Raw genomic sequence first — 227,575 nt, 5'->3', positions numbered from 1 at the left:
GAGGGCGGTGTCGGCGACGGTCTGCGGGTCCGCCAGCAGCGGGCCCTGTCCGATGGCCTTGAGGACCGCTTCGGTGCCGATCCACGCCGCGACCAGTGCGACGACGACCAGGGTGATCGCGAGGGCGGTGGACCGGGACCGGTGGATGCTGCGACGACGCAGCCGCTTCTCGAGCTGTTCGGTGCTCATGCTTGCCTCCTCCTACCGGACCCGGCCCTCGTGCGCACGCACGATCCCGGTCAGTTCGATGTGGGTCCGACCCACCCGTCGACCGGAGAGGTCCCCGACGCGGGAACGGATCGTGTCCGCAGCCGCCGACGCCGCGGAGACGACGTCTCCGCCAGCGGCGATCGGGCCGGTGACCTCGAGCGCGAGCGCGCCGTCGTGGTCCTCCACCCCGACCCGGAGCCGCTTCGCGGGAGCGCCGAGACGCTCCGCTGCGACGGCCCGGGCCAGCGCCGTCAGCGCCCGGGCAGTGATCTCGACCCGGCCCGGGACCGCGCTCACCGGGAGGCTCCCCGGGCCGGCGCTCACCGGGAGCTCCGGCGTCCGGTCAGCACGTCGGTCAGGGCACCACGGTCGATCTTGCCCGTCGCGATCGCGGCCACGAGGGCACCGATCAGACCGAACACGACCACCAGGACGAAGCCCCAGAACCCGAACTGCAGTGCCACGACGGCGAGGATGGCGCCGATCAGCGCGCCGACGAGTGTGTTACTCAACGCGGGACTCCTTCTTCTCGTCGCTGTCGTCGTCATCCCCCGGGATGAAGACGTCCTGGACGGTCACGTTGACCTCGGCGACCTCCATGCCGACGATCTGCTCCAGCGCGCGAGCGACCGACGAACGGACACCGTCCGCGACCTGCTGCAGCGACACCGGGTACTCCGCGACGATCACGACGTCCGCGGCGACCTGCTTCTCGCCGACCTCGACCTTGACGCCCTGACCGTGGTCACGCTGACCGATCGCGTCGCGGATCGCGCCGATCGCACGAGCGGCGCCGCCGCCCAGCGAGTGCACGCCGTTGACCTCACGCGCGGCGATGCCGGCGACCTTCGACACGACGGTGTCGTCGATCGTGGTCTTGCCCGCAGTGCCCGAACCGTTCTGGACGGCCGAGCGCGACGCCGCCGAAGCGGTCGCCGGAGTGGTCGAGGTGGTGGTGGTGTCAGCCATTGGAGGCTCCCTTCGAGTGCCCGCCGGGACTCGTTCCCAGCGGATGCTGTTCACGGATGAGACGGGCTGACACCGAGGTTCGTCACGCGGCTGTCCCGGGTTCCAGCGGTCTTCCAGGAGAAGCGCCAGAACGCCGGTTCTCCGTGTACCCCGACGGAGGAGTCGTCAGTCGGTGCCGCCGATACCGGCCCCGGTGTTGCGCGACGCAGCGTCGCGCACGGAGCGCACGTACGCCATCGGGGACAGCCCGCACTCCTGCTGGAAGAGCTGCTGCAGCCGGCGCGGACGCACCCCCGCCGCGTCCGCGATGTCGTCGACGGTCAGGTCGCTCCCGGCGTGCTCGACGATGTGCGCCACGGCTCGTCGGACCCGCCAGGAGGTCCGTCCGGACTCGGGTCGTGCGGCGCGCGACCCCCGGAGCGTCGCGGCCGGGTCCTCCCCGAAGCGCTCCCGGTACGCCGCCGCGAAGCGACCGGGGTTGGTGAAGCCCCACCGTCGGGCGACCGGCGTCACGCCCTCGTCACCGGCTGCACGGAGCAGCTCGCGACGCACGCAGTCGAGCCGGTGGTCGCGCATGAAGCGGTTGGGTGTGGTGCCGAGCGTCCGTGCGAAGACGTCCTGCAGCCCGCGCTGGCTCAGTCCGCAGGCGGCGGCGATGTCGGGCACCGAGGGGCGGTCGTGCGCGTGCGCCTCGATGTGACGGATCGCGTCGCGCAGTCGGTTCGCGACGGGGACGTCCTGACCCCGGTTGCGGATCGGGAAGGTGTCCAGCACGACCACCGCGAGCCGCCGGTTCAGTGCTGTCCGCATCGGACCGACCACACGGTCGTCGAGCAGCGCGGGTGCGAGGTCCTGCACCAGGCGACGGAGCGGCTCGCGCCGGGCGATCGTCTCGTCCTGCTGGTCGAACAGCAGCGGACCGTCCGGCAGGCGGTAGCCGAGTCCTGCGCCGACCGACCGGAGGAACGGGTCCGACACGTGCAGTCCGTTGTAGACGGTGTCGGCCGACTCGAAGCGGTACGCCTCGGACGCGGATGCGATGTAGGGGCTTCCCGGCTCGATCACGCGCGTGCGGTCCGCGAAGTGCATCTCGAGGCGTCCGTGGGTGAGCCAGAACACGACGTGGTCGTTGCGCGGGCCGATCACGCCGCCGCGACGACCGCCCTCGGCGCGCATGGTGCGGAGCGTGACGTCGTCGTCGCCCACGATCGTGTACTCGTACCGGGTGCCCTCGGCGACGTAGGTCTCGGTGCCGAGGTCGCGGCCGTTGTACTCGGCCGAGAAGATCCGGCCGTAGTCGGTGCCGTCGCTCTCGGTGAACCGCAGGCGGCGGAAACCGTTCGTCGACGAGGTGCTCACCCGCGCATCATGCCAGCACTGTCCGGGATGCGCGCTTCCTACGTCGGTCGCGACGGGTGCCGGACGGGAGGCGCGCGGCCGTGCCCGCCACGCGCCTCCCGTCCGGTGCACCGCCTCGATCCGCATGCTGACGATGATCCGCCGGGCCGCGCAGACCGTCTCCCGTGCGGACGAGGGACGCCAGCGCTCAGTGACAGATTCTCAGGGAAGTCTCCGCGTCGGCGTGCTCCGCTGCGATCGAAATACCCCAGGGGGGTACCGTGTTCGGAGAGGTGGAGGTCAGGATGCCAGCAGCACCACACGCGCACGTCGGGTACATCGAGGACAAGGACGACCTGCTCAAGCGGTTGCGCCGCGCGGAGGGGCAGGTGCGCGGGATCGCCCGCATGGTGGAGGACGAGACGTACTGCATCGACGTGCTGACCCAGATCTCGGCGGCGAACCGCGCGCTCGAGCGGGTCGCCCTGTCGCTGCTCGAGGACCACCTGCGCCACTGCGTCGCCGAGGCCGTGGCCGAGGGCGGCGACACCGCCGACGCGAAGCTCCGCGAGGCGAGCGACGCGATTGCCCGATTCGTCCGTTCCTGACCACACCACCACCACCACACACCGAGGAGGACCCATGACCACCGAGACCGTCGCCGTGACCGGGATGACCTGCGAGCACTGCGTGGCGAGCGTGACCGAGGAGGTCTCCGAGCTCGCCGGCGTGACCGACGTCGCCGTCGACCTGGTGCCGGGCGGATCGTCGTCCGTCACCGTCACGTCGGACCACCCGATCGACGACCACGCCCTGCGCGGCGCGATCGCGGAGGCGGGGTACGAGGTCGTGGCCCGGTGAGCGAGGGCGTCGTCGAGCTCGACATCACGGGGATGACCTGCGCCTCGTGCGCGAACCGTGTCGAGCGGAAGCTGGGCAAGCTGCCGGGTGTCACCGCCACCGTGAACTACGCGACCGAGCAGGCGCAGGTGTCGGTGACCGACCCGGACGCGGTCGACACCGCGGCGCTCGTCGCGGCGGTCGAGGCCGCCGGGTACGGCGCGACCGAGCACGTGCGGCGGCCGGCGCCCGGAGCCGACGACGACGCAGCCGACGCCGAGACCCGTGACGACGCGACCGCGCCCCTGCGGCAGCGGCTCGTCGTCTCCACCGTGCTCGCCGTGCCCGTGGTGCTGCTCTCGATGGTGCCGGTCCTGCAGTTCCCGAACTGGCAGTGGGCGGCCCTGGCGCTGGCGGCGCCGGTCGCGGTGTGGGGCGCGCTGCCCTTCCACCGTGCCGCGTGGGTGAACGCCCGGCACGGCGCCGCGACCATGGACACCCTGGTCAGCCTCGGCGTCCTCGCCGCGTTCGGGTGGTCGCTGGTCGCGCTCTTCATCGGCGACGCCGGTCGGCCGGGCATGCACATGACCTTCTCGTGGTTCGCCACGGACCCCGAGGCGAGCGACCTCTACCTCGAGGTGGCGGCTGCCGTCACGGTGTTCATCCTGGCCGGCCGCTACATGGAGGCCCGGGCGAAGCAGCGGTCCGGAGCGGCCCTGCGTGCGCTGCTCGAACTCGGCGCGAAGGACGCCTCGGTGCTCCGCGACGGGCCGTCCGGGCCCGTCGAGACCCGTGTGCCCGCCGCGTCGCTCGTCGTCGGGGACGTCGTCGTCGTCCGGCCGGGGGAACGGATCCCGAGCGACGGCGTCGTGCGCGAGGGCTCCTCCGCCGTCGACCTCAGCATGCTCACCGGAGAGAGCGTGCCGGTCGAGGTCCGTCCGGGCGACCGTGTGACCGGGGCCACCATCGACGTCGGGGGGCGGCTCGTGATCGAGGTCACCGCCGTCGGCGCCGACACCGAGCTCGCCCGGATGGGCCGCCTCGTGGAGGAGGCGCAGACCGGCAAGGCCGCCGTGCAGCGGCTGGCCGACCGCGTCTCGGCGGTGTTCGTGCCCGTCGTCATCGGCCTCGCGGTCGTCGCGTTCGTCGGCTGGCTCGTCGCCGGTGGCTCCCTGACCGCGGCGTTCACCGCTGCCGTCGCGACACTGATCATCGCCTGCCCGTGCGCCCTCGGGCTCGCGACCCCGACCGCCCTGCTCGTCGGTACGGGCCGCGGCTCGCAGCTCGGCATCCTGATCGGTGGACCGCAGGCCCTCGAACGGACGCGTGCCGTCGACACGATCGTGCTCGACAAGACCGGGACCGTGACGACCGGGGAGATGCGCCTGTCGGCGGTCCTGCCGGTCGACGGCGCACCGGACGCCGACGCGGCCCTGCTCGCCGTGGCCGCTGCGGTCGAGGACGGCTCCGAGCACCCCGTCGCGCGGGCGATCGTCCGGTCGGCACGGTCGCGTGACGTCGTCGTACCGACGGCGGAGCAGTTCACCGCGACGCCCGGTGCCGGAGCGCAGGCGTTCGTCGACGGCGAGGTCGTCGTCGTCGGCACCGCTCGGTGGCTCGCCGAGGCGTGGGCCGTGCCAGTGCCGAACGCGCTGGCCGGACGGGTCGACGCGGCCGAGGCTGACGGTGGGACCGCGGTCCTCGTCGCACGGGGTGGCAGCGTGATCGGCGCGGTCGTCGTCGGCGACACCGTGAAGCCCGAGGCGCCGGAGGCCGTTCGGCGCTTCGTCGCGCTGGGTCTGCGTCCCGTGCTGCTCACCGGCGACAACGAGGGCGCTGCCCGCGCCGTCGCGGTCCGGCTCGGCATCGACGAGGTGCACGCCCGGGCGACCCCCGCCTCGAAGCTCGAGACCGTCCGACGGCTGCAGGCCGAGGGGCGGACGGTCGCCATGGTCGGCGACGGGGTGAACGATGCCGCGGCACTCGCGGCCGCGGACCTCGGCATCGCCATGGGAGCCGGCACCGACGCGGCGATCGCGGCGAGCGACATCACCGTCGTGAGCGGGCGGCTCACCGTCGTGGCGGACGCGGTCCGGCTGTCGCGGGCGACGCTCCGCACGATCCGCAGCAACCTGTTCTGGGCGTTCGCGTACAACGTCGCGGCGATCCCGCTGGCGATGGCGGGACTGCTGAACCCGGTGCTGGCGGGTGCGGCGATGGCGTTCTCGTCCGTCTTCGTGGTGACGAACAGCCTGCGCCTGCGGCGCTTCCGGGCCACGGCCGAGGAACCGGCGGCGTCGACGGCGTGACCGGCGGGGCGGACGTGCACCGTGCCTCCCGGGCGACTGTGCACGTCACCTGCCGGAGCGCACTACGCTCGGACGTGGTCCGCGACGCAGCGCTGCGGTGACCCGCGGTCCAGTACGTCTTGAAGGTACCCAGGAGGACCGAAGTGACCGAATCCGCTCCCGTCGACCCCACATCGACCGACGGCTGGAAGAAGCTCGCCGGCATCGCCGACGGCTTCACCCCGGACCTGCGCGGCTGGTTCGACAGCGACCCCGGTCGTGCCGAGCGCTACACGTTCCAGGCCGCCGACCTGACCGTCGACCTGTCGAAGGGCCTCGTCGACGACGAGATCCTCGGCGCCCTGCTCCAGGTCGCGAAGGACACCGGCGTCGCCGAGCGCTTCCGGGCGATGCTCGCCGGCGAGCACATCAACGTGACCGAGGACCGTGCCGTCCTGCACACCGCGCTCCGTCGTCCGGAGGGCATCGAGCCGGCGCTGGTCGTCGACGGGCAGGACGTGGACGCCGACGTGCACGCCACCCTCGACAAGGTCTACGCCTTCGCGGAGCAGGTGCGTGACGGCTCGTGGACCGGTGTCACCGGCAAGCGCATCGAGACGGTCGTGAACATCGGCATCGGTGGATCGGACCTCGGCCCGGTCATGGTCTACGAGGCGCTCAAGCCGTACGTGCAGGACGGGCTCGAGGCGCGCTTCGTCTCGAACATCGACCCCGCCGACATCTACGAGAAGACCGCGGACCTCGACCCGGAGACCACGCTCTTCATCGTCGCGTCGAAGACGTTCGGCACGCTCGAGACCCTGACGAACGCCCGCCTGGCCCGCCAGTGGCTGTGGGAGCGCCTGGGCCTGACCGACGCGTCGGACGACGAGAAGTCGAACGCCGTCGCCAAGCACTTCGTCGCCGTCTCGACCGCGCTCGACAAGGTCGCCGCGTTCGGCATCGATCCCGAGAACGCCTTCGGCTTCTGGGACTGGGTGGGCGGCCGCTACTCGGTCGACTCCGCCATCGGCACCTCGGTCGTCATCGCGATCGGCAAGGAGAACTGGCAGCAGTTCCTCGCCGGCTTCCACGCGGTCGACGAGCACGTCCGCACCACGCCGCTCGAGCAGAACGTCCCCGTCCTGATGGGCCTGCTCAACGTCTGGTACACGAACTTCCTCGGCGCGCAGAGCCACGCGGTCCTGCCGTACACGCAGTACCTGCACCGCTTCGCCGCGTACCTGCAGCAGCTCACGATGGAGTCGAACGGCAAGCGTGTCCGCTGGGACGGCTCGCCCGTCACGACGGACACCGGCGAGGTCTTCTGGGGCGAGCCGGGCACGAACGGCCAGCACGCGTTCTACCAGCTCATCCACCAGGGCACCCGCCTGATCCCCGCGGACTTCATCACGGTCGCAAAGCCGGCCCGTCCGCTCAAGGACGAGTCCGGCGACGGCGGGGCCGTGCAGCCGGGCCAGGACGTCCACGCGCTGTTCCTCGCGAACTTCTTCGCCCAGACGAAGGCGCTCGCGTTCGGCAAGACCGCCGACGAGGTCCGCGCGGAGGGCACGACCGACGAGGGGATCGTCGCCGCCCGCACCTTCACGGGCAACAAGCCGTCCACGTCGATCCTCGCGCCGGAGCTCACCCCGAGCGTGCTCGGTCAGCTCATCGCGCTGTACGAGCACATCGTGTTCACCGAGGGCACCATCTGGGGCATCGACTCGTTCGACCAGTGGGGCGTCGAGCTCGGCAAGCAGCTCGCGCTGCAGATCGCACCGGCCGTCGACGGCGACCAGGACGCGCTCGCGTCGCAGGACTCCTCGACGAAGGCGCTCATCGCGAAGTACCTGGAGCTGCGCGGCGAGTAGGGCGCGCACCTGACGGACGGGAGGCGCGGTGCCGGCTGGCACCGCGCCTCCCGTCCGTCGCGTGCGCGCGTGCCGCGTGCCGCGGGGCGCCCGGGGCGCCCGGGGCGCCCGGGGCGAGACTCGCGGTGGGCGACACTTCTCGGCCCGCTCGCCGCGAGGAGTGTCGCGCAGGCCGAGACTCGGCAAGCGCGCAGCGCGCGTCAGCGGGCGAGCGGGTCGAGGTTGAGCGTCGTGCCCTCGTAGAGGTACTGGTCGTCGCCGAACACCTGCACGTCGGCGTTCAGCCAGACGAGTGCCTTCACGCTGATGCCGAAGCGTGCGGCCACGTCGCCGATCAGGTCGTCCGGAGCGACCGTGTAGGACCGGGGCGCTCCCGAGGTAGACGTCGCCGTGACCGGACCGGCGGCGTTCGCCCGAGCGCCGCCGTCGACCGGGTGCACGTTCGTCTGCCGCTCGGGCACCGACCACCGCACGGGCGCGACCGCGAGCACCTTGCCGCCGGCGATCTCGATCGGCAGGTCCGTCTGCGCGGCACCGGCCGCCGACGACACCACGAGCGTCACGAGCCCCGACGGGTCGACGCCCGAGCCGTCGAGCGGCACGTCCGCTCCCACGGGCGCCGGGGTCGGACCGCCGAGCACGGCGTCGCCCACGCCGGGGTACGTCAGGCCGTCGCCCACCTGCCGGTCACGCTCGAAGAAGCCGACGCCGATCGGCACCGGGAGGGACGAGGTCACACCGGTGTACTGCGCCGTGAAGGTGTCGTCCCCGTCCGCGACGACCCGGTAGTGGAAGTGGATGCTGCCCTTCGGTGACGCGACGTCGCCCTCGGCCAGGACCGTGCCGGCCGGGACGGGCGTGAGCACGGGGTCGGGGACGGCCGCCTCGCTCGCGACCGGGGTGGGTGCGCGCGGCGTCGCCGAGGCCTCGAGCCGTGCGGCGTCCGGGTCCTCGGTCGCGGTGGCGGTCGGTGCGGGCGTCCTGCTCGCCGTCGGTGGGACCGAGGGCGCCGGGAGCGCTCCGTCGGTCCCGCCGAGCAGCGAGCAACCGGACAGCGCGACGGCGACGACCAGGGCGGTGACGCCGGTCGCGACGGTTCGGTTCATGATTCCCCCTCGGGTCCCGATGCTACTGCCGGACCCGGGGCGGGGAGGAGCGGGGACGAGCGGATGTGTCCGGGGGCACAGGTGTCGGTACGAGCGGCTACCGTCGAGGCATGGACCGCCACGACATCCTCGCTGCCGCAGCCGCCGCCCACGCCGCTCGCATCGCCGAGGCCGGCGGCGACGACACCGAGGCCCGGCAGCGTGCCGCCGCGGTCGAGGGTCGCGAGCACGGCACGGACGACGCCTCGGTCGACGCCGCGCGTGCCGTCCAGCGCCGGCGCGCGGGCGAGGTCGAACGAGCCGCCGAGCGCACCGAGGGAGCACTGTCGGACTGGCACCGGATGGGCACCCGCCGCGGGGTCACGCCCGACGAGCAGCTCCGCAGCGCCTGGACCGTCACCGGCGTCCCGGAGCCCGGGGCGGCGCGTGCGTTGGCGAACGTCCTGCTGTCGACCGCCGGCCACGCGGGCCGCGTCGCCGACGCCGCTCGGCGGAACCCGACGCTCGGCGGGGCCGCGAGCGCCGCGGCCCGCCGCACGGTCCGCCGGTACACCGACCACGGGGCGGGGATGGCCTCGCTCGGCGACGTGCTCGGCGACGGTCCGACCGACCCCGCCTGAGTCGCACCGGCGTCCGACGACCGCTCGGCCGTCGGTGCCTCGTCGAGCCGTCGGCCAGAATGGTTCCGGACCGGGACACATTGGACCGCTCCCTCGCTCATCAGGCGTTTCTTGGATCGGTCCAAACGTCAGGTCGACAGAATGTCCAATTGACAGGACATGGAATCGGGATACGATCGCTGCACGCAACGCCGCGCAGTCACCCGACGAAGGAGTCATCGAATGGTCGACATCAAGCCGACAGCACCGAACGTCGCACTTCCACCGGTGGGAGAGGGGCCCCACCGTCGCCGTCTCGGCGTCCTGGCCCTCGTCGCGACCTTCGGTGGTCTGCTCTTCGGCTACGACACCGGTGTGATCAACGGCGCGCTGCTCCCCATGAAGGAGGAGCTCGGCCTGACGAACCTGACCGAGGGCGTCGTCACGAGCTCGCTGCTCTTCGGTGCAGCCGTCGGCGCGATGCTCGGCGGGCGGATCGCGGACGGCTGGGGGCGTCGGAAGACGATCATCCTGCTCGCCGTGACGTTCTTCGTCGGCACGCTCACCTGCGTCTTCGCTCCGGCCTTCGGGGTCATGGTCGTCGGCCGGGTCCTGCTCGGCCTGGCGGTCGGCGGCGCGTCGACGGTCGTGCCCGTCTTCCTCGCCGAGCTCGCGCCCTACGAGATCCGCGGATCGCTGTCCGGGCGGAACGAACTCATGATCGTGATCGGGCAGCTCGCCGCGTTCGTGGTCAACGCGGTCATCGGCAACCTGTGGGGCGAGGGCAACGGCGTCTGGCGCGTCATGCTCGCCGTCTGCGCCCTGCCTGCCGTCGCGCTCTTCATCGGCATGCTCCGGGTTCCGGAGTCGCCGCGCTGGCTCGCGTCGAAGGGCCGCTACGGCGAGGCGCTGTCGGTGCTGGGCGAGATCCGGTCGGAGGAGCGTGCCAAGGCCGAGCTCGACGACATCAGGCGGACCAACGACCTCGAGGCGAAGGTCCAGCGCGTCAGTGGCTGGCGGACGCTGCTCGGCAACAAGTGGCTGATCCGGATCGTGCTCATCGGCGCGGGCATCGGTGTCGCGCAGCAGCTCACCGGCATCAACTCGATCATGTACTACGGCCAGACCGTCCTGATCGAGTCCGGGTTCCAGCAGTCCGCGGCTCTCATCGCGAACATCGCCCCGGGTGTCATCGCGGTCGTCGGTGGCGTGATCGCCCTCGCCAACATGGAGCGCATCAACCGTCGCACGACGCTCATCCTCGGCTACTCGCTGACGACGGTGTGCCACTTCCTCATCGGCATCGCGTCGATGACCCTGGTGGAGGGCAACCCCGCTCGTCCGTGGGTGATCCTCTTCCTGGTCGTCGCGTTCGTCGGCTCGATGCAGACGTTCCTCAACATCGCGACGTGGGTGATCCTGTCGGAGATCTTCCCGACGCAGATCCGCGCGCTGGGCATGGGCATCGCGGTGTTCTGCCTCTGGATCGCGAACGCGTTCCTCGGGCTGTACTTCCCGACGATCGTGGCCGCGACCGGCATCACCGGCACCTTCTTCGGCTTCGCCGTGGTCGGCGTGCTCGCCCTGGTCTTCATCTGGAAGTTCGTGCCGGAGAGCCGCGGCCGCACCCTCGAGGAGGTCGAGGAGGGCGTCACCACCGGCAACATCTTCACGGTCCCCGCGAAGCAGGCGCGGCGGTAGGCCCAGCGACACGACGGGAGGCCCGTGGCGACACCGCCACGGGCCTCCCGTCGTGTCGTCCGGTCGCCGGGGGACGCGAGCCCGACAGGTGGAGCTGACCAGGTGTGTACGGTGCGTCGTTGTCACGGGACAACGATCACCGGGAGGCGCACGCGATGACGGAACTGCAGCTGGAGGATCTGCCGCCGGCATTGACGCTCGTCTGCGCGGGGCTGCTGGCCGTCGCGATCGCGTGCGCGGTGTTCGTCGCGGTCGACGTCGTCCGGCACCCGCCGCAGATGCGGGTGATGGCGCTCGTCTGGCCGCTGACGATGCTGTTCGGCAGCGTGGTCTGGCTCGTGTTCTACCTGCGTCGGGGCCGCGCGACGGTGGACGGCCACGGACGGTGGGCAGGCACCGCGATCGACACGAGCCACTGCGGCGCCGGGTGCGCGCTCGGTGACCTCGTCGGTGAGTTCGGGCTCGTCGCGTTCCCAGCGCTCGGCACGCTCGTCGGGCTCGGCACGCTCTACCAGGACCGCATCTTCGCCGGGTGGACCATCGACTTCGTCATCGCGTTCGTCGTCGGCATCGCGTTCCAGTACGCGGCGATCGCGCCGATGCGCGGGCTCGGCTGGCGGGACGGGCTCGTCGCCGCGCTGAAGGCCGACACCCTCAGCATCACCGCGTGGCAGGTCGGCATGTACGGCGCGATGGCGATGCTGCAGTTCGCGCTGCTGCCGGCAGTGCTCGGTGGCCGGGTCGGCGTGCTCACGCCCGAGTTCTGGGTCGCGATGCAGGTCGCGATGGTCGCCGGCTTCGTCTGCTCGTACCCGATGAACGCGCTGCTGGTGCGGAGGGGGCTGAAGGAAGCGATGTGACCGTCGACGGATCCCGTGACGGACGGGAGGCGCGGTGCCAGCCGGCACCGCGCCTCCCGTCCGTACCGGGGACCGCTACGGGCGCAGGAGCACCTTGCCGACGCGGCCGGCGGTGTCGCTGGCGCGAGCGGCGTCACGGGCGTCCTCGAAGACGAAGGTCTCCGAGACGGGGAGCGTGAGCGAACCGTCGAGCACGCGCGTGATCAGCTCGCCGAACAGCTGGCCCTTGAGCTCACCGGGCATCGTCTTGCTGACGACCGCGCCCCAGAAGCCCTTGACCGTCAGCTGGCCGAAGATGACCTTGCCCGACGGGATCTCGAGCGTGGGCGACGCCATGGCGCCGAACACGACGAGGGTTCCGTTCTCGCCCATCACCGAGGCGATGTCGCCGGCGGCCTTGCCACCGACGGACTCGACACCGGCGATGATCGGCGCGCCGCCCGTGATCGCGGCGACCTGGTCCTTCCAGTCGTCCGCGTCCGTGGCGACGATGCGGTCGATGCCCTGCTCGCGCAGTTCCTCGACGCCCTCGGCGCGACGGACCAGGCCGATCACGTTGATGCCGCGTGCCTTGCCGAGCTGCGCGACCATGCGGCCGACGGCGCCGTTCGCGGCGTTCTGGATGATCCAGTCGCCCTCGTGCAGGTCGAGCGAGTGCAGCAGGCTGATCGCGCTGAACGGCATCGACACGAGCTGCGCGGCGGCCTCGTCGGGCATCGCGTCGGGGACGGGGACGAGCCCGGCCGCGTCGGCGACGTAGTACTCGGCCCAGACGCCGAAGGTCCCGCCGGCGACGCGCTGGCCGACCTGCAGGCGGTCGACGCCCTCGCCCAGTGCCTCGACGACGCCGAGCGCCTCGGTGCCGCTGGCGGCGGGGAGCTCGGGCTTGAAGCCGTAGGTGCCGCGGATCGTCCACAGGTCGTGGTTGTGGATCGGGGAGAGCACCGTCCGGACGAGCACCTGGCCGGGGCCGGGCTGCGGGACGGGGCGCTCGGCGACGGTCAGGACGTCGGCCGGCTCACCGAAGGTCCCGTGGACGACGGCGCGCATGGTGGTGGGGGTGGTGTCGGTCATGGGTCAGTCCTCCGAGACGACGATGGTGACGTCGATGTTGCCGCGGGTGGCGTTCGAGTACGGGCAGACCTGGTGCGCGGCGTCCGCGAGGGCCTGGGCCTGGTCGTGCTCCACGCCGGGGATGACGACCTCGAGCATGACAGCGAGCTGGTAGCCGCCCTGGCCGTTCGGGCCGATCGAGACGCGGCCGCCGACGGTGGAGTCGGTGATCTTCACCTTCTGCGCGCGGGCGACGCCCTGCAGTGCGGAGTGGAAGCAGGCCGCGTACCCGGCGGCGAACAGCTGCTCGGGGTTCGCGCCGTTGCCGGAGCCGCCCATCTCCTTCGGGATGGCGAGATCGTGCTCGACGCGGCCGTCGCTGGTGGCGACGTGGCCGTTGCGGCCCTCGCCGGTGGCGAGCGCCTCGGCGGTGTAGAGGACGTCCATGGGGGTCCTTCCTTCCTTCGTGGGGTCAGTCGTCCGACGCGGTGGGGGCGTCGGGGGTCGTGGTGCCGGCGTCGTCGACCGCGGCGTGCATGGTCGCGGTCAGGCGCTGGAGTGTCGCGATGAGCTCGAGTGCGGCGTGCTCGTCGGACAGGCCCATCCCGGCTGCGATGCGGGCCGGGACGTGCGCGAGCTCCGGACGGATCGACCGGCCGCGGTCGCCGAGGGTGACCGTCACGACGCGCTCGTCGCTGCTGCGGCGCTCACGGCGGACCAGGTCGGTCTGCTCCATGCGGCGCAGGAGCGGCGACAGGGTGCCGGAGTCGAGCTGCAGGTGGTCGCCGAGCGTCGAGACGGTCTGGTCGCCCTCGATCCACAGGGTCACGAGGACGAGGTACTGGGGGTAGGTGAGACCCCAGGGCTCGAGCAGTGCGCGGTACGCCTGGGTGGTGGCCCGGGACGCCGCGTACAGCGAGAAGCACACCATCTCGTCGGTCACCGGCATGCGACCAGTGTTGCACGCAACCCAGTTGTGCACAATCAGGTTGTTCGCAGCTCGGAGACGGACGTCCGGGTGCCTGGCCGGTTAGGCTGACCTGAGCCACGATGACCAACCACGACACCGACAGCACCGCGACCCCGAGCGCAGGGATCCCCCTCCGCACCGGCACCGCGTCGTCCCACGGCAAGACGATCCTGATCGGCGAGCACGCCGTGGTCTACGGCGTACCCGCACTCGTGCTCCCCGTGCTCGACGTCCGCGTGACGGCGACGGTCACGCCGGTGGCGTCCGACGACGGCAGCCGACTCGAGTCGACCGTGCACACCGGGCCGCTCGACACCGCCCCCGCCGCGGTGTTGCCGACGGTGACCGCCGTCACGGCGACGCTGCGGCACCTCGGCGCCGAGGACCAGCACGTGCACGTGCGGGTCGACAGCGCCGTGCCGACGGCGCGAGGCATGGGGTCGAGCGCCGCGGTCGCCGCCGCCGTCACCGCTGCCTTGGCCGACGCCTTCGGCCGGACCCTCGACCCCGAGGAGCACCACGAGCTCGTGCAGGAGTGCGAGCGCGTCGCGCACGGTCGGCCGTCCGGGCTCGACGCGCGAGGGGTCGTCGCCGAGGTCCCCGTCTGGTTCGAGGGCGGTGTCGTCGAGCCCGTCCCGCTCGGCGCGGTCTTCACCTTCGTCGTCGCGGACACCGGCGTCCCCGGACACACGCGCGAGGCAGTGGCCGCCGTCCGGGAACGCCACGACGCCGACCCCGCCTCGGTGGGCGCCGTCGTGGAGGCCATCGGTGACCTCGCGCGACGCGCGCGGGGGACACTCGAGGACGGCGATGCCCAGGCCCTCGGTGCCACGATGGACGCCGCGCACGAACTGCTCACCGAACTCGACGTGTCGAGCGCGGACCTCGACCGGCTCGTCGTCGCCGCACGCCGTGCGGACGCCCTCGGCGCGAAGCTCACCGGCGGTGGGCGCGGCGGATGCGTCCTCGCGCTCGTCGCGGACGGGGAGCACGCCGACCGCGTGTCCGCCGCACTCCGTGCCGCGGGTGCGACGGAGACCTGGACCACCACGATCGGAGCCCGCGCCTGATGACCGCCACCGCCGTCGCGCACCCCAACATCGCGCTCGTCAAGTACTGGGGCAAGGCCGACGCGCAGCTCGCCCTGCCCGCCACCGGCAGCGTGTCGATGGGCCTCGACGTCTTCCCGACCACGACGACCGTCACCCTCGACGGCGCGGCGGAGACCGACTCGCTCGTGCTCAACGGCAGCGCTGCTCCCGAGGGCGCACTGCTCCGCGTGCAGCAGTTCCTCGACCTCGTGCGCGAGCTCGCCGGGTCCTCCGACCGGGCGGCCGTCGTCTCCGCGAACACCGTGCCGACCGGTGCGGGCCTGGCGTCGAGTGCGTCCGGCTTCGCGGCGCTCGCGACCGCGGCTGCCGCGGCGTACGGGCTCGACCTGTCCGAGCGGGACCTGTCCCGGCTCGCCCGACGCGGTTCGGGGTCGGCCACGCGGTCGATCCCCGGCGGTGTCGCGGTCTGGCACGCGGGCGACGACCAGGGCTCGTACGCCGAGCGCGTGCCCGCCCCGCCGATGGCGATGGTCGTGGTGACGATCTCGGCCGGCGAGAAGGCGATCGGCTCGCGCGAGGCGATGCGTCGCACGATCGCGACCTCGCCGTTCTACCCGGCCTGGGTGACGTCGACGACCGAGACCGTGGGCGAGGTGCTCGACGCCTGTGCCGCCGGGGACTTCACCCGCATCGGCGAGCTCACCGAGAGCAACGCGCTCCGCATGCACGCCACGATCGAGGGCGCCTTCCCGCCGATCCGGTACCTGAACGCCCGCAGCGTCGCCGTGTTCGACGCCGTCGCGGAGCTCCGCGCCGCCGGCACCGAGGCCTACGCCACCGCCGACGCCGGACCGAACGTGGTGGTGCTCACGAAGCCCGAGGACCGCGGGACGGTCGCGTCCGCGCTCGCCGGCCTGGGAGACGTCATCGAGTCCGGCACCGGACCAGGCGCACGGGTCGTCCGCTCCGAAGGAACGGAGGCGCCCGGAGTGGGTGTCGTCCGACCGGAGGAGTCCGCCGAGTGATCGAGTTCCGCGCCCACGGCAAGCTGTTCGTCGCGGGCGAGTACGCCGTCGTCGAGCCCGGGCAGCCGTCCGTGCTCATCGCCCTCGACCGGGCCATCACCGCCCGGGTGCGCGAGGGGCACGGTGCCGGCAGCGTGCACTCCGAGGAGTACGGGCACCTGCCACTGACGTGGACCCGCGACGAGGACGGCCTGGCGCTCGACCGCGAGCACCACCCCTACGACTACGTCATGGCGACGATCGACCTCGTCGAGAAGCTCCGCGCCGAGCGCGGCATCGCGCCGAGGTTCCACGACCTGCGCATCGAGAGCCAGCTCGACGACGCCAGCGGTCGGAAGTTCGGGCTCGGGTCCTCGGCCGCGGTCACCGTGGCCACGGTCGGCGCACTCGACCGGTTCTACGGCATCGGGCTCTCCCAGCGCGACCGCTTCCGGGTCGCCCTGCTCGCGACCGTCCGGGTCAACCCCCGGGCGTCCGGCGGCGACCTCGCCGCGAGCACCTTCGGCGGCTGGCTCCGGTACAGCGCACCGGACCGCGAGCGCCTGGTGGCCATGCTCGACCGCAGCTCCGTGACCGCGATCCTCGACGACACCGACGCCTGGAGCGGCTTCGACGTGCAGCGTCTGCCCGCACCGAAGGACCTCGAACTCCTGGTCGGCTGGACGGGCTCGCCGGCGTCGACGACGAAGCTCGTCAGCGTGGTCCGGAAGCACCGCAACGGCGGGTACCAGGCGTTCCTCGACGACAGCCGCGCCTGCGTCGACGACCTGACCACGGGCCTCCGGACCGGCGACGCGGCGACCACGCTCGACGCCCTCCGCCGCGCCCGCGTGCTCATGCAGCGCCTCGGCGCGTCCGTGGGCTCGCAGATCGAGACCGAGCGGCTCGCGACCCTGTGCGACGTGGTCGAGTCGGCCGGCGGGGCGGCGAAGCCGTCCGGCGCCGGCGGCGGCGACTGCGGCATCGCGCTCGTCCCGGCGGACACCGACCTCGCCGGCATCCACCGCGCCTGGGAGGCGCACGACATCAGACACCTCAGCGTCGCGGTGCAAGCGCCCGAAGGGAGCGTCGAATGACCGACCTGCTGACCCCGATCCCCACGAAGTGGGTGGGGCCGATCCGTGTGAGCGGCAACGCCGTCGAGGGCGAGCACGAGGTGCCCCTCGCCACGTACGAGTCGCCGCTGTGGCCGTCCGTCGGTCGCGGGGCCCGCGTCTCGCGCATGGTCGAGGGCGGCATCGTCGCGACCGTCGTCGACGAGCGCATGACCCGCTCGGTCGTCGTGAAGGCCGACAGTGCGGCCGCCGCGCACATCGCCGCCGGGCGGATCCTGGCGCGCCAGGACGAGCTCGAGCAGATCGTCGCCGGGCAGAGCCGGTTCGCCAAGCTCATCGAGGTGCACCCCGAGATCGTCGGCGACCTGCTGTTCCTGCGCTTCGCGTTCACCACCGGCGACGCCTCCGGCCACAACATGGTGACGCAGGCGGCGGACAAGCTGCTGCCCGCGATCCTCGCGTGGGAGCCGGGCCTGCGGTACGTCAGCGTCTCGGGCAACTTCTGCACCGACAAGAAGGCCACCGCGGTGAACGGCATCCGTGGCCGTGGCCGGAACACGATCGCCGAGATCGTCATCCCGGGCGAGATCGTCGAGAAGCGGCTGCGCTCGAGTGCGGAGCGCATCGCCGAGCTCAACGTCGCGAAGAACCTGGTGGGCTCGACGATCGCCGGGGCCCTGCGCTCCGCGAACGCGCACTACGCGAACATGCTCCTCGGCTTCTACCTGGCCACCGGGCAGGACGCCGCGAACATCGTCGAGGGCTCCCAGGGCATCACCTACGCCGAGGCCCGCGGCGACGACCTGTACTTCTCCACCGCGCTGCCGCACCTCATCGTCGGCACGGTCGGCAACGGCAAGGGCGGGGACCTGCCCGTCGTCGAGGACGCCCTGGTGCGCCTCGGCTGCCGCGAGGACCGCGAGCCCGGGGCGAACGCCCGCCGCCTGGCCGCCCTGTGCGCCGCGACCGTGCTCTGCGGTGAGCTGTCGCTGCTCGCCGCGCAGACCAACCCGGGGGAGCTGATGGCGGCGCACGTTGCCATGGAACGTCGCGGGTCGAAGCCCGCAGGAGGTGCAGCATGACCGATCAGCAGCAGCCCGCACCGCAGCAGACCCTGCGCGTCGGCATCCACGACATCGCGATCGCGACCGGCCACCACGTGCTCGAGCTCGACGACCTGGCGGAACGGCTCGGCGTCGACCCGGCGAAGTACCACGTCGGCATCGGCCAGGACGCCTTCAGCGTGCCCGCCCCCGACGAGGACATCGTCACCATGGGCGCCGCCGCAGCGAAGGAGGTCATCGACCGCCACGGCGTCGAGGGCATCCGCACGGTGCTGTTCGCGACCGAGTCCGGCGTCGACCAGTCCAAGGCCGCCGGCGTCTACGTGCACGGGCTGCTCGGCCTGCCGCAGAACGTCCGCGTGGTCGAGCTCAAGCAGGCCTGCTACGGCGGGACCGCCGCCGTGCAGCTCGCCCTCGGCATCATCGCGCGCGCCCCGCACGAGCGGGTGCTCGTCATCGCCGCCGACGTGGCGCGGTACGACGTCGACACCGCCGCCGAGCCCACGCAGGGCGCCGGTGCCGCCGCGATCCTGGTGTCCGCTGACCCCGACCTGGTCGAGATCGAGCCCGCCGCCGGCGTCTTCACCGCCGACGTCGACGACTTCTGGCGACCGAACGACCGCTCGACCGCGCTCGTCGACGGTCGGCTGTCGGTCAGCGCCTACGTCGACGCGTTCGTCGGGGCGTGGGACGACCTGGCGTCGCAGGGTGGCCCGGCGTACGAGGACATCGTGCGCTTCGTCCACCACCAGCCGTTCACGAAGATGGCGCTCAAGGCACACCGGAAGCTCACGCAGCACGTCGGCGTGCCCTTCGACGAGTCCGAGCTCGCGATCGGCTTCACCTACAACAAGCAGACCGGCAACACCTACACGGCGTCGCTCTGGATCGGGCTCGCAGCGCTGCTCGACCTCGACGACGACCTGGCCGGGGAGCGGATCGCCCTGTTCAGCTACGGCTCGGGCAGCGTCGGTGAGCTGATCACCGGCATCGTCCGACCCGACTACCGCTCCCACCGCCGGGAGGGCCGGGTCCGTGCGCTGCTCGAGGCACGCGTCCCGCTGACGGTCGACGCCTACCGGGAGCTGCACGCCGCCGGCGCCGCGACGAGCGAGGACGTCGAGCGTCCGCGCGTCACGGCCGCGCCGTACCGCTTCGCGGGCGTGCGCGGTGGTGCCCGCCACTACGAGCCGACCGCGCAGGACTGACGCGACCCCACGACGGACGGGAGGCGCGGCGCCGGCTGGCACCGCGCCTCCCGTCCGTTCCTGCTCCCGTCCCTCGCCCGCGCGCCCGCCCGAGCGATCCCTCCCATCGCACGCGGCCTGGGTTGCCGATCCGCTCGTAGGGGGCCGGAAGGAACGGCCTCCTACGAGCGGGAACGCCTCCTACGAGCGGGAACGCCTCCTACGCGCGGGACAGCCTCCTACGCGCGGGACAGCCTCCTGCGCGCGGGACAGCCTCCTGCGCGCGGGAACGCCGCCGACGCGCGGCTCAGTACACGTCGCGGACGTAGCGCTTCGCGCGCCGCAGGTCCGCCAGGTACGCCTGCGCGTCGTCGTCCCCACGGCCCCGACCGGTCGCGATGACCTCCAGCAGGGCCTGCTCGACGTCCTTCGCCATCCGCGACGCGTCCCCGCAGACGTACACGTGCGCCCCGTCCTCGAGCCACCGGTACAGCTCCGCTGCCTGCTGCCGCATCCGCGTCTGCACGTAGACCTTCTCGGCCTGGTCGCGCGAGAACGCCAGGTCGAGCCGGGTCAGCACGCCGCGCTCCTGCAGGTCCGTCAGCTCGTCCTCGTACACGAAGTCGGTGTCGCGGTGCTGGTCGCCGAAGAACAACCAGTTGTGCCCGGTCGCCCCGGCAGCGGCCCGCTCGTGCAGGAACCCGCGGAACGGGGCGATGCCGGTGCCCGGCCCGATCATCACCATCGGGGCGTCGCCGTCGGCGGGAACACCGAACGCCGCGTTCGGCTGCAGGTACACGTCGACCTCGCCGTCGGCCAGCACCCGGTCCGCCAGGTAGGTCGAGGCGACGCCGCCGTGCGTGCGGCGCGCATCGCCGTAGCGGACGGACGCGACGGTCAGGTGGATGCGGTCCGGGTGCGCGAGCGGGCTCGACGAGATCGAGTACTGCCGCGCCTGCAGCCCCCGGAGGTTCGGGAGCAGCTCGTCCATCGTGGGCGCGGCACTCCCGGCGTCACGGAGCAGGTCGAGGACGTCGCGGCCCCAGAGCCACCGGTCGAGCTCGTGCTTGTCCCCGTGCGACACGACCGCCGCGAGCTCCGACGCCGGCGCACGCTGCACGAGGTCGGCCACGAGGTCCTTCGACGGCGTCCGGATCTCGCGGTCGGTGCGGAGGACCTCGGCGAGCGGGCGCCCGTCGAGCTCCGCCGAGCCGTCGGCCCCGAGGTGTGCGAGCAGCTGGTCGACGAGCGCCGGGTCGTTGTGCGGCACCACCGCGAGCGCGTCGCCGGCGGCGTACTCGATGCCCGAGCTGCCGAGGTCGAACTCGACGTGCCGGATCTCCTTCGCGCTGCGCGGCGAGGAGAGCAACCGGTTCACGACGAGGGGTGCCCGGTACGGGTTGCGCTTGTTCCACTGCGACCCCGGCCGGGAGGCACGGCTCGCCCCCGCCCCGCCGGACAGGGCCGACGAGGTGGCCGACCCGGCGGCGGGGCCGGCAGCGCCCGGCTTCGCGCCGGCCTCGGCGGCGAGACGGTCCAGGACCGCGGCGCTCCAGAGCGCGGCGGGGTCCTCGAAGTCGACGTCGCAGTCGACACGGTCGTGGATGCGCGTTGCGCCGAGCTGCTCGAACCGGGTGTCGAGGAGCTTGCCGGCCTGGCAGAACTCGTCGTAGCTCGTGTCGCCGAGCCCGAGGACGGCGTACTGCAGTCCCTCGAGCCGCGGGACCGTCGAGGCCTGGACCGCGTCCCAGAACAGACCGGCGTTGTCGGGCATCTCGCCCTCGCCGTACGTCGAGGTGACGAGGAGCACGTGCGACATGCCGGCGAGCTGCTCCGGCGTCACGGCGTCGAGCGGGGTCGCCCGGCCGCCGAGCCCGCGTGCCCTCGCCCCGGCGACGAGCTCGTCGGCGAGGAACTCCGCGTTGCCCGTCTGCGTGCCGAAGAGCACGTCGACGGTCGTCGTCGGGGCCTCGCCGGCGACCCGCTTGCCCGCGGCCGCGATGCCGGCGATGAACCCGGCGAGCCAGGACTCCTGCGCCGCCGAGAACGGGGCGTCGACCGGGATCAGCTGCCCGGTGGGCGGGAGCGTGCTCATGCCGACACCGCCTCGACCGGGGCCTGCGGAGCGCGGGCGGCGATGTCCTCGAGCGCCGCGGTCGCGAGCAGCTCGTCGAAGCGGGCCGCGCGGACCCGGCCGGCGTTCTTGGCGTTCTGGTGCATGATCCACCCCGTGGTGCCCGGCATGTCCGCACTGCGGTTGTTCCGCTGCGCGAGCGCACGCTTCGAGTCGTCGAGCCGCTTGACGGCGATGAGGGTCGCGAGCTCGTCGTCGGCGAACCGGTCGAACGTGCTGCGGAGGTACTTCACGACGCGCTGCTTCACCTGGAAGTCCTCGGTCAGGACGAGGTTCCGCACCGCCTCGGTCACGCGGGGGTCGTTCGGCGCGGCGCCCGGCACCCGCTCCTGCGCGACGTCCTGCGCCACCCCGAGCACCGTGTACGACGAGAGCAGCGAGAACGTGTCCTCGCCCTGGTCGCCGAGCGCGGGAGCACGGCCGTCGAGCACGGTCCGCTGGTCGCGGTAGTCGACCTTGAACGCGCGGAGCTTGTCCGTCGCGACCGAGGTCGCGAGCTCGTCGAGGAGCTCGGCGCGGGTGGCTGAGGCGAGGATCTCGTCGGCGTCCTGGCTGAGCAGGAGCGCGCGCGGCATCCCGACGAACACGTGCCCGCGGGTGGTCGCCCAGTCCGCGAGCAGCTGCTCGGCGAGGGCGGACCCGGTGGCCTCGAGGTGCCACTCGAGCAGGAGCTTCGCCGCGGCCTCGTGGAACGCACCGCGCTCGGTCTCGGTCACGGGGAAGACGAGGAGCGAGTCGGTGCTCGCGCGCTCGGTGACCGTGCCCGACGGGTCGTACTGGTACAGGAAGCCGCCGGACATGCCGTTGCCGAGCCCCTTGCCGAAGCCACCGAGGTTGAACACCGCACCACCGGTCATGTACTCGCAGCCGAAGTCGCCGAGGCCCTCGACCACGGCGGTCGCACCGGAGTTCCGGACGGCGAACCGGTCACCGGCCTCGCCCTCGACGAAGGTGCGGCCACCGGTCGCGCCGAACAGGGCGAAGTTGCCGACGAGGACGTTGCCGCCCCGCTCGACGCTCCCACCGCCCGGGGCACGCACGACGATCCGGCCGCCCGACTGGCTCTTGCCGACACCGTCGTTCGCGGTGCCGGTGTGGTCGAGCGTGGTCCCGTCGTTCGTGAACACGCCGTACGACTGCCCGGCCGAACCGCTCGTGCGGATGGTCACGGCACCGTCGACCAGGCGACGACGGCCACGGTCGTCCTCGGTGACCGCCGGGTGTGCGGACAGGTCGACGCCGCGCAGCTCGTGGTTGAGGACGCGCTCGACGTCGATGCCGAACTGCCCACCGACGGACTTGTCGGCGTTGCCGAGGGCGATGCCGTCGACGGTCAGGGCGTGCTGGTGCCCGTCGACGAGTGCCGCGCGCACCTGCTCGATCAGGGCGTCGTCGGTCCGGAAGTCCTTCTCGAGGTACTCCGGGTCGGTGACGACCTTCTCGGGCACCTGCGCGAGCAGGTTCCGCACGTCGAGCCGACCCACGGAGGCCGGGTGGTCGAGCAGCTGGAGCAGGTCGGTCCGGCCCCGGGCCTCGCGGAGCGAGTGCAGGCCGAGGCGGGCGAGGATCTGCCGGACGTCGTGGGCGATGTTGAGCAGGTACTGCGCGAGCGCGCGGGGGTCGCCCTCGAAGGCCTCGGCGTTCGTGGTCAGGCCCGCCGGGCACTTCACGTTGCAGTTCTTCGCCATGACGCAGCCGAGCATCATGAGCGCGGTCGTGCCGAACTCGAACGAGTCCCCGCCGAGCAGCGCGCTCGTGACGACGTCCGAACCGGTCTGGTGCGCACCGGAGCAGCGGAGCGTGACCTTCTGGCGCAGCCCGTTCGCGACGAGGGCCTGGTGCACCTCGGCCACGCCGATCTCCGCCGAGCGTCCGGCGTACTTCAGGCTCGTGACGGCCGCGGCGCCGGTGCCGCCGGTGTTGCCCGCGACGTTGATGACGTCCGCGCCGGCCTTCGCGACGCCGACCGCGATCGTGCCGATGCCCTCGGAGGACACCAGCTTCACGACCACCCGGACCCGGGCGGCCTTGCAGTCGTGGATGAGCTGCGCGAGGTCCTCGATCGAGTACGTGTCGTGGTGCGGCGGCGGCGAGATGAGCTCGACGCCGGGGGTGCCACCGCGGGCCGCGGCGATGTCCACCGTGACCTTCGGAGCCGGCAGCTGACCGCCCTCGCCGGGCTTCGCGCCCTGGCCGATCTTGATCTCGAGCTCCTCGAGCATCGGGTCGGCGAGGTAGCCCGCCCAGATGCCGAACCGGCCCGAGGCGAACTGCTTGATGCGCGAGCCGCGGATCGTGCCGTAGCGGGAGTGGTGCTCGCCGCCCTCGCCCGAGTTCGACATGCCGCCGACCATGTTCGTGCCGTGCGCGACGGCCTCGTGCGCGGTGGCGACGAGGGCGCCGTGGCTCATCGCTCCGGACGCCAGGGTCCGGGTGATCTCGTGCGCGGGCTGGACCTCGGCCACGTCGACGCTCGCGGGAGCCTGCTGCAGCAGGCGGAGCAGCTCGGCGGCCGCACCGGTGGCGCGGAGCGTCACCCGGTCGTCGGCGACGACGTCGACGTCGACCAGGCCGGGGTGCAGCAGCGCGAGCCCGTCCGCGAGGGCCCGGTGGCGCAGCGCACCCGTGGGTCCGGTCGAGGTGAGCTGCAGGGTGAAGCGGGTCGTGCCTCCCGGCAGGGCGTCCTCCGACGACGGCCGCGAGCCGGACAGTCCGCGCACCGTGATGCTCGCGTTCCCGGTGGTCGAGAAGCGGCCGAGCTCGCGCGCGAAGTCCGGGGCCTCGTCGATACCGGTGACGTCGGCCGGCAGGGCGAGCACGTCGCGGAGGGCCGCGGGGCGACGGGAGCGCTCGTCGTGCGTCGTCTGCAGGAACGTGACGTAGCCCGGGGTGATCCGGTGCGCGTCGATCTCGGCGTCGCTCAGGCGGTCGTAGCCCGTGTTGCGGTACGCGGTGTCCGAGATGCCGAAGGAGTCGTCGAGCTGTCGGAGCGTGAGCAGCCGCAGCGCGTCGGAGTCGCCCGAGCGCTCGAAGGCCGGGCGCTCCTCGGTCATCCCGCCGAACCCGCGCACGCTCGCGACGCCGAACGAGTGCCCGGCGCCGTCCGACCGCTCCTTGAAGAGCCCGAGCAGCGGCACCTGGCCGTCGGTCGCGACGGAGCGGGCACGCTCGTGCCAGTCCGTGGCGGCCTGTGCGATCCGGGCGAAGCCGACACCGCCGACCGGGGCGTCCATGTGCGGGAAGACCCGGGCGAACAGGTCGTCGCGGGTGTCGAGGTAGTTCGGCTCGAAGAACTCGCCGCCGATGTAGCTCTCGGCGGTGCACAGGCCGACCCGGCCCATCGTCTTCGCCAGGGCCTTCTCGGTCGCCTTGCGGAAGCGCTTGAGCGCGGCGTCGGTCGCGGTCAGCTCGCCCGCGGGTGCCGGGGCGGCGGGGTACTGCTCCTCCGCACGGAGCCGGGCCGACAGGCTGTACACGGCCGAGGCGCCGAAGCCCAGGGCGGTCGCGACGTGGTGGGACGACGGCAGCTGACCGGACTCCGCGACGACGGACACGCGCAGGCGCAAGCCGGTCTCGATGAGCCGCTGGTTGACCGCGGCGACGGCGAGGATCACGGGGAGGGGCGCGTGCGTCGACGACACCGAGCGGTCGGTCAGGACCGCGATCCCGCCCTGGCGCTCGGCGAAGACCGCGACGGCCTCGGCGAGCTGCTCGGTGGCGGTGCGGACGGCGTCGGCGTTCGCCTGCTCGTCGTCGACGACCGGAACGTAGAGCATGTCGAACCGCTCGAGCGGCACGATCGTCTGGTCGCGGAGGCGGACCATGTCGAGGTGCCCGAGGACGGGGGAGTCCACGACGATCTGCCGGCTGGGCGTGGCGGTGGCGGTGCCGCTGCCCGTCCCGTCGGGCTTGGCGCCGAGGGCGACGCGCATGCTCATGCCGTCGGCCTCGCGGATCGAGTCGAGCGGCGGGTTCGTCACCTGGGCGAAGCGCTGCGAGAAGTACTTCGCCATCCCGCCCTCGGTGTCGCTCAGCGCGTTGATGGCGGTGCCGTAGCCCATCGCCGAGATGCGCTCCGAGCCGTTCGCGAGCATCGGGTCGAGCATGAACCGGAAGCTCTCCTGGTTCAGCGAGTACGCCACGTAGCGGCCCGCGAGCGACAGGTCGCCGTCGTAGCCGAGCGTGTTGGTGCCCCGGTCGTAGTCCGGCGCGGGCAGGTCGTCGAGGTGCACGCGTGCAGCGCCGAGCAGCGTCCCGTAGTCGCGGCGCGCGGCGAGCATCCGGAGGACCTCGTCGGTGCGCATGACGGACCCGGTGCGGTGGTCGACGACGAGCATGCCGCCGGCCTCGATGCGGCCGCGGTGCACGACGTCGCCGGCCGGGAACGTCACCTGCCCGGACTCGGACGCCACCATGAGGTACTCGTCCGTCTGCACGGTGCGCAGCGGGCGGAGACCCAGCCGGTCGAGCCGTGCGCCGACGACGTCGCCGTCGCTGAAGATCACCGCGGCGGGGCCGTCGTTCTTCTCCTCGTACAGCGAGAAGTACTCGAGCATGTCCCGGACGTCCGGGGTCAGCGTGCGGTCGTTCTCCCACGCCGGCGGCATGAGGGTGACGACGGCCTCGACGATCTCGAGCCCGTCGTCGAACACGCGGCTCTGCAGGGTCTGGTCGAGGCGGCTCGAGTCGGACTGCCCGGGCGGCCGGACGATGCTGCGCGTGCGAGCGGCGGCGAGGGCCTCGTCCGACAGGCGGTTCTTCCGGTCGGTGTTCAGCTCGCCGTTGTGCGCCATGAGCCGGAACGGCTGCGCCATGGTCGGGTGCGGCTCGGTGTTCGTCGAGAACCGCGTGTGGAAGTAGAGCGTGCGCACCGAGTGCCGCGGGTCCGCCAGGTCGCGGAAGTACGAGATGACCTCGCCGGAGTTCAGGCGGCCCTTGAGGATCTGCGTCCGGGCACTGAGCGACAGCGGGTAGAGGGCGGCGTGCGGGGCGTGTGCCTCGGCAGCCTGCGTGTACGAGACGCGCTCGACGGCGAGCAGGGCGCGGTTCGCCGCGGCGTCGACGTCCGTGCGGGACCACCCCTCGGGCGCGCGGAAGACCCACTGCACGATCGGCAGCTGGTACTGCTCGGCCTCGGGACGGGCCACCGAGTGGTCGACCGGCACGTCGCGGACGAGCAGCAGGTCGAAGCCCTCGTGCTCGATCGCTCCGGTCACGGTCTGCTCGGCGGCGGAGCGCTCGGCGGGGTCGGACGGCACGAAGCAGTTCGCGACACCGAAGTGCCCGGCGACGAGCTCCTCGCCGGTGATCGCGCTGAAGAACTCCACCGACAGGTCGATGCTCACGCCGGCACCGTCACCGACGCCCTCGGCGGACTTGCCACCGCGGTGCGGGATCGAGCAGAGCGCTTCGTCGCCCTTGCGGAGGACGTCGTGGCTCGGGGTGCCGTCGAGGCGGGTGATGAAGCCGACGCCGCAGTCGCTCGACTCGCGGGCAGGGTCGTACAGACCGAAGGGGGAGGGGTTCACGTGCGGGTCCAGTGGGGCTCAGCCGGCAGCGGACGGCCAGGGCTGCATCGGTGGAGCGCTCGCCGCGGGCGGACCGGTGGTGGCGGTCGTGGCCCTGTGTGGGGGTGGTGCGGTGAGCCGATGCTACGGCTTGGTATACCGCGGGTGCAACAGACCGGCCGGACGGGAGGCGCGTGGCGGCCCGGCCACGCGCCTCCCGTCCGGTGCGCTGCCGGTCCCGGTTCCGGCGCCGGTGATCGTGCCGGTGTGGTGCCGCGGTTCTGTCTGCTCGCGCACAACCGGAAGCACGTCGCGCCACGGGATCCCGTGGCGCGACGTGCTCCCGGTTGTGCCGCGCCGCGGCCGCGCCGCGGCCGCGCCGCGCCGCGCAGCGTGCGCTGAGGCGGCTCAGGCCGCTGGCTCGTCGACCCGCCGGGACGCCGCGGCGGCGGTCGCCGGCGTCGCGATCGGGCCGGCACTGTCGGCGACGGCTGCGGGGGAGGTCTCGGGGCGGACGAGTACGGGACGCCGCCTCGTGCGGAACACCCACGCCTTGAAGAGGACGAAGCGCACCAGGGTGGCGACGAGGTTCGCACCGGTGAGCACCAGGACCTCGGCGCCGTGGGACGCCCCGGGCACGGTCGTGTGCAGCAGGACGAGCGACCCGGCGGTGATCGCCCAGGCGATGCCGAACACGACGAGTCCCTGCACGTGGTGGACGCCGGCCCCCGCCCGCCCTCGGACACCGAAGGTGAAGCGGCGGTTCAGCGCGGTGTTGCCGATCGCCGTGATGAGCAGCGCGAGGAAGTCCGCCGTCTGCGCACCGATCGCGGGACGGAACAGCGCGTAGAGCAGTGCGAAGGCGACCGTGGACAGCACGCCGATGGTCCCGAACCGCAGGAGTTGTCCGACGATCCCCACATGCGAGGTCGTGAAGGGCTGCCTGCCGATGGCGTCGTACACCGGGTCGATCGGGATGCGTCCGGTCGCGAGCCCGCGGGAGACGCGCCACATGCCCTTGAGGTCCTCGGCTGCGGTCGACGCGATGTGCACGGAGGAGTCCACGTCGTCGACCCAGTCGACCGGGACCTCGTGGACGCGCAGCCCCGCGTGTTCGGCGAGCACCAGGAGCTCGGTGTCGAAGAACCAGGCGTCGTCCTCGCACAGCGGCAGCAGGTGCTCCGCCGCCTGCCGGGTGATCGCCTTGAACCCGCACTGGGCGTCGGAGAACGACACGCCCATCGTGCTGCGGAGCAGCAGGTTGTAGGAGCGGGAGATGAACTCGCGCTTGCCGCCCCGCACCACCCGGGAGGACCCGGCGAGCCGCGTGCCGATCGCCATGTCCGAGTGGCCCGAGAGCAGCGGTGCGACGAGCGGTTCGAGCGCCGCGAGGTCGGTCGACAGGTCCTCGTCCACGTAGACGAGCACGGCGGCCGGAGACGCCGCCCAGACCGCCTTGAGCGCGCGTCCGCGGCCCTTCAGCGGCAGGTGCACGGCGTGTACCTCGGGCAGCATCGCGGCGAGGTCGTCGGCGATGCGCGCGGTGTCGTCGGTCGAGGCGTTGTCGGCGATCGTGATGCGCCAGGTGTGCTGCAACGACGTCCGGCAGAAGTGGTGCAGACGCCGGACGTGGGCGGCGAGCGTGCCCTGCTCGTCGTGGCAGGGCACGACGATGTCGATGTCGAGCGTCGTGCTGTTGCCGAGCGGGGTGCTGCTGTCGTGGGGGGTGGCTGCTTCCGTCATGCCGCCCAGGCTCGGCAGCGCGTCGATGCGGACCGCAGCAGCACCCTGTGGTGCCCCTAAGAAGCGGTCGGACGGCTCAGCCGGTGACGCCGAGCACGATCTGCACGATCGCGACGACGGCGAGCGCCGCTATCGGCACGCCCGCGATCCAGAGCCCGGCGCGCGTCTGCGTCCGCCGGATCGTCGGCATCGCGTGCGAGGTCTGCGCGAACCGGGTCGCGGCGACGAGCTCGGGGGCGGCGGCTGGTGGCTCGGGCTCGGGCTGGGGCCGGTCGTCCTCGAACGCGGGGACCTCGACGACCAGGTCCTCGGGTCGGGCGCGTTCCGGGAGGCGGGCGAACCGCTGGCCCGTCGCTCGCGGATCGCCGTCCCGCACGCCGCCGTCTCGCCCGTCGCCGTGTCGCTCGTCCATCGCGTTCCCCTTCCGCCGGTGCCCGCAGCGTACTCGTCGGACACCAGCCATCGGGAGCGCGCGTGACGATCCTGGCCCGCAGGTCGCGAGGATCGTGCACCGGGATCGTCAGGTGCCGGGTCGGGTGTCGGTCTCCGGCAGGTCGATGGTGAACGCGGTCCGTCCCGGCTCCGACACGACCCGGACGCTGCCGCCGTGTGCGGTCACGACCGCGCGGACGATCGCCAGCCCGAGGCCGCTCGTGCCGTGCTCCCGTGAGCGGGACGACGAGCCACGGGTGAACCGGTCGAACAGGACCGGCAGCACCTCGGCCTCGATCGGCGGCCCGTCGTTCGCCACGACCAGTCGTGCGAGCGCACCGGCACCGGCCTCGCCCTCGCCGCTGCGCGGGACCCGTTGCAGCGACGCCACGACGGTCGTCCCGGCCGGGGTGTGCGTCCGAGCGTTCGCGAGCAGGTTCGTGACGGCACGCCGCAGCTGGCCCGGGTCGCCGGCCACCGTCAGGGGGTCGTCCTCGGCGAGCTGCAGCGTCCACCGGTGGTCGGGTGCGGTGGCTCGAGCATCCATCACGGCCTCGACCACCGTGGCGGTGAGGTCGACCTCCTCGTGGACCTTACCGGGCCGGGCGGCGAGGGCCGCGGCGTCGGGCGTCGCGGCGTCGGGCGGCGCGGCGTCGGGCGTCGCGCCGTCGAGTGTCGCCGCGTCGAGTCGGGCGAGCAGCAGGAGCTCCTCGACGAGGTCGCCCATCCGCACCGCCTCGCGGCCGATCCGCTCGGCGTTCCGCTGCAGCGCTGCGACGTCCTGCGTCCCGGTGGACAGCTCGGCGTAGGCGCGGACGGTCGCGATCGGCGTGCGCAGCTCGTGCGAGGCGTCGGCGACGAACGTCCGCATCCCCCGTTCGGCATCGCGGCGGACGGTCAGCGCACGGCCGACGTGGCCGAGCAGCCGATTGAGCGCGGTGCCGACCTGTCCGACCTCGCGGCTGACCACGAGGTCCGAGGAGGGCACCCGGGCGGCGATGTCGGCGTCGCCGCGTTCGAGGTCGAGCGCGGTGACGCTCGACGCGACGGAGGCGACCCGCTCGAGCGGACGCAGCGACCGTCGGACCGCCAAGGTCAGCGCCCACGCCGCGACGAGGAGCGCGAGCAGCGTGGTGCTCCCGATGACGACGACGAGTCGGACGACCGACGCGCGCAGGTCCCCGAGGGGCAGCGCCGTCACGAACACGTCGCCGCCGCGGGTGACCGCTTGCGCCCGGTACGCCCCGAGCGACCCCAGCGAGACCGTCGTGGGGGTCGCGTCCGGTGCGACGTCCGCGAGCACGGTCTCCTGTGCTCGGCTGAGGCGGTGCTGCTCACCGGCACCGTCCGTGTACCCGGCGAGCACGGCGTCGCCGTCGCGGAGGATCGCCACGACGGTGTCGGCGGCCTGCCCCGGCGCCCCGATGAACCGGTTGTCCGGGTCCTGCTGACCGCCGGACGACTCCGGGGGCGGTCCGGACGGTGGCTGCCCTCCCGGGGTCCGGCCCGCCGCCGTCGCGAGCTCCGCGTCGAGCCGTCCGACCAGGTACTCGCGGTACGCGATCACGGTCACCGCGCCGACGACGACGTTCGTCGCGACGAGCAGGAGCGCCACGGCTCCGACGATCCGCCACCGCAGCGACGGGGCGCGCTCCGGACGGGAGGCCCGGCCCGCCCGGTCAGGACGGCTCACGTCGTCGGCCGCAGCACGTAGCCGGCACCCCGGACCGTCTGCAGCATCGGCTCGCGTCCGGCGTCGAGCTTCCGCCGCAGGTACGAGACGTACATGTCGACGAGGTTCGACGACGTGCCGAAGTCCATGCCCCACACGCTCGCCAGGATCTGCTCGCGGGACAGCACCCGGTTCGCGTTGCGGGCGAGGTGGCGGAGGAGCTCGTACTCGGTCGGCGTGAGTTCGATCGGCTCGCCGTCGCGCAGCACCGAGCGGTCCTCCTCGTCGAGCCGGAGGTCCCCGACGACGACCGCGGACGTCCCCGGTGCCGCGACCACCTGCGGTGCGGTCCGGGCCAGGATGCGGGCGCGGACGAGCAGCTCGTCGATGCCGAAGGGCTTCGTCAGGTAGTCGTCGCCGCCGCCGGTGAGTCCGGCGAGCCGGTCCTCGGGGGCGTCCCGCGCGGTGAGGAACAGCACCCGGACGGGATCCCGGGCGTCCCGGAGCCGCTCGAGCACCTCGAAGCCGTCGATGTCCGGCAGCATCACGTCGAGCACGACCACGTCGGGCAGGAAGTCCCGCGCCGCGAAGAGCACGTCCCGCCCGCGGTGCACCGCCCGCACGGCCCAGCCGTCGCCCTCGAACGCGAGGGCGACGGCGTCGGCGAGCGCGTGCTCGTCGTCGACGACGAGGACCCGGACGGGGCTGCCGTCGGTGCGTCGGAGTGGTCGGCCGGCCATGCCCTGGAGCCTAGCCACCGCCGTGTCCTCGTCGTCGGTCACGTCGATGCCGTCACGTCGTCGCGCTCAGGTCGTAGACGGTCTGGCCGCCCACGGTCGTCGCCTCGTAGTGCGCGGCGACCCACTCCTGGATGGCGCTCGCGGTCGAGGACCCACCGCCCATCCCGCCGCCGCCGGAGCCCGAGGACACGTAGTAGCCGATGTCGCCCGCCGCGACCCAGGCCTGGAACTCGGCCAGGGTCGGCGCGGGGTCGCTCGACCAGCCGCCGATGGCCATCACGGCGGTGTCGGTGTCGAGCTCGAGCTGCGCGGCCGACTGCGAGCCGTTCACTGCGGCCGACCACTTCGCGTCCGAGGCGGCGAGCAGCTTCGTCAGCGCGGACGACGTCGTCGCACCGCCACCGCCCGTCCCGCCGCTGGTGGGAGCGCCGTCCTCGGAGGTCGCGTTGCCGGAACCGGAACCGGAGCCGGAGCCGTCGCCGGAACCGGAGCCGGAGCCGTCGCCGGAACCGGAGCCGGAGCCGGAGCCGTCCGGCATCGTCGGGACCTCACCCGTCGTCCCGTCCGGAGCCGAGCCCGTCGGCGGTTGGCCGCCGCTGCCGGGGCCCTGCTGCGTCCCGTCGGCCCCGTCCTGGGAACCGTCGGCCGACCCGCCGGGGCCTCCCGCGCCTCCCGGCTGCCCACTGCCACCGCCGCCGGGGAAGCCTGCTGCGCCGCCCGAGCCGCTGCCCGCCGGACCGACGCTCGGGATGGACCCGGAGTGCGCGACGGTCGTCGTGGCGAGGGCGTAGGCCGTCGTGCCGGTCAGCCCGAACAGGGTGCCGGCGAGGACGCCGACGGTGACGGCCTTCCGGAGCGAGGGGACGCTGCCGACGACGATCGCCGCGGCGGACAGGAGCCCACCGACGAGCACCACCCAGCGCAGCCACGGCAGCCACGACGGGTTCTCGTTCAGCAGGCACCAGCCCCAGGACGCCGTCACGGCGACCATCGCGGCGAGACCGAGGCGACCGATGAGGCGCTCTCGGGCGTGCCAGAGCAGTGCACCACCGGTACCGACGAGTCCGGCGATCGCGGGGGCGAGCGCGACCGTGTAGTACGGGTGGATCGTGCCGGACATGAACGAGAAGACCAGACCGGTGACGAGCAGCCAGCCGCCCCACAGCACCAGACCGGCGCGTGCGGGATCGGCGAGGTGCCGACGACCGACGACCACCAGGCCGAGGACGAGCGCGACGAGCGCGGCGGGCAGGAGCCAGGAGATCTCGAGGCCCATCTCGGACGAGAACAACCGGTTCAACCCGGTCGCGCCGCCGAACGAGGAGCCCGCGGTGCCGCCTCCGCCCATGCCGCCCCCGCCCCCGTTGCCCGAGCCGCCGACGATCCGGCCGAGGCCGTTGTAGCCGAACACCAGGTCGAGGACGGTGTTGTCGGTCGACCCACCGATGTACGGGCGCGACTCCGCGGGCCAGAGCGCCACGGCGACCACCCACCATCCCGCGGACACGACGAGCGAGACCGCGGCGATGCCGAGGCCGATCGCGCGCCGGCCCCAGCTCGTGCGTGCGGCGACCAGGTACACGAGGCCGAACGCGGGCAGGACGAGCAGCCCCTGGAGCATCTTCGTGAGGAACGCGAAGCCGAGGGCGACACCGGCGAGGGCGATCCACCGCCAGCTGCCCTTCGGGAGCGCCCGGACGGTGCCGTACGCGCCCGCGGTCATGAGCAGGACGAGGAGCGCGTCCGGGTTGTCGAAGCGGAACATCAGCGCGGCGGCCGGGGTCGCGGCGACGACGAAGCCGGCGAGCAGTGCGCCGACGTTCGCGGTCGTCGTCCCGAGGCGGGCCAGGGTGCGCCGGACCGTGCCCCACACCAGGGCGACGGAGCCGACGGCCATGAGCGCCTGGGGGAGCAGCAGGCTGAACGACGAGAAGCCGAACACCCGGGCGGACAGCACCATCACCCACAGTGAGGCCGGGGGCTTGTCGACGGTGATGAAGTTCGACGAGTCGAGGGAGCCGAAGAAGAAGGCCTCCCAGGACTTCGTGCCGGCCTGCACGGCGGCGGCGTAGAAGCTGTTCGCGTACCCCGAGATGCCGAGGTGCCACAGGTAGACGACGGCGGTGGCGACGAGGAGCGCCCAGAGGGCCGGGCGGAGCCAGCGGGCGTCCTCGCGCTCGCCGAGGAACAGACGGGCGGCGGCCGGGCGGCGCGTCGGCGCTCCCGGCTGCGCTCGGTCGTGACGGTCGGTCACGGGGATCGGGTACGTGGTCATGGCAGCGAGCATCGCCGCACCGGGTCGGCCGTCCCGATGTGCTGCCTTGGTGCTTCCTAAGACCGCGTGCTCGGCGGTCTTCGCTGGTCAGGCGTAGCGGCGGGCTGCGCGCAGCGCGTGGTCGGTGTACGAGCCGCCGAACAGGAACACGTGCAGCAGCAGCGGCGCGAGCTGGTGCAGCTCGACGCGCTCCTGCCACCCGTCGGCGAGCCGGGACTCGGCGTCGTACGCGGCGAGCACGGTCTCGAGGCGGGGGAGGCCGAACAGGGCGAGGAGCGCCAGGTCGGACTCTGCGTGCCCGCCGTGCGGCGTCGCGTCGATGAGCACCGCACCGGTCGGTTCCGAGGAGTCCCTGGGCCACAGGACGTTCCCCGCCCAGAGGTCGCCGTGGATCCGCGCGGGGGCGTCGCCGACGAGCCGGGGCTGCGGGGAGCCGAGCGTGCCGTCCTCGAGCCGGTCGGCCACGCGGTCGAACACCGCGGCCTCGGCAGCGTCGAAGCCACCGCGGTCGACGATGCGCTGCACGAAGTCCCGGATGCGGTACTCGGCGAAGAACGCGCCCCAGGTGGCCGGTGCGTCGGCGGCACTCGTGAACGGCGTGCGGGAGCGGCCCATCCGCAGGCCACCGCTCGTCGGGAACCCGGGGGACGGCGCTCCCCAGTGCGATGCGCCGGCGGCGTGGGTGTGTGCCAGCGACCGTCCGAAGCGTTCGGCCTGGGCCCTGGTCGGGGAGCCGTCAGCGATCCGCTCGAGGTGCAGGACGGTCGGCCGGGGGTGGTCGAGCACGCGGGCGATCCGGGTGCCCCCGGTGTCCTCGGCCTCGGCGAGCCAGGCCAGGCCGGCTGCCTCGGCGGTGGCCTCGTCCGGGTCGCGGAAGGTCTTCTCGTGGATGTCGGGCACGCATGCCATCCTGCCGAGACTGCGGCGCCGACGTTCAGGCTCAGCGGCGGGCGGCGTGCACGACCAGGGCGAGCTGTACCCGGTTGTCGACCCCGAACTTCTCGTACACGTGGCCGACGTGCGTCTTGACGGTGGCCAGGCTCACGAACAGGTCCGACGCGATCTGCGCGTTCGAGGCGCCGGCCGCCACGGCGAGGGCGACCTCCGTCTCGCGGTCGGTCAGGGTCGACAGGAGCGCACGCTCCGCGGCACCGTCGACGGCCGCGGGCGCGACGGTGGCCGCCCCGCCCTCCGTCCCGGTCGAGGCACGCGCTGCGAAGGCGATGACGCGGTCGAGCACGGAGGGCGACAGGGTCGAGCGCCCGGCGGCGACCGTCCGGACCGCCTCGACGAGCTGCTGCGGCGGGGTGTCCTTGAGCAGGAAGCCCCGTGCACCTCGCTGCAGTGCGCCCAGCACGAGGTCGTCGTCCTGGAACGTGGTGAGGACGAGCACGGCGAGGTCCGGCTGCTTCCGGAGTTCCCGTCCGGTGGCGACCAGGCCGTCGCACCGGGGCATCCGGATGTCCATGAGCACGACGTCGGGCGCCGCGGACGCGATCACGCCCTCGGCCTCGAGTCCGTCGCCCGCCTCGCCGACGACCTCGATGCCGTCGTCGCCGCTCAGGAGCAGCCGGAGTCCGGCCCGGACGAGGTGGTCGTCGTCGACGAGGACGACCCGGATCGGTGCGCTCACGCCGTCCACGGGAGCACCGCCTCGACCACGTGGGTGCCGTCGGCATCGCGTCCGGCGCTGAAGGTGCCGCCGACGAGCCGGGCACGTTCTGCCAGGCCCCGGAGGCCGTGGCCCGCGGCCCGGTCGTCGTCGACGGGCACGATGCCCGTCGTCGGGTTGCTCACCCGCACCCGCAGCGCGGGCCCGCCGACCACGTCGACCGCGACGGACACGGGTTGCCCCGGCGCGTGCCGGCGCGCGTTCGTCAGCGCCTCCTGCACCACCCGGTAGGCGTGGCGTCCGACCGCGTCGGGTGCGGTGGACACCCGCTCGTCGACGGCCGACGACACCCGGGCGCCGGAGCCCCGCGCCTCGTCGAGCAGCGCGGGCAGGTCCCGGAGGGTCGGCTGCGGGGGAGCGGCACCGGCGAGCGCCGCGCCGTCCCCGGGCTCCCGCAGCACGCCCAGCACGTCGCGGAGTTCGGTGAGCGCGGCGTGCGCCTCGGCACGGACGACCCCGGCGGCCTCGACCGTCGCGTCGGGCGACAGCGACCGGCCGCGGTACTCGAGCGCACCGGCGTGGAGGGCGACGAGGGACAGCCGGTGCCCCAGCACGTCGTGCATCTCCCGTGCGAGGTGCGCACGTTCCTGTTCGCGGGCGCGGTCCTCGCGGAGCTGTTGGTCCCGCTCGAGCAGGGCCGCCCGCTCCCGGAGCGACTGCACGAGCGCGCGGCGCTGCCCGATCGCGACGCCGACGGCCACCACCAGCGCGAGGAAGATCACCGAGACGAGGATCGTCTGCCACATCGGCACGTTGCCGCTCGGGAAGACGAGGGCGTCCCCGACGAGCCCGGTGACGAGCATCGCGACCGCACCGACCGCGATCTCCACCGGTCGGCGTCGGACCGCGAGGGAGACGAGGGCGAGCACCCCCGCCCCGGCCGCGATGGTGGACACCGTGCTCATCGCGATCACCGGGAGGGTGACGAGCAGCGGCGCTCGGTGCCGGAAGCAGTACAGGAAGAGGGCGACCAGCCCCGCCCCGAGGTCGGTGAGCAGGCCCAGGCCGAGTCGTGCGTCCGACCATCCCTCGGTGTCGAGCTCGGGCCAGACCACCCCGAACGCCATGAGACCGGCGAGCGCCGCCACGACGACGCGCCAGGACTGCGCCCACACCCGTCGGCCGAGGGGCACGGGCTGGAGCGGGGTGGTGGTCATGTCCCCGAGCCTAGGAACTCCGGCACCCGCGTCGGATCGGCCGAAGGTCGGAGAACCGGGCGGCGGGCTGTGTCACACCGCGTCGACCAGGGCCTGCGCCAACGGGTGCCACGGCCGCGAGCTCGGGCCGCTCAGCACCAGCGTCCGCACGTACCGCGGCTCCACGGGCAGCATCACCAGGTCGTCGGGCAGCATCACCCGCCCGAGGGTCGGGACGATCGAGACGCCCTCGCCGCGCTGGATCATGCCGAACATCGTGCTCATCTCCCGCACGCGGTGCGCCCAGCGGAACGGCTGGCCGGCGAGCTCGTGCATCCGCTGGATCTGGTGCTCGCAGCCGCCGCCGCCGGCGACGAGTCCGTCCTCGTGCAGGTCGTCGAGCGTCAGCGCTGCACTCGAGGCGAGCGGGTGGTCCCGCCGCACCACCGCCCCCATCTCGTCCCGCGCGACGACCACGCCGCCGTCAGGCACCGGCGCCGGGTCGACGAGCACGGCCGCGTCCACGGTGCCGCCCTCGAGCCACTCCGCCATCTCGTCGTCGTCGCCCTCGTAGACCTGCACGTCGACGTCGGGCAGCGTCACGGCCCACAGCTCGCGGAGCCGCGGCAGCAGCCCCTGGCAGACCGTCGGCACGGCGGCGAGGCGCACGGTGCCGCGGACCGTGGCGGGCCGCACCACGGCCTCCAGGGCGTCGACCGAGGCGAGCACGCTGCGGGCGTGGGCCAGCATGCGGTCGCCGAGCGGGGTGGCCACCGCGGCGCCGCCGCGACGGACCACCGGGCCCCCGACCTCGCGTTCGAGCCCGGCGACGGCGTGCGAGACGGCGGACTGTCCGACGCCCAGCGCGGATGCCCCGCCGGTGAAGGAACCGGCGTCGACGGTCGCGACGAACGCGCGGAGCTGCTGGATCGAGAGGGTCATGCGTGCCCTTCATGGCGTCATGCAGGGCAGTCGTTCGACACATGCCCGAGTGGTGGTCGATGCTAGCGCTCGTGAACGCCCTCCTCTACGTCCTGGTCGCCCTCACCTGGGGCTCCAGCTTCTTCTTCGCGAAGATCGGGCTCGAGGGACTCGCGCCGCAGCAGGTCGCCACCGTGCGCACCGTGCTCGGCGCGGTCACGCTCGTGGTCGTGCTGCTCGTCACCCGGCGCCGGTGGCCGCGGGAGCCGCGCGTGTGGGGGCACCTGCTCGTCGTCGCGGTCTTCCTGAACGCGGTGCCGTCGTCGCTCATGGCGTGGGCCGAGCAGACCGTGCCGTCGGGCCTGGCGAGCATCTACAACGCGACGACACCGATCATGACGCTGCTGGCACTCGCCGTGCTGGTGCCCTCCGAACGACTCAGCCGACGACAGCTCGGCGGGATCGCCCTCGGGATCCTGGGCGTGCTCGTGCTCGTCGGCCCGTGGGACCTGGTCGGCGACCCGGCCGTCCTCGCCACCGTCCCCGGGCAGCTGGCGCTGCTCGGCATGACCGCCTCGTACGGCATCGGCCTCGCGTGGCTCCGACGCTTCGGGGTCGGGAGCGGCCAGGACCCGACCACCGTCGCGACGGTGCAGCTCACGCTGGCGGCGGTGCTCATGCTGCTCGTCGCGCCCGTCATCGCGACCGGTCCGGTGCAGCTGGACTGGAGGATCGTGGCCGCGATGGTCGCGCTCGGTGCGGTGGGCACGGGGCTGGCCTACGCGTGGAACACGCGCTTGGTCGGGGCGTGGGGCGCCGGGCGGGCATCGACGGTGACGTACCTGACGCCGGTGGTCGGGGTGGCGCTCGGGGTCCTCGTGCTCGGTGAGCCGCTGCGGTGGAACGAGCCCGTGGGTGGGGTCGTGGTGCTGCTCGGGATCGCGCTGGCGTCGGGGGTGCTCGGGCGTCGGCGGCGGAGCGCAGAGCGGGCCGCGGCTGCTGCCTGAGGTGGCGCGGGCGCTTGCGCGGGCGCGGGCGCGGGCATGCGGGCGCTTGCTCGGACTGGATGATGCTCGCTGCAGGACCATCCGCTGCCCGTTCTTTCCCATAGCGCCTGCGATGGGAAGCGGAAACGGGCATGGCTGACGGAAACGAACGACCAGGTACGCGCGAATCGACCTGGTACGCGCGGAACAGCCAGGCGCACCAGGACCGATGAGGAAGCGCGGGAGACCGATCATCCGGTAGTCGTGCACCGTCCTTGTCGCCCTCGGACACGGGAGGTACAGTCCGGATCACCCGTCGACGGAGACGGCCCCTCGACGGGACGAGGAGCGCACCGCCGTGCTGCGCGCTCCCCGCACCTGCCGCCGCCGACCGATCGAGGAGGATCACATGGCGAGCAACCACGCAGTCGCGTACAAGGGACCCGGGAAGGTCGAGGTCATCGGCACCGACTACCCGACGTTCGAGCTCAAGGACGGACCCGGCGTCAACCCGGCGAACGTCGGACGCAAGGTGAACCACGGCGCGATCCTGCGCACCGTGGCGACGAACATCTGCGGCAGCGACCAGCACATGGTCCGCGGCCGCACGACGGCCCCGACGGACCTCGTCCTCGGGCACGAGATCACCGGCGAGGTCGTCGAGGTCGGACCGGACGTCGAGTTCATCAAGGTCGGTGACATCGTCTCGGTGCCGTTCAACATCGCCTGCGGGCGCTGCCGGAACTGCAAGGAGCGGAAGACCGGCATCTGCCTCAACGTGAACCCGGACCGACCGGGCAGCGCCTACGGCTACGTCGACATGGGCGGGTGGGTCGGCGGTCAGGCCGAGTACGTGCTCGTGCCGTACGCCGACTGGAACCTGCTGAAGTTCCCCGACCGCGACCAGGCGCTCGAGAAGGTCCTCGACCTCGCGATGCTCTCCGACATCTTCCCCACCGGTTTCCACGGCGCCGTGACCGCGGGGGTCGAGGTCGGTTCGACCGTGTACGTCGCCGGTGCCGGACCCGTGGGCCTCGCAGCCGCGACCGGTGCGTTCCTGCTCGGCGCGAGCGTCGTGATCGTCGGTGACATGAACGCCGACCGGCTGGCACAGGCACGCAGCTTCGGATGCGAGACGGTCGACCTGACGAAGGGTGACCCGGCCGACCAGATCGACCAGATCCTCGGTGAGCCCCTCGTCGACTGCGGCATCGACGCCGTGGGCTTCGAGGCGAAGGGGCACGGCTCCGGCTCCGGCCACGAGGCCCCCGCCACGGTGCTCAACTCCCTCATGGACGTCACGGCGGCCGGAGGCGCACTCGGCATCCCCGGGCTCTACGTCACGGGTGACCCGGGCGGCGTCGACGAGGCGGCGAAGAAGGGTGCCCTCTCGCTCAGCCTCGGCACCGGGTGGGCCAAGTCGCTGTCGTTCACCACGGGCCAGTGCCCGGTGATGAAGTACAACCGGCAGCTGATGATGGCGATCCTGCACGACCGGACGAGCATCGCGAAGAACGTCAACGCGAAGCCGATCGGACTCGACGAGGCCCCCCGCGGGTACGAGGAGTTCGACAAGGGTGCGGCGACGAAGTACGTGCTGAACCCGAACGGCCTGATCCCCGCGGCCTGATCGCAGCGCACCACGGCCCGTGGCGCCTCGACACCCGAGGCGCCACGGGTCAGCGGCCGCCGTCGCACCCGTGCAGCCACCGGTCCGTACGCTCACCGGTGTGAGCGACACCCGCAGGCCCTCGACCGTCCGCCTGCTGTTCGCGTCGTCCCACCCCGGCCCGACCGTCACGGTGACGGTCCTCGCCGCCGTGATCGCCGCCGCCGTCGGGCACCCCTGGTGGCTCGTCGTGCTCGTGGCGCTCGCCGTCGTGTCCGGGCAGCTGTCGATCGGACTCGCCAACGACTGGATCGACGCCGACCGCGACCGGGCGGTCGGCCGCAGCGACAAGCCCGTCGCACGCGGACTCATCGCCGTCCGCACGGTCCGGACCGCTGCCTTCGCGACGGCCGGTGTCGCCGTGCTCCTGTCGATCGCGCTCGGGCCGGTCGCCGCGGTCGCCCACGTCGTCCTCGTCGCTGCCGGCTGGGCCTACGACGCCGGACTGAAGCGCACCGTGTGGTCCGTCGTGCCGTTCGTCGTGGCGTTCGGACTGCTGCCGGTCGTGTCCGTCGCGGCCGGCGCCGGCGGTGCGTGGCCGGCGTGGTGGGCGATCGCCACCGGAGCGGTCTTCGGTGTCGCGATCCACTGCACCAACGTGCTGCCCGACCTGCTCGACGACGAGGCCACCGGCGTCCGAGGGTTCCCGCACCGGCTGGGGCTCCGGGGCGCGGGCACGCTCGCGTTCGGCGCCCTCGTCGTGGCGGCGGCGCTGGTGCTCGGCGGTCAGCTCGCCGGCGGCGGCGGAGCTGGCGGAGGCGTCGGCACGGCCGGGACCGTCCTGGCGGTCGTGGGCGCTGCCGTGGTCGTCGTGCTCGCCGCGGTCGGCATCCGGCTGGTCGTCGCCGGTCGTCCCACGCGCGCGCTGTTCCGACTCGTCATCGCGTCGTCCCTGGTCCTCGTGGTGGAGCTGGGTCTTGCCGGCGCGCGCCTGGTCGCCTGACGGCACCGGTCCACGGGCGAGCACCAGCACCAGCAGCAGCACCAGCACCAGCACCAGCACCAGCGCCTGCACCAGCGCCCGCAGGAGCGACATCCCCGCTCAGGCCCACCGCATCGCGTAGACCCCGGCGAGCCCGTCGGCGCTCGGCAGCGCGAGCACGGTGCGGAGCAGCGCCGCCCGCCCCACCGACCCGAGCGCACCGGTCGGACGCCCGAGCGCCATGTTCAGTTCCGCCTGCCGCGCAGCCCGTCGCGCCGCGACCTGCCGCCCGACGGCGTAGGCGTTCGCGGACTCCTGCCACGGACCGGTCGTCCCGGATCGGACCGCCTCGGCCAGCAGCGGCGCGAGCGCAGCGGCGTCGAGCCATCCGAGGTTCATGCCCTGGCCGCCGATCGGGCTGATCTCGTGGGCGGCGTCCCCGACGAGCACCACCCGCCCGACACCCACGCGCGAGGCCTCCCGCCGCCGCACCCGGAAGCCGCTCGTCATCGTGCACGTCGCCGGGTCGGGCCGGGCACCGGTGCGCCCGGTGACGATCGCTGCGAGCCGGACGGCAGCGTCCGAGTCAGGCGAGCGATCGTCCGGTGCGGTCCGGCCGCCCGCCACGAGGGCGACGTACCGGCGTCGGCCACCCGGCAGGGGGAACGACTCGACGACCCCCTCCGGCCCGACGTCGACCAACGCCGACGACCGCGCCCGCTCGGGCTCGGGGTCGACGAAGTCGCCCATCACGTACCGGTCGCGGTAGTCGCGCCCCGAGGACGCGATGCCGACCAGGTCGCGCACCGCGCTCCGGGCGCCGTCCGCCCCGACGACGAAGGCCGACTCGACGACGACCGGGGCACCGTCGGATCCGACGCCGTGGGCCACCACGTGACCGGCACGGCGGGACAGGTCGGTCACCGTCGTGCCCGTCCGCAGCACCCCGGGTGCGAGCCGGTCGCGCAGCAGGGCCTCGGTGCGGTGCTGGTCGAGGGTGGCGACGTAGGGGTGCGTCGCCGAGGCGCGGTCGAAGGACAGCGACCCGAGCACGCGACCGCGGCTCCGGGCCACGCCCGTGCGGACGAGCACCGCCTCGGCGAGCACCGCGGTGTCCAGGCCGATCGCGGCGAAGGCGTCGAGCGACGGCGGGTGGATCCCGATCGCCCGCGAGCCCGTCGGCTCGGTGTCGCGTCGCTCCCAGACGGCGACGGAGACGCCCAGCCGTTCGAGGAGCGCGGCGGCGAACAGGCCGACGGGCCCGCCGCCGACGACGAGCACGTCGACACGTTCCGTGGTCACGCAGGCGAGCCTACGGACCGGTCACGACGACCCGCCCAGGCGTCGTCGGACGGGAGGCGCGTGGCGGGCGCGCCGCGAGCCTCCCGTCCGGCGGTGGCGCACGTCGACGCCCCGCTCGCCGCCGTCGTCAGGTGGTGACGCGGGCGCGCTCGGCGCGGTCCTCGGCGGCGAGCCGACGGGCTTCGCGGAAGCGCTTCTGCGCCTTCTCGACGGGGACCTCGACCGCGTAGGCGGCACCGACCGCGACGATGACGGCGACCGCGATCATCAGCACCTGGCCCCACGGACCGACCGCGAAGGGGTCGAGGAGCGCGATGACGAGTGGGTGCCAGAGGTACGCGGCGTACGACACGCGCCGACCGAACCAGGAGACGGGCGACCACGCGAGCGCGGCGGACAGCGGCGACCGTACCGACACGAGACCGCCGATGAGCACTGCGGAGACGACACCGGTGAGCGGCAGCACGACGCTGAACGTCCACGCGTGCTGGGCCCAGTCGTCCCCGATCCAGAGCATGACCCCGGCGAGCAGGACGATGCCGGCCCACGTCGCGACGTGGCCGGCGAGTCCGGCCGCCCACGTGCGGACGCGCTCGTCGTCGAGCAGCAGTGCGAGCAGGCAGCCCGTCGCCAGCGGGACGACCCCGAGGACGGGGGAGAAGTAGACGTCGGGCGTCGCGCCGCTGTTCGGCTTCGCGTAGACGAGACCGGCGGCGACCGAGCAGGCCACGATCACCGCGCCGAGCCCGGCGAGCAGCCAGCGTCGACGCGACCGGACCACGAGGAGGAACACCAGGACGGGAGGCCAGACCAGGTAGAACTGCTCCTCCATCGACAACGACCACGTGTGGGCGAAGACGCCCTGCGTCGTGTCCCAGAAGGAGCGGAACAGGTTGCCCGTGTACGTCAGCGCGATGAACGCCGCTTCGCCGGGGCTGAACGACGCACCCTTGTAGTCGCCCACCCAGTTCCACAGGAGCAGGCCGACGACGACGAGGGCGACGAGCGCGGGGTAGAGCCGGAGCAGGCGCTTCAGCCAGAAGTTCCCGAGTCGGATGCGCCCGGTCTTCCGGTGCTCTCCGAGCAGCAGGGTCGTGATGAGGAACCCCGACAGGGCGAAGAACACGGTGACGCCGACGAAGCCGCCCTCGAACTGCGGCACGTGCAGGTGGTACAGGATCACCATGGCGATGGCGATGGTGCGCAGGCCGTCGAGGGCCGGCGCACGGCGGGTCAGCGGCGGTGGCGGCGTCGGCCGGGCAGCACGGGTCCCGCGACCGACCGGCGTGCTGCGGTCGACCGCGCGGGCGTGCTCGGGGGCGAGGGTGTTCGTCGCCACGGTTCCTCCCTGCGAGGATCGTTCGAACGGATGACGACGAGCTTGCCCTGCCCGGGTAAGAGGACCCTCAAGATCCGGGGTGCACGATCCGGGTCAGTGCGTCCAGTCGCTCGTGCACGATCGCCCCGAAGTCGCGGTCCTCGCCGTCCGTGATCCACTGCGTGAAGGACAGGTGGAACACCGTGACCGCCGTCTCCGCGGCGATCGTGGCCGCCGGTTCGTCGATCCCGTGTGCCCGCAGTGCGTCGCCCAGGTGGACCTTCAGGGTCGCGAGCTTCCCGAGTTCCCGCTCGCCCAGGGCGGGGACGGCGTCGATGACGTGCTGTCGGGCCCGGGACCACGCGCGACGGTCGTCGGGGAAGAACGCCGCCGCGGAGTCGAGCGCACGTCCGACCAGGGCGAGGGCGGCCGTGTCCGCGGGGGCCTCGGCGACCGGGCGGGTGAACATGCCGGTGAAGTCGTCCTGCCCGGCGAACAGCACCTCGCGCTTGTCCGCGAAGTGCCGGAAGAAGGTGCGCTCGGTGACCTCGGCCGCCGCGGCTATCTCGGCGACGGTCGTCTCGTCGTACCCGCGCTCGGCGAAGAGCTGCAGCGCGGTCGCCTGCAGTCGTTCCCGGGTGCCGGATCGCCATCGCGCCATGGGACGATCCTACTGATGACAGTCGCTGACATCGAGTGCTACGGTGATGTCAGTCCGTGACATCAGGCCGCGGGCAGCCCACGAAGGGATCACTCATGCACGTGTTCGTCACCGGAGCCTCCGGCTGGATCGGCTCCCACACCGTCGACGACCTGCTCGCCGCGGGACACACCGTCACCGGCCTCGCCCGCTCCGCCGCGTCGGCGACGGCGCTCGAGACCAAGGGCGTCACGGTCCTGCGCGGCGACCTCGACGACCTCGAGGTGCTCGCCCGCGGTGCGGCCGGCGTCGACGGCGTCCTGCACCTCGCGAACAAGCACGACTGGTCCGACCAGGCCGCGACCAACGCTGCCGAGCGCGCCGCCGTCGAGACCCTCGCGAGCGCCCTCGTCGGCACGGACCGGCCGCTCGTGGTGGCATCCGGGATCGCCGCGCTGGCACCGGGCCGTCCCGCCGAGGAACGCGACCCGTCTCCGTTCACGGGCGTGGACAGCCCGCGCGGCGGCAGCGAGAACCGTGCGTTCGACTTCGTCGACCAGGGGGTCCGGCCGATCGCCGCGCGGTTCAGCCCGACGACGCACGGGATCAGCGACCACGGGTTCGTCGCGTACCTGGCCGGGGTCGCGCTCGAGCGCGGAGTGTCCGGCTACGTCGGTGGCGGCAGCAACCGCTGGGCGGCCGTGCACGTGACCGACGCCGCACGGATGGTGCGGCTCGGTCTCGAGCAGGCACCGGCCGGCTCCCGGCTCCACGCCGTCGCCGAGGAGGGCATCCCCACGCGGGAGATCGCCGCGGCGATCGGCGACGCGCTCGGGCTGCCGGTCACGAGCATCGACCCGTCGGACGCGTCAGCGCACTTCGGGTTCATCGGCGGGTTCTTCGGCGCGGAGATGTCGGCGTCGTCGACCGCGACGCAGGAGCTGCTCGGCTGGGAGCCGACCGGCCCGACCCTGCTCGAGGACATCGCCGCGGGGGCGTACGCCCACGTCGCCGCGCGCTGAGGGCGGCCGGACCGCGCGGAGCACGAGCGGTGCGGGTGGAACGACAGAACCGCTGTCGTACGACGTCGACGTCGTCGCACCAGTCGCGCGATGCGGGGTCCGGGCCCGCCGCGCGCTGAGCGGCGACCGCGATCCGCGCTACTCGGCCTTCTGCATCTGCCAGGGCTCGGGCTCGCGGTCGCCGTTCGGGCGCACGGGCCGGACGTCGCCGACGATCGGGATCGAGCGCTTCCGCATGAACCACAGGTAGCGGACGAAGAAGTGCGACAGCGTCGACAGCCGGTTGCCGTTGCCGAGCAGCGAGGCGATGTGCACCGCCACCCACGCCAGCCACGCCACGGGGCCGACCATCGTGATGCCACCGCGCAGCTGCGCCACCGCGGCGTTCGTCCCGATGGTCGCCATCGTGCCCTTGTCGAAGTACTTGAAGTGCTCCGTCGGCTTCCCGTCGAGCAGCCGCTTGACCTGGCGGGCGACGTGCTTGCCGCCCTGCAGCGCGGGCTGGGCGAGCTGGGCGAGGGCGTCGTCCTGGGCCGCGATGTCGCCGGCCGAGAAGATCCGCTCGACGCCCTTCACGCTCAGGTCGTCGTTCACCTGGATGCGGCCGCCGTGGGTCTGCGGCATGCCCCAGCCCGAGACCTCCTTGTGTGCCGCGACCCCCGTGGCCCAGATGACCTGCGACGCGGGGATGAACTCGCCCGAGGCGGTGACGACACCGTCCTCCTTGACCTCGGCGACGCCGGTGTCCAGCCGGAGCACGACCCCGCGCTTCCGGAGCACCTTGGCCGCGTAGCGGCGGAGGCGCGGGGCGAACGGCTTGAGCAGCTCACCGCTGCGGTGCACGAGCGTGATCGAGATGTTGCCGCGCTCGATCTCCGGGTAGGCGCCGACGAGCGCCTGGTCGCGCAGTTCGGCGAGGGCCCCGGCCATCTCCACGCCGGTCGCGCCGCCGCCGACGATCACCACGCGGATCTCGTCCGGCCCCTGCTGCGCCGCGGCCTGCTCGAGGCGGGTGAACAGCTCGTCGCGGATGCGGAGGGCCTGTGACCGGGAGTACATCGAGTACGCGTACTCGTACGCACCGGGCGTGCCGAAGTAGCTCGTGTTGACGCCGTTCGCCAGGATCAGCCAGTCGTAGTGCAGGTGCTCGCCGTCGGACATCTCGGCGATGCGGTGCTCGGTGTCGATGCCGGTGAGCAGCCCGTGCCGGAAGTCCGCGTTCGACTGCTTCGCCCGCAGGCTCCGCAGGAAGTACGTCACGTCGCCCGCGTTCAGGCCGCCGGTGGCGACCTGGTACATGAGCGGCTGGAACATGTTGTAGACGTGGCGGTCGACGAGCGTCACACGGACGTCGGCGTCGGCGAGCTCCCGCATGGCCGCGATCCCCGCGAAGCCACCCCCGACGATGACGACGTGCGGGCGGGTGTCCTCGGACATGGTGTTCTCCAGGGTGGTGCGGTCGACGGCCATCCAGAAGGGTACGCCGGTCTCGGCACCTGTCCGTCCACCTGCCCGTCCGGCTGCCGATGGAGCGGTCCTGCGGGTCCGGCCTGGAGGCGCGCCCCGACCCCGTCAGGCGTCGAAGGGCGCGTAGGTGCTCAGCACGTTCCCCTTGCTGGTCACCACGCTCTGCACCAGACGCAGACGGGTGGGCGGGTCCGTCGGTCCGAAGAGCTTCCGCCCGGCACCGGCGATCGCCGGGTGCACCATGAGCTGCAGTTCGTCGAGGAGCCCGGCGAACAGCAGGTGGCGCACCAGCGTCACGCTGCCGGTGACCGCGACGTCGCCGCCGTCGCCGGCCTTGAGGTCGCGGACGAAGTCGTCGACGTCACCCTGGATCCGGTGGGCGTTCTGCCACGTCAGGTCGTCGCCGAGGGTGGTCGACGCGACGTGCTTCTCGATCGGGTTGATCCACCGGCCGAAGGGGTCGTCCTCGTGCTGCGGCCACCACTCGGACCACTCCAGGTAGCTCTGCTTGCCGAGCAGGACCGTCTCGGTGCGCTCCATCCACGCCGTCATGGCGGTCCCGAGCTCGGCGTCGAACGAGTCGTACTGGTACTTGTACGGGTCCTGCACCACACCGTCGACCGATGCGAACAGCCCCGAGGTCACCTTGCGCATGCTGCGGAGCATAGGACCGCGGCGCCCCGGCGTCGAGGGGTCAGCTGCCCGTGCCCTGGCTCCCGCCCGGGAAGACCCCGCCGCCGCCCGGGAGCTGCTGCGTGCCGTCCTGCACGGCCGGGGTCTGGTGCGTCCCGACGACGTGCCCGATCGCGAAGCCGACGCCGCCGCCGGCCAGGAGCGCCCCGGCGCCGATCGCGACGGCGACCACGGGCAGGACCCAGCGAGGTCGCGGACCGCGCGCCGGGCCGGCGGCCACGGCGCCGGGCCAGGGTGTCCCGGCACCGTGCACCGACGGTCCGTACGGGTCCGCGGGCGCGGACGCCAATGCCGGGTCCGCGGGCGCGGACGTCCACGCCGGGTCCGCGGCGGGGGCGGGACCAGCGGCCGGAGCCGCACCCCACCCGGGCGAGGAGGAGCGTGCACGGTGTCCCGCGTCGGAGCCGGCCTGGTCGTCGGTGGTGTCGTTCATGCGGTCCACCCCAGCGGGTCCCGACGAGAGCACCCGATGACCAGGCTGGTACGGCGCTGGGAACCGCCGGGTAGGTTCGCACCGTGCGCGCACGGGTGGAGTCCTTCGAGGTCGGTGGGCTGTCCGTGCGGCTCCGGACCCTCGCCCCGGCCGGGCGGCTGCACGACACGCTCGCGCCGACGGTCGTCCTCGTGCACGGCATCGGCATGTCGCACCGCTCCTTCGACCGGACGCAGCGCCACCTCGCTCGCACCCACCGGACGATCGCGGTCGACCTGCCGGGCTTCGGTGGGCTCGCCCCTGCGGGCCGCTCGCTCGACCTGCAGGAGCTCGGTGACCTCGTGGTCGGGGCCGTCCGGTCACGCGGCGTCGGGGACCTCGTGCTCGTCGGCCAGTCGATGGGCACCCAGGTCGTCGTCGAGGCAGCCCGCCGGCACCCGGACGCGGTGACCGCGGTCGTCCTGGTCGGTCCCGTCGTGGACCCGGCGCGGCGGACCCTGGTGCAGCAGGCGACGGACCTCGGACGCGACTGCCTCGTCGAGGACCCGCGGATGAACCTCGTCGTGCTCACCGACTACCTGCGGAGCCTGCGGCAGTACGTCCGGCAGCTCCGACCGATGCTCCGGTACCGGCTCGAGCACACCGTCCCGGAGCTCCCGCAGCCGGTGCTCGTCGTGCGCGGCGACCGCGACCCGATCGGGCGACGGGACTGGGCTGCTGCGGTCGCGGCCGCGGCGCGTCGGGGCGTCCTGGTCGAACTCCCCGGCGGTCACCACGTGCAGGACCGGCAGCCCGTCGCGTTCGCACGACTCGTCGACGAGTTCCGGCGGGTGCAGACCGTCGAGGACCTCGCCGCCGGCGGCCCGACCGGTGGCCCGTCGACCGGTGGCCCGTCGACCGGTGACACGACGACGGGGCCGGCACGGTGACGGACCGGACCACCCCGGGGGCGGGAGCGGCATCGGGGACGGCAGCCGTGCCTCCCGTCCGGGTGCCGCTGCTCCGGCGCGCCTGGTGGGCCGTGCTCGACTGGTGGTACGCGGCCCGCTGGCAACTGCGCAGCGCCGGTCCGACGACCGCCGAGGACTACCGGACCGGTGCCGGCCAACCCGTCGTCGTCGTGCCCGGCGTCTACGAGACCTGGCACTTCATGCGGCCGCTGATGGACGCGCTGCACGACGCCGGGCACCCGGTGCACGTGCTGCCCGTCCTGCGGCACAACCTGCGGCCCGTGCCGGAGTCGGCGCGCGAGGTCCTGGCGTACCTCGACGAACGCGACCTGCGCGACGTGCTGATCGTGGCGCACAGCAAGGGCGGTCTGATCGGCAAGTACGCGATGACGCTGCCCGAGGGGGAGCGGATCGACCGGATGGTCGCGGTCTCCACGCCGTTCGGCGGGTCGGTCTACGCCCGGTTGGCGCCCGTGCCGCACCTTCGGGCCTTCCGAGCGGCGGACCCCGTGCTCGCCGCGCTCGGGCGTGACCTGGCGGTGAACGCGCGGATCACCTCGGTCTACGGGGTGTTCGACACGCTCATCCCGGGAGGCAGCGAGCTCGCCGGGGCCACGAACGTGCGGGTGCCCGTCGGCGGGCACTTCCGGATCCTCGGCGCGCAGCAGACCCGCGAGGTCGTGCTCGACGCGGCGGCGGCGGCCCCGGGCACGGCGGGCTGAGCCGAGGTCGGGCGGCGCGCGCTCGTGTGCGGTCCGCGTGCGGCCTACATGCGCTCGTGTGCGCTCGCACAACCGGAAGCACGTCGAGCCGCGCGATCACGTGGCGCGAGGTGCTTCCCGTTGTGCAGAGGCACCTCGCACCGCCGCGCCCCGCGACAGGGCAGCCCGGCGGCCGCCCGGCCGCCCGGCGGCCGGCGTCTCAGCGGTCGGCGACGCTCGCGCGCTCGACGATCCGGTGCGGCACGACGACGGTCTCCGGCGGCACGGTCGGGTCGGCGATCCGCCGGGTGAGCAGGTCGAGTGCCGCCGTCGCGAAGACCCGCCGGTCGAACGACACCGTCGTCAGCGCCGGGATCGCGAAGGCGGCCGCGTCCACGTCGTCGAACCCCACGACGCTGACCTGCTCCGGGACGCGGACACCCCGTGCGGCCAGGACGTGCAGCACGCCGAACGCGATCGAGTCCGTGTAGGCGAACACCGCGTCCGGCAGCGAGTTCACGTCGAGCCACGCGGCGAACGTCGTCGCCGCCGCACTCGTCGTCCACGCCGCCAGCGGCACGCGCAGGGACGGGTCGCCCTCCAGGCCGACCGCGCCGAGCGCGTCCGCGTGACCCCGGTCGCGCAGCTCGCTCGTCGCGGTGGCGTCCGTCGGACGCGCTGCTCCGACGAGGGCGATCCGACGGTGCCCGCGGCCGAGCAGGTGCCTCGTGACCTCCCGCGCGGCGAGCCGGCTGTCCACGTGGACCTGGTCGACGTGCTCGGGCTCGACCTCGCCGATGACGACGGTCGGCGGGAGCCCCTCGGTCTCGGCCAGGACGCTCGCGCTGAGCGACACCGGGTTGAGCACGAGGCCGTCCACGAGGTGCGCTCGGGCCCGGGAGACGAGTTCGCGCTCGCGGCCCGGATCGTGTCCGGTCTGGTCGAGCTGCACCGTCCAGCCGCGCTCGCGGGCGAGCTCGACGAACCACTGCACCAGCTCCGCCGAGTACGCGCTGCCGAGTTCGGGCAGCGTCAGGGCGATCGCACCGGAGCGGCCGTTCCGGAGTCCGCGGGCGGACAGGTTCGGCACGTAGCCGAGCTCGACGACCGCGCGCTCGACGCGCTCCCGGGTCTCCGGCCGCACGGGCACGCCGCCGTTCACCACGTTGGAGACGGTCTTCGGGGAGACCCCGGCGAGGGCCGCCACGTCCCGCACGGTCGCGCGCATCGGGACGAGCGTAGCGCGCGCCGCCCGGCGGACGGGAGGCACGGTGCCGGACGGTCCCGCGCCTCCCGTCCGGCGCGGTGGCGGACGGGAGGCACGGTGCGCGGCCGCCACGTGCCTCCCGTCCGACACGGTGTGGGTCCGACCGCCACCGCGTCCGGTTGCAGGCGCCGTCGGGGCGCGGCTACGCGTCGACCAGCTCGCGACGCGCCGCCCGGCGCGCCCGGACGCGGCTGGTGACGGTGGCCGCGATCACGACCGCCAGCACGGCGTACAGCACGATCGGGATCGGCCCGGCCACCAGGACCGAGAAGTCACCGTCAGCGCTGAGTGCGGCGTCCCGCAGGCTCGTCTCGGCGAGCGGACCGAGCACCATGCCGATGATGAGCGGCGCGAGCGGGATGTCGAGCGCCCGCATGAGGAACCCGACGAGGCCGATGCCGAGCAGCATGAGCAGGTCGAACACCGAACCGCTCGTCGCGTAGATCCCGAGGCCGCAGAAGACCGCGATGCCCGCGTACAGGTACGCCCGCGGGATGCGCAGCAGCTTCGCCCACAGCATGGCGAACGGCAGGTTGATGACGAGCAGCACCACCATCGCGATGAAGAACGACGCCAGCAGCGCCCAGACCAGGTCGGGGGAGCGGTCGAACAGCAGCGGGCCCGGCTGCAGGCCGTACTGGCGGAACGCGGCGAGCATGATCGCGGCCGTCGCCGACACCGGTAGGCCGAGCGACAGCAGCGCGCCCATCGCCATGCCGGTCGTCGAGTTGCCCGCGGCCTCGGGCGCCGCCAGACCGCGGATCGCACCCGTGCCGAACTGCGGGTCCTTCCGGCGGGCGTCCAGGCGCTTCTCGAGCCCGAACGCCAGGAAGGTCGGGATCTCGGACCCGCCGGCGGGCACGACGCCGAAGGGCAGGCCGATGGCGGTGCCGCGCAGCCACGCCGGTGCGGCCTCCCGGAGTTCCCGCTTCGACAGCCACGGGCGGCCGGTCGCATGCACCATCCGGCCGTCCTTCAGGTGCCGTGCCAGGCAGGCGACGTAGATGACCTCGCCGAGCGCCAGGACCGCGACCGTCACCGTGACGAGCGAGATGCCGTCGAACAGCTCCGGGACACCCATGGTGAAGCGAGGTGCACCCGAGATGCCGTCGACGCCGATCACCGCGATGCCGAGCCCGAGGCAGAGCGACCCGAGGCCCTTCAGTGCGTCGTCGGTGACGACCGACGACGTCGTGACGAAGGCGAACAGTGCGAGGGCGAAGAACTCCGCCGGTCCGAAGCTCGACGAGAACGACGCGAGTGCCGGCGCGAGGAACACGACCAGGACCGACGCGATCATGCCGCCGACGAACGCGCCGATCGCGGCCGTCGCCAGCGCCTGGGCGGCTCGTCCGTTCAGCGCCATCTTGTGGCCCTCGAACGTCGAGGCGATCGCCGAGGCCTGCCCCGGCGTGTTCATCAGGATGCCCATCGTCGAGTCGCCGAAGAGTCCGCCGAAGTAGACGCCGGCGAACATGATGAACGCCGCTGTCGGGTCGAGCGAGAACGTCACAGGCAGCAGCAGTGCCACCGCCATCGATGAGCCGAGGCCCGGGAGGACGCCGACGGCGGTGCCGAGCAGGCAGCCGACGACGACCCAGAGCAGGTTGGCGGGGGTCAGGGCACCGGCGAATCCGTCGCCGAGGAGACCGAGCACGTCCACGTCAGAACTCCCATCCGACGATGCCCGAGGGCAGCGACAGGTCGAGCAGCATGTCGAAGGCGATGTAGCTGATCGCACTCACCGTCAGGCCGACGACGAGCGGACGCAACCACCCCGGGGCGCCGAGCCCCTTCGCGACGCCGAGGAACAGCAGCCCGGCGCCGACGATCCAGCCGAGCACGCCGAGCAGCAGCGCGAAGGCGGCGAAGGACAGGACCACCCAGGCCAGGGAGCGCCAGTCGACGCGGACCGAGCGTGCGGTCTCCGTACTGGTTCCGTCCGTGGTGTCGGTGGCGGGCTCCAGCGGGGCGTCGTCCGTCCCGGCTCGACGCCCCCGTGCCGCCCGGACGGACCGCACGACCAGCAGCGCGGCGAGCAGCAGGAGTGCCGCGGCGACGAGCCCGGGGAAGACCGCCGGCCCGGGGAACGCGGTGCCGGCGGGCACCTCCATCGTGACGATGCCGACGACGAGGTAGACCGCGAAGGCGGTGAAGAGCGCCGGGGTGGTCAGCTCCTTCGCCACCGCGGCGGCACGGCCCGGGTCGGCCCGGAGCGTGAGCCGCTGCCCGACGACCGCGGACGACGACGTGGGGTTGCTCGGTCGGCTCATCGGCCCAGCTCCTCGTACAGTCCCTGGATCCGCTCGCGTTCCTCGTCGATGAACGTGTCGAGGTCCCCGCCGGTGATGATCCGCTCGGTCCAGTGGTAGCGCTCCATGGCGTCCGCCCACTCCGGGGTGTCGACCGTGTCGAGGACGATGTCGGTGAGCTGCGTCCGCTGGTCGTCGTCGAGCCCGCCCGGTGCGGCGATCATGCGCCAGTTGGTCAGGGTGACGTCGTGCCCCTGCTCGACGGCGGTGGGGATGTCGATGCCCTCGACCCGGTCCGCCGCGACGAGCGCGAGGGCCCGCAGCCGACCGGACTCGATCTGGTCGATGTTGTCCGGGTACCCACCCGAGGCCGCAGCGGCCGTGCCGTTGAGGAGCGCCTGGATCGCCTCGCCACCGCCGTCCGACGGGATGTAGTTCGTGTCCTTGGGGTTGATCCCCGCCGACACGGCGAGGTCGGTGACGACGAGCTGGTCGAACGAACCGCCGCCCGTCCACGGCACCGAGCCGGGACGCTCACGCCATGCCGAGACCAGGTCGTCGAGCGTCTCGTAGGGCGAGTCCGCGGGGACGACGATCACGTCGTACTCCTCGACCGTGACCGCGAGCGGCGTGATGTCGTCGTGGGTCACGGCGGACCCGAACTGGATCTCGGCCGCGAGCAACCCCGTCCCGCCGACGAGCAGCGTGTCGGTCTGCCCGGCGAGCCGCGCGACGTTGCCGAGGGCGATGGTGCCACCGGCGCCCGGCATGTTGACGACCTGGACGGAGTTGACGATGCCGTTCGCGCGCTGGGCCTGCTGCATCGACCGCGCGACGCCGTCCCAGCCGCCGCCGGCAGCCGCGGGCGCGACGAGGGTGACGGACCGGGTCGGGTCGCCGCCTGCCGCTGCCGACGTGACGGACCCGAAGGCGGCGACCGCGATGGACACCGCGGCGACGGTCGCACCGACCACCCGGGCGACGGGACGACGGGCACGCGGCCCGGCCGGTGTCCCGGTCGTCGGCTGCTCGGGCACTGATGGCTCGGGCACTGACCGCTCTGGCACTGACTGCTCTGTCATTGGATGGCTCCCTCCTGCGCACGTCGTCGTGCCGCAGGTCGAGAAGTACGATGGCAGCCTCCGGCCGGACGAGCTGCCGACGGCGGAGATGTGCTCATTGACGCTCACGGCGTCGCGGCCGGAGGGGGACACCACGGTGACCAGGGCACGTCGCGGGCGGCTGCGTCGGATCGCGGTCCTCGCGCTCCCGAGCGTCATCGTGCTCACGGCGACGGGTGTCACGACCGGGGTCGCGGCCGTGGTGCAGGAGCGCGCCATCCGCACGTCCGTGGTCGACCAGGTGTCCGGTGTCGCCTCGAGCCTGGCCGACCTGCCCGAGGTGCGTGACGCGGTGTCGTCCGCCGTCGACCGTGGAGCACCAGGGGCGCTCGCCGACGCCGACGACCTCGCATCGGCCACCGCGGCGCTGCAGCCCATCGCGACGCTCGTCGAGGGCGCCTCCGGTGTCTCCTACGTCGTGGTCACCGACGACGAGGGCGTCCGCATCACCCACCCCGACCCCGTGGAACGCGGCGAGCCCGTGGAGACGACGATCGCACCCGTGCTCCGTGGTGAGCGGTTCGTCGGGACCGAGACCGGCCCCTCCGGTACGACGCTCCGCGCCAAGGTGCCGATCCGCGACGAGGAGGGCGAGGTCGTCGGCGTCGTCGCGGTCGGCGTGCTCGAGTCGACCATCGCGGCTGACCGGGAGCGGGCCCTCGGCACCCTGCTGCCGTGGAGCACCGGCGCCCTCGTCGCCGCGACGCTCGCCAGCGTGCTCCTGTCGCTCCTGATCGCGCGCCGGTTGCGCCGGGCCGACGCGGTGGACGCCGAGAGCCGGCAGGTCCGGTGGACGACGGAGGCGCTCCGCGAGCAGGCCCACGAGTTCGGCACCCGTCTGCACGTCGTGCGCGGGCTCGTCGAGCAGGGGGACGCAGAGGACGCGATGGCCTACATCGACGCCGTCGCACCCGGACTGACGAGCGGCGGGGGAGCCGGCTCGCCGCGGCGGGGTGCCGTCGCGACGGCGTCCGTCGCGGCGGTGCGGTCCGAGCTCGCCGTGGCCGGTGCCACGCTCGACCTGCGCGTCGCCGACGACGTCGTGCTCGACGACGCGGTGCTGCTCGTCGTCGCCAACCTGTGCCGCAACGCCGCAGAGGCCGGAGCCGTCACCGTCGCCTGCACGGTCAGCACCCGGAACGGGCGCGTCACGGTCACGGTCGAGGACGACGGGCCCGGCATCGACGCGGCCGACGCGCACCGCGTGCTGACCCGCGGGTGGTCCTCGAAGCCCGACGGGACCGGTCTCGGGCGCGGCATCGGCCTGGCACTCGTCCGACGGACGGCCACCGACCGCGGTGGCTCGGTGCTCGTCGGACGCTCGGCGGCGCTCGGCGGCGCCCGGCTCGACGTCGAGATGGCGGCGGAGTCGTGACCGCGTCCGGACCCGCACCCCTGCGGGTGCTCGTGGTCGACGACGACGCGGGCGCCCGCGCACTCCACACCAGGTGGGTCGCCGCGACCGAGGGGTTCGCGGTCGTCGGGGCGGTCGCGTCCGGCGGGGCCGCGCTGGCCTCGGTCGAACGCGGGGTCGACCTCGTGCTCCTCGACATGCGCCTGCCCGACATCAGCGGCATCGAGGTCCTGCACCGCATGCACGTCGCCGGCGTCGACCGGACCGACGTGCTCGTCGTCAGCTCGTCGCGCGACCAGGTCACCGTGCGGCAGGCGCTCGCCGCGCATCCGGTCGGGTACCTGCTCAAGCCGTTCGACCGCGAGGCGCTGCAGGACCGGCTGCGTGCCTACGCCGCCGAGCGCCGGTCCCGAGAGGACGCACAGCGCGACGTCCCGATGGGGCAGGGCGACGTCGACCGGCTGCTCGCCACGGGCTCGGTGCGCGTGGTCGGCCCGGCCGGCGCTTCGGTCGGCGCGCCCGAGGGCGCCCTGCCGAAGGGTGTCAGCGCCACCACGCTCGGCCGCGTCGTCGCCGCCCTCGACCCGGTCGTCGCCCGCTCGGCCGACGAGGTCGCCGCGGCCACCGGCACCTCACGCGCCACCGCGCGGCGCTACCTCGACCACCTCGTCGCGACCGGGGCCATCGACCTGGCGCACCGGTACGGTCGTCGCGGCCGTCCGCAGGTGCTGTACCGGCTGACGCCGGCTCCCTGACGTCGGCCTGCTGAGGCCGGCTCCCCGGACCAGGCCGTCAGGGCCGGACGTACCGGTGCACGTGCGCGACGTACTCGACGGGGATCGTCGCGCGCCCGGCCGTCTCGGGGTCCGCGTCGATCACCCGCCGGACGGCGTCGAGCACCGCCCGTCGCTCGTCCTCGGGCATGACGATGAGATGGCTCCGCGAGGCGATCATGTCGAGGAACGCGCCGCGGTCCTGTTCGTGGGTCCAACGCACCGTGTCGTGCACGCCGGCGCCGAAGGGCGGTCCGACGAGCGCCTGCTCCTGCTGCACGATGCGGGCCTCGGGCTGGAGCACGATCGCGCCGACGCGCGCGGCCCACGGTCGGGTCAGCTCGCGGACGTTCCAGACGAGTCCGAGCGTCCCGCCCGGGCGCAGGACCCGCGCGACCTCGGCGGCGCCGGCGTCGCGGTCCACCCAGTGCCAGGACTGCGCGAACGTCACGACGTCCGCGGCACCGTCCGGCAGTGGAATCGCCTCGCCCGTGCCGTCGAGCGCGTCCACCATCGGCAGCAGGTCGGCCAACCGGGATCGCATGGTCGGGTCCGGTTCCACCGCCACGACCCGGTCCGCCCGGCCGAGCATGGTCCTGGTGAACTTCCCGGTCCCCGCACCGACGTCCACCACGAGCGGCGCCCGGTCCGGCACCAGGGTCGCCGCCACGGCGTCCGGGTACCCCGGTCGGCCGCGTTCGTAGGCGTCGACAGCGGATCCGAACGAGCGGGCGGGAAGGTCGTCGGTCACGGCCCCAGCCTGGTCGGTCGCGGCACCGGTGTCGATGCGGAACGTTTCAGGTCCGGCTCACGGCGGTGATCAGCACCACCACCGGACGGGAGGATCGTGGTCAGGCCCGCCACGGTCCTCCCGTCCGGTGGTCGCCCGCGGATCTCAGGACGGGTGGCGGGCGCTCCACTCGCGGAACGGGGCCGTCGGGTCCTCGACCCGGCCCTGCTCGGACGGCAGGGCGCGCTCCTCGACCGGCTTCGCGTACTCGTCGTAGAAGGTGGCGAGCGTCATCAGGCGGTTGCCGTCCTCGTAGTGCTCGCCCTCCTGCTCCCGCGTCGCGGCGAACACGACGCGGTCGGGCTGGGCGTAGTACAGCGCGCCGAGGCACATCGGGCACGGGTACGCGGTGACGAACACCTCGTAGCCGGTCAGGTCGGTGATGCCCTGCTCGGCGGCGGCCCGGATCGCACGGATCTCGGCGTGCGCGGTCGGGTCGCCGGTCTGGGCGACGTGATTGACGGCCTCGACCACGACCTCGCCGTCGCGGACGACCAGGCAGGCGAAGGGCTTGCCGCCGTCGTGGACGTTGTGGAGGGCGCGGGAGACCGCGAGGGCGGTGAGTTCGTCGTCGTGCATGCCGGCCACGGTGCTCCCGGTCGGTGCCCACCGGATGTGTGTCCGGGGGACGGAACCGATCGGGCTGCGGTGGTGGTCAGCCGAGCCAGGACGGGTCGGCGAACAGTTGCTCGACCTCGGTGACGAAGCGCGACGCGTGGAAGCCGTCCACCGCCGCGTGGTTGATCCGCAGCGCCATCGGCATGACCATCCGCCCGTCCAGCTGCCGGTACCTCCCGAGCGTGATCACGGGTGCCAGGTGGTCCTCGGCGCCGGTGAGGTGCAGTGCGAAGCCGGTGAACGAGGTGCGGGGGAGCGTCGAGACGTCGAAGAGGTCGGTGCGTCCGGTGCCCTGCGGGAACATGCGGTGGTCGTCGCGGTACCGCTCGGTCGTGGCGACCACGGCGTCGTGGAAGGCCCGTGCGTCCGGGTCGTACTCGACGACGAGCACCGAGAAGGTCTCGGTGTCGGGGTGGAAGACCGTGAAGGTCGGGTGCACCACGTCCCACACCGCGGGCTGGCCGTCCTCGGTGAGCTGCATCCGGAACTCGTCGTGCCGGTTCACGACCGTCGCGAGCACCCAGATCTGTGACGGGTACGTCTTCGCCCCGGCGACCCGAGCAGCGTCGACGAAGGAGGTGACGTCGACGTCGACGGTCATCTCCCACGCACAGGGCTCCCGCCGGTAGTGCGCGAAGTGCTCGGCGCGGGGCCACTGGTCGAGGTCGATCGGTCGCAGTCGGTCCACCCGGTCAGTCTCGTCCCCCGGACTCCCGACGCGAGTGCACGGGACGGCGGTTCACTGGCGCATGCCCTCGACACCGTTCTCCCCAGCGCTCGCGACGTTCTTCCGCGGGCTCGCCGCGCACAACGAGAAGTCGTGGTTCGAGGAGCACCGGGACGAGTGGGAACGGCACGTGCAGGAGCCGATGGAGGCGCTCCTGCACGAGGCCGAGCACCGCTACGGCCCCGGGCGCGTGCTCCGGCAGCACCGCGACCTGCGGTTCACGCCGGACGAGCGGCCCTACCGCGAGGACGCCGGACTGACCGCGGGTGGCATGTACCTGAGCGCCGGCGCGGACGGGCTGCAGGTCGGCGGTGGGCTCTACGAACCGTCACGAGCGCAACTGCAGGCGGCACGGACGACCATCGACGAGCACCCGCAGGCCGCGGCCGCGCTGCAGCGGGAACTCGACGAGCTGACCGACGCCGGGTACGAGCTCGCCGGACCGCCACTGAAGACCGCCCCGCGCGGGTACGACGCCGACCACCCGCGGATCGACCTGCTCCGGATGCAGCACTACGCGGCACTCGTGCACCTGCCGCTGGAGAGGTCGCTCGACGACGTCACCGCCGCGTGGGACCGCGTCCAGCCGCTGGTCCGGTGGACCGTGAAGTGGGCGCGTGCGGACGACCCGGAGGCCTCGGACGACCCGGCGCCGCCCGTGCCGGGAGCGCGGTCGATCGACGAGCGCGCCTGACCGCCTGATCGCCCGTCCGCCGGCTCCTCCCTAGGCTCGGGGCATGCCGACGCTCGACCGTTCCCCTGCCCTCGTCGCCACCGGGTTCCTCGCCATCCCCGTCGCCCAGGCGCTCGTCGCACTGCCGAGCGACCTGCTGTCGACGATCCAGGCGGCGCCCATCGACCCTGCCCTCGCCGACACCGCGTCGTTCTCCGAGGCGTACGGGTACCCGCTGGAGGGCGGTGCGAACTGCATCGTCGTCGTGGGGAAGCGCGGCGACGAGGTCCGGTACGCGGCGTGCGTGGTGCTCGCGTCGACGAAGCTCGACGTGAACCGGGTCGTCAAGAAGCTGCTCGACGTCCGCAAGGCCAGCTTCGCGCCGATGGACCAGGCGGTCGAGCTGACCGGGATGGAGTACGGCGGGATCACCCCGATCGGGCTGCCCGCGGACTGGCCGGTGTACGTCGACGCCCGGGTGCTCGAGGCTCCCGAGGTCGTCGTCGGCGCAGGGCTCCGCGGCGCGAAGGTGTTCCTGCCCGGACGCACCCTGGCTGCGCTGCCGAACGTCACCGTCGTCGAGGGGCTGGCCGTCGAGGGGCCCTCCGTCGAGGATCCGGTCACCGGAGCCGCCGACCTCGGCTGAGCCGCGTCAGCGGGCGGCGGACAGCGTCTTCGTGATCCGCTGCAACGACACCGTCTCGGCGGTCCCGAGCTCCTGGGCGAACAGGCTCAGGCGGAACTCCTCGAGCATCCACCTGGCGTGCACGAGCTCGGGGTGCGCCCCGACCGACGGCGGGAAGGTCCCACCGGCGTCCGTGTAGCGGTCGGTCGCAACGGTGACCTCGCGCATCCACGTCGCGTCGCGTCCGGGGTTCTGCAGCAGCTTCTGCACGCGGGCGTCGACCCCCTGCAGGTACACCCGGATGCGGCGCAGTCGGTCGAGCCCGGCGACGGCGACGAAACCCGGGAACACCAGGCGCTCCACCTGCTGCCGCATGTCCGTGAGTGCGGGCAGCAGCGCCATCGAGTTCGCCTGCTTCATCGCCTTGTCGGCAGCCCGCTGCGCGGTGAGCACGGCGGCGACCTCGGACACGGCGGTGAACATCGTGTCGACGACGGTGGCGGAGACGGCATCGCGGACCGCCTCGAAGTCGACCCGCGTGAAGACCAGCCCGTCGGGATGCGCGCGTCGGATGCCGGCGTCCACGACGGCGGCCAGCACGTCGTCGAACAACGCTGCGGTCGACGGGTACGGGCTGGCGGCCAGGGCCAGCTTCTCCTGCGCGGTGAGGTGCGACTGCACGTACGACACCGGCGAGGGCACGGCGTGCATGACGAGCCGACGGACGCCGGCCGGCATGCTCACCGCGCGGTCGCCGGGGGTCGCCAGGAGCCGGACGCCGACGGTGGCCTTCGGGCCCTCGCCCTCCTCGACCAGGGACGGGTACGCCCGGATCACGCCACCGGCCTGCTTCGTGTCGAGGACCTGCGGCAGGTCGTCGGACGGCCAGGTGGTGAGGCCGGACCGTTCCACCTGCGTGCCGGAGGACGCCCCGGCGACGCGCGCCGCGCCTCCCGGCCGTGCCGCCGCCTTCGCCGTGGCGGAGGCGACGCTCTGCTGGGTCCGGTCCTTCAACTTCGTCTGCAGGGCCGCGAGGTCCTTGCCGGACTCGACCCGACGGCCGCGCTCGTCGACCACCGCCCAGGTGGGCAGCAGGTGCGCGGGCACCCGGGACAGGTCGAAGTCGGCCTCGGTCACGGGCACGTACGTCATCCGCTGGATCGCCGCGGCGAGGGTCGCGCGGAACGATTCGGTCGGCTCGGTCGGAGCGTCGTCGGGGAGCTCGGCGACGATCTTCTCGGCCCAGTCGGCGGCCGGGACGACGTTCTTCCGGATCTGCTTCGGCAATGACTTGATGAGGGCGGTGACGAGCTCCTTCCGCAGACCGCGCACCTGCCAGTCGAAGCCCTCCTCGCGCATGCGGGGGAGCAGCGCGAGCGGCACCTGCACGCTGACGCCGTCGTCCTGCGCACCCGGTTCGAAGCGGTACTTGATCGCCAGGCGCTGGTCGCCGGAGCGCCACTGCGTCGGGTACTCCTGCTCGTCCTGGGCTGCCTCGGCGGCGTCCTCGTCGAGCAGGTCCTGCCGGCGCATCGTGAGCAGGTCCGGCTGCTCGCGCCGGGTCGTCCGCCACCACCCCTCGAAGTCGCGCGTGGTGGCGACGCCCGCGGGGATCCGTGCGTCGTAGAACTCGTACACACGCTCGTCGTCGAACAGGATGTCGCGACGGCGGGTGCGCTCCTCGAGCTGCTCGAGCTCGCGGCGGAGCTTCCGGTTCGCCCGGTCGAAGGCCTGCTGCGCGTCCCACTCGCCCTCGACCAGGGCGTGCCGGATGAACAGCTCACGCGAGTGCTCGGGGTCGATGCGCCCGTACTGCACGCGGCGTCGCTGCACGATCGGGACACCGAACAGCGTCACGCGCTCGTACGCCACGACCGCGCCCTGCTTCTTCTCCCAGTGCGGCTCGCCGTACGTGCGCTTGAGCAGGTCTCCGGCGAGCGGCTCGACCCACGCCGGGTCGATCCGGCCGACGGTGCGGGCGAAGAGCCGGCTCGTCTCCACGAGTTCGGCGGCCATCACCGCATCGGGCTGCTTCTTCGCCAGGACGCTGCCGGGGAACACCACGAAGCGGACGTTGCGCGCACCGAGGTAGTCGCGCTTCTCCTTGTCGCGCAGGCCGATCTGGCTGAGGAGCCCGGCGAGCAGGGACCGGTGCACGGCGTCGCCGTCCTCGGAGCGCGACTGCCCGACGCGGACGTCGACCTGCTTCGCGGCGCGGGACAGCTGCCGGTACAGGTCCTGCCACTCGCGGATGCGCAGGTAGTTCAGGAACTCGGACTTGCACAGGCGGCGGAACGCACTCGACGACAGCTCCTCCTGCTTGTCCTCGATGTGGTTCCAGAGGTTCAGCAGGGTGAGGAAGTCGCTCGTCGGATCGGCGAACCGGGCGTGCAGCTGGTCGGCGTGGGCACGCTTCTCGAGCGGTCGTTCGCGCGGGTCCTGGATGCTCAGGGCGCTGACGATCGCGATGACCTCGCGCCCGACGCCCTGACGGCCGGCCTCGAGCACCATCCGGCCGAGCCTCGGGTCGATCGGCAGCCGTGTGAGCTGTCGACCCGGCTTCGTGATCCGGCCGTCGGCGTCGACCGCGCGGAGCTCCCGCAGCAGGTCGAGGCCGTCCTTCACACCCCGGGAGTCCGGCGGCTGAAGGAACGGGAACCGATCGATGTCGCCGAAGCCGAGGGAGATCATCTGCAGGATGACCGCGGCGAGGTTGGTGCGGAGGATCTCGGGATCGGTGAACTCCGTGCGGCGCGCGAAGTCGTCCTCCGAGTAGAGGCGGATCGCGATGCCCGCGCTCGTGCGACCCGCACGCCCGGATCGCTGGTTCGCGCTCGCCTGGCTGATCGCCTCGATCGGCAGCCGCTGCACCTTCGCCCGCGGGGAGTACCGCGAGATGCGGGCGGTGCCGGTGTCGACCACGTACTTGATGCCCGGCACGGTCAGGGAGGTCTCCGCCACGTTGGTGGCGAGGACGACGCGGCGTCGGATGCCCGGGGTGGTCCGACGCTCGAACACGCGGTGCTGGTCGGCGGCGGACAGTCGGCCGTAGAGCGGCAGGACCTCGGTGCCCGGGTAGCGCTTGCCCTCGATCGCCTCCTGCGCGTCGCGGATCTCGTTCTCGCCGGACAGGAACACGAGCACGTCGCCCGGGTCTTCGCGCGCCAGCTCGTCGAGTGCGTCGGTGATGCCCTGGAGCACGTCGCGGTCGTCCGCGCTCCCACCGCCGCGGCTGCCGCTGTCGTCGGTCCGCGGGTCGGTGTCGTCGCTGTCGTCCGCATCGGCGGCGTCGTCGGCCACGAGCGGGCGGTAGCGGATCTCGACCGGGTAGGTGCGGCCGGACACCTCGATGATCGGGGCGCCGCCGAAGTGCTGCGAGAACGACTCCGGGTCGATCGTCGCACTCGTGATGATCACCTTGAGGTCGGGTCGCCGGGGCAGCAGCCGCTTGAGGTACCCGAGCAGGAAGTCGATCGTCAGGGAGCGCTCGTGCGCCTCGTCGATGATGACCGTGTCGTAGCGCTTCAGGTCACGGTCGAAGTGGATCTCGTTGAGCAGGATCCCGTCGGTCATGAGCTTGATCCGGGTGTTGCTCGACACCTTGTCGGTGAAGCGCACCTGGTAGCCGACGAGGTCGCCGAGTTCGCCGCCGAGCTCCTCGGACACGCGCTCGGCGATCGTGCGGGCGGCGATCCGACGGGGCTGGGTGTGCCCGATGGACTCGCGGCCGAGTTCGAGGCAGATCTTCGGCAGCTGCGTCGTCTTGCCCGAACCGGTGGCGCCGGCGACGATGACGACCTGGTGGTCACGGATCGCGGCGGCGATGTCGTCCCGCCGCTGCGACACCGGCAGTTCGGGCGGGTACGTGATGACGGGCGTGGCAGACATGAGCATTCCAGGATAGCGGTCTGGCGGGGGCAGCCGTCAGCGCAGCTGTTCGGCGAGTGCGGCGTCACTCCGGGCCGGCAGCGCGCAGACGTGGTCGTGGCAGACGTACGCGGCCGGCGCCGAGCCGTCCCGCCCCGCGAACAGGGAGAACCCGACACCGGCCCACGCCCGTGCCTGCTCCGGGGTCACCGTCGCCACGACCGTCCCCGGTCGCCGGGCGGCGAGGGCGGTCCGTCGCATCGGGTCGTCGGCCTCGGACACGACGACGACCTCGCGCGACGGGCGCTGCAGTGCGAGCGCGACCCCGAGGGCGTCCGCGTGGCCGAGCGGCCGCTCCGTACCGGCCTGGGCGCGGTCGGCGACGAGCCGGGTCGCGGCGTCCCGGAGTGCTCGATCGCCGGTGAGCGCGGCCAGCGTCGCGGCGGCCCCCGCCAGCGCGACCGTGCCGGAGCGCAGCGCCGTCTGCGGCTGCTCGCCCGTCGCCGTCCCGGCCGCACGCAGGACCGGATCGGCGTCGAACCGTCCGGCGAGACCGTCGTCGACGAGCGAGCGTGCCGTCTCCGCGTACCGGACCTCGCCGGTCAGGAGCGCGAGTTCGAGCAGCCCCTCGGCGAGCAGGCCGACGTCCTCGATCGTGGGCGGCGCAGACGACGAGCCGTGGGCGGTGCTCGAGCGGACGACGACGTGCCCGTCCCGCACGTGGGCGGCGAGGACGGCGTCGGCTGCGCCCTGCGCGAGCGCGGTCATCTCGTCGTCGCCGTGCCGCGCTGCAGCCAGGGCGAGTCCCCGGATCGCGAGGCCGTTCCAGCCGGTCAGCACCTGGTCGTCGAGCGGTGGCGGGGCGAACCGGCCGCGCTCGTCGAGCGGCAGCCGGTACCAGTCGCCCTCGACGCGTCGTCCGTCGATGGTCGACTCGCTGTCCTGCGCCGCGACGAACGCACCGTCGGGCCGCCGCAGCGTGTTCCGGAGGAAGTCCGCGATGCCCCGTGCCTGCTCGGCTCCGGCGACCGCGAGCAGTCCCGCGTTGTCGTACAGCATCCGTTCGTAGTGCGGCACGCTCCAGTCGCGCTTGGTCGCGTACCGGAACACACCGCCGTCGGCGTCGGTCAGCTCGGTGGTGCGGATCGCGTCGAGACCCCGGTCGAGCAGCCCTCGTGCGACGTCGTCGCCGTCGGCCGCGACCTCGCCGAGGAACTCGAGGAGCGGAGCACTCGGGAACTTCGGCGCACCGCCGAAGCCCCCGTACGTGGTGTCCTCCGCCGAGACGAGCTGCGCGGTCACCGAGCGGATCGCGACGACGGACGGGAGGCCCGGTGCGGCTCCGCCGGTCGGCGCACCACCCTGCGCGGTGGCGTCCGCCTCCGCCCCCTGCGCGATCGCCGCGGCGATCGCTCCGGCGTTCGCGTCCACCTCGTGCCGTCGCTGGGTCCACGCGTCGAGCACCGCCGCCAGGACCTGGCGGAACGAGCCGACCTGGCCGACCTGGGTCGGCGGGTAGTAGGTGCCCGCGAAGAACACCCGCCCCTCGGGCGTCGCGAACGCGGTCAGCGGCCACCCGAGCTGCTGCGTGAACGCGCTCGCGGAGGCCATGAGGCTGGCGTCCACGTCGGGACGCTCTTCTCGGTCGACCTTCACGGCGACGAAGTCCCGACGGAGCAGCTCGCCGATCTCCGGGTCGGAGAAGCTCTCGCGCGCCATGACGTGACACCAGTGGCACGTGGCGTACCCGACCGAGACGAGCACGGGCACGTCGCGCTCCCGCGCCTCGGCGAACGCCTCGGGTCCCCACTCGCGCCAGTCCACCGGGTTGTCGGCGTGCAGGCGGAGGTACGGGCTGACCGCGGTTCCGAGCCGGTTGTCGTTCATGCCTCCAGCGTGCCCCGTGGGGGCTGGGCGGTGGTGACGATCCGGCGATCGGTGGACAGCTCGTGCTCGTCCACAGGCCGTGCGCGTTCGGTCCCTGCCGGTTCGGTCCCTGCCGGCTCAGCCCCTGCCGAGCGAGAGCAGCACGAGGGCGGCGTCCTCCGGGCCGTAGTCGAACATGCGGTCCCAGAACGGGTCCTGCGCCCAGGGGACGTCACCGCCGGCCGGCACGGCGTGCGCGGTCTCGAGCAGCCAGTCGACCTCGGGCCGGACGGCATCGGCGTACCGCGGGGGCTGCCACCCGAGCGCGCGTGCCGCCGTCGTGTCGAGGACGAACGGCGACGGGAAGCTCCACGGGGTCGTCCCGACGAAGGCGGGAGCGTCCTGGTCGAGCAGGACCTCGTCGAACCGGTGGTCGACGATCCCGGCCAGGGTGCGCACGATCTCGAGGACGTCGGGCGCGGTCTCGTCGGCCACGTTGAGGATGCGGCGGTCCGGAGCGTCGGCGACCAGACGCACGAGGGACGCGATCCCGCTCGCCGCCGTCGTGTGGTCGACGCCCCGTCCGTGGTCGGCGAGCAGGATGCGCTCCCGGCCGTCGAGGGCGCGGCGCACCACGAACCACTCCCGCGGGCGGCCGGTGCCGACGCCGTACACCTTCGAGGGACGGAGCACGGTGACGGGGGCACCGTGGTCGAGCAGGACCTGTTCTGCGGCGACCTTCGCGGCCGCGTACCCGTCGCGTGCGGTCGGGTCGCCGTCGCCCGCGACGACGGTCGGCTGGAGCTCGGTGACCGCGCCGCCGAACACCGGCTTGTCGACCGAGTTCGCGTGCCGCCCCTGGTCGTCGACGTAGACCGCCTTCGACGACACGAACACCGTCGAGCCGACGTCGTCGAGGAACGGCCGCAGCTGCAGGGCGTCGTCCCGGGTCACGCCCACAGTGTCCACGAGCAGGTCGGCACCCGGGCGGAGGAGATCGCGGAGCACGCTCGTGTCGCGGCGGTCACCGGACACGAAGGAGGCACCGGCTGCGGTCAACGCGCCGGCTGCGGGACCGCCGCGTCGGGCCAGGACGTCGACCTGCCAGTCGTCGCCGCCGCGGCCGGAGACGTCGAGGAGGTCACGGACCACCGCCGACCCGATCCCGCCGGTACCGCCGAGGACGACCGCGCGTCTGGTGCTCATGCGCCAACGCTAGTGCCGCGGGGACGGTACGGACGGCGTGGTCGACGCCGGGGCCTCAGGACGCGACCAGCTCCGGTTCGAGGCGCCACCACTCGGCGAGGGACCCGTCGTAGACCTTCACGTGGTCGTGCCCGAGCACCGTCAGGGCGAGCGCGTCCACGCACGCCGCGCTGCCGACGCCGCAGTACGTCACGATCTCGTCGGCGTCGAGCACCCGTGCGAAGACCTCGGCGAGGGCCGGGCCGCGGCGGAGGGTGTTCGTCTCGGGGTCGACCACGTCGTCCGTCGTGATCGCCGTGCTGCCGGGCACCACGCCGGGGTGGTCCGTGCCCAGGGCCGAGGGAGGCGCCGCCAGGACGACCGCCGCCGGCTCCTCACCACGGACGGCGCGCAGGACACGGTCGTGGTCGGCCCACACCGGACGCTCCTCACCGGCGAGGAACGACTCGGCGGACGACGGGCGGACCTCGCCACGGAGCGGTCCGACCCGGACCGGTCGTCCCTCGTCGCGCCACTTGGCGAAGCCGCCGTCGAGCACCGCGACGTCGTCGAAGCCGAACGCGCGGAAGATCCACCAGAGCCGCGCGGCCCACTCGCCGACGCTGTCGTCGTACACGACCACGGTCGAGCCGTTGGTGACGCCGAGACCACGCGCGGCGGACTCGAAGCGCTCGGCACTCGGTCGGGTGAAGGGCACGTCGGCGTCCGGCGAGGAGAAGTCGTCGACGAGGTCGGCGTACCGGGCCCCGGGGACGTGCCCGTGCTGCTCGTACGCGTCGCGGGCGGCCTGCCACTGCATCGCCGTGCCGACCCCCGTCGTGTGCACCGACGCGTCGAGGACGACGAGCTCGTCGGCACCGATGTGGTCGGCGAGCCACTGCGTCGACACGAGCGGCGAGGTCAGGACGGGGGCCATGGCGCCCACCGTAACGCGGCCCTCCGACGAGGCCTCGGATGTCCGACACACTGCGCAACGCCGCCGTCCTGACCGCCTGGATGCCGAATCCGCTCGCACCGGACGGGCGGACGTTGCCCGTTCGTTCGGTCGGGACGCCGAACTCGACATCCCACGCGTCGATCGACGCGTGGGATGTCGCAGAGCGGAGCGACCGTGGCGGCCCGGGCAGCGGCAGCAGCGGGGTCCGCCGCAGCTGCCTAGTGCGCCGCGGCCGGGATGCTGCCCGTCGTGGCGGCCGACGCGTGCGCGAGCTTCGCGAGCCGCACCGACTGCCGGTTGATGAGCAGCCCGCCAGCGAGGGCGACGAGCACGAGCACCCCGGCCGAGATGCCGAAGGCCACGTGGTACCCGTCGATCACGGCCTGGGCCTGCTGGAGCTTCGTCGGCGCTGCCGAGAGGCCCGACAGGCTGTCCTTCACGACGTCGGCGAAGATCGTCGAGAGCAGGGCCGTGCCGATCGAGCCGCCGATCTGCTGCATGGTGTTCACCGTCGCCGAGGCCACGCCGGCATCGGCCCGGGCGACCCCGGTCGTCGCGGTGTTCATCGCGGACGAGAAGATCGTGCCCATGCCGAGACCGATCACGATCAGCGCCGGCAGGACGGTCCCCGCGTAGGTGCTGTCGACCTCGGTGCGGAGCAGGAGCAGCAGCCCGGTCGCCGCGACCAGGCCGCCGGCGAAGATCAGGACCTTCGGACCCACGCGGGGGAGGAGGCGCCCACCGATCTGCGTCGCCGAGATCATGATCGAGAGCGGCATCGGGAGGAACGCCAGCCCGGTCTGCAGCGAGCTGAAGCCGAGCGTCTGCTCGAGGTAGTACGTCAGGAACAGGAAGATGCCGAACATGCCGATGGCGACCAGGCCGATGGCGATGAACGCGCCGCCGCGGTCGCGGTCGAGGACGACGCGGAGCGGCAGGAGCGGGTGTGCGACCCGGGTCTCGATCAGGACGAACGCGGCAACGAGCAGGACCCCCGCGGCGAGCATGACGATCGTCAGCGGGGCGTCCCAGCCGTTCGACTCGGCGTTCGAGAACCCGTAGACGATGCCGACCAGGCCCGCGGTGATCGTCAGGACCCCGGCGACGTCGATGCGCGGACGCTCGACCTTCGGAGGCTTCGCCATGAAGACGAGTGCACCGATGACACCGAGCACCGCGAACACGACGTTCACGTAGAGGCACCAGCGCCAGGACGCGTACTCGGTGAGCACACCGCCGAGCAGCAGGCCGATCGCCGCACCCGAGCCGGCGATGGACCCGAAGATGCCGAAGGCCCGGCCGCGTTCCTTCGGGTCACGGAAGGTCGTGGTGAGCATGCCGAGCGCCGAGGGGGCGAGCAGGGCGCCGAACACACCCTGCAGTGCGCGGGCGGCGACGAGCAGGCCGAACGAGTCCGCGAGGCCGCCGAGCACCGAGGCCACGGCGAACCCGACCAGGCCGACGATGAAGGTGGTCTTCCGGCCGAACAGGTCACCGAGGCGACCACCGAGCAGGAGCAGGGAACCGAACGCCAGCGAGTAGGCGGTGACGATCCACTGGCGCTGGTCGGTGCCGAAGCCGAGGTCGGCCTGCGCCGACGGGAGGGCGATGTTCACGATGGTCGCGTCCAGCACGACCATGAGCTGGGCGAGGGCGATGACCGCCAGCGCGATCCAGCGGTGCTCGGCCCGGCCGGAGCCGGAGCCGGGCGTGGTGCCGGCAGCGCGGCCGGTCGTCGTGTGTGCGGACCCGGTCGGGGTCGGCACGGTCTGTTCTGCCGTCACGGCAGCCTCCTTCTGGGAAGGGTGGAGGTGGCGGAGCACGCGCCGTCGAGCGCTTCGCGAGGAGGTGGAACCGGATGGGTTGCATCCGCTTGTGTCGAGTGTAGACCGAAACGGAGCCACCGCATCCGTTTGTTCCCAGAATCGTCAACTACGGTCGACCTCGTGAGCACCACCGACACCGCGCACGACCTCGAGCGCCCCCTGCGCGCCGATGCCGCGCGCAACCGCGAGCTGATCCTGCAGACCGCTCGCAGGTGCTTCGCCGAGCGCGGGTTGTCGGTCACGCTCAACGACATCGCGCACGAGGCCGGCGTCGGCGTCGGCACGGTCTACCGCCGGTTCGCCGACAAGGACGCCCTGATCGAGGCGCTCCTCGCCACCAAGTTCGAGGCGATGAACGCCGCCGCCGCCCGCGCCGCGCAGGAGACCGATCCGCGTGAGGCGCTGCGCATCTACCTGATGGGCGTCTTCGAGTTCCGCGCGCGCGACCGAGCCCTCGCCGACGCCATCGTCCGCGCGGGCAAGGCGCGGCCGTCGATCGTGCACGAGCGGGACCGGCTCGAACGCCAGGTCGCGACGATCATCGAGCGCGCCACCGTCGCCGGCGTGGTGCGGGCCGGGTTCAGCTACGCCGACCTCCCGATGCTCACCACGATGGTCGGCGCCGTCGCGGACACGACCCGCGCCCACGACCCGGACGCCTGGCGCCGCTACGCCGAGGTCGTGCTCGAGGGCGTCCTGCCCGGCGGCACCACCGATCCGATGGTCGGCGCGCCGCTCGACCGCGCGGCCATCGAACGCGCCCTGCACGGCCAGCCCTGACGGTCGCCGGCGCCTCGACCGCTACAGCCAGCTCGGCAGCCAGTAGTGCGACCGGATGAAGTCCCACGGCACCTGCAGCCCGGTCCACATCGGGTACCAGTACGCCGACGCCAGCACGACCACGCCGAGGTACACCCCGACCCACACCAGCGCGCGCGTCCGTCGCGGCCGCGGATCGGTCCGTGACCCGGCGACGAGCCCGATCGCCGCGGCCAGGGCCATGACGAGGAACGGTTCGAACGCCACCGTGTAGAACTGGAACACCGTGCGGTCGGTGTACAGCAGCCACGGCAGGTACCCGCCCGCGACACCGATCAGCACGAAGCCGTACTCCCACCGGCGCCGCAGCACGAAGAGCACGAGCAGCGCGACCGCCGCGATCACCGAGGCGTACCAGACGAACGGGTTGGCGATGCCGGTGATCGCCTCGCCGCAGCGGTCCGCCCAGCAGCCGTCCTGGCCGCGGTTCGTCCCGACGTAGTACATCGACGTGGGCCGCTGCATCACGAGCCAGAGCAGCGGGTTCGCCTGGTACGAGTGCGGGGTGTGCAGGCCGATGTTGAAGCCGTAGATCTCCGACTGGTAGTGCCACCAGTTCTGGAACGAGTCCGGCACCCACGCGAGCAGGCCCGTCCACCGCTCCCCACCGGAGGCGATCCAGTCCCGGTCCCACCCACCGGATGTCCGGAACCACCCGGTCCACGACGCCAGGTAGGTCACGGCGGCGATCGGCACCGTGAGCAGGAACGTCACCGGCGCCTGCTGCAGGAAGGCACTCGACGACCAGAACGCCACACCCGCGCGCCGACGCATCATCATGTCGCTCAGCACGGAGTACAGCGCGAAGAAGGCCAGGAAGTACAGGCCGGACCACTTCGTCGCGGACGCCAGACCGAGCGCGACGCCCATCGCGACGAGCCACGGCCGCCAGACCAGCACCGGCCCCCAGAGCGTGTCGCGTCCGTCGTCCGCACGGCGCCTGACCCAGTCGTCGAGCCGCCGCTGCGTCCACCTCCGGTCGAGCAGCAGCGCGCCCGCTCCGAGCACGACGAAGAACGTCAGGATGCCGTCGAGCAGCGTCACGCGCGACAGCACGATCGCCTGCCCGTCGATCGCGAGCAGGAACCCGGCGAGCGTCCCGATCGCCGTCGAGCGGAACAGCGAGCGCGCGATGACCGCGGTCAGGAACACGGTCGCGGTGCCGAGCACGGCGACCGTGAACCGCCACCCGAACGAGCTGTCGGCGCCGAACAGCAGCATGCCGAGGCCGATCAGGTACTTCCCGAGCGGCGGGTGCGCGATGAACTCCGCGGCCCTCGAGTACAGGTCGGTCTCGCCGTCGGCGAAGCGCTGGTCGGTCGTCGGGGCGCCGTCGTCGGAGGGGTTCGCCGGCCAGGTGCCCTCGTACCCGAGGTGCACGATCGACCAGCCGTCCTTGACGTAGTACGTCTCGTCGAACACCAGCGAGTGTGGGTGACCGAGTCCGACCAGCCGGAGCACGGCCGCCAGCAGCGTCACCGCGATCGGACCCGTCCACCGCCAGAGCGCGACGCGCTGCGACGTCGACAGGACCCGACCCCACCAGTCGTCGAGGCGGGAGCCGGCCGGTCCGTCGACGAGGGCGGTGCGGTCGTCGGTCAGCTCGCTGGTCATCGCCTGCATCCTACGGATCGCCGCCACGGCGGACCTGGCACCAGAATGGGGAGGTGATCGTCCTCGCAGCAACGCCCATCGGCAACCTCGGCGACGCGTCGCGCCGACTCGTCGAGACCCTGTCGAACGCGAGCGTGGTGGCCGCCGAGGACACCCGGACCGCGATCCACCTGATGCGCGCGCTCGGCATCGAGAACCGCCCGCGTCTCATCGCCCTCCACGAGCACAACGAGCGCGCGAAGGCCTCCGAGGTGGTCGAGCTCGCCCGCGACGAGGACGTGGTGGTCCTCACCGACGCGGGCATGCCCGCGATCAGCGACCCCGGCTTCCCCCTGGTGGAGGCCGCGGCGGCCGCCGGGGTGACCGTCACCGCCCTGCCCGGCCCGTCCGCGGTGCTCATGGCGCTCGCCGTGTCCGGCCTGCCGACCGACCGCTTCAGCTTCGAGGGCTTCCCGACCCGCAAGGCGGGGGAGCGCCGTCGCCTGTTCGCGTCCCTGGCAGGCGAACAGCGGACGATGGTGTTCTTCGAGTCACCGCACCGGCTCGCCGACACGCTCGCCGACATGGCCTCGGGGTTCGGCGACGACCGCCGCGCGGTCGTGTGCCGCGAGCTCACGAAGCTGCACGAGGAGGTCCGCCGCGACTCGCTCGCCGCGCTCGCCGCGTGGGCGGCCGACGGGGTGCGCGGGGAGATCTGCGTGGTCGTCGAGGGGTCGACCGGTGCGCTCGACGCGACGAGCATCGAGGACGGTGTGCGGCTCGTGCTCGAGCGGGTCGCCGCCGGATCCCGCATGAAGGAGGCCGCCGCGGCGGTCGCGGACGCGACCGGGCTGTCGAAGCGCGACCTGTACGAGGGCGCGCTGGCCGCGCGGTAGGGCCGACCACCGTCGGTCTGGAGGCACGGGGCGGGCCCGCCACGCGCCTCCCGTCCGGTTCTCCACAGGCGGCGCGCGGAGCGCGACACGCGGCTCCGGCCCGCCCGTAGGATGGTCCGCATGTCCGACGGGTCCTCGTTCAGCATCACCACGCCGATCTTCTACGTGAACGACGTGCCCCACATCGGGCACGCCTACACCGAGGTCGCCGCGGACTTCATGGCGCGTTGGCACCGGCAGCGGGGCGACGACACCTGGCTGCTCACGGGTACCGACGAGCACGGCCAGAAGATCCTGCGCACCGCCAGCGCGAACGACGTCTCCCCGAAGGAGTGGGCCGACCGGCTCGTCACCGACGCGTGGAAGCCGCTGCTCGACACGGTCGACGTCGCGAACGACGACTTCATCCGCACCACCGACGAGCGCCACGAGCGGGGCGTGACGGCGTTCCTGCAGAAGCTGTACGACGACGGCTACATCTACGCCGGCGAGTTCGAGGGCTTCTACTGCGTCGGGTGCGAGGAGTACAAGCAGCCGAGCGACCTCGTGCCCGGCACCGGTGCGTACGAGGGCCAGCAGGTCTGCGCGATCCACTCGATCCCGGTCGAGGTGCTGTCCGAGCGCAACTACTTCTTCCGGATGAGCGACTTCGAGCAGCGCCTGCTCGACCTGTACGAGTCGAACCCGCAGTTCATCCAGCCCGAGAGCGTCCGCAACGAGATCGTCTCGTTCGTGAAGCAGGGCCTCCGCGACCTGTCGATCTCCCGCTCGAGCTTCGACTGGGGCATCCAGATCCCCTGGGACCACGACCACGTGCTCTACGTGTGGTTCGACGCGCTGCTCAACTACGTCACCGCCCTCGGCTACGGGTCGGACGACGACGAGGCCTTCCGTCGCCTCTGGCCGAGCGTGCACATCGTGGGCAAGGACATCGCCCGCTTCCACGCCGTGATCTGGCCGGCCATGCTCATGGCGGCCGGGCTCCCGGTGCCGGAGCGCGTCTTCGGGCACGGCTGGCTGCTCGTCGGCGGCGAGAAGATGTCCAAGTCGAAGCTGACCGGCATCGCGCCGTCGGAGATCACCGACACCTTCGGTTCGGACGCGTTCCGCTACTACTTCCTCCGCGCGATCACCTTCGGGCAGGACGGCAACTTCAGCTGGGAGGACATCTCCGCCCGGTACTCGGCCGACCTCGCGAACGGCTTCGGCAACCTGGCCTCGCGCCTCGTCGCGATGCTGCAGAAGTACTTCGACGGTGCCGTCCCGTCGCGCGGCGAGCTGACCCCGTCGGACGAGGCGATCGACGCGCTCGCGGTGTCCGTCACCGAGCGTGCCGACGCCGCGGTCGAGGGCTTCGCGCCGCACGAGGCGATCGCCGCCGTGTGGGAGCTCGTCGACGCCCTGAACGGGTACATCACCGAGCAGGAGCCGTGGGCGCTGGCGAAGGACGAGACGAAGCGCGAGCGCCTCGGCACCGTCCTCGCGACCGCGCTGCGTGGCCTCGGCACAGTGAACGTCCTGGTCTCCCCGGTGATGCCGAAGGCGACCGAGAAGCTCTGGGCGTCGATCGGCGCCGGCGGCTCCGTGACCGAGCAGCGCGTCGACCGTGCCTGGGAGTGGCAGGGCGCCGAGACCGTCGTGCCCCTCGAGTCCGGCCTGTTCCCGCGCATCGAGCAGCAGCCCGAGCAGGGCGCAGCGTGACCGACGCGGCCGACGGCTCGCACGTCCGGGCACGCGGCGAGGGGGCGTCCGGTGGCTCGAAGCGCGACCTGAACTACCCACCGCTGCCGCAGGCGCTCGTCGTCCCGGTGTACGACAACCACACGCACATGGAGATCGCCGACGGGGTCGGCGAGGGCGGCGACGGTCCGCTCGACTACCGCGAGCACCTCGACCGTGCGTCGAGCGTCGGCGTCCGCGGCGTCGTGCAGGTCGGCACCGACCTGGCGACGTCGGAGTGGTCGGCGCAGATCGCCGCGCGGGAACCCCGCGTGCTGGCGGCCGTCGCGCTGCACCCGAACGAGGCGCCCGTGCTCGACGAGCAGGGGCTGCTCGACGAGCACCTCGCCGGCATCGAGCGGCTCGCGGCACTGCCCCGCGTCCGGGCGATCGGCGAGACCGGTCTCGACTTCTTCCGCACCGGCGAGGACGGCCGTGCGGCGCAGATCCGCTCGTTCGAGGAGCACATCCGGATCGCGAAGGAGCACGACCTCGCGCTGACGATCCACGACCGTGACGCGCACGACGCCGTGGTCGAGGTGCTCGACCGCGTCGGCGCTCCCGAGAAGACCGTCTTCCACTGCTTCTCCGGCGGCCCGGACCTCGCCCGGCTCTGCGCCGAGCGCGGCTGGTACATGTCGTTCGCCGGTACCGTCACCTTCAAGAACGCGCAGTCGCTCCGTGACGCGCTCGAGGTCGCGCCGCGCCACCTGGTCATGATCGAGACCGACGCGCCCTTCCTGACGCCGACGCCGTACCGTGGTCGGCCGAACGCCCCGTACCTCATCCCGCTCACGCTCCGGTCGATGGCCGAGACCCTCGGCACCGATCCGTCGATGCTCGCGGCGCAGATCGCCTCGACGACCGAGCTCGTGTACGGGGCGTGGGACGCCGAGCCCGTCACGGTGGACCAGTAGCCGTGGGCACGCTGCTCGGCCCGGCGGAGATCCGGGACCTCGCCGCCAAGCTCGACGTCACCCCGACGAAGAAGCTCGGCCAGAACTTCGTGCACGACGCCAACACCGTGCGCCGCATCGTGACGGCCGGTCGGGTCACGCCGGACTCGCGCGTGCTCGAGATCGGACCGGGCCTGGGGTCGCTGACCCTCGGCCTGACCGAGACCGGCGCCTCGGTCACCGCGGTGGAGATCGACGGGCGGCTCGCGGCGCAGCTCCCGACGACCGTCTCGCTCATGCAGCCCGACGCGCGCTTGCAGGTCGTCCACCAGGACGCCCTCGCCGTGACCGCCGACGAACTGCCGGAGGCACCGACGCACGTCGTCGCGAACCTGCCGTACAACGTCTCCGTCCCCGTGCTGCTGCACCTGCTCGCGACCTTCCCGACGATCGAGCGGGTGCTCGTGATGGTGCAGGCCGAGGTCGGCTACCGCATCGCGGCGGAGCCCGGCAGCAAGGTCTACGGCGCGCCCAGCGTCAAGGCAGCCTGGTACGGGTCGTGGTCGACGGCCGGGCAGATCAGCCGCCAGGTCTTCTGGCCGGTGCCGAACGTCGACAGCGTGCTCGTCGGGTTCGACCGTCGTGAGCGCCCGGGGGACGAGACGCTGCGGGCGCAGGTCTTCGCCCTCGTCGACGGGGCGTTCCAGCAGCGCCGCAAGATGCTCCGGCAGAGCCTGTCCGGAGTGCTCGGCTCCAGCGCTCGTGCGTCGGAGCTGCTGACCGCTGCGGGCCTCGACCCGACAGCACGGGGCGAGGCGCTGTCGCCGGCCGACTTCGTGCAGCTCGGGCGGACGGTCCTCGACGCCGGCTGACGGCACCTGCGAAATACGAAGTGTTCGGTGTCGCGGTACGCCGCGATCTACGGTCGTCTCCACAAGAGAGAAACGAGGCGATCATGCACGAACAGCACGAACGGACAACGCGCGAATCCTGGAGCTCGTCGGAGGTTCCACCCTTCCCGGTGACCGCGCGCAGGCGAGCCCCGGGCGAGCCGCTGGTCCTGCGCAGGACGCCCTTGGTGGGAACGCTGCAGGAACGCTTGGCTCGATTGCACGAAGCGATGAACCCGCCTCGCGAACGACCGGCGCACCCATCCTCGGCGGACAGCAGGACCGTCTGATCGGTGGGAGTGGACGATCTTGATGGGTCCGAAGCTCAAGTGGGTGTGCAGGCATTCGGCCGCAGCCGCGTACTCCCGCAGAGCCTTGCCGTCGACATCAGCTTCGTCGCGAGTTGCCTGGATCCGCAGGACGCCGATCACCGGGAGTGCAGCGCGTACCTGGAGCGGCTGACCGACGCCGGGACGGTCCTCTTCTTCACCGATCTGACCGAGCTCCAACTGCACGATCTCGCTCGGGCGCTCCAGGCCGTGGAGCGCCCGAATGCGTCTGGCAGTCGCCCGCTCGGTCGTGGCGGCCTCGCACTCTTGCCTCCGACTCCCGAGGACGTGTTCGACCGCTGGCGGACACTGGTCGCTTCGACCGAAGCCATGTACTGCGAGATCCCGGAGGTGATCGAGGGAACGTGGGCCGTCATGGCGGCGCACGACATCGACGCCACGCGCGCAGCATCGGTCAGCCTGGCGAAGGTCACGGAGGCCGATGGACTGGTGACCACGGATCCGGCCTTCGCAGCGGTCGCGTCGGCAACGCTCCCGATCTTCGTACCTGGTCGGGTTGCAGATGCCATCCTGCGCGAACAGATGTCGACGGAGAAGGGTGCGCATCGCGACTGACAGCGAGTCGAAGGGTTGGAGGATATCCTCCAACCGACACGCTCCCGGCCGCGGTCCGTGGTCCGCGGTCCGCGTCTCAGTGGCCGCGGCCCGCCATCGCCTCGAGGATCTGCTGGTGCGTCCCGTCGCGCTCGGCCCAGCGCAGCGGCTGCACGTTCTGCACGAGGATTTCGGGCGCGGCACCGGACTCGAGCAGGCCCATCACCTCGTCGGTGAATGCGTCGAGGAGCATCCCGCCGAAGTCCGCCCCGCCCATCAGGTCCGTCTGAACGGCCGGCGGCGCGAGCTCGAGCACCTCCATCGAGCTGCCGACGAGCTGCTGCCGGAGCGCCTGCGTGTAGGAGTGCACGGCCGCCTTCGTGGCGCTGTAGGTCGGGGTCGCGGTGAGCGGTACGAAGGCCAGACCGGACGACACCGTGATCAGCGTCGCCGCCGGCCGGGAGAGCAGGTGCGGCAGGAACGCGTCGATCAGGCGGATCGTGCCGACCAGGTTCGTCTGGACGGTCTCGAGCGCGTCGTCGATGTGCCCGGGATCGCGGAGGTCCTCGTTCCGCATGATGCCCGACATCGTGACGACGGTGTCGAGCGCCGGGTAGCGGGTGAGCACGTCCGCTGCGGCGCTGGAGATCGAAGCGCCGTCGGCGACGTCGATCACGACCGTGCCGAAGCCGTGCTCGGCGGCGAGGGCGTCCAGGCGGTCCTGGCGTCGACCGCCGATCACGACGGTGCTGCCGGCGGCCTGCAGGCGCTGCGCGAGGGCGAGCCCGAGGCCCGAGGTCGCGCCGGAGATGAAGACGGTGCTGTTCGTGGTGTCCATGCCGACCACGATGCTCCTGCGGGCGGGTCGCCTCCAGGGCGCGCGCATCGGGGGACCGGCGGTCCCTGGTTCCGCCGCGGCCGAGACGGCACGATGGGAGCATGGACCGACCCGCGCTCGCCGACTTCCTGCGCCGCCGCCGCGAGCTCCTGCGGCCCGAGGACGTCGGCCTCGGCAGCGGCGCGCGCCGACGGACGCCCGGTCTCCGCCGTGAGGAGGTCGCCGCGCTCGCCGGGATGAGCGTCGACTACTACACGCGGCTCGAGCAGCAGCGCGGCCCGCAACCCTCCGAGCAGATGGTCGCGGCGATCGCCCGGGCGCTCCGGTGCAGCCTGGACGAGCGCGACCACCTGTTCCACCTCGCCGGGCACACCGCCCCGGTCCGTCTGCACCGTGCGGACCACGTCGACCCGGCGATCCTGCGCGTGCTCGACCGGCTCGAGGACACCCCGGCGATCGTGGTCAGCCACCTGGGGGAGACCCTCGTCGAGAACCGGCTCGCACGGGCGCTGCTCGGCGGGTCCGTCGACCTGCCGGGCAACGAGCGGTACCAGGCGTGGCGCTGGTTCGTCACGGGGACCGAGCAGGCGAAGTACGCGCCCGAGCAGCACGACCGACTCGGCCGGGTGGTGGTCGCGTCGCTCCGTGCTGCCGTCGGGCTCGCGGGACCGACCGACCGGCGGGCGACGGAGCTCGTCGCGGAGTTGCAGCGCCGCAGCCCGGCCTTCCGCGAGCTCTGGGAACGGCACGAGGTAGCGACCCGGTGGTCGGACAACAAGACCATCGTGCAGCCCGAGCTCGGACGGATCACCGTCGACTGTCAGGTGCTGCACACGGACGACCAGGCGCAGGCGCTCCTGCTCTTCACCGCGCCGCCCGGGAGCGAGGACGCGCAGAAGCTCGAGCTGCTCGGCGTCGTCGGCACGCAGCAGTTCGGCGCGGACAGCGTCGCGCGCTGATCCTCGGTCGGCCGGCGCCCGACCAGGACCATCGACCGTCAGTCGGCTGCAGCGCCCCGGGCCCGCAGCGCGGCGACGACGGCCTCCGGGTCGTTGCATCGGAACCGCAGCGACCGTGCGTCGCGGATCGTGACCTGGACGCCGGGTCCGCCGTCGAGCAACACCGCCGTCCCGCCGGGGACGAGTCGGATGCCCAGCCCGCCGGAGTTGCCGCCCGTCATGTGCACGACCTCGGCGGAGGTGATCTGCTCGGGGGCGACGCGCCGCCGGTACCACCACGGCCGGACACGTACCTCGAGGACCTCGTCGACCCGAACCGTCATCCGCATCAGCACCGAGCCGATCCCGAGCGCGACCGTGACGGCGAGCGTGACCACCAGGACGCCCACGTCAGACGCCGTCGGCGGCTGGTCCTGCCACCCTGCCGGCACCGCGAGCACGAGCGTCGCGATCCCGACGGCGGTCGCGATCACGGCCCAACCGATGACGGTCATCACGCGGCCGGAACGGACGGTCTCCTCGTACGCGGGGTAGGACATGCGTTCCACCCTCGCACACCCGGCGCGGACGCACGAGGCGACCCCGGCGTGGACGCACGAGGTGACCCTGGTGCGGACGCACGTCGCAATCCCGCGTCACACACCTGGCACCCCCAGGCTCGCCGTGCCTAGGGTGGCCCGGTGACAACTCCGCGCGTGTACGTCATCCACGAGAACCCCGAGTGGTTCCCACCGTTCGCCGCTGCCTTCGCGGCAGAGGGTGTCCCGGTCGAGGAACTCCTGCTCACCGACGGAGGTGCCCTCGGCAGCATCGACCTGTCCGCCGAGCCGGCTCCGGGCGTCTACTGGTCACGCATGTCGGCCAGCTCCCACACCCGCGGCAACGAGCACTCCAAGGAGTACGCCCGCGCGCTGCTCGGCTGGCTCGAGCGCTCCGGTGCGACGGTCGTGAACGGCAGTCACGTGCTCGAGCTCGAGGTGTCGAAGGTGGCCCAGCACGGGCTCCTCCGCGACGCCGGCTTCGACGTTCCCCGCACGACCGCGGTCTTCGGCTCGGCCGCGCTCAAGGACGCCGCCCGCACCTTCACCGGTGGCGCTGACGTCCCGTTCATCACGAAGCACAACCAGGGCGGCAAGGGCCTGGGCGTCCGGCGCTTCGACACCCTCGCCGAGTTCGACGCCTACGTCGACAGCCCCGAGTTCGAGGCCCCGGTCGACGGCATCACCCTGCTCCAGGAACTCCTGACCGCGCGCGAGCCGTTCATCACCCGCGCCGAGTTCGTCGGCGGCGAGTTCGTCTACGCCGTCCGCGTCGACACGAGCGCCGGCAGCTTCGAGCTCTGCCCCGCCGACGCGTGCGAGGTGCCACAGACCATCGCCGGCGCCGTCTGCGACGTGCCGGGCGTCGAGACGACCAGCACCGCAGCGCCCGGCGCACCGGCCGCCTTCGCCGTCCGCGACGAGGTCACCGCCGGTCACCCGCTCGTGCAGCAGCTCCGGACCTTCCTCGCCGAGCAGCGCATCCAGGTGGCGGGTGTCGAGTTCATGGAGACCACGGACGGCCGCACGGTCGTCTACGACGTGAACACGAACACGAACTACAACCCCGCCGTCGAGGCGGTCGCGCCGGTCTCCGGTCCGCGCGCGATCGCGCGCTTCACCGGCGCGCTCCTCGAGCAGGCGTACGCCGCGTCGGCGACCACGGCCTGAGACGACACCACCCACCGGCCTGGAGGCTCGTGGCGGGCCCGCCCCGCGCCTCCAGACCGTCACGACCCACCTGAGGAACCACACGTGCGATTCGGATACTGGACCCCGCTCTTCGGCGGCTGGCTGCGCAACGTCGAGGACGAGGACATGCCCGTCACCTTCGACTACGTGAAGCGGCTGGCGCAGCGTGCCGAGCGGATCGGCTTCGACCTGACGCTCGTCCCGGAGCTCAACCTCAACGACATCAAGGGCACGGCGGCGCCGAGTCTCGAGGCGTGGGCGCTCGCGGCCGCGCTGGCAGCCACGACCGAGCGGCTCGAGATCATGGCCGCGATGCGCCCGGGCTACCACCTGCCGGCCGTGACGGCGAAGCAGGCCGCGACCATCGACGAGATCTCCTGTGGTCGCTTCACGTTCAACGTGGTGAGCGCCTGGTGGGCGGAGGAGGCCCGGCAGTACGGCGGCATCTTCTCGGAGCACGACGACCGGTACGCCCGCACCGAGGAGTTCGTCGCGATCCTCAAGGGCCTGTGGGCGGAGACGCCGTTCTCGTTCACGGGCGAGTACTACGACGTGCAGAACACGCACCTCGAGCCGAAGCCGCGGGTGACGCCGCGCATCTACGCCGGCGGCGAGAGCGAGGCGGGCAAGAGCTCGATCACGCGCTTCGCCGACGCCTACCTGACGCACGGCGGCACGGTCGACGAGCTCCGCACGAAGATCGACGAGATGAAGCGTCGCCGCGAGGACGCCGGCGCCGCGCCGTTCGAGGCGTTCGGCATGGCCGCGTACGTGATCGTCCGTGAGACGGAGGAGGAGGCGCAGGCCGAGCTGGCCCGCATCACCGACGTCCGCCACGGGAAGGCGTACGAGTCGTACCAGGACTTCATCTCGAAGTCGCAGCTCGAGCACGTCCCGTCGCTCGAGGACTACTCGGTGTCGAACCGCGGTCTGCGCCCCGGGTTCGTCGGCACCCCGCAGCAGGTCGCCGACCGCATCCGCGAGTTCGAGGACGCCGGCGTCGACACCCTCCTGCTGCAGTTCTCGCCGCAGGCCGAGGAGATGGAGCGCTTCGGCGAGCAGGTCATCCCGCTCGTGCGCTCGTCGGTCGTCGCGGAGCCGGTCGCCTGATGGCGACCGAGGACGACTGGGCGTTCGAGACCCGGCAGATCCGCGCCGGGTTCACGGCCGACCCGGGCTTCGGCGCGAACGTGCCCCCGATCGCGCAGAGCGCGGCGTACGTCTACCCCTCGGGTGAGGACGCCGCGGCGCGGTTCATGCTCGACGCCCCCGGCCACACGTACACGCGGGTCAACAACCCGTCGGCCGCCGCACTCGAGCGTCGCGTCGCCGACCTCGAGGGTGGGATCGGCGCACTGGCGCTGGCCTCGGGACAGGCCGCGACCTCGCTGGCCGTGCTCGGTGTCGCCCGAGCGGGCGCCCACGTCGTCTCGTCGGCGTCGCTCTACGGTGCGACGTACACGCTCTTCCACTCGACCCTGAGCGACCTCGGCATCTCGTTCACCTTCGTGCAGGACCCGACGGACCTCGACGAGTGGCGTGCCGCGGTGCGCCCGGAGACGCGGGCGTTCTTCGGCGAGAGCATCCCGAACCCGCGCGGCGACGTGCTCGACTTCGCCGGCGTCGCCGGTGTGGCGCACGAAGCCGGGGTCCCGCTCATCGTCGACAACACCATCGCGACGCCGTACCTCGTGCGGCCGATCGAGCACGGCGCCGACATCGTCGTGCACTCGGCGACGAAGTACCTCGCCGGGCACGGCAGCGCCATCGCCGGGATCATCGTCGACAGCGGGAACTTCGACTGGGCCGCACAGGCGGAGAAGTACCCCCAGCTCACGACGGTCGAACAGTCCGGGTTCGCCGGCACGGCCTTCGCGGAGAAGTTCGGTCGCCGCGCGTTCATCCAGCGGACCCGGTCGAAGCTGTCCGCCGACCTCGGGCCCGCGATCGCGCCGTTCAACGCCTTCCTCGTGCTCCAGGGCATCCAGACGCTGTCGCTCCGGATGGACCGGCACGTGTCGAACGCGGCGGTGGTGGCCTCGTGGCTCGACGACCACGCGCAGGTCGAGCACGTGCACTACGCGGGACTGCCCTCGTCGCCGTGGCACCACCTGCAGCAGCGGTACGTGCCGAAGGGCCCGTCCGCCGTGCTGGCGTTCGACCTCGCCGGTGGTGTCGCGGCCGGCCGACGGTTCGTCGCGGCCCTCGAGCTCTTCGACCACGTGTCGAACCTGGGTGACGTGCGGTCGCTCGTCGTGCACCCGGCGTCCACGACCCACGTGCAGATGACCCCGGAGCAGCGTGCGGCCGCCGGCGTCGGGGAGGGCCTCATCCGCCTGTCGATCGGGCTCGAGCACGTCGACGACATCCTGGCCGACCTGGCGCGGGGGTTCGCGGCGGCGGGAACCCCGGCGTAGTCCACCGCCCGGCGCGGGGAGGATAGGTTGGACGCATGACCTCGCTGGCCGCACCGACCCGCGTGCGGGTGCGCGCTCCCGGCAAGATCAACGTGTTCCTGTCCGTCGGTGCCCTGCAGGACGACGGCTACCACGACGTGGCGACCGCGTACCAGGCGGTCTCGCTGTACGAGGACGTCACCGCGGAACCCGCCGACGACTTCTCGGTCCGCTTCACGGGTCCGATCGACACGAGCGCGGTCCCGACCGACGACTCGAACCTGGCCATCCGCGCGGCTCGGCTCGTGGCTGAGGCCGCCGGGCACCGGGGTGGCGTCCGGCTCACCATCGAGAAGCAGGTCCCCGTCGCCGGCGGGATGGGCGGGGGATCGGCGGACGCTGCGGCGACCCTGCTCGCCTGCGACACCCTGTGGGGTACCGCCCTGGGGCGGGACGAGCTGCTGCGCCTGGCGGCCCGCCTCGGAGCGGACGTGCCCTTCGCGTTCGCCGGGGGCACCGCCGTGGGGACCGGCCGCGGTGACGAGCTGAGCCCCGCGCTGGCCAAGGGCGAGTTCCACTGGGTCCTCGCGCTCAGCGACGACGGGCTCTCGACCCCCGCGGTGTACCGCGCCCTCGACGAGCACCGGGAGCGCTACCGCGCCGACATCCGCCCGGCGCCCACCACGCCCGTGGTCGAGGCGAACGTGCTGCAGGCGCTCCGGGCCGGGAACGCGGACCTGCTGGCGGACTGCCTGCACAACGACCTGCAGGCACCCGCGATGCGTCTGCAGCCGGGGCTGGCCGCGACGATCGAGGTCGGGGAGAAGGCCGGTGCGCTCGCGGGCATCGTCTCGGGGAGCGGGCCGACGGTGGCGTTCCTGGTCGCCGACCGCGACGCTGCGCTCGAGGTGCAGGTGGAGCTCAGCGCCGCCGGGCTCGTGGCACTCCGGGCGACCGGCCCGGTGCACGGCGCCCGCGTCGTGCACTGACCGCTCCCAGCGCGGACACCGCGGACACCGCGGACACCGCGTGACGAGCGGGTCGTGGGTCGCCCGTGGCGCGTGGCACCGCCGGGGCTCAGCCGCGGACGAACTCGGTGATGACGACCCGTCCGGTGCGCCACTTCTGCTCGACGTGGAAGCCGTGCTCGGCGAGGACCTCGGTCGTCTCCGGCTGGATGTTCCGGGCCTTGGGGGTGCCGCCGACGAACCAGACGGTGTCGATGTCGCCGAGGCGTGCCGGGATCGTCGACGCCAGGTCGCCGTTCTGGTTCCAGAGCGCGCCCGTCTCGGCGCCGTTCGTCGAGATGCCCAGGTCGGTCATGCCGGAGAACGCCCACGGGTAGGACACCCGGACGACCTCGGCCGTGGAGGTCGGGTGGCCGTAGACGCTGCCGAACACGACGCCCTCGTTGGCGCCCGTCCGCGACCCGCGCTCGGCCGCGATGATCGACGCGGCGTTCGCCCACGTCGACTCCTGCTTCGAGCGGGGCGTCTTGACGTCGATCGCGCTCGGGACGCTGAGGACGAGGAAGACCGCGAGCACCGCGGCGATCAGCACCCTCCACCGCAGGGCCGTGATCGCGAGCGCGATGAGGAGCGCGACGAAGGGCATGCTCAACGACGCGTACTTCGGCGAGTACAGGTGCTTGCCGAGCGCCGTCGCGGCGAGGAGCGCCCCGGTGGGCAGCAGGGCCAGCGGCAGGGCGACCCGGACGGCCTGCGCACGCAGGAGCGCCCGCACCGTGGGAACACGGCGGTGCGCGGCGACCAGGGCCGAAATGGTGCCGAGCGCCAGGAGCATCCACGCGACCGTGGCGTACGAATCGATCCCGCCGAACCACGCGGTGGCGAACACCTGACGCGGCGTGCGCTCCGAGATGCCGGAGATCCACGCGACCTGCTTCGACTGCTCGACGACCTCGAGCACGAGCGGCGACGCGAGGAGTGCAGCGGCCGCAGCGGCGACGACCCAGCGGACCAGGACCACGCGGCTCACGAGCGGAGCACCGTCGCTCGAGCGTCGGCTCCACGTGCGCGTCCTGCGCTCGGCGAGCCACGTCCAGGCGAGGGCGGCAGCGTGCGCGACGACGGCGAGTGCCAGGTAGACGTTGAAGGAGACCGCCAGGAGTGCGAGCAGCCCGTAGGCGACCCACCAGCGGACGCTCGATGCCCGCGACGCGCCGGACCGGGTGCGGCGGACGGCCGTGATGCCGACGAGCGTCAGCGCGACGGCGAGGGTCGTCACGGTCGCGTACGGGCGCCCCTCGGACCCGGCCCACTGCACGCGGGGGATCGCGAGGAACACGAGCCCGGCGACGATGCCGAGACGACGACCGCCCAGTCGGCGTCCGAGAGCGACGACGAGCCCGGCGGAGACGCCGATGGCGAGCGCGCTCGGGAAGCGGAGGGTGAAGGGCGTGTACCCCACGAGCCAGAACCAGGCGTGGATGAGGACGTAGTAGAGGCCGTGCACGGCGTCCACGTTCTGGAGTTCGGCCCAGAGCTGCGGCCAGCTGCGCGTCGCGCTGGTGACGGTCGCCGCCTCGTCGTACCAGATCGAGGGGACCCAGGCGAAGAGCGCACCCGTGAGGACGCCGAGCGCACCGATGGTGAGTTCCGGGGTGCGGACGGCCGCGACCCGCAGGGCCGTCGACGCGGACCGCAGACGGGTACGGACCGGCGCGACCCCGGCGGAGGCGGGGACGGCGATGGTACCGGTCTGGGGTGCAGTCACGCCCGCGACGGTAGCGCGCCGGGCTGGACGAGTGCCCGGTAGCGGTGTCCCCTCCGTGAGAGTTCGCCATGCCGTAGGGTCACGGACACCATGACGACACTCCGCATCCGAGACGCCGCGCGGTACCTGGGCGTCAGCGACGACACCGTGCGACGCCTGGTCGACGCCGGCACCCTGCCCCGGTCCGAGGACCCGTCGGGCCGCACCGTGGTCGAGGGCAGGGACCTCGCCGCGTACGTCCGCGGACGCGATGCCGGGCTCGAGGACCCGTCCGGCGTGCGGAGCTCCGCCCGGAACCGTTTCGTCGGCATCGTCACCGACCTCGTCGTCGAGGGGGTGGTCGCGCAGGTGGAGCTGCAGGCGGGGCCGAACCGCGTGGTGTCCCTGATGACCGCCGAGGCCGTCCGCGACCTCGGGCTCGAGGTCGGCTCCGTCGCGGTCGCCTCGGTCAAGGCCACCATGGTCACCGTCGAGGTGCCGGACCAGCCGGAGCGCGCACGGTGACCACGCCGGCGTCCGACCTCGCAGCGTCCGACCCCGCCGTGCCCGACGCCGCCGCGCTCGCCGCTCGGCGCCGCAGCACCTCGCGCACCGCCGCGCTCGAGGGCGCCGGGCAGCCCGCGCTCGACGCGCTCGCCCGTGCCCGGGTGCTCGTCGTCGGCGCCGGGGGCCTCGGGGCACCCGTGCTGACCTACCTGGCGGGCTCCGGGCTCGGTCGCATCACGATCGTCGACCACGACACCGTGGACACGTCGAACCTCGCACGACAGACCCTGTTCGCCGCCGCCGACGTCGGGCGCTCGAAGGCCGAGTGCGCAGCCGACCGGGTGCGCGGCGTCGACGCGGTGGTCGAGGTCGTCGCCCTGGCCGAGCGGTTCCGACCCGAGCACGTCGCCGACCACGACGTCGTGGTCGACGCGGCCGACAGCGTCGAGGTGACCCGTGCCGTCTCGGACGCGTGCGCCGCGGCCGGCGTGCCCTTCGTCTGGGGGACCGCCCTCGGCTACGACGGGCAGGTCTCCGTGTTCCACGACGCCGCGGCCGACCCGGTCGACTTCCACGACCTGCACCCCGAGGCCCTGCCGGACGAGGGGTCCTGTGCCGCCGACGGCGTGCTGCCCGCCCTGTGCGGCGCGGTCGGTTCGGTGATGGCGGCGCAGGTCACCGCCCTGGTCGCGGGCCTCGGCGAGCCCTTGCTCGGCCGGGTGCTCACGGTCGACGCCCGGCGCTGGCGGTGGACCGAGAGCCGGTTGCGCCGCGGTCCCGGTTCCGCCCGTCCCGTGGCGCCGACGCTCGCCGAGCCCCCGCGGATCGCCCCTGCCGAGCTCGCGCGACGGCTGGGCACCGGCTCCGGCACCGTCCTGGTCGACGTCCGCACCGACGAGGAGCGCGCGACCGGCGTCATCCCCGGCTCGCTGGCGCCGGGCGACCTCACCGACCCCGATCCGGGCGACGAACTGGTCGTCGTCTGCGCGTCCGGGAAGCGCGCCACGGCCTGGGCGCGGCAGGCGATCGCGGACCGACCGGCCGGGGCTCCGCCCGTCACCGTCCTCGACGGCGGGATCACCGCGTGGCGCCAGGAGGGCCTCCCGACCTCGATGTGACCGCACGTGCGGATAGGATCGCCTCGTGAAGCCGCTCCTGCGCACCACCTCCGCATTCGCGCTCGTCATCGCCGGGCTGACGCTGACCGCGTGCTCGACCCAGTCGGCCACGAGCGGCGCGACGGGCAGCGGCGTGACGGGCACCACCGCGAGCGGCACGGCCACCAGCAGTGCGGCCCCGACCGGTTCCATCACGGTGTTCGCGGCCGCCTCGCTCCAGCGCACCTTCACGGAGCTCGGGAAGCGGTTCGAGCAGCAGCACCCGGGCACCACGGTCACGTTCTCGTTCGCCGGCTCGAGCGACCTCGTCTCGCAGATCCGCAACGGCGCCCCCGCCGACGTGTTCGCCTCCGCCGACGAGGCGAACATGGCCAAGCTCACGTCGACCGACCTGGCGACGGGGTGGCCCCGCGACTTCGCGACGAACACCCTCGAGATCGCGGTCGCTCCCGGGAACCCCGAGCACGTCGAGGACCTCCGCGACCTCACCGCGTCCGACCTGCAGGTCGTCACCTGCGCCGCCCCGGTTCCGTGCGGTGCGGCGACGGCGGAGGTCGAGCGGGCCGCGGGCATCGAGCTCCGCCCGGTGAGCGAGGAGCAGTCGGTCACCGACGTCCTCGGCAAGGTCGAGTCCGGGCAGGCCGACGCCGGGCTCGTCTACGTCACCGACGTCGAGGGCTCCGGGGGGAAGGTCGAGGGTGTCCCGTTCGCCGAGTCGTCGAAGGCCGTGAACACGTACCCGATCGGTGTCCTGAAGGAGTCCTCGAACCCGGAGACCGCGGCGTCGTTCGCCGCGTACGTCCGCTCCGACGCCGGCCACGGGGTGCTCACGGACGCCGGCTTCGGCGCACCCTGACGACGACCCGACGACCCGACGACCACGACGCACCCGATGCACAGGACGACGACGAACCGGACCACGCTGCGCCACCAGCGCACCCCCGTGCCGTGGTGGCTCCCGGTCCCCGCGGTCCTCGGCGGCCTGTTCGTCGTCGTGCCCGTGGCGGCGATGGTCGGTCGGGTCGACTGGTCGTCCTTCGTCGCCCTGGTCACCGCACCCGCGTCGACCACCGCGCTCGGACTGAGCCTCGGCACCGCGGCAGCCGCCACCGGTGTCGCGTTCGTCCTCGGCTACCCGCTCGCCGTGCTCTTCGCCCGCTCGACGTCGCGCTGGGTGGGGGTCCTCCGAGCCCTGGTCCTCCTGCCGCTCGTGCTCCCGCCGGTCGTGGGCGGTCTCGCCCTGCTCGCGGCGTTCGGTCGGCTCGGCGTGCTCGGCGCGTTCCTCGACGAGCACGGGCTGCGGATCGCGTTCACCACGACGGCGGTGGTGATGGCACAGGTGTTCGTCTCGATGCCGTTCCTGGTCTCGTCGATCGAGGGCTCGCTCCGCACCGGCGGTGGCCGTGCCGAGCGGGTCGCCGCGACGCTCGGGGCCGGCCCGACGCGCACCTTCCTCACCGTGACCACGCCCCGCGTGCTCCCGGGCATCACCTCCGGCCTGGTGCTCTGCGGTGCGCGGGCGCTCGGCGAGTTCGGCGCGACGCTCACCTTCGCCGGCAGCCTGCAGGGGGTCACGCGGACCCTCCCGCTCGAGGTCTACCTGCAGCGCGAGGTCGACCCGGACACCGCGGTCGCCCTCGCGCTCGTCCTCGTCGTGGTCGCCCTCGTCGTGATCGGGACGACGACGGTGCGCAGCCGTCCGGTGACGCCGTGACGACCGGGGGAGCGGGGCTCAGCGCCCACGTCGTCGTCCCCGAGCGGCACGTGGACGTGCGCCTGACGATCGGCCCCGAGGAGTGCGTCGCCCTGGTCGGACCGAACGGTGCCGGCAAGTCGACCGTGGTCGAGGCCCTCGCGGGGCTCCTCCGGACCCGCGGCGGCAGCGTCGTGCTCGCCGACCGCAACCTGACGGCCCTCCCGACGCACCGCCGCCGGGTCGGCCTGGTCGCCCAGCGCCCCGACCTCTTCGGCCACCGCACGGTCGCCGGCAACGTCGCCTTCGGTCCGCGTGCCGCCGGAGCCACCCGCCGGGAGGCTCGGCTCCGCTCCGCCACGGCCCTCGCCGCCGTCGGGGCGTCCGGTCTCGCCGACCGGGCACCGGCCACCCTGTCCGGCGGGCAGGCGCAGCGGGTCGCGGTCGCCCGCGCGCTCGCGACCGACCCCGCGCTGCTGCTGCTCGACGAGCCGACCACGGCGCTCGACGTCGACGCCCGCGCCGAGGTGCGTGAGGCCCTGCGCACCGCACGCGGCGGCCGCCCGACACTCCTCGTCACGCACGACCCGCTCGAGGCCGTCGCGCTCGCCGACCGCATCGTGGTGCTGCAGGACGGCCGCGTGGTCGAGGCAGGGCCGACCGACGTCGTGCTCCGGACGCCGCGCACGCCGTTCGCGGCGTCCTTCTCGGGGCTGGTGCTCCTCGCGGGGACCGCCACCGCGACCGGGATCGCACCCGTCGGCGGGGGCGAGCTGGTGTCGGCGACGCACACCGTGCCTCCCGGCCGATCCGCGGTGGCGGCGTTGCACCCGACCGCCGCGCGCCTGCACCGAGACGGGGCCGGGCTCGGACTCGCGCGCGGGCTCGGACGGACGGTGATCGCGGTCGAGCCGCGGGACGGTCTCGTGCGGGTGCGTGCCGGTGACCTGGTGGCGGACGTGACCGTGGCGACGGCCGCGGCGCTCCGGCTCGAACCGGGCGTCGCCGTGCGGATCGTCGTCGACCCCGACGAGGTCAGCGTCTACGCGCCCGCGTGAGGTCCCGCTGGCCGCCGGGTCCACGCGCCCGCGTGCGGTCCCGCTAGCCGCCGGCGAACGGCGGCATCACGTCGACGGTCGCGACGCCGTCGAGCGCCGTCGAGCGGTCGCGCGTCGTGACCCCGTCGACCAGGTAGGAGCACCGCTCCTGCAGGGCCGTCCACCGGTCGGGGTCGGCCGCCGTGACGCTCCGCAGGGCGGCGTCCAGGGTCGCCGCGTCCACCGTGGTCTCGTCCTGGCCGACGGCCGCGCGGGCCGCGGCGAAGAACCGCATCGTGGTCACCGGTCAGCCTCCGATCGCACTCATGCCGCGGGACGGGTGCACGATGCCGTCCGCGTCGTCGCCGTGGTCGCGCGGCTTCGCCCACATCGCCCGCCGCCACGTGTCGAGCAGGACGCCGTCGTCGGCGCCGGCCCGCAGGGGGCCGAGCAGGTCGACCTCGTCGTCCGAGAACAGGCAGGAGCGCACGTGTCCCTCGGCGGTCAGGCGCGTGCGGGTGCAGTCGGCGCAGAAGGACTCGGTGATGCTCGCGATCACGCCCACGGTGCCGAGCGGTTCGCCGTCGAGCGTGGAGACCCGGTACCGCTCGGCCGGGGCGCCGTCGCGCGCGGCCTCGTCGGGTTCGAGTCGGTAGTGCTCGCCGAGCAGGGCGCGGGTCTCCTCGGCCGTGACCATCGTCGCGCCGTCCCACGCGTGGCCGGGGTCGAGGGGCATCTGCTCGATGAACCGCAGCTCGTGTCCGCGCTCGAGGCACCAGGCGAGCAGGTCGACCGCCAGGTGGTCGTTCACCCCGCGGAGCAGCACGGCGTTGACCTTGATCCCGAGTCCGGCGTCCGCCGCGGCGGCGATGCCCTCGAGCACGCGGTCGAGGAACGGGCGCCGGGTGACCTCGGCGAAGACGTCCGGGTCGACGGTGTCGAGCGAGACGTTGACGCGGCGGAGTCCCGCGTCTGCCAGGGCCTCGGCACGGTTCGCCAGGCCGATCGCGTTCGTGGTGATCGAGAGCTCGACGTCGTGGGCGGAGCAGCGGCGGACGATGTCGACGAGGTCGGCGCGCAGGAGCGGCTCGCCACCGGTGAACCGGACCTTGCGGACGCCCAGGGTCCGGGCGGCGAGGCCGACCAGTCGGTCGATCTCCGCCGCCGTCATGAGCGCGTCGGACGGGATCACCGGCAGCCCCTCCGCCGGCATGCAGTACGTGCAGCGGAGGTTGCAGCGCTCCGTGAGCGAGACCCGCAGGTCGACCGCACGCCGGGCGAACCGGTCGACGAGCCCGGGGTCGTCGACGGGTCGAGGGGGGAGGGCCGGCGTCTCGCTGCGCACCCGGCGCAGCAGGCCGGTCGAGGGCAGGATCCGCGCCGTCACCCGGCCGATGCTACCCCGCGTCGACGGACCGTCGGCTGCCGGGGTCCACGGACCGCCACCGGCGGGGATCGAGACGCCGCCCCCACCGGACCCACTCTGAGCGCGGGGTGCGTACGACGGTGACGACCAGGATCACGAGCACCGCGGCGAGGAGCCACCACCGGAACGCGGGCGCCGAGGGCCACACCCCGCGCAGGGCGATCGCGAGGTTCAGGGCCATCCACTCCCACCGGCCGGAGAGGACCACGAACGGGATGAGGAGCAGCGCGTACCAGGGGTAGCGCGGGGTCACGGCGAGGAAGGTCACACCGATCATGAACACCTCGGCCGACCACGGTCGTGCGGGGTCCGCGAGGCGCCAGGACACGACGGCGGCCAGGAGCACCACGAGCCCGACGACGATCGTCGCCGCGTCGCCCTTGATCACGTACGACACCAGGGCGAACCGGGAGCCGTCCTCGTAGCCCTCCTCGGACAGGTAGCCGGGCAGGTACCCGAGGACCTTCACGCCGGTGCTGATCACGTAGGGCACGTAGAGCAGCGCGAAGGTCGCGATGCCGACGGGGATCGCCCACCAGTACCGCCACCGACCGAGCAGGGGTGGGTAGACGATCGCCGGGATGAGCTTCGTGGCCGTCGCCGCGCCGAGGGCGATCCCGCCCCAGATCGGCCGACCGAAGGCGACGAGGACGACGCCCGCCGTGGCGAGGGCTGCGCCGACGACGTCGACGTGCGAGTTCGTGACCGCCTCGGACGCGACGAGCGGCGACCACGCCCACAGCGCCGCCCACCAGGTCGGACGACCGACGCGGCGGAGCACCATCACCAGGCCGACCGTGACGCCGAGCGAGACGAGCAGACCGGCGACCTGGAACGGCATGTACTGCGCGGTCGCGGGCACGAGGGCGCGCACACCGGCGAACCAGAGCTGGGCCATCGGCGGGTAGATCGTCACGACGTCCGGGCGGTTGATCGCGACGCAGTGGCCGTCGGCCCCGTCGCCCAGCCCACGCATCCGCGGTTCGAGCGGCGTGCACGTGCCGTCGATCTTGTCCGGGAAGAGCCAGTCGGGGCGGAGGTCGGCCAGCGCGTTCGACTGCGGAGTGTATGCGTACGGTGATGTACCGGCGTGCTGTACGATCCCGTCCCAGGCGTACCGGGCAGAGTCGGTACTGGTGTTCGGCGGGCCGACGAGCGCCGCGATCCCGACCACGACCGCCCCACCGAGGACGATCCGGGTCATCCACTCGCGGGGCACGGAGCGCACCGCCAGCACGGCTCCCGCGAAGACCGCCCAAGCGATGAGCGTCCAGGCAACGAATGGTCCACGATGACCGGCACGGAGGAACCCCAGATGCGTGATGCCGAAGGCGATGACACCCGCCAGCGCCAGCACGCCGACGACGGACAGGGCGGTCGACACGACCGCGGTCGTCGGGACGGAGGCGGCGCGCGGTCGTCTGCTCATGGTTCCCCGAGGCTACCGATCGTGCGACGGGTCCTGCTGGACGCGCGGGCCGTCACCGCGTCCCCGAACCGGAACGCCCGCTCGGCCGTCGTCTGGGGGCGACTGCTCGGCATCGCGTTCGTCGTCTGCTTCGGGACCGGCGTCTACAGCCACCTGCTGCAGGACCCGCTGCCGTGGATGCGCTTCCCGACCCGGCCGACGCAGCTCTACCAGTTCACGCAGGGCCTGCACATCACCGCAGGCATCGCGATCATCCCGCTGCTCCTCGCGAAGCTGAACGTGGTCATGCCCGCGCTGGCGCAGGTGCCGCCGGTGCGGGGTGTCCTGCACCTGCTCGAGCGGCTGTCGATCGCCGTGCTCGTGTCGGCGTCGATCGTGCAGGTCGGCACCGGCCTGCTCAACACGTACCAGTGGTACCCGTGGCCGTTCCCGTTCCGGCAGGTCCACTACGCGTTGTCGTACCTGATCATCGGGTCGTTGATCGTGCACATCGCGTCGAAGCTCCCGATCATCGCGCGCTACTGGCGGGCGCGGGACGCCTACGACGCGGACGGGCGGTTCGTCGCGGACCCGACGGTGGGCAGCGAGCTGCTGCCGGACGGCCGGGAGGCCCGCCCCGCCGTGGGCGAGCGGCCCGCGGCCGAGCGCTCGGCCGGCTCCTACCCCCGTGGCCTGACCGGCCGCCTGCTCCGCTGGGTGGACGGCCCGGCTGCGCTGGCTGCGCCGGCTGCGCCGGCCGCGCCGGCGGGTGCTGCCGAGACTCGGGCTGCGCGACCGGACTCGGCGTCCGCGGCGCGTGATCGGTCGCTGGGCGCGAGTCTCGGGGACGGTGCCGACGGGACGGAGGTGGGTCGTGCCTCCCGGCCGGAGCACGACGACGCGCTCCCCGGACCGCGTCAGCGGATCGCGCGACGCGGGTTCGTCGCGGGTGTGACGGCGGCGACCGTCGGGATCGTCGCACTCACCGCAGGACAGTCGAACCGGCTGCTCGAGCCGCTCAACGTGTTCGGCGCCCGCCGGCGGTACATCGGACCGGAGGACCTGCCGGTCAACCGGACGGCGCGTGCTGCGGGCGTCCTGGCGACGGCGACCGCGGCGGACTGGACGCTGACCGTGGTCGGGCCGGACGTCACGCGGACGTTCTCCCGCGCCGAGCTCGTCGCGCTCGGGACCGCGACGGCCGACCTGCCGATCTCGTGCGTCGAGGGGTGGAGCCAGATGGCGTCGTGGCGTGGGGTGCGGATGCGCGACCTGCTCGCGTCGGTGCAGGCCGACCCGGCGTCGGCGCTGCGGATCACGAGCCTCGAGAAGAGCGGTGGCTACCGCGTGACCGAGATGGGGCCGGAGTACGCGTCCGACCCGACGACGCTCCTGGCGCTCGAGGTGAACGGCAAGACGCTCGACCTGGACCACGGGTTCCCCGCCCGGGTCATCGCGCCGGGACGACCCGGCGTGCTGCAGACGAAGTGGATCGGGAAGATCGAGGTGATCCGATGAGGGCCGCGAGGATCCTGCTCGTCGTCGTGGGCGTGCTGGTGATGGCGTTCGGGGCGTACGTGCTCGTCACGACCGTCCGGCCGGCCCGCATCTGGGGCCTGGCGACGTGGTTGCTCGCCGCGGTCGTGCTGCACGACGCGGTGTTGTCGCCCTTCGTCGTCGGAGCGGGACTCCTGCTGCGCCGGACCGGCAGGACGCTCGGCGCCGGGGTGCTCGTCGTCGTGCAGACCGCCGTCGTGCTCGGGTGCGTGCTCGCCCTCGTGGTGTTGCCGGAGATCGCCGCGAAGCACCACGGGCAGAAGAACCCGACCGTGCTGCCGTTCGACTACACCACGCGGTTGCTCGTCGTCGAGGGGCTGCTCCTCGCCGTCGTCGTGGTCGCGCTCGTGGTGGGTGTCGTCCGTGCACGACGATCGCCACGACCACTGGTTGCATCGACAACCAATGGCTAGCATGGTGACATGACGGACGAGACGCCCTGGCTCACGCGCGACCAGCTCCGCGCGTGGATGAAGCTCGTCGCCGTCATGGAACTCCTGCCGGCGGCACTCGACCAGCAGCTCCAGCGGGACGCCGACCTGACGCACTTCGACTACATGGTCGTCGCGATGCTGTCCGAGACCGAGTCGCGCACGCTCCGGATGTCGGCGCTCGCCGCAGCGACGAACGCGTCGTTGCCGCGCCTGTCCCACGTCGTGTCGCGGCTCGAGAAGCGGGGGCTCGTGACCCGGTGTCCCTCCGCCGACGACCGGCGCGCGACCGACGTGCAGTTGACCGACGACGGGTTCAGCGCCATCGTCGCCGCGGCACCCGACCACGTCCGTACCGCCCGGCGTTTCGTCATCGACGCGCTGAGCGACGAGCAGGTCCGACAGCTCGACGGCATCACGCGGGCGCTGCTCGGACGGCTCGACCCCGAGGGGCGGTTCGCGGCGCTGACGTACCCGCGGTCCGACGGCGAGGTGCTGTGCGAGGAACGTCTGACGGGTGCTCCGCCAGCGGCACCGGCGGGTGTGCTCTTCCGGGACGCGACCGCGGACGACACCGGGCTGCTCCGGCACGCGACGCTCGCGGCGATGAACTGGAAGGCCTCGTCGTTCGTGGACGCCGATCTCGACCGTCCCGAGTTCGCGCACTACTTCGACGGCTTCGACCCCGCCCGCGACCACGGCGTCGTGGCGGTGGACGGCGAGGGACCGGTCGGGGTCGCATGGGTGCGGTTCCTGCCGGCGGACGACCCGGGGTACGGCTTCGTCGCCGAGGACGTCCCGGAGCTGACGATGGCCGTCGAGCCGCGCGGGCGGGGTCGGGGGATCGGCACGGCGCTGCTCGCGCGGTTGCTCGACGCCGGCCGGGCCGCGGGCTGGCCGGGCGTCAGCCTGAGCGTCGAGGACGGCAACACGGGGGCGCGGATCACGTACGAGCGGGCCGGGTTCCGGACGGTCGGGCGGAACGGCGACTCGGACACGATGCTCGTCCGGTCCTGACGTCCGGCCCGTCGCCCCGGTCGGTCCGCTCGCGTCGTCGCGGACGACTGGTACACCAGTAGGATCTGGCGCATGACCGACCGTGCCACGCCGTCCGACACGTACTCCTACCTCGGACCCGCCGGCACGTTCACCGAGGCGGCGCTGAAGCTCGTCGAGGCCGCGGCCGGCAAGCCGTGGCGCAGCGTGAACAACGTCGGCGAAGCGCTCGACGACGTCGTCACCGGTCGGTCGGTCGGCGCGGTCATCGCGATCGAGAACAGCGTCGACGGCGGCGTCAGCGCCACCCAGGACGCCCTGGCGCGGATCCCCGGCGTGCGGATCGTCGGTGAGTACCTCGTGCCCGTCGACTTCGTGCTCGTCGCCCGGCACGGCACCGCCCTGTCGGACGTCCGGACCGTCAACGCGCACCCCGTCGCCTACGCGCAGACGCACCGCTGGCTCGAGACCAACCTGCGCGGGCACGGACACATCCCGGCGTCGTCGAACGTCGCCGCCGCGACCGCGCTGCTCGACGAGCACCCCGTCGCCGACGCCGCCGTGGCGCCGCCCGGGATCACCGACCACCACGACCTGGCCGTGCTCGCGTCGTCCATCGGTGACAACGCCTCGGCGGTCACCCGGTTCGTGCTCGTCTCGCGCACCCTCGCGATCCCGGAGCGCACGGGAGCGGACAAGACGAGCGTCATCGTCGAGCTGCCGAGCGAGCACCCCGGCGCCCTCGTCGACATGCTCGAGCAGTTCGCGACGCGGGGCATCAACATGGGGTTGCTGTCCTCGCGGCCGATCGGCGACGAGCTCGGGCGCTACCGGTTCGTGATCGACCTCGACGGCCACGTGCGCGACGAGCGGGTGGCCGACGCCCTGCTGGGCCTGCGGCGGTTCAGCCCGCGCGTGACGTTCCTCGGGTCGTACCCGCGGGCGGACGGCTTCCGCCCGGAGGTCTCCGCGCGCTACTCGGACGAGGCGTTCGTCGAGGCGCGGGACTGGCTCCGCGCCATCGTCGCCGGCGAGCCCGACGCCGGCTGAGCCCGACGCTGGCTGAGCCCGACGGGGCCCTGCCCGAGCGGCTGGTCCTACGGTGGCACGACGTGCCGCCGAACAACCGGAAGCACGTCGCGCCACGCTCTTCCGTGGTTCGACGTGCCCTCGGTTGTGCAGGCTTCTCCGAGCTCCCGCAGGCGCGCCGCGCGAGACAGGGCCCCGGGTCAGCTGTGGGCGTTCTCCACCCGACGGGTGTTGCGGGTCTGGTCCTGCGGCCCGGCGACGCGCACCCGGAGTCCGCCGGCGTCGATCTTCGCCTTGAACGCCACGACCTGGCCGACGGGGTCGCCGTCGATCTCGAACTCGTCCGGACGCTCGAGCCGCGCCACGAACTCCTGGCCGCGGATGTACCGGAGCGGTCGTTCCTCGCGGGCGGCGGTGGCGATGCGCTTGCCGACCTGGGTCTGCCCGATCTTCGAGCGGCGGAACGAGCGCAGGATCGCGTTCTCCCAGAAGACCCGGGCGCCGATCCGAACCCACCCGAAGAACCCGCGTGGTCGCATGACGACGATGTCGAACACCCCGTCGTCGATCTCGGCGTCCGGCAGCAGCGTCGCGCCGGCCTGCAGCATGCCGCAGTTGCCGACGATGAGGGAGTGTGCCCGCACCGACTGGTTGCCGTCGCCGTCGAGCCGGTACCGGAACTCGAAGGCGTCGGCGTCGCGGACCGAGCGGAAGAGCGAGTCGACGTAGGCGAGCCAGCCGACCTTCTTCTTCAGGTCGTCGTTCGTGTTGGCGAGCATGCGCGCGTCGAGCCCGAGCCCCGCCATGACGACGAAGCCGAACTGCTCGCGCTCCCCGCCCTCGCGCTCGACCTCGAGCTCACCGAAGTCGATCGGGCGGTCCTCGCCGCGGAAGATCGTCCGGACGCTCGCACTGAGGTCGTCGATCGGCGCCGGGATGTTCCGGGCGAGCAGGTTGCCGGTGCCGCTCGGCAGCAGGGCGAGCACGGCGTCGGACCCGTGCACGGCCTCGGCCACGGCACGGACGGTGCCGTCACCGCCGGCCGCTGCGACGACGTCGGCCCCGGCTTCGAGCGCGGCCTTCGCCATGCCGCCGCCCGGGTCCTCCTCCGAGGTCTCGAACCACAGGGTCTCGGCCCAGCCGGCCTCCTGCTCGTGCTCCGCGACGGTGCGCTTCAGGGTCTCCAGGTCCACCTTCACCGGGTTGTAGACGACCGCGGCCGTCTTCTGCCCGGTGGGGAGGGCGTCCTGGCCCGCGGGCGCGGTCTCCGATGGTGTCGACATGCTGCCGACGTTACCGACGGACGCCTGCGAGCGACCGGCCGTCGGACACGGACCGGCCGTCGGACACGAACCGCTCTGGCGAGCGACGGGCGGCGGCCCGGGCCGTCCCGACTCGGCGCCGTCCCGACTCGGCGCCGCTCTGGCTCAGCGCCGGTCGTGCAGCGTGATCGCGTACCCGTCCGGGTCCGCGAAGGTGAAGGTCCGCCCGAACGGTCCGTCGAACGGCGAGGTGACGATCGTGTGCCCGTCGGCGACCAGCGCGTCGTGGACCGCCTGCACGTCGGTCGCGTGGAACCAGAGTGCGACGCCGAGGGCGGGCTGCCCGCTGGAGAGATCGGTCCCGGCCACGAGGTCGCGCAGGGCGAAGGCGATCGGCTCGGTCGCGAAGACCACGGCGTGCGGCGGCCCGGCGGGGGAGCGGACCAGTCCGAGGTAGCGCTCGTAGAACGCCTGCGAGGCGTCGAGGTCGCGGACCTGCAGCGAGGTGAAGTCGATCCCGGTGGCGGGCATGGTGTGCTCCTTCGTTGGTGTCAGATGCCTGACACGAGCAGTATGTGTCAGACTCCTGACATGCGTCAAGCCAGGATCGACCTCGACAGTTCGGTCGGCTACGTCCTCAAGGAGGCAGCGAGTGCCCTGCGCGTCGCCATGGAGGACGCCCTCCGCCCGCTCGGCATGACGGTCACGCACTACTCGTGCCTCGAACTGCTCGCCCAGCGCCCCGGCATGTCGAACTCCGAGCTCGCGCGCGGCACCTTCGTCACCAGGCAGTCGATGAACACCCTCCTGCAGCAGCTCGAACGCGACGGCATCGTCACGCGGCCGTCCACCCCGACGACGGGCAAGGTGCTCCCCGCGACGCTCACCGAGGCCGGTCGGCGACAGCGCGAGGCGGCGAGTGCCGCGGTCCGGCAGGTCGAGCTCCGGATGACCCGGGACCTCGACGAGGAAGGCCGCGCAGCGGCCTTCCGCCTGCTGCGGGGGATGGTCGCCGCCCTGCGCGACGAACCGACCGGGGACGCGACCGGCTGACGGACGGGAGGCCCCTGGTCCGGCTGCCACGGGCCTCCCGTCCGGCGGTCACACGCTCCCTCTAGGATGATCCGGTGATCGATCTGCAGCTCCTGCGCGACAACCCTGACCTCATCAAGGCCTCGCAGGAGGCGCGCGGCGCCTCCGTCTCCGTCGTCGACGACGCGGTGTCCGCGGACACCGACCGCCGCGCTGCGATCACGTCGTTCGAGGCGCTCCGCGCCGAGCAGAACGCCTTCGGCAAGACGGTCGCGAAGGCCCCGAAGGACGAGAAGGCCGCGCTCGTGCAGCAGGCGCAGGCGCTCGCCGCACGCGTGAAGGAGGCCCAGGCCGAGGTCATCGCGGCCGAGCAGACCTTCGACCGCGTCGTGCGCGCGATCCCCAACGTCGTGCTGCCGGACGTGCCGAAGGGCGGCGAGGACGACTTCGTCACGCTCCGCACGGTCGGCACGAAGCCCGAGTTCGACTTCGAGCCGAAGGACCACGCCGACCTCGGCGAGCACCTCGGCATCATCGACATCCCGCGCGGCGTCAAGGTCTCCGGGTCGCGCTTCTACTTCCTCCGCGGCCTCGGCGCCCGGCTCGAGATCGCGCTCATGAACCTCGGGCTCGACCGTGCGGTGCAGCACGGGTTCGAGCCGCTCGTCACGCCGACGCTCGTGCGTCCGGAGACGATGGCGGGCACCGGGTTCCTCGGCGAGCACGCGGCGGAGGTCTACCGACTCGAGGCCGACGACCTGTACCTGACCGGCACGAGCGAGGTCGCCCTCGCCGGGTTCCACGCCGACGAGATCCTGTCGTTCGACGAGTCCGGCGACCCGATCCGCTACGCCGGCTGGTCGACCTGCTACCGGCGCGAGGCCGGCTCCGCGGGCAGGGACAACCGCGGCATCCTCCGCGTGCACCAGTTCAACAAGCTCGAGATGTTCTCGTACGTGCTCCCCGAGCAGGCCGAGGCGGAGCACCAGCGCCTCGTCGCGATGCAGGAGTCGATGATGCAGGACCTCGGGCTGCACTACCGCGTGATCGACGTCGCCGGCGGTGACCTCGGGACGAGCGCCGCGCGCAAGTACGACATCGAGGCGTGGGTGCCGACGCAGGGCACCTTCCGTGAGCTCACGTCGACGTCGAACTGCACCACGTTCCAGGCCCGCCGGCTCGACACCCGCTACCGCACCGAGAGCGGCAAGACCGCGCCCGTCGCGACGTTGAACGGCACGCTCGCGACCACCCGCTGGATCGTCGCGATCCTCGAGACCCACCAGCAGGCCGACGGGTCGGTGGTCGTGCCCGAGGTGCTGCGCCCCTACCTGGGCGGCGTCGAGGTCATCGAGCCCCGATGAGCGCCCACGAGCGGTTCGTCGACGGGTCGGCGCAGGGCGGCGGGTCCGCGGCTGGTGCTGCCGGTGCTGCCGGTGCTGCAGCGCCGGCGCGCACGAAGCGATGGCTCGTCGCGCTCGACGTGGACGGCACGACCATGCGCGAGGACGGCGTCATCACCGACGCCGTGATCGAGGCCGTCCGCGAGGCCGAGGCCGCCGGGCACGAGGTCATGCTCTCCACCGGTCGCAGCGAGGGCATGACGATCCCGCTGCTCGAACGCCTCGGGCTCCGCTCGAAGTACGTCGTGTGCGCGAACGGAGCCCTGACCCTGGCCCGCCAGGACGACGGCACCTACGCTCGCGTCCACGTCGAACGGTTCGACCCGACCGAGGTCCTGCAGGTCATCCACGGCGCGCTCGCGAACGCGGCGTTCGGCGTCGAGGACGAGACCGGCCACTTCCTGCTCTCGGGGAACTTCCCCGACGACACCATGACCGTCGCCGGCGAGCACGTGCCCTTCGAGCAGCTGCTCGGGACCGAGGCGACCCGCGTCGTCGTGATCTCGCCCGGGCACGACACCGAGGACTTCCTGCAGGTCGTCGAGCGCATGGGGCTGCAGAAGGTGTCGTACTCGGTCGGCTGGACCTCGTGGCTCGACATCGCTCCCGAGGGTGTGACGAAGGCCACCGCGATGGAGCGTGTCCGCGAGTGGCTCGACATCCCTCGCTCCCGCGTCATGGCGGCGGGCGACGGGCGGAACGACATCGACATGCTGCGGTGGGCATCGACCTCGGGCCGCGGTGTCGTGATGGGGCAGGCTCCGGACGACGTCGTCGACGCGGGCAACGAGCTCACCGGCGGGGTGACCGACGACGGTCTGGCGGCGGCGCTCGACACGCTGCCGCGGTAGTCCTCGGCTGCCTGGGGCTCCCGTGTCGTGGCCAGCCGGCGCTGCCACTTCGAGTCCGGCCTGGGCACTCGTGTCAATGTAGGCTTGACGCATGCAACCGAATCTCTACGAGCAGGCGTCGAACGTGCATCGTGCCGTCGGCGACATCATCGCCTCGCCCGTCCTCGGGGACGGGCAGGAGCCACTGGACACGGTGGCAGCGGCGAACCGCGTCTGTGAACAGGCGACGGCGCTCTTGGCGGCTTCGGTGGAACGCGCGCGCAACGAGGGTGTCACGTGGCAGCAGATCGGGGACGTCCTCGGGGTCTCTCGGCAGGCGGCGTTCCAGCGGTTCGGCAAGCCGGTCGACCCGGCGACCGGCGCGACGCTCGACACCGCCGTGCTCCCCGACGCGACGGAGTTGGCAGCATCCGTGATCGACCTGCTCGCGTCCGGACGATGGGACCAGGTGACCAGCCAGTTCGACGATGCGATGCTCCGGACGGTCACCACCGACGGCCTCGCCGCCGCGTGGACGCAGATCATCGCCGCGGCGGGGGCGTTCGAGCGTCGTGGCGAGACCGAGTCCGTCCGCTCCGCCGGGCTCACCGTCACGAACACGCCCCTCGCGTTCGAGGCGGGCGACTTCACCGCCCGCATCGCGTTCCGCGACGACCGTCGCATCTCCGGACTGCTCGTGCTCGCCGGGCCGGCGTCGTGACCCCCGTCCCGGGTCGGTCCACAGCTCCCGAGCAGGACACCGTGGTCGACCTGCGCGACGTCGAGGTCGTCGTGGACGGCACGACGCTCCTCCCCAGGACGAGCGTCGCGGTCGGGCGCGGGCAGGCGGTGGTCGTCCGGGGGCACAACGGCGCGGGCAAGTCGACGCTCCTCCGTGTCGTCGCGGGGATGCGGACGCCGACCTCGGGGAGCGCGACCGTCGGTGGTGAGCGGATCTCCAAGCGTGACGCGACGTTCCGACGTCGTCTCGCTGCGATGATCGGGCTGCCGCCGATGGCACCGGACCTCACGATCCGCGACCACGTCCGCATGGTGTCGGCGACGTGGTTCAGCGATCCCGACGAAGCGGAGGCAGTCGCTGCCGAGACGATCGGATCGCTCGACCTCCAGCGGCTCGATCGTCGCTTCCCGCACGAGCTGTCGACCGGGCAGCTCCAGGTCGCGGCGCTCGCCGTCGTGCTCGCTCGACCGTTCGACGTCCTCGTCCTCGACGAGCCGGAACAACGCCTCGACCAGGACCGACTCGCCGGAGTGAGTGACGTCCTCGCAGCGCGCCGGGATGCTGGTGCGGCGCTCATCATCGCGACGCACAGTACGACCCTCGCCGACAGCCTGGCCGACCACGTCGTCGACCTCGACGCCGACGGGTCGCGATGATGAAGCGCGCCGCGGCCGTCTTCGAGATCTGGCGCCGTCGCGACGAGCGGACGGTGGGAGACCGCGCGTTCATCGCGTACGCGCTGGTGCTCGTCGGGCTCATCGTGGTGGCGCCGGTCGTCCGGGCGACCTGGATCGGTCTCTCGACCCCGCCCGCGTCGGCGACGCTCACATCACCGATGGCGCCGTCGGTCGCAGCGTTCCTGCTGGCTGCGTCGTGGTCCACTGCGCTGCTCGTCGGTCGCCGACGCGGCCCGGCCGTCCTGGCACCGATCCTCGTGCACGTCCTGGCGGACAGCGACGTGCCGCGGATCCGGGCGTTCGGCCGGGTCGTCTCGCTGTCGACGGCAAGCGTGGCGTCCTGCTTCGCGGGTGTGGCCGGCCTGGTCGGCTCAGCGGCGCTGGGGGGCGACGTGGGTGCGATCGGTCCCGTCGTCGACTTCGTCGTCCGCGGTGCCGCGTTCGGCGCGGTCGCGGCGGTCCTGTGGCTCCTCGGCGAGGCGGTGCCGAGGGCATCGACCTGGGCGGCGGGTGCCGTGCTCCTCCTCGGCGGGGTCGCGCTGGTTTCGCCGGACCGTCCGCTCTGGGCCTGGGCCTGGGTACGACCGGAGGTCGTGCCCCTCACGACCCTCGTCACCGTGGTGATCGCCGTGGCCGCGCTCACGAGCGTCCCCGCACTCCTCGAACGTGTCGAACCGGCGCGGCTCTCCGAGCAGGCCGCCGCGTGGGACACGGCGGTCGCGCACGCTGTCAGCCTCGACCTGAGTTCGGCCTCGGGCACGTACCACGCGCTGCCCTCGTGGGGGCGGGACCTCAGTGCCGTCGTAACGTCGAGGTCGGTCGCCGTCCTCGTCGTCGTTCGGGACCTCGTCGCGGTCGTCCGGACGCCGGAACGGCTCCTGACCGGCGTGCTGCTGTCGGCGGCGGGCGGTGGTCTCCTGGTGGTCGCGGCCGTCTCCGGGCCGTACGGTGCGCTCCTCGGCGTCGGCGCTGCCGTGCTCGTGTACTCGGGGACGGGGTCGCTGTCGGCCGGTCTCTACCACGCAGCGCGCGTCGCGTCGGACCTTCCGCTCTACGGCGTCCGTGACGGGGTCCTGCTCCTCTGTCACGGCGTCCTGCCCCTCGGAGCGTCCGTCCTCGTGACGGGAGCGGTGGCCGCCGGCACGGGTGTCGCCGCGGGGGCGCCCGTCGTCGCGCTCGTCCACGCCGTCGTCCTGGCAGTCGCCGCCGCGGTGGCTCGAGGAAGCGATGCGCTGCGAGGACCGACGCCGCTGTTCCTCCTCACCCCGGCGCCGTCCGCCATGGGCGACCCGATGCCGATCATCCGGGTGCTCTGGGCGATGGACTCCTTCGTGCTGACCGTCCTCGTCGGCTCGGCCGTGGGGGCCGGTTCCGCCGTCGGCGCCGGGGCGATCGCGGTGATCATCCTCGTCGTCCTCGTCGTCCGGTGGGCACGGCGGCCCTGACTCTGCGGCGGTCCTGGACACGACCGAGGGGCTTTGCTAGCGTCGTGTCACGTCACCCGATCGAGGGGCATCTGGTGGCGGGGGGTGCTGATCAGCACGCCCGAGGGGGAGCTGCAGTGATGCAGCGCGAACGGGGGAACCATGTCGCAGCGAACATGATCGCCGATCGCAACCGATGTCTTCGGGAGCGAGCGGATGCTGATCGCTCGGCGCAACGATGCGCCTGAGTGGGGTGTCGCCGCGTGTTGGAGCCATGTGCTCTCGACCGCTCCTGGTCGACCTGTTCGGCGTGCTCGGACGCCGAACACAGCCGTCTCCGTGGGAGGCGAATCCGCTGGTGCAGGGGCACCGGCGTTCAGGAAAGGGAGAGTCACATGCAGTCAGAGATCCTCGAGGTGCAGGCGTTCGCGAACTCCGCACTCCGGTCCGTCGACGCTGAGATCGGCGGCGACAGCTCGATCCCGGCGATGACCACGCCGACCGTCGTGTTCACGCCCGCAGCGGCGGAGTACGTGGTCGCGGGGAGCACCATCTGCCTCATCTGCTAGGCGCAACGAGCGTTCCCCGCCCGGTCACCGGGCGGGGAGCCGCTCCGCCGCTCGGTCACCGGGCGCGGAGTCCTCACGACCGCCCAGCACCGACGAGACGGAACAGTGCACCTCAGATGACCCTGACCTTCCGGCGCCGACCAGCACGTGCCGGCACGCCGACCCCCGCCGACCGACGCCAGGGCGCGGTGAACGCGACGATGGCCCCGATCGCGATCGGGCAGATCCTGGCCTCGGTCGAGTCCATGACGATCGGTCGGCTGTACCGTCGTGACAACCTGCTCAGGGGGGTCTCAGCCCGCGGAGCACGAGTCGGTACGCTCCGACATCGGCTGCTCACCGTCCTGGATTCCCCGACGACGCCGCAGATCCTCGCTGCCGTCAACCTCGTGAGTGCGACCGCGTTGCTCCTCGGACGGAACCGGCGTCCGGTCCAGATCGCCTCGAACGTGGTGATCGGCCTCTGCAACCGGCTCAACGAGATCCGCACGCCGTACGGTCGAGACGGAGCCGACCAGATGACGGCGGTGATCACGCAGTACCGATCGCTGTCTGCTCTGATCCCCGATGCCGCACGGTCAGATGACCTGTTCCTCCGCGCGGTGAACTACCAAGCCGCGCTGAGCTACTTCGTCTCCGGTATCTCCAAGGCCTTCGGATCGAGCTGGGTGCAGGGCGACGCCCTCGGGGAGATCGTGCGCACCCAGGCGTACGGTGGCGGTCCCGCAGCCCGGCTCCTCCGTGACCGTCCCCGCCTCGCCCGGTTGCTCACCTGGAGCACGCCGCTCTGGGAAGCGTCGTTCCCCCTGATCTACCTGCTCCCCGAGCGGTGGGGCCGGCGTGCGCTGTGGGGAGTGAAGGGCTTCCACGTCGCCGTCGCCGCCGTCATGGAACTCCCACGCTTCGTGTGGGGGTTCACCGGTTCGCACGGAGCCGTCGGGTACGCGTTGTCGCGACACCGGCTTCCCTCGTCGAACGTCGAACGGGTGGTGCTGACGGCAACGGCGGCAGTCGCTCTGACTGCCGGTACGTACGCCGCCGCCCAGCGGGCCCAGGACCGAGATCGTCGCGCGGGCCTGAAGGGGTCCGTGCTGCTCGAACTGGAGGACGGCGTCGTCGAGTACCGGCACGTGCCGCCGACGGATCCGGCCGTCGATGCCGACACTGCGCCGGTCGTGATCCTCGAAGCGGGTCTCGGCAACGCGCTCGATGCCTGGGCCTGGGTCGCGGACGGTGTGTCCCGCTCGGCTCACGTGCTCGCCTACCATCGCCGTGGCTACGGCCGGACCACCTCGAGCGCGGATCCCGGTCGCGCGGTCGAAGCCCTGGTGCGGACGGTGGGCTCGAGCGGTCCCCTCATCGCAGTGAGCCACTCGATCGGTCTGCTCGTGCTCGCCGGTCACGCCGGTGGTCAGGTGGACGGCAGGGCGTTCGCCGGGATCGTCCTCGTCGACGGCACGGATCCCGACCTCTTCGACGCAGACCGCGCTGACCGGCGACGCGTCGGCACGTACCTCCAGTCGCAAGCGCACACGATGTTCGCGGCGCTGAGCGGGGTCTACAACTTTGCCCCGAACGCAGTCGCCCGTCAGACCAGGTACGAACCCGACCAGCAGAACGGCACCCTGCAGTTCATCTTCGCCCCACGGAACGTCTACCGCGCGACGCGGGAGTACTTCGAGCTTCCCACCGCCGGAGCGATCGACGCGCTGCGGGAGGTGCCGGTACGGTACCTCGTCGCATCCGAGGAGAACGCGGCGCAACAGGAGAGCCTCGCGCGCAAGCTCGCCGCGGAGCATCGGCTCGTACCGGCCTCGTCCCACCGGTCTGTGATCGGCTTCCGGGAGAACGCCGCGCAGGTCGTCTCGGTGATCGAGGAGGCGCTCGACCGTGTCCGTTGACCTCCGCCGCGCCGCCGGCACCGCTGCGGCCGTCGCCATCACCGCTCATCTCGTCGCGACCTCGCTGTTCAACACGCCGGACTCGTTCAACCTGGACCTGCGGCGCTACGTCGGCGGCTGGACGGTACCGGGCTGGCGGTTCTTCGCTCCGAATCCCGGAGTGCAGAACGTCCACCTGCTCGTCCGGACCCGTGGAGGGTCGACCCGCACTGCTCCGAGTGACTGGGTCGACGTCACCCCCACGATCCGGCACGGCTTCTGGAACGTTCTGATGAACCCGAAGAGCCGCGGGCCGAAGGCGTTGTTCGACGCAATGCAGCAGCTGTCGGTGATGAAGGCGAACTACTCCCAGTTCGACTGGATGGTGAGCAGCACTGCGTACGAGCTCGTGCGGGATGCAGCATCGGGTCTCGTCTCCGGGGGAGACTCGCACGAGTTCCAGTTCCTCCTGATGAACTACTTCCCGGCGGCACCTCCCGAGAAACGCATGCAGCCCATCCTCGTGTCGCGATGGGAGGGACGCTTCCATGCCTGACACCCTTCCGACGTTCGCCGGAGCCGAGCTGCACCTGCACGTGAGCGGGGCGGTCGCAGCATCGCTCGTGCCCTGGTGGATCAACTGGTTGCGCTTCACGTCGCCGGAGGTCGTCGTCAACGTCTCCGTCTCGACGCACGCGACGAGGTTCGTGAGCACCGACGCCGTACGCGCGCTCGCGAACGGAGAGGTCTGGCTCGACGAATGGGAACAGGACGCACTCCCTCACTCCTGGAGGGACGGCCGCACGGGGAGGTCCGAGTGCATCATCGTGTTCCCGGCATCGCTCGACACGATCATGCGCCTCGCCCAGGGCCGAGCGGACTCCCCGGCGCTCATGATGATGCAGTTGACCGAACTGCCGCTCATCATCGCTGACGTGTCCCCGGCGTCCAACGCAGTCATCGACCATTGGCGCACGCTGCTCCTCCAGCGCCCGAACGTCGTCTTCGCGCCCGCGGTCGACACGCCGCGGGCCGACGACCGGAGCACGACGCAGAGCGGCTTCAACCTCCCGGGTGCGCTCGCTCTGGCGAACGAGCGCCTTGCGCGTCCTGCCGGACGAGCCTGACCGTCCCGGTAGTACGGCGGAGCGCACTGCGCGCATCGAAGGATGCCTCGCTCGCCGCTCCGGTGGACCGCTAGACTGCCCGGGACACGGTCACGTCTCGCCACGTGGTCGTGTCATGGAGGGTTGTCCGAGCGGCCGATGGAGCCTGTCTTGAAAACAGGTGGGCAGTGATGTCTCGTGGGTTCGAATCCCACACCCTCCGCACATGAGCACCGGGACCCGCCTCCGACTGATCGAGCTGTCCGATGCAGCCGAGCTCGCCGCGATCGTCCTCGCGAGCGCCGACCACCTGCGACCGTTCGAGCCGACGCGTCCGGACAGCTACTTCACCGAAGCCGGGCAGCGCGCGACCATCGGCGTCCTGCTCGCCGCCGCGCAGAAGGGCGGCTCGGTGCCCTTCGTGATCGTGGGAGATGACGACGAGTTGCTCGGACGGATCACCCTGAGCGGAGTGACCCGCGGAGCCCTGCAGTCGTGTGCGCTCGGGTACTGGATCCGTGCCGACCGCACGCGGCAGGGGCACGCGACCCGTGCGGTCGGACTCGCGGTGGACCACGCGTTCCGGGAGCTCGGGCTGCACCGGGTGCAGGCCGAGACGCTGCCGGAGAACACGGCGTCGCAGCGGGCGCTCGAGCGGAACAGCTTCGAGCGCTACGGGTTCGCGCCGCAGTACATCCGGATCGCCGGCGCGTGGCGCGACCACGTCATGTTCCAGGTGCTCGCGCCGGACGCCTGACGCGACGTGCTCCCGATCGTGCGCGAGCAAGTCGAACCACGATCCCGACGTCGAACCAGTCCGGGTTGCTGGTTCGGTGTCGGAAACGTGGTTCGACACGGAGGCGAACCACGGAAGGGCCGGTCTCAGGGCCGGGCGCCGAGGGCGGCGAGCTCCGCTCGGGTGCGGGCGCCGTGCTTCCGGAGCAGGTTCGCCACGTGGTACTTCACCGTGTTCGGGCTGATCCCGAGTCCCTCGGCGATCTCCCGGTTCCCGACGCCGGTCACCACGAGGCGCAGCACGTCGCGCTCGCGGTCGGTCAGCCCGCTGTCGTCGGGCAGGTCCACCGCTCCGGGTGCGGGATCGAGGGGGAGCGAGATGTCGAGCGTCGAGCCCCACCCCGGCGTGGAGTCGACGTGCATCGTGCCGTCGAGGGCGACGACCCGCTCGGCGATCGGCCGGACGGCGTCGTCGTGGGTGTCGAGCGTGCCGGCGCCGTCGTCCCGCAGCTGCATGAGCAGGTTGCGCCCGTCGCAGTCCCACTGGATGCGGACCCGTCGGGCGACCCCGTCGTCGACCAGGGCGAGCACGGCCGTCCGGACGATGGCTCGGGCGCTGTGTGCGACGTCCCCGGGCAGGGCCCTACCGGTCGCCGGCGGCTCGACGAACTGCACGTCGAGGTCCCCGAACCGGACGAGCGGGCGGAGGTCGGCCCGCAGCCGTGAGAACGCGCCGGTGACGGGCTCGAGCAGGGTGCTCCGCTGCCGGTCGGTCACGGTCCGGAGTTCGACGAGCGCGGCCGAGGCGATCTCGACGGCCTCGGCGCGGGCAGCGGCGTCGGACAGGCGGTTCGCGCGCAGGGCGGCGAGGACCGACTCGAGGGTCAGCGCGTGGCGGTCGGCCTGCTCGGCGACCGTCCGCGCGTGCTCCGACGCCGCGATCCGGCTGGCTGGTGCGTCCGGTCCCGTCTCCACGAGGACCGAACCTACCCGTCCCACCCGGACGGACGATCCCACCCGATCGGGTGGGCGGACCGCCTGCCCGGGCAGCGGCGCGATCGACCCCGCGCGAGGAGCATCGGAGCCATGGCCACCACGACGACCGCCGACGCCCTCGGGCTGATCGGCGACGAGCTCCAGGACCTGATCGCCGCCGTCCGCGGTTCCGACCAGGCGCCGTTCGCGCGCGCCCTCGACCTGCTCGTCGACGCCGAGCGCGTCTTCGTGCACGGCGCCGGCCGCTCGGGCCTGGCGCTGCGGATGACCGCGATGCGCCTCATGCACCTCGGGCTCGACGTGCACGTGGTCGGCGAGGTCACGACGCCCGCGATCCGGCAGGGTGACCTGCTGCTCGTCGCGAGCGGCTCGGGCACGACGGGTGGCATCGTGCAGGCGGCACGGACCGCGTCGGACGTCGGCGCGCGGGTGCTCGCCGTGAGCACGACGGACGACTCGCCGCTGTCCGAGGTCGCCGACGCCACGCTCGTGCTCCCCGCGGCGACGAAGACCGACCGCTCGGGCACGGCCTCGGCGCAGTACGCCGGCAGCCTGTTCGAGCAGGGCGTCGCGTTGCTCGGGGACGCCCTGTTCCACGCGCTCTGGCAGCGCAGCGGGCACTCTGCCGACGACCTGTGGCCGCGGCACGCCAACCTCGAGTGACCCGATCGTGACGCCGCGCGTGCCACCCCAGCGCGCCGTCGACACCCCCACGAACCACCACCGGAAGGACACCACCATGCAGCTCCAGTTCGCCATGGACACCCTCACCACCGAGGCCGCCCTCGACCTCGCCGGCAAGGCCGCGCCCTACGTCGACGTCATCGAGCTCGGCACCCCGCTGATCAAGAGCGCCGGCCTCTCCGCGATCACCGCGATCAAGGAGGCGCACCCGGACAAGGTCGTCTTCGCCGACCTCAAGACGATGGACGCCGGCGAGCTCGAGGCCGACATCGCCTTCTCGGCCGGGGCCGACCTGGTCACCGTGCTCGGCGTCGCCGGTGACTCCACCATCGCCGGTGCCGTCAAGGCCGCGAAGGCGCACGGCAAGGGCATCGTCGTCGACCTGATCGGCGTGCCGGACAAGGCCGCCCGCGCGAAGGAGGTCGTCGCGCTCGGCGCCGAGTTCGTCGAGATGCACGCCGGCCTCGACGAACAGGCCGAGGAGGGCTTCACCTTCGAGACCCTGCTGCGCGACGGCGAGGCCTCGGGCGTCCCGTTCTCGGTCGCCGGCGGCATCACCACCGACACGATCGGTGCCGTGCTGGCGTCCGGCGCCCGCATCGCGGTCGCTGGCAGCGCGATCTACAGCGCCGACGACGTGGCTGCCGCCGCGTCCGCGCTGCGCGACGCGATCTCGGAGCCCGCCTCCGCCTGATCCGCACCACCTGACGGACGGGAGGCCCGTGGCGACATCGCCACGGGCCTCCCGTCCGTCCCCGGTCCTGACCGGACCGTCCTCAGGGCTGGTACGGCCGCTGCGGCCACGGGGCCACGAGCGCGCCTCCCGTCGTCAGGAGCGACAGCACGAGCCCGAGCAGTGAGTCGGCGAGGAACGCGACGGCGGCGAACCGCGCCGCGGACCGCGGGTCGCGCCGGGCCCACTGCGCCGCGATGACGAGCACGACGAGCCCGACGACGTGCCCCACCAGGAGGCCGCCGAACGCGAGGCCGGAGTTCGGGTTCGGGCCGGAGCGGTCCGGGGTCGCGCCGCGCGTCGCCTCCTCCGTCATGAGGAACAGGAACAGCCAGGTGGCCGCACCGCCCAGCACACCGAGTCCCGCGAGGACCCAGTACACGGCTGCCCGACCCGTCGATCGCCAGCCCCGCTGATCCTGTGTGCTCGCCCCGGTCACCCCGCCAGGCTACCGCCGGGCCCTGCGCCGACCGGAGGTGGCGAGGAGAGCGTCGACCAGCAGGAACCCGAGCAGGGTGACCCCGACGACCGGCAGCAGCAGGGCGAGGCCGACGGCGACCACGACCACCGCGGCGGTGCCCCACCACGGGGCCCGGGCCAGCGCCCCCGCGGCCGGGGCACGACCGGAGCGCGCGCCCGCGGGCCGGCGCTGCCACCACATGACGTACCCGAACACGACCATCGCTGCGATCCCGAGTGTCGCCAGGAGCAGCACGACCTGGTTCGCCAGCCCGAACAGTGCCCCCATGTGCGTGTTGATGCCGAGCTTCGCGGCCTTCGCCATGAGCGGGTAGTCGGCCCAGGTGACCCCGGACACCGCCGTCATCGTGCTCGGGTCCACGGCGACGGCGTTCATCGCGACCGGCCAGCTGAGCTTGATCTCCTCGACCGTCCACGCGGTGCCGGCCGTCGCCGGCGGGCGGATCCGGACCTCGGCTGCCCGGACGCCGGAGTCGCGGGCGACCGCGAGCACCTGGTCGAACTGCTCGGGCGTGGTCGTCACCGAGCGCATCGTCATCGCACCGCCGCCGTGGTGTCCGGCGTGCTCGCCGCCCGGAGCCGACGCTGCCGACGACGGGTCGCCGAGTGCGGTGTCGACCGTCGGTGCCTGCCAGCTGAGCGCGGACCGGAGCGAGCTGACGTTGTCGCCCGCGAAGTGCGACCAGGTGATGCCCGTGGCCGACAGGAACAGAGCGCCGAGGAGCACCCACGCGCCCGTCGCCGCGTGCCACGAGAACGTCCGCCGGTACCCGGTCACCCGGTTGTCCGGCAGCACGAGGTCGCGCTTCCGACGGGCTCGTCGGATGCGGAACGCCCAGAGGCCGATGCCGGCGAGCGACACGATGCCGAGCCACGACGCCGCGGTCTCGCTGTAGAGCCGTCCGACGTCGCCGAGGAACAGGCTGCGGTGCAGGGTGCTGATCCAGGTGCGGAAGGGGAGCGAGCCCGACGTGCCGTACACCGGCAGGTCCCCACGCACGGTGGCGTCGCCGGGGTCGACGAACACCGCGCGGGTCTGGGACTCGAGCAGTCCTTCCTCGGTGAACATCACGCGCGTGGTGGTGCCGGGCTCCGGAGCCGGTCGGACCTCGGCGACGGTGTCGTCCGGGTGGCGCTCGGCGACGTAGCGCTCGGCGGCGGCGACCTGGTCGGCGAGGGGGAGCGCCGTCGCCGTCGAGGGCGCCGTGAGCTCCTGTCGGTACACGCCCTGCTCGATCGACGGGGCGAGGGCGTAGACGGCGCCGGAGAGCGCGGCCACCAGGACGAACGGGCCGACGAAGAGCCCTGCGGTGAAGTGCAGACGGAGGAGGAGCTGGGCGAACCAGCCGCGGGACGGCGGCGGGGCGGTGACGGGCATCGGAGCGCGGGGTCCTGTCGGGCTGGCGAGCTGGCGAGCTGGCGGGCTGTCGGTCGGGAGTGCGGCACGGCGCCGCACGAGCGCTCACTCTACAAGACGTAGAACACCGCGGTCGTCCGCACACCGCACCTCGATGCGGTGTGCGGACGACCGCGTTGACCCTCCACCCGAGCAGGACACAGACTGGCGCCGATGACGCAACTCACCTCACTCGTGTACATGTCCGTCGCCGTCGACGAGATGACCGACGACCAGCTGGTCGCCATGCTCCGTGAAGCCCGCCTGCGCAACGACGCGCTCGGCGTCTCCGGACTCCTCCTCGCGAAGGGCGGCCGCTTCATGCAGGTGCTCGAGGGTCCGTCCTGGAGCGTCGAGGACCGCTTCGCCGCGATCGAGCGCGACACCCGGCACCACGACGTCAAGTCGCTCTCCCGCGAGGACATCGAGGCCCGCCGCTTCGACGGCTGGTCGATGGCGTTCGGCAACCCCTCGGACCTCGAGGTCCGCGACGAGCCCGGCTTCAACACCTTCCTCACCGAGCGCTCCGGCCTGCCGGCCGACCTGGCCGGCTCGCCGGCCGACTGGCTGCTCCGCTGGTTCCGTGGACGCGACCTGCAGGACGTGCCCGAGGAGCGGATGACCCTGGCCCGTCACGCCGCCTAGCCGTCGTTCCCGACGACCCAGCGCGACCACCCTCGGACTGGAGGCACGGTGCACGCCCGCACCGTGCCTCCCGTCCGTGACACTGGTCACGTGGGGAAACGTGAGCAGATCTTGGTGGCCGCGGCGGAGGAGTTCGACCGTGTCGGCTTCGCCGCCACGTCGATCGCCGCCGTCGCACGACGCGCCGGCGTCGCGCAGGGGACGCTGCACTTCCACTTCCCGACGAAGCTCGCACTCGCCCTCGGCGTGATCGACGAGCAGAACGCGCGGACCTTCGCCGAGGTGCGCCACGACGCCACCTCACCGACGGCCGCGCTGATCGGGGCGTCGAAGCAGATCGCGGACCTGCTCCGCACCGACCCGATCGTCCGCGCCGGCATCCGGCTGTCGCTCGAACGCGGCGAGTTCTCCGGCGCGACGTCGTCGTTCTACGAGCAGTGGATCGGCGGGATCGTCGACGTGTTCCGGTTCGCGATCGGCAGTGGGGAGCTGGAGACCGACCTCACCCCCGAGGAGCTCGGCGGATCGGTCGTGCCGTACTTCACCGGCGTGCAGCTGGTCGCCGAGGTGCGGAGCGGTCGCGCGGACCTCGACCCCGCCGTCGCGGTGATGTGGCGGGTGGTCGTGCAGGCGACCGCCGCTCCGGCGCACCGGGCGCGGTTGCTCGGGGTGGTCGAGGACACGTTCGTCACGACGGACGGCGTCAGCGGTCGGTGAGCTCGCGGTCGCGGAACCACTTGAGCAGCCACGCGGCGCTCGTGCCGTCGAACTCGGGAGCGAAGTCCATCGTGCCCGACAGGAACGGGCTGAAGCCGTCCTCGGTCGCGACGTCGGTCTCGTCGAGCGACCGGTAGGCCATCGACCAGCCGTCGAACCGTCGGCGCTCGATGTCCTCGCGGATCAGCGACTTCACGCCGTCGTGGCGGGGGTCGCGCGCGATCGCACCGAAGCGGTCGTCCACGCTCCACGCTGGGCCCTCGAGCAGCTGCATGAACCGCCCGCCCTTCGCCACGAGCAGCCCGGACACCCCGAGCGCCTCGTTCCGCAGCCGTGACTCGCGCAGGAGCTCGGCGAGCGCGTCGTCGTCGAAGGGCACCGCCGAGCGGCTCATGTAGACGATGGAGACGAGCACCGGACCATCTTCGTGCATGACCGGCGTGGCGCCGACCACTGTCCGCCATCCGCTTCGCGCACCGTCGGCCCGGGTGCCTAGGATCGACCGCATGGCGACCGTCCTCCTCGTCCGGCACGGACGCACCACCGCGAACGCGACCGGCGTCCTGGCGGGTCGCACCGCCGGGGTCGCCCTCGACCGGGTCGGCCGCGAACAGGCCGACCGTGCCGCCGAGCGCATCGCGCCGATCCCCCTCGCCGCGCTCGTCACGAGCCCGCTCGAGCGCTGCCGCCAGACCGCCCGTGCCCTGCTCGCCCGGCAGCAGGGCAGCCCCGACGTGCGCGTCGAACGAGCGATCACGGAAGCCGACTACGGCGACTGGCAGGGCCGCAAGCTCGCGGACCTGGCGAAGGAGCCGCTGTGGCGCACGGTCCAGGCGAACCCGAGCGCCGTGGTGTTCCCCGGCGGCGAGTCCATGCAGACCATGCAGTCCCGTGCCGTCGCCGCGATCCGGCGCATCGACGCCGAGGTCGAGGCCGAGCACGGTCCGACCGCCGTCTGGGTCGCGGTGAGCCACGGCGACATCGTGAAGTCCGTCCTCGCCGACGCCCTCGGCATGCACCTCGACCTGTTCCAACGGATCGCCGTCGGCCCGGCGTCGGTGTCGGTCGTCCGCTACGGCGAGCACCGGCCCGAGGTCGTCGCGACGAACACCGACTCGGGCGACCTGTCGTGGCTCGCTGCGGCACCGGCCCCCTCGGGCGACGCCGCGGTCGGCGGCGGAGCCGGGCACGACGGGACCCGCTCGTCCGACGGCGCGGGCGACGGTCGGCCGGGGACCGCTCGACCCTGAACGGACGGAGTCGCACGCTCCTACAATCGGGTCATGCCCACCATCGTGCACGGCTTCGACTGGCCGGAACGTCTCGTCGTCGGGACGGTCGGCCGCCCGGGCGAGCGCGCCTTCTACCTGCAGGCGCGCGACGGCAAGCGGGTGACCAGCGTCGCCCTCGAGAAGGAGCAGTCGGCGGTGCTCGCGGACAAGGTCGCCGAGCTCCTCGACGAGGTCGCGACCGTCGAGGACAACCGCTTCAGCGTCCCGCCGGCAGCGCCGTCCGAGCTGCGCGACGCCGCCCCCCTCGACCAGCCGGTGGAGCCCGAGTTCCGTGCGGGTGCCCTGAGCCTGGGGTTCGACCCGGCGACCGCGCAGGTGGTCATCGAGGCGTACCCGATCGAGGACGAACTCGAGATCGTCACCGAGACGAACGAGGACGGCGACGAGGTCGAGGCCGTCGTCGAGATGCCCGAGCCGGCCGAGGTCTTCCAGGTGAAGATCCCCGTCGGCAGCGCCCGGGCCTTCGTCGAACGCACGCGCGAGGTCGTCGCGGCAGGTCGACGCCCCGGCGACGCGTGAGCCCCGAGGAATGAGCCCCGCCGCATGAGCGACGCTGCACCCCGGTACGACGGCCCGCTGACGATCCGGGCGCGCATCCGCGAGGCGTCGAACGCCACGTTCCTCGCGGACCTCGACGGCGAGTCCGTCGTGTACAAGCCCGTCGGCGGCGAACGACCGCTGTGGGACTTCCCGGACGGCACCCTCGCCGGCCGCGAAGTGGCCGCACACCTGGTCTCCGAGGCCTTCGGGTGGGGCCTCGTACCACCCACGTGGCTCGGCGACGGCCCGTTCGGCCCCGGCATGGTCCAGCGCTGGCAGGACGTCGACCCGGAGCAGGACGCCGTCGACCTGGTGCCGACCGACGAGGCCGACGCCGAGGGCACCCCGTGGCTGCCCGTGCTCGAGGCGATCGACGAGCACGACCAGCCGGTCACGCTCGTGCACGAGGACACCGCGGCGCTCCGCCGGATGGCGGTGTTCGACGTGGTGGTGAACAACGCCGACCGCAAGGGCGGGCACGTGCTCGCCATGCCCGACGGGCACCGGTACGGCGTCGACCACGGGCTGACCTTCCACGTGGACCACAAGCTCCGCACGGTCCTGTGGGGCTGGATCGGGGAGCCGCTCGACCCCGACGAGCTCGAGGGGCTCGACCGGGTGTCCGAGGCGCTCCGGGGCGACCTCGGCGTCGCGCTGGCCGAGCACCTGACCCGCGGGGAGATCGACAACCTGCGGGCGCGTTGCGCCGCCCTGCGCGCGGTCGGGATGTTCCCGCCGCCGCCCGGGCACGGCCCCGCCGTCCCCTGGCCGCTCTTCTGACGGACGGGAGGCGCGGTACCGGCCGGCACCGCGCCTCCCGTCCGGCGGGTGGTGGCGTTCAGCCCGTCCAGTCGTCGCCGAACAGGGACGCGCCTCCGCGTCGGGCTCCGAGGTACGACCCGACCACGGCGGCCCCGAGGTCGTCGTTCTCCGGCGCGACGACCGAGCCGTCCACCCGCCGAGCCATCGCGTCGACGAACCGCGCCAACCCGGGGTCGTCACCGAGCCGGAAGAACGTCGTCTGCGCGCCGAGCCGGCCGGCGTTCTCGAGCTCGCGGACGGTCAGCGCGATCGTCACCGGGTCGGGTGGGTAGCCGAACCAGACCTGCCCGTTCGGCTCGAGGTGCGACGTCGGCTCGCCGTCGGTCACGACCAGCAGCACGGGCTGGGCCGTCGGGTGCTTCCGGAAGTGCCGGTTCGCCAGCAGCAGGGCGTGGTGCAGGTTCGTGCCCTTGTCCCACTGCGCGTCCAGGCCGACGAGCTGGTCGACGTCCATCACCTCGGCTTCGCGACCGAAGGCGATGAGCTGCAGGTCGTCCCCGCGGAACCGGGTGCTGACGAGGGTGTGGAGCGCGAGGGCGGTGCGCTTCATCGGGACCCAGCGGTCCTCCATCGCCATCGAGAACGACGTGTCGACGAGCAGCGCGACACAGGCCTGCGTCCGGGCCTCGGTCTCCTGCACCTCGACATCGTCGATCGTCAGGCGGACGCCCGCGCCGGTCCGTCCGTCGGCCGCTGTCCGGACGAGGGCGTTGGTGATCGACCGGGGGAGGTCCCACGGTTCGGTGTCGCCGAACGCCCACGGACGCGTCGCACCCGAAGGTTCACCGGACGCGCCGGACCGACGGAGGTCGCGGGCACCCTGGCGCCCCGACATCCGCTCGGCGACGTCCTTGAGCAGGCTCTTGCCGAGCTGCCGCATCGCCTTCGGGCTCAGGCGGAGCTGCCCGTCCGAGCCGCGCTTCAGGGCCCCGGAGTCCCGGAGGGCCTGCTCCAACCGCTGCAGGGTCCGGGCGTCGACCGTTGCCTCGTCCCCGAGCTGACGCTGCAGGGCATCGAGGTCGAGGTCGGCCAGGTCGGAACCCGGACCGGACTGCGCGAGCTGCTCGGCCAGGGCATCGAGGTCGGCGATGTCCTGGAAGACACCGGTGCCGTCGCCGAGCCCGAGGCCCTGCTCGCCGTCCATCCGCTCCGAGCCGCCCCAGTCCTCGCCGGGACGGAGCGCACGGAGGTTGTCGTCGAGCTGCCCGAGCTGGCCCATCAGGTCCGGCGAACCGAACGCCTGCTGCGCCAGGGCGTCGAGCTCGTCGCGCTGCGCCTGCGTCATCGAGTTCCGCATCCGCTGCGCGGCAGCGGCTCGTGCGGCGAGGTCGTCGAGCAGCTCCTCGACGTTCTTCGGGTCGGACGGGAAGTGCTGCCCGTGCTGCGCCATGAACGCGTCGAACTGCTCCTGCGTGTCGGCGCCCCGCCGGTGGTCCTCGAGCAGCTGGTTGAGGTCGCGCATCATGTCGGACACGGCCGCGCGGTCGTCGTCGCTCGCGTTCTCGAGCGCCTGCTTCATGCCGGCGAACCGCTGGTCCAGCACCTCGCGCCCGAGCAGGTCCTTGATCTCGTCGTACTTCTGCCGGGCGGTCGGGCTCTTCCAGTCGTAGCCGTTCAGCTCCTGCACGGCGCTCGCGGGCGACGGCGGCAGGCTGTCGAGCTGCATCTCGGCCAGGGCGCGGTCGCCGTCGTCGAGGTCGACGTTCCGGGCGAGCTCACCGCGCTCGGCGAGCAGGGCCTCGTCGAGGAGCTCCTTGACCTGCTGCAGGGTGCCGTCGAGGTTGTTCCGGCTGGTGAGCTCGCGCCGTCGTTCGGCGACGCGACGCATCAGGTCGTCGAGCCCGCGCTGGGTCTGGCCGCCGCGCCGGAGGAACTCGCGGAGGGCGCGCTCGGGCGAGGTGCCGCCCATGACGTCCTCGCCGATGGCGTCGAGCGCCTCGGACAGGTCGACCGGGGGAGCGAGCGGGTCCGGCCCGCCCCCGTACTTCCCGTAGGAGGCGGTCTTCCCGTACCGGGCGTCGCGGGTCAGGCGGCGGTTCTGCCGACTAGCCATAGACGGCCTCGCCGCCCCCCGACTCCTTGCTGATGCGTCGAGCGAGGAAGAGCCCCTCGAGTGCGAGCTCGATCGCACCGGCCCGCTCGCCGTCGTCCGTCGCACCGAGCCGTTCGCAGACCTGGTCGTAGACGTCCGACTCGCCGATCGAGGGCAGTCCCTCGAGGAACGCGCGGGCGCTGACCTGCTCGCCGGTGGTCACCATCGTGCCGCCGTCGAGCGCCTCGACGAGGACGCCGAAGTCGATGCCGCGGAACCGCGAGCGGACGGTCTCGGCGGTCGCGGTGCGGAGCAGGTGCTCGAGGACCTCGTCGGCACGGTCCTCTTCGCCGTTCTCGAACTCGATCTTGCCGCCGAGGACGTCGACCGCGGTCTCGAGGTCGATCGGCCGGGCGACGGGGTGCTCCTCGCCCTGCCGCGCCGCGCGGTGCACGGCTGCGGCGGAGATCGTCTCGGCCCCGGCGATGGCGAAGCGCGCGCTGACGCCGCTGCGCTGGTCGACGGCGCTGGACTGCCGGAGGGCGCGGGTGAAGCGGGCGAGGATCTCGATCAGGGCGTCGGGGACCTCCGCGGTGAGCTGGGCCTCCTGCCGGATGACCGCGACCTCGTCCGCGAGCTCGATCGGGTAGTGCGTGCGGATCTCGGCGCCGAAGCGGTCCTTCAGCGGCGTGATGATCCGGCCGCGGTTCGTGTAGTCCTCGGGGTTGGCGCTCGCGACGACGAGCACGTCGAGCGGCAGGCGCAGTACGTAGCCGCGGATCTGCACGTCGCGTTCCTCCATCACGTTGAGCATCGCGACCTGGATGCGCTCCGCGAGGTCGGGGAGCTCGTTGATCGCGACGATGCCGCGGTGGCCGCGGGGGATCAGGCCGAAGTGGATGGTCTCGGGGTCGCCGAGGCTGCGCCCTTCCGCGACCTTCATCGGGTCGACGTCGCCGATCAGGTCGGCGACGCTGGTGTCCGGCGTCGCGAGCTTCTCGACGTAGCGCTCGTCGCGGTGGACCCACGAGACCGGCAGGGCGTCGCCGAGCTCCTCGGTACGACGGATGCTCGCCGTCGTGATCGGTTCGAAGGGGTGCTCGCCGAGCTCGGACCCGGTGATCACCGGGGTCCACTCGTCGAGCAGTCCCTGCAGGGTGCGGAGCAGGCGGGTCTTCCCCTGTCCGCGTTCGCCGAGCAGCACGACGTCGTGCCCGGCGATGAGCGCGCGTTCGAGCTGGGGGATGACGGTGGTCTCGAACCCGTGCAGGCCGGGCCAGGGGTCGCGGCCCTCGCGCAGGGCCTGGAGGAGGTTGTCGCGGATCTCGGCGCGGACCGACTTCTGGACGTGCCCAGCAGCGCGGAGCTCGCCGACCGTGTGGATGTCAGGTCGGGTCACGGTCCGCACGCTACGCCCGCGCACCGACATGCGCGACGGACGGGAGGCGCGAGACGGACCCACCACGCGCCTCCCGTCCGCCTCGTGTCAGCTGACGACCGCGTCCCTGTACTGCGAGACGCCCTCGACCACGTGAGACGCCCCCGGATCCGGCGGCGTCTCGCCGCGTCGGGTGCGTCTCGTGCCGACGCCGGCGTCTCGCTGTCGAACGTGCCGGGACGGGCGGCGGGAGCGTCAGCCGAACAGGCGGCGCGACGCGATCTCGGCGCCCTCGGCGAGCACGCGCAGCTTCGCCCAGGCGACGTCCGAAGCGACGAACTCGTAGCTCGCGAACGTGGCCAGGCCGCAGTCCGTCCCCGCGACGATCCGCGTGGGGTCGCCGACGGCCTCGGCGGCCTCGACGATCCGGTTCGCGACGAGTTGCGGGTGTTCCAGGTAGTTCGTCGTCACGTCGATCACGCCGGGCACGAGCACCGCGCCGTCGGGCAGCGGCAGGTCTCGGAACGCCGGGAACTCGTGCGCGTGCCGGGGGTTGCCGAACGGGATGCTGAAGGCACCGACCTCGGCCCGGTACAGGTGGGGGAGCAGCACGTCGACCGGGACGTCGTCCTGGTGCGGGCCCTGCCAGTTGCCGTAGCAGACGTGCAGTCGCGTCTGCTCCTTCGGGATGTTCCGCAGCGCGTGGTTGAGCGCGTCGACGTGCAGGTCCACGGCGGCGAGGAACTCGTCGAGCGACGCGTCGCCGAAGTGGATGACTCGCTCCATGGCGAGGTCGGGGGCATCGAGCTGCAGGACGTGCCCCCGCGCGACGATCTCCTCGTACTCGACGCGGAGCTGTTCGGCCAGGGCGAAGACGTACTCGCGGTGGTCGCGGTAGTGCGGGTTCTCGTCGTCGAGCAGCAGGGTCGTCGCGACGATGCCGGGTGTCGCGGCCGAGATGAAGGTGCCCGCCGGGATGCGCCCGGCGGCGGCGTTGCGGGCGAGTTCGCGCTCGAAGCCGTCGAGGTCCTCGCGGATGCCAGCGCGCTCCTGGTCGTACTCGAGCAGGCCCTGGGCGAGCGGGGTGTCCCACACCCGTGCGAACTCGGCGCCCTCGTCGATCTGCCGGGCCTGGAACGCCGCGTACTCCGGGAACTTCACACTGTCGAGCGTGGGCTTCCGGTGTCCTGACCCGCCGAAGCCGGACAGCCGCTCGCGGATGTACGTGGAGAAGCCGACGCGCGGGACCTCGCCGTCGTTCACGACGTCGATCCCGGCGTCGAGCTGCGCGTCGACGGTCCGCGCGAGGACGGCGGCGGTCTCGTCACGGAGCGCCTGTTCGTCGTGGGGCTTCCCCTGGTCGCGGGCGACGAGCAGCGCGGTCAGCTCGGGCGTCCGGGGGAGGGACCCGGTGTGCGTGGTCAGGATGCGGTCGGTCGAGTTCTGCAGCGGCACGTCGGCCACGGTACCGAGGCGGACGCACACCTCGCACGACTTCCTGAATCTGTGAGGACGTAAAGCTGCGCTGGCACTGGGAACCAGCCTGGAATCTCCGGAGTACGGTCCGCTCTCGTGAGCAGTACGACGAACGGGGCGATCAAGAGCCTGGTCCCCGCCAGGATGGACAGACTGCCGTGGACGCGGTTCCACTGGAGCGTCGTGGTCGGGTTGGGGGTCTCGTGGATCCTCGACGGACTCGAGATCCAGATCGTGTCGAACGCCGGCTTCCAGGCAGACCTCGACCTGTCGACGCAGCAGGTCACCCTGCTCGGGACCATCTACCTGGTCGGACAGGTCGTCGGAGCGCTCGTCTTCGGGCGCATGTCGGACCGCCTCGGGCGTCGGAAGCTCTTCATCCTCACCCTGGCGATCTACCTGATCGGCTCGGGCATCGCGGGCCTGGCGCAGGACTTCTGGTTCCTCGCGGCGTTCCGGTTCGTCGCGGGCCTCGGCATCGGCGGTGAGTACGCGGCGATCAACTCCGCGATCGACGAGCTCATCCCGTCGAAGTACCGCGGTCACGTGGACATCGCGATCAACGGCACGTACTGGGGCGGGGCGGCGCTCGGCGCCTTCGCCAACATCTACCTGCTCGACACGTCGATCTTCGCCGAGAACATCGGGTGGCGCATCGGGTTCTTCCTCGGCCCGGTGCTCGGCATCGCGATCATCTTCCTGCGGCGGCACATCCCGGAGAGCCCACGGTGGCTCATGACGCACGGGCGCGAGGAGGAGGCCGAGCGCACGGTCTCCGAGATCGAGGCCTCGGTCGAGAAGTCGACCGGACACCGGTTGCCCGACGTCGACCAGTCGAAGGCCATGACCGTCACGCCGCTCGACAAGGTCGGATTCCTGACGATCGCCAAGGTGCTGCTCAAGCAGTACCCGACCCGCACCCTGGTGGGCGCGACGATGATGATCACGCAGGCGTTCCTCTACAACGCGATCTTCTTCACGTACGCCCTGGTGCTCACGAACTTCTTCGGTCTGAAGACCGCCGAGACGGCCGTCTACTTCTTCCCGTTCGCCATCGGCAACCTGCTGGGGCCGATCGTGCTCGGCCGGTTCTTCGACACCTGGGGTCGGCGGCAGATGATCTTCCTGACGTACCTGGTGTCCGGGCTCGTCCTGGCGACCTCGGCGTTCCTGTTCCGTGCGGATGCGATCAGCGCCACCGTGCAGGTCGTGTTCTGGTGCGTCTCCTTCTTCTTCGCCTCGGCCGGGGCGTCGAGCGCGTACCTCACCGTGAGCGAGATCTTCCCGCTCGAGCTGCGGTCGCAGGCGATCTCGTACTTCTTCGCGCTGGCGCAGATCTTCGGTGCGGTCGCGCCCGCGATCTACGGCGCGTTCATCGGGGACGGGTCGTCGCGCGAACCGCTCTTCTGGGGGTACCTGCTCGGTTCGGCAGTGATGATCGCCGGTGGGGTCGTCGCGTTGATCTTCGGGGTCGACGCGGCGCGCAAGGGCCTGGAGGACATCACCCAACCGTTGTCCGTGCTCACCGGCGAGTCCAAGAAGTAAGATTTCGTATACGTGATGTTTAGCGCCGAGGCCCTCCCGCTGGGAGGGTCTCGGCATGTCACTCCTCCACATCCCGACACCGACCGGATCGTTCCACCGGTCGCCCGCCCCCGGAACCCCCGGTGGTCGTCGTGCGTGACCCTGGGGCGATGGATCGGTCATCGTCCTCGGGGAACGACCGGGTCCCCGACCCGAACGGCATCCGGCGCAGCCTGCTGCGGGACGCCGTCTTCCTCAAGCTGCTCGAGAACGTCCTGCGCGGGGTCTACCGGCGGGGGCAGCGGCTCCGGCTCGACGACATCGCCCGCGACATGCAGGTCTCGCGGACGCCTGTGCGCGAAGCGCTCGTCCCGCTCGAGTCGCTGCGGCTCGTCAGCGTGCAACGGTACGTCGGGGTCATGGTCGCGCCCTGGTCCGTCGGTCAGATGGTCGAGCGGCTCCGGGTCGCTCGGGCGATGATCGCCGATCCCGCGCCCGGGTGCCAGGGTGTCGACGAGCCCTTCGATGCGCACGTGCTCCGGTCCTGCATGACGGAGGCCGGAGCGCTCGTCGAGCTCGGCGCCTGGTACCTGCGACGGCGCGGTGCGATCGTCAGTGCCGACTGGCTCGCGGCGCAGCGCGCCGTGCTCGACACGTTCTTCACCGACGACGTCGCCGTGGCGAACGGGATCGACGCCGTCGTCGGGCGGCGCGCTCGGGTGCAACAGGTCGAGCGGGCTGCCGCTGCGGCGGAGCGAGGACAACTCGACCTGTGCGCGTCCGAGCTCCTGGGGTTGGCCGAGGACCTCATCGCGTTGCCGGACCGGTTCCGCTCGGCTGCCTGAGGTGTGGCGAGGGCAGCGCACGGCGACGAGCACCCAGAGCGGGGCGCGGACCGGGTCCGCGCCCCTCGACCGTCCCCGTCCGGGCCGCCGCGATGGAGTGCGTCGGGCTCGGCAGAAGGGGGGATGGTGTCTGGTGCTGTGTCGCGGCGACAGGGGAGGTGACGCCCCCGGAACGTGATGTCCGCGTCCCGTCGATGCTAGGCGTCGGGGTACGACCCGACAACCCCCACCTGTCCCCACTTCAGGGGACCCGGCGATCGAGCCGAGATGATCGTGTCGTCGCGTGAGGTCGAGAGGACGCTCGTCCTCCTGTATGGTGGGACACGCGCTCGCGAGAGCGCACGGAGACGTCGCATAGTCCGGCCGAGTGCACCACCCTGCTAAGGTGGAGTCCCCTTTGAGGGGACCGAGGGTTCAAATCCCTCCGTCTCCGCACTGAACAGAACCCCCGCCACCGGCGGGGGTTCTGTCGTTCCGGCACGGTGCGCCCGAGCTCTCGGCGAGCGCGGTGCCTCGGCGGCGTCTCGGCCTGCCCGTTACCGTTGGCCCGTGCTCCGCTCGTCCGCCCGCTCCGTCGTCGTCGTCGCCCTGGTCGTGACCGCCACCGCGCTCACCGGCTGCGCCGACACGTCCGCTGTCCACGGTCCCGCGGTCGAGGCGTACGTCGAGCCGGGATCGCCGACGGCCGCCATCCGGGTGCGCGCCGCCGCCGAGCGGGCGGGCACGATCGGCATCGACGGTGTCACGCTCACCGCAGACGGGCAGGGTCTCGCACCACTGCCCGACGGCGTCGACCGACTCGCCCGTGCTGCGGCCCGCGGGGGTGCTCGACCGGAGCTCCTCGTCAGCAACTACTCCGAGACGCTCGGGGACTTCTCGCCGGAGACCGCCTCGGCGCTGCTGGCCGACCCGGTCGCCCGCGAACGGGTCGCCCGGGAGCTGGCGGCGCTGGCTCACGACCACGACTGCACCGGCGTGCAGATCGACCTCGAATCGCTGCGCGACCGTGACCGCGCGGGACTCGTCGCCTTCGCGGCTGCACTCGACGACGCGGTGCACGACGAGCTCGGCGCCGGAGCCCCGGTGTCGATGGCGGTGATGGCGTCCACCTCGGCGGCGGGCTTCCAGGACACCGGGTACGACCTCGGTCGGCTCGCGGAGCACGTCGACCGGTTCGTGCTGATGACCTACGACCAGCACGGTCCCTGGAGCGCGCCCGGCACGATCGGAGCGCTGCCGTGGGCACAGCGGGTCGTCGAGGCGGCCGAGCACGAGGGGCTGGACGCCGACCGCATCGACCTCGGCGTCGCCGGGTACGGGTACCTGTGGGGCGGACCGGACGCCGGGCAGGTGTCGCCGGCGCACGCCCGAGCCCTGGCCGGCCGTGCCGCGCGGTGGTCGGAACGGGCAGGGGAGTGGTCGGCGACCCTCGGTGACGGCCGCGAGCTGTACTGGTCGGACGCGCGCTCCTACCGGGCGCGCGTCACGCTGGCACAGCGGCTCGGACTGCACGGCGTGGCGTTCTGGTCACTGACGACCGAGGCCCTGCCGCGCTGACGACGGGTGCCCGTCGGGCTGCTACCCGTGCCGCTGGGTGCGGGGCGGCGCGGTCGTCGAACGGACGATCAAGGTCGGCGGCACGAGGGTCCGCTCCGGTGCCTCGTGCCCCCGCGGAGCGCCGATCAGTGACACGAGCCGCTCCGCCGCGAGTCGTCCGACCTCGTCGTTGTGCGGGTCGACGGTGGTCAGGCGGACGAGTGGGGACGATGCGAGCGGGGTCTCGTCGTTCCCGACCACCGACACGTCCTCGGGCACGCGGAGTCCGGCGTCGCGCACCGCGGCGATCGCGCCCATCGCCATGACGTCGTTCGCGGCGAACACCGCGGTGGTCTCGGGGTGCTCCGCCAGCGCCTGCCTGGTGCCCTGGTACCCGGTCGACTCGGCGGTGGCACCGCTCCCGTACACGAGCGGTGCAGCACCCGCGGCGACCATGCGCTCGACGGCAGCTGCGCGCCGGGCCGCAGCCGGGCCTCCCGAGCCGGTGACGTGGACGATGTGGCGGTGCCCGAGCGACAGCAGGTGCTCGGTCGCGAGGCGACCACCGGCGGCCTCGTCCGAGGCGACGACGTCCAGTCCGCGCGGGACCGCCGCCCGCTCGCCGGCGACGACGACCGGGGTGTCGGTCGGTACCGCGGTGCCGGCGGTGCCCTCGGCGGCGAGCACGACGCCGTCGACGCGGAGTGCCAGGAGGTCGTCGAGCGGCGACGAGCCGAGGTGCGCGTTCGCCTGCGTGTCCGCCAGGGTCAGCCGGAGCCCGTGCGGGGCCAGTGCCGCACGGACGCCCTCGAGCATGGGCACGAACCAGGGGTTGCGGAAGTCGTCCACGACGACGCCGACCGTGCGCGTGCGGGTCCCGGCGAGGATCGCGGCGGCGCGGTTCGGCCGGTAGCCGAGGTCCTCCGCGGCGGCGAGCACGGCTGCTCGACGAGCGGGCGACACCCCCGGGTCGTCGCGCAGCACCATCGACACGAGCGACTTCGACACCCCGGCGCGTGCGGCGACGTCGACGATCGTCGGCGGGCGGTGCGGCACGGGGTCCTCCGGGCGGGATCGCGAGATCGGGGCTTGACAGGACATGGCCTGCGGTCGCTACAGTCTAGTGCGCTCTGGAACGTTCCAGAGACCCACTCGTCTCGAAGGAGAGCACGCATGGTCGACAGCATCGGCGTCGCCGTCATCGGCGCCGGCATGGCGGGGAAGGCGCACGCTGCCGCGTGGCGCAACGCCCCGTCCCTCTTCGCACCCACCCTGCCGCCCGTGCGGCTCGTCTCGGTGTGCGACGCGTACGAGCCCGTGGCCGAGGAGTCCGCGCGACGCTTCGGCTACGAGCGCCACGACACCGACTGGCGAGCGGTCGCCGCGGCGGACGACGTCGACGTCGTCAGCGTGGTCGTCGCGAACCACCTGCACCGCGAGGTCGTCGAGGGGTTGCTCGCGGCGGGCAAGCACGTGCTGTGCGAGAAGCCGTTGTCGGACTCGCTCGACGACGCCCGAGCGATGGCCGTCGCTGCCGACCGCGCCGCGGAACGCGGGGTCTTCGGGAGGATCGGGTTCACCTACCGCCGCGCGCCCGGCCTCGCCGCGATCCGGGAACTCGTGACCGACGGCACGCTGGGACGGGTCCTGCACCTCTCGGGCCGGTACTGGACCGACTACGGAGCCTCGCCCGACGTCCCGGTCTCGTGGCGCTTCACCGGTGCAGCCGGTACGGGGGCGCTCGCCGACGTCGGCTCCCACCTGACGTACGTCGCCGAGTTCCTCGCCGGACCGGTGCGGAGCGTCTCCGGCGGGACCTTCACCACGGCGGTCACCGAGCGGCCGGTCGCGGCCGGCTTCGCGCTGCGCGGGCAGGACGTGCCGCTGACCGGCGAGCGGGCCGTCGTGGAGAACGACGACCACGCCACGTTCTCGGCGCGGTTCGGCGACGGCTCCGTCGTCGGGTCGCTCGACGTGTCACGGGTCGCGACCGGCCACCCGAACGGCCTCGTGGTCGAGGTGTCCTGCGAGCGCGGCGCGGCACGCTGGGACCAGGAGCGTCCGTCCGAGATCGGTCTCGCACTGCGGTCCGACGGCTCGCGGACCGGCGGGTTCCGCCAGGTGGTGCTCGGGCCGGACCACCCCTACGTCGCCGGTGGCATGGCGATGGACGCACCCGGAGTCGGGTGGGGACAGAACCAGGTGTTCGAGTACCAGGCACGCGCGTTCCTCGACGAGGTCGCGGGCGTCGACGCTCCGTTGCCGCCGAACGCGACGTTCCACGACGGTGTCCACAACATGGAGGTCCTCGACGCGGTGGCACGCTCCGCGGCAGCCGACGGTGCGACGCAGACCGTCGCCGAGGCGGTGCACGCATGAAGCTGGGCCTGTACGACGCGATCTTCCACGACCGACCCCTCGCCGACGCGATCCACGCGACGGCCGCGAACGGCCTGAGCGGCATCGAGCTGAACACCGGCGGGTTCCTGCCCCCGGTGCACGTCCCCGACATCGACGCGATCCTGGTCGACGACGACGCCCGCGACGCGTTCCTCGCGCAGTTCGCGGGCACGGGCGTCGCGATCGCCGGGCTCAACTGCAACGGCAACCCGCTGCACCCCGACCCGGCGATCGGGCCCGCCCACGCCGAGGACGTGCGGCGCAGCATCCGCCTGGCTGCCCGGCTCGGGCAGACGCGCGTCGTGACGATGTCCGGTCTGCCGGCGGGAGAACCCGGCGGGAGTCGCCCGAACTGGGTCGTGAACGCGTGGAACTCGGCGGCGCTCGACGTCCTCGAGCACCAGTGGAGCGTGGCCGTGCCGTTCTGGCAGGAGATCGACGCGCTCGCCCGGGAGCACGGCGTGCGGGTCGCGCTCGAGCTGCACCCGCAGAACCTCGTGTTCAACGTCGCGACGATCCGCGAACTCGTCGAGCGCGGCGGCCTCACGAACGTGGGCGTCGAGCTGGACGCCTCGCACCTCTTCTGGCAGCAGATGGACCCGGTCGCGGTGGTCCGCGAGCTCGGGCCGCTCGTCGTCCACGCGGCCGCGAAGGACGTCCGGATCAACCCGACGGCGGCACTCAACGGCGTGCTCGACAACTCGTTCCGCCGGCTGTCCCCGGACGAGCCGCGCACGAACCTCGGCGGCGACGAGTGGGCGAACGCGTGGCCGTCGCCGTCGTCGTGGGACTTCGTGGCACTGGGCAAGGGACACCCGACCGAGTACTGGACGGAGTTCCTCCGCGCGCTGCACGAGGTCGACCCCGAGATGCTCGTGAACATCGAGCACGAGGACACCGAGCTCGGGCGCGAGGAAGGGGTCGCGGTCGCAGCGGAGGTGCTGCTGGCCGCCGAGGCAGCGCGCGTCGCGGCGGACGGACCGACGCCGGACGGCGACCCCGCGTCCTGAGGTGACGGTCCGGCGGACGGGAGGCACGGTGCGGGCCCGCACCGCGCCTCCCGTCCGTCGTCCGGGTGCCACCACGGCGCGTGGTGCGGACGGCAGTGTGCCTTCCGGATGATCGGTGACGCATCCTCCGGTGCCTGTCACCGCGCCGTTGTAGCATGCACGACACCTGTCCCGAGACGAGGAGGCCTGCGTGCCGGACCAGACCGACCGAGCCTTCCCGATCGAGCACGTACGGGCGGTGGGCGACGACGTCGTCGCGGCCGTCTCCACCGTGGTGGACGGCAAGGTCGACGCGATCCGCACCGCCTTCACGGTGATGCTCGCCGAGGGGCACCTGCTCGTCGAGGACGTCCCGGGCGTGGGCAAGACCGTGCTCGCCAAGGCGCTCGGTGCCTCGGTCGGCGGGACGGTGAACCGCATCCAGTTCACCTCGGACATGCTGCCCTCCGACGTCACCGGCGTGAACATCTACGACCAGTCGTCGGGCACCTTCCGGTTCTCGCCCGGACCGGTGTTCGCCAACGTCGTCATCGGCGACGAGATCAACCGCACCAGCCCGAAGACCCAGTCGGCCCTGCTCGAGGCGATGGCCGAGGCGCAGGTCACCGTCGACGGCGTGACGCGGCCGCTCGAGTCGCCGTTCATGATCGTGGCCACGCAGAACCCCATCGACATGGAGGGCACCTACCCGCTGCCCGAGGCCCAGCGCGACCGCTTCATGGCCCGCATCGCGATGGGGTACCCGAGCGCCGACGCCGAGCGCCAGATGCTCGCCGCGCGCGGGACCCGTGACCCGCTGTCGTCGCTCCGACCGATCGTCGACGTCCAGACGCTGCGGGCGATCGTGCACGCGGTGCGCGGGGTGCACCTGGCACCCGACGTCGAGGCGTACATCGTCGCGATCGTCCGTGCGACCCGGTCGCACCCGGACCTCGTGCTCGGCGCGAGCCCGCGAGCGACCCTCCACCTGGCCCAGGCCGCCCGTGCCCACGCCGCGCTGCTCGGCCGCCCGTTCGTCACGCCCGACGACGTCGCCCACCTCGCCCCGCTGATCCTGTCCCACCGGCTCGTCCCGGTCGCCCGCGGGCTCGGCGGCGGCGCCGAGGACACTGCGCGCGACGTGGTCGTCCGGATCGTGTCCGACACCGCCGTGCCCTTCGCCTCGGCCGCCGTCCGCTCCTGATGCCCGACGGCGGAGGGCCCTCGACGACCGCGCTGCGGGCCGGCGCGGTTCGGTCGTGGGTGCTCCGGACCGGCCGACGCGGTGCAGCGATGCTCCGGCGCACGCCGTTCCCGCGGCCGACCGCCCGGGGGTGGACGGTGCTCGGGTCGGGCGTCGCCCTGGTCGGCGGCGGTCTCGTCGCCACGACGAGCATCGCCGTCTCCGCCGGCCTCCTGCTGCTCGTGCTGCTCGTGCTCGGGATCGTGATGGCGCTCGTCGTCGCCGCACCGCTGCGGGCCACCCGGACGACGGCCCGTGCGGTCGTCCAGGTCGGCGAGGTCCACCGCGAACGGATCACGCTGCGGGGGACCTCGTTGCCGATCGGACCGCGGACGACGCTGCTCGTGCGCGAGCAGCTCGAGGACGCCCTCGCGAGCGTGTCCGACGCCGAGACGTACGCGTTGGTCGGTCCGAACGAGCCGCCGGCGGTGCTCGACGTCGAGGCCCTGGCGATGCACCGCGGGCGCACCCTGGTCGGCCCGGTGACCATCCGTGTCGAGGACCCGTTCGGGCTGCTGCGCATCGACCGCCCGGTCGTCCCCGCCGAGGAGCTCGTGGTCGTGCCCGCCTCCACCACGCTCGGCGCGATCGACACCGGGGCGCTCGCGGGTGCCGTGTCGGCGGACGAGGGCCGTGTCGGCCAGGGCGGCTCCGCCGACGACAGCGAGCTCCGGCCCTACCGGCAGGGCGACCCGATCCGTCGCGTGCACTGGGCCCAGAGCGCCCGACGCGGTGAGCTCCACGTCCGCCAGACCACCCAGGCGCAACCGCCGGAGGCCGTCATCGCGATCGACGTCCGACGCGAGTCCTACCAGGCGCTCGGCCGCGACGACCTCGCCGAGCTCAGCGACCTCGGTGGCGACGCCGCGTTCGAGCACGCGGTCGTCGTCGCCGCGAGCGTCGCCCGGGCACTCAGTGCGCGGACCTCGCGCGTGGTGCTCGTGAGCGACGACACCCCGCGGGCCGATCGGCACACCGGCGACGTCGGCAGCCTGACCGACGTGCTGGTCGGGCTCGCCGACGTCCGGGTCCGCTCGGACGCCCGTCCCGTCACCGAGGTCCTGCCCGAGGTCCACGGCCGCGACGTCCACGGCATGACCGCCGTCGTCACCGGCCGGTGCACCGCCGAGCAGGCCGCCGAGCTCGTCGCCGCGACGAGCGGATCGAGCCGCGGCATCCTCGCTACGATCGTGCCGCCGGACCCCGTGGTGCGCGGCATCCTCGACCGCGCCGGCTGGCGGACCCTCGTCGTGCCGGTCGCCGGTACCCGGTCGCAGGGGAGCGCCCGGTGAGCGGGGGACACCCGGTGAGCGGGGGACGTCCGGCGGGCGGGACCGCGATCGCCGACCGCTCCCGCACGCCCGCCGGCTCCGAACGCCCCGGACGTCCGGCCGAGCGGCCCGACGCCCCGGCCCCGTGGGTCGTCGCCCTCGCGCCGCTGCCCGTGCTGATCGCGGCGCTCTCGATGCGACCGCTCGTGCAGGGCACCGCCTGGTGGGTGTCCGGTGTCGTCTTCGCCGCGGTGCTCGTCGCCGTCGTGCTCGCCGTCCGCCGACGCGCTCCGGGCGTGCGCTTCATCGCCCTGGTCGTCGCACTGGTGGTCGGGTCCTGCGTCGCCGCCGTCGCGAACGACGTGCACCCGCTCGGCTGGCTCGACCGCGAGGGCGCCCTCGGCGAGGCGCTCGCCGCCATCCGGCTCAACCCCGCGCCGCTGCCGCAGACCGACGCGATCCGACTGATCGTGACGATCGCGATCGGCTGGGTCGCCGGGGTGTCCCTGTTCCTGGCCGCGATCGCCCCGACCGTCGCGCTCGCCGCCGTGCCCGCGCTCGTCGTGCTCATCGTGCCCGGTGTCGTGACGGGGGAGCCCGCGTCGCCCGTGCTCGTCGTCCTGGTGGGCGTCGCGTTCCTCGGGCTCCTGTGGCTGTCCGTCCGACCGGTGCAACGGGCGTTCCCCGCCGCCGTGGTGGGTGCCATCGGGCTCGTCGTCGCCGTCGGGCTCCCGGTGCTCGTCCCGATCAACGCCAGCTGGTTGTCCGGGGTGACCGGTGCGCTGCAGGCCCCGATCCAGCCGGGTCGTCCCGGCACCCTGCTCGAACTCGGCCGTGACCTGCGCCAGCCGAACGAGCTCGAGGTGTTCCGCTACCGCACCGCCGACGGGCAGCCGGAGTACCTCAAGCTCGCCGACCTCGACGAGTTCGGCACCGGCGACTGGGTACCGACGGTCACCGATGCCACCGACGCGGAGACCGCGGACCGGCAGCAGTGGGCGGTCGGCATCAACCCCCGCCTGGCGAGCCGCGGCGACCTGACGGTGCAGATCACCGGGCTGTCGAGCAACTACCTGCCCGTGCCCGGCGGAGCCGCTTCGGTCGAGTCGCAGTCGACGAACCTCGACCTGTCGCAGTGGCGCTGGATGGGGGACTCGAACACCGTCCGGTCGACCGGCCCCGTGACCCAGCGCGGTTCGACGTACCAGGTGTTCGGCGCCTCCACCTGGTCGGGTGAGTACCTCGACGCGATCGCCGCGAGCGGGATCCTCGGGCGTACCGACGGTCGGGGCTTCACCGCGCCGAGCGACGCCCAGCTCCGTACCGACCTGGCGTTGCCGAAGGACCTCCCGCGCGACATCCGGCAGGCCGCGCAGCGGGTGGCCGGTGGCCTGCCGAACGACTACGCCCGGGCACGTGCCCTGGAGCAGTGGTTCCGGAGCGACCTGTTCACCTACTCGGAGACCGCCCCGGTCGAGCAGGGCTACGACGGCGACAGCATGGACGTGATCGACACGTTCCTGCGCGTCCGGCAGGGGTACTGCGTGCACTTCGCGTCGTCGATGGCGGTGATGGCCCGCACGCTCGGGATCCCGTCACGCATCGCGGTCGGGTACCGGGCCAGCAGCGACCAGACCGAGGACGGCGAGTACACGGTCTCGAACCGCCAGCTGCACTCGTGGCCCGAGCTGTACATCCGTGGCGCCGGATGGGTGTCCTTCGAACCGACCCCGAGCTCGGACGCCGCTGCCCAGGCAGGCACCGAGTCGTCGGCGGCCCCGGCTCCGGCGCCGTCGGAGACACCGCTGCCGGCCCCGGGCGAGACGGCTCCCGCCGAGGCCTCGCTGACCCCGACCCCCTCGGCCTCGACCGAGCCGGGAGCGGCCGCCACGACGGGCGGCTCCACCGGCCCGGGTGCCGCCGGCCTGGCCGTCGGTCTGCTGCTCCTGCTCGCCGTGCTCGTCGCGCCCGGCGTCGTCCGGGTCGTCCGCCGACGTCGTCGGGTCGCCGCTGTCCGCGCCGGACGCTCGCCCGCCCTGCAGGCCTGGCGCGAGGTGCTCGACGACGTCGCCGACCACGGGTACGCACCGGGGCTCGCACCGCCGGGTGACGCCGCCGCCGCAGCCCGGACGGCGCGCGCCGTGCTCGGGCGTCTCGCCGGGATCGTGCCCGTCACCGTCCTCCCGCACCTGACGCGCATCGTGGACGCGGTCGACCTCGAGCGCTTCGCCGCGGAGGGCGCGGCTGGTGTGGACACCGAAGCGCTCCGACGGGCCGTCCTGGAGGCTCGGGTCGCCCTCGACGCGTCCGTCCCGCGGGCGCGCGTGGCCCGGTCGCGCCTGTTCCCGCCGAGCTTGCTGCCCTCGTCCGCCTGGTCGCACGAGGGGCGGCGGAGCCGCCGTGCGGCGTAGCCGCCGCGAGCCGGCGGTGCCGGCCCGGCCGGCGTGCGGCGCACGCGCGCTGCGGCGGCGCTGGCACCGGCCCCGGCCTGTGCGCCGCGTTGTGTCGCAGGCGTGCGCACAACCGGGAGCACGTCGCGCCGCGGAATCACGTGGCGCGACGTGCTTCCGGTTGTGCGGACGGCCGCTGGCGCGGCGCGCCGCCCCGCGCGGTGCCGCCGGGCGCTGCGGCGGCCGGGCGGCCGCCGCGAGCCGGCCGCCGCGCAGCGCCGGGCGTCAGCGCCGCGGGCGTACCACCGCGTCCACCAGGCTCGCGATCACGTCGCCCGGGTTCACCCCGGGCAGCGCCGGCCCGTCGAACACGATCCCCACGTTGGCGCCGACGAGCAGCACGGCGAAGTCCTCGAGCGGCATGCCCGGCTCGACCTCCGGGTGCGCCCCGAACCACGTCCGGACCAGCTCGAGCACGCCGTCCTGCAGCTCGCGGCGCTGGCGGACGAACTCGGGCATGAACTCGGGGTGCCGCAGGGCGTAGCCGCGGAGCTCGGACACGAGGGCGAACTGCCGACCCTGGTCGTACCGCCCGAAGGCCGCCCGGACGACGTCGGCGATCCTCGCGGCGCCGACGTCCTCGCGCACGACCTCCTGCAGTGCCGCGAGGATCCGGTTCGTCGAGCGCTGCATGACCTGGGCGACGAGGTCCTGCTTCGACGAGAAGTTCGAGTAGACGGCCCCCTTGCTGAAGCCGGCCCGAGCGGCGACGTCGTCGAGCCGGGCGCCGTGCACGCCGGACTCGGCGAACACGTCCGCACCGGCGACGAGCAGGCGTTCGCGCACCTCGGAGCGGGGTGTCCTGGGACTGGGGGATGAGGCGTCGTCGCGCATGGGTCCTGGTCCGTGATCGTCGTCGTGGACGGTGGTGCGCCGTCCTGTCGATCCCCGCGCGTCGGTGGCGCGCGGGCCGTGCCGCACCGGGTCCGGTGCGACCCTCGAGGTCCTGCCGCGCCGCGCGTCGTGATCACGCGCGGCACCAGCGGGGCCCCCGGCCCCGTCGCTCGGTGGACCGCCACGTTCGGGTCGTGTCGGTGCGTCGAGGACGGTGGTCACCGGGTCGATACCCGGCGGTAGCGATGGTACCGCGCAGGGGCCCCGATGCCCCCGGTCCCGCGCTCCGGGGACGGTCGGACGTCACCGCGGCGGAGCGGCCGGCGAGACCACCGACGGAACCGCCGCCGCGCACTGCTCAGGTGTCGTCGGGCGTGTCCCGCTCGCTGCGGACGGCCCCGCGGCCGGTCCGGCGTCCGGGGCGACGGAGCAGCCGGATCGCGTCCGGCCGGAGCCGCCGTCCGCGCTGCAGCAGTGCGCCGAGCGTCGACTTCGGCTGCCATTCGCGGCCGTTCGGCAGGCCCCACCCGCGCTTCACGGCGCCGTACCGGAGTCCGAGCGACAGCACGATCGCGGCGATGATGCCGATCGACGGCGACCCGAGGTACGAGGCCACCACCATCACCGCGGACGCTGCGACGGCCACGGTCGCGTACAGCGCGTTCCCGCCGAACACCGCGGGCACACGCCGGAGCAGCAGGTCGCGCATCGCCCCACCACCGACCGCGGTGATGGTGCCCATGATGATGGCGGCGGGCCAGCCGAGCCCGGCGTCGAAGGTGCGCTGCACCCCGACCACGGACCAGAACCCGATGACGGCGGCGTCGAGCACGGTGAAGAGCCGGTCCCACGTGAGCTCCGAGAACGACACGAGGAACGCGACCAGCGCGCCGGCGATCGCCACCGGCAGGTACAGCGGGTCGACGAGCGCGACCGGCGGGCCGTTCTGCAGCAGGGTGTCGCGGAGCATGCCGCCGCCGAGCCCGGAGACGAAGCCGACCACGAGGAACCCGAACAGGTCGAAGTCCATCGTGCGCGCGAGCGATCCGCCCAGCAGTGCCGAGGCGAACACGCCTGCGAGGTCGAGCACGTTGGTGACCGACGCCAGGGCCTCCGGGGTCAGCACGTTCATGAGAACCATCAAACCCCACACCGCAGGAGTGGCGAGTCGCGACCGGGTTAGGTTAGCCTCACCTTCGCCATGATCGCCACACTCGTCATCGGCCTCCGCGAAGGCCTCGAAGCGACGCTCATCGTCGGCATCATCGCCGCGTTCCTCCGTCGCAACCGCGCACCCCTCGCCCCGATGTGGGTCGGCGTCGGGCTCGCGGTCGCGCTGAGCATCGCCGTCGGCTTCGGGCTGCAGCTCGTCGAGCAGGCCCTGCCGCAGGCCCAGCAGGAGGGCATGGAGACGATCATCGGCGCCGTCGCGGTGGTCTTCGTCACCGGGATGATCGTCTGGATGCGCACCCACGCGCGCACGCTGTCGCGGGACCTGCAGGCCAGCGCCTCGGCCGCGCTCGGTCGCGGCACGGCGTGGGCCCTCGCCGGCATGGCGTTCCTCGCCGTCCTCAAGGAGGGCTTCGAGACCTCGGTCTTCCTCCTCGCGACCTTCCAGGCGTCGTCCGACACCGGCTCGGCCGCCCTCGGCGCGGTCGTCGGCATCGCCGTCGCGGTGGCGATCGGGTACGGCATCTACACCGGTGGCGTCCGCCTCGACCTCGGCCGGTTCTTCACCGGCACCGGCGTCTTCCTCGTCTTCGTCGCCGGCGGCCTCGTGCTGACCGCGCTGCGGCACGCGCACGAGGCCGGCTGGATCGTCGTCGGCCAGCAGCGCACCGTCGACCTCGGCTGGCTCGCCCCGAACGGGTCGCTCCGCGGCGCCCTGGTCACCGGCGTGCTCGGCATCCCCGCCGACCCGCGTGTGATCGAGGTGGCCGGCTGGCTCCTCTACGTCGTGCCCGTCCTGGCGATCGCGGTCTGGCCGCGCCGCTGGCGACCGTCGGTCGCCCGCGTCCCGCTGGTCCGTGCTGCGGTCGCCGCCGGGCTCGCGGCCACGGCGGTCGTCCTGGCCCTGGCCGTCCCGAGCACGGGCGTCGACCTGCCGCGCACGACCACGGTCTCCGGCGACGCGCGCTCCGTCACGGCCGACGTCGACGGTGCAACCGCCGTCCTGCGCGTCACCGGCACCGGCCGGGAGTCGCGCACCACCCTCCCCGCGTCGTCCCACCGCCGCGTGACCCGCTTCGGTACCGCCGCCGACCGCTGGCAGGTCACCGAGGACGTCCCGGCGACCGAGCGTCCGACGTCGCTGACGCTCGACGACCTCGTCGGCCTGTTCGGTCGGGTCCCCGTCGGCATCTCGCCGAGCACGAACCCCGGGCCGTTCGCGGCCCGGTGGACCGTCCGCGACACCGTCGCGCTGACCACCGTCGGCGGGGGCGTCCTGGACGCGACCCGCTCGGAACGCGACGTGCTCACGCTGAGCGGTGGGGGCCTCCCGGCCGCCCGGACCACCACGCTGGAACGCACGGTGTGGGCCGTGCCGACGGACCGTGTCGACCGCGCGGCCGCGGACCTGGCCGCCGCGCACACCCGCGCTGCCGAGCTGCGGCTCTGGGACACCTGGCTGCCGGTCGTGCTCCTGTTCGCCGCGGCCGCCCAGGCGCTGCTCGCCCTCCGCGACCGCCGTCGTGCGGTCGCCCCACCGACCACCACCCCCGGAACCGACCCGTCGCGCGGACCGCCCGCCGACGTCCCTGCAAGGAGCCTCGACCATGCCGTTCGGTAGGACCGCCCGCACCCGCGCCGCCCACCCCCTGGCCGCCCGCCCCCTGATCGTCCTCGGCGCCCTCGGCGCCCTCGGCACCGCCACCGCCCTCGCGCTGACCGGCTGCTCCGCCGGATCGCCCGCCGACGACGCCTCGAGCGGCACCGGGAAGGTCTCCCGCGTCACCATCACCCTGACGAACGACGGGTCCGACGCCTGCGCCGTGTCGACCACGAAGGTCCCCGCGGGCCCCGTCACGTTCACCGTGCACAACGAGTCGTCCACCGCCATCACCGAGGTGGAGCTCCTGCAGGACCAGCGCATCCTGGGCGAGAAGGAGAACCTCGCCCCCGGGCTCGACGCCGTCCGCTTCACGGCCACGCTGAGCGGTGGGGAGTACCAGGTGTACTGCCCGGGCGCCGAGCACGAGCTCACCGACTTCACCGTGACCGGCAAGGCCGCGTCGACCGCGAACAGCAGCGCGGCCACCCTGCTCGCCGACGGCGCGAAGGGCTACGCGACCTACGTCGACGGCCAGGTCACCGACATGGTGGCGGCCGTGCAGCAGCTGCAGCACGACGTCGACGCCGGTGACCTGGAGGCGGCGAAGCGCGACTACGCGGCGGCCCGTCCCTTCTACGAGCACGTCGAGAGCGACGTCGACGGCTTCGTGAAGCAGGGCTTCTCGGCCACCGACAACGCCGGCAACCTCGACTACCTGATCGACATGCGCGCGTCGAACCTCGACGACGCCGTCGGCTGGAGCGGCTTCCACGCCGTCGAGAAGGACCTGTTCCAGGCCGGCGCGATCACCGCGTCGACGAAGGAGACCGCGGCCGCCCTGACCGCCGACGTCGAGCTCCTCGCGAAGCGCGTGCCGTCGATCGAGTACAAGCCCGAGGACCTGGCGAACGGGGCAGCCGGGCTGCTCGAGGAGGTCCAGTCGAACAAGATCACCGGGGAGGAGGAGGCGTACAGCCACATCGACCTCGTCGACCTCGCCGCCAACGTCGAGGGTGCCCGGCAGGCCTTCGCGTACCTCAAGCCCGGCCTGACGAAGGTCGACCCGGCGCTGACGAAGCAGATCGCGACCCAGTTCGACACGACGAACACCCTGATGGACGGCTTCCGCGACGCGGACTCGCTCGGCGGCTTCGCCACGTGGGACGACGCCGCGAAGGCGGAGGACGCCAACCGCATCTCGCAGCAGGTCCAGGCGCTGCAGGACCCGCTCTCGCGCCTCGCCGAGAAGGTCGCGACCGCGTGAACGACTCCCGGTTCTCCCGTCGCGGGCTGATCGGCGCGGGCATCGCGGCCGCCGGTGCGGGTGTCGGCGCCGTCGCGGGCGTCGCCGGGTCGGCCGTCGCCACCGGGGTCGACCCGTTCACGGCTGCGGCGAACGGCGACGAGTCGATCGACCTGTCGCAGTCCGTCCCGTTCTACGCGACCGCCGCCCGGCAGCCGCAGGGCGGGATCCGCACGACCCCGCAGCGGCACTGCGTCGTCATGGTGTTCGACCTGACCGCCTCGACCGCGACCGAGCTGCAGGTCCTGCTCGCCCGCTGGTCGGCCGCGATCGCGCAGCTGCAGGCCGGTCGGACGATCGGCAGCGTGGAGCCCGCGCACGGCGACGGCGTCGGTGCGGACACCGGCGAGGCGCTCGACCTCGGTCCGGCCTCGCTCACCGTCACCGTCGGGCTCGGCCCCGGGGTGTTCGACGAGCGCTTCGGCCTCGCCGCGAAGCGTCCGGCGCACCTGGCCGCGATCCCGACGCTGCCCAGTGACAGCCTCGACGAGCAGCTGACCGGCGGGGACCTGTCGTTGCAGGCCTGCGCCGACGACCCGCAGGTGGCGTACCACGCGGTGCGCGACCTGGCGCGGATGGCCCGCGGCACCGCGACCGTGCGCTGGACCGTGATCGGCTTCGGTCGCGCCTCGGCCGGTCCCACGCAGTCGACGCCGCGCAACCTGATGGGCTTCAAGGACGGCACGCGCAACGTCACGACCGACGCCGAGTACGACCGCTTCGTGTGGCTCGACGACGACGCCGGGTGGATGGCCGGCGGCACCTACCAGGTGGTGCGGAAGATCCGGATGAACCTGGAGACCTGGGACGCCGACGTCGTCAGCGACCAGCAGCGGGTGTTCGGCCGGACGAAGGTCGAGGGCGCACCCCTGTCCGGCGGGACCGAGCACACGACGCCGGACTTCCACGCCCGGGCGCCGCACGGCACCGAGGACGGGACCGCGATCGACGCGCGCTCGCACGTCGCCCTCGCGGCGCACGAGAACAACGGCGGCGTGAAGATCCTGCGCCGCGGGTACAACTACACGGACGGGCTGAACCAGTACGGCCAGCTCGACGCCGGACTGCTCTTCGCGGCCTACGTGAACGACCCGGAGCACTTCACGCGTCTGCAGCGGAAGCTCGGGGCGTCCGACCGGTTGAACGAGTACGTGTCGCACATCGGGTCCGGTGTGTTCGCCGTGCCGCCCGCACCGCGCAAGGGTTCGTACATCGGGGAGCAGCTCTTCCACTGATCCGCCGCAGGCAGGAGGTGGGTGCCCTCCGTCGTTTCCCTGGAGACGGAGAGCACCCGCGCCGCGGAGTCCGGCGGACGGAACCACCGTCCGCCCCCTGGGGGACGACCCGGCACGGCGCATCGCGGTGCGACAGGGGGAGCGTACCTCGCGAGGCCGGCGTGGGGCAGTGGCCGTCCGGGATCGGACAGCGGAACGGGCCGCCCCGCATGGTGGGGCGGCCCGTCGCGCTGTACTGGCCTCGGTCGGTGCTCCGGCCGGGAGGCGCGGTGTCAGTCCGTCAGGACCGGCCCGTCCTCGACGGTGCGCTTCCGGCGTGCGAGCACGAGTGCCACGGTGCCGGCGAGCAGCAGGACGCCGGCGGCGATGCCCGGGAGCACCAGGTCGGCGCCGGTGAACGCCAGGTCGCCGCGGGCGGCACCCGGTCGACCGGCGTCCGCGACGCCGGAGCCCGTGCCGGAACCGATGCCGGCTCCGGCACCGCTGCCCGGTAGGCCGCTACCGGGGGCGCCGGGGTCGGTCGGCTCGCCGGTGCCCGGCTCCGGCTCGACGGCCGTCTCGACCGGGATCGTCACCGCGAGGGTCACGGTCTGCCCGTTCGGCAGGGTGAGGACGAGCGGCTCGTCGGTCGTCGCGGTGGGCGCCGCGAGGGCGGCGACCCGGGCAGCGGTCGTCGGGGCGGTCGGCTCCGTGTTCGCGGCGGGCGCCCCGGGCACGGTGAACTCGAGGGTCGCGCGACCCTGCTCGTCGGTGGTGTCCACGACCGTCGTGTCGACCTCGGCGGTCGCGAGCTCCTGACCGCCGGCGCTGACCGCGACGGTGCCGCCCTGGTCGGCCGCGTTGCTGAAGGTCAGGGACGACAGGTCGATGCGGACGGCGTCACCGGGGCCGAAGCCGCCGGTCGGTGCCTCGGAGACCCGGACGCCGACGGACCGCTGGTCCTCCTGGACGGCGACGGTCGGGTGCGCGCGGAAGTACTGGACCTGCGCCTCGAGGTCGACCATGCCGCTGTCCTGCTTGGCGGCTGCCTCCTTGAAGGCGCCGAAGTTGTCGCCGCCGGTCGCGAGGAACGAGTTCACCGTGACCTTGTAGGTGCGGTCGGACTCGATCGGCTGGCCGTCGAGCGTCATGCTCGTGATGCGCTCGCCGGCCGAGGCCAGCGGGTCGTACGTGTAGCTGAAGCCGGCGGAGGCGCCGAGCTTGAGGAACGGGCGGCTCGCGGTGGTCGGCTGCCACTGCTGCTCGAGGGCGCGGCGGACCTGGTCGCCGGTCAGGTCGAGCACGACGAGCGTGTTCGCGAACGGCTGGACGACCGCGGCCTCCTTGTAGGTGACCGCACCGGAGGCGATGTCGGCTCGGAGACCGCCCGGGTTCATGAAGGCGATCTGCGAGCCCTGGCGCTGGGTCTGGTCGCGCTGGACCTCGGCGACGAAGTTGCCGAGGGTGGACTCGCCGCCCCGGTTCTCGCTGCGCAGTCCTTCTGCGTTCGGCGACTGCACGGCGCGCTTGAGGTCACGGTCCACCGTGCCGAGCTCGACGGCGCCGAGACGGTCGGCCTCCTTCACGGCGGCGTCGACGGTCGCCTGGACGGCGGGGTCGGGCGTGTACGTGCCGTCGACCAGGCGCAGGTTCTCGGGCGCCGCTGCGGTCACGGTGCCGTCCGCGGCGACGGTGAGTCGCACGTGGCCGAGGTTGAAGCCGTACGAGCCGGTCTGGATCACCGGACGGGCGACGGTGCCGCCGGTCGGGACGACCGAGTACGCGTACGTCTGGTGGGTGTGCGCGGAGAGGATCGCCGAGACCTTCGGGGTGACGCCGTAGACCGCGCGGGCGAAGTCCGTGCTGGACGACGGGGTGACCGGCGTCGGCGACTCGGCGCCGTCGTGCACGAGCAGCACGAGGACGTCGGCCTCGTCGTTCGCCGTTTCTCCGTCGGTGAGCTGGGCGGCGACCTTGTTCACCTCGGTCGTGATGTCGCCCATCTCGAGGCCCGCGATGCCGTCCGGGGCGACGAGGCCCTGACCGACCAGGTCGACCGTCGCGCCGATGAAGCCGACACGCTTGCCGCTGATCTCCTGGATCGAGTACGGCTGGAACGCGGGCTTCCCCGTCGTCGAGTCGAGGATGTTCGCGGAGACGTAGTCCCACCGTGCCGCACGGACGCCCTCGCCCTGGCCGCCGATCACGCGGTCGCGCAGGTCGTCCTGGCCCTTGTCGAGCTCGTGGTTGCCGATGGCGCTGACCGACAGGTCCATCTGGTTGAGGACGTCGATGGTCGGCTGGTCGTCCTGGATGAAGGACTCGAAGGTCGAACCACCGATGTTGTCGCCGGAGCTGACGAAGGCGGACGTCGAGGGGTCGGCGCCGCGGAGCTGCTCGAGCGCTCCGGCGAGGGTCGCCGCGCCGGCGGCGTCGCCGTCGCGCGGGGTCGGCTTGCCGTCGGTCTGGGAGATCGACTTCGCGATGCGGCCGTGGAAGTCGTTGACGTTGTACAGGTCGATCGTCGTGTCGCCCTCGGCGGCGAGGGCGGCGGACGGGACGGTCAGGGCGGTGAGGACGCCGGCGGCGACCAGGGCGGCGGCCCCGGCCAGGCGCCGGCGACGCGGGGGAGTGTGAGCGTTCATCGGCGCCGAACCTACGAAACCCCACAGGCAACGCGCCAGGTGTTGCCGCAACACGTCACGTGTTGTTCACACCACGGGGGACGTTCCTCCCGTTCGGGGGACAGACGCCGATGCGGTCACGGCGTCAGTCGCGCCCGAGTGCGCCCTTGACCCGTTCGACCGCCTCGGCCGCCATCGCCTTCGCCGAGTCCTTGATGACGCCGAGCTCCGCCGGGTCGCCCTTGAGCAGGCTCTTCGCGGTGTTGACGGCGTACTCGGCGGTGATGTGCGGCGGCAGCGGCGGCACGTTGCGGCTGACGTACGCGTCGATGAGCGTCACGCCCGGGTTCGCGAACGCCCGCTCGACCGCCGCCTCGACCTCGTCGTCGCGGTGGACCGCGATGCCCTCGAAGCCGAGCAGCCGCGCGTACCCGGCGTAGTCCATCGACTCGACGTCCTGCGAGCCGGACCACATCGGGTTGCCGTCCTCGGTCCGCATCTCCCACGAGACCTGGCCGAGGTCGTCGTTGTGCATGACGACGATGACGAGCTGCTGGTTCGGCCACTGGGCCATGTACTTCTTCACCGTGATGAGCTCGTTCATGCCGAGCATCTGGAACGCGCCGTCGCCGATCGTGCAGACCGCCGGGGCGTCCGGGAAGGCGAACTTCGCGGTGACGGCGTACGGCATCGCGGCGAGCATCGTCGCCAGACGACCGGACATGTCGCCGTGCATGCCGCGGCGGAGCCGGATGTGGTGGCCGTACCAGTCGGCCGTGGTCCCGGCGTCGCAGGTGACGGTGACGCCCTCCGGCAGCCGCTCGTTCACGGCGCGGATGACGCGTCGCGGGTTGACGCCGTCGTCGTACGCGACCTCGGCCTGGCGGTGCATCTCCGCCTCCCACTCGCGCATCTCGCCGGCGAGCTTGTCCTGCCACGCGGTGTCCTGCTTGTCGCGCAGCAGCGGCATCACCGCCTCGAGCGTCGCACCGACGTCGCCCCAGAGGTTGAGCTCCGTCGGGTACCGCAGGCCCATCTGTTCGGGCTTGATGTCCACCTGCACCCCGCGCGCCTGGCCGGAGGCCGGCAGGTACTCGCCGTAGGGGTAGTTCGAGCCGAGGAGCACGATCGTGTCGCACTCCTTGATCTGCGTCAGGCTCGGGCGCGAGCCGAGGAGCCCGACCTGCTGCGTGTGGTACGGCACGTCGGAGGGAACGACGTCCTTGCCGCGGAGCGCCGTGATGATGCCCGCGCCGGTCTTCTCGGCGGCCTCGAGCACCAGGTCCGTGGCACCGCGCGCACCGGCGCCCACCAGGAAGGTCACGCGCTCCCCGGCGTTCAGGATCTCGGCGAAGCGGGCGATCTGGTCCTGCGGCGGGACGATGCGGGTCGACGGGGCGACGTCGCTCGACCGGGACACCCAGTGCTCGGCGGCCGGGGCCTCGTACGCCATCGCCTGCACGTCGTGGGGGAGCACGACGACCGCCGGCTGCTTCCGGAGCATCGCGGTGCGGAACGCCGTGTCGACGACGACACCGACCGCGTCCGGCGTGGCGACGGTCTCCACGTAGCAGGCGACGTCGGCGAACACACGCTCGAGGTTCGACTCCTGCTGGGTGAACGATCCGATCGATGCCAGGCCCTGCTGCCCGACGATCGCGACGACCGGCTGGTTGTCCATCTGCGCGTCGTACAGGCCGTTGAGCAGGTGGAACGCACCGGGGCTCGAGGTCGCGACGCAGACCCCGACCTCGCCGGTGAACTTCGCGTGCGCGGTCGCCATCAGCGCGGCGATCTCCTCGTGCGTCGGGCGGACGTACTCGAGCTCGCGGTCGCTGCCGTCGGCCTTGCCGAGCGCCCCGTCGAACGCGCCGATCCCGTCGCCCGGGTAGCCGAAGACGCGCGAGACGCCCCATGCCTTGATGCGGTCGATGACGAAGTCGCTCACGGTCGTGCTCATGCACCCACGGTGCTCGGCCGTTCCTGTACGCACTCAGGCACGTCGACGCGGGACCTGAATATTCATGTGGTATATTTTATGGATACTACAGAAGGGCAGCATCATGCAGACACGTCGCAAGCGAGCCGTGGCAGCCGTCACGGCAACGGCGCTCGCGGCCGGGAGCGCCGTCGTTCTCTCGGCGGTCCCGGCCACCGCGCAGGAGGCCACCGGCGGGGAAGGGCGCTTCGTCCAGCAGATCCAGTGGATGGACTTCGGCGCCAACGGCGAGACGGTGCCGGCCGATGGGTTCACGAAGACGGAGCGGATCGACCTCGGTGGCCAGGAGGTCGACCTCACCTGTGTGATCGGGCCGCAGCGAGGCGGAACCCTCAAGGCGTACCGCTCTGGGGAGTGGCAGGGTGACGCCCTCGACGATCTCTACAACGTCGGTGGTACCGGCAGGTCGAACACGTTGGTGAACGCGCTGGCCAACGAGGTCGACGGCAGCACGGTGACCTTCGACTTCTCCTGCTCGGCGACGGTCAACGGCGAAGCGCTCCCGCTCGGAGGCCTCGTCATCGCCGACGCTGAACAATCGCGCACGGGTGAGTACGTCGCCGCGACCGCTCCCTCGTCCGCGACGTGGCGGATCATCGACCGCTTCCGGGATGCGGAGTGTGACAACTCCAACATCGCGTCAGTCGACGCCACCAACCGCCTCAAGATCGAGAGCCCGTACACGGCGAGCTGTTCGTCCGGTCCCTCGACGGTCGCCTTCCTCGACGGTGCCACGAGTGCTTCCTCCGTGGAGCTGAAGGGCGGCGGGCTCTCGGCCATCGCGCTCGGAGTGGTGATGACGACGAGCCGCTCCGACGCTCCGGACAGCTTCGGTGGTGCCCTCCACCTCCAACAGCCGAGGTGGAGTGGTGGCGACGCGCTCAGCGCTGGTGGGACTGCAGTCTCTGAGGACTCCTTCGGACTCGCGACCCTCCAGCCGATCACGCCCCGGTTCGGTGAGGACGCCAGCACCGATGACGGACTCACCGTCCCGGCATCGATCACGACCTGGCCCGGGCAGCGGGTCCGGATCCCAGTGCAGTGCTCCGGAACCGGGGCCGCGGTCGCAGCATGGGCAGACTGGGACCATGACGGGAAGTTCTCTCCGGACGAACGAGTGACGGGTTCCTGCGATGCTGCCGCGAGCGTCGAGTGGACCGTTCCCGACGACGTGGCGAGCGGTGACCTGCACATCCGGGCGCGGACGGCCTCGTCCGCGAACCAGGTCGCTTCTCCTGACGGACTGGCGACGAGCGGTGAGACCGAGAGCTACACGACTGGCCTCACCCGTCCCGCTCCCGTCACGACGAACGACAGGTCGACCACGGGTCAGAACACCCCGATCGACGTCGACGTCCTCGCGAACGATCACCCGAGCGCCGTCGCCGGAACGACCTTCGAGACCGAATCGCTCACGGTGTTCGACGGCTCGGGCAAGCCGGTCGACGTGGTCGAAGTCGACGGCGGAACGGTTGCGGTACGGGACGGTGAGCTCCGGTTCACGCCCGCTGCAGGTTTCGTCGGCACGATCGGGCCGGTCCGTTACGGGATCCAGGACAGCATCAAGCAGACGGCGCAAGGCACTGCGGAGGTCGTCGTGACCGCTGTCGAGCCCGTCGCCGCGGATGACCAGGTGTCGACCTCGCAAGGGCGCGCGGTCGCCGCGGACGTCCTCAGCAACGACGCGGCGGGTAACCCCCGCACTCCGCTCGATCCCGGGTCACTCCGGCTCCAGGGCGCGTCCGGACTTGTCGAGGACCTCGAGGTCAGCGGCGAAGGGACGTACTCGATCGCCGACGGCGGGATCCGCTTCGTTCCTGCATCCTCGTTCTCGGGTACTACTTCGCGGGTCACCTACAGCATCGCGGACGTGGACGGCACCCGGACGACGGCGACCCTCACGGTGACGGTGGACCCGGTCACCCCGGTCGCGGCCGCGGACACCGCGACGGTGCGTCAGGGTGGCACGGTCACCACGGACGTCCTCGCCAACGACGTCGCCGGGGGCGAGGAGGTCGACCTGGACCGGTCGACGCTGTCGCTGAACGGCGCCGGCGAGGTCGAAGGAGTCGGCACCTTCGAGGTCGTCGATGGCAAGATCCGCTTCACCGGCGCGAAGCCCTTCACCGGTGAGGCCTCGATCGACTACACCGTCCGTGACACCAACGGCACTCCCGCCACCGCCACCCTCACGGTGACGGTGGACCCGGTCACCCCGGTCGCGATGCCCGACGCGGTCGCGACCGAGCAGTCCGATGCCGTCACGGTGCCCGTCCTCGACAACGACCTAGCGGGCGACCCGGACGTGTCGCTCGACCCCGCCACGCTCGCACTCGTCGAGGCCGACCAGCCGGTCGAGACGCTCGACCAGCCCGACGTGGGGACCTGGACGATCGACGGACTCGGCGTGCACTTCGCCCCGGTCCGAACCTTCACGGGCACCGCTTCGGCGACGTACCGCGTGGCCGACGGGAACGGCACGACGACCGACTCGACAGTCGACGTCACCGTCACGGCGGTCGTGCCGGTGACGGAGCCCGACGACGCCACCACCGACCAGGGCGCTCCGATCTCGATGGACGTCCTCGGCAACGACCGTGCGGGCCGTCCGGCCACCCCGATCGATGCCGAGAGCCTGGCCCTGGTGTCGAGCACGGCGGACGACGAGACCGAGCAGACGGCCGAGGGCCAGGGCACCTGGACCGTCACGGACGAGCACCGGATCCGCTTCGCGCCGGAGACCGGGTTCGTCGGGACGGCCACCGCGACGTACGCGGTCGAGGACGCCAACGGCACCCGGGTCTCAGCGGCGGTGCACGTGGACGTCGTCGAGGCCGACCTCGGTCTGCGGGACGACTCGGCTCGCGGACAGCAGGGGCACACGCTGACCGTCGAGCCGCTCGCGAACGACGAGCCGGTCCGCGGTGGGGCGCTCGACCCCCGCACCCTCCGCGTCCTCGCGCCAGAGGGCGGAGACGCGACGGCGCCGAAGGACGGCCTCTCCGTCACGGTTCCCGGTGAGGGCCGATGGGCGGTGTCGCTCGACGACGCCGAGGTGCGCTTCGAGCCAGAGGCGGACTTCTCCGGCACGGCGACCCCGATCCGGTACAGCGTCGCGAACGAGCACGGGGTGACGGCCACAGCCGAGGTCACCGCGTCACTCGACGCGACGCCCGAGGAACTGGCGTTCACCGGCGCGGTGCTGCCGATCAGTGCCGTGGTGTTCGCAGGCCTCGCGGTGCTCGGCGGGCTGCTGCTCCGTCGTCGCCGCGCCTAGCAGGACGGTCGCCGAGCTCGGTGTCGGTGAGCAGACCAGCTCGCCGACACCGAGCTCGGGTCGTCCGCAGGACGGTCCCCGGTGCGCAGGTGTCAGATCGCGTGCCAGGTGCCGTCGGCAGCGCTGGCCACGACGGTCTCGATCACGGACGCAGCCCGGGCGCCGTCGGCGAAGGTCGGGAGCCCCTCGGGCCAGGCCGACCGGTCGCCCTCGGCACGGACCGCGGCGTAGGTGTCGGCGACGAAGGCCGCGAAGGCGTCGAGGTACCCCTGCGGGTGCCCGGCCGGCACGACCGCCAGACGCCGCTGGTCCGGGACGCCCTGCGACGGGTCGCGGACGACGATCTGCGCGCCGCGCTCGTTGCCGAACCACGCGGTCTCGGGCTGCTCCTGGTCGAACGCCGCCGAACCGAGGGTTCCGTCCACCTCGAACCACAGCCGGTTCTTCCGTCCCGCCGCGACCTGCGAGATGACGACGTTGCCGATCCGTCCGGCGGCCGTGCGGAAGGTGGCGACCGCGGTGTCCTCGGTCGTCACCTCGTCCCGCCGCCCGGCGTCGGCGACCGGGTCGGGGTCCGGCGAGCCGGAGAACGACGGGCCGGACGCCGCCGGGCGGGTCGGGTAGACGATGTCGGTCGCCGCGCTCACCGACCGGAACGGCTCTCCCGTGACGAACTCGACCAGGTCGCACCAGTGCGAGCCGATGTCCGCGAACGCGCGGGACACCCCGCCGGCACCCGCGTCGACGCGCCAGCTGGAGGCGTCCTCGTCGAGCATCCAGTCCTGCAGGTAGTGCCCGTGCACGGCGAGCAGTCGTCCGAGCTCGCCGGCGGCGATGCGCCCCCGGATCTCGCGGACCGCCGGGTGGTAGCGGTACACGAACGGCACGGTGGCGACCACGCCGGCCTCGTCGGCGGCGGCCACGAGCTCGGCGGCCTGCTCGGCGCTGATCGCGAGGGGCTTCTCGCACACGACGTTGATGCCGGCACGGATCACCGCCATCGACTGCGGGTGGTGCTGGTCGTTCGGCGTGCAGACGTGCACGACGTCGGGGGCGTCGGCGATCACCTCGTCGAGCGAGGCGTAGCCGCGGGGCACGTCGAGCTGCGCGGCGACCTGCTCCGAGCGGGACGGCGTCCGTCCGAGCACCCCGACGACCTCGGCGCCCGCGGCCCGTGCGGCCCGGGCGTGCACCCCGGCGATCATCCCGGTGCCGACCACGGCGACGCGGATGCGCCGCCCTCCGTACCCACTGCTCATGGTGCTCCCTCGCGCCGGACTCGCCCCACCGTACCGACGCAACCCGGCCGCGCGCCGGAACGCGTGAGTACCGTCGGGGGCATGTCGAGCCTCCAGACCAGCCTGCTCATCCTCGGAGCCAGCGGCGACCTGTCCAAGCGCCTGCTGCTGCCCGGTCTCGCCACCCTCCTCGAGGTCAAGGACGACTGGGAGGTCCAGCTCGTCGGGGCGGGGGTCGAGGACATCTCCGACGCGGACTGGAAGGCGCAGGTGCGCACGTCGTTCGAGAACGCGCAGGCGTCGAAGAACGAGGAGGACGAGGGCGCCCACGACGGCGGCGAGAAGCTCAGCAGGCGGCTCGTCGAGGTCATCGAGGCCTCGACCTACCGCAAGGCGGACGTCACCGACGCCGACGACCTCGAGGCACTGCTCGACGCGTGCGACCATGACCCGGCGATCTACTTCGCGCTCCCGCCGGCCGTGACCGAGCAGAGCTGCGCCGTCCTGAAGGGCCTCGACCTGCCGTCGGGCACCCGCCTCGCGCTCGAGAAGCCGTTCGGCACCGACGCCGAGAGCGCCGAGCACCTCAACGACGTGCTGCACTCGTTCCTGCCCGAGGAGCGGATCCACCGCGTCGACCACTTCCTCGGTCGCTCCACGGTCCTCAACCTGCTCGGACTGCGCTTCGCGAACCGCATCATCGAGCCGCTGCTCTCGTCGGCGCACGTCGACCGCGTCGACATCGTCTACGACGAGACCCTCGGGCTGGAGGGCCGCGCGCGCTACTACGACAAGGCCGGTGCGCTGGTCGACATGATCCAGAGCCACCTGCTGCAGGTGATGGCCGTCGTCGCGATGGAGGCCCCGGCGTCCATCGACGCCGACGACCTCCGCACGCAGAAGGAGCTCGTGCTCCGCGCCGTACGGCCGTGGGGCGGGAACGTCGTCGCCGCCGGCAAGCGAGCGCGGTACACGGCGGGGACGATCGGCGAGCGCGAACTGCCGTCCTACGTCGACGAGGACGGCGTGGACCCGTCGCTCGGCACCGAGACCCTCGCGCAGCTGACCCTCGAGGTCGCGAACTGGCGGTGGGCCGGCGTGCCCTTCACGCTGCGGTCCGGCAAGGCGCTCGAGCAGCAGCGGCGCGAGATCGTCATCACCTTCAAGGACTCGCCGCACGTGCCGAACGGTCTGTCCGGTGCCGAGCGGCCGGACAAGCTGCGGATCTGGATCGCCCCCGACGAGATGCAGCTCGAGCTCAACGTGAACGGCCCGGGCGACCCGTACACGATCGACCACACGGCCCTGTCGGTGACCTTCAACCCGGGTCGGCTCAGCGCCTACGGCGAGGTCCTCGCCGGCGTGCTCGAGGGGGACGCGACCCTGTCGGTGCGCGGCGACAGCGCGGTGCAGGGCTGGAAGGTCGTCGAGCCGTTCCTGCAGGCGTGGCGCGACGGGAAGGCGCCGCTCGACGAGTACGCGGCCGGCTCGGCCGGTCCTGAGAGCTGGGACAACATCGACTGCTGACGCCGCGTCGGCCTGCTGGCCAGGTGGCGGACGGGAGGCGCGGTGCCGGCTGGCACCGCGCCTCCCGTCCGTCCGCCGGTCGCGCGGCGTAGCGTCCGGTGACGTGAAGACCACCGACGACGTCCTGTCCACCGTCCCCGCTCCCGCCGGCTCCGACGTCCGCGTCGAGCCCGTCCGCTACGACCACGAGGGCACCGCACTCCTCGGTGTGCTGGCGAAGGACCACGCCGTGTCGGGGCCCCGACCCGCGGTCCTCGTGATCCACGACTGGCACGGCGTCAACGAGCACGTCGAGGCCCGGGTGACCATGCTCGCCCGGCTCGGCTACGTCGCGTTCGGTGCCGACGTCTACGGCGAGGGCGTCCGCCCCGGCGACGACACCGCCGGCGAGGTCGCGGGTTCGTACTACCAGGACCTGCCGCTGTTCCGCGCACGGCTGACCGCCGGGCTCGACCGGCTGCGCGAGGACCCCGACGTCGACCACTCCCGCATCGTCGTCATGGGGTACTGCTTCGGCGGGTCCGGTGCGATCGAGCTCGCGCGCACCGGTGTCGACCTGGCCGGTGCGGTGTCGTTCCACGGCGGATTGATCGTGCACGAGCCGTCCGACGCGTCCGCGATCCGGGCGAAGCTCCTCGTGCTCACCGGGGGAGCGGACCCGATGGTGCCGGACACGAAGGTGGCCGAGTGGCAGGACGAGATGCGTGCCGTGCCGTCGGTCGACTGGCAGGTGGTGACCTACTCGGGTGCGATGCACGCGTTCGCGGTGCCGGGCACCGACGCGCCGGACCACGGGGCGCAGTACCAGGAGCGTGCCGACCGTCGCTCGTGGCAGGCGCTGCAGGTGTTCCTCGCCGAGGTGTTCGACGAGGAGCCGACCGTCGCCTGACCCTGCGACACGCCGAGGGCTCCGTGCGGCGCGGCTCGATTGGCGTTCCGCGCCGCACCTGTTGTAGAGTCTTCCACGGCCGCAAGGCCAGCATCGGTCGCAAGACCGGATGCGCTCGTAGCTCAATGGATAGAGCATCTGACTACGGATCAGAAGGTTGGGGGTTCGAGTCCCTTCGAGCGCACATCTGAGAAGGCCCCGTCGCACTGCGGCGGGGCCTTCGTCGTTCCCGGACCCCTGACGGCCCTCGTCGCTCTCTCAGCCGTGCCGCTGTGCACCGTGCACTGATTCACGTGCTCGAAACGACATCCTGCACGTTCTCTCGCTCCTGGGCCGTCACTACGGTTGCTCCAACCCGGTCGCCCCGGCCGGCACACCTTCCCCCAGGAGCATCCGATGGCCAGTGCAGCGTCAGCACCACCAGCCCCGACCGTCGTCGTCGACGACCACTCCCTGTCCCGTGTCCCCGCCTCCGCCCGCTACGGCTGGTTCCAGGTCGCGGTGCAGCGGTTCGGACAGATCTCCGCGCTGTCCCAGTTCCTGCTCGGTGCCACGCTCGGTTTCGGCATGGGCTTCTGGCAGGCCTTCTGGGCCATCACCCTCGGTGCCGTGATCCTGGAGATCGTGTCGGTCTTCGTGGGCATCATCGGGATGCGCGAGGGCCTCAACACCTCGGTCATCGCCCGGTGGACCGGGTTCGGCAAGGCCGGTTCGGCACTGGTCGGTCTGGCGATCGGCCTGAGCCTGATCGGCTGGTTCGGCATCCAGTCGGGTGTCTCCGCCGCCGGCCTCGTCGCGATCCTGCCGGTCCTGCCCGCGTGGGCGTGGTCGCTCGTGTTCGGCCTGCTCGTCACCGCGATCGTGCTCCGCGGCTTCCACTCGATGCAGTGGCTCGCGAACATCACGGTGCCGCTGTTCCTGATCCTGGTCGGCTGGGCGGTCACGGTCGAGCTGAGCCGGCACTCGATCGCCGAGCTCGCCGCGAAGGCCCCGGCCGGACCGGAACTGAGCTTCGTCGCCGGCACCACGCTCGTGGCGGGTGGCTTCATCGTCGGCGCCGTCATCACGCCGGACATGACGCGCTTCAACCGCTCCGTCGGCGACGTCGTGAAGCAGACGGCGCTCGGCGTCACCCTGGGGGAGTACGTCATCGGGCTCGCGGGCGTCCTGCTCGCCCACGCCGTCGGGTCGTCCGACATCACCCGCGTCATCACGTCGAGCGTCGGCTGGGTCGGCATCCTCGTGATCCTGCTCGGCACGTTCAAGATCAACGACTGGAACATCTACAGCTCGAGCCTCGGCGTCACGAACTTCATCGACGTGGTGTTCGGCCGCAAGGTGAACCGCGGCGTCGTCACCCTCGTGCTCGGTGTCGTCGGGTCGGTGCTGGCCGCGGTCGGGTTCCTCGACGCCTTCACCCCGTTCCTCATCGTGCTGGGCGTCGTGTTCCCGCCGATCGCCGGGATCATGGTCGCCGAGTACTTCGTCGTGAAGCGCTGGCGCCGCGAGCTCAGCGAGAGCGAGGGACTCCCGGCGACGAGCCCGACGTGGGTCCCCGCGACGCTCGTCATCTGGGCGGTCGCCGCACTGGTCGGGTACTTCGTCGCCGTCGGCATCCCGTCGATCAACTCGGTCGTCATCGCCTTCGTGCTCTACGTGATCGCCGGCAAGGCCGGCTGGGTCCGCGGGGTCGGGATCAGCCGCACCGAACAGGCACCGGCAGCGGTCGACGGCGGCACGACCAGCGAGGCCCCGGCGGCCGCTCCGGCACCCGCACCGGCGCCCTGAAGCCGGCGGTCGGCAGCTCCCTCGCCGACCGCCACCTGGCCGCCGACCGTGCCGCGGCTCCCTGATCCGGACACGGCACGGTCGGCCCGGCCCCCGCTCCAGCACCACTCGAGCACGCACCACCAGCACGCACCACCAGCACGCACCACCCCGAAGGGAACCCCATGCGCATCGGCATCGACGTCGGCGGCACGAACACGGACGCCGTCCTGATGGACGGCACCACGGTCGCCGCGGCCGTGAAGCGGTCGACCAGCCAGGACGTCACCTCCGGGATCGTCGCCGCACTGGCCGGCCTGCGCGAGCAGCGCGACTTCACCTCGGCGGACATCGACGGCGTGATGATCGGCACCACGCACTTCATCAACGCACTCATCGAGGCCCGTGGGCTCGCCCCCACCGCGGCCGTGCGCCTCGGCCTGCCGGCGACCGCATCCCTGCCGCCGTTCACCGACTGGCCCGAGCACCTGGTCGGTGCCGTGCAGGGCCGGGCCTTCCTGGCACACGGCGGCCACGAGTTCGACGGGCGGGTCATCTCGGAGCTCGACCCGGACGAGCTGAAGCGGCACGCCGAGGCGATCGGCGCCGCCGGCATCCGCTCGATCGCGATCTCGTCGGTGTTCTCGCCGATCAACGACGAGTTCGAGCAGCGGGCACAGGAGATCATGGCCGCCGAGCTCGGGCCCGACGTCGCGTTCTCGCTGTCGAGCGAGATCGGCCGCATCGGGCTGCTCGAGCGCGAGAACGCCACGATCATCAACGCCGCGCTGCGTGAACTCGCCGAGCGCATCGTCGACGGGCTGTCCGGTTCCGTCGCCGGCAGCGGCATCGACGCGCCCCTGTTCCTCAGCCAGAACGACGGCACGCTCATGGACGTCGAGTACGCCCGTCGGTACCCGGTCGCCACCTTCGCCTCCGGACCGACGAACTCGATGCGCGGCGCGGCCGTGCTGTCCGGCTTCGACACCTGCGCGGTCGTCGACGTCGGCGGGACCACGAGCGACGTCGGCGTGCTGACCGGTGGGTTCCCGCGCGAGGCCACCGGCGAGGTCGCCGTCGCCGGCATCCGCACGAACTTCCGGATGCCCGACGTGCTGTCGATCGGCATCGGGGGTGGCTCCCGCATCCGCGAGGACGGCGCCCTGGTCGGACCGGACTCGGTCGGCTACCGGCTCACCGAGGAGGGGCTCGTCTTCGGTGGCGGCACCCTGACCGCGACCGACGTGGCCGTCCGCGGTGGCCGGGGCGCGATCGGTGACGTCTCCCGCGTCGCCGGGGTGCCGGCCGAGGTCGCCGAGCGGGCCCTCGCGGTCATCGCCGAGCGCGTCGCCGACGTCGTCGAGCGCATGCGCACCTCGTCGGATCCACTGCCCGTGGTCGCGGTCGGCGGCGGCTCCGTCCTGCTGCCCGACTCCCTCCCGGGACTCGGCACCGTGCACCGGCCCGAGCACTACTCCGTGGCCAACGCCATCGGCGCCGCGATCGCCCAGGTCTCGGGCGAGGTCGACAAGGTCTACGCCATCAGCGACGGCAAGCGCTCCGCCGTGGTCGACGAGGCCCGGCAGGAAGCGGTCGACCGTGCCGTCGCCGCCGGCGCGGACCCGTCCAGCGTCGCGATCGTGGACTTCGACGAGGTCCCGATCCCGTACCTGCCCGGCAACGCCACACGCATCCGCGCCAAGGCCGTCGGTGACCTCGCGCTCGGGGCGCTGGTCCGATGACCACGACGGTCACGGCCCCGGGTGCGGACACGCGTCCGACGACGCCCACCGTCCGCCCGATCACCGAGATCGGCGAGGACTGCTCCGCCCTCGCCCGAGGTGCCGCCGTGCTCGGCACCGGCGGCGGCGGTGACCCGTACATCGGCCGCCTGCTCGCCGAGGCCGCTGTCCGCGAACACGGCCCGGTGCCGGTCGTCCAGGTCGAGGACCTGCCCGACGACGCCGTGGTGCTCAACGTCGCCATGATCGGCGCGCCGACCGTGATGGTCGAGAAGCTGCCGTCCGGCGCGCAGTTCGCCGAGGCGATCCGCAGCCTGGCGACCCACCTCGGCGTCACACCGACGCACGTCGCCTGCATCGAGGTCGGCGGCGTCAACTCCACCAGCCCGATCGTCGCGGCCGCCGAGCTCGGCCTGCCGCTCGTGGACGGCGACGGCATGGGCCGCGCCTTCCCCGAGGTCCAGATGGTCCTGCCGACGCTGTCCGGCATCAGCGCGACCCCGATGGCACTCGCCGACGAGAAGGGCAACACCGCCGTCTTCACCACCGTCGACAACCGGTGGGCGGAACGGCTCGCCCGCACCGCGACGGTCGAGATGGGCTGCTCCGCGATCACGGCGCAGTACGCGATGTCCGGCGCCGAGCTCAAGCAGTCGTACGTCCGCGGCAGCCTGTCGCTGAGCGTCGCGATCGGCGAGGCCCTCGTCGGCGCCCGTGCCGCGAACGAGGACCCGGTCGCCGCCGTCAGTGCGGTGCTCGGTGGGACCGTCGTGTTCGAGGGCAAGGTCGCCGACGTCGAACGGAAGACCGTCACCGGCTTCGCCCGCGGGACCGCCCGCATCGCCGGCTCCGGCGGGGACACCGGGCTGGAGGCCGTGCTCCGGTTCCAGAACGAGCACCTGCTGGTCGAGGTGGCCGGCTCCGTCCGCACCACCACCCCCGACCTGATCGTCACCCTGGACGCCGAGACCGGCGAACCGATCACCACCGAGGGACTGCGGTTCGGCGCGCGCATCCGGATCGTCACCGCCCCGGCCGACCCGCGCTGGCACACCCCGGCGGGCCTCGCGCTCGCCGGACCCCGGTACTTCGGCTACGACACCCCGGCGGTCCGCCACGACGGCACCGTCAGCGAGGGAGAACACGCATGAGCTGGACCATCGACGTCGACGACCTGCAAGACCTCGCCCGCGGCGCCGCACTGCTCGGCACCGGCGGCGGGGGTGACCCGCTCATCGGGATGCTGCTCGTCAAGGCGGCGATCGAGGAGCACGGCCCGGTGACGGTCCTCGACCCGTCCGAGGTGCCGGACGACGCGCTCGTCATCCCCACCGCGCAGATGGGCGCCCCGACCGTCGTGCTCGAGCGCCTGCCGGCGGGTCCGGAGCCGCTCGGCGCCCTCCGGCGGCTCGAGGCGCACCTCGGCAAGACCGCCACCGCGACGATGCCGATCGAGTGCGGTGGCATCAACTCGATGATCCCGCTGCTCGTCGGCGCGACCGGTGGCCTGCCCGTCGTCGACGCGGACGGCATGGGCCGTGCGTTCCCTGAACTGCAGATGGAGACGTTCTCGGTCTACGGGGTGCCGGGGTCCCCGCTCGCGATCAGCGACGAGAACGGGCACGGCGTCGTGATCGACACCGGGCACGACAACCGTCAGATGGAGTGGCTCGCCCGCGGCGTGACGATCCGGCTCGGCGGCGTCGCGTACATCGCCGAGTACGCCATGACCGGCGGCCAGGTGCGCGCGACCGCGGTACCCCGGACCCTCTCACTCGCGCTGTCGGTCGGGCGCGCGATCCGTCGGGCGCGCGAGGAGCACCGCGACCCCGTCGAGGGGCTCGCCGAGGCGTTCGGACAGACGATCTACACGCACCTGCGCGAGCTCTTCGACGGCAAGGTCGTCGACGTCGAGCGCCGCACGGTCGACGGGTTCGCGAAGGGTCGCGCGGTCGTGCAGGGTGCCGACGGCTCCGAGCTGGAGATCGCCTTCCAGAACGAGAACCTCGTCGCGCGGCGGGACGGCCGACTGGTCGCCGTCGTGCCGGACCTGATCTGCGTGCTCGACGCGGAGACCGCAGAACCGATCACCACGGAGCGGCTGCGCTACGGGCAGCGTGTCCGGGTGATCGGGGTCTCGACGCCCGACCTGATGCGCACACCGGAGGCCCTCGCGGTCTTCGGTCCGTCGTGCTTCGGCCTGGACGACGAGTTCGTCCCGGTCGAGCAGCTGCACGAGCGCACCCCGGTGGGGGCGCGCTGAGCGGCGCCGATGCGCGAGGATCGCTGGTGTGCACCAGGGCGAGCAGCGTGACGGAGCCGTGACGGGCCTCCGAGCCGACGACGTCGACGACCTCGCGCGCGGCACCGCGCTGCTGGGGTGCGGCGGTGGCGGCCAGGTCGACCACATGGCGCACGCGCTCCGGCGGGCGCTCGGGACCGGCGAGGTGCCCGTCGTCCCCGTCGACGCCCGTCTCGGCGCGGTCGTGGCGGTCGGACTCGTCGGCTCCACCACCGTGCTCGAGGAGAAGACGCCGAGCGGGCGGGAACTGCCCGGTGCGCTCGCCGCCGTCGAGCGGTGGGCGGGCCGGCGCGCCGACGCGGTCGTGGCCGCGCAGATCGGTGGCGTCACCGGGCCGGCGGCGGCGCTCACGGCGCACGCGGCGGGCCTGCCGCTCGTCGACGCGGACCTGGTCGGTCGGGCGACGCCGCGCATCGACCAGCTGTCCCTGTTCGTCGACGGGCTGCCGGCGGTCACCGCGGCGGCGGTGACGTCGAGCGGCCTGCGCATCGTGGTCGACACGGCCGATCCCCGCGACCTGGAGACCGTGTGGCGCGAGGCGGTGTCGCACAGCGGCGGGTGGGCGGCCTTCGCGGTCGGCCCCGTCGACGCCGAGGTGCTGACGGGCCGCTGCATCACGGGGAGCGTCGACCGGGCACTGCGGACCGGTCGGACCGCTGCGGACGCCGCGGGGGTCGAGGACCTCGTCGGCGGGCTCGACGGTGCCCGGCTCGTCGCCCGCGGCCGCGTGCTCGACGTGCAGCGCAGCGGGGACGCCGTCGCGTTCGTCCACGGTTCGATGGCGATCCGCGACGCCGCCACCGGAGCGGTGGCCCGGGTCGAGGCGGGCAGCGAGTGGGTGCACTGCCTGGTGGACGGCGAACCGGTCGCGAGCACACCGAGCTGCATCGTGGTCGTCGACGCACGGTCCCTGCGCCCCGTCACCACCGAGCGGGCCCGGGTCGGGGACGAACTCGCGGTGCTCGTGCTGCCCGGGGCGCCGTGGTGGTGGGCGTCCCCGCACCGGACCGCACGCGTCTCGCCGCGGGCCTTCGGCATCGATGCCGACGCGGTCCCCGAGGTCGTCGCGTGATCCCCGTCGCCGAGTTCCTGCCCCTGCTGCCGGCGGGGACGACGTTGCTCGTCGGACCGGCGTCGGGCACGGTCGGCACGGTGCGCGGACTCGTCGGCCCGCCCGAGCACGTCGGCCGGCTCCTCGGGTCCGGGGACGGAGCGGTCGTCCTCCTCACCCCGGTCGAGCGCTTCGACGCCCGCTTCGACGTGCTGCTCCGACGCGCGGCGTCCGCGGGGGTCGCGGTGCTCGTCGTCGGCGTGAGCGACGGGACGCCGCTCCCGGGAGCCGGGACCGCGGCGCTGGCCGAGCGGCTCGGCGTCGCGGTGGTCGCGACCCCGGACCCGTGGGCCGCCTCGGTCCGGGTCCACGAGCTCATCGGGTCGGGCGACGCGCCCGCTGCTCGTGCCGCCGTCGCCGCGGCGCGAATCGGGCTCGACGCCGGACCCGCGCTCGACGAGCTCTTCGTGCGGCTCGAGAGCGAGCTCGGACACGCGGTCCGGTTCCTCGACGCGTCGGGTCGCCCGCTCCGTGGTGCCGGCGTCGCACCGGCGACCGCGGCGCTGCTCGCCCGCACGGTCGGGACGAGCGAACCGGTCTGGGCGAGCGACGACCGGGAGACCGTCGTGGCCGTGCCCGTGCCGACCGGCATCGGGCCGCGGGCCTGGCTGGCGGTCGGGACCACGACGCCGCTGCGCGCCGAGCGGGCGGTGCTCGCGACGGCGCTCCGGGTGGCGGCGGTCGCGGCCGGGCACCGGCTCGTGCTCACCCGGCTCGACGACGAGCGCGACGCCCGGTACCGGATGGCGATGCTCGACGACCTCCGCGCCGCTGACGGAGCGCCCGCGCCGCCCCTGGTGCAGCGGACCATCGCCGCGGGGTGGGAGCTGGACGCGTGGCACGTCGGTGTCCGGCTCGTCGCACGGGGACCGGTCGACGCCGTGGCGCTGCGGCGCGAGGTCGAGACGACCTTCGACGGGCACGGGCTCGACGTCGTGGTGGTGGAGCAGACCGACGGGTGGGCGCTCTGGTCCTCGACCGTCGACGAACCCGACCGTGCCGCGGTCGCCGCGGTCGCCGCCTCGGTGCGTGCGGCGCAGAACGCCCTGCGCTCCGCGGTCGACACGAACGTCGGTGTCGGCAGCGTGCACGCCGGTCCGGCGGGACTCGTGCGGACGCTCGGCGAGGCGGGTGACGCGGTCCGCCTGGCTGCTGCGCGACCGGAGTCCGGCTTCTTCGTGCACGTCGACCGGCTCGGGCTCGCGCAACTGCTGCTCGCGTGGACGCAGACGGACACGTTCCTGCCGGCGGCGGAGCAGCTCCTCGCGCCGCTGGAGCGCGGGGGCGGTGCGCTGCGCTCGACCCTGGCGGCGTACCTCGACGCGGAGTCCTCGGTGGCGGAGACGGCAGCGGTGCTCGGGGTGCACCGGAACACCGTGGCGGATCGGATCGACCGGGTGCAGCGGTTGCTCGGGGTGGACCTCGGCGACCCGGAGACCCGGCTCGCGCTGCACCTCGCGACGCGGGCGCTCGGCGGGGCGTAGGGCGGGACGTGCGGGTCGTCGCTCGGCGGGGCGTCGGCGTGCGGCTCCGTGTGCGGGTCGAACCACGGTTCCGACGTCGAACCAGGTGTCCAACGTGGTTCGACGTCGGGAACGTGGTTCGACGCCTGACGCCTGACGCCTGACGCTCGACGCTCGACGCTCGACGCCCGGCGCCCGGCGCCCGGCGCCCGACGCTCGACGCCGCGGGCCGCGGGCCCCGACGCGCGCTCCGTCGTCCCCGGGCTGTACGGCCGGCGCGGCGTCCGGCACGATGAGGGCATGAGGAGTCGGACCGTCGCGGCCACGGCCGTCGTGGTGGTCCTCGTCGCGCTCACCGGGTGCACGCGGCAGCAGACCGCGTTCGACGGGGTCGCGCGGGCGGCGTGCGAGACGAAGGTGGGGCCGACGATCGTCGCGTGGTGGCGGGACGAGTACGGGATGACCCCGTGGAAGGTCGTCGACATCCGCTCGACGGGCGTCGAGCAGGGTGCGGGCGGACCGAGCGGGGCGGCGTCGGCCTCCGTGACGGGCGAGTCGTCCGTGCAGCGCGAGGAGCGTGGGACGGCGACGGAGCGGGTCGCGTGGTCGTGCTCGGTGCAGACCTCGGCCGACGACCCCTCGACGGTGACAGCGACGATCCAGGAGATCACGCTGCGCTGACGTCGATTCGCGTGCCGTGCCGTGCAGCACCGTGCGTGCATACAGACTCCTGGCCAGTCTGCTCGAGCCGCCGTTATCGTTCCGGCATGATCCGGCGCACGCAGCGAGCACGACGGGACCGACGTCGCGCTCACGAGGAGATGTCGGCGGGTCTCGACCACCAGGATCGCGGCCAGTACCGCCCGCCCGATCGTGACCACTGCTCCGAGCGTTCCTGGTTCCAGAGTGTGGATGATGCTGACACGATCCGGATCGACCATCGACTGTTCCGGTGTGACGGCAAGCTCGTCGACTTCGCGATCGTGGTGCTCGCGGTCGATCTCGACGGGCAGTGGGTCGAACGGGCCCGGGCGGACTGTTGTCACGGACATGTCCACCTCCACCACACGAACGGCTCGGTCTCGTCGATCGCGCCGCTGCACTGCGTCGATGACGTCCACAGGTTCTTCGAGCAGGCGTCGGACCGCGTCTTCGAGTACGCCGTTACAATCCGGGACATGAAGGGCAGGCGCGAGCACGATGCATGAACTCGACGCGTTTCGTCAGGAAGTCGATCGTTCTCTGGCGGTCGGCCGCTTCGCGGAGATCGAACTCGAGGTCGTCGACGTCGAGGGACGATCGCCGGTGGTGGTCGCACTCGAGGACGAACGGCTTCCGGTGCTCCTCCGTCGCATCGAGGCAGTGGGCGGGTTCGCCAACGTCTTCGTCAAGACGCGCGACGGGGTCCGGCAAGTGTCGGTCATGGATGTCGACGGCGCGCTTGACGTCCGAGGCGCCGATGACATGCGCCGCGAGGATGATCAGCCGAGCGCCGACAGTTCCGTCGGTGTCTTCGTCGACTACCTCGTGGCGCGGACCGCTGGTGTGGTGTTGCCGGCGCGCTTGGCGTCAGCATCGAAGAACGCCCTGCCGGCCCGTCAGGTGGAGATCGTCCGCTCAGCCTGATCCGGTGATGCCGGGTGCCGCTGGCTGATCAGCCCGGCCACGACTCCTGCGACCAGGAGCCGTCGTCGTGGCGCTCGTACGCGAGCCGGTTGCTCGCGGCGTCGGTCGCGCCCCGCCAGAAGAGCATCCGAACCGGCGTGACCGCGTAGCCCGCCCAGGTGGCCGGCGGCTCGAGGTCCGCGCCGACACGCTCGTGCTCGAACGCCGCCCAGAGCTCCCGTCGGCGCGCGGGGGTGTCGGCCGCGGCCTCGTGGTCGTTCACCCACGCGAGCACCTGCAGGTACCTGGTCCGGGCAGCGTAGGCGGCGCGGGCCTCGGCGTCGGTGACGGGTGCCACGTCCCCGACGACCACGAGCTGCCGTGCCGCCCGGGGCCAGACGAGGGTGACGGCGGCGCGGGGGAGCGCGGCGAGCTCGGCGGCCTTCCGGCTGCGGCTGTCGGTGTGGAAGTGCAGGCGTTCGCCGTCGAAGCGTGAGAGCAGCACGGTGCGGGCGGACGGGTAGCCGTCGATCCCGAGCGTGGACAGCGTCATGGTCGGGCCGGGGCCGTCCTCGGTGGACGGCAGCCAGGTCGCCGCGAGCTCGAGCGGGTCGGCCGGGGCGGCGGCGTCGGAGTCCTCGTCCACCGCCTGCCCCGGCAGGACGGTCACGGCACCGCCACCACGTCCGCCGCGAGCGGACCAGCGCCGGCACCGGCACCGGCATCAGCACCAGCAGCACCCGCGCTGGTAGCGCCCGAGCCGGCAGTACCTGCGCCGGCAGCACCCGCGTCGGCGCCGATCGCAGGCTCCGCGACCGCCGGGTCGAACCGGGCGATCTCGTGCAGGGACGCCACGGCCTCGTCGAGCGACAGGTCCCACAGCGCCCGCCCGTACGCCGCGGTCGCACGGCTCGCATCCCCGACGACCCCCGGCGTACCGAAGTCGTTCGACAGCCACCCGAAGGACACCGGACCACCGTTGAACCGGATCCGCGAGAACTCCGCCAGGTGGTCCGGCACCCACCGCTCGGCGAGCGACATGTCCACCAGGTCGGGACGCAGGTGCAGGATCATCGACGTCTCGGCCGCGCCACCGTGGATGCCGAGCCCTCGTTCGTCCGCGTCCTCGCCGGAGGGGCCGGGCATCCGCGCGAGCGTCGGCATCAGGAACGTCTTCAGCCCGTACCGCTTCCGGATCTCCCGCAGCGCGACCTGCAGCAGGGCGACGTTCCCGCCGTGCCCGTTCGCGAAGACGAGCGACCCGGCACCCGTCAGCGCGACGGCCCGACCGATCTGCACCGCGGTGTCGAACATCGTCGACTCGTCGAGCCACACGGTGCCCGGTGCCCAGCTGTGCTCGTCGGACTTCGTGAACGCCAGCGTGGGCAACTGCCAGACGTCGAGGCCCTCGGCAGCGGCGCGCTCGACGGCCGCGCCGCCGATGTGGTCGGCGAGCAGGAAGTCGGTGACGAGCGGCAGGTGCGGTCCGTGGTGCTCCACGGCCCCGGTCGGCTGCACGACGATCGTGTCCGGTCCGAAGCCGGCGGCGACCGCCGGTCCCGACAGCTCCGCCAGCCGACGCGAGCGCACCGCGCCGCTCACTTGCCGAACCCCGGCACGACGGGCTGCGCCGACGCGGTCGAGCCGCCGCTGACGACGAGCGACGGGTCGATGACGTGCCCGGGGTTGAGCAGTCCCTCGGGGTCGGTGCGCCGCTTCAGGGCCACCAGCTCCTCGACCCCGTGGTCGACGTAGTACTGGTGCGGGCTGTGCACCCGGACGCCCAGGTCACGGAGCACCGGGTACCCGGCGTAGACGTCCTCGGCCCCGGTGTACGGCGCGGTGAGCATGCCGATCGGGCCGACGTGCGCCGCCTCGATGTGCAGCATCCCGCCCGGGTACACGGCCTCGACCTCGGCGATCCGGTCGATCAGTGCCTCGCCACCGACCTCGACGTGGAAGTACTCGGTGTCGGGGGTGTTCCGCTTGAGCCACCAGATCGGGTGGTTGTACGACAGCATCGACACCTTGGTGGTCTGCTGCAGGCCTTCACGGACGTCGGACACGGTGCCGCCGGCCTGCTCGACCAGGGCGCGGGCCTCGTCGAGCACGACGTCGTCGATGATCGCGCGGAGGCTCGCCCGGTCGTCCGGGATCGCCGTGTCCGAGGGCAGCGTGGCCGCGACCTCCGGCCGGTCGGCGCTGACGAGCCGCGGCACCGGGTCGAGCCCGCGCAGGGTCCGCACCGCGACGAGCGCGTCCTCGAACGTCGGGAACGACGCGTACACGGCGCGCCACTCCTGCAGCGGCTCGAGCCGGACGGTCGCCCGGGCGATCACACCCGCCGTGCCGTAGGTGTGCACGAACGGCTGCGCCTCGTCACCCTCGACGTGCAGCAGCTCGTCCGAGCCGGGCAGTGCGACGTCGAGCGCGGTGACGAACCCCTGCCAGTTCGAGCCGTGCGCGATCGAGCCGGTGCCGCCGGAGCCACCGGACAGGAACCCGCCGATGGTGGACTGCGCGGTCGACGGGTACATCCAGAGCTGTTGCCCGGCGGCGGCCGCTGCCTGCTCGAGGGCCACCATCGAGGCGCCGGCCTCGGCGGTGATCCACCCGTCGCCGACCTCGACGACGGCACGGGCTCGCGAGGTGTCGAGGACGAGTCCGCCGTGCAGCGGGATGCCCTGGCCGTAGTTGCCGGTGCCCTTGCCGCGGGTGGTGACCGGGACGCCGTGTCGGACGGCCGCCGTGAGCGTGGCGGCGACGTGCTCCGCGGACGCCGGGTACGCGACGAGGTCGGCGAGTCCCAGCGGCAGCTGCGCGCTGAGCACGGGGCTCATGGTCGCCTCGTCGACGGAGGCGCGGGCCCGGGTGCGCTCGTCGGCGCTGACGCCGCGCTCACCGAGCAGGTCGACGAGCTCGGCGTGGAGCGCGGCGAGCGCCTCTGCGGAGGCGACGGTGGTGGAGGCGGGGGTGACGGTGGTCATGCTCACTCCTGTGGGGTGGGTGGTGCGGGAGACGACGGACGGGAGGGACGACACACGACGTGTGCCGCGCCTCCCGTCCGGTGGGTGGTCGGCCGACACGACGGACGTGCGGCCGACCCGGTGTCAGTTGCCCAGACCGATGGACTTGTCGAGGAACTCGTTCGTGTACAGGTCGGACGGGGCGAGGTCGCTCTTCACGTCACCGGTGCCGGCGAAGACGGGCTTCGCCTTGTCGATGAAGTCCTGCATGCGCTGCTCGTCCATCGAGCCGATGTAGCCGTCGGTGTCCTTCGCCAGACCGAGGTCCACCATCTGCTTCGCTGCGAACGCCCCGACCTTCGAGTCGTACGTCCAGCCGTTGTTGTACTGCTGCACGAGCTGCGTGATGAGGTCGTTCGTGGCCTGCGGCGCCTTCAGGTAGTCGACGTCCGCCTGCTGCATGACGGGCACGAGCTTCTTCAGGCAGGGCGTGAGCTTCGACAGGTCACCGGTGCGGACCGACATCGCCTCGGGGTACGGGTTCCAGCCGGTGCTCGACACCGGCTTGTACGCCACCTTCTTGCCCCAGGCGGCGACCTGGTTCTGGTAGATGTACGGCTCGGCGGTGGCGAAGCCCTGCTGGGCGTCCTTGCCGCCGGCGGAGACGAACTTCGACGGGGTGCCGTCGTAGCTGCCGTCGAGGACCTGCTTCGGCAGGATGCCGGACTGCTCGAGGTACGTCATGTACGCGGCGCCGTTGAAGTAGCGGACGACGCCGCCGTTCTTCTCGAGCTCCTTGCCGAGGTCCTCGATGGAGTCCACGTCGGGGTAGGTCTTCGGGTCCCACATGATCGACATCGGGGACGAGTCGTTCTCAGCGAAGACGGCGGTGGTGGGCAGGTTGCCGGAGAACTGCACCTGCTCGTCGGTGGACATGTAGCCGAGGGTGATGTCCTTGTCCTGGTACATCTGCGAGGCGACCTTGGTGTAGCCGATCGCGGGGCCGCCGGCGCGGATCTCGAGCTGCACGCCGGTGCTCTTGCCGTTGGCGTACAGGTCACCGGTGACGGTCTTGCCCGAGGCGTCGATCGAGGGGTTCGGGCCGAGCATCTCGTACAGGTGGCCGTGTTCGCCCTCGGGGTTCCAGTCGGTCTGGACGACGACCGTCGCGGGGCAGACGCCCGACAGGTCGATCGCGGGACCGGTCGCGGTCTTCGCGCTGGCGCTCGACGCCGCGGTGCCGGCGGACGAACCGGCGGCGCATCCGGTCAGGGCGAGGGCGGTCGCCGCGAGGGCTGCGGTGGCGACGCCGAGTCGGGTGGTGGTGCGCATGGAGGCTCCGTTCGTGGTGCGGGTCTCGTGGTGCTGTGGGTCGGGTGAGGGGAGGGAAGGGAGAACCGGGAGACCCGCATCGCGGCGGTCAGGGGGGGGAGAACGCCGCGATGCGGATCAGCTGAAGTCGTGCCAGCGACCGACCGCCAGGCGGCCGATCAGTCCGAACACGAGGAAGACGGCGACGCCGTACAGCGAGGCGATGATGATCGTCGCGTAGAGCTCCGGTCCCATCAGCCGCGAGGCGGTCACCTGGATGAGGACGCCGAGCCCGGGGTTGCCGCGCTGGAAGAACTGGTCGCCGACGATCGCGCCGATGACGCTCAGGCCGGCCGAGGTCCGCAGGCCGACGAAGATCGACGGCAGCGCCGCGGGGAACTGCAGCTTGACGAGCTGGGCGAAGCGGCTGGCCCGCTGCAGCCGGAAGAGCTCGCGCTGTGCCCGATCGGCGGACTGCAGGCCGAACAGGGTGTTCGACACCATCGGGAACAGGGCGATCATCACGGTGACGATGACCCGGCTGGCGAACTCGTAGCCGAACAGGGCGCCGATGAGCGGCACGAGCGCCAGGATCGGCACGCACTGCAGCACCACCGCGTACGGGTAGAGCGAGCGCTCGAGCCACTTCGCCTGCGCCATCGCCATCGCCCAGACGACGCCGATCACGATCGCGAAGCCGAGGCCGACGAGGGACACGACGGTGGTGCGACCGAGCGCTGACCACAGGTCGGTGCCGAAGGTCGAGGGCGAGCCGTCGGGCATCGTCGGGGCGACGATCGCCTTCGCCACGAGGTGCGGGTACGGCACCAGGAACGCGAGGCCACGGACGTGGTCGTAGTAGGCGGCCGCGGCGTACCAGATGCCGACGAGCACGGCGAGGACGACGACGGGCTGCCACCACGACACGCTCCGGCGGGCGCGCGGTGCGGTGCGGCGTGCTGCCGCTCGGACGGCTCGGGTCTCGGCGACCTCCTGCAGGGTGACCATCAGCGGTGTCCTTCCCGGAGCGCGTGCGAGACCTCGCCGACCAGTTCGGCGAACTCGGGGGTGAAGCGGATGTCGGGGTCGCGGGGCATCGGGAACGGCACCTCGAACCGGCCGACGATGCTGCCCGGACGACCGGACATGACGACGACCTCGGTGGACAGGTACACGGCCTCGGACACCGAGTGGGTGATGAACAGTCCGGCGAACTGCTGCTCGACGAAGAGCCGCAGGAGCTCGTCGTTCAGGCGCTCGCGGGTGATCTCGTCGAGGGCGCCGAACGGCTCGTCGAACAGGAACAGCTCGGGGTCGAGCGTCAGCGACCGGGCGAGCGAGACGCGCATCCGCATGCCGCCGGACAGCTGCTTCGGCAGGTTCGCCTCGAAGCCGCCGAGCCCGACCAGGTCGATCGCCCGCGCAGCCTTCGCCGCCCGTTCGGCCTTGGACACGTGACCGAGCTCGGCGAGGAGCTCGACGTTGCCCTGCACGGTGCGCCACGGCAGCAGGGTCGCGTCCTGGAACACGTACCCGATGCGGTCGGCGGCGACGTCTGCCGACCCGTCGGACGCCGACTCGAGGCCGGAGGCGATGCGCAGCAGGGTCGACTTGCCGCAGCCGGAGGGGCCGACGACGGATACGAACTGCCCGCGGTCGACGGTGAGGTCGACCCCCTGCAGGGCGATGGTGCCGTTCGGGAAGGTCATCTCGACGTTCCGGAAGTCGAGCAGCGTGTCCGTCGTGGTGACGGGCGGCGGGGCGGTGGTGGTCACGGGCACCTCGGGTTCTCGGGTCACGGGTTCGCGGTGGTGGGGCGAGGGGGTCAGGCGGGGACGGGTGCGGTCGCGTGGACGGGCACCGGGAGGGCGACGGTCGTGCGGACCTCGGTGCGTGCGACGAGCCGCCCGCGGGACAGGACGATGCGGTCGGCCGGAGCGTTCGCCACCGCGTCGGTGACGCTCGTCGCGGCGATCGCGAGCAGGTCGGCCCGCCGTCCGGGGACGGGGCCGGCGGCCGGGAGGCCCATCACGCTCCTGGCGGTGTCGCTCACCATCGCGTACGCCTGGTCGGGTGTGACGTGGCCGGCCGACACGAGCAGGCTCGCCGTCTCGAGGGCGTCGCTCCGCCCGACCGGGTTGAACGGGTCGCGGACGTTGTCCGCCCCCGCGGCGACCCGCACGCCGGCCTCGGTCAGGGCGCGGATCGCGGTGAGTCCCCGCGGGGTCGACACCGGGTGCTGCCACCCCTGCAGGTACAGGTTGGTGATCGGCAGGGCGATGACGCCGAGATCGGCCGCGGCGACGTCGGCGACGACCTCGGCCAGGCGCTCCGGGCCGAGCGTGCCGAGCCGGACGCAGTGCCCGGCGGAGTACTGCCGGCCGGTGCGCTCGCCGTGCGGCACCCGCAGGACGGCACGGGCGTAGTGGTCGAGGGTGACCGGTCCGTCGAGGCTCTCGTCGGTGTGCAGGTCCACCCCGATCCCGTACCGCTCGGCGATCGCGAGGAGTCGGTCGACGTCGGCGAGCGGGTCCTCGGCGAGGTGTGGGGCTCCGCCGACCAGGTCGACGCCGCAGTCGAGGACGGCCTCGACGTGGTGGTCGGGGGCGAGCGGCCCGGCGAGGGCGACGAGCTCGATGTCCATGAGGCCGGCGAGCTCGTCGCGGACCTGCACGAGGGCGCGGGCGCCGCGGGTGGCCGACTCGACGGAGGCGGGTGCGTCCGCGGCGGTGCGGCGGCCGCTCAGCACGTCGACGTGGGTGCGGACGGACGTGGTGCCGGCGGCGAGCAGTGCCAGGGCGGCGGTCCGCGCCCGGTCGGCGACGTCCTCGACGGTCATCGTGGTGGCGTGCGCGGACCACGAGGCGATCGCGGCACCGAGGTCACCGAGCGGCGGGCGGATCGCGTCGGCGCTCAACGCCTTGTCGAGGTGCGCGTGCGGTTCGGCCGGGGCGGTGAGCAGCAGGCGTCCGTCGAGGTCGAGCACGGCGTCGGCAGGCGCGGAGAGGGAGCCGGCGGGGGCGACCCGGCGCACGGTCTCGCCGCCGATCGCGACGTCGACCAGGCGCCCGTCCGGCAGCAGTGCGGACCGCAGGAGCCCGACCTGGCGGGGTGCTGTGGGGTCCATCCGGGGCCTCCCGATCGTGTGTGAGAATGTTGATCGCATCAACATCTCCGATGCTAGGGCGGCAGTGTTTCCCTCTCGTTTCGAGGCGGTTGCCGTGTGTGACACCCGTCCCGGTCGGACCGGGCGGCCGGAACGACGGTTCCGACCGGGGCCCGTCCGACATGCCCTCGACCGCACCGGAGTGCCGCCACCAGGCCGAGAGGAGTGCGCGTGAGCACCGGTACCGCCACCGAGACCGACCGCGTCGTCGACGACCAGACCCAGCGGATCGGGGAGCACATCCGCGCCCGCAGACGCGCTGCACGGCTCACCCTCGTGCAGGTCGCCGAGCTGACCGGGCTCTCGCACCCGTTCCTCAGCCAGGTCGAACGGGGACACTCCCGCGCGAGCATGGTGTCCCTCGAGAAGATCGCCGCCGCGCTCGGGACCACCCAGGTCGAGCTCCTCGCCGCCGGTGCACCGGAACGACCGGACCACGACGTGCGGGACCCTGAGGTCATCCGCGCGGGCGAGGGGGCGCGCGGGCCGTTCTCGAGCGGCGAGGCCCGACTCCTCGTGCACGCCGGTCCGCACGCCTTCGAGCCGCTCGAGTGGACCGGTGAGAACACGGACCTCGGCGACTGGTTCGAGCACCGCGAGGACGAGTTCCTCACCGTGCTCGCGGGTGACGTCCTGCTGGACCTCCGCGGGCAGGAGCCCCTGCGGCTCGGTCCGGGCGACTCGGCGTACTACCGCGGCGGCACCGGGCACCGCTGGTGCAGCGCCGACGGCAGCCGGTTCCACATGATCGTGGTCAAGGAGACCCCACGCGCCGGCGCAGCCCCGAGCACCGGAGCCGTCGCGTGACCGCGGCACCGGAGCGTCGCCGCGTGCGGGTCGCCGCCCGCCGCGAGGTCGCGACCGACGTCGTCGCGCTCGACCTGGCACCGGCCGACGGTGCACCGCTGCCCGACTGGGAGCCGGGGGCGCACGTCGACCTCGAGGTGGTGCCGGGCACGGAGCGCCAGTACTCGCTCGTCGCGACCACGCCCGAGGGGCACTGGCGCATCGCGGTGCTCCGGGAGCCGGACGGCCGCGGGGGATCGGTCGCCGTGCACGAGGCGCTCACCGTGGGGGCCGAGGTCGTGGTCGCCGGACCGCGGAACCACTTCGGCTTCGACCCGACCAGGCCCGCGGTGTTCGTCGCCGGCGGCATCGGGATCACGCCCCTCGTGGCGATGATCGACGCCGCTGAGCGCGTCGGCACGCCCTGGGAGCTCCACTACGCCGGTCGCAGCCGGAGCCGGATGGCCTTCGTCGACGAGCTCGTCGCGGCGCACCCCGACCGGGTCGCCGTCGCCGCAGCGGACGAGCACCCGCGGTTGCACGTGATCGGGCTCCTCGCCGAACCGCGGGACGCCGTCGTGTACTGCTGCGGTCCGCGCGGACTCATGGACGAGGTCGAGGCGGCCGCTGCGCACTGGCCCGCTGGGAGCGTCCGGGTCGAGCGGTTCGAACCGGCCGCCGACGTCGACGCCCCCGGGGAACCGTTCGAGGTCGAGCTCGCCGTCACCGGCGTCACCGTGACCGTGCCGGCCGACCGGACGCTGCTCGAGGTCGCCGAGGAAGCCGGCGCGTTCGTCCTGTCCTCCTGCCGCGAGGGCACGTGCGGCACCTGCGAGACACCCGTCCTCGAGGGAGCGGTGGAGCACCGGGACACCGTGCTCAGCCCCGAGGAACAGGCCGACGACCGCACGATGATGGTGTGCGTCTCGCGCGCCCGGCGCGGCTGCCCGCGCCTGGTGCTGGAACTGTGACGGGCCGTCGACCGGTGCTGTGACCGGACGGGAGGCGGTGCGCACGACGTGCGCACCGCCTCCCGTCCGGTCCGTCCCCGACCCGGACCGTGGGCGCCGCTAGGGGCGCTCGGTGTCGTCGAGCGCACCTCCGGTGAGCGCCGACAGGTGCTCCAGCCCCGCCTCGGCGACCAGCTGCCGGGCGAGCGGGCGGGCGCGGTCCACCGCTTCGCGGACGTCGACCTTCGTGACGTCGCCGTCCGCGACGCTGCGCTCGCCGTCGACCCAGACGTCGCGGACCTCCCGGCTGCCCGCGACGAAGACGACCGCCTGGTACGGGTCGTGCACGTTCGCCAGCGTCGGGGAGTCGCCGTCGAAGACCACCAGGTCGGCGCGCTTGCCCGGCTCGAGCGACCCGATCTCCCGCTCCATCCGCAGGGCACGGGCGCCGCCGAGCGTGCCCATCTCGAACGCCTCGCGGGCGCTCATCGCGGTGGCCTGCAGGTCACGGACACGGGCGAGCAGGGCCGCGGTCTTCATCGCCTGCAGGAAGTCCTGCGAGTCGTTCGACGCCGGTCCGTCGACGCCGATGCCGACCGGGACACCGAGCGCCCGGAGCTCGGCGACCGGCGCGATGCCGCTGGCCAGGATGCCGTTCGCGACCGGGTTGTGGGCGACCCCGACGCCGTTCGCGGCGTAGCGCTCCCGGTCCTCGCGATCGACCCAGACGCTGTGCGCGGCGATCACCGGGACCTGGAACATGCCCGTCGCCTCGGCGTGGCCGATCGCCGTCCGCCCGGTGCGCTGCCGCGCGGCCGTGACCTCCTCACGCACCTCGTGGAAGTGCACGTGCACCCCGTGGCCGCCCGCGACCGCGTAGTCGACGTGCTCCTGCCAGGTGTCGTCGGTGTAGCGGCCGATCGACGAGACGCCGACCCGGAACGTGCTGTAGCGGCTGGCGTCGGCGGCCTCGCGGAGCGCCTCGAACTCCTCGAGGATCGGCGTCGCGCCGAAGTCACGGTCGACGTCGCCGGACCCGAAGGACACGACACCGCGCAGTCCGAGGTCCTCGAGCGCCTGGACGACACCGGGTGTGGCCGGTTCGTCGGGCATCGGGTCCGCGCAGAACATGTCGTTCGCGGTCGTGACGCCGCTCCGCAGCAGCTGGATGCCCTGCAGCACCGTGCCGGCGTAGGCCTTCTCGCGGGTCATCACCGGGTTGACGCGGCCGATCAACGCGGTGAGCCACTCCCACAGCGTGTACTGCGAGCCGATGCCCGTGACGAGCCCCTCGCTGAAGTGGCCGTGCGTGTTCACGAAGCCCGGCGTGACGACGTCGTACGCACCCCCGCGGACCGGAGCGTCGGGGTGTGCGGCGGACAGCTCGGCGAAGGTGCCGACGGCGGCGATGCGCTCCCCGTCGAGCAGGACGGCGCCGTCGCGGATCGCCGCGGGCGTCGAGGAGTCGTCCGGTGCGGCGGTGAGCACCCAGCCGGCGCGGATCAGGGTCTGCGTCATGGGGCGAACCTAGGGTGCCCGTGTTTCGCGGGCGTCACCGCGGGGTTTCCCCGAGCGTGCGGTGCGGCCGACCGGAACGGGCGCGGTCCGTGAGACCGTGCGCGCGCTCGTCACGCACCGGAAACAGGCGGCTGCCAGAATCCGTCGCATGCTGACCGTCACCGGTGCCCGCCGTGTCCTCCTCGACCCCCGCACCGAACGCGAGGGCGACGTCGTCCTCGACGACGGCTGCGACCTCGCCACCACGCTCGACGCGTCCGGCTGCGTCGTGACGCCGGGCCTCGTCAACGCGCACCACCACCTGCTGCAGACCGCCTTCCGCACCCTCCCCGGCACCCGCGGCGTGCCGATGGCCGACTGGCTGCCGACGATGGCGGCGGCGTACGGCCGGGTGGGGCACGATCCCGAGCTCTACGGGCTGGCGGCGGCTGCCGGAGCGGCGGAGGGCCTCCTGTCCGGCGTCACGACCGTCGCCGACCACCACCTGAACTGGCCCGCGGACGCCACGACGGACGACACCGTGGCGCTCGCCGCGGCGACCGTCGACGCCGTGCGGGGAATCGGTGGACGGCTCGTGTTCGTGCGTGGGTCGGCGCGGGACGACCCGGAGCGTGCCGCGGCGTCGGCGGACGCGATCGCCACCGGACTGCTGCACGAACGGGCGGTGGGCGGGGTCGACCCGGACGGCGGACTCCAGCTCGCCGTGGGGCCGGCCGGCGTGCACTCCGACGGCGAGGCAACCTTCAGGGCACTCGGCGAGGTCGCCGCGCGGCACGGGCTCCGTCGTCGCACCCAGGCGAACGAGCAGGTCGACACCGCCATCGCGTTCGAGCGGTACGGCCGACGACCGCTCGACCTGCTCGAGGAGTGGGGGTGGCTCGCGCCCGACGTCACCATCGCGCACCTGTGCGACGTCACCGACGACGAGATCGCACGACTGGCAGCCGCAGGGGTGACGGCGACGCACGCGCCGGGCTGCGACGTGCCGATGGGGTGGGGGATCGCCCCGGTCGGTCGGCTCGCGGCGGCCGGGATCCCGGTCGGCCTCGGCACGAGCGGCGGGGGCAGCAACGACGCCGGGCACCTGCTCGCGGACGGGCGGCTGGCGATGCAGGTGTCCGCGCTCGTCGGGCCGCAGCTGCCCGCGCACCAGGTGCTCGGCATGATGACGGAAGGGTCGGCGGCGGGTCTCGGCCGGCCGGAGCTCGGGCACCTCGGCGAGGGGACAGCAGGCGACCTGTGCGTGTGGGACGTCTCGGGCGTGGCCGACGCCGGCGTCGCGGACCCGGTCGCGGGACTCCTCTGGGCGTCCCCGGGACGACGACCGCGGCACGTGGTGGTCGGTGGGCGCGTGGTCGTCCGCGACTTCCGACTCGTCACCGGGGACGAGCGCGAGATCGCCGCCCGGCTCACCGAACGGCTCGCCCGGACGCCGTCCGCCGCCTGAGCGCGAGGACGCGCCGGCGGCCGGCGTCGTGCCGCCGAGCGGGCCGGTCGCGTCGGACCCCTGATGCGACGTCGAACCAGGCGCCGCCCCTGGTTCCGTGTCGCGAGCGTGGTTCGACGCGCGCACGCGCACACACACGACGCGCTCGATGCCCTCGGTGCCTCGCGTCAGGAGACCCGCGCGGGGACGCGGTGGATCGGGCCCGACCCGTCGGTCAGTGCGCCTGCCGAGGAGCCCGTCCGCACGGCGACGACCTCGGCCACGATCGACAGCGCCACCTCGGCCGGGGTCCGCGCACCGATGTCGAGCCCGATCGGGGAGCGGAGCCGGTCGAGGTCCGGCGTGCCCATCGCGCGGAGGACCTCCGTGCGTCGCTCGTGGGTCGACCGGGAGCCCATCGCGCCGACGTACCCGGCACCGCGGCGGAGCGCCTGGTCGATCACCTCGGCGTCGAACCGGTCGTCGTGCGCGAGCACCACCACCGCGGTCGTCCCGTCCACCTGCAGGCGCTCGAGCACCCTCGTCGGCCAGCCCACGATCCGCTGGTCGGCAGCGGGGAAGCGCTCGTCGGTGAGGAACACCGGGCGGGGGTCGACCACGGTCACCGCGTAGCCGAGCACGGCGGCGGCGTTCGTCACCGCGACGGCGGTCTCGACGGCACCGACGACGATGCAGCGGGGACGGTGGTCGCCGCGCTCGACGAAGACCCGGTCGCGACAGCCGTCCGGAGCGGTGACGACGGCGCCCAGCGTCCCCGGCTCCAGCGACAGGGCGAGCGACGTCGGCAGGCCGGCCGCAGCGTCACGGAGGGCACCCACGAGCGGGAGGTCGTCGACCGTCACCCGGTGGACGAGCACCTCGACGCGACCGCCGCACCGGAGCGCCGGCGCCCACACGGCGTCGGGATCGTCCGGGTCGTCGTCGAAGCCGAACCGCTCGAGCACCGGCTCGCCCGTCTCGGCCACCCGCTCGGCGGTGAGGAACAGCGAGCCCTCGACGCAGCCGCCCGAGATCGTGCCGACGACCTGTCCGCCCGGCAGCACGGCCATCGAGGTCCCGACCCCGCTCGGCGCGCTGCCCGTCATCGAGACCGCCGTCGCGACGACGACCGGTGCGCCCGTGTCGAGGACGGCCAGGAGGCGCGGTGCCAGTTCGAACATCACGCACCTCCGGCGTCGGTCGCGGCGCCCTGCAGCAGCGCCCAGACGCGGTCGCGGGTCATCGGCAGCCGGTACGGTCGGACGCCGATCGCGTCCCGGACGGCGTTCGCCACGGCGGGCGCGACGGGGTTGTACGGGGCCTCGCTCATCGACTTCGCGCCGAGCGGCCCGAGCGGGTCGTGCGTGACGGCGAAGCGGACCTCGGTGCGGGGCACGTCGGAGATCTTCGGCACCCGGTACGACCGGAAGGTGTCGGTGGTCACGCGGCCGGTGTCGTCGAGCACGACCTCCTCGTACAGCGTCGACCCGATCGCCTGCGCGGCGCCGCCCTCGACCTGCCCGCGCAGCTGCTCGGGGTTGAGGACCGTGCCGGCGTCGACGGCCTGCACGCTGTGGAGCACCCGGACCTCGCCGGTCGGCCGGTGCACCGCGACCCGGGCCCCGTGCACCGTGAACGCGAGCGACCGCGGGGTGCCGTCGTGGCTGCCGTGGGCGACGAGCGGCCCCTCGGCGAGCAGCTCGGCGTGGGGGACGACCTCGTCGCCGACGCGGACGCCGTCCGGCAGGACCTCGACCGCCGGACCGAGCGGGCCGACGGCGCTCCGGGGCGTGCGGTGCGCCACGATCCGGAGCGCCCGGGCGGTCAGCTGGTCCCGGAGGTCCTCCGCCGCGGCGAACAGGGCCTTGCCCGCGACGACCACCCCGGCGGAGCCGAACGCCCCGGTGTCGTACCGCGCGGCGTCGGTGTCGGACTGGTGCACGTCGACCCGGTCCGGCGTCGTGCCGAGCGCGGTCGCGACGAGCTGGGTGTGCACGGTCGTCGTGCCGTTGCCGAACTCGGCCGTGCCGACGCCGATGCGGTACCGCCCGTCCGCCGTGGCCTCGACGGTCGCGTGTGCGTGGTGCCCGCGCGGCGGCATCGTCGCGATGGCCGCCAGCGCGATCCCGGTCCCGTGGGCCCAGTCGCTGGAGTCGTCGAGCACGGGGCCGTCCATCGCGGGGACCTCGGGTAGCGGGGTGCGCAGGGCGTCCTCCACCAGGTCGAGGCACTGGTCGAGGCCGTAGCTGCCCTCCCACCGCAGGTCGTCCTGCTCGTCGGGGTCGGTCACGACGAGGGGGTCGCCGGGCACGACGACGTTCCGGCGCCGGAGCTCGAACGGGTCGAGGTCGAGACGGCGGGCGAGCTCGTCCATCGCGGACTCGATCGCGAACACCACCTGACCGAGGCCGTACCCGCGGAACGCCCCCGACGGCAGGTTGTTCGTGTAGACCGACTCGGCGTCGACCCGCTTCGACGGGCAGCGGTACACGGCGACCGACTCGCTGACCGAGTGGAACATGACGCCGACGCCGTGGTTCCCGTACGCGCCGGTGTCCATCACCTGGTCGACGTGCATCGCGGTCAGGCGACCCGAGGCGTCCGCCCCGAGCCGCACCCGCACGCGCATCGGGTGCCGCGTCGGCGCGATCGTGAACTCGTCCCGTCGGCTGAACTCGTACTGCACGCTCCGACCGGTGCGCAGCACGGCGAGGGTGACGAGGTCCTCGGTGAGCATCTCCTGCTTGCCGCCGAAGCCCCCGCCGACGCGTCCGGCGACCACCCGCACACGCGAGGGGTCGAGACCGAAGACGTGCGCGATCTCGTCGCGGACCAGGAACGGGACCTGCGTGGCGGTCCGCAGCACGAGCCTCCCGTCCCGGTCCAGCGAACCGCGGGTGGCGTGCGTCTCGAGCGCCGCGTGGGAGACGCGACCCGTGGTCCAGGTGCCCTCGACCGTCGCCGCGGCTGATGCCAGCGCGGCCTCGACGTCGCCGGTCTCGCCGTGCAGGGCCGCGACCACGTTGCGGTCGGGCTCGGCGATGCGGTGCTCCGCGGTCGTCTTGTCGCCGTGCAGCAGGGGAGCGCCCGGGTCGCGCGCGGCGTCGACGTCGTGCACGCTCGGGAGCACCTCGTACTCGACCCGCAGCAGCGCACACGCCTGCTCGGCCACCCGGACGCTGTCGGCGACGACGGCGGCGACGCGCTGGCCGCGGAACCGCAGGACGCGGTCGAACACCCGGGTGTCGTCGGGGTCGTCGAGCCGGGAGTCGTGGCGACCGGTCGAGAACAGCACGCCGGGGTCGTCGTGGTGGGTGAGCACGAGGTGCACGCCGGGCAGCGCCTCGGCCGCGCTCGGGTCGATCGCCACGACGCGGGCGTGCGGGTGCGGGCTGCCGAGGACCGCGAGGTGCAGGAGTCCCTCGGTCCGGCGGACGTCGAGCGTGTACTCCTCGCTGCCGGTGACGATGCGCATCGCCGCGGGGGCCGCGACCGAGGTGCCGACGGCCCCACCGGCGCTCGCGCACGCGGTGTTGCGCACACCGTCCAGGGCGTCCTCGATCGCCCGGTACCCCGTGCACCGGCAGAGGTTGCCCTTGAGCGAACGGTGCCGGTCGGCAAGCCGGTCGTCGTCGAGCGCGGACGCGGTGACGACGTACCCGGCCGTGCAGAAGCCGCACTGGAACCCGGGGGCCTCGGCGAAGGTTCGCTGCACGGGGTGCGGGTCGTCGGGAGTGCCGAGTCCCGCGGCCGTCGTCACCGTGCGTCCCGCCACCCGGTGTGCCGGCGTGATGCAGGAGTGCACCGGCGTGCCGTCGAGCAGGACCGAGCACGCGCCGCAGTCCCCGGCGTCGCAGCCCTTCTTGACGCTGGTGACCCCGTGCTCCCGGAGCAGCGTGCGCAGGACCTGGCCCGGCTGCGGGTCCGTCTCGAGGTGTGTCCCGTCGACCGTGACCTTCATCGTGCGCCCCCGTCCGGAGCAGCGGAGCCCGGCCCGCCGGCCTCGGCACCCGGCCCGCCGGCCTCGGCGACGAGTTCGCCGGTCCCGGCACCCGGCCCGCCGGCCTCGGCGACGAGTTCGCCGGCGAAGCGGCGGGACACCGAGCGGCGCCAGGCCGGGGAGCCGTGCGGGTCGTCGTACCAGTCGTCGTGAGCAGCGAGCACCGTGTCGACCTCGGCCGCCGTCGGCACCGCGTCCCACCGCAGCACGAGCGGCCGAGGGGTCCCACCGGTGACCACGAGCACGAAGCCGTCGGCGTCCCGTCGTGCGGTGACGAGCGTCCCGGTGCGCCCGTGCGGGCTGAGCGACACCCGGCGGAACCCGGTGGTGCTCGCGAGCGCCGACGCGGGCAGGTCGAACGCCCGGACCACCTCGCCGGCGGTGAGGGCCGTGGTGCGGACCCCGGTGACGAGGTCGGCGACGGGCAGGCGACGCTCCCCGCCGTCCGGCGTCCAGACGACCGCGGTCGCGTCGAGGGTCACCAGCAGCGCCGTGACCGCCCCCGCGGGCAGCGCGGTCACCACGTTCCCGCCCACGGTCGCCGCGTTCCACACCTTGAACGACGCGAGCAGGGCGTTCGCGCACCGGTCGACGAGCGGCCAGGCACGCCATCCTGGCTCGGGGTCGAGCCGCAGCAGCGCCGCGATCGTGCACGTCGCGCCGAGGCGCAGTCCGTCGGGGGTGCGCTCGGCGTCCGGCCAGCCGAGGCCCGTCAGGTCGACGAGACCGGTCGTGCCGGGCTGCTCCTCGGAGTACAGCCAGGTGCCGCCCGCGAGGGGCTGCTCACCGGGGGCGAGCGCGAGGTCGTCGCGGTGCGACGGTGTCCGCAGGGTGCGGACGGTGACGAGGTCCATGCAGGGGTCCGATCGGGGTGGCGGGGCGGGTGACGACGGTGTCGCCCGGCCGTCGGCCGTGCGCGATCATCCCGCGGTTCCACGCCGAGGACGACTCGGCTGCGGTGCTGCGCGCCACGGTGCCTCCTCGGTCGGATCGGTTCGTGGCCGCAACGCTAGGGAACCGGTGTTTCCGCGTCGTTACGGGGGAGCGACGCCCGCGTCACGACCGGACGCGGTGCGTGGACGCAGCTCGTGACGTGTTCGACCCACCGCCGAAACACTCGGGTGTCATCGTCGCCGCATGGACACCACCGCAGCGCCCACCGTGCAGGACACCACCGCCCCCGTGACCACCTCCGTCCGCCTCGGTGCGAACCAGTACGGCAAGGCCGAGGTCCGGCTCGTGCGCGTCACCCGCGACACCGACCGCCACGAGATCGAGGACCTGACGGTCACGACCCAGCTGCGCGGGGCGGCGCTCGCCGAGTCGTACACCGAGGGCGACAACGCCAAGGTCGTCGCGACGGACACGCAGAAGAACACCGTCTACGCGTTCGCGAAGGAGCACGGGGTGGGCACGCCCGAGGAGTTCCTGCTCCGCCTCGGCCGGCACTTCGCGACCGCGTTCGACTGGTACGACGGGTCGACGCTGTCCGCCGAGCAGCACGCGTGGGAGCGCATCGCGGTCGACGGCCGGGAGCACGACCACTCCTTCGTCCGCTCCGGTCGGGGGACCCGGACCGCGGTGGTGCAGGTCGACGGTGACGACGTGCACGTGCTCGCGGGCGTGACCGACCTGACCGTCCTGAAGAGCACCGGCAGCGAGTTCCACGGCTTCCCCCGCGACGGCTACACGACGCTGGTGGAGACCGACGACCGGATCCTTGCGACGTCGGTCACCGCGCGCTGGCGCTACACGCCGGAGGCGGTCGCCGCCGGGATCGACTACGACGCGGTGTACACCGGGGTGCTCGACCGGATGCTCGCGACCTTCGCGGACCTGCACTCGCTCGCCCTGCAGCAGACCCTGTTCGCGATGGGCCGTGCGGCGATCGAGACGTTCCCCGAGATCGCCGAGGTCCGCTTCTCGATGCCGAACAAGCACCACTTCCTGGTCGACCTGTCCCCGTTCGGCCTCGAGAACCCGGGCGAGGTGTTCTTCGCCGCGGACCGCCCCTACGGCCTGATCTCCGGCACGGCCGTCCGCGACGGAGTCGCCGAGGCCCCGGCAGCGTGGGCGTCGGTGCCGGCGTTCGTCTGATCGCGAGCCCGCACGTGCGGCTGCCGGTGACCGGGGTCCTGCTGGCCGCAGGTGCGGGGCGGCGGATGGGGATGCCGAAGGCGCTGGTGCGCACGGCGGACGACACCCCGTGGGTCGAACTGGGCACCCGGGCACTGCTCGACGGCGGGTGTAGCGAGGTCGTGGTGGTCCTCGGCGCCGCCGCCGGGACCGCCCAGGACTCCGTGCCGGACCACGTGGGTGTGCGGACCGTCGTCGCCCCGGACTGGGCCACCGGGCCCGGTGCCTCGCTCGCCGCCGGGCTCCGGGCGCTCGACGGGGAGACCGTGGCGTGCATCTCGCTCGTCGACCTCCCGACGCTGCCGGTCGCGGTCGTCCGGCGGGTCCTCGCGAGGGCGGACGGCCCGGACGTGCTGTGCCGCGCGGTCTTCGGTGGCCGTCCCGGCCACCCGGTGCTGGTCGGTCCCGCCCACCGCGCTGCGCTCGTCGAGGCGGTCACGTCCGACCCGACGGACCGCGTCGCCGGCGCCTGGCTCCGGCGTGCCGGCGTCGTCGGTGTCGACTGCGCGGACCTCTGGGACGGCGTCGACCGCGACCGTCCCGATCGTTCCGACCCACCGCGCGTGGAGTAGGAAGCCGATCCGCGCGTCGAAGGCCGTTCCGCCGTGTCTCCTTCGCGCGGATCGGCACGCCACGCGCGGATCGGCACGCCACGCGCGGGTCGGCACCCGTCACGCGGCCGTAGGTCGTGAGCACCGGACGGACGGGAGGCGCGGTGCCGGCCGGCACCGCGCCTCCCGTCCGTGACAGGTGACGTCGACTACGCGACGGGCTCGCGGACCTGGTCGAGCGTCGGGTAGTCGGTGTAGCCCTCGGCGCTCGCGCCGTAGAAGAGCTCCGGGCGCGGCTCGTTGAGCTCCGCGTCCTGCTCCCAGCGCTCGGCGAGGTCGGGGTTCGCGATCGCGGCCCGGCCCACTGCGACGGCGTCGGCGAGGTCGCCGTCGAGCAGCGTGATCGCCTCGTCGCGGGAGGTCATCGACGAGAAGCCCGAGTTGGCGATGAACGGAGCGCCTGCGGTGCGCCGCACGTGCTGCACGAGCTCGCTGGCCGGCTCGGCGTGCAGGACGTCCACGAAGGCCAGCCCGAGCGGCGCGAGGCCCTCGGCCACGGCGGTGTAGGTCGCACGGACGTCGGCGTCGTCCTCCTCGAGCACGCCCTGGATGTTGTGCTGCGGCGAGAGACGGATGCCCACGCGGTCCGCGCCGACGGCCTCGGCGATCGCCGTGGTGACCTCGACGGCGAAGCGCGCGCGGTTCTCGGGCGAGCCGCCGTACTCGTCGGTGCGGGTGTTCGACACGGGGGAGAGGAACTCGTGCACGAGGTACCCGTTCGCGCCGTGCACCTCGACGCCGTCGAGCCCGGCCGCGATCGCGTTGCGGGCGGCGCGGACGAAGCCCTGGACGGCTTCACGGACCTCGTCGGTGGTGAGCTCGTGCGGCACGGGCATGTCGGCCTTCGAGCCGTCGGCGAGGTGCGTCTGCCCCGGCGCGGCGATCGCCGAGGGGCCGACGATGCGCGGGGTCTGCGAGATGTCGGTGTGCGAGACGCGGCCGCCGTGCATCAGCTGCATGACGATCGTGCCGCCGCGCTCGTGCACGGCGTCGGTGACGCGGCGCCAGCCCGCGACCTGCTCGTCGGTCTCGATGCCGGGCTGCCCGGGGTAGGAGCGGCCCTCCTGCACGGGCCAGGTGCCCTCGGTGATGATCATGCCGAGGCCGGCGCGCTGCGCGTAGTGCTCGACGAGGAGGTCGTTGGGGATGCCCTGCTCACCGGCGCGCGTCCGGGTGAGGGGGGCCATGACGATGCGGTTGCGGAGGTGGAGTGCGCCGAGGTCGGCGGCTTCGAAGAGCTTCACGAGTCCGTTGAACCACGTGTTGCGCCGGGCAATTCCGATCCCGCGGCGGATGCTCAGCGTCCGGGGCACACCAGGGTGCTCGAGCGGACCTGACCCTCGGGGCGGATCACCGTGTGCTGCGAGAGCGGCTGCCGGCAGATCGGGCAGGGGCGGTCGACGGTGCGGTCGTCCGCGCCTTCGACGTGTCCGGCGCCGATCTGCGACGGGCCCATCTTCTCGATGAGCGTGCGGTTCCAGCGGTCGTACCAGCTGCCGAAGCGACCCACGGTCCGTCCTTTCGTTCGTGCACGAATCATTCTGCCACGAAGGGGGCGCTCAGTCGAGGGCGTCGACGCGACCGAGCAGTTCCGTCAGGTCGTCCTTGAGCCGTTCGAGCCGCTCGAGTGGCCAGCCCAGCCGATCAGCCACCGCGACGGGGACCGCACGTGCCCGGTCGCGGAGCGCTCGCCCGGCGGTCGTGAGCGACACCTCGAGCTGGCGTTCGTCGGCCGTGCTGCGCTGGCGTCGGACGTAGCCGGAGGCCTCGAGCCGCTTCAGCAGTGGGCTCAGCGTGGCGGAGTCGAGGCGGAGTTCCGCGGCGATCTCGCGCACCGACCGCGGGTCGTGCTCCCACAGTGCGAGCATGACGAGGTACTGCGGGTGCGTCAGGCCCATCGGGTCGAGCAGGTCGCGGTACAGCCCGATGACGCTGCGGCTCGTCGCGGCCAGGGCGAAGCAGAGCTGCCGGTCGAGGGCCAGGGGGTCGACGTCGGTCGCAGTCATGCGTCCACGGTACTTCGTCCACGAACGGTCTGGAGGCCCGGTGCCGTGGTCCTGTGCCCGTTCCTTCCCATGGCACGCGCGATGGCAAGTGGAACCGGGCGTACCTGGTCGGACAGGACGACCCGGTACGCCCGATCTCGCCAGGTACGCCCGCTTCCGCCAGGGGCGCCCGGGTCCGGCAGGGATGCCTGGAACCGCCTGGAGGCCCGGTGCCGGTCTCGTGGACCGGCACCGGGCCTCCAGGCGGTGCTGCGGGACTGTCGCCGACGCGCGGTGCGCGCGCCGGCGGCCGTCGCCTAGGCGCGGTGCGTCGGCGTGTGCGCGTCGTGCGATTTGGCGTCCGGCTCCAAGTCCGCGGCGTGCGACCCGCGGTGCGCACCGGTACCCGCACCGGCACCGGCCACGGCGGGCTCGGCGCGGTGGCCGCGGTCGTCGCCGGGGTGCGACCGCTCGAGCTTGGCGCCCTCGACGTCGACGTCCGGCAGGATGCGGTCGAGCCACTTCGGGATCCACCACGCGCTCGTGCCGAGCAGGTGCATGACCGCCGGGATGAGCAGCATCCGGACGACGAAGGCGTCGACGAGGACACCGAACGCCAGGCCGAAGCCGATCGGCTTGATGGTCGAGGACTCCGAGAAGATGAAGCCCGCGAACACCGAGATCATGATGATCGCCGCTGCCGTCACCACCGCGCGTCCGGCGTGCAGCCCGCGCTGGACCGCCACCTTCGCCGAGGCACCGTGGGCGTACGCCTCGCGCATGCCCGAGACCAGGAAGAGCTGGTAGTCCATCGCGAGCCCGAACAGGATGCCGATCTCGATGATGGGCAGGAAGCTCAGGATCGGCGCCGGGTCGTGCACACCGAACACGGAGCCGAGCCAGCCGAACTGGTAGATCGCGGTCAGGCCACCGAAGGACGCGAGCACGGACAGGATGAACCCGGCCGTCGCGGTGATCGGCACGAGGAACGACCGGAACACGATGATGAGGATGATCAGCGACAGGCCGACGACCACGACGAGGTAGAGCGGCAGCACGTTCGCGAGCTTCTCCGACACGTCGATGTTCGCGCTCGCGTTGCCGGCGACCCCGAGTGTCACCCGGCCGTCGTCGGTCTGCACCGTCTGCTCGCGCAGGTCCTTGACCAGGGTCTCGGTCGAGACGCTGTCCGGGCCGCCCGCGGGCTTGACCTGGAACGCGATGATGTCGCGGTCGGACGAGGCGCCGATCGGCAGCACGGCCTCGACGTCGTCGTTCTTCGCGAGCGCCTGCCCGATGGTGACCTCGGTCGCGGTGACGTCGTCCTTCGCGATCGCCTTCGGCAGGTCGGCCACGACGAGCAGCGGACCGTTCTGGCCGGCACCGAACTCGTCCTCGAGCGCCTTGTAGGCCTTGTACTGCGACGAGTCGGTCGCCTCGGACGCACCGGTCGGCAGACCGAGGCGCATCTGCGTGGCGGGCAGGGCGATCGTGCCGAGCACCGCGACACCGGCGACGAGCGTGATCACGGCGCGCCAGGTCGACATCGGCTTGTTCGGCACCCGGACGGAGCCGGTGTGCCCGATCTGCTGCCGCTCCTTCTTCCGCAGGATGCGCATCCCGAGCAGGGACAGCAGCGCCGGGGTGAACGACGTCGCGATGAGGATCGCGAACAGCACCGCGACGGCGCCGACCGTCCCCATCAGGCCGAGGAACGGGATCCCGGTGATGTTCAGCGCGAGCAGGGCCACGATGACCGTCGTGCCCGCGAAGACCACGGCGTTGCCGGACGTGCCGTTCGCGAGCCCGATCGACTCGTGCACGCCCATGCCCGCCTTCAGCTGGGTCCGGTGTCGGTTGAGGATGAAGAGCGAGTAGTCGATGCCGACCGCCAGGCCGAGCATCACCCCCAGCACCGGCGTGACCGAGATGAACTCGACCAGGCTCGAGAACGACAGCGAGGCGAGGGTCGCGACGCCGACGCCGAGCACGGCGGACAGCAGCGGGATCGCGGCGCCGATGACCGTGCGGAGCATCAGGAAGAGCACGAGCGCGGCGATGATGACGCCGACGATCTCACCGGGGCCGAGGATCGACGGGACGCCCTGGGCGATGTCGTTCGAGACGTACACGTCGACGCCGTCGATCTTCGCGCTCTCGGCGCGGTCGGAGATCTCCTGCTTGGTCTCCTGCGGCACCTCGAAGGTCGACTTCGTGAACTGCACGGTGCCGATCGACGCCGCGCCGTTCGAGGACACGAAGCGGATGTCCTTCGACAGGTCGAGCAGGTCGGACCCCTGCTCGAGCTGCCGCTGCTGGTCGTCGAGCTCCTGCTGTGCCTGCTCGAGCTGCTGCTGGCCCGAGGTGACCTGCTGCTGCTGCGCGTCGATCTGCGCCTGGGCCTGCGCGAGCTGCTGCTGCCCGGCCTGAGCGGCCGCGCTGGTCGCGGCGGCAGCTCCGGCGGCCTGGGCCTGTGCCTGTGCCTTCTGCTGGTCGAGCTGCGCCTGGGCCGAGGCGATCTGCTGCTTGCCGGACTCCAGCTGCGTCTTCTGCTGGTCGATCTGCGCCTGGCCGTCCGCGATCTGCTGGCGGCCGTCGACGATCTTCTGCCGCTGCGCGTCGAGCTGGTCCTGCGTGGTGAAGCCGTCGCGGACCTCCTTGACGCCGTCGAGGTCGGCGATCCCGTCGAGGAAGTCCTTGACGTCGGCCTTCTGGGTCGCCGTGAAGGCCTTGCCGTCCGTCGTCTCGAAGACGAGCGTGCCGTTGCCGCCGTTCGCCGACGGGAACTTGTCCGCCAGCTCGTCCTGCACCTGGCTCGTCTTCGTGTTCGGGATCGTGATCGACGAGGAGATCGTGCCCGCGAACAGGCTGTAGGTGAGCCCCGCGATGCCCATGATGACGATCCAGGCGATGATCACCAGCCAGTGGCGTCGTGCGGAGAACCGTCCGAGACGGTAGAGGAGACCGGCCATGCGGTTGCCCCGTCCTTTCGTGTCAGGTGCTGTGGTGGAGCGGGGTGCGCCGGTGGACCCCGGGGGGGAGTGGTCAGGAGGCCGGCATGTAGCCGGAGCGGACGCTGTGCACGAGTCTGCTCAGCAGCGCGTCCCAGGCGGTCAGCGACGCGGGCGTGAGGTCGGGGCCGTCGTGGGTGAGCCAGTGGTCGGCGATGACGACGATGCCGCTCATGAGCGAGTCGACGAGCAGCGCGGTGTCGAGCGGGTCGGCGCCGGGGTGCCGTCGGGCGACCTCGTCGCGCAGCCGGTCGGTGACCCGCGAGAACGCGGTCTGGGTGAGGACCGCGGCCTTCGGGTCCTCCTTGCCCGGCTCGCCGATGATCCGGTACATGCCGGAGATCGCCGGTGCGAGGTCGGCGCCGCGTGCGGCGGACTCGAGCTCCTCGAACATCGACGCCCTGCTGCCGTCGCCGACTGGGGTCCGTGCCATGTCGGCGAGGAACCGGTCGATGATCACCGACAGCTCCTGCTCGCACACCGCGAGCAGGACCTCGTCGAGCGAGGCGAAGTGGTTGAAGACCGTCCGACGCGCGACGTCGGCGCGGGACGCGAGGTCGTCGACGCTGAACCCCCGACCACCGCGCTCGTCGACGAGGTCGCGCGCAGCCTGCAGGATCGCGGCGCGGTGCTTCGCCTTGAGGGCGGCACGACGGTCGGTGGTGGTCACGTCTGACAACACTAGGTGCATCGATGCACTCGGTGCACCTTCTCCGAGTGACCCCTCAGGTTCGTCCCCCGAGGCGGTCCGACCGCGGTCCGGGATCACCACGCGCGTGGGGAACGCCGGTTCTGCACACCGGTTCCGCCCGCCGGTCGCGACTGACAGACTGGGTGCTCGCGACCGCCGTACGAAGGAGTACCCATGCCCGTCCGCCTGAGCCCGGAGACCCTGGACCAGATCGCCGCGAACGGCGTCGCGGTCCCCACCTACGACCGCGACGGCATCACCACCGGGATCGTGCACTTCGGCGTCGGCGGCTTCCACCGCGCGCACCAGGCGATGGTGCTCGACCGGCTGCTGCAGCGGGGCGAGGCGCGCGAGTACGGCATCTGCGGCGTCGGTGTCCTCGAGCAGGACCGCCGGATGGCCGCAGCGATGGACGAGCAGGGCGGCCTGTACACGCTCGTGCTCAAGCACCCGGACGGCACCCGGGAGTCCCGTGTCGTCGGCAGCATCGTCGAGTACCTCCTCGCCGTCGACGACCCGGACGCCGTCGTCGAGAAGATGGCGCACCCGGACACGCGGATCGTCAGCCTCACCATCACCGAGGGCGGCTACAACTTCGACCACGTCACGGGGGAGTTCGTCGCGGACGAGCCGGGGGTCGCGGCGGACCTGCGCGGGGACGCTCCGCCGCGGACGGTCTTCGGCCTCGTGGTCGAGGCGCTCCGACGTCGTCGCGACCGGGGCCTCGAGCCGTTCACGGTGATGTCGTGCGACAACATCCAGGGCAACGGACACGTCGCCCGGCAGATGTTCACGAGCTACGCACGTCTGCAGGACCCGGCGTTCGCCGACTGGATGGACGAGCACGTGTCGTTCCCGAACTCGATGGTCGACCGGATCACCCCGGTCACGACGGACGAGGACCGGGCGTGGGTGCGTGACGAGCTCGGCATCGAGGACGCCTGGCCGGTCGTCGCCGAGCCCTTCTTCCAGTGGGTGCTCGAGGACGACCACCCCGCCGGTCGTCCGCGGTACGAGGACGCCGACGTCCAGCTCGTGGAGGACGTCGAACCGTACGAGCTGATGAAGCTCCGGCTGCTCAACGCCAGCCACCAGGGCATGTGCTACTTCGGGTACCTGTCCGGGTACCGGTACGCGCACGAGGCCACGCAGGACGAGGCGATCGCGACCTTCCTCCGCCGGTACATGGACGAGGAGGCCTCGCCCACGCTGCACCCCGTGCCGGGCATCGACCTCGCGGACTACCAGGCGACACTCATCGAGCGCTTCCGGAACCCCGAGGTCCGCGACACCCTCGCCCGCCTGTGCGCCGAGTCGAGCGATCGCATCCCGAAGTGGCTGCTGCCCGTCGTCCGCGCGAACCTCGCGTCCGGCGGTCCGGTGGCGCTGTCGGCCGGCATCGTCGCGTCGTGGGCGCGGTACGCCGAGGGCACCGACGAGGACGGGCAGCCGATCCAGGTCGTCGACCGCCTCGCCGACCGGTTGACCGCTGCTGCGCGGCAGCAGCGCGAGGACCGGCTCGCCTTCCTGCGCGATCGGCAGGTGTTCGGCGACCTGGTCGACGACGAGCGCTTCGTCGCGGCGTACCGCGACGCGCTCGACGGCCTGCTGCAGGACGGCGCGCACGCGACGGTCACGCGCCTGTCGCGGTCCTGACGCACCGCCCACCGGACGGGAGGCGCGGGGCGGCGCTGCGCCGTGCCTCCCGTCCGGACACGGCCGGCCTGGAGGTGCGTGGCGGGCGTGCACCGTGCCTCCCGTCCGCCCGCGCCGGACCTGAGGCGCGTGGCGGACGAGCGCCGTGCCTCCCGTCCGACCGTTGCGGACCTGGCCGACGGCGCCCCCTGGCGCTCGTCGCGCCCTGGTGTGCGGGCGCGCGACGTCCGCGCCGGGGTGCGACGTCCAGGCGGGTCGCGGGTGGGGTCGGCATGCTCGTCCGCGTGCGGACGACGAGGACGACCCTGGCCACCGTCGCGGCGGTCGCCGCGCTGACGCTCGCGGGCTGCAGCGGCAGCGGTGGTGCGGGCACCGTGAGCTCGGCGAGCGGCGCGCCGACCGCGTCGGCGACCGCGACCACGACGACGGGACCGACCCCGACGGCGGACGCGGCGACGTCCCGTGCGTTCGCCGCGCTCGAGCAGCAGTACGCGGCCCGTGTCGGCGTCGTCGCGATCGACACGGCGGACGGCAGCAGCACGGGGTACCGAGCTGACGAGCGCTTCGCGTTCGCGTCGACGAACAAGGCGTTCATCGCCGCGGCGGTCCTCGACCGGTCGAGCGGCGCGGACCTCGACGAGGTCGTCCACTACGGCCGCGGCGACCTGCTCGCCTACGCACCCGTGACGAGCCAGCACGTCGACGAGGGCATGACGGTCCGAGCGCTGGTCGACGCCGCACTCCGGCAGAGCGACAACACCGCGGCGAACCTGCTCGTGGACCGGCTCGGCGGCGTCGGCGGTGTGTCCCGGTGGCTGCGCGGGATCGGGGACGACGTGACCCGGGTGGACCGCGTCGAACCCGACCTGAACACCGCGGTCCCGGGCGACCCGCGCGACACGACGACCCCGGCGCAGTCGGCAGCCGACCTGCGCGCGGTCCTGCTCGGCGACGCACTCGACCCCGACGACCGGGCGCTGCTGCGGTCCGCGATGGCGGGGACCACCACCGGCGACGGCACGATCCGGGCCGGCGTGCCGGACGGGTGGTCGGTCGCGGACAAGACCGGGACGGCGTCGTACGGGGTGCGCGACGACATCGCGGTCGTGCAGCCTCCCGGCCGGGACCCGATCGTGCTCGTGGTGTTCACCACGCGCGACGGTGCCGGCGCGGACGCCGAGCCCTCCGACGCGCTGGTGGCCGCGGCGGCGCGGGTGGCGGTGCGGTCGGTCGGCGCCGCGTCGGGCTGAGCTGCCGACCCGCGGCCGGCGGCGAATGCCGTCAGCGCGGGAGCGTGGTGGCCCAGCGACCGAGCACGTCCCAGACCTGGTCGCGGACGTCGGGCGCCGAGAGCACCACGTCGTGCAGGGCTCCGTGCAGACGCCGGACGGTCACCTCGTCACCGAGCGACAACGCCCGGTGCGCGACCACGTCCACGTTGAGCGCGACGTCCGCGTGTGCCATCCCGTCGTCCCACCGCGGCTGCAGCATGCTCTTGTCGCTGAGCATCACCAGCGTCGGGACCGTGAGACCGAGCCCGTGCTCGACCCGCTCCTGCCCGGTGAACACCGCGGCGAGCCACCCGGGGTGCAGCGGGAAGCCCCGTTCGGGTCGCCAGCGCTGGTCGTAGGTCCACGAACCGTCGCCCGTCGCGGACACCGTGCGGGTGTAGAAGCCCGGGTCGACCGCCGGCATCGGCGCGAGGGGGTTCCGCCTGGCGCCGAGCTTGATCACCGGTGCGACGATCGCCCGACCGAGCGCGCTCGCCTGGAACTCGAGCCACGGGCTGTTCAGCACCAGGCCGTCGACGAGCTCCGGGTGCCGCGCGGCCCAGAGCGACAGGGTGAGACCACCGGTGGAGTGCCCCATCGGGACGAGCCGTCGACGGGGACCGCCGTGGTGCTCGGCGGCGATCGCGTCGAGGGCGGCACCGATGTCCTCGTCGTAGACGGCCAGGTCGTCGACGAACCCGGGCGTCTGGTGCGGCCGGAGGCTCCGGCCGTACTTCCGCAGGTCGAGGGCGTGGAAGCGCGCACCGAGCCGCTCGAGGTGCTCCGCGAGCTCCACCTGGAAGAAGTAGTCGGACCAGCCGTGCACGTACAGCACGTCCACGCCGTGCAGCGGCCCGCGGGCGTGCAGCAACAGGTCGTTCGGCGATCGCCGTCGTCGGACGAGCGTCGCGACGACCGGCCCTTCGCGGTCCTCGCCGAGCGGGAGCTCGAGGCGCTCGAACGGGGCTCCCAGCACGTCCTCGTGCCACTGCCCGGTCCCCATCAGCCGAGCGTACCGACGACCGCGGGGTGACGGTTCGGTCACGGTCGGGTCACGGGACGGTGACGGCGGGGGTCCCTCCGGTAACGATCCGTACCGACTCGGTCCTTTCCCAGCGGTCGTGCCGGTCCTCCCCGGGGAACCCCGGGCGGACGCCCGACCAGCGTTGGGAGGGTCACCCGACGCCACCGGACGACGGGGGCGGGACCACGAGGGGGAGACATGACGATGCGACGTGCGACCGGGGCGGCCCTGGGCTTCGTCGGCGGCAGCGTGCTGGCGGGGCTGCTGGTCGGGGTCGGCGTGACGCCGGTGCTCGCGGTGGCCGGGGTGGGGACGACCTCGGCGATCGACCTGTTCGACTCGATGCCGGAGTACATCGAGATCGGTGACCTGCCCGAGCGGAACGAGATCTGGGCGTACCAGGGCGGGCAGCCCGTGCACCTGGTCGACGTGTGGGACCAGAACCGGCAGGAACTGTCGCTCGACCAGATCAGCGACACCCTCGAGCACGCCGCGATCGACGGCGAGGACAAGCGCTTCCGCGAGACCGGTGGCGTCGACCCGACGAGCCTGGTGCGGTCGGTCGCGAGCGTCATCGCCTCCGGCGGGCAGGGCGGCTCCGGGGGCTCGACGATCACGATGCAGCTCGTGCGGAACATCAAGATCCAGCAGGCGAGCGAACTGCCGACCGTCGAGGAGCGCGAGGCCGGACACCGCGAGGCGACGGAGAAGAGTGCGCAGCGCAAGCTCGCCGAGGTCAAGCTGGCGATCGGGCTCGCGAAGGAGTACTCGAAGGACGAGATCCTCGCCGCGTACCTGAACATCGCCTACTTCGGCGACCAGACCTACGGCGTGCAGGCGGCCTCGCAGCGGTACTACGGCAAGGACGCCACGGACCTGACCCCGGCCGAGGCCGCGTCCTTGATCGCCATCGTGCAGTGGCCCGAGCGCCGCGACCTGTCGACGCCCGAGCACCACGCCGACAACCAGGCCCGGCGTGACGTCGTCCTCCGATCGATGCACGACCAGGGGCACCTGAGCGACGCGGACCTCGCCGCGGCGCTCGCGTCACGTCCGGCCGACTACGTCCACCTCACCGCACCCCAGCAGGGGTGCGAGTCGGCGGTCCGCGGCGCGGAGTTCTTCTGCGCGTACGCCGAACAGGTGGCGCAGGACCTCCCGCAGCTCGGCGCCGACCCCGATGCGCGCGCCGCCGCCTGGCGCACGGGCGGCTACCGGGTGCAGACCACCCTCGACCTCGACCTGAACACCCGGCAGAAGGACCTGCTCGCCCTGCACGACCCCGCGACCGAGAGCCGTCTCGCCCTCGGTGCCACGCTCGACACCGTCGAGGCGGGGACCGGGCGGGTGCTGACGATGGCGCAGAACAAGGACTTCGACCGCTCCGCGGACGCCCCGGCGACGGCGACCTCGCTCAACTACGCCACCGACGAGTCGAACGGCGGATCGAAGGGCTTCCAGGTCGGCTCGACCTACAAGATGTTCACGCTGCTGCAGTGGTTGGAGTCCGGCCGGAGCCCGGACACCGTGGTGGACGGCACGCGGAAGGCCCGGAGCACGTGGACGCAGTGTGGGCAGCGGGTGACGCTGGGCACCCCGTACGACCCGAAGAACGACTCGCCGGGGCAGACCGGGCCGTACTCCGTCCGCGCGGCGACGGCGCAGTCGGTGAACGCGGCGTACGCGGACATGGCGTCGCAGCTCGACCTCTGCGACATCCGGGACACCGCCGCGCGATTCGGTGTCCACCCGGCGACGGGTGGGGAGCTGCCGGCGAACCCGGCGGCGATCCTCGGGACGACGAGCATCGCCCCGCTCACGATGGCGGCCGCCTACGCCGGCATCGCGAACGGCGGCGTGACCTGCGCCCCGGTCGTCGTCGACCAGGTCACGGGCCCCGACGGCACGGCACTCGGCGGGCAGCCGCGGTCCTGCACGCGGGCGGTCTCGGCCTCGGTCGCCGCCGAGGCGTTCGCGGTGATGCAGGGGGCCTTCCGCGGCGGCACGGCGACCGGTGGGCAGACGCCCGACGGGGCGACGCTGTTCGGCAAGACGGGCACGACCGACGCGGCGGACCAGATCTGGCTCGTCGGCGGGACCTCGCGCGCGGTGACGGCGTACTGGCAGGGCAACACCGACGGTGGGAAGACGAACCTGCGGTCCGTCGGGAGCGGTCAGGGCGGCACCTACGCCGGGTCGCGGGCTGCCGTGTGGCGGCAGGCGCAGACGGCGGTGAACGCGGCGCTGCCCGCCGGCTGACGTCGCCCGAGACGGACGGGAGGCACGGTGCCAGCCGGCACCGTGCCTCCCGTCCGCGACGATCGCGGCTACGACACCTTCTTGCTGTCCGTGAGCCAGCCCGCGAGCTTCGTCATGTAGTCGGCCTGCGACGCGTAGTCGAGCGCTGGGAAGGTCCAGCTGTGGACCTGGCCCGCCTCGAGCGCCGGGTTCTCGGCGAACGTCGGTTGCTTCTCGAGGTCCGCGACCTGGTAGCCCTGCTGCGAGAGCAGGATCACGTCACCGGTGATCTGCCCGGCGTTCTCCCACGAGTAGATGCCCCAGTAGAAGCCCTTCGGCTTCGGCTCCACGAAGTCGACGCCGAACGACGAGTACATCTGCAGGGTCGGCTCGTCGGACGGACGCGTCACGTACGCGCCGTCGCGGTCCGCGTACATCGAGACGACGGACACGTCGCTCGACTTCGCGGCCTGCTCGAGGGTGTCCTCGGCCTCGTCGAAGCGGTCCTCGGCGGCCTCGACCTTCGACTCGGGCGCACCGAGCGACTCGGCCAGGCCGGCGATCTTCTCGATGACGTCCTCGCCCTTGCCGCCCCACTTCACCTGGACGACGGGTGCGATGGCCTCGACCTGCTGCTCCTGCTCCTTGTCCTTGAAGCCGTAGCCGGGCTGGGTCTCGTCGAGGGTGCCCTTCTCGTCGGTCGGGTACACCGACGTGACGACGAGGTCCGGCTTGAGCGCTGCGAGCTGCTCGAGGTCGATGTCGCCGTACGCCTGGCCGAGCTGCGTGATGCCGTCCGTGTCGAGGTCGTCGAAGCGGGCGTCCTTCGCCATGGTCAGCTGGCCGAAGGTGCCGACCGGACGCAGACCGTACTCGATGAACGAGATGGCGATGTCGTTGAGGACGACGACGCGCTTCGGCGTGCTGTCGGTCTTCACGGTCGCACCGGTGGCGTCCTCGTACGACCAGGGACCGGAGGCGGTCGAGGCGTTGCCGGCGGTGTCCCCGGATCGGGCGGAGTCGTCGGAGCCGTTCGCTCCGGAGCAACCGGCGAGCAGGAGGGCCGGGACGGCCACGGAGGTCACGAGGGCGGCGCGCAGGGAGCCGCGGCGGGGGATCTTCACGTTAGGAGAGCCTAACCTAACTCTGTGAGGACCGCCAGCCTGTGACGACCAGGCCGCCGGGGCGGCGGCACGTCACCGCGCCGGACTCAGACGGACGTGCTGGGTTCGTCGGCCTCGGGCACGATCATCGGCGCGCCCGTCACGGGGTCCGGCACCACGCGGGCGTGCAGCCCGAAGGCGGTCTCGAGCACCGCGGGGGTCAGGACCTCGTCGGGGGTCCCGTCCGCGACGACCCCGCCGTCGTGCAGGACGACGAGCCGGTCCGAGTACCGCGCGGCGAGCGTCAGGTCGTGCAGCACCATCACGACGGTCGACCCCTGCTCGCGGTTCAACCGCCGCACCAGGCGGAGCACGTCGAGCTGGTGCGCCAGGTCCAGGTACGTGGTCGGCTCGTCGAGCAGCAGGGTCTCCGCCTGCTGCGCCACCACGAGCGCGATCCAGGCGCGCTGCCGCTGCCCACCCGACAGGCTCGCGACGTCGCGGTGCGCGACCTGGGTCAGTCCGGTCGCCGCGATGGCCTGCTCGGCGACGTCGGCGTCGTCCGCCGTCCACGGCTTCGCCCAGCTCTGGTGCGGGTTCCGACCGCGCATCACCAGGTCGAGCACACTCGTGCCCGCGGGAGCCACCGGCGTCTGCGGCAGGATCGCGAGCCGACGGGCCACGGCGCGGTTCGGCTCCTTGCGGATCGGGGAGCCGTCCAGCAGCACCTCGCCGGACTGCGGCTTCAGCACGCGGCCGAACGCCTTGAGGAGGGTCGACTTGCCGCAGCCGTTCGCCCCGAGGAAGGTCGTCACCGTGCCACGCTCGATCCGCAGGTCCAGGTCGCGGAGGACCGGGTCGCGGTCGTAGCCGACCGACAGGCCACGGGCCTCCAGGACGGGAGGCACGGTGCCGGTCGCGTCGAGGCCACCGGCCCGGTGGGTGCGGGCTGTGCTCGTGCTCGCGGTCGTGGCGGTCATCGGGACATCTCCTTGCGGTGGCGGACGAGGAGCCAGATCAGGTAGGGGGCGCCGACGACGGTGGTCACGATGCCGACGGGCACCTGCCACGGGAAGGCGGAACGGGCGAGCAGGTCGGCGCCGAGGACGAGCACCGACCCCAGCGCTCCGGCGAGCAGCAGCGGTGGGCGGTTCGTGCCGGCCAGGCGCAGGGCGACCTGGGGGACGACGAACGCGACGAAGCCGATCGGTCCGGCGGCGGCGACGGCGGCGGCGGTGAGGACGACCGCGAGCGCCAGGACGAGCAGCCGGTGCCGCTGCACGCCGAGCCCGACGCCGGTCGCGACCTCGTCGCCGAGCTGCCCGATGCCGAGCGCGGCGCTGGTGGCGAGGGCGATCGGGACGCAGACCGCGGCGACGAGCAGGAGCGGCCACACGGTCGTCCACGAGGTGCTCGACAGGCTGCCGACGAGCCACTGCGACGCCGCGGTGGCGACGGTGATCTTGGCGCGGACGAGCAGGTAGCTCGTCACGGCGTCGAGCGTGGCGCTCACCCCGATGCCGACGAGCACGAGCCGGTAGCTCTGCACCCCACCCCGCCACCCGAGGCCGTACACGGCGGCCGCGGCGACGAGTGCCCCGATGGTCGCCGCGACCGGGATCCCGCCGCTCAGGACGACCGAGGACACGGAGTAGGTGCCACCGCCGAGCACGATCGCGGCGACTGCGCCGACGCTCGCGCCGGAGGTCACGCCGATGATGTCCGGCGTGCCGAGGGGGTTCCTGGTGACGGTCTGCGTCAGCGCGCCGGCGGTCCCGAGCACCAGGCCGACCAGCGCGCCGGTGAGGACGCGGGGGAGCCGGAGGGTCGTGACGATGAAGCCGTCGGGTCCGTCGTCGGCGCCGAGCAGCGCGCGGACGACGGTGCCGGGGGCGATGAACGTGCTGCCGACCGCGACGCCGAGCACGACGAGGACGAGGGCGACCACGATCGCGCCGACCGTCCAGCCGAGCACCCGCGGGCGCCAGGCGAGGCCGACCGGTCCGATCCGGACACCGCGGCGGCCGGCGGGCGCACGGCCCGTGCCCGGCGTGCCCGTGCCAGGCGTGCCCGGTCCCGCGCTCGCGCCGGCGTCCGGCCGGTCGGCGCCGCGCCGCGTGCCGGTCGCGGCGGTCACAGCGACACCAGCGATCGACGTCGGGCGACGGCGACGAACACCGGGCCGCCGAGCACCGCGAGCACGATGCCGACCTCGACCTCGGAGAACCCGCCGACCAGTCGTCCGACCACGTCGGCGACGAGCACGAGCGCAGCCCCGACGAGTGCCGACACGGGGAGCGTCCAGCGGTGGCCGGTGCCGACCAGGGCCCGGGCGACGTGCGGCACCGTCAGGCCGACGAAGCCGATCGGACCGGCAGCCGCCGTCGCACCGGCGGCCAGGAGCGTGATGCCGCCGAGCCCGACGAGCCGCGCGGCGAGCACGTTCTCGCCGAGGCCCTTCGCGAGCTCCGCTCCGAGCCCGAGGGCGTCGAGCGCGCGGGTGTTCCAGACCGCGAGCACGGCGCCGACGAGCAGGAACGGTGCCGCGGCCGCGAGCACGTCGAGCTGTCGGGCGGCGAGCGACCCGACGACCCAGAGCCGGTAGGCGTCGAGGGACTCCTGGTCGGTCAGCACGATGAACGAGGTGAGGGCCCCGAGCAGGGCGGACACGGCGGCGCCGGCCAGGGCGAGGGGTACCGGGCTCGCGGTCCCGCTGCCGGCGACGGTCACCGAGAACACGACGACGCTCGCCACGACGGCCCCGACCAGGGCGAACCAGACCGTGGCGCCGGTGCTCGTGACGCCGAAGACGTAGACGCCGAGCACGACCGCGAGCCCCGCGCCCGACGAGACCCCGAACAGCCCGGGGTCGGCGAGCGGGTTGCGGGTGTGGCCCTGCATGAGGAGTCCGGCGATGCCGAGCGCTGCCCCGACCGCGGCACCGATGAGGGTCCGCGGGATGCGCGACCCCCACACGACGGCCTCCGCGGTGCTCGACCCGGAGCGCGTCAGCCCCGCGAGCACCTGGTCGACGCCGAGCCGGTTGCTCCCGAGGAGCATGCTCGCGACCGCGGCGACGGCGAGCACGACCACCAGGACCACGACCACGAGCAGTCGTCGGCGGACGGCCCGACGGTGCACGCCGTCGGCACGCGGTGGGCCGTCGGTCCGGGCAGCCCGGTCGGGCGTCAGGACGGTTTCGGGGGATGGCACGCGGACCAGCTTAGGGTAGCCTTCCCTTCATGGCGAAGATCCCGCGGCTCATGCCCGAGGCACCCCGGCTCTTCCGTGCGCGGGTGCTCCACTCCGTCCGGCACACCCCGTCGGTGCAGCGGGTGACCGTCGTGGGTGACGACCTGCACGAGTTCCCGTTCGCCGGGTACGACCACTGGTTCCGCCTGTTCCTGCAGCTCCCGCACCAGTCCACCTTCACGCTGCCCGAGATCGACGGCACCCGCTGGTACCCCCAGTACCTCGCCATCCCGCAGGACGAGCGCCCGCACCTGGCGAACTACACGGTCGCCGCCTTCCGGCACCTGCCCGACGGCACGGCCGAGATGGACGTCGACTTCATCGTCCACACCGACGTCGACGGCGCGCTCGAGGGCGGCGCGGCGATCTGGGCCTGCGCGGCGCGTCCGGGGGACCAGCTCGCGGTGCTCGACCAGGGCCGCATCTTCGACTGCCCGGACGACGTGAGCGAGGTCGTCGTCGCGGCCGAGGAGACCGGGCTGCCCGCCGTCGTCGGCATCGCTGCGTCGCTGCCCCGTGACGCCGTCGGCCGCATCATCCAGGAGGTCCCCACCGCCGCCGACGTCCGCGTGCTCGACGCCCCCGTCGGCGTCGAGGTCACGTGGATCGTCCGCGAGCACGTCGACCCGCACGAGGTCCCCGGGCGGGCGGCGCTCGCCGAGCTCGAGCGGCACGTGCCGTGCGACGACCGTGTCTACGCCTTCGTCGTGGGGGAGTCGCGACTCGCGACCGCCGGCCGTCGGCACCTGCACCGCGCCGGGGTCCCGAAGTCGCGGATCACGTTCTCCGGCTTCTGGAAGCACGAGGCGCGGCAGGCCGTCCCCGTCTGAGCCGAGCCGGGTAGCGTGCGGGCATGAGCGTCCGACTGAGCGAACTCGTGCTGAACTGTCGCGACCCCGAGGCGCTGTCGCGCTTCTGGTGCGCGGTGCTGGACTACGTCGAACTCGGCAAGGACGACGACGGCGTCGAGATCGGACCGGCGTCGGGGTTCGGCGGTGCGACCCCGACGATCATCCTCAACCGGGTCGACCACGCACCGACCCAGACCCTGCGACTGCACCTCGACCTGTCGCCGGTCGACCAGGACCAGGACGCCGAGCTCGAACGGCTGCTCGCCCTGGGTGCGCGTCCCGCCGACGTCGGGCAGACCGGCGAGGAGTCCTGGCACGTGCTCCAGGATCCCGAGGGCAACGAGTTCTGCCTGCTGCGGACGCGGCTCGACCCGCTCTGACCCGCGTCCCCGCTGGACGGAACAACCCATCGCGCGCGCAGTAGGAAGCGCTTCCGCGCGTGGCAGTTCGTTCCTTCTGGCCTCCCGTGCGCGGAAGGGTCACCCAAGCGCGGAAGGGTCGCCCAAGCGCGGAAGCGGACGGGAGGCACGGTGCCAGCTGGCACCGTGCCTCCCGTTGCGTCGATGCGGGGCGTCTAGCCCTTGAGGCCCGAGCCCGTCACGCCCTCCACGATCTGCCGCTGGAAGACCAGGTAGAGGATGATCAGCGGCAGCGCCGCCAGGATCGCGCCGGCCTGGATGTCGGCGTAGCGCTGCCCGAAGCTGCCCTGCACCGTGGCGAGCCCGACCGGGATGGTCATGAGGTCCGGGTTCGACAGCACGAACAGCGGCAGGAGCAGGTTGTTCCAGACACCGACGAAGGTCAGGATCGTCACCGCGGCGATCACCGGGCGCGACAGCGGCAGGATCACCGACCAGTAGATCTTCCACATGCCCGCACCGTCGATGCGCGCGGCCTCCTCGAGCTCCTTCGGGATGCCGTCGAAGAACTGCTTGAAGATGAACACCGCGATGACGGCCGGCACCTGCGGGAAGATCACCGACCAGTAGGTGTTGAGCAGGCCGACGGCGTTGAGCTCCTGGAAGATCGGGATGATCAGGACCTGCGTCGGGATCATGATGCCCAGGATGATGAGCAGGAACGCGACGTTCCGGCCGCGGAACACCAGGCGTGACAGCGCGAAGGCGGCCATCGAGGCGAACAGCACGGTCAGGGCGGCGGTCACGAGGCTCGTGATGCCGCTCGCCAGGTACCAGTTCCAGATGTCGCCGGCCTGGAACAGCGACGCGTAGGAGTGCAGCGTCGGGTTCCAGTTCGACAGGATCGCGTTCGCGCCCAGGGCGGCGACGCCGTTGTCGGACAGCGAGGTCTTCAGCGCGAACAGGCTCGGGATGAGCCAGATGATCGCGAACACCGTCAGGATGATCGCGGCCGCGATGTTGAAGCCCTTGCCGGAGACGCCGATCTTCGCGGCGTTGGCTGGGGCTGCGGCCGAGACGCCGGAGCGCAGCTTCCGCGGACGCGACGTGGTGATGCTCTCGGTGGCGGTCATGTCAGGCCCCGATCTCTCGCTTGGCGGCAGCGCGCTCGACGAGCTGCCGGATGACCGCGATCGCGACGATCACGATGAACAGGAGTACCGACGCGGCGGACGCGGCGCCGAGGCGGTTGTCGGTGAAGCCGACGCCGGTGATGAGCTGCAGCGAGACCTGGGTCGAGATGCCCGGGCCGCCGTTCGTCATCAGGTAGACCTGGTCGAAGATCTTCAGGCTCGCGATGATCTGCAGCAGGATGACGAGCGTCGTCGTGCGGCCGAGCAGCGGCAGCGTGATCGACTTGATCTGCTGCCAGTTCGACGCGCCGTCGACGGCCGCGGCCTCGTAGAGCTCGCGGGGGATCTCCTGCAGACCGGCCAGGTACAGCACGAAGTTGAAGCCGAGGGTCCACCAGACCGTGGCGATCGCGACACCGATCATCGCGGTGTTCGGGCTGGACAGCATCCCGGACCCGGGCGTCATGCCGAGTGCGGTCTGCAGGCTCGCCCAGAGGCCGGTCGCCGGGGTGAAGATGAACACCCAGATGAGCGAGATCGTCGCCGACGGCAGGATGAACGGCAGGAAGAACGCCAGGCGGAAGAACCACTGGCCGCGGTTCATCCGGTTCGTCAGCACGGCGAACACGAACGCCAGGACCACGAGCGGCGGGGTCGTGTACAGCGTGAACTGCAGCGTGTGCCAGAGCGACGACCAGAAGTCGCTGCGCCCGAGCATCTCGGCGTAGTTGGCGAACCCGGCGAAGCTGCCGAGCCCGGTGCGCACCGTCGAGGTGTTGAAGAAGCTCGTGACGATCATCCAGACCGTCGGGCCGAGCAGGAAGGCCGCGTAGAACAGGCCGAACGGGGCGAGGAAGAGCCAGCCGGAGCGGCCCTGCCCTCGGTTCGTCGAGTTCGCGCGGGGCCGCGCACGACGGGTGACGGTCGCGGCGTCCGTGGGGCGGGTGAGAACTGGTGCAGCGGTCACGTCATCGTGCCTTTCGCGCGGTGTCCACGGGGACGAGGAGGATCACGTGCCCGGTCACAGCGGGCTCGGGGTGTTGAGGTAGGTCGCGAGCTGGCCCTTGATCGCCGAGAGCGCCTGGGCGGGGGAGCTGCTGCCCTGCTGGACGAGGGCGAGCTGCGCGCCGACGATGCCCTCGAAGGTCGAGCCCGAGCCGCCGTACCAGGCAGCGTCGTCGAAGACCGCGGTCTCGGCGGCCGACGCGTAGTTCGACTGCGGGGTGAGGTCCTTGTACTGCTGGCTGTCGAACGTCGGCATGTACGCCGGCACGTGTCCGCCCTCGGCCCAGGTGAGGCTCTGCTCGAGCATCTGCTTGATGAAGAGCATGTGCGCCTTGCGCTGCTCGGGCGTCCGGTCCTTCTTCGGCAGGATGAACGTGTGCGAGTCCGCCTGGGTCGCGGGCTTGTCGAAGAGCTGCGGGATCGGCACCATGCCGAACTTCAGCCCCTTGATCGACTGGGCGGTGCTGATCTCCCACTCGCCCTGCATGAAGAAGCCGGCCTTGCCGTCGAACATCAGCGACTGCGCCGTCGCGTAGTCGAGCGCCTTGTTCAGCCAGCCGTTCTGCACCCACTTCTGGGTCGTCTCGGTGACCTTGCCGTAGGCGTCCTCGTTGACCGTGAGCTTCGCGCCGCCGTCGCTGATGAACGGGGTCGCACCCTCGATCTGGTTGTACATCGTCCAGAAGAACCGCCACGGGGTCGCGGTCTCGGGGACGACGTTCGCCACGTTGAGCGCCGTGCCGCCGGTTACCTTCGCGACGGCGGCCATCGCGTCCTCGAAGTTCTCGAGGCCGTTCAGGTCCTTGAGCTTGCCGTCGGCATCGATCAGGCCAGCCTTCTGGCACACGTCGACGTTGTAGAAGAGCACGAAGGGGTGTGTGTCGAGCGGGATGCAGATGTTCTTGCCGTCGGTCTTCTGCGCGGTCCAGGCCTTCTGGTTGAAGTCGCTGGCGCTCAGGCCGACGCTCGCCAGGTCGTCCTCGGTGATCGGGTCGAGCAGGTCGCCGTCCCACAGCGGCTTCGCGCGGGTGAGGTGGGCGATGGCGACGTCCGGCGGCTTGTTCCCGACGGTGGCCAGTGTCACCTTCGAGTAGTACGGGTTGCCCCACGCGAAGGTGGTGGCCTGCAGCGCGGACGAGCCGCCGTGCTGCTTCGCGTACCCGTCCTCCATCGTCTGCATGCGGACGCCGTCGCCGCCGCCGAACAGGTTCCAGAAGACGAGTGTCTCCGGGTTGAGCGGGGCACCGGCGATGCCGGCGGCGATCGGGCTCGAGCAGGCTGCGAGCGGCAGGACCGCTGCACCTGCGGCGGCACCGGCGAGCAGCGTCCGCCGGGTGAAGGCACCGCCGCGGGTCTGCGGGGTGGGTACGGCTGGTCGGATCGGCATGGCATCACTCCATCGGGACGGGCCGAGCGGAGCGGTCGTTGCTCCGTGAGCGCTCACATTAGCGGCCGACCGGGGTCGCCGCCACCCCTTCCGTGAACGTCACGACACCGGTGTGCCACCGCTTCCCCAACGGGCCGGAACCCGCTAGCGTTCTCATGACGTGAGCGCTCACTTTCGTGACGGGCCGCGCACGTCACCGCACGAACCCCCCAGCAGATCGAAGGAGATCCATGCCCCGCACACACCTCGTCCTCGACGCCGCGTTCACCGTGGGGCCGGTGCGCCGTCGCCTGTTCGGTGGGTTCGTGGAGCACCTCGGGCGCCACGTCTACGACGGCATCCACGAGCCCGCTCACGAGACCGCCGACGAGCACGGCTTCCGCAAGGACGTCATCGACCTCGTCAAGGAGCTGAACGTCTCCGCGATCCGCTACCCCGGCGGCAACTTCGTCTCCGGCTACAAGTGGGAGGACGGCGTCGGCCCCGTCGAGCAGCGACCCCGCCGCCTCGACCTCGCCTGGCACTCCACCGAGACGAACGAGGTCGGCCTGCACGAGTTCCAGCACTGGCTCGACGCGGTCGACTCGGAGCTCATGCTCGCCGTGAACCTCGGCACCCGCGGCACGCAGGAGGCCATCGAGCTCCTCGAGTACGCCAACATCGACGCCGGCACCGCGCTCAGCGAGTACCGCCGCTCGAACGGCCGCCAGGAGCCGTTCGCGATCAAGATGTGGTGCCTCGGCAACGAGATGGACGGCCCGTGGCAGCTCGGTCACAAGAACGCCGAGGACTACGGCAAGCTCGCCGCGATGACCGCGAAGGCCATGCGGCAGATCCAGCCCGACCTCGAGCTCGTCGCCTGCGGTTCGTCCGGTGCCTCGATGCCGACGTTCGGCGAGTGGGAGCGCACCGTCCTCGAGCACACCTACGACGACGTCGACTACATCTCGGCGCACGCCTACTACGAGGAGGGCGACGACATGTCGTCGTTCCTCGCCTCGGGCGTGAACATGGACCACTTCATCGACACGGTCACCACCGCCGCCGACCACGTCAAGGCGCACAAGAAGTCGGACAAGCGGATCGACATCTCGTTCGACGAGTGGAACGTGTGGTCGATCAAGCGCTGGGAGGCGCAGGCGAAGACGTTCACGCTCGACGAGTGGCCGGTCGCCCCGCGTCTGCTCGAGGACGTCTACACGGTCGCGGACGCGGTCGTCGTCGGTGGTCTGCTCATCTCGCTGCTCCGCCACGCCGACCGTGTGGCGTCGGCGAGCCTCGCCCAGCTCGTCAACGTGATCGGCCCGATCATGACCGAGCCGGGTGGCCCGGCCTGGCGCCAGACGACCTTCTTCCCGTTCTCGGTCACCTCGCGGCTCGCCAACGGCACGTCGCTGCAGGTCAAGGCCTCCGGTGACACGGTCGACGGCGGCAAGTACGGCGAGGTCCCGGTGGTCGACTCCGCCGCCACCGTCGAGGACGGGAAGGCAGCGGTGTTCCTGGTGAACCGTCACCAGACCGAGAGCACCACGGTGACGATCGACCTGGCGGGCATCGGCGTCGAGGGCGACGTCCGCGCCGAGGGCATCTGGGACGACGACGTGCACGCCGTCAACGACCTGGAGGGCCGCGAGCGCGTCGGGCTCCGCACGAACGAGACCGTCCGCCGCGAGGGCGACACGATCACGATCGAGCTGCCCCCGGTCTCCTGGACCGCGGTGTCGATCGGCTGAGCCGCCGCCGACGACGGTCGGCGCACGAACGCCTCGGCGAGCGCTCCGGTGAGCGTCGAGTGAGCACGGAGGGCACCGGCCCGCGCGAGCGGACCGGTGCCCTTCGCTCGTGTCCGGACGGTGACGGCGTGGCCGGTCCGCGTCGGACGGGAGGCGCGGTGCGGTCCGGCCACGGGCCTCCCGGCCAAGGACACGCCGGACGGGAGGCGCGGTGCGGTCCGGCCACGCGCCTCCCGTCCGCCGGTCGGTCAGTCCGCGGACGGCCGCATGTCGTAGGTGACCCACGGGGTCGCCGCGGCGACCCGGTCGTAGACCGCCCGCGCGGTCGCGTTGTCCGCGGCGGTGATCCACCGGACGACGCTCGCGCCCTCGACGGCGGCGGTGGCGGCGACCTCGTGCAGCAGGGCGGTCGCGACACCGCGGCCCCGGGCACGGGGAGCCGTGAACAGGTCGTCGAGGTACAGGCCGGTCGTCGCCGACGACGGACGGGCGAACCGGCGCACGTCCGCCAGCCCGAGCAGGTGGCCGTCGGCGTCCTCGGCGACGAGCCCGCTCAGCCCGTGCGCGCCCGTGGAGACCCACTCCCAGGTGGTGCGGACGACCTCGGGGTCCTCGGGCAGACGGTAGAAGGCGCGGTACCCGGCGTACAGGTCCTGCCAGGCGTCCGCGTCCGTCGGACGGACCGGACGGACGCGCACGACCGCAGCCCGTGCGCGGGCCTTGACGTCCGCGATGACGGCGGTCTTCGCGTCGGCGTAGGCGTTCGTGTCGTCCCACGACTGCTCCATGAGCGCACGCTTGGTGTCCTCGTACCGCTGCCGGTCGGTGTCGTCGCGGCGCAGCTGGTCGCGGAGCAGCAGGTAGTCGTCGAGCTCGGGGGCACCGTGCTCGTAGACGTGCACGTGTGCGTCCCGCTCGGGCGTCCGGACGAGTCGGTGACCGGGTTCGCGCACCCGGAGCTCGTACCCGGCGTCGAGCAGCGGGGCGAGGTACGCGGCCTCGTCGGTGACGTCCGGCACGGCGACCGCGACGTCGACGATCGGCTTCGCAGCGAGTCCCGGCACGGACGTCGACCCGATGTGCTCGATCGTGACGTGCTGGCCGTCCAGGGCGCGGGCGATCCGTGCGCGGTGCTCCTCGTACCGGCCGGCCCAGGCGGGGTCGTGCTCGTGGAGCCCGACGGTGAGCGGCTCGGGGCCGCCGACGACGTCCACCTCGGTGACGTCGGGCTGCGCGTGCGCACCCGTGCGGATCCAGTGGTGGAGCAGGGTGTGCCCGTCCGGGTCGACGACGCTGCGCTCGTAGCGGCCGCCGGCGTGCTCGATGACCCGGCGGGACGCGGGGTTCGTCGCGTCGCACGTCAGCATGACCTCGGGCAGGCCGCGCTCGGCTGCCGTGCGGACGACCTCGGCGAGGGCCGCGGACGCCAGTCCCCGCCCCCGGGCGGAGGGCCGGACGCCGTACCCGACGTGCCCGCCGTACGAGCGGAGGAAGTCGTTCAGCTCGTGCCGGAGGGCGATGCTGCCGAGGTACTCGTCGCCCTCGACGATCCAGCGGTAGGTGCACGTGACGTGTTCGGGGCTGGCGGGGACGGTCTCCTCGGCGAGGAGCTGCTCGACCCAGCGCTCGAAGCCCGCCCGGTCCTGCAGCGCCGCGACGTCGCGGATCCCGGCACCGTCCTGGTGGGCGCCGTCCCACTCCTGCAGGGCGCGGCGGAAGGACGGGAAGTACTCGGGGGAGGGGGCGACGAGTTCCATCCCGAGATCCTAGGGGTGCTCAGGTCAGCGGTACCGGTAGAACCCCTCACCCGACTCGACGCCGAACTTGCCCTGGTCGAGGTACTCGGACTGCAGGTACGCAGCCCACGCCTGCGCGCCCGGCTCGGGGGAGGCACTCGCGACCGCGTGCGCGGTGCGGAGCCCGATGACGTCGTACATGCGGAACGGCCCGACCGGGCTGCCGGTCCCGATCTGCCACGTGGTGTCGATCGTCTCGGGGTCGGCGACCCCGCGGAGCACGAGTGCAGCTGCTGCGTCGAGGAGCGGGACGAGCAGCGAGTTGAGCACGTAGCCGGGCTGCTCCTTGTGGAGGCGGATCGGGACCATGCCGATCTCCTCGGCGAAGGTCGCGACGCGCTCGAACACCTCGGGGACGGTCTGCTCGGTCCCCATCACCTCGGCGGTGTTCTGCCGCCAGACGTGGTTCGCGAAGTGCAGGGCGAGGAAGCGGTCCGGGCGCCCGGTCGCGTCGGCGATCGCACTCGGCAGCAGGGTCGACGAGTTGGTCGCGAAGACCGTGTGCTCCGGCGCGACCTCGGCGAGGCGTGCGTACACGTCGCGCTTCAGGTCGAGTCGCTCGGGCACCGCCTCGACGACCAGGTCCGCCTCGGCGACGGCGTGCGCGAGGTCGGTGTCGAAGGTGATCCGCGCGACGGCCGCGTCGGCGTCCGGGCGGGCGTCCTGCCCGACGTCGCCGAGGTACTGCTCGACGATGCCGGTGAGCCGCTGACGACCGGCGGCGACCGCGTCCTCGCTGATGTCGTACACGACGACGGGGACGCCGTGTCGAGCGGTCTGGAGGGCGATCTGGGTGCCGAGGACGCCGGCGCCGAGCACGGTCACTGCGCTGAAGGTGGTCATGCGGTCAGTCTGCTCCTGCGTCACGGGAGCGCACGGGTGACCGCCTGATCCGCCGCGAGCGTCCAGGCCTGCCGGGAGCGCTCAGGCCCGCGGCGGGGGTGCCGTGCTCGCCCGTTCGACCAGGCGCACCGGCACGAGGTCGGTCGACGTCCGGACCGGGGTGCCCTCGATCTGCGCGAGCAGCGTCGCGACCGCACGGCGCCCGACCTCGTCGAAGGACTGGTGCACGGTGGTGAGCGGCGGCCAGAACGACTCCGACTCGGGGAAGTCGTCGAACCCCACGACGCTGAGGCTCCCCGGCACGTCGCGACCGGCCTCGTGCGCCGCCCGGAGCACCCCGAGCGCGGTCTGGTCGTTCACCGCGAAGACGGCGGTGATGTCGGGGCGTGCTGCGATCTCCCGGCCCGCACGGTGCCCGTCGGCCGTCGACCACCCGGCGGGGAGGACCGGCGGGACCCGACGACCGGCGAGCTCCAGCGTCTCCCGCCACGCGTCGAGACGGCGTTCGGCGGAGTAGGAGGCCGAGGGGCCTGCGACGTGCCAGACGGTCTCATGGCCGAGGTCGAGCAGGTGCTGCGTGGCGAGCCGTGCACCTTCGGCCTGGTCGATGTCGATCGAGGGGCGGTCGGTCGTGCCCGCGGAGTCGACGACCACGAGCGGGACACCGCTCGGCAGCACGACCTCGGCGGTGTCGATGATGTGCGACTCGATGACGATCACGACGCCGTCGACCGCCTGCTCGTGCAGCCGGGAGAGGGCGGTGCGGACGCCCTCGCCGGTGCGCGACGCCATCGGCAGCAGGGTGATGGTGAAGTCCGCGGCCGCCGCTGCTGCCGAGATCGCCTCGAGCGTGCGCATGTTGCCGAACGACGCGAGCGTGAACATGATCACGCCGATGGTCCGGAACCGCCCGGACCGCAGCGCGCGGGCTGCACGGTTCGGCCGGTAGCCCAGGTCGTCCATGGCGCGCTGGACCCGGTCGCGGGTGTCCGGACTGACGTTGTCGAACCCGCGTGCGACGCGCGACACGGTCTGCATCGAGACGCCGGCGGCATCGGCCACCGCGGCCATCGACGGCGCACGACGCGGTGCGGTCAGATCGGTCGACAACGTGTTCCCTCCGTTCGACTTCCCCGAACGCTAGTGCATGTTGACGTTGCCATGCTACGGTGACGTCGTTCGATGTTGACGTCAACATCGACGTCCTCCGGAACGGTGCCAGCGCAGGCAGGGCACGTCCCGAACGCACCGGAAGGTGCACGGTCCGGAACCCGAACGCAGCAGACAAGGGAGTCACATGAGCACGCTCGCAGCGCGCCCGGCCGAGGCGGCACCGCCGGCACGGCCGACCGCTCGCCGCCCGAAGGTCCGGGGGCGGTACACCGGCTGGCTGTTCGTCGGCCCCTTCGTCGTCGTCCTCGTGGCGATGCTCATCGTGCCGATCGGCTACGCGCTCTGGCTGAGCCTGTTCCGCGACCAGCTCATCGGCGGCAACCAGTTCGTCTGGTTCGCCAACTACGTGCAGCTGTTCCAGGACGCCCAGTTCTGGGAGGGCCTCGGCCGCGTCGCGCTGTTCCTCGTCGTGCAGGTGCCGATCATGCTCGGCCTCGCCCTCGTCGCCGCCCTCGCGCTCGACAGCGCACGGCTCTGGGGCACCGGGTTCTTCCGCATCGCGGTGTTCCTGCCGTACGCGGTCCCCGGCGTCGTCGCAGCCCTCATCTGGGGCTTCATCTACGGCAACCAGTTCGGCCTCACCGGCGCCGCCAACAGCGCGCTCGGCATCGACCTGCTGCAGCCGTTCAGCCCGACCTGGGTCCTCACGTCGATCGGCAACGTGGTCACGTGGGAGTTCCTCGGCTACAACATGCTGATCTTCTACGCAGCCCTCCGCGTCGTCCCCGGCGAGCTGTACGAGGCCGCCGAGCTCGACGGCGCCGGACCGCTGCGCACCGTCTTCTCGATCAAGCTGCCCGCCCTGCGCGGCCCGATGGTCATCGCGACGATCTTCTCGATCATCGGCAGCTTCCAGCTCTTCAACGAGCCGAACCTGCTGAAGACCCTCGCCCCGAACGTCATCGGCAGCGCCTTCACCCCGAACATGTACGCCTACTCGCTGTCCTTCAGCGGCCAGCAGTTCAACTACTCCGCCACCGTCGCCATCGTCATGGGCGTCATCACCGCCGTGATCGCCTACGTCGTCCAGGTCCGCGGAACCCGCCAGGAGAACCGATGAGCACCCTGCAGCACCCCGCGACCGGACCCGCCGGTGGGACCGGCCCGGCCACGGTCACCGAGGCGACCACCACCCAGCGTGACCCGCGCGACCGGGCGACCCGCGCCTCCCGGTCGCGTCGCGCCGGCAAGCCGGTCGACGGACGCAAGGTGAAGCGCTCCGGTCTCCTGACCGCCGTGATGGTCGTCTTCGTCGTCTACTCGTTCGCGCCGCTGTTCTACCTGCTGGTGAACAGCACGAAGACCCAGGCGTCGCTGCTGTCGACGTTCGGCCTGTGGTTCGGCGGCGACTTCAACCTCTGGCAGAACATCGTCGACACGCTCACCTACAACGACGGCATCTTCATGCAGTGGCTCGGCAACACGCTGCTGTACGTGGTCGTCGGTGCCGGTGGCGCGACCCTGCTCGCCACGGTCGCCGGCTACGGCATGGCGAAGTTCCAGTTCCCCGGCCGTCGTGCGGTCTTCGCCGTCGTCCTCGGTGCGATCGCCGTCCCCGGTACCGCGCTCGCCGTCCCGACCTTCCTGCTCTTCTCGCAGTTCGGCCTGACGAACACCCCGTGGGCGATCATCCTGCCGTCGCTGATCAGTCCGTTCGGCATGTACCTCATCTGGACCTACGCGATCGACGCAATCCCGACCGAGCTCATCGAGGCCGCCCGCATGGACGGAGCCGGCGAGTTCCGGATCTTCTTCACCATCGCGCTGAAGCTCCTCACCCCCGGCGTCGTCACCGTCCTGCTCTTCGCGGTCGTCGCCACCTGGAACAACTACTTCCTGCCGCTCATCATGCTGAGCGACCCGAAGTGGTACCCGCTCACGGTCGGCCTCAACCAGTGGAACGCGCAGGCCACCGGCTCCGGCGCGCAGCCGATCTACAACCTCGTCGTCACCGGATCGCTCCTCACGATCATCCCGATCGTGGTCGCGTTCCTCTTCCTCCAGCGCTTCTGGCAGTCCGGCCTCGCGGCCGGGTCCGTCAAGGCCTGACCTACCGGACGCCAGGCACGCCGGCAGCCCGCCACGCGCCTCGCGACCGGACACAGCAGCACCACACCCCAGCCCCAGATCACGAAGAAGTGGAAGGCAACCCATGAACAAGCGTCTCCGGCGCGGGCTCAGCGCCCTCGCCATCGGCGTCACCGCCGCGATCGCCATGACCGCCTGCGCGTCCGGCAGCTCCGCCGGCGGCTCGGCGGACGACATCGACAAGGCCCTGAAGGACGGCGGCACGCTGACCTACTGGTCCTGGACCCCCTCGGCCAAGGACCAGGTCGCCGCGTTCGAGAAGCAGTACCCGAAGGTGAAGGTCAAGCTGGTCAACGCCGGCACCGGCGCCGACCAGTACACGAAGCTGCAGAACACGATCAAGGCCGGCTCGGGTGCGCCCGACGTCGCCCAGGTCGAGTACTACGCGCTGCCGCAGTTCGCCCTGTCCGACTCGCTCGTCGACCTGTCGTCGTACGGCTTCGACGACCTCGAGAGCAAGTTCTCGAAGGGCACCTGGAGCAACGTCGCGATGGACGGCAAGGTCTACGGCCTGCCGCAGGACTCCGGCCCCATGGCGCTGTTCTACAACAAGAAGGTCTTCGACGAGTACGGCATCACGGTGCCGACCACGTGGGACGAGTACGTCGCTGCGGCGAAGAAGCTGCACGAGGCGGACCCGTCGAAGTACATCGCGGCGGACTCCGGCGACGCCGGCTTCACCACGAGCATGATCGCCCAGGCCGGCGGCACCCCGTTCACGACCGACGGCGACAAGATCACCATCGACCTGCACGACGCCGGCACGCAGAAGTGGGCGAAGACCTGGGACCAGCTCGTCGAGCAGGGCCTGCTGTCGAAGACCACCGGCTGGACCGACGACTGGTACAAGCAGCTCGGCAACGGCGAGATCGCCACGATGGTGACCGGTGCCTGGATGCCCGGCAACCTGATGGCCAGCGTGCCGGACGCCAAGGGTGACTGGCGCGTCGCGCCGATGCCGACCTACGACGGCGGCAAGGCCCAGACGGCCAGCAACGGCGGCAGCTCGCAGGTCGTCATGAAGCAGTCGAAGAACCCGGCCCTCGCCGCCGGCTTCCTGAAGTGGCTGAACTCGTCGGAGGAGTCCACGAAGGTCTTCATGCAGTCCGGCGGCTTCCCGTCGACCACCGCCGACCTCGACTCGAGCTCGTTCCTGAACGAGAAGCCGGAGTACTTCGGCGGCCAGGACATCAACAAGGTCCTCGTCGACGCCTCGAAGACCTCGGCGAACGACTTCACCTACCTGCCGTACCAGGTGTACGCGAACAGCGTCTACGCCGACACCGTCGGGCAGTCCTACCAGAACGGCACCTCGCTCGAGGGCGGCCTGGAGGCCTGGCAGAAGGCGCTCGTGAAGTACGGCAAGGACCAGGGCTTCACGGTCGAGAGCAAGTAACACCCGCGTTCCCCACACCCCGGGGCCGTGCGGACACCACGTCCGCACGGCCCCGTCGTACGAGAGAGACACACCATGCGCTTCGCCATCGGCGACACCGACTTCCTGCTCGACGGCGAGCCGCACCGGGTCCTGTCCGGCGCGATCCACTACTTCCGCGTGCACCCGGACCTCTGGCAGGACCGGATCCGCAAGGCGAAGCTGATGGGCCTCAACACCATCGAGACCTACGTCGCCTGGAACGCCCACGCGCCGCAGCCCGGGACCTTCAGCTTCGAGGGCGGGCTCGACCTCGGCCGCTTCCTCGACCTGGTCGCCGAGGAGGGCATGCACGCCATCGTCCGCCCCGGTCCCTACATCTGCGCCGAGTGGTCGAACGGCGGTCTGCCCTACTGGCTCTTCGCCGACGGCACCGTCGGGGTCCGGCGGAACGAGCCCGGGTTCCTGGCCGCCGTGCGCGACTACCTCGAGCAGCTCGCGCCGGTCCTCGTGCCGCGGCAGGTCGACCAGGGCGGGCCGATCGTGCTCGTGCAGGTCGAGAACGAGTACGGCGCGTACGGCTCCGACGCGTCGTACCTGCGTGCGCTCGAGCAGATGCACCGCGACATCGGGCTGACGGTGCCCTTCACGAGCGTCGACCAGCCGATGGGCACCATGCTCGAGGACGGCTCGCTGCCGTCGCTGCACAAGACCGGCTCGTTCGGGTCCCGCTCCACGGAGCGGCTCGAGCGACTCCGTCAGGCGCAGCCGACCGGACCGCTGATGTGCTCGGAGTTCTGGGACGGCTGGTTCGACAGCTGGGGCGAGCACCACCACACCACGCCCGCCTCGGCCTCGGCGTCGGACCTCGACGACCTGCTGGCGGCCGGCGGCTCGGTGAACATCTACATGTTCCACGGCGGCACGAACTTCGGCTTCACGAACGGCGCGAACGACAAGGGCGTGTACCGGCCGATCGCGACGTCGTACGACTACGACGCCCCGCTCGACGAGGCCGGCCGGCCCACGCCGAAGTTCCATGCCTTCCGGTCGGTCATCGAGCGCTACGCGCCCGTCCCGCCGCTCCCGGCGTCGATGCAGCCGGGTGGCTCGGGTGTGCTGGCCGCGTCGGGTGCGTCGGGTGTGCTGGCCCCGTCGGGTGCGTCGGACACGTCGAGTGCGTCCGCCGCGTCGGTCGCCGGCCTGGAGGCGCGCCCTGCGCCCGCCGCGGACGTCGCGGTCCGCCTCGAGCGGGTCGCGTCGCTCCGGTCCCTGCTGCCCGCGCTCACCAAGTGGTCGGCGCACGACGAGCCGCCGACCTTCGACGCCCTCGGCGCAGCGAGCGGCTTCGTGCTCTACCGGACCGAGGTCGACCTGCCGGCCGGCGGCGTCCTGACCGTCGGCACCGAGGTCCGCGACCGTGCGGTCGTCTCGGTGAACGGCGTGGTCGTCGGCGTCCTGGAGCGTGAGCACCACGACCGGGCGATCGCGCTCCCGCCGGTCACCGGCACGCTGGAGCTCCTCGTCGAGGACCAGGGGCGCGTCGACTACGGCCCCCGGATCGGCGAGCCCAAGGGGCTGATCGGGGGAGTGGCGGTGGACGGTGTGCCGCTCGCCCGGTGGTCGGCGGCGCCGCTCGCGCTCGACCCGATCGCGCCGGCGGCGGTCGACCAGCTCGCCGCACTGCCCTCCACCGACGGCGACGTGCTGGCTGGTCCCGTGCTCGCAGCCGGATCGTTCGACCTGACGTCCACGGAGGACCGCTACCTGTCGCTCGACGGCTTCCGCAAGGGTGTCGCCTGGGTGAACGGGTTCTGCCTCGGGCGGTACTGGTCGCGGGGGCCGCAGCGGACGCTGGCCGTGCCGGGGCCGGTGCTCCGTGCCGGCCGGAACGAGGTCGTCGTGTTCGAGCTGCACGCCGCGGCGTCCCGCTCGGTGTGCATGCTCCTCGAGCCCGACCTGGGCCACACCGAGGCCTGACGCGGGCGCGTCTTCCGGCGCCGGGCACCGGGCACTTCCGGGCACTTCCGGGCGTACCTGGTGAGAACGGGCGTAGCTGGTCGGACGGATCGACCAGGTACGCCCGTTCTCGCTTCCCATCGCGGGTGTTCTGGGAGGGACCGGGCGGACTCAGGCGGACTCAGGCGTCCAGGGCGTCGAGGTCGGCCAGGGCGCGCTCGGCGTCGGCGATCCGGTCGGCCTCGGGGCGGGTCCACCACTCGGGCCCCCGCTCGCCGAGCCCGTGCTTCGCCAGGCCGTTCCGGTGCCGAGCGGCGGCGAGGGCGTCCTCGTCGCCGGCGCGCTTCGCCTGCTTGACGGCGTTGCGCCCGCGGCCGAGGTGCGAGCGGAGCGCAGCGGCGACGTCCTCGGGCAGCGCGGGGTCGGTGCGACGCCACCGGCGGCCGTCGACGACCAAGAAGTGGTCGTCGGGCTCGGCGGGCATGCTCCCGAGTCTGCACCGTCGGTGGTCGACGGTAGACAGGTGTCGATGACGGGACCACGCGTGCGACCCATGCTCGACGTCCGGCGGATCTACGCCGAGGACGCCGCTCTCGAGCTCCCGCGCGGGCAGGAGGTGCTCGGGCGCTGGCCCGACGCAGAGATCGTGCCCGTGGCGTCGCACTGGAACATCCCCGAGGTGCACGGCGACGAGCGCAACGTGCAGCGGTGGGTGCGCATCAAGACCGAGGCGCTCGTGCTCGGCGTCAAGAAGTCGCTCGTCACCCGACCGAACGGTCGTTCCGCCGACTTCATCGCCCCCTCGACCGCGAACGGCTGCGCGATGGCGTGTGCGTACTGCTACGTGCCGCGGCGCAAGGGCTACTCGAACCCGGTGACGGTCTTCGCGAACATCGAGCAGATCACGAAGCACGTCGCTCGGAACATCGCGAAGCAGGGACCGAAGACCGAGCCGAACCAGTGCGACCCGGACGCCTGGGTCTACGACATCGGCGAGAACAGCGACTGCTCGGTCGACGCCATGATCAGCGACAACGTGCGGGACCTCTGCGATCTCTTCCGGATGACCCCCACGGCGAAGGCCTCCTTCGCGACGAAGTACGTCAACCGCGACCTGCTCGACTGGGACCCCATGGGTCGCACGCGCATCCGGTTCTCGCTCATGCCGCACGAGACCGCGAAGGTCACCGACATCCGCACGAGCCCGATCGCCGAACGCATCGCCGCGGTGAACGACTTCGTCGGCGCCGGGTACGAGGTGCACCTCAACTTCTCGCCGGTGATCCTCACACCGACGTGGGAGTCGGACTGGGCCGAGCTGCTGCGCCAGGTCGACGACGTCCTCTAACCCGCGGCCAAGGCACAGCTCGCGGCCGAGGTGATCTTCCTGACGCACAACCAGCCCCTGCACGAGGTCAACCTCGGCTGGCACCCGAAGGCCGAGGACCTGCTCTGGCGCCCGGACCTGCAGGAGCAGAAGGTCTCGCAGAACGGTGCCGTCAACGTCCGCTACCGCTCGGGCATGAAGGGGCAGCTCGTCGAGCGCTTCCGCGAGCTCGTCGCCGAGCACCTGCCGTCCTGCCGCATCCGCTACGCGTTCTGAGCCGGTCGATGAGCGGACCTGATGCTTTCGCTCAACTTGTCAAGTCGAAACGAAAAGGTATTCAATGACAGTTTGTCGTCGCGCAGAGGAAGCGGCAATAGTTGAGGTTTGCGTAAGACTTACTACCCGAAAATCATTGTAAAGCGCCGCTATCTGCGCGGAAGCGGAATTCGTGACTAAGACTGTCGCGCCGCGATCACGGGCAGCACGCGCCGCTTCTGCAAGGCGAACTTGGTCCTCGAAGGAAAATAACTCGTGGTTGTAGTGGCGAAAGTCCCTGCCATCCGGACGCACTGCGTGGTAAGGCGGATCAGCGAAAACAAGGTCATTTGCTTCCGCAGCTCCCATGACCGTTTCGAAGTCGGCGCATAGCACTTTCAACTCTGAATCACGCAGCCAGATAGAAACGGCCTCAAGCAAACCATCGTGTACGACCGTGGACGATTTGGGAGCACCCCACGGAACGTTGAAGCGTCCCTGGCTGTTCACCCGGTAAAGACCATTGAATGCCCCGCGGTTGAGATAAATGAAACGTGCTGCTCTCGATATCGGACCAGAAGGTGTTTCACTTCTGACGCGATAGTAATGTTCCTTTTGCAAGGGCCACGCGCGGAGCTTCTCGGCAACTTCACGAGGGGACGCGGCCACGGTCTGCCAGGTCTCGATCAATTCAGCGCTCTTATCCGACAGAATTCCGGCGCTGGGTTGCAGAAGTGTCGCCAAGGAACCGCCGCCCAAGAAGGGCTCGAAGTATTTGTCAAAAGTTTCGGGAAGGTGCGGCACTAACTGCGGGAGCAGTCGACGCTTCGAGCCCGCCCATCGAAGGAACGGTCGAACATCCCGCTTTGCGCGGCGCGATTCGATCAAGAGCGAGTCTTTGTTAAGGGTCAATTGTCCGGCACGCCAACTCGTACGTCTACTGCTATCAGGGGCCCTAGTGCCCTTCGCTGGGTCGGTCGTCGCTCCGGCCCAGGGGAAACACGCCAAACGCTGCAGGTGCTCGGGTATTGGACCGCCACCAGCATCGACGCCAGAGCAAACACTTTGGGGCCAAGTGGCACAAAAACTATCCGCACTCTGTGCGCGAGAGCGCTCGTGTAGTTCTCAAGCATGCGGTAGAGGGATAGCGGTTCCGAGAGCGAATAACTTCGCATCGAATCAAACTCCGAGATGAATAGACCCCGGTTGATCATTTCGAACTCGGCATCGTACCGACGATCAAAACCTTGAGGATGAAAGTACAAGGCTTTTCCGGGCTCGAGAGTTTCAACGGCCGCCAGGGCCAGCGTGCGTTCAAAACCGAGCCCGACGATCGCATGAAGCTCCTGACTGGGGTCTGCGGGCCATCCTTCGAGCCCTTGAACAGGTCTATTCACTCGCGGATTATCGACGTCGCCCTGCATATCCTCCGAAAACGCTGCAGGGGAGTAGACGAAACGCAATACATCCGTATCTTTGAAGTTGTCTGCCGCAAATCGAACGATACTGCCGAGAATATCCCGGTCCATGCACGAGATATCAATCAGCCAGCGAACGCCTCCCGCCATTACGGCAGAGGGCGCAACCGTGGCCTTATTCCGATCGTTTGTGTAGTCGGACTGAAGTTGATGCATGAGCTCGATTGGGTTGCTCGTCGACCAAGCCGACGCGAAGATATCACGATTAGAATCATAGCTGAGAATGCCCGAGTTCTGGTAGTCGAAAGCAGTGACGTCTCGGACAGAATTGGTCAAACTCCTATATGCGGTACTTGCGCGCTCTTCATATCCAACGACCGCGACTAGGCGATCAAATCGTTCTGACGAGGTGAACTGAGCTCGATTGACCGAAAGCTGAGGCTCCTGTCGCATCAGTCGAAGCCTCCTGGGACATCGAGTTGAGGTGGTTGTATTCGATCACGGTGCGATTTCATTGGCGCCCTCGTCGTCGTTGACTTTTGAGAGCCCTGTTCAAGTTGCAAACGCGCCTCGTGCAAGACGGTGGACATCGCCAAAAGCTTGCCTTGACGGAACGGAAGGTGGAACCGGGGAGAAAGTAGGTAGTTCAGCCGCAGCTTCGCGCCGGACACCTCGCTGTTGAGCGACCCGTTGTCGGTGCGAGCAGGAACTAGCGCACCCACGTTGACCGCGCGTTCGACGAGAGGAAGCAGCCTCGTATCGACTTGCGAGTCAACATACACGCCTGCCGGGACGTCAGCACTGAAAGGCAGATCAATCAGGCGTGAAACAAGAGCGTTGCCTACGGCGTCAATCAGATTCAGGACTGAGATTGTTCCGCCACTGAACTCCAGGGCTTCCTGCGCTTCCACCAGGCCCACAAATCGATCCATCGTCGCTTCGATGGCTTCGGATTGAGCAGTAAGGCCAACTTTACCATTCAGGCTTGACTGCAAGGCAAGCCCAATTTCGCGGATAAGCACCTGTGCCATGCGGGGATTCCCATCTGGGAAGCTCACTAACGAATTGGCGCCTGTGTAGATCTCGTAAGTTTTTCTCGATCTGCGACCGTTGACACCTTTGAAGTATTCCCGCGCAACGACGATGTTTCGGATTTTGCGGATTGTGGCCGCGCGCGCGGTACCCTGGAGACTATCAAGGTCATCCAAATTTATTCGGCGCTTCCCTAGATAACCCTCAAAACTTGGATCCCGAGCGGCGAGAGCGCGCATGCTTTGCAAAACCGGGCCGTCTTTTGCATATGCGTGGCCGCTCAGCCGAGGACGCGATTCGGAGGCATTAAACGCGTCTCGGCCGTCGAAAAAGCTCTCACCGAGTATCCTGTGTAAGGAGGTTCCGCGCACGTCGGACATGCGAGCCAGGTATTCTTCGAACAGTCGCGTCGTGAAGGAGGTGTCGGCAAGCCTCCCGTTGCCGACTAGGGAAATCGATTCGAAGTCCTGCCCGCTAATCGCGCCATGTGTTCCGCCGAGATGGCTCGCCTCGGGACTGATTGGCGCCATCGAAAGCTTGAAGTCGATGAGCTGGGGCCCAGCTCGAAGACGACGCATCAGGTGTTCAACTAGAGAGACGGGAGCCAATTCCATCTCATCGAAAAGTAGGGCCCAACGCTGCTGCGGTGCGTGAACAAGAGAGTTGAAGACCGAGATTACCGCTTCGGCTGCACCAATAGGATCGACCTTCAACCATGCGGTCGTCAGTAATCTCTCGGGCTGATTGCGAAGGTTGCCCAGTTCCGCAAGTCTGAGAGCAATCGCCCTAACGACACTGCTTAAGCTGGTTCCGCTGCCGGGAAGTTCAAACGCAAATCGGAAGGACTGCGCCAGTTCTCGCTCCTGATCAGAGTCGAGCTTGTATCGGCCGTGCTCGCGGAACGTGTCTGAGCGATGGTCGCGTACAGAGTATTCGATTGCCGCGGCGAGACTGCGAGCGATGTGTAACGCGTATGCACCAGTGGCAACTGCTTCGGCTATCTCGATCGGCGCAGTTCTGAGTTGATCGGTCCAGAGGCGGTCGGCGCCGACAAACACGCCGATCGCGTTGAACTCCGCCCCGAGGGCGTCTGCTTCGGCATCTGGCCAGTTTTCTAATGCTTCGGATTGAAGCATCTTTAGTAACGTGGTCTTGCCTGCGCCCCGTGGGCCAGTCAAGACCGCGTTGGCCGAGGCGATTAGGTCTGCAAAGGCGGGAGGCGCGATGAAGGTGTCCGCAACTTGGCGCGGCGAAAGTTTCACCGCGTTGAACGCGAAAGCTGATGTCGGCCTTGTGTGCTCAGGGTTTACGCTAGTCAAGCTCGACCTCCTCAATCCTTCCCGCTGGCGTCAACGTGACCATGACCGAAGGAGAGCCAGACCGAAGAAGCTTGGTTAGTGCATCGATATTGAAGGCATTGACATACTTGAGTACAGGAAATGCTTCGTTGAGGGTCTCAGCGCTGAGTCGCTTAGTGCTCCCAAGCGCGCTGCGCATTCGGCGCGCTAAAGCGGTCAGGGAGCCGCGGAAGCCAAATCCGCTCTCGTGCGGCAAAATGTGCTCCGCTGGTGCCGTCTGCCAGCCAAACCCGGCGTAACTCCATGAGAATATCGTGCCGCCGAAATCGATACCAAGAGCTTCATCGATCTCGTCGTCGAATTCGATGACGTGGAATTGATTCCTGACTTGAGCCCCCCATCCTCCTCCGCCCATGTTCGCCGAGAAGCTACCTGAGGAGAAGAGGAGGGGAGACAATGAATTCCCTGGAGCCCATTGCACATACGGACGGTGTTTGTGTCCGTGTATCACCATCCATGGAGCGGCATCGCTCAGAAAACTCATCAATTCGTCCCCCTCGCGGAGCATGCTCATTTCGGCATGATCGAGGCCAGGGAGTTGCGCGATGTGGTGATGCAGAACTAGAAGACGCTTCTTCTGCTCGACTGGCTCGTTGAGATCGGAACGCAATTCCTTGAGCGTCGTCGAATCGATGCGGCCATGCTCAAATTCTTCCGCCCCGCCAACTTTATAGCCGTGATGTGCCGACGAGTTCAGAACCAGGAATTGGAAGTTGTCGGTTTCCACTTGGCAGTAATTATAGGCAAAGAAACTCGCCTGCGCAGCGCGGTCATCAAAGGGAAATAGGGGTCGTAGTTCCTGGAGCGACCCCTTTGGGTTTGCTTCTGGGTTGCCGCGGCTGTCGTAGTCGTGATTGCCGGCTGTCGCCACAAGCTGAGCTTGCAGCGTCGCCGCGACGGCGTTCAATCTCTCCCAGACTCGAGTAAGCGCGTTCGGGTCGGCCTTATCGGTCAGATCGCCGGGTACGAGGACGACCTCGACTTCGCCGAACGCGTCCTTCACGATCGATGCGCACTCCTCGAGCAGCGCGTCCCCCTGACCCCCTGCCGCGGCGAAAGAAAGGTTTGAGGGAGCCGAGTCACTCTGCTGCCCTACGTGCGCGTGTAGGTCAGATATGACGAGAATCCGAGCTGGCATACACGTCCTTCATTGGTAGCGGCATGATATCGCACCACTTCCCGTCCGCCGGCGTCTTGTGACGCGCCGGAACACGGCGAACGCCCGCACCGACGAGCGGTACGGGCGTCAGCGGTGGTCGACGTTCACTTGCCGTCGAACGCGTCCTTGGCCTTCTCCTTGTCGAGGCGACCCTCGCCCATGACCTGGTCCTTCTGGCCCTGGTGCGTGAGCTCGGCGTCGTCGGTCTTCTTGCCGACGGCCTCCTCGACCTTGCCGGCGACCTTCTGCGTGACGTCCTTGGCCTTGTCTCCGAGCGACATGGTGTCTTCCTTCCTCCGGGAACCGCCGAGGGCTCCCGGCGTCTGTGTCACCGAGACAACCAGGGCATCCGGCCCGACTCGCGGCCCGGTCGGAGGTTCGCGTACCCCGGTCGGGTCCGTCGGGGTACGGCTACGGGACGAGACGCTCGGCACGGTAGCGATCGAACAGGTCGGTGAAGGCGCGCTCGGTGCGGCGGAACGCCGTGAAGCCCGCCTCGCGGCTCTTGCCCATGTCGGTGACGACCTCCATGGCGCGTCCGAGGTCGGCGTCGGTGTGCCACCACGACGCCAGACGCGTGACGTCGGACTCGACCAGGCCGTACCGCTCGGCGATGCCGGCCCACGCACCCTCGTGCTCGGTCATCTGCTCCTCGAGCGGCCGGGGACGGTCTTGGTACCCGACCACACGCGCCGGGTCCACACCGAGGTGCGCGGCGAGTCGCGGCCACATCCACCGCCACCGGAAGACGTCGCCGTTCACGACGTTGAAGGGCTCGTCGGCGCCTTCGGGGCTGGTGGCCGCCCAGACCATGTGCTCGGCGAGGATGCCGGCGTCGGTCATGTCGGTGAGGCCGTTCCACTGCGCCTCGCTGCCCGGGAACACGAAGTCGAGGCCGAGCTCCTTCGCGAGCGTGGCCTGCACGGCGATGGTCAGACCCATGTTCATGGCGTTGCCGACCGCGTACCCGATGACGGTGTGCGAGCGGTGCACCGACCAGGTGAACCCCTGACGCTCGGCGGCGGCGAAGAGCTCGTCCTCCTGCGCGTAGTAGAAGTTCGGGGTGTCGAGGCGCGGCTCCTCCTCGTGGAAGGGCGTGTCGGGCATCTCCCCGGCGGCGTACGCCTCGAACGGGCCGAGGTAGTGCTTCAGCCCCGTGACCAGGGCGACGTGGGCGAGCGGGGCGTGCGAGAGCGCGGCGAGCAGGTCGCGGACCATGCCACCGTTCACCCGGATGTTCTCGGCCTCGGTCTCCTGCCGCTGCCACGCGGTGAAGAACACGTGCGTCGGCCGCTCGCCCGCGAGTGCCGACGTCAGGGAGTCCGGGTCGCGGAGGTCCGCGGCGACGGTGCGGACACCGTCACGGGCGAGCGGACGCCGGGAGAGCGCGGTCACGTCCCACCCGAGCGCGAGCAGGTGGGCGACGAGCGCGGAGCCGGTGATGCCGCTGGCACCCACGACGAGGGCTTCGGGACGGGCGGGGGTCGGTTCGGTCGTGTTCGTCATCGTGGTGGTGCAACGTCCACGGGCGACACGTGTTCCCTACCGGGGTCGTCGGATCCGGATCGGACCCTTGGCGGTCGAGGGGTCGACCACGCTGCCGTTCTGGGTGATCTCGACCTCGCCCCGCGCGACCATGCGACGCGCTGCCCGTCGTGCGGGCTCCATCAGGGGCCGCCAGTCGTCGGGCTCGAGGGACCGCGCGACCTCCGACGGGCAGATGCTCGACGTCCGTGCACGAGCGGCGAGCAGCTCGTCGATCCGCTGCTCGAGTGCGCGGTCGGTGTCGTCGACCCCGTGCTTCCGGCACGCCGCCGAGCACCACTTGGCATCGGGGGAGGCGGACGACGGCATCCGACGACCGCAGGACGCGCAGGTCCGATCTGCGTGTGCCTCCTGCGATGCCGAGGCGTCCGCGGCGGTCCTGATCGCTCGTCCCATGCGCCCATCCTGGTCCTGCGGTCCGACACGACCCACAGCCCAGGGTCGGCTGGCACGATCGGAGTGGTGACCCTTCACCCGAACGTCTCCCGCCCGCAGGAACCCGCCTGGGTCGAGCACGCGATGTGGTGGCACGTCTACCCGCTCGGCGCGGTGGGCGCCGAGGTCCGTCCGACCACCCCGGTCGACGACCGTCCGGTCGACCACCGCCTCCAGCGACTCGTGCCGTGGCTCGACCACGTGGTGGGACTCGGGCTGAACGGGCTCCTGCTCGGCCCGGTGTTCGCGGCGTCGACGCACGGCTACGACACGGTCGACCACTTCCGGGTCGACCCGCGGCTCGGGGACGAGTCCGACCTCGTGGCGCTCGTGGACGCGGCACACGAGCGCGGCGTCCGCGTGGTGCTCGACGGCGTCTTCAACCACGTCGGGCGCGAGCACCCGGCGTTCCGGGCGCTCGAGGAGCAGGGTCCCCGTGCGTCCACGGCCGACCTGTTCGCCCTCGAGCAGACCGACTGGCAGCAGGGCGAACGCGTACCGGTGCGCGACTTCGAGGGGCACGACATCCTCGTCGCCCTCGACCACGACGGTCGGGCGGCGGAGGACCTGGTGGTCGAGGTGATGACGTACTGGCTCGACCGCGGGATCGACGGGTGGCGGCTCGACGCGGCGTACGCCGTCCCGCCGGCGTTCTGGGCGCGGGTGCTGCCACGGGTGCGCGAGCGGTTCCCGGACGCCTGGTCCAGCGGCGAGGTCATCCACGGTGACGCGGCCGAGGTGGTCGAGGCGTCGACGATGGACTCCACCACGCAGTACGAGCTGTGGCAGGCGGTCTGGCACGGGATCGCCGACCGGAACTGCTTCGAGCTCGCGCACGCCGTCGAGCGCCACGACGCCCTGCTCGCCACGTTCGTGCCCACGACCTTCGTCGGCAACCACGACGTCACCCGGATCGCGAGCGCGGTGGGGGAGCGGTTCGCCGGGCACGCCGCCGCGGTGCTGTTCACGGTCGCGGGGACGCCCGTCGTGTACGCCGGCGACGAGTACGGCTGGACGGCGGTCAAGGAGGAACGTGAGGGCGGCGACGACGCCGTCCGCCCGGAGCTCCCGGCCGCCCCGCCCGCACCGACCGACCTGACCCACGTGCACGAGGCACTGATCGCCCTGCGTCGCCGGAACGCGTGGCTGCACCGCGCGCACACCGACGTCGTGCACCTGACGAACACGGCGGTGGTGCTGCGGACGGCGACCGCGGACGCGGCGGTGGTGACCGCCCTGAACCTGGCGGACGACCCCGTCGAGGTGCCCGCGGCCGACGCGACGCGGGTGGAGGCGGGCGCCGGCGACCTGCGGGACGGGACCCTGCGCCTCCCGGCCGCCGGCTGGGCCGTCCTGACTGCCTGACACTTCCGCGTACAGAACGAGACTCGGGCTGGGCGACCGTTCTCGCGCCGACCGGCGCGAGATGTGTCGCTCAGCCCGAGTCTCGGGGCAAGAGAGCCAGTCCTACTTGCGCGCGGACGCCGCCCGACGCTTGTTGAACACGTCGAACGCGACGGCGGCGAGCAGCACCAGGCCCTTGATGAGGGACTGGAACTCCGTGCCGACGCCGAGGATCGACATGCCGTTGTTCAGGATGCCGATGATCAGACCACCGACGATCGCGCCCGGCACCGTGCCGATGCCGCCGGTGACGGCAGCGCCACCGATGAACACGGCCGCGATGGCGTCGAGCTCGAAGCCGTTGCCGGCACCCGGGGCCGCGAGGTTGAGCTGACCCGTGAAGACCACACCCGCCAGGGCCGCGATGACGCCCATGTTCACGAAGAGCAGGAACGTGACGCGCTTCGTCTTGACGCCGGACAGCTGCGCGGCGAGGGCGTTGCCGCCGATCGCGTAGACGTGGCGACCGAACACCGAGCTGCGCATGACCACCGAGTAGACGACGACGAGCAGACCGAGCACGACGAGCACGATCGGGGTGCCGTTGTAGCTGGCGAGCAGCAGCGCCACGTAGATCACGAGCGCGGCGCCGAAGGCCGTCTTCACGATGAACCAGGCGAACGGCTCGCTCTCGAGCTGGTACTTGCGACGCGTGATGCGGCCACGGAACGCGGCGATCACCATGACGGCGGCGGCCGCGATGCCGAGGATCATCGTGAGCGGCTCGTAGCCCGTGGTGCCGAACGACGGCAGGAAGCCGGAGCCGAGCGAGCGGAAGCCCTCCGGGAACGGCGAGATCTGCTGGTTCTGCAGCACGATCTGCGTCGCGCCGCGGAACGCGAGCATGCCCGCGAGCGTCACGATGAACGCCGGGATCCCGAAGTACGCGATCCAGAAGCCCTGCCACGCACCGACGAGCGCGCCGACGACGAGGCAGAGGAGCGCCGCGATCGGCCAGGGGAGGCCCCACTGGGTGATCATCACGCCCGCCATGGCGCCGCTGAAGGCGACGACCGACCCGACGGACAGGTCGATGTGGCCGGCGATGATGACCATCACCATGCCGATGGCGAGGATGAGGATGTAGCTGTTCTGGACGATCAGGTTCGAGACGTTGATCGGGGCCAGGGTGATGCCGTTCGTCGCCACCTGGAAGAAGATGACGATGACGATCAGCGCGATGAACAGGCCGATCTGTCGGAGCTGCCCGGTGAGGTAGCCGACGGCGGACTTAAGCGCGTTCATTGACAGGGGTCTCCCGTTCCTGGGTCATGTACTGCATGAGGACCTCTGGGGTGGCCTCGGAGCGGGGCACGTCGGCCGTGATCGTGCCCTCGGAGAGTGTGTAGATGCGGTCGCAGATGCCGAGCAGCTCGGGCAGCTCGGACGAGATCACGATGACGCCCTTGCCCTGGTCGGCCAGGTCGTTGATGAGCGTGTAGATCTCGTACTTCGCGCCGACGTCGATGCCGCGGGTCGGCTCGTCGAGGATGAGCACGTCCGGGTCGGCGTACATCCACTTCGACAGGACGACCTTCTGCTGGTTGCCGCCGGAGAGCTTGCCCGTCACGGCGTCGACGTTCGGCGCCTTGATGTTCATGCTCTTCAGGAAGCCGCCGGCGACCGTGGTCTCCTTCGACGCGTTCACGAAGCCCCAGTCGGCGAGCTTGCCGAGCGCCGAGCCGGAGATGTTCCGCTTGATGTCGTCGATCAGGTTGAGGCCGTACCGCTTGCGGTCCTCGGTGGCGTAGGCGATGCCGTTGTCGATCGCCCGGGTCACCGTGTTCGTCTTGATCGGCACGCCGCGCTTGTAGACGGTGCCGGAGATGCCGGTGCCGTACGAGTGCCCGAAGACGCTCATCGCGAGCTCGGTGCGGCCGGCGCCCATGAGCCCGGCGATGCCGACGACCTCACCCGCGCGGACGTTCAGGTTCACCTGGTGGATGATCTCGCGCGACCCGTCGAGCGGGTGGTGGACGGTCCAGTCCTCGATGCGCAGGAGCTCCTCGCCGATCTTCGGCTCGCGCTCCGGGTACCGGCTGGACAGGTCGCGACCGACCATGCCGCGGATGATCCGGTCCTCGGACACGTCGTCGGCGTGCATGTCGAGCGTCTCGATGGTCTTGCCGTCGCGGATGATCGTGACCTTGTCCGCGATCGCCTTGATCTCGTTGAGCTTGTGGCTGATGATGATCGCCGTCATGCCCTCGGCCTGCAGCGTGCGGATGAGCTCGAGCAGGTGTTCCGAGTCGTCGTCGTTCAGCGCGGCGGTGGGCTCGTCGAGGATGAGGAGCTTCACCTCCTTCGAGAGCGCCTTCGCGATCTCGACGAGCTGCTGCTTGCCGACGCCGATGTCCGTGACCTTGGTGACCGGGTTGTCCTTGAGCCCGACGCGCTTGAGCAGCGCCGCCGCCTCGAGGTTCGTCTGGTTCCAGTCGATGAGCCCGCCCTTGACGCGCTCGTTGCCGAGGAAGATGTTCTCGGCGATGGACAGGAACGGGCTGAGTGCGAGCTCCTGGTGGATGATCACCACGCCCGCCTTCTCGGAGTCGTTGATGTCACCGAACTGCACCGGCTGGCCGTCGAGCAGGATCTCGCCGTCGAAGGAGCCGTGCGGGTAGACGCCCGACAGCACCTTCATCAGGGTCGACTTGCCGGCGCCGTTCTCGCCGCAGATCGCGTGGACCTGCCCGCGCTCGACCTCGATCGAGACGCCCTGCAGCGCCTTCACACCGGGGAAGGTCTTGGTGATGTCCCGCATCTCGAGGATGGTGTCCGCCATGTGGACCGCCTTTCCGTCGTCCGCGCGTGGGCGCGGGTGGAGACGGACTGGAGGCGCGGTGCGGGGGTGCACCGCGCCTCCAGTCCTGTGGATGGTTGCGTCCTACTTGAGGTCGGCTTCGGTGCCGGAGAGCCGCACTGTCCCGCAGTCGGTGACCGTCACTTGAGGTCGGCTTCGGTGTAGTACCCGCTGTCGACGAGGACCTCCTTGTAGTTGGCCTTCGTCACCACCGTGGGCTGGAACAGGTAGGTCGGGACGACCTTGACCTTGTTGTCGTAGCTCTTGGTGTCGTTGACCTCGGGGGTCTTGCCGGAGAGCAGGTCCTCGGCCATCGTCACGGACTGCTTCGCGAGCTTGCGGGTGTCCTTGTAGATGGTGGAGTACTGCTGGCCCGCGATGATCGACTTGACCGAGGCGGCCTCGGCGTCCTGACCGGTCACGACCGGGAGCGGACGGTCACCCGAGCCGTAGCCGGCGCCCTGCAGGGCCGAGATGATGCCGATCGACATGCCGTCGTAGGGCGAGAGCACGCCGTCCAGCTTCGTGCCGCCGGAGTACGTCGACGCGACGAGGTTCTGCATGCGGGCCTTGGCGGTCGCCGGGTCCCACTGCTGCGTGGCGGCCTGCGAGAGCTGGTCCTGGCCGGAGCCGATCTTCAGCGTGCCGTCCTCGAGGTACGGCTTGAGGGTGTCCATCGCGCCGTTGAAGAAGAACCCGGCGTTGTTGTCGTCGAGCGAGCCGGCGAAGACCTCGATGTTGAAGGGGCCCTTCTTGCCGGTCTTCTCGCCCTTCTCGTCCAGCACGCCGAGGCCCGTGAGCAGCGACGTGGCCTGGTCGACGCCGACCTTGTAGTTGTCGAACGACACGTAGTAGTCGACGTTCTTGTTGCCGGTGAGCAGGCGGTCGTACGAGATCACCTTGATGCCGGCCTTCGCCGCCTGGTCGAGCTGGTCGGACAGCGCGCCACCGTCGATCGAGGCGATGATCAGGACCTTCGCGCCCTTGGTGATCATGTTGCTGACCTGCTGGGCCTGCTGCTGGACCTTGTTGTCGCCGTACTCGAGGTCGACCTTGTAGCCGGCCTTCTCGAGGTCGCTCTTGACGGCGTTGCCGTCCTTGATCCACCGCTCGGAGACCTTGGTCGGCATCGCGACGCCGACCAGGGCGCCCTTGTTGCCGTCCGCGGTGTCGCCGCCGCCGGTGCTCGCCGCACGGCCGCCGGCCGAGCAAGCTGCCAGGGAGAACGCGATGCCGAGGGCCGCGACCCCCGCGATGATCCTGCGCTTCATCATCGAAGTACCTCTGTTCCTCTCGCGTCGTCCTCGACGCGCTCGGGTGCTGGGGCTGCTGTGCCCCGTGGGATTCGCTCGTGTGAGCGCTCACATACTGAGGGTTCCGTACCGGGGTGTCAACTCGTCGTGACCGTTTCGGGATCTTGCCTCGCGGAGCGGCCCGGACGGTACGCTCGGCGACGTGACCACCACGACCGCGCTCGGGGGCCCCGGCGGCAGACGTCGCAAGGCCCCGACGATCTTCGACGTCGCCGAGCGCGCCGGTGTCTCGCACCAGACCGTCTCCCGCGTGATCAACGGCGACCCCACCGTCCGCGACGCCTACCGATCGCAGGTGACGGACGCCGTCGCCGCGCTCGGGTACCGGCCCCGCGCCGCCGCCAGGGCCCTCGCCGGGGGACGCAGCCGCGCGCTCGGCATCATCACCGCCGGCGACGCGCTGTACGGACCGTCGAGCACCGCGGTCGGGTTCGAACGGGCCGCTCGGTCGGCGGGCTACCACGTGCTGCTCTCGACGCTGCCGGACGACCCCCGGCCGGTCGACCTGTCCGGGGCGCTCACCACGCTGCTCGCACAGGACGTCGCCGCGATCGTGCTGGTCGCGGCCGACAACCGCGTGCTGGACGCGCTCGCGTCGCTGACGATCCCGGTCACCGTCCCCGTGGTCGTCGCGAACGCCGTGCAGCGGGACGCCGTCCGGACCCCGGCCGCGCGCAGTGTCGCCGCCGTCGCCATCGACCAGGCCGCCGGTACGAGACTCGTGATGGAGCACCTGTTCGCCCGCGGGCACCGCCGGGTGGTGCACATCGCCGGGCCCGCGGTCTCGCAGGAGTCCGAGGTGCGCCGCGAGAGCTACGGTCGGATCATGCGCGAGGCGGGTCTCGAGCCGGTCGTGCTCGACGGCGACTGGACCCCGGCGAGCGGGTTCGCGGCGGCGCGGACGATCGACGTGCACGCGGTCGACGCGGTCTTCGCCGGGAACGACCAGATGGCGCTCGGGGTGCTGCACGCCTTCGCCGACGA

General features: G+C 72.1%; 199 protein-coding genes, 3 tRNA genes and 1 pseudogene (1 of these 203 running past the window's edge). 105 read left to right on the top strand and 98 right to left on the bottom strand.

Going from position 1 to position 227,575, the window contains the following annotated elements:
* The 5 genes and pseudogenes from ACIPEQ_RS11425 to ACIPEQ_RS11405 all read right to left on the bottom strand — a co-directional run.
* A pseudogene (locus tag ACIPEQ_RS11425) lies at positions 1–189 on the bottom strand (hypothetical protein); the annotation flags it as partial.
* A 12-nt stretch (positions 190–201) separates the two neighbouring features.
* On the bottom strand, positions 202–507 hold the full coding sequence (locus tag ACIPEQ_RS11420; RefSeq protein ID WP_209678089.1) for a hypothetical protein: 306 nt from the start codon (positions 505–507) through the stop codon (positions 202–204).
* A 23-nt stretch (positions 508–530) separates the two neighbouring features.
* Complete coding sequence (locus tag ACIPEQ_RS11415; protein ID WP_126891821.1) at positions 531–722, bottom strand: DUF2273 domain-containing protein; 192 nt, start codon at positions 720–722, stop codon at positions 531–533.
* Positions 715–1,179 carry an Asp23/Gls24 family envelope stress response protein gene (locus tag ACIPEQ_RS11410; protein ID WP_402715240.1) on the bottom strand — a complete coding sequence of 155 codons (465 nt, stop codon included), beginning with the start codon at positions 1,177–1,179 and terminating at the stop codon, positions 715–717. The genes ACIPEQ_RS11415 and ACIPEQ_RS11410 overlap by 8 nt, the downstream gene beginning before the upstream one ends.
* Before the next feature lie 165 nt (positions 1,180–1,344).
* Positions 1,345–2,538, bottom strand: a complete 1,194-nt coding sequence (locus tag ACIPEQ_RS11405) for a helix-turn-helix domain-containing protein (RefSeq protein WP_126892665.1) — start codon at positions 2,536–2,538, stop codon at positions 1,345–1,347.
* Positions 2,539–2,822: 284 nt separating this feature from the next.
* On the opposite strand from ACIPEQ_RS11405, the gene ACIPEQ_RS11400 reads away from it, so the two are divergent.
* The 4 genes from ACIPEQ_RS11400 (at position 2,823) to pgi (ending at position 7,519) form a co-directional block, all read left to right on the top strand.
* Positions 2,823–3,125 carry a metal-sensitive transcriptional regulator gene (locus ACIPEQ_RS11400; RefSeq protein WP_402715239.1) on the top strand — a complete coding sequence of 101 codons (303 nt, stop codon included), beginning with the start codon at positions 2,823–2,825 and terminating at the stop codon, positions 3,123–3,125.
* 34 nt (positions 3,126–3,159) lie between these two features.
* Positions 3,160–3,378, top strand: a complete 219-nt coding sequence (locus ACIPEQ_RS11395) for a heavy-metal-associated domain-containing protein (RefSeq protein ID WP_126892667.1) — start codon at positions 3,160–3,162, stop codon at positions 3,376–3,378.
* Positions 3,375–5,666, top strand: coding sequence for a heavy metal translocating P-type ATPase (locus ACIPEQ_RS11390; protein ID WP_402715238.1), 2,292 nt, complete (start codon positions 3,375–3,377; stop codon positions 5,664–5,666). The genes ACIPEQ_RS11395 and ACIPEQ_RS11390 overlap by 4 nt, the downstream gene beginning before the upstream one ends.
* A 143-nt stretch (positions 5,667–5,809) precedes the next feature.
* A complete protein-coding gene (pgi, locus tag ACIPEQ_RS11385; protein WP_402715237.1) occupies positions 5,810–7,519 on the top strand; it encodes a glucose-6-phosphate isomerase in 1,710 nt (569 codons plus the stop codon).
* A gap of 200 nt (positions 7,520–7,719) precedes the next feature.
* Here pgi and ACIPEQ_RS11380 read toward each other — a convergent pair whose 3' ends face one another.
* Positions 7,720–8,625 (bottom strand): LysM domain-containing protein, encoded by a 906-nt coding sequence (locus ACIPEQ_RS11380; protein WP_402715236.1) that lies wholly within the window; start codon positions 8,623–8,625, stop codon positions 7,720–7,722.
* 110 nt (positions 8,626–8,735) lie between these two features.
* On the opposite strand from ACIPEQ_RS11380, the gene ACIPEQ_RS11375 reads away from it, so the two are divergent.
* The 3 genes from ACIPEQ_RS11375 to ACIPEQ_RS11365 all read left to right on the top strand — a co-directional run bounded on the left by ACIPEQ_RS11375 (position 8,736) and on the right by ACIPEQ_RS11365 (position 11,785).
* Positions 8,736–9,245 carry a hypothetical protein gene (locus ACIPEQ_RS11375; RefSeq protein ID WP_402715235.1) on the top strand — a complete coding sequence of 170 codons (510 nt, stop codon included), beginning with the start codon at positions 8,736–8,738 and terminating at the stop codon, positions 9,243–9,245.
* A 222-nt stretch (positions 9,246–9,467) separates the two neighbouring features.
* On the top strand, positions 9,468–10,925 hold the full coding sequence (locus ACIPEQ_RS11370) for a sugar porter family MFS transporter (RefSeq protein WP_250367645.1): 1,458 nt from the start codon (positions 9,468–9,470) through the stop codon (positions 10,923–10,925).
* A gap of 155 nt (positions 10,926–11,080) precedes the next feature.
* A complete protein-coding gene (locus ACIPEQ_RS11365; protein WP_402715234.1) occupies positions 11,081–11,785 on the top strand; it encodes a DUF4396 domain-containing protein in 705 nt (234 codons plus the stop codon).
* A gap of 75 nt (positions 11,786–11,860) precedes the next feature.
* On the opposite strand, the gene ACIPEQ_RS11360 is transcribed toward ACIPEQ_RS11365, so the two are convergent.
* From ACIPEQ_RS11360 to ACIPEQ_RS11350, 3 genes are read right to left on the bottom strand one after another with little or no spacing between them, the layout of a single operon-like run.
* Positions 11,861–12,835, bottom strand: coding sequence for a zinc-binding dehydrogenase (locus tag ACIPEQ_RS11360; RefSeq protein ID WP_402715260.1), 975 nt, complete (start codon positions 12,833–12,835; stop codon positions 11,861–11,863).
* A gap of 27 nt (positions 12,836–12,862) precedes the next feature.
* Positions 12,863–13,285, bottom strand: a complete 423-nt coding sequence (locus ACIPEQ_RS11355; protein WP_126891364.1) for an organic hydroperoxide resistance protein — start codon at positions 13,283–13,285, stop codon at positions 12,863–12,865.
* A gap of 25 nt (positions 13,286–13,310) precedes the next feature.
* Entirely contained in the window at positions 13,311–13,787 is a 477-nt protein-coding gene (locus ACIPEQ_RS11350) for a MarR family winged helix-turn-helix transcriptional regulator (RefSeq protein WP_402715233.1), read from the bottom strand.
* A gap of 101 nt (positions 13,788–13,888) precedes the next feature.
* Between ACIPEQ_RS11350 and mvk the strand changes: the two genes are divergently transcribed.
* From mvk to ACIPEQ_RS11325, 5 genes are read left to right on the top strand one after another with little or no spacing between them, the layout of a single operon-like run.
* Positions 13,889–14,878 carry a mevalonate kinase gene (mvk, locus tag ACIPEQ_RS11345; protein WP_402715232.1) on the top strand — a complete coding sequence of 330 codons (990 nt, stop codon included), beginning with the start codon at positions 13,889–13,891 and terminating at the stop codon, positions 14,876–14,878.
* Positions 14,878–15,885 carry a diphosphomevalonate decarboxylase gene (mvaD, locus tag ACIPEQ_RS11340; protein ID WP_402715231.1) on the top strand — a complete coding sequence of 336 codons (1,008 nt, stop codon included), beginning with the start codon at positions 14,878–14,880 and terminating at the stop codon, positions 15,883–15,885. Before mvk ends, mvaD begins: the two co-directional genes overlap by 1 nt.
* On the top strand, positions 15,882–16,961 hold the full coding sequence (locus tag ACIPEQ_RS11335) for a phosphomevalonate kinase (RefSeq protein WP_402715230.1): 1,080 nt from the start codon (positions 15,882–15,884) through the stop codon (positions 16,959–16,961). The genes mvaD and ACIPEQ_RS11335 overlap by 4 nt, the downstream gene beginning before the upstream one ends.
* On the top strand, positions 16,958–18,022 hold the full coding sequence (locus ACIPEQ_RS11330) for a hydroxymethylglutaryl-CoA reductase (protein ID WP_209679324.1): 1,065 nt from the start codon (positions 16,958–16,960) through the stop codon (positions 18,020–18,022). The genes ACIPEQ_RS11335 and ACIPEQ_RS11330 overlap by 4 nt, the downstream gene beginning before the upstream one ends.
* On the top strand, positions 18,019–19,212 hold the full coding sequence (locus ACIPEQ_RS11325; RefSeq protein ID WP_402715229.1) for a hydroxymethylglutaryl-CoA synthase: 1,194 nt from the start codon (positions 18,019–18,021) through the stop codon (positions 19,210–19,212). Before ACIPEQ_RS11330 ends, ACIPEQ_RS11325 begins: the two co-directional genes overlap by 4 nt.
* A 286-nt stretch (positions 19,213–19,498) precedes the next feature.
* Here ACIPEQ_RS11325 and ACIPEQ_RS11320 read toward each other — a convergent pair whose 3' ends face one another.
* From ACIPEQ_RS11320 to ACIPEQ_RS11270, 11 genes are all read right to left on the bottom strand, one after another.
* Entirely contained in the window at positions 19,499–21,286 is a 1,788-nt protein-coding gene (locus ACIPEQ_RS11320; RefSeq protein WP_402715228.1) for a sulfite reductase subunit alpha, read from the bottom strand.
* Positions 21,283–26,853, bottom strand: a complete 5,571-nt coding sequence (locus ACIPEQ_RS11315) for a glutamate synthase-related protein (protein ID WP_402715227.1) — start codon at positions 26,851–26,853, stop codon at positions 21,283–21,285. Before ACIPEQ_RS11315 ends, ACIPEQ_RS11320 begins: the two co-directional genes overlap by 4 nt.
* Before the next feature lie 387 nt (positions 26,854–27,240).
* Positions 27,241–28,575, bottom strand: a complete 1,335-nt coding sequence (locus ACIPEQ_RS11310; RefSeq protein ID WP_402715226.1) for a glycosyltransferase — start codon at positions 28,573–28,575, stop codon at positions 27,241–27,243.
* Between the two features lie 76 nt (positions 28,576–28,651).
* Positions 28,652–28,987, bottom strand: coding sequence for a hypothetical protein (locus tag ACIPEQ_RS11305; protein ID WP_402715225.1), 336 nt, complete (start codon positions 28,985–28,987; stop codon positions 28,652–28,654).
* 108 nt (positions 28,988–29,095) lie between these two features.
* On the bottom strand, positions 29,096–30,622 hold the full coding sequence (locus tag ACIPEQ_RS11300) for a sensor histidine kinase (RefSeq protein ID WP_402715224.1): 1,527 nt from the start codon (positions 30,620–30,622) through the stop codon (positions 29,096–29,098).
* A gap of 74 nt (positions 30,623–30,696) precedes the next feature.
* On the bottom strand, positions 30,697–31,419 hold the full coding sequence (locus tag ACIPEQ_RS11295) for a response regulator transcription factor (protein ID WP_402715223.1): 723 nt from the start codon (positions 31,417–31,419) through the stop codon (positions 30,697–30,699).
* Between the two features lie 52 nt (positions 31,420–31,471).
* On the bottom strand, positions 31,472–33,694 hold the full coding sequence (locus ACIPEQ_RS11290) for an ArnT family glycosyltransferase (RefSeq protein WP_402715222.1): 2,223 nt from the start codon (positions 33,692–33,694) through the stop codon (positions 31,472–31,474).
* Positions 33,695–33,781: 87 nt separating this feature from the next.
* Positions 33,782–34,594 carry a fructosamine kinase family protein gene (locus ACIPEQ_RS11285; protein WP_402715221.1) on the bottom strand — a complete coding sequence of 271 codons (813 nt, stop codon included), beginning with the start codon at positions 34,592–34,594 and terminating at the stop codon, positions 33,782–33,784.
* 40 nt (positions 34,595–34,634) lie between these two features.
* Entirely contained in the window at positions 34,635–35,336 is a 702-nt protein-coding gene (locus ACIPEQ_RS11280) for a response regulator (protein ID WP_402715220.1), read from the bottom strand.
* Positions 35,324–36,523 (bottom strand): sensor histidine kinase, encoded by a 1,200-nt coding sequence (locus tag ACIPEQ_RS11275; protein WP_402715219.1) that lies wholly within the window; start codon positions 36,521–36,523, stop codon positions 35,324–35,326. The genes ACIPEQ_RS11280 and ACIPEQ_RS11275 overlap by 13 nt, the downstream gene beginning before the upstream one ends.
* A gap of 72 nt (positions 36,524–36,595) precedes the next feature.
* Entirely contained in the window at positions 36,596–37,444 is an 849-nt protein-coding gene (locus ACIPEQ_RS11270) for a LysR family transcriptional regulator (RefSeq protein ID WP_209823990.1), read from the bottom strand.
* A gap of 71 nt (positions 37,445–37,515) precedes the next feature.
* Between ACIPEQ_RS11270 and ACIPEQ_RS11265 the strand changes: the two genes are divergently transcribed.
* The 3 genes from ACIPEQ_RS11265 to ACIPEQ_RS11255 all read left to right on the top strand — a co-directional run bounded on the left by ACIPEQ_RS11265 (position 37,516) and on the right by ACIPEQ_RS11255 (position 41,021).
* On the top strand, positions 37,516–38,430 hold the full coding sequence (locus ACIPEQ_RS11265; protein ID WP_402715218.1) for a DMT family transporter: 915 nt from the start codon (positions 37,516–37,518) through the stop codon (positions 38,428–38,430).
* Between the two features lie 388 nt (positions 38,431–38,818).
* Positions 38,819–40,039 (top strand): formaldehyde dehydrogenase, glutathione-independent, encoded by a 1,221-nt coding sequence (gene fdhA, locus ACIPEQ_RS11260; RefSeq protein WP_402715217.1) that lies wholly within the window; start codon positions 38,819–38,821, stop codon positions 40,037–40,039.
* Between the two features lie 100 nt (positions 40,040–40,139).
* Positions 40,140–41,021 (top strand): UbiA family prenyltransferase, encoded by an 882-nt coding sequence (locus ACIPEQ_RS11255; protein WP_402715216.1) that lies wholly within the window; start codon positions 40,140–40,142, stop codon positions 41,019–41,021.
* 99 nt (positions 41,022–41,120) lie between these two features.
* Here the strand turns inward: ACIPEQ_RS11255 and ACIPEQ_RS11250 are convergent, their stop codons facing one another.
* From ACIPEQ_RS11250 to ACIPEQ_RS11240, 3 genes are all read right to left on the bottom strand, one after another.
* Positions 41,121–42,302 carry an FAD-dependent oxidoreductase gene (locus ACIPEQ_RS11250; protein ID WP_402715215.1) on the bottom strand — a complete coding sequence of 394 codons (1,182 nt, stop codon included), beginning with the start codon at positions 42,300–42,302 and terminating at the stop codon, positions 41,121–41,123.
* Positions 42,303–42,429: 127 nt separating this feature from the next.
* Positions 42,430–43,641 carry an acyltransferase family protein gene (locus tag ACIPEQ_RS11245; RefSeq protein WP_402715214.1) on the bottom strand — a complete coding sequence of 404 codons (1,212 nt, stop codon included), beginning with the start codon at positions 43,639–43,641 and terminating at the stop codon, positions 42,430–42,432.
* Positions 43,642–43,708: 67 nt separating this feature from the next.
* Entirely contained in the window at positions 43,709–44,281 is a 573-nt protein-coding gene (locus ACIPEQ_RS11240) for a TetR/AcrR family transcriptional regulator (RefSeq protein ID WP_402715213.1), read from the bottom strand.
* A 95-nt stretch (positions 44,282–44,376) separates the two neighbouring features.
* Here ACIPEQ_RS11240 and ACIPEQ_RS11235 point away from each other — a divergent pair, with 95 nt between their 5' ends.
* Positions 44,377–45,282, top strand: a complete 906-nt coding sequence (locus ACIPEQ_RS11235) for an NAD-dependent epimerase/dehydratase family protein (protein ID WP_402715212.1) — start codon at positions 44,377–44,379, stop codon at positions 45,280–45,282.
* A gap of 138 nt (positions 45,283–45,420) precedes the next feature.
* On the opposite strand, the gene ACIPEQ_RS11230 is transcribed toward ACIPEQ_RS11235, so the two are convergent.
* From ACIPEQ_RS11230 to ACIPEQ_RS11220, 3 genes are all read right to left on the bottom strand, one after another.
* Positions 45,421–46,752: an NAD(P)/FAD-dependent oxidoreductase gene (locus tag ACIPEQ_RS11230; RefSeq protein WP_238638178.1), complete on the bottom strand. Its 1,332-nt coding sequence runs from the start codon at positions 46,750–46,752 to the stop codon at positions 45,421–45,423.
* A gap of 102 nt (positions 46,753–46,854) precedes the next feature.
* Entirely contained in the window at positions 46,855–47,403 is a 549-nt protein-coding gene (locus ACIPEQ_RS11225; protein WP_402715211.1) for a dihydrofolate reductase family protein, read from the bottom strand.
* A gap of 40 nt (positions 47,404–47,443) precedes the next feature.
* Positions 47,444–47,875, bottom strand: a complete 432-nt coding sequence (locus tag ACIPEQ_RS11220) for a hypothetical protein (protein ID WP_402715210.1) — start codon at positions 47,873–47,875, stop codon at positions 47,444–47,446.
* Positions 47,876–47,958: 83 nt separating this feature from the next.
* Between ACIPEQ_RS11220 and ACIPEQ_RS11215 the strand changes: the two genes are divergently transcribed.
* Both ACIPEQ_RS11215 and ACIPEQ_RS11210 read left to right on the top strand, forming a co-directional pair.
* Complete coding sequence (locus tag ACIPEQ_RS11215; RefSeq protein WP_402715209.1) at positions 47,959–48,804, top strand: alpha/beta fold hydrolase; 846 nt, start codon at positions 47,959–47,961, stop codon at positions 48,802–48,804.
* On the top strand, positions 48,801–49,547 hold the full coding sequence (locus ACIPEQ_RS11210) for an esterase/lipase family protein (protein WP_402715208.1): 747 nt from the start codon (positions 48,801–48,803) through the stop codon (positions 49,545–49,547). Before ACIPEQ_RS11215 ends, ACIPEQ_RS11210 begins: the two co-directional genes overlap by 4 nt.
* Positions 49,548–49,746: 199 nt before the next feature.
* Here the strand turns inward: ACIPEQ_RS11210 and ACIPEQ_RS11205 are convergent, their stop codons facing one another.
* The 4 genes from ACIPEQ_RS11205 to ACIPEQ_RS11190 all read right to left on the bottom strand — a co-directional run bounded on the left by ACIPEQ_RS11205 (position 49,747) and on the right by ACIPEQ_RS11190 (position 54,097).
* Positions 49,747–50,754: a LacI family DNA-binding transcriptional regulator gene (locus ACIPEQ_RS11205; RefSeq protein WP_402715207.1), complete on the bottom strand. Its 1,008-nt coding sequence runs from the start codon at positions 50,752–50,754 to the stop codon at positions 49,747–49,749.
* A 181-nt stretch (positions 50,755–50,935) separates the two neighbouring features.
* The gene (locus ACIPEQ_RS11200; protein WP_402715206.1) at positions 50,936–52,456 is read right to left on the bottom strand and encodes a tripartite tricarboxylate transporter permease; all 1,521 of its coding nucleotides are present in this window, start codon (positions 52,454–52,456) and stop codon (positions 50,936–50,938) included.
* Between the two features lies 1 nt (position 52,457).
* Positions 52,458–53,066, bottom strand: coding sequence for a tripartite tricarboxylate transporter TctB family protein (locus ACIPEQ_RS11195; RefSeq protein ID WP_402715205.1), 609 nt, complete (start codon positions 53,064–53,066; stop codon positions 52,458–52,460).
* The gene (locus tag ACIPEQ_RS11190) at positions 53,063–54,097 is read right to left on the bottom strand and encodes a tripartite tricarboxylate transporter substrate binding protein (protein ID WP_402715204.1); all 1,035 of its coding nucleotides are present in this window, start codon (positions 54,095–54,097) and stop codon (positions 53,063–53,065) included. Before ACIPEQ_RS11190 ends, ACIPEQ_RS11195 begins: the two co-directional genes overlap by 4 nt.
* 58 nt (positions 54,098–54,155) lie before the next feature.
* Between ACIPEQ_RS11190 and ACIPEQ_RS11185 the strand changes: the two genes are divergently transcribed.
* Both ACIPEQ_RS11185 and ACIPEQ_RS11180 read left to right on the top strand, forming a co-directional pair.
* Positions 54,156–55,541, top strand: a complete 1,386-nt coding sequence (locus ACIPEQ_RS11185; RefSeq protein ID WP_402715203.1) for an ATP-binding protein — start codon at positions 54,156–54,158, stop codon at positions 55,539–55,541.
* Positions 55,538–56,275, top strand: coding sequence for a response regulator (locus tag ACIPEQ_RS11180; RefSeq protein ID WP_402715202.1), 738 nt, complete (start codon positions 55,538–55,540; stop codon positions 56,273–56,275). The genes ACIPEQ_RS11185 and ACIPEQ_RS11180 overlap by 4 nt, the downstream gene beginning before the upstream one ends.
* Positions 56,276–56,312: 37 nt before the next feature.
* Here ACIPEQ_RS11180 and ACIPEQ_RS11175 read toward each other — a convergent pair whose 3' ends face one another.
* From ACIPEQ_RS11175 to ACIPEQ_RS11165, 3 genes are all read right to left on the bottom strand, one after another.
* On the bottom strand, positions 56,313–57,044 hold the full coding sequence (locus tag ACIPEQ_RS11175) for a class I SAM-dependent methyltransferase (protein WP_126891680.1): 732 nt from the start codon (positions 57,042–57,044) through the stop codon (positions 56,313–56,315).
* A gap of 144 nt (positions 57,045–57,188) precedes the next feature.
* Positions 57,189–57,662 carry a nucleoside deaminase gene (locus ACIPEQ_RS11170; protein ID WP_402715201.1) on the bottom strand — a complete coding sequence of 158 codons (474 nt, stop codon included), beginning with the start codon at positions 57,660–57,662 and terminating at the stop codon, positions 57,189–57,191.
* Positions 57,663–57,738: 76 nt separating this feature from the next.
* Positions 57,739–58,389: a CatA-like O-acetyltransferase gene (locus ACIPEQ_RS11165; RefSeq protein WP_402715200.1), complete on the bottom strand. Its 651-nt coding sequence runs from the start codon at positions 58,387–58,389 to the stop codon at positions 57,739–57,741.
* 61 nt (positions 58,390–58,450) lie between these two features.
* Between ACIPEQ_RS11165 and ACIPEQ_RS11160 the strand changes: the two genes are divergently transcribed.
* Both ACIPEQ_RS11160 and ACIPEQ_RS11155 read left to right on the top strand, forming a co-directional pair.
* Positions 58,451–59,122, top strand: a complete 672-nt coding sequence (locus ACIPEQ_RS11160) for a DUF2461 domain-containing protein (protein WP_402715199.1) — start codon at positions 58,451–58,453, stop codon at positions 59,120–59,122.
* Between the two features lie 43 nt (positions 59,123–59,165).
* Entirely contained in the window at positions 59,166–59,747 is a 582-nt protein-coding gene (locus ACIPEQ_RS11155) for a YbaK/EbsC family protein (RefSeq protein ID WP_402715198.1), read from the top strand.
* 6 nt (positions 59,748–59,753) lie between these two features.
* Here ACIPEQ_RS11155 and hrpA read toward each other — a convergent pair whose 3' ends face one another.
* From hrpA to ACIPEQ_RS11130, 5 genes are all read right to left on the bottom strand, one after another.
* On the bottom strand, positions 59,754–63,614 hold the full coding sequence (gene hrpA, locus ACIPEQ_RS11150; RefSeq protein WP_402715197.1) for an ATP-dependent RNA helicase HrpA: 3,861 nt from the start codon (positions 63,612–63,614) through the stop codon (positions 59,754–59,756).
* A 36-nt stretch (positions 63,615–63,650) separates the two neighbouring features.
* The gene (locus ACIPEQ_RS11145) at positions 63,651–65,480 is read right to left on the bottom strand and encodes a thioredoxin domain-containing protein (RefSeq protein ID WP_402715196.1); all 1,830 of its coding nucleotides are present in this window, start codon (positions 65,478–65,480) and stop codon (positions 63,651–63,653) included.
* A 117-nt stretch (positions 65,481–65,597) separates the two neighbouring features.
* A complete protein-coding gene (locus ACIPEQ_RS11140; protein WP_402715195.1) occupies positions 65,598–66,665 on the bottom strand; it encodes an NAD-dependent epimerase/dehydratase family protein in 1,068 nt (355 codons plus the stop codon).
* A gap of 55 nt (positions 66,666–66,720) precedes the next feature.
* Positions 66,721–67,581: a rhodanese-like domain-containing protein gene (locus ACIPEQ_RS11135; protein ID WP_209679222.1), complete on the bottom strand. Its 861-nt coding sequence runs from the start codon at positions 67,579–67,581 to the stop codon at positions 66,721–66,723.
* Positions 67,582–67,820: 239 nt separating this feature from the next.
* Positions 67,821–69,386, bottom strand: a complete 1,566-nt coding sequence (locus ACIPEQ_RS11130; RefSeq protein WP_402715194.1) for an MFS transporter — start codon at positions 69,384–69,386, stop codon at positions 67,821–67,823.
* A 162-nt stretch (positions 69,387–69,548) separates the two neighbouring features.
* Between ACIPEQ_RS11130 and ACIPEQ_RS11125 the strand changes: the two genes are divergently transcribed.
* The gene (locus ACIPEQ_RS11125; RefSeq protein ID WP_250367688.1) at positions 69,549–70,208 is read left to right on the top strand and encodes a TetR/AcrR family transcriptional regulator; all 660 of its coding nucleotides are present in this window, start codon (positions 69,549–69,551) and stop codon (positions 70,206–70,208) included.
* A gap of 21 nt (positions 70,209–70,229) precedes the next feature.
* On the opposite strand, the gene ACIPEQ_RS11120 is transcribed toward ACIPEQ_RS11125, so the two are convergent.
* Complete coding sequence (locus ACIPEQ_RS11120; protein WP_402715193.1) at positions 70,230–71,861, bottom strand: dolichyl-phosphate-mannose--protein mannosyltransferase; 1,632 nt, start codon at positions 71,859–71,861, stop codon at positions 70,230–70,232.
* 53 nt (positions 71,862–71,914) lie between these two features.
* On the opposite strand from ACIPEQ_RS11120, the gene rsmI reads away from it, so the two are divergent.
* The 5 genes from rsmI to ACIPEQ_RS11095 all read left to right on the top strand — a co-directional run bounded on the left by rsmI (position 71,915) and on the right by ACIPEQ_RS11095 (position 77,146).
* The gene (rsmI, locus tag ACIPEQ_RS11115) at positions 71,915–72,736 is read left to right on the top strand and encodes a 16S rRNA (cytidine(1402)-2'-O)-methyltransferase (protein ID WP_402715192.1); all 822 of its coding nucleotides are present in this window, start codon (positions 71,915–71,917) and stop codon (positions 72,734–72,736) included.
* A gap of 120 nt (positions 72,737–72,856) precedes the next feature.
* Complete coding sequence (gene metG / locus ACIPEQ_RS11110; protein WP_209679210.1) at positions 72,857–74,437, top strand: methionine--tRNA ligase; 1,581 nt, start codon at positions 72,857–72,859, stop codon at positions 74,435–74,437.
* The gene (locus ACIPEQ_RS11105) at positions 74,434–75,372 is read left to right on the top strand and encodes a TatD family hydrolase (protein ID WP_402715191.1); all 939 of its coding nucleotides are present in this window, start codon (positions 74,434–74,436) and stop codon (positions 75,370–75,372) included. Before metG ends, ACIPEQ_RS11105 begins: the two co-directional genes overlap by 4 nt.
* A 2-nt stretch (positions 75,373–75,374) precedes the next feature.
* Complete coding sequence (gene rsmA / locus ACIPEQ_RS11100) at positions 75,375–76,223, top strand: 16S rRNA (adenine(1518)-N(6)/adenine(1519)-N(6))-dimethyltransferase RsmA (protein ID WP_402715190.1); 849 nt, start codon at positions 75,375–75,377, stop codon at positions 76,221–76,223.
* A 317-nt stretch (positions 76,224–76,540) separates the two neighbouring features.
* Positions 76,541–77,146 (top strand): hypothetical protein, encoded by a 606-nt coding sequence (locus tag ACIPEQ_RS11095; protein WP_402715189.1) that lies wholly within the window; start codon positions 76,541–76,543, stop codon positions 77,144–77,146.
* Positions 77,147–77,222: 76 nt separating this feature from the next.
* Here ACIPEQ_RS11095 and ACIPEQ_RS11090 read toward each other — a convergent pair whose 3' ends face one another.
* Positions 77,223–77,963: an SDR family oxidoreductase gene (locus ACIPEQ_RS11090; protein WP_402715188.1), complete on the bottom strand. Its 741-nt coding sequence runs from the start codon at positions 77,961–77,963 to the stop codon at positions 77,223–77,225.
* 101 nt (positions 77,964–78,064) lie between these two features.
* Here ACIPEQ_RS11090 and ACIPEQ_RS11085 point away from each other — a divergent pair, with 101 nt between their 5' ends.
* Positions 78,065–78,922 (top strand): helix-turn-helix transcriptional regulator, encoded by an 858-nt coding sequence (locus ACIPEQ_RS11085; RefSeq protein ID WP_402715187.1) that lies wholly within the window; start codon positions 78,065–78,067, stop codon positions 78,920–78,922.
* A 38-nt stretch (positions 78,923–78,960) separates the two neighbouring features.
* Here the strand turns inward: ACIPEQ_RS11085 and ACIPEQ_RS11080 are convergent, their stop codons facing one another.
* Positions 78,961–79,461: a hypothetical protein gene (locus ACIPEQ_RS11080; RefSeq protein ID WP_250367696.1), complete on the bottom strand. Its 501-nt coding sequence runs from the start codon at positions 79,459–79,461 to the stop codon at positions 78,961–78,963.
* A 141-nt stretch (positions 79,462–79,602) separates the two neighbouring features.
* Here ACIPEQ_RS11080 and ACIPEQ_RS11075 point away from each other — a divergent pair, with 141 nt between their 5' ends.
* From ACIPEQ_RS11075 to ACIPEQ_RS11060, 4 genes are all read left to right on the top strand, one after another.
* A complete protein-coding gene (locus ACIPEQ_RS11075; protein WP_402715186.1) occupies positions 79,603–80,631 on the top strand; it encodes a RimK family alpha-L-glutamate ligase in 1,029 nt (342 codons plus the stop codon).
* An 84-nt stretch (positions 80,632–80,715) separates the two neighbouring features.
* A complete protein-coding gene (locus ACIPEQ_RS11070; protein WP_402715185.1) occupies positions 80,716–81,762 on the top strand; it encodes an LLM class flavin-dependent oxidoreductase in 1,047 nt (348 codons plus the stop codon).
* Entirely contained in the window at positions 81,762–83,069 is a 1,308-nt protein-coding gene (locus ACIPEQ_RS11065) for an O-acetylhomoserine aminocarboxypropyltransferase/cysteine synthase family protein (protein ID WP_402715184.1), read from the top strand. Before ACIPEQ_RS11070 ends, ACIPEQ_RS11065 begins: the two co-directional genes overlap by 1 nt.
* A gap of 35 nt (positions 83,070–83,104) precedes the next feature.
* Entirely contained in the window at positions 83,105–84,037 is a 933-nt protein-coding gene (locus tag ACIPEQ_RS11060; protein ID WP_402715183.1) for a 4-(cytidine 5'-diphospho)-2-C-methyl-D-erythritol kinase, read from the top strand.
* An 88-nt stretch (positions 84,038–84,125) separates the two neighbouring features.
* Here the strand turns inward: ACIPEQ_RS11060 and ACIPEQ_RS11055 are convergent, their stop codons facing one another.
* Entirely contained in the window at positions 84,126–85,784 is a 1,659-nt protein-coding gene (locus tag ACIPEQ_RS11055; RefSeq protein ID WP_402715182.1) for a hypothetical protein, read from the bottom strand.
* Between the two features lie 90 nt (positions 85,785–85,874).
* Here ACIPEQ_RS11055 and ACIPEQ_RS11050 point away from each other — a divergent pair, with 90 nt between their 5' ends.
* Genes ACIPEQ_RS11050 through ACIPEQ_RS11030 form a run of 5 tightly spaced genes read left to right on the top strand, consistent with a single transcriptional unit; the run spans position 85,875 to position 90,139 of the window.
* The gene (locus tag ACIPEQ_RS11050; RefSeq protein ID WP_126891567.1) at positions 85,875–86,288 is read left to right on the top strand and encodes a molybdopterin-binding protein; all 414 of its coding nucleotides are present in this window, start codon (positions 85,875–85,877) and stop codon (positions 86,286–86,288) included.
* The gene (locus tag ACIPEQ_RS11045; RefSeq protein ID WP_402715181.1) at positions 86,285–87,388 is read left to right on the top strand and encodes a ThiF family adenylyltransferase; all 1,104 of its coding nucleotides are present in this window, start codon (positions 86,285–86,287) and stop codon (positions 87,386–87,388) included. Before ACIPEQ_RS11050 ends, ACIPEQ_RS11045 begins: the two co-directional genes overlap by 4 nt.
* 25 nt (positions 87,389–87,413) lie before the next feature.
* On the top strand, positions 87,414–88,244 hold the full coding sequence (gene modA / locus ACIPEQ_RS11040) for a molybdate ABC transporter substrate-binding protein (RefSeq protein WP_402715180.1): 831 nt from the start codon (positions 87,414–87,416) through the stop codon (positions 88,242–88,244).
* Positions 88,245–88,280: 36 nt separating this feature from the next.
* A complete protein-coding gene (locus ACIPEQ_RS11035) occupies positions 88,281–89,102 on the top strand; it encodes an ABC transporter permease (RefSeq protein WP_402715179.1) in 822 nt (273 codons plus the stop codon).
* Positions 89,099–90,139 (top strand): ABC transporter ATP-binding protein, encoded by a 1,041-nt coding sequence (locus ACIPEQ_RS11030; protein ID WP_402715178.1) that lies wholly within the window; start codon positions 89,099–89,101, stop codon positions 90,137–90,139. Before ACIPEQ_RS11035 ends, ACIPEQ_RS11030 begins: the two co-directional genes overlap by 4 nt.
* Before the next feature lie 43 nt (positions 90,140–90,182).
* On the opposite strand, the gene ACIPEQ_RS11025 is transcribed toward ACIPEQ_RS11030, so the two are convergent.
* The 3 genes from ACIPEQ_RS11025 to ACIPEQ_RS11015 are packed head-to-tail and all read right to left on the bottom strand — an operon-like array spanning position 90,183 to position 92,973.
* A complete protein-coding gene (locus ACIPEQ_RS11025) occupies positions 90,183–90,413 on the bottom strand; it encodes a MoaD/ThiS family protein (protein ID WP_402715259.1) in 231 nt (76 codons plus the stop codon).
* A 12-nt stretch (positions 90,414–90,425) separates the two neighbouring features.
* Positions 90,426–91,505 carry a GTP 3',8-cyclase MoaA gene (moaA, locus tag ACIPEQ_RS11020; protein ID WP_402715177.1) on the bottom strand — a complete coding sequence of 360 codons (1,080 nt, stop codon included), beginning with the start codon at positions 91,503–91,505 and terminating at the stop codon, positions 90,426–90,428.
* Positions 91,506–91,515: 10 nt separating this feature from the next.
* Complete coding sequence (locus ACIPEQ_RS11015; RefSeq protein WP_402715176.1) at positions 91,516–92,973, bottom strand: glycosyltransferase 87 family protein; 1,458 nt, start codon at positions 92,971–92,973, stop codon at positions 91,516–91,518.
* A gap of 21 nt (positions 92,974–92,994) precedes the next feature.
* On the opposite strand from ACIPEQ_RS11015, the gene ACIPEQ_RS11010 reads away from it, so the two are divergent.
* The 4 genes from ACIPEQ_RS11010 (at position 92,995) to pheA (ending at position 96,986) form a co-directional block, all read left to right on the top strand.
* Positions 92,995–94,470, top strand: coding sequence for a molybdopterin-dependent oxidoreductase (locus ACIPEQ_RS11010; protein WP_402715175.1), 1,476 nt, complete (start codon positions 92,995–92,997; stop codon positions 94,468–94,470).
* A complete protein-coding gene (locus ACIPEQ_RS11005) occupies positions 94,467–94,922 on the top strand; it encodes a hypothetical protein (protein ID WP_402715174.1) in 456 nt (151 codons plus the stop codon). Before ACIPEQ_RS11010 ends, ACIPEQ_RS11005 begins: the two co-directional genes overlap by 4 nt.
* A 9-nt stretch (positions 94,923–94,931) precedes the next feature.
* Complete coding sequence (locus ACIPEQ_RS11000; RefSeq protein WP_402715173.1) at positions 94,932–95,957, top strand: GNAT family N-acetyltransferase; 1,026 nt, start codon at positions 94,932–94,934, stop codon at positions 95,955–95,957.
* Between the two features lie 72 nt (positions 95,958–96,029).
* Positions 96,030–96,986: a prephenate dehydratase gene (gene pheA / locus ACIPEQ_RS10995; protein ID WP_126890378.1), complete on the top strand. Its 957-nt coding sequence runs from the start codon at positions 96,030–96,032 to the stop codon at positions 96,984–96,986.
* Between the two features lie 179 nt (positions 96,987–97,165).
* Here pheA and ACIPEQ_RS10990 read toward each other — a convergent pair whose 3' ends face one another.
* A complete protein-coding gene (locus tag ACIPEQ_RS10990; protein WP_402715172.1) occupies positions 97,166–98,248 on the bottom strand; it encodes a diacylglycerol/lipid kinase family protein in 1,083 nt (360 codons plus the stop codon).
* Positions 98,249–98,392: 144 nt separating this feature from the next.
* On the bottom strand, positions 98,393–98,758 hold the full coding sequence (locus ACIPEQ_RS10985) for a VOC family protein (protein ID WP_402715171.1): 366 nt from the start codon (positions 98,756–98,758) through the stop codon (positions 98,393–98,395).
* Between the two features lie 60 nt (positions 98,759–98,818).
* Between ACIPEQ_RS10985 and ACIPEQ_RS10980 the strand changes: the two genes are divergently transcribed.
* The 12 genes from ACIPEQ_RS10980 to ACIPEQ_RS10925 all read left to right on the top strand — a co-directional run bounded on the left by ACIPEQ_RS10980 (position 98,819) and on the right by ACIPEQ_RS10925 (position 108,647).
* Positions 98,819–99,280 carry a MarR family winged helix-turn-helix transcriptional regulator gene (locus ACIPEQ_RS10980; protein ID WP_402715170.1) on the top strand — a complete coding sequence of 154 codons (462 nt, stop codon included), beginning with the start codon at positions 98,819–98,821 and terminating at the stop codon, positions 99,278–99,280.
* Positions 99,281–99,354: 74 nt separating this feature from the next.
* Positions 99,355–100,623 carry a serine--tRNA ligase gene (gene serS / locus ACIPEQ_RS10975; RefSeq protein ID WP_402715169.1) on the top strand — a complete coding sequence of 423 codons (1,269 nt, stop codon included), beginning with the start codon at positions 99,355–99,357 and terminating at the stop codon, positions 100,621–100,623.
* Positions 100,620–101,513 carry an HAD family hydrolase gene (locus ACIPEQ_RS10970; protein WP_402715168.1) on the top strand — a complete coding sequence of 298 codons (894 nt, stop codon included), beginning with the start codon at positions 100,620–100,622 and terminating at the stop codon, positions 101,511–101,513. Before serS ends, ACIPEQ_RS10970 begins: the two co-directional genes overlap by 4 nt.
* 91 nt (positions 101,514–101,604) lie before the next feature.
* A complete protein-coding gene (locus tag ACIPEQ_RS10965) occupies positions 101,605–102,213 on the top strand; it encodes a DUF3887 domain-containing protein (protein ID WP_402715167.1) in 609 nt (202 codons plus the stop codon).
* Between the two features lie 41 nt (positions 102,214–102,254).
* Positions 102,255–102,890 carry an ATP-binding cassette domain-containing protein gene (locus ACIPEQ_RS10960; protein WP_402715166.1) on the top strand — a complete coding sequence of 212 codons (636 nt, stop codon included), beginning with the start codon at positions 102,255–102,257 and terminating at the stop codon, positions 102,888–102,890.
* Complete coding sequence (locus ACIPEQ_RS10955; RefSeq protein WP_402715165.1) at positions 102,887–104,356, top strand: hypothetical protein; 1,470 nt, start codon at positions 102,887–102,889, stop codon at positions 104,354–104,356. Before ACIPEQ_RS10960 ends, ACIPEQ_RS10955 begins: the two co-directional genes overlap by 4 nt.
* A 374-nt stretch (positions 104,357–104,730) precedes the next feature.
* The gene (locus ACIPEQ_RS10950) at positions 104,731–104,904 is read left to right on the top strand and encodes a cypemycin family RiPP (RefSeq protein WP_289469390.1); all 174 of its coding nucleotides are present in this window, start codon (positions 104,731–104,733) and stop codon (positions 104,902–104,904) included.
* 116 nt (positions 104,905–105,020) lie between these two features.
* Positions 105,021–106,805, top strand: a complete 1,785-nt coding sequence (locus tag ACIPEQ_RS10945) for a hypothetical protein (protein WP_402715164.1) — start codon at positions 105,021–105,023, stop codon at positions 106,803–106,805.
* Complete coding sequence (locus tag ACIPEQ_RS10940) at positions 106,795–107,340, top strand: DUF5819 family protein (RefSeq protein ID WP_402715163.1); 546 nt, start codon at positions 106,795–106,797, stop codon at positions 107,338–107,340. The genes ACIPEQ_RS10945 and ACIPEQ_RS10940 overlap by 11 nt, the downstream gene beginning before the upstream one ends.
* Positions 107,333–107,911, top strand: a complete 579-nt coding sequence (locus ACIPEQ_RS10935) for a CypD family RiPP peptide-cysteine decarboxylase (RefSeq protein WP_402715162.1) — start codon at positions 107,333–107,335, stop codon at positions 107,909–107,911. The genes ACIPEQ_RS10940 and ACIPEQ_RS10935 overlap by 8 nt, the downstream gene beginning before the upstream one ends.
* Positions 107,912–108,028: 117 nt before the next feature.
* Positions 108,029–108,113 (top strand) — tRNA-Ser (locus tag ACIPEQ_RS10930).
* Between the two features lie 3 nt (positions 108,114–108,116).
* A complete protein-coding gene (locus ACIPEQ_RS10925) occupies positions 108,117–108,647 on the top strand; it encodes a GNAT family N-acetyltransferase (RefSeq protein WP_402715161.1) in 531 nt (176 codons plus the stop codon).
* Between the two features lie 125 nt (positions 108,648–108,772).
* Here the strand turns inward: ACIPEQ_RS10925 and ACIPEQ_RS10920 are convergent, their stop codons facing one another.
* On the bottom strand, positions 108,773–109,600 hold the full coding sequence (locus ACIPEQ_RS10920) for a LuxR C-terminal-related transcriptional regulator (protein WP_209823943.1): 828 nt from the start codon (positions 109,598–109,600) through the stop codon (positions 108,773–108,775).
* 111 nt (positions 109,601–109,711) lie between these two features.
* On the opposite strand from ACIPEQ_RS10920, the gene hxlB reads away from it, so the two are divergent.
* The gene (gene hxlB, locus ACIPEQ_RS10915) at positions 109,712–110,284 is read left to right on the top strand and encodes a 6-phospho-3-hexuloisomerase (protein WP_402715160.1); all 573 of its coding nucleotides are present in this window, start codon (positions 109,712–109,714) and stop codon (positions 110,282–110,284) included.
* Positions 110,285–110,360: 76 nt separating this feature from the next.
* Positions 110,361–110,999, top strand: coding sequence for a 3-hexulose-6-phosphate synthase (gene hxlA / locus ACIPEQ_RS10910; RefSeq protein ID WP_402715258.1), 639 nt, complete (start codon positions 110,361–110,363; stop codon positions 110,997–110,999).
* Between the two features lie 82 nt (positions 111,000–111,081).
* Here hxlA and ACIPEQ_RS10905 read toward each other — a convergent pair whose 3' ends face one another.
* Both ACIPEQ_RS10905 and ACIPEQ_RS10900 read right to left on the bottom strand, forming a co-directional pair.
* A complete protein-coding gene (locus ACIPEQ_RS10905; protein WP_402715159.1) occupies positions 111,082–111,477 on the bottom strand; it encodes a hypothetical protein in 396 nt (131 codons plus the stop codon).
* 9 nt (positions 111,478–111,486) lie between these two features.
* Positions 111,487–112,896, bottom strand: coding sequence for a PepSY-associated TM helix domain-containing protein (locus ACIPEQ_RS10900; protein ID WP_402715158.1), 1,410 nt, complete (start codon positions 112,894–112,896; stop codon positions 111,487–111,489).
* Positions 112,897–113,088: 192 nt separating this feature from the next.
* On the opposite strand from ACIPEQ_RS10900, the gene ACIPEQ_RS10895 reads away from it, so the two are divergent.
* Together ACIPEQ_RS10895 and ACIPEQ_RS10890 are read left to right on the top strand one after the other, a co-directional pair.
* Complete coding sequence (locus ACIPEQ_RS10895; RefSeq protein WP_402715157.1) at positions 113,089–113,559, top strand: BLUF domain-containing protein; 471 nt, start codon at positions 113,089–113,091, stop codon at positions 113,557–113,559.
* A 90-nt stretch (positions 113,560–113,649) separates the two neighbouring features.
* A complete protein-coding gene (locus tag ACIPEQ_RS10890) occupies positions 113,650–114,276 on the top strand; it encodes a ScbR family autoregulator-binding transcription factor (RefSeq protein WP_402715156.1) in 627 nt (208 codons plus the stop codon).
* Here the strand turns inward: ACIPEQ_RS10890 and ACIPEQ_RS10885 are convergent.
* Entirely contained in the window at positions 114,263–114,691 is a 429-nt protein-coding gene (locus tag ACIPEQ_RS10885; RefSeq protein WP_402715155.1) for a BLUF domain-containing protein, read from the bottom strand. The two genes, ACIPEQ_RS10890 and ACIPEQ_RS10885, sit on opposite strands and share 14 nt — an antisense overlap.
* Before the next feature lie 91 nt (positions 114,692–114,782).
* Between ACIPEQ_RS10885 and ACIPEQ_RS10880 the strand changes: the two genes are divergently transcribed.
* From ACIPEQ_RS10880 to ACIPEQ_RS10870, 3 genes are read left to right on the top strand one after another with little or no spacing between them, the layout of a single operon-like run.
* A complete protein-coding gene (locus ACIPEQ_RS10880) occupies positions 114,783–115,526 on the top strand; it encodes an MSMEG_4193 family putative phosphomutase (RefSeq protein ID WP_402715154.1) in 744 nt (247 codons plus the stop codon).
* A gap of 33 nt (positions 115,527–115,559) precedes the next feature.
* Positions 115,560–116,087 (top strand): DUF3090 domain-containing protein, encoded by a 528-nt coding sequence (locus tag ACIPEQ_RS10875; RefSeq protein ID WP_058749661.1) that lies wholly within the window; start codon positions 115,560–115,562, stop codon positions 116,085–116,087.
* 24 nt (positions 116,088–116,111) lie between these two features.
* Positions 116,112–116,888, top strand: a complete 777-nt coding sequence (locus ACIPEQ_RS10870; protein WP_402715153.1) for an SCO1664 family protein — start codon at positions 116,112–116,114, stop codon at positions 116,886–116,888.
* A 58-nt stretch (positions 116,889–116,946) separates the two neighbouring features.
* On the opposite strand, the gene ACIPEQ_RS10865 is transcribed toward ACIPEQ_RS10870, so the two are convergent.
* The 3 genes from ACIPEQ_RS10865 to ACIPEQ_RS10855 all read right to left on the bottom strand — a co-directional run bounded on the left by ACIPEQ_RS10865 (position 116,947) and on the right by ACIPEQ_RS10855 (position 121,795).
* A complete protein-coding gene (locus ACIPEQ_RS10865) occupies positions 116,947–118,983 on the bottom strand; it encodes a VWA domain-containing protein (protein WP_402715152.1) in 2,037 nt (678 codons plus the stop codon).
* On the bottom strand, positions 118,976–120,391 hold the full coding sequence (locus ACIPEQ_RS10860; protein ID WP_402715151.1) for a magnesium chelatase: 1,416 nt from the start codon (positions 120,389–120,391) through the stop codon (positions 118,976–118,978). The genes ACIPEQ_RS10865 and ACIPEQ_RS10860 overlap by 8 nt, the downstream gene beginning before the upstream one ends.
* Positions 120,392–120,595: 204 nt before the next feature.
* On the bottom strand, positions 120,596–121,795 hold the full coding sequence (locus tag ACIPEQ_RS10855; protein ID WP_250367728.1) for a cobalamin-independent methionine synthase II family protein: 1,200 nt from the start codon (positions 121,793–121,795) through the stop codon (positions 120,596–120,598).
* Positions 121,796–121,960: 165 nt separating this feature from the next.
* Here ACIPEQ_RS10855 and ACIPEQ_RS10850 point away from each other — a divergent pair, with 165 nt between their 5' ends.
* The 4 genes from ACIPEQ_RS10850 (at position 121,961) to ACIPEQ_RS10835 (ending at position 125,742) form a co-directional block, all read left to right on the top strand.
* A complete protein-coding gene (locus ACIPEQ_RS10850) occupies positions 121,961–123,361 on the top strand; it encodes an MFS transporter (protein WP_209679638.1) in 1,401 nt (466 codons plus the stop codon).
* 149 nt (positions 123,362–123,510) lie between these two features.
* Positions 123,511–124,185, top strand: a complete 675-nt coding sequence (locus ACIPEQ_RS10845; protein WP_402715150.1) for a GntR family transcriptional regulator — start codon at positions 123,511–123,513, stop codon at positions 124,183–124,185.
* Positions 124,186–124,528: 343 nt separating this feature from the next.
* Positions 124,529–124,618, top strand: a tRNA-Ser gene (locus ACIPEQ_RS10840).
* A gap of 116 nt (positions 124,619–124,734) precedes the next feature.
* Positions 124,735–125,742: a glycosyl hydrolase family 18 protein gene (locus ACIPEQ_RS10835; protein ID WP_402715149.1), complete on the top strand. Its 1,008-nt coding sequence runs from the start codon at positions 124,735–124,737 to the stop codon at positions 125,740–125,742.
* A gap of 21 nt (positions 125,743–125,763) precedes the next feature.
* Here the strand turns inward: ACIPEQ_RS10835 and ACIPEQ_RS10830 are convergent, their stop codons facing one another.
* On the bottom strand, positions 125,764–126,822 hold the full coding sequence (locus tag ACIPEQ_RS10830) for a LacI family DNA-binding transcriptional regulator (protein WP_402715148.1): 1,059 nt from the start codon (positions 126,820–126,822) through the stop codon (positions 125,764–125,766).
* 72 nt (positions 126,823–126,894) lie between these two features.
* Between ACIPEQ_RS10830 and ACIPEQ_RS10825 the strand changes: the two genes are divergently transcribed.
* The 5 genes from ACIPEQ_RS10825 (at position 126,895) to ACIPEQ_RS10805 (ending at position 134,035) form a co-directional block, all read left to right on the top strand.
* Positions 126,895–128,100: a Gfo/Idh/MocA family protein gene (locus ACIPEQ_RS10825; RefSeq protein ID WP_402715147.1), complete on the top strand. Its 1,206-nt coding sequence runs from the start codon at positions 126,895–126,897 to the stop codon at positions 128,098–128,100.
* Positions 128,097–129,131 (top strand): sugar phosphate isomerase/epimerase family protein, encoded by a 1,035-nt coding sequence (locus ACIPEQ_RS10820; protein WP_402715146.1) that lies wholly within the window; start codon positions 128,097–128,099, stop codon positions 129,129–129,131. The genes ACIPEQ_RS10825 and ACIPEQ_RS10820 overlap by 4 nt, the downstream gene beginning before the upstream one ends.
* Before the next feature lie 190 nt (positions 129,132–129,321).
* Positions 129,322–130,314 (top strand): AAA family ATPase, encoded by a 993-nt coding sequence (locus ACIPEQ_RS10815; protein ID WP_402715145.1) that lies wholly within the window; start codon positions 129,322–129,324, stop codon positions 130,312–130,314.
* Positions 130,315–130,403: 89 nt separating this feature from the next.
* Complete coding sequence (locus tag ACIPEQ_RS10810; protein ID WP_402715144.1) at positions 130,404–131,645, top strand: DUF58 domain-containing protein; 1,242 nt, start codon at positions 130,404–130,406, stop codon at positions 131,643–131,645.
* Positions 131,642–134,035: a transglutaminaseTgpA domain-containing protein gene (locus ACIPEQ_RS10805; RefSeq protein ID WP_402715143.1), complete on the top strand. Its 2,394-nt coding sequence runs from the start codon at positions 131,642–131,644 to the stop codon at positions 134,033–134,035. Before ACIPEQ_RS10810 ends, ACIPEQ_RS10805 begins: the two co-directional genes overlap by 4 nt.
* Positions 134,036–134,299: 264 nt before the next feature.
* Here ACIPEQ_RS10805 and ACIPEQ_RS10800 read toward each other — a convergent pair whose 3' ends face one another.
* Together ACIPEQ_RS10800 and ACIPEQ_RS10795 are read right to left on the bottom strand one after the other, a co-directional pair.
* The gene (locus tag ACIPEQ_RS10800; RefSeq protein WP_402715142.1) at positions 134,300–134,908 is read right to left on the bottom strand and encodes a TetR/AcrR family transcriptional regulator; all 609 of its coding nucleotides are present in this window, start codon (positions 134,906–134,908) and stop codon (positions 134,300–134,302) included.
* A gap of 358 nt (positions 134,909–135,266) precedes the next feature.
* Positions 135,267–136,040, bottom strand: coding sequence for a trimeric intracellular cation channel family protein (locus ACIPEQ_RS10795; RefSeq protein ID WP_126892617.1), 774 nt, complete (start codon positions 136,038–136,040; stop codon positions 135,267–135,269).
* 69 nt (positions 136,041–136,109) lie between these two features.
* Here ACIPEQ_RS10795 and efeU point away from each other — a divergent pair, with 69 nt between their 5' ends.
* The 3 genes from efeU to ACIPEQ_RS10780 are packed head-to-tail and all read left to right on the top strand — an operon-like array spanning position 136,110 to position 140,219.
* A complete protein-coding gene (gene efeU / locus ACIPEQ_RS10790) occupies positions 136,110–137,699 on the top strand; it encodes an iron uptake transporter permease EfeU (protein ID WP_402715141.1) in 1,590 nt (529 codons plus the stop codon).
* Entirely contained in the window at positions 137,686–138,945 is a 1,260-nt protein-coding gene (gene efeO, locus ACIPEQ_RS10785) for an iron uptake system protein EfeO (protein WP_402715140.1), read from the top strand. Before efeU ends, efeO begins: the two co-directional genes overlap by 14 nt.
* Entirely contained in the window at positions 138,942–140,219 is a 1,278-nt protein-coding gene (locus ACIPEQ_RS10780; protein WP_402715139.1) for a Dyp-type peroxidase, read from the top strand. Before efeO ends, ACIPEQ_RS10780 begins: the two co-directional genes overlap by 4 nt.
* A 272-nt stretch (positions 140,220–140,491) precedes the next feature.
* Here the strand turns inward: ACIPEQ_RS10780 and ACIPEQ_RS10775 are convergent, their stop codons facing one another.
* Positions 140,492–142,843, bottom strand: a complete 2,352-nt coding sequence (locus ACIPEQ_RS10775; RefSeq protein WP_402715138.1) for a bifunctional metallophosphatase/5'-nucleotidase — start codon at positions 142,841–142,843, stop codon at positions 140,492–140,494.
* Between the two features lie 124 nt (positions 142,844–142,967).
* The gene (locus tag ACIPEQ_RS10770) at positions 142,968–144,782 is read right to left on the bottom strand and encodes a thiamine pyrophosphate-requiring protein (protein ID WP_402715137.1); all 1,815 of its coding nucleotides are present in this window, start codon (positions 144,780–144,782) and stop codon (positions 142,968–142,970) included.
* Between the two features lie 103 nt (positions 144,783–144,885).
* On the opposite strand from ACIPEQ_RS10770, the gene ACIPEQ_RS10765 reads away from it, so the two are divergent.
* Positions 144,886–148,098 (top strand): CshA/CshB family fibrillar adhesin-related protein, encoded by a 3,213-nt coding sequence (locus ACIPEQ_RS10765; RefSeq protein ID WP_402715136.1) that lies wholly within the window; start codon positions 144,886–144,888, stop codon positions 148,096–148,098.
* A 92-nt stretch (positions 148,099–148,190) separates the two neighbouring features.
* Here ACIPEQ_RS10765 and ACIPEQ_RS10760 read toward each other — a convergent pair whose 3' ends face one another.
* Positions 148,191–149,357, bottom strand: coding sequence for a Gfo/Idh/MocA family protein (locus tag ACIPEQ_RS10760; protein WP_402715135.1), 1,167 nt, complete (start codon positions 149,355–149,357; stop codon positions 148,191–148,193).
* Between the two features lie 81 nt (positions 149,358–149,438).
* Here ACIPEQ_RS10760 and ACIPEQ_RS10755 point away from each other — a divergent pair, with 81 nt between their 5' ends.
* The 12 genes from ACIPEQ_RS10755 (at position 149,439) to ACIPEQ_RS10700 (ending at position 161,763) form a co-directional block, all read left to right on the top strand.
* The gene (locus tag ACIPEQ_RS10755) at positions 149,439–150,863 is read left to right on the top strand and encodes a glucose-6-phosphate dehydrogenase (protein WP_402715134.1); all 1,425 of its coding nucleotides are present in this window, start codon (positions 149,439–149,441) and stop codon (positions 150,861–150,863) included.
* 103 nt (positions 150,864–150,966) lie between these two features.
* Complete coding sequence (locus ACIPEQ_RS10750) at positions 150,967–151,752, top strand: dienelactone hydrolase family protein (RefSeq protein ID WP_402715133.1); 786 nt, start codon at positions 150,967–150,969, stop codon at positions 151,750–151,752.
* Between the two features lie 111 nt (positions 151,753–151,863).
* A tRNA-Arg gene (locus ACIPEQ_RS10745) sits at positions 151,864–151,936 on the top strand.
* A 212-nt stretch (positions 151,937–152,148) separates the two neighbouring features.
* Positions 152,149–153,540: a purine-cytosine permease family protein gene (locus ACIPEQ_RS10740; protein ID WP_402715132.1), complete on the top strand. Its 1,392-nt coding sequence runs from the start codon at positions 152,149–152,151 to the stop codon at positions 153,538–153,540.
* A 164-nt stretch (positions 153,541–153,704) separates the two neighbouring features.
* Positions 153,705–155,261 (top strand): hydantoinase/oxoprolinase N-terminal domain-containing protein, encoded by a 1,557-nt coding sequence (locus tag ACIPEQ_RS10735; RefSeq protein WP_402715131.1) that lies wholly within the window; start codon positions 153,705–153,707, stop codon positions 155,259–155,261.
* Complete coding sequence (locus ACIPEQ_RS10730; protein ID WP_402715130.1) at positions 155,258–156,412, top strand: DUF917 domain-containing protein; 1,155 nt, start codon at positions 155,258–155,260, stop codon at positions 156,410–156,412. The genes ACIPEQ_RS10735 and ACIPEQ_RS10730 overlap by 4 nt, the downstream gene beginning before the upstream one ends.
* Positions 156,409–157,524: a DUF917 domain-containing protein gene (locus tag ACIPEQ_RS10725; protein ID WP_402715129.1), complete on the top strand. Its 1,116-nt coding sequence runs from the start codon at positions 156,409–156,411 to the stop codon at positions 157,522–157,524. The genes ACIPEQ_RS10730 and ACIPEQ_RS10725 overlap by 4 nt, the downstream gene beginning before the upstream one ends.
* 28 nt (positions 157,525–157,552) lie before the next feature.
* Positions 157,553–158,635 carry a DUF917 domain-containing protein gene (locus ACIPEQ_RS10720; protein ID WP_402715128.1) on the top strand — a complete coding sequence of 361 codons (1,083 nt, stop codon included), beginning with the start codon at positions 157,553–157,555 and terminating at the stop codon, positions 158,633–158,635.
* Positions 158,632–160,158 carry a PucR family transcriptional regulator gene (locus ACIPEQ_RS10715; RefSeq protein WP_402715127.1) on the top strand — a complete coding sequence of 509 codons (1,527 nt, stop codon included), beginning with the start codon at positions 158,632–158,634 and terminating at the stop codon, positions 160,156–160,158. Before ACIPEQ_RS10720 ends, ACIPEQ_RS10715 begins: the two co-directional genes overlap by 4 nt.
* A 279-nt stretch (positions 160,159–160,437) precedes the next feature.
* Complete coding sequence (locus ACIPEQ_RS10710) at positions 160,438–160,818, top strand: hypothetical protein (RefSeq protein ID WP_402715126.1); 381 nt, start codon at positions 160,438–160,440, stop codon at positions 160,816–160,818.
* A 227-nt stretch (positions 160,819–161,045) separates the two neighbouring features.
* Positions 161,046–161,345 carry a hypothetical protein gene (locus ACIPEQ_RS10705; protein WP_402715125.1) on the top strand — a complete coding sequence of 100 codons (300 nt, stop codon included), beginning with the start codon at positions 161,046–161,048 and terminating at the stop codon, positions 161,343–161,345.
* Positions 161,338–161,763, top strand: a complete 426-nt coding sequence (locus tag ACIPEQ_RS10700; protein ID WP_126891890.1) for a hypothetical protein — start codon at positions 161,338–161,340, stop codon at positions 161,761–161,763. Before ACIPEQ_RS10705 ends, ACIPEQ_RS10700 begins: the two co-directional genes overlap by 8 nt.
* A 28-nt stretch (positions 161,764–161,791) precedes the next feature.
* On the opposite strand, the gene ACIPEQ_RS10695 is transcribed toward ACIPEQ_RS10700, so the two are convergent.
* From ACIPEQ_RS10695 to ACIPEQ_RS10665, 7 genes are all read right to left on the bottom strand, one after another.
* On the bottom strand, positions 161,792–162,412 hold the full coding sequence (locus ACIPEQ_RS10695) for a pyridoxamine 5'-phosphate oxidase family protein (RefSeq protein WP_402715124.1): 621 nt from the start codon (positions 162,410–162,412) through the stop codon (positions 161,792–161,794).
* The gene (locus tag ACIPEQ_RS10690; protein WP_402715123.1) at positions 162,409–163,344 is read right to left on the bottom strand and encodes a creatininase family protein; all 936 of its coding nucleotides are present in this window, start codon (positions 163,342–163,344) and stop codon (positions 162,409–162,411) included. The genes ACIPEQ_RS10695 and ACIPEQ_RS10690 overlap by 4 nt, the downstream gene beginning before the upstream one ends.
* The gene (locus tag ACIPEQ_RS10685; RefSeq protein WP_402715122.1) at positions 163,341–164,729 is read right to left on the bottom strand and encodes an FAD-binding oxidoreductase; all 1,389 of its coding nucleotides are present in this window, start codon (positions 164,727–164,729) and stop codon (positions 163,341–163,343) included. Before ACIPEQ_RS10685 ends, ACIPEQ_RS10690 begins: the two co-directional genes overlap by 4 nt.
* A gap of 123 nt (positions 164,730–164,852) precedes the next feature.
* Positions 164,853–166,040 (bottom strand): ABC transporter substrate-binding protein, encoded by a 1,188-nt coding sequence (locus ACIPEQ_RS10680; protein ID WP_402715121.1) that lies wholly within the window; start codon positions 166,038–166,040, stop codon positions 164,853–164,855.
* Between the two features lie 117 nt (positions 166,041–166,157).
* Positions 166,158–167,027, bottom strand: a complete 870-nt coding sequence (locus ACIPEQ_RS10675; protein ID WP_402715120.1) for an ABC transporter permease — start codon at positions 167,025–167,027, stop codon at positions 166,158–166,160.
* Positions 167,027–167,794 carry an ABC transporter ATP-binding protein gene (locus ACIPEQ_RS10670; RefSeq protein ID WP_250367875.1) on the bottom strand — a complete coding sequence of 256 codons (768 nt, stop codon included), beginning with the start codon at positions 167,792–167,794 and terminating at the stop codon, positions 167,027–167,029. Before ACIPEQ_RS10670 ends, ACIPEQ_RS10675 begins: the two co-directional genes overlap by 1 nt.
* Before the next feature lie 50 nt (positions 167,795–167,844).
* Complete coding sequence (locus ACIPEQ_RS10665; protein WP_402715119.1) at positions 167,845–169,146, bottom strand: amidohydrolase family protein; 1,302 nt, start codon at positions 169,144–169,146, stop codon at positions 167,845–167,847.
* A 210-nt stretch (positions 169,147–169,356) separates the two neighbouring features.
* On the opposite strand from ACIPEQ_RS10665, the gene ACIPEQ_RS10660 reads away from it, so the two are divergent.
* A complete protein-coding gene (locus ACIPEQ_RS10660) occupies positions 169,357–169,992 on the top strand; it encodes a helix-turn-helix domain-containing protein (RefSeq protein ID WP_402715118.1) in 636 nt (211 codons plus the stop codon).
* Positions 169,989–170,942 (top strand): PDR/VanB family oxidoreductase, encoded by a 954-nt coding sequence (locus ACIPEQ_RS10655; protein WP_402715117.1) that lies wholly within the window; start codon positions 169,989–169,991, stop codon positions 170,940–170,942. The genes ACIPEQ_RS10660 and ACIPEQ_RS10655 overlap by 4 nt, the downstream gene beginning before the upstream one ends.
* Before the next feature lie 99 nt (positions 170,943–171,041).
* Here ACIPEQ_RS10655 and ACIPEQ_RS10650 read toward each other — a convergent pair whose 3' ends face one another.
* Positions 171,042–172,439, bottom strand: a complete 1,398-nt coding sequence (locus ACIPEQ_RS10650) for an amidohydrolase family protein (protein WP_402715116.1) — start codon at positions 172,437–172,439, stop codon at positions 171,042–171,044.
* Positions 172,440–172,587: 148 nt separating this feature from the next.
* On the opposite strand from ACIPEQ_RS10650, the gene ACIPEQ_RS10645 reads away from it, so the two are divergent.
* On the top strand, positions 172,588–173,886 hold the full coding sequence (locus ACIPEQ_RS10645; protein ID WP_402715115.1) for an amidohydrolase family protein: 1,299 nt from the start codon (positions 172,588–172,590) through the stop codon (positions 173,884–173,886).
* A gap of 167 nt (positions 173,887–174,053) precedes the next feature.
* Here ACIPEQ_RS10645 and ACIPEQ_RS10640 read toward each other — a convergent pair whose 3' ends face one another.
* From ACIPEQ_RS10640 to ACIPEQ_RS10630, 3 genes are read right to left on the bottom strand one after another with little or no spacing between them, the layout of a single operon-like run.
* A complete protein-coding gene (locus tag ACIPEQ_RS10640; RefSeq protein WP_402715114.1) occupies positions 174,054–175,046 on the bottom strand; it encodes an XdhC family protein in 993 nt (330 codons plus the stop codon).
* Positions 175,046–177,826 (bottom strand): molybdopterin-dependent oxidoreductase, encoded by a 2,781-nt coding sequence (locus ACIPEQ_RS10635; RefSeq protein WP_402715113.1) that lies wholly within the window; start codon positions 177,824–177,826, stop codon positions 175,046–175,048. The genes ACIPEQ_RS10640 and ACIPEQ_RS10635 overlap by 1 nt, the downstream gene beginning before the upstream one ends.
* The gene (locus ACIPEQ_RS10630; protein ID WP_402715112.1) at positions 177,823–178,719 is read right to left on the bottom strand and encodes an FAD binding domain-containing protein; all 897 of its coding nucleotides are present in this window, start codon (positions 178,717–178,719) and stop codon (positions 177,823–177,825) included. Before ACIPEQ_RS10630 ends, ACIPEQ_RS10635 begins: the two co-directional genes overlap by 4 nt.
* A gap of 283 nt (positions 178,720–179,002) precedes the next feature.
* Here ACIPEQ_RS10630 and pucL point away from each other — a divergent pair, with 283 nt between their 5' ends.
* Both pucL and ACIPEQ_RS10620 read left to right on the top strand, forming a co-directional pair.
* Positions 179,003–179,962 (top strand): factor-independent urate hydroxylase, encoded by a 960-nt coding sequence (pucL, locus tag ACIPEQ_RS10625; RefSeq protein ID WP_402715111.1) that lies wholly within the window; start codon positions 179,003–179,005, stop codon positions 179,960–179,962.
* Between the two features lie 26 nt (positions 179,963–179,988).
* Positions 179,989–180,573, top strand: coding sequence for an NTP transferase domain-containing protein (locus ACIPEQ_RS10620; protein ID WP_402715110.1), 585 nt, complete (start codon positions 179,989–179,991; stop codon positions 180,571–180,573).
* Positions 180,574–180,761: 188 nt separating this feature from the next.
* On the opposite strand, the gene ACIPEQ_RS10615 is transcribed toward ACIPEQ_RS10620, so the two are convergent.
* The 5 genes from ACIPEQ_RS10615 to ACIPEQ_RS10595 form a co-directional block, all read right to left on the bottom strand.
* On the bottom strand, positions 180,762–181,856 hold the full coding sequence (locus ACIPEQ_RS10615) for an alkene reductase (protein ID WP_209823920.1): 1,095 nt from the start codon (positions 181,854–181,856) through the stop codon (positions 180,762–180,764).
* Positions 181,857–181,909: 53 nt separating this feature from the next.
* Positions 181,910–182,122, bottom strand: coding sequence for a hypothetical protein (locus tag ACIPEQ_RS10610; RefSeq protein WP_174234761.1), 213 nt, complete (start codon positions 182,120–182,122; stop codon positions 181,910–181,912).
* A 49-nt stretch (positions 182,123–182,171) separates the two neighbouring features.
* The gene (locus ACIPEQ_RS10605) at positions 182,172–182,618 is read right to left on the bottom strand and encodes a MarR family winged helix-turn-helix transcriptional regulator (protein WP_058749737.1); all 447 of its coding nucleotides are present in this window, start codon (positions 182,616–182,618) and stop codon (positions 182,172–182,174) included.
* Between the two features lie 296 nt (positions 182,619–182,914).
* Positions 182,915–185,569: an MMPL family transporter gene (locus tag ACIPEQ_RS10600; protein WP_402715109.1), complete on the bottom strand. Its 2,655-nt coding sequence runs from the start codon at positions 185,567–185,569 to the stop codon at positions 182,915–182,917.
* A 73-nt stretch (positions 185,570–185,642) separates the two neighbouring features.
* Positions 185,643–186,278, bottom strand: coding sequence for a TetR family transcriptional regulator (locus tag ACIPEQ_RS10595; RefSeq protein ID WP_402715108.1), 636 nt, complete (start codon positions 186,276–186,278; stop codon positions 185,643–185,645).
* A 195-nt stretch (positions 186,279–186,473) separates the two neighbouring features.
* On the opposite strand from ACIPEQ_RS10595, the gene ACIPEQ_RS10590 reads away from it, so the two are divergent.
* Together ACIPEQ_RS10590 and bla are read left to right on the top strand one after the other, a co-directional pair.
* Entirely contained in the window at positions 186,474–187,955 is a 1,482-nt protein-coding gene (locus tag ACIPEQ_RS10590; RefSeq protein WP_402715107.1) for a mannitol dehydrogenase family protein, read from the top strand.
* Positions 187,956–188,227: 272 nt separating this feature from the next.
* A complete protein-coding gene (gene bla, locus ACIPEQ_RS10585; protein ID WP_402715106.1) occupies positions 188,228–189,205 on the top strand; it encodes a class A beta-lactamase in 978 nt (325 codons plus the stop codon).
* 31 nt (positions 189,206–189,236) lie between these two features.
* Here the strand turns inward: bla and ACIPEQ_RS10580 are convergent, their stop codons facing one another.
* On the bottom strand, positions 189,237–190,229 hold the full coding sequence (locus tag ACIPEQ_RS10580; protein ID WP_354027535.1) for an alpha/beta hydrolase: 993 nt from the start codon (positions 190,227–190,229) through the stop codon (positions 189,237–189,239).
* A gap of 219 nt (positions 190,230–190,448) precedes the next feature.
* Between ACIPEQ_RS10580 and ACIPEQ_RS10575 the strand changes: the two genes are divergently transcribed.
* Positions 190,449–192,509, top strand: coding sequence for a transglycosylase domain-containing protein (locus ACIPEQ_RS10575; RefSeq protein WP_402715105.1), 2,061 nt, complete (start codon positions 190,449–190,451; stop codon positions 192,507–192,509).
* 68 nt (positions 192,510–192,577) lie between these two features.
* Here ACIPEQ_RS10575 and ACIPEQ_RS10570 read toward each other — a convergent pair whose 3' ends face one another.
* The 4 genes from ACIPEQ_RS10570 to ACIPEQ_RS10555 form a co-directional block, all read right to left on the bottom strand.
* Positions 192,578–193,612 carry an ABC transporter substrate-binding protein gene (locus ACIPEQ_RS10570; protein WP_402715104.1) on the bottom strand — a complete coding sequence of 345 codons (1,035 nt, stop codon included), beginning with the start codon at positions 193,610–193,612 and terminating at the stop codon, positions 192,578–192,580.
* 86 nt (positions 193,613–193,698) lie between these two features.
* Entirely contained in the window at positions 193,699–194,571 is an 873-nt protein-coding gene (locus ACIPEQ_RS10565) for an ABC transporter ATP-binding protein (protein ID WP_402715103.1), read from the bottom strand.
* On the bottom strand, positions 194,568–195,728 hold the full coding sequence (locus ACIPEQ_RS10560) for a FecCD family ABC transporter permease (protein WP_402715102.1): 1,161 nt from the start codon (positions 195,726–195,728) through the stop codon (positions 194,568–194,570). Before ACIPEQ_RS10560 ends, ACIPEQ_RS10565 begins: the two co-directional genes overlap by 4 nt.
* Positions 195,725–196,804, bottom strand: coding sequence for an iron ABC transporter permease (locus ACIPEQ_RS10555; RefSeq protein ID WP_250367894.1), 1,080 nt, complete (start codon positions 196,802–196,804; stop codon positions 195,725–195,727). The genes ACIPEQ_RS10560 and ACIPEQ_RS10555 overlap by 4 nt, the downstream gene beginning before the upstream one ends.
* Before the next feature lie 29 nt (positions 196,805–196,833).
* Between ACIPEQ_RS10555 and ACIPEQ_RS10550 the strand changes: the two genes are divergently transcribed.
* Positions 196,834–197,673, top strand: a complete 840-nt coding sequence (locus tag ACIPEQ_RS10550) for a siderophore-interacting protein (protein WP_402715101.1) — start codon at positions 196,834–196,836, stop codon at positions 197,671–197,673.
* 23 nt (positions 197,674–197,696) lie between these two features.
* Complete coding sequence (locus tag ACIPEQ_RS10545; RefSeq protein ID WP_209679008.1) at positions 197,697–198,074, top strand: VOC family protein; 378 nt, start codon at positions 197,697–197,699, stop codon at positions 198,072–198,074.
* Between the two features lie 194 nt (positions 198,075–198,268).
* Here the strand turns inward: ACIPEQ_RS10545 and ACIPEQ_RS10540 are convergent, their stop codons facing one another.
* From ACIPEQ_RS10540 to ACIPEQ_RS10530, 3 genes are read right to left on the bottom strand one after another with little or no spacing between them, the layout of a single operon-like run.
* Positions 198,269–199,186, bottom strand: coding sequence for a carbohydrate ABC transporter permease (locus ACIPEQ_RS10540; protein ID WP_250367895.1), 918 nt, complete (start codon positions 199,184–199,186; stop codon positions 198,269–198,271).
* Position 199,187: 1 nt separating this feature from the next.
* Entirely contained in the window at positions 199,188–200,153 is a 966-nt protein-coding gene (locus ACIPEQ_RS10535; RefSeq protein WP_402715100.1) for a carbohydrate ABC transporter permease, read from the bottom strand.
* Between the two features lie 54 nt (positions 200,154–200,207).
* Positions 200,208–201,578, bottom strand: coding sequence for an extracellular solute-binding protein (locus ACIPEQ_RS10530; RefSeq protein WP_402715099.1), 1,371 nt, complete (start codon positions 201,576–201,578; stop codon positions 200,208–200,210).
* Between the two features lie 230 nt (positions 201,579–201,808).
* On the opposite strand from ACIPEQ_RS10530, the gene ACIPEQ_RS10525 reads away from it, so the two are divergent.
* Entirely contained in the window at positions 201,809–203,311 is a 1,503-nt protein-coding gene (locus ACIPEQ_RS10525) for an alpha-N-arabinofuranosidase (protein WP_402715098.1), read from the top strand.
* A 248-nt stretch (positions 203,312–203,559) separates the two neighbouring features.
* On the opposite strand, the gene ACIPEQ_RS10520 is transcribed toward ACIPEQ_RS10525, so the two are convergent.
* From ACIPEQ_RS10520 to ACIPEQ_RS10510, 3 genes are all read right to left on the bottom strand, one after another.
* Positions 203,560–205,068 carry a GNAT family N-acetyltransferase gene (locus ACIPEQ_RS10520; protein ID WP_402715097.1) on the bottom strand — a complete coding sequence of 503 codons (1,509 nt, stop codon included), beginning with the start codon at positions 205,066–205,068 and terminating at the stop codon, positions 203,560–203,562.
* Between the two features lie 24 nt (positions 205,069–205,092).
* Positions 205,093–205,950 (bottom strand): 3-hydroxyacyl-CoA dehydrogenase, encoded by an 858-nt coding sequence (locus ACIPEQ_RS10515; RefSeq protein WP_402715096.1) that lies wholly within the window; start codon positions 205,948–205,950, stop codon positions 205,093–205,095.
* An 81-nt stretch (positions 205,951–206,031) separates the two neighbouring features.
* Positions 206,032–207,021, bottom strand: coding sequence for a LacI family DNA-binding transcriptional regulator (locus tag ACIPEQ_RS10510; RefSeq protein WP_126891489.1), 990 nt, complete (start codon positions 207,019–207,021; stop codon positions 206,032–206,034).
* A gap of 226 nt (positions 207,022–207,247) precedes the next feature.
* Between ACIPEQ_RS10510 and ACIPEQ_RS10505 the strand changes: the two genes are divergently transcribed.
* From ACIPEQ_RS10505 to ACIPEQ_RS10490, 4 genes are all read left to right on the top strand, one after another.
* The gene (locus ACIPEQ_RS10505) at positions 207,248–208,183 is read left to right on the top strand and encodes a carbohydrate ABC transporter permease (protein WP_066655681.1); all 936 of its coding nucleotides are present in this window, start codon (positions 207,248–207,250) and stop codon (positions 208,181–208,183) included.
* The gene (locus ACIPEQ_RS10500) at positions 208,180–209,172 is read left to right on the top strand and encodes a carbohydrate ABC transporter permease (protein ID WP_402715095.1); all 993 of its coding nucleotides are present in this window, start codon (positions 208,180–208,182) and stop codon (positions 209,170–209,172) included. Before ACIPEQ_RS10505 ends, ACIPEQ_RS10500 begins: the two co-directional genes overlap by 4 nt.
* 103 nt (positions 209,173–209,275) lie before the next feature.
* Positions 209,276–210,607, top strand: coding sequence for an ABC transporter substrate-binding protein (locus ACIPEQ_RS10495; protein WP_402715094.1), 1,332 nt, complete (start codon positions 209,276–209,278; stop codon positions 210,605–210,607).
* Between the two features lie 75 nt (positions 210,608–210,682).
* A complete protein-coding gene (locus tag ACIPEQ_RS10490) occupies positions 210,683–212,566 on the top strand; it encodes a beta-galactosidase family protein (RefSeq protein WP_402715093.1) in 1,884 nt (627 codons plus the stop codon).
* Positions 212,567–212,726: 160 nt separating this feature from the next.
* On the opposite strand, the gene ACIPEQ_RS10485 is transcribed toward ACIPEQ_RS10490, so the two are convergent.
* Positions 212,727–213,029 carry a biopolymer transporter Tol gene (locus tag ACIPEQ_RS10485; protein ID WP_402715092.1) on the bottom strand — a complete coding sequence of 101 codons (303 nt, stop codon included), beginning with the start codon at positions 213,027–213,029 and terminating at the stop codon, positions 212,727–212,729.
* 45 nt (positions 213,030–213,074) lie between these two features.
* Here ACIPEQ_RS10485 and ACIPEQ_RS10480 point away from each other — a divergent pair, with 45 nt between their 5' ends.
* Both ACIPEQ_RS10480 and ACIPEQ_RS10475 read left to right on the top strand, forming a co-directional pair.
* Positions 213,075–213,893: a spore photoproduct lyase family protein gene (locus ACIPEQ_RS10480; RefSeq protein WP_402715091.1), complete on the top strand. Its 819-nt coding sequence runs from the start codon at positions 213,075–213,077 to the stop codon at positions 213,891–213,893.
* Positions 213,894–213,923: 30 nt separating this feature from the next.
* On the top strand, positions 213,924–214,148 hold the full coding sequence (locus ACIPEQ_RS10475; protein ID WP_402715090.1) for a hypothetical protein: 225 nt from the start codon (positions 213,924–213,926) through the stop codon (positions 214,146–214,148).
* A 39-nt stretch (positions 214,149–214,187) separates the two neighbouring features.
* Here the strand turns inward: ACIPEQ_RS10475 and ACIPEQ_RS10470 are convergent, their stop codons facing one another.
* The 7 genes from ACIPEQ_RS10470 to ACIPEQ_RS10440 form a co-directional block, all read right to left on the bottom strand.
* The gene (locus tag ACIPEQ_RS10470) at positions 214,188–215,015 is read right to left on the bottom strand and encodes a DNA adenine methylase (RefSeq protein ID WP_402715089.1); all 828 of its coding nucleotides are present in this window, start codon (positions 215,013–215,015) and stop codon (positions 214,188–214,190) included.
* A 20-nt stretch (positions 215,016–215,035) separates the two neighbouring features.
* Positions 215,036–215,998: a hypothetical protein gene (locus ACIPEQ_RS10465; protein ID WP_402715088.1), complete on the bottom strand. Its 963-nt coding sequence runs from the start codon at positions 215,996–215,998 to the stop codon at positions 215,036–215,038.
* Positions 215,998–217,896, bottom strand: coding sequence for a hypothetical protein (locus ACIPEQ_RS10460; protein WP_402715087.1), 1,899 nt, complete (start codon positions 217,894–217,896; stop codon positions 215,998–216,000). Before ACIPEQ_RS10460 ends, ACIPEQ_RS10465 begins: the two co-directional genes overlap by 1 nt.
* On the bottom strand, positions 217,889–219,073 hold the full coding sequence (locus ACIPEQ_RS10455) for a metallophosphoesterase family protein (protein ID WP_402715086.1): 1,185 nt from the start codon (positions 219,071–219,073) through the stop codon (positions 217,889–217,891). The genes ACIPEQ_RS10460 and ACIPEQ_RS10455 overlap by 8 nt, the downstream gene beginning before the upstream one ends.
* 125 nt (positions 219,074–219,198) lie before the next feature.
* Positions 219,199–219,375, bottom strand: a complete 177-nt coding sequence (locus tag ACIPEQ_RS10450) for a CsbD family protein (protein ID WP_126891475.1) — start codon at positions 219,373–219,375, stop codon at positions 219,199–219,201.
* Positions 219,376–219,505: 130 nt separating this feature from the next.
* On the bottom strand, positions 219,506–220,600 hold the full coding sequence (locus ACIPEQ_RS10445) for an SDR family oxidoreductase (RefSeq protein ID WP_402715085.1): 1,095 nt from the start codon (positions 220,598–220,600) through the stop codon (positions 219,506–219,508).
* A gap of 36 nt (positions 220,601–220,636) precedes the next feature.
* The gene (locus ACIPEQ_RS10440; protein WP_402715084.1) at positions 220,637–221,035 is read right to left on the bottom strand and encodes a DUF3253 domain-containing protein; all 399 of its coding nucleotides are present in this window, start codon (positions 221,033–221,035) and stop codon (positions 220,637–220,639) included.
* A 123-nt stretch (positions 221,036–221,158) separates the two neighbouring features.
* On the opposite strand from ACIPEQ_RS10440, the gene ACIPEQ_RS10435 reads away from it, so the two are divergent.
* Complete coding sequence (locus ACIPEQ_RS10435) at positions 221,159–222,439, top strand: alpha-amylase family glycosyl hydrolase (RefSeq protein WP_402715257.1); 1,281 nt, start codon at positions 221,159–221,161, stop codon at positions 222,437–222,439.
* A gap of 102 nt (positions 222,440–222,541) precedes the next feature.
* Here the strand turns inward: ACIPEQ_RS10435 and mmsB are convergent, their stop codons facing one another.
* The 3 genes from mmsB to chvE form a co-directional block, all read right to left on the bottom strand.
* Positions 222,542–223,723: a multiple monosaccharide ABC transporter permease gene (gene mmsB, locus ACIPEQ_RS10430; protein ID WP_402715083.1), complete on the bottom strand. Its 1,182-nt coding sequence runs from the start codon at positions 223,721–223,723 to the stop codon at positions 222,542–222,544.
* Positions 223,710–225,260, bottom strand: a complete 1,551-nt coding sequence (gene mmsA, locus ACIPEQ_RS10425) for a multiple monosaccharide ABC transporter ATP-binding protein (RefSeq protein WP_402715082.1) — start codon at positions 225,258–225,260, stop codon at positions 223,710–223,712. The genes mmsB and mmsA overlap by 14 nt, the downstream gene beginning before the upstream one ends.
* 158 nt (positions 225,261–225,418) lie before the next feature.
* On the bottom strand, positions 225,419–226,552 hold the full coding sequence (gene chvE / locus ACIPEQ_RS10420; protein ID WP_126891470.1) for a multiple monosaccharide ABC transporter substrate-binding protein: 1,134 nt from the start codon (positions 226,550–226,552) through the stop codon (positions 225,419–225,421).
* A gap of 181 nt (positions 226,553–226,733) precedes the next feature.
* Here chvE and ACIPEQ_RS10415 point away from each other — a divergent pair, with 181 nt between their 5' ends.
* Positions 226,734–227,575, top strand: the 5' portion of a protein-coding gene (locus ACIPEQ_RS10415; protein WP_402715081.1) for a substrate-binding domain-containing protein. It continues 208 nt past the right edge of the window; the window shows 842 of its 1,050 coding nt (coding positions 1–842); its start codon is at positions 226,734–226,736; its stop codon lies off the right edge, out of view.

The sequence above is a fragment of the Curtobacterium sp. NPDC087080 genome, from assembly GCF_044745105.1.
Lineage (GTDB): Bacteria > Actinomycetota > Actinomycetes > Actinomycetales > Microbacteriaceae > Curtobacterium.
The sequence above is the reverse complement of the archived record's forward strand: the minus strand, read 5'-3'. Positions and strand labels throughout refer to the sequence as shown.

Coding starts and splice junctions, on each gene's coding strand:
- ACIPEQ_RS11410 (WP_402715240.1), bottom strand. CDS start 1,179: ATGGCTGACACCACCACCACCTCGACCACTCCGGCGACCGCTTCGGCG.
- ACIPEQ_RS11400 (WP_402715239.1), top strand. CDS start 2,823: ATGCCAGCAGCACCACACGCGCACGTCGGGTACATCGAGGACAAGGAC.
- ACIPEQ_RS11395 (WP_126892667.1), top strand. CDS start 3,160: ATGACCACCGAGACCGTCGCCGTGACCGGGATGACCTGCGAGCACTGC.
- ACIPEQ_RS11380 (WP_402715236.1), bottom strand. CDS start 8,625: ATGAACCGAACCGTCGCGACCGGCGTCACCGCCCTGGTCGTCGCCGTC.
- ACIPEQ_RS11375 (WP_402715235.1), top strand. CDS start 8,736: ATGGACCGCCACGACATCCTCGCTGCCGCAGCCGCCGCCCACGCCGCT.
- ACIPEQ_RS11370 (WP_250367645.1), top strand. CDS start 9,468: ATGGTCGACATCAAGCCGACAGCACCGAACGTCGCACTTCCACCGGTG.
- ACIPEQ_RS11365 (WP_402715234.1), top strand. CDS start 11,081: ATGACGGAACTGCAGCTGGAGGATCTGCCGCCGGCATTGACGCTCGTC.
- ACIPEQ_RS11360 (WP_402715260.1), bottom strand. CDS start 12,835: ATGCGCGCCGTCGTCCACGGGACCTTCGGTGAGCCGGCCGACGTCCTG.
- ACIPEQ_RS11355 (WP_126891364.1), bottom strand. CDS start 13,285: ATGGACGTCCTCTACACCGCCGAGGCGCTCGCCACCGGCGAGGGCCGC.
- ACIPEQ_RS11350 (WP_402715233.1), bottom strand. CDS start 13,787: ATGCCGGTGACCGACGAGATGGTGTGCTTCTCGCTGTACGCGGCGTCC.
- mvk (WP_402715232.1), top strand. CDS start 13,889: ATGACCAACCACGACACCGACAGCACCGCGACCCCGAGCGCAGGGATC.
- mvaD (WP_402715231.1), top strand. CDS start 14,878: ATGACCGCCACCGCCGTCGCGCACCCCAACATCGCGCTCGTCAAGTAC.
- ACIPEQ_RS11330 (WP_209679324.1), top strand. CDS start 16,958: ATGACCGACCTGCTGACCCCGATCCCCACGAAGTGGGTGGGGCCGATC.
- ACIPEQ_RS11325 (WP_402715229.1), top strand. CDS start 18,019: ATGACCGATCAGCAGCAGCCCGCACCGCAGCAGACCCTGCGCGTCGGC.
- ACIPEQ_RS11320 (WP_402715228.1), bottom strand. CDS start 21,286: ATGAGCACGCTCCCGCCCACCGGGCAGCTGATCCCGGTCGACGCCCCG.
- ACIPEQ_RS11310 (WP_402715226.1), bottom strand. CDS start 28,575: ATGACGGAAGCAGCCACCCCCCACGACAGCAGCACCCCGCTCGGCAAC.
- ACIPEQ_RS11305 (WP_402715225.1), bottom strand. CDS start 28,987: ATGGACGAGCGACACGGCGACGGGCGAGACGGCGGCGTGCGGGACGGC.
- ACIPEQ_RS11295 (WP_402715223.1), bottom strand. CDS start 31,419: ATGGCCGGCCGACCACTCCGACGCACCGACGGCAGCCCCGTCCGGGTC.
- ACIPEQ_RS11290 (WP_402715222.1), bottom strand. CDS start 33,694: ATGACCACGTACCCGATCCCCGTGACCGACCGTCACGACCGAGCGCAG.
- ACIPEQ_RS11275 (WP_402715219.1), bottom strand. CDS start 36,523: ATGACCACCACCCCGCTCCAGCCCGTGCCCCTCGGCCGACGGGTGTGG.
- ACIPEQ_RS11270 (WP_209823990.1), bottom strand. CDS start 37,444: ATGACCCTCTCGATCCAGCAGCTCCGCGCGTTCGTCGCGACCGTCGAC.
- fdhA (WP_402715217.1), top strand. CDS start 38,819: ATGGCGAGCAACCACGCAGTCGCGTACAAGGGACCCGGGAAGGTCGAG.
- ACIPEQ_RS11240 (WP_402715213.1), bottom strand. CDS start 44,281: ATGGCGCGATGGCGATCCGGCACCCGGGAACGACTGCAGGCGACCGCG.
- ACIPEQ_RS11235 (WP_402715212.1), top strand. CDS start 44,377: ATGCACGTGTTCGTCACCGGAGCCTCCGGCTGGATCGGCTCCCACACC.
- ACIPEQ_RS11230 (WP_238638178.1), bottom strand. CDS start 46,752: ATGGCCGTCGACCGCACCACCCTGGAGAACACCATGTCCGAGGACACC.
- ACIPEQ_RS11225 (WP_402715211.1), bottom strand. CDS start 47,403: ATGCGCAAGGTGACCTCGGGGCTGTTCGCATCGGTCGACGGTGTGGTG.
- ACIPEQ_RS11220 (WP_402715210.1), bottom strand. CDS start 47,875: ATGAACGACACCACCGACGACCAGGCCGGCTCCGACGCGGGACACCGT.
- ACIPEQ_RS11205 (WP_402715207.1), bottom strand. CDS start 50,754: ATGCGCGCGACCGTGCGGGACGTGGCGGCCCTCGCCGGGGTCTCCCCG.
- ACIPEQ_RS11195 (WP_402715205.1), bottom strand. CDS start 53,066: ATGAGCCGACCGAGCAACCCCACGTCGTCGTCCGCGGTCGTCGGGCAG.
- ACIPEQ_RS11170 (WP_402715201.1), bottom strand. CDS start 57,662: ATGCACGACGACGAACTCACCGCCCTCGCGGTCTCCCGCGCCCTCCAC.
- ACIPEQ_RS11160 (WP_402715199.1), top strand. CDS start 58,451: ATGCCCTCGACACCGTTCTCCCCAGCGCTCGCGACGTTCTTCCGCGGG.
- ACIPEQ_RS11155 (WP_402715198.1), top strand. CDS start 59,166: ATGCCGACGCTCGACCGTTCCCCTGCCCTCGTCGCCACCGGGTTCCTC.
- hrpA (WP_402715197.1), bottom strand. CDS start 63,614: ATGTCTGCCACGCCCGTCATCACGTACCCGCCCGAACTGCCGGTGTCG.
- ACIPEQ_RS11145 (WP_402715196.1), bottom strand. CDS start 65,480: ATGAACGACAACCGGCTCGGAACCGCGGTCAGCCCGTACCTCCGCCTG.
- ACIPEQ_RS11140 (WP_402715195.1), bottom strand. CDS start 66,665: ATGAGCACCAGACGCGCGGTCGTCCTCGGCGGTACCGGCGGGATCGGG.
- ACIPEQ_RS11135 (WP_209679222.1), bottom strand. CDS start 67,581: ATGGCCCCCGTCCTGACCTCGCCGCTCGTGTCGACGCAGTGGCTCGCC.
- ACIPEQ_RS11120 (WP_402715193.1), bottom strand. CDS start 71,861: ATGACCAGCGAGCTGACCGACGACCGCACCGCCCTCGTCGACGGACCG.
- metG (WP_209679210.1), top strand. CDS start 72,857: ATGTCCGACGGGTCCTCGTTCAGCATCACCACGCCGATCTTCTACGTG.
- ACIPEQ_RS11090 (WP_402715188.1), bottom strand. CDS start 77,963: ATGGACACCACGAACAGCACCGTCTTCATCTCCGGCGCGACCTCGGGC.
- ACIPEQ_RS11085 (WP_402715187.1), top strand. CDS start 78,065: ATGGACCGACCCGCGCTCGCCGACTTCCTGCGCCGCCGCCGCGAGCTC.
- ACIPEQ_RS11080 (WP_250367696.1), bottom strand. CDS start 79,461: ATGTCCTACCCCGCGTACGAGGAGACCGTCCGTTCCGGCCGCGTGATG.
- ACIPEQ_RS11065 (WP_402715184.1), top strand. CDS start 81,762: ATGGCGACCGAGGACGACTGGGCGTTCGAGACCCGGCAGATCCGCGCC.
- ACIPEQ_RS11060 (WP_402715183.1), top strand. CDS start 83,105: ATGACCTCGCTGGCCGCACCGACCCGCGTGCGGGTGCGCGCTCCCGGC.
- ACIPEQ_RS11050 (WP_126891567.1), top strand. CDS start 85,875: ATGACGACACTCCGCATCCGAGACGCCGCGCGGTACCTGGGCGTCAGC.
- ACIPEQ_RS11035 (WP_402715179.1), top strand. CDS start 88,281: ATGCACAGGACGACGACGAACCGGACCACGCTGCGCCACCAGCGCACC.
- ACIPEQ_RS11025 (WP_402715259.1), bottom strand. CDS start 90,413: ATGCGGTTCTTCGCCGCGGCCCGCGCGGCCGTCGGCCAGGACGAGACC.
- ACIPEQ_RS11015 (WP_402715176.1), bottom strand. CDS start 92,973: ATGAGCAGACGACCGCGCGCCGCCTCCGTCCCGACGACCGCGGTCGTG.
- ACIPEQ_RS11005 (WP_402715174.1), top strand. CDS start 94,467: ATGAGGGCCGCGAGGATCCTGCTCGTCGTCGTGGGCGTGCTGGTGATG.
- ACIPEQ_RS11000 (WP_402715173.1), top strand. CDS start 94,932: ATGACGGACGAGACGCCCTGGCTCACGCGCGACCAGCTCCGCGCGTGG.
- pheA (WP_126890378.1), top strand. CDS start 96,030: ATGACCGACCGTGCCACGCCGTCCGACACGTACTCCTACCTCGGACCC.
- ACIPEQ_RS10990 (WP_402715172.1), bottom strand. CDS start 98,248: ATGTCGACACCATCGGAGACCGCGCCCGCGGGCCAGGACGCCCTCCCC.
- ACIPEQ_RS10985 (WP_402715171.1), bottom strand. CDS start 98,758: ATGCCCGCCACCGGGATCGACTTCACCTCGCTGCAGGTCCGCGACCTC.
- ACIPEQ_RS10980 (WP_402715170.1), top strand. CDS start 98,819: ATGCGTCAAGCCAGGATCGACCTCGACAGTTCGGTCGGCTACGTCCTC.
- ACIPEQ_RS10970 (WP_402715168.1), top strand. CDS start 100,620: ATGAGCGCCCACGAGCGGTTCGTCGACGGGTCGGCGCAGGGCGGCGGG.
- ACIPEQ_RS10965 (WP_402715167.1), top strand. CDS start 101,605: ATGCAACCGAATCTCTACGAGCAGGCGTCGAACGTGCATCGTGCCGTC.
- ACIPEQ_RS10955 (WP_402715165.1), top strand. CDS start 102,887: ATGATGAAGCGCGCCGCGGCCGTCTTCGAGATCTGGCGCCGTCGCGAC.
- ACIPEQ_RS10950 (WP_289469390.1), top strand. CDS start 104,731: ATGCAGTCAGAGATCCTCGAGGTGCAGGCGTTCGCGAACTCCGCACTC.
- ACIPEQ_RS10945 (WP_402715164.1), top strand. CDS start 105,021: ATGACCCTGACCTTCCGGCGCCGACCAGCACGTGCCGGCACGCCGACC.
- ACIPEQ_RS10935 (WP_402715162.1), top strand. CDS start 107,333: ATGCCTGACACCCTTCCGACGTTCGCCGGAGCCGAGCTGCACCTGCAC.
- ACIPEQ_RS10925 (WP_402715161.1), top strand. CDS start 108,117: ATGAGCACCGGGACCCGCCTCCGACTGATCGAGCTGTCCGATGCAGCC.
- hxlB (WP_402715160.1), top strand. CDS start 109,712: ATGGCCACCACGACGACCGCCGACGCCCTCGGGCTGATCGGCGACGAG.
- hxlA (WP_402715258.1), top strand. CDS start 110,361: ATGCAGCTCCAGTTCGCCATGGACACCCTCACCACCGAGGCCGCCCTC.
- ACIPEQ_RS10900 (WP_402715158.1), bottom strand. CDS start 112,896: ATGCCCGTCACCGCCCCGCCGCCGTCCCGCGGCTGGTTCGCCCAGCTC.
- ACIPEQ_RS10895 (WP_402715157.1), top strand. CDS start 113,089: ATGACGCAACTCACCTCACTCGTGTACATGTCCGTCGCCGTCGACGAG.
- ACIPEQ_RS10880 (WP_402715154.1), top strand. CDS start 114,783: ATGGCGACCGTCCTCCTCGTCCGGCACGGACGCACCACCGCGAACGCG.
- ACIPEQ_RS10875 (WP_058749661.1), top strand. CDS start 115,560: ATGCCCACCATCGTGCACGGCTTCGACTGGCCGGAACGTCTCGTCGTC.
- ACIPEQ_RS10870 (WP_402715153.1), top strand. CDS start 116,112: ATGAGCGACGCTGCACCCCGGTACGACGGCCCGCTGACGATCCGGGCG.
- ACIPEQ_RS10865 (WP_402715152.1), bottom strand. CDS start 118,983: ATGGCTAGTCGGCAGAACCGCCGCCTGACCCGCGACGCCCGGTACGGG.
- ACIPEQ_RS10860 (WP_402715151.1), bottom strand. CDS start 120,391: ATGTCGGTGCGCGGGCGTAGCGTGCGGACCGTGACCCGACCTGACATC.
- ACIPEQ_RS10850 (WP_209679638.1), top strand. CDS start 121,961: ATGGACAGACTGCCGTGGACGCGGTTCCACTGGAGCGTCGTGGTCGGG.
- ACIPEQ_RS10845 (WP_402715150.1), top strand. CDS start 123,511: ATGGATCGGTCATCGTCCTCGGGGAACGACCGGGTCCCCGACCCGAAC.
- ACIPEQ_RS10830 (WP_402715148.1), bottom strand. CDS start 126,822: ATGTCCTGTCAAGCCCCGATCTCGCGATCCCGCCCGGAGGACCCCGTG.
- ACIPEQ_RS10825 (WP_402715147.1), top strand. CDS start 126,895: ATGGTCGACAGCATCGGCGTCGCCGTCATCGGCGCCGGCATGGCGGGG.
- ACIPEQ_RS10820 (WP_402715146.1), top strand. CDS start 128,097: ATGAAGCTGGGCCTGTACGACGCGATCTTCCACGACCGACCCCTCGCC.
- ACIPEQ_RS10810 (WP_402715144.1), top strand. CDS start 130,404: ATGCTCCGGCGCACGCCGTTCCCGCGGCCGACCGCCCGGGGGTGGACG.
- ACIPEQ_RS10800 (WP_402715142.1), bottom strand. CDS start 134,908: ATGCGCGACGACGCCTCATCCCCCAGTCCCAGGACACCCCGCTCCGAG.
- ACIPEQ_RS10795 (WP_126892617.1), bottom strand. CDS start 136,040: ATGAACGTGCTGACCCCGGAGGCCCTGGCGTCGGTCACCAACGTGCTC.
- efeU (WP_402715141.1), top strand. CDS start 136,110: ATGATCGCCACACTCGTCATCGGCCTCCGCGAAGGCCTCGAAGCGACG.
- efeO (WP_402715140.1), top strand. CDS start 137,686: ATGCCGTTCGGTAGGACCGCCCGCACCCGCGCCGCCCACCCCCTGGCC.
- ACIPEQ_RS10775 (WP_402715138.1), bottom strand. CDS start 142,843: ATGAACGCTCACACTCCCCCGCGTCGCCGGCGCCTGGCCGGGGCCGCC.
- ACIPEQ_RS10770 (WP_402715137.1), bottom strand. CDS start 144,782: ATGAGCACGACCGTGAGCGACTTCGTCATCGACCGCATCAAGGCATGG.
- ACIPEQ_RS10765 (WP_402715136.1), top strand. CDS start 144,886: ATGCAGACACGTCGCAAGCGAGCCGTGGCAGCCGTCACGGCAACGGCG.
- ACIPEQ_RS10760 (WP_402715135.1), bottom strand. CDS start 149,357: ATGAGCAGTGGGTACGGAGGGCGGCGCATCCGCGTCGCCGTGGTCGGC.
- ACIPEQ_RS10755 (WP_402715134.1), top strand. CDS start 149,439: ATGTCGAGCCTCCAGACCAGCCTGCTCATCCTCGGAGCCAGCGGCGAC.
- ACIPEQ_RS10740 (WP_402715132.1), top strand. CDS start 152,149: ATGGCCAGTGCAGCGTCAGCACCACCAGCCCCGACCGTCGTCGTCGAC.
- ACIPEQ_RS10735 (WP_402715131.1), top strand. CDS start 153,705: ATGCGCATCGGCATCGACGTCGGCGGCACGAACACGGACGCCGTCCTG.
- ACIPEQ_RS10730 (WP_402715130.1), top strand. CDS start 155,258: ATGACCACGACGGTCACGGCCCCGGGTGCGGACACGCGTCCGACGACG.
- ACIPEQ_RS10725 (WP_402715129.1), top strand. CDS start 156,409: ATGAGCTGGACCATCGACGTCGACGACCTGCAAGACCTCGCCCGCGGC.
- ACIPEQ_RS10710 (WP_402715126.1), top strand. CDS start 160,438: ATGAGGAGTCGGACCGTCGCGGCCACGGCCGTCGTGGTGGTCCTCGTC.
- ACIPEQ_RS10700 (WP_126891890.1), top strand. CDS start 161,338: ATGCATGAACTCGACGCGTTTCGTCAGGAAGTCGATCGTTCTCTGGCG.
- ACIPEQ_RS10685 (WP_402715122.1), bottom strand. CDS start 164,729: ATGACCACCGTCACCCCCGCCTCCACCACCGTCGCCTCCGCAGAGGCG.
- ACIPEQ_RS10680 (WP_402715121.1), bottom strand. CDS start 166,040: ATGCGCACCACCACCCGACTCGGCGTCGCCACCGCAGCCCTCGCGGCG.
- ACIPEQ_RS10675 (WP_402715120.1), bottom strand. CDS start 167,027: ATGGTCACCCTGCAGGAGGTCGCCGAGACCCGAGCCGTCCGAGCGGCA.
- ACIPEQ_RS10665 (WP_402715119.1), bottom strand. CDS start 169,146: ATGGACCCCACAGCACCCCGCCAGGTCGGGCTCCTGCGGTCCGCACTG.
- ACIPEQ_RS10650 (WP_402715116.1), bottom strand. CDS start 172,439: ATGACGCAGACCCTGATCCGCGCCGGCTGGGTGCTCACCGCCGCACCG.
- ACIPEQ_RS10645 (WP_402715115.1), top strand. CDS start 172,588: ATGCTGACCGTCACCGGTGCCCGCCGTGTCCTCCTCGACCCCCGCACC.
- ACIPEQ_RS10640 (WP_402715114.1), bottom strand. CDS start 175,046: ATGTTCGAACTGGCACCGCGCCTCCTGGCCGTCCTCGACACGGGCGCA.
- ACIPEQ_RS10635 (WP_402715113.1), bottom strand. CDS start 177,826: ATGAAGGTCACGGTCGACGGGACACACCTCGAGACGGACCCGCAGCCG.
- ACIPEQ_RS10630 (WP_402715112.1), bottom strand. CDS start 178,719: ATGGACCTCGTCACCGTCCGCACCCTGCGGACACCGTCGCACCGCGAC.
- pucL (WP_402715111.1), top strand. CDS start 179,003: ATGGACACCACCGCAGCGCCCACCGTGCAGGACACCACCGCCCCCGTG.
- ACIPEQ_RS10605 (WP_058749737.1), bottom strand. CDS start 182,618: ATGACTGCGACCGACGTCGACCCCCTGGCCCTCGACCGGCAGCTCTGC.
- ACIPEQ_RS10600 (WP_402715109.1), bottom strand. CDS start 185,569: ATGGCCGGTCTCCTCTACCGTCTCGGACGGTTCTCCGCACGACGCCAC.
- ACIPEQ_RS10590 (WP_402715107.1), top strand. CDS start 186,474: ATGCCCGTCCGCCTGAGCCCGGAGACCCTGGACCAGATCGCCGCGAAC.
- bla (WP_402715106.1), top strand. CDS start 188,228: ATGCTCGTCCGCGTGCGGACGACGAGGACGACCCTGGCCACCGTCGCG.
- ACIPEQ_RS10580 (WP_354027535.1), bottom strand. CDS start 190,229: ATGGGGACCGGGCAGTGGCACGAGGACGTGCTGGGAGCCCCGTTCGAG.
- ACIPEQ_RS10575 (WP_402715105.1), top strand. CDS start 190,449: ATGACGATGCGACGTGCGACCGGGGCGGCCCTGGGCTTCGTCGGCGGC.
- ACIPEQ_RS10565 (WP_402715103.1), bottom strand. CDS start 194,571: ATGACCGCCACGACCGCGAGCACGAGCACAGCCCGCACCCACCGGGCC.
- ACIPEQ_RS10550 (WP_402715101.1), top strand. CDS start 196,834: ATGGCGAAGATCCCGCGGCTCATGCCCGAGGCACCCCGGCTCTTCCGT.
- ACIPEQ_RS10545 (WP_209679008.1), top strand. CDS start 197,697: ATGAGCGTCCGACTGAGCGAACTCGTGCTGAACTGTCGCGACCCCGAG.
- ACIPEQ_RS10540 (WP_250367895.1), bottom strand. CDS start 199,186: ATGACCGCCACCGAGAGCATCACCACGTCGCGTCCGCGGAAGCTGCGC.
- ACIPEQ_RS10530 (WP_402715099.1), bottom strand. CDS start 201,578: ATGCCGATCCGACCAGCCGTACCCACCCCGCAGACCCGCGGCGGTGCC.
- ACIPEQ_RS10525 (WP_402715098.1), top strand. CDS start 201,809: ATGCCCCGCACACACCTCGTCCTCGACGCCGCGTTCACCGTGGGGCCG.
- ACIPEQ_RS10520 (WP_402715097.1), bottom strand. CDS start 205,068: ATGGAACTCGTCGCCCCCTCCCCCGAGTACTTCCCGTCCTTCCGCCGC.
- ACIPEQ_RS10515 (WP_402715096.1), bottom strand. CDS start 205,950: ATGACCACCTTCAGCGCAGTGACCGTGCTCGGCGCCGGCGTCCTCGGC.
- ACIPEQ_RS10510 (WP_126891489.1), bottom strand. CDS start 207,021: ATGGCCGCGGTGGCCGATGCCGCCGGCGTCTCGATGCAGACCGTGTCG.
- ACIPEQ_RS10505 (WP_066655681.1), top strand. CDS start 207,248: ATGAGCACGCTCGCAGCGCGCCCGGCCGAGGCGGCACCGCCGGCACGG.
- ACIPEQ_RS10500 (WP_402715095.1), top strand. CDS start 208,180: ATGAGCACCCTGCAGCACCCCGCGACCGGACCCGCCGGTGGGACCGGC.
- ACIPEQ_RS10495 (WP_402715094.1), top strand. CDS start 209,276: ATGAACAAGCGTCTCCGGCGCGGGCTCAGCGCCCTCGCCATCGGCGTC.
- ACIPEQ_RS10490 (WP_402715093.1), top strand. CDS start 210,683: ATGCGCTTCGCCATCGGCGACACCGACTTCCTGCTCGACGGCGAGCCG.
- ACIPEQ_RS10485 (WP_402715092.1), bottom strand. CDS start 213,029: ATGCCCGCCGAGCCCGACGACCACTTCTTGGTCGTCGACGGCCGCCGG.
- ACIPEQ_RS10480 (WP_402715091.1), top strand. CDS start 213,075: ATGACGGGACCACGCGTGCGACCCATGCTCGACGTCCGGCGGATCTAC.
- ACIPEQ_RS10465 (WP_402715088.1), bottom strand. CDS start 215,998: ATGCGACAGGAGCCTCAGCTTTCGGTCAATCGAGCTCAGTTCACCTCG.
- ACIPEQ_RS10455 (WP_402715086.1), bottom strand. CDS start 219,073: ATGCCAGCTCGGATTCTCGTCATATCTGACCTACACGCGCACGTAGGG.
- ACIPEQ_RS10450 (WP_126891475.1), bottom strand. CDS start 219,375: ATGTCGCTCGGAGACAAGGCCAAGGACGTCACGCAGAAGGTCGCCGGC.
- ACIPEQ_RS10445 (WP_402715085.1), bottom strand. CDS start 220,600: ATGACGAACACGACCGAACCGACCCCCGCCCGTCCCGAAGCCCTCGTC.
- ACIPEQ_RS10440 (WP_402715084.1), bottom strand. CDS start 221,035: ATGGGACGAGCGATCAGGACCGCCGCGGACGCCTCGGCATCGCAGGAG.
- ACIPEQ_RS10435 (WP_402715257.1), top strand. CDS start 221,159: ATGTGGTGGCACGTCTACCCGCTCGGCGCGGTGGGCGCCGAGGTCCGT.
- mmsB (WP_402715083.1), bottom strand. CDS start 223,723: ATGAACGCGCTTAAGTCCGCCGTCGGCTACCTCACCGGGCAGCTCCGA.
- mmsA (WP_402715082.1), bottom strand. CDS start 225,260: ATGGCGGACACCATCCTCGAGATGCGGGACATCACCAAGACCTTCCCC.
- chvE (WP_126891470.1), bottom strand. CDS start 226,552: ATGATGAAGCGCAGGATCATCGCGGGGGTCGCGGCCCTCGGCATCGCG.